Source organism: Mesobacillus harenae, from assembly GCF_013343715.1.
Taxonomy (GTDB): Bacteria; Bacillota; Bacilli; order Bacillales; family Cytobacillaceae; genus Mesobacillus_A; species Mesobacillus_A harenae.
The window spans coordinates 1-220,734 of the sequence record NZ_JABUNR010000007.1 but is presented as its reverse complement, the minus strand read 5'-3'; the positions used below and the strand labels follow the sequence as shown (position 1 = coordinate 220,734).

The following is a 220,734-nucleotide window of genomic DNA, read 5'->3' as shown; positions in this document are numbered from 1 at the left end:
AAGTTCTTTTATCTGAAAATCGGTATATAAATTCTTCCCCATGATACTCCTCCGTCCCCTCAATAATTCTATTGAAACACAAAAAACCCCGTATAAGGGACACTTTTTTATCAGTGTCCGTTATACGGGGTATAGCTCAGGTTTATACCTTTGGGGCACCCTTTTCTAGTTATTTCAAGCTTGCTCACACTTTTAATCAAGACATCTCGCTGATTTTATCAGCGGCTTTTTTTGTTTCGGTTACATAATCTGCTATTCGATGATTATCGTCATTCAGATTTTCGATGGTGGCGTTCATTTCCTCTAATCCAGCCGTTGCTTCTTCGATAATGGCGGCTAGTTCCCTTGTCGAGATCTCAACTTCACCAGACTGAGCTTTGACATCTTCTACGGAGCGTTCGTACTGGCTAAATTGTGAATGGAGCTCCTTAAGAGTGCTGCTTACCTTCGTAAATAAGCCAGAAACCTCATTTACTGCAGACAAACTTTCGGAAAACTTTTCACTGCTTTTGTTCATCTTGTCTAGTGCTGCAGAGTTGGTTTCATTAACAGCGGCAAGATTTTCAGTAATTTGTTTGGCTGTTTCCCGGGTTACTTCTGCAAGCTTACGAATTTCTTCGGCAACAACCGAAAATCCTCTTCCTGCATCTCCTGCACGGGCGGCCTCAATTGATGCATTCAAAGCGAGCAGGTTAGTTTGTTCAGTAATTTTCTGAATGCTGACTGTGAAGCCATTTGTTTCTTCGATCTTCTTAGTCAGCTGAGAGAAGGTTAGTCCAAGCTCGGAAATAGAATTTGACAGTTCCTCCATGTCTTTTTGAAGCTCTTCAATTTTAACGGAACCGTTTTCGGAAGCAGTGGCCGCGATTGAGGTGCTGTTTGATAAGTGAAGAGAGACCTCTGACATTTCATCCATTTTTCGTTTCGTCAGTTCAGCACTTTCGGAAATAATATTAATTTGTTCTGACTGAATCTGACTGCCAGCTGAAATTTCCTGGACTGCTGATTTCATTTCATTTTGGGATGAAAGGTGAGTCTGAATCTGATCGTTAATTTTCGAAAGGCTGCCGGTAATGACGACCAGTTCTCCGTGCAGGCGTTTGCCCTGTTCCTCTTTTCGTTCCTTTTCCTGCACTGAATCCGCTAAAAACGCCTCAAGGGAATTATACTGTTTTTCATTTAGTTTTATTAGCACGTACAACACTGCACCAATTAAAACGTAAAGAAGGACAATCGCCGCAAACTGATCATTTAAATAGTCAGCGTGTTCAACAGCTAGCAGATTATTCATAATAACAGCTGCCAGTCCAAGTGAGTACCCGAGTAAGAAAATTTTCATATTGAAATGGATAGCAGAAAAGACGGCCAAAAACAGCAGTACAAGAAGAAAGGCACCAGTTCCGCCATGACCGCCTATGTAAATAAAGTGATGGATATAGATAGTAATAATAGCTGCGTAAGGAAACACGATTTCTTTCTTCAACCAAGATTGAAATATAAAATAAGACAGCACAAAAAATAACAGCTCGCTTATATAGACGATAAGCTTAAAGGCTGGTTCCTGATTCATGAATGTGTAGCCAATAGTGGCCAGCAGTGAAAAAGAATAGGTGGCCAGCATAAGTATGTTTTTTTTGCGTGTATCCTCCCTGCGGAGTGACTGAATAGCCTCCAATGTAAGATCCCCCTTATGTATTTGATTATTATATCGGCAAAATAAAAGATTTACTTAATGAGTTATCGATGAAAAGAGAAATTTAATTGAGAATTAAAATTCGAACCGATAACTTAAATTTTTTAAAAACATGTCGAAATAAAGAAAGAGTTATATTTTCGACCTAAATATAATCGAATTTAGTATGATAAATGCCGGCTATTCCTTGGAATAGCTGTGAGACAGCTGGATGACAAGGGGAGTCTAACATGGATAAAACATCGTTAATAGGCGTTATTCTGGGGATTATTGCAGTCGGAGTTGGGATGGTTTTAAAAGGGGTAAGTCCTGCCGCCCTCTTAAATCCTGCCGCTATTCTAATTATTATTTTAGGAACAGTCGCAGCTGTTATGATTGCCTTTCCTACAAATGAGCTAAAGAAAGTCCCAAAACTTTTTGGGGTATTATTCAAAGAACAGAAATTGCTTTCTCCTGCAGATTTAATCGGCATGTTTTCAGATTGGGCCCAGCTTGCACGTAAAGAAGGCTTGCTTGCATTGGAAGCAAGAACGGGTGAAATTGAAGATGAATTCCTAAAAAGCGGGCTTTCCTTAGCGGTTGATGGGCAAAGTGCGGATTACATCAGGGATGTGCTGACAGAGGAAATTGAAGCAATGGAAGAGCGGCATCATGCCGGAGCAGCTATTTTCTCCCAGGCTGGAACCTATGCTCCAACTCTAGGGGTATTAGGAGCGGTTGTTGGATTGATAGCGGCGTTAAGCCATATGGACAATACTGACGAACTTGGCCGAGCGATTAGTGCCGCTTTTGTTGCGACGCTGCTTGGAATATTTACAGGTTATGTATTGTGGCATCCCTTTGCAAATAAACTTAAAAGAAAGTCGAAACAAGAAGCTAAGGTTAAATACATGATGGTGGAAGGAATTCTTTCCATCCTTGAAGGAGAAGCCCCGAGAGTGATCGAACAAAAGCTTTCTTCTTATCTGCCAGCTAGCGAGCGGAAGCTGGTGCTGGAAGAAAGCGGAGTGAAGGCGGATGAGTAGGCGGAGAAAGAAAAGGCAGGAGCATGATGAGCATATAGATGAAAGCTGGCTTATTCCGTATGCAGACCTTTTAACTCTTCTGCTGGCCTTGTTCATTGTTCTGTTTGCGATGAGTTCAGTCGATGCGGTAAAATTTCAAAACCTGTCCCGGTCATTTAATGATGTTTTCTCTGGCGGTACAGGTGTACTTGAATTTGAAAGTCCCACTCCGGAAAATCAAAATCAGCCTATTATAGAAAAAGAGGACAAAAAGGAGGAAGAGGAACAAACTGACGAGCTAGAGGAAGACGGGAAGACGGAAGAGGAGCTTGAAAAGGACAGGGCAGAGCTACTGGAGCTGCAGCGTAAAGTGAACTCCTACATTGACAGCAAAGGACTAACTTCGAAGCTGGATACATCTTTAACAGAAGAGGGACTGCTTGTCACAATTAGGGATAATCTTCTATTTGAATCTGGAAGAGCAGATGTTCGTTTGGAGGATCTTCCAACAGCAAGGGAAATCGCCAACCTACTCGTTATGGATCCTCCCCGAAACATTATTATAAGTGGACATACTGATAACGTCCCGATCAGTACTGCCCGATATGAGTCAAATTGGGAGCTTAGTGTCATGAGGGCAGTTGAATTTATGAAGATACTGCTGGAACATGATCAGCTTGATCCAAGCTCATTCAGTGCTAAAGGATTTGGGGAATTCCAGCCTGTAGATACAAATGAGACTGAAGCCGGGAAAGCGAGAAACAGACGTGTTGAAATTTTAATCCTGCCTCGGAACTAGAGCTGAACCTTTAAGTGGGTTCAGCTTTTCTTCATTATATAAAACTAGTCTTAATCTTTTTTGTGCTTTGTATTAACGCCAGCTATTGGTAAAAAAACGTAAGTCAACCAATTAGTTCAGTCAGAGGATTTAGGTGCTTTCCCAGCCCAAATCCGTATTTCCATTCTCATTTATTTTTGGTATTATTTAGAAACCGGAGTGTGAGGAGAAATTGTATGGGAAAACTACATAATTATTATTCTCAGTTTCATCCAGTTGTTTGGGTGCTGCTTGCTGGAACAGTTCTTGCGCGGGGTGCTTCCTATATGACCCTGCCTTTTCTGGCAATCTATTTATCTCGAAGCCTTGAGCTGCATCCAGTGCTGATCGGGATAACCATAGGGATCAGTCCATTAATGGCCACCGTAGGAGGGTTTCTGGGAGGTTATCTCTCCGACCGTTTCGGTCGAAAACCAATCATGATAGGTGCGTTATTTGTATGGGTACTCGTTTTCTTCGGGTTTATGCTGGCCGATTCACCAGGCTGGTTCATCTTGTTAAATGCATTTAACGGCTTATGCGGGTCATTTTTCGAACCAACATCTCAGGCGCTAATAGCTGACCTTACTCCTAAAGAGAAACGAATGAGAGCTTTTTCACTTCGGTACACGGCCATTAATATCGGAGCTTCGGTCGGTCCTCTGCTGGGTGCGTATCTGGCTCTCTCTTCTGCCAAGTCTGCTTTCTTGGTTACAGGTACTGTCTATCTAGTTTATTCTGTTGTCCTGCTTATCGTTTTAAATCGGTTTTCAATTACGAACAATCTGGCTTCAGGGGAACGGGTTACTTTTTCCGCTTCTTTAAAAATAATCGGAAGGGATAAGGCATTAGGCTTTTTAATTCTTGGCAGTATTCTGATCAATGCGGGGTACGCCCAAGTGGAGTCAAATTTGCCTCAGCATTTAACCGCTTCTATTGATAACGCTGTTTTTGTATACTCTGCTTTGCTTTCCTTGAATGCAGTGATCGTGGTTTTGCTGCAGATGCCAATCAGCCACTATGTGGAAAGATTCCCGACTATGCAGGTGATGATGGCGGGAGCGGTATTTTTATCAGCCGGCTTATTGGGGTTCGGGGTGGTAAACGGATGGACGATGGCCATTGTTTCGATGTTTCTATTAACGATTGGTGAGATATTAATATTCCCATCCAGCAGTTACCTTGTTGACCAGCTTGCGGTGGAACACTTGCGGGGAGCATATTTCGGAGCAGCCCAATTTCGTAAATTAGGCCATTTTTCCGGACCGATTATTGGGGGCTTTTTGCTTAGCGAAGCAGGAGGAACCATCATGTTTGGCGTAATGGCTTCCATTGTCCTGGCCAGTATTGTCTTTTTCATGCTTGGCAGCAAGGTGCCTGCCCGGGTGCCTGTTATGGTGAAAAAGTAGATGCATTTAAGAGAGAAGTAGGGTAAGTCAATTAATTTGATACTATTAATATAAACCTGCCTTGTGATTTAGGCAGGTTTATTTATCTACTTTTTGGCTGGGAACGTCAGGCTGGCACATCTTATCAACAAGAAAACCAATGAACAACATCATTGTAATCGGGATGGCAAAATTTATTAAGTGTAACATGAACTCTCCTTGCCCCCTTAAATCCAAATAAAAACACTTTCATAGTATTAATATTATATTGGAGGGGCCGCCAAAAAGACATTTAATTTTCAGATGATTATGAAAACTCATTTGATGTTCTGCTTCGGTTTAGGTTCAAACTGAAGAGGGAAAAAGCAAGTCAGTTAGCTGTGCATATTATTAAAGGAGGACCACATTTGGAAACGATTCTAGCTTATGTAACAACAATTTCGAACTGGCTATGGGGGCCGCCCCTAATTATATTGCTTGTCGGAACAGGCCTCTATCTAACTGTGTTACTTGGATTCTTTCAATTTCGGTATCCGATATATATTTTTAAACAGACATTTGGGAGCATTTTTAAAAAACCTAGAGGAGAGGGTACGGTTACCCCCTTTCAGGCCCTAACCTCGGCATTATCCTCCACAGTAGGTGCTTCTAACATTATTGGTGTACCGGCTGCCATCATGTTTGGCGGACCGGGTGCTATCTTCTGGATGTGGGTCATTGCTATTTTTGGGATGGCTATTAAATTCTCTGAGAGTGTACTCGCTGTACGTTTTCGTGAAAGGAACGAAGCGGGTGAATATGTCGGAGGGCCGATGTATTATATGACGAAAGGCCTGAACATGAAGTGGCTTGGAGTTTGGTTCGCTTTTGCTCTTATGATTGAACTTGTTCCAAGTATTATGGTTCAGGGTAATGCAGTCGCCTCTGCGGTTTCTGAAACCTTCAATATTAACCCTCTCTACACAGGGATCTCCGTCTCACTATTAGTTGGCTTAATTGTTTTCGGAGGTATTAAACGGATCGGGAAAATAACTGAGATTTTTATTCCGTTCATGGCATTATTTTATGTTGGAGCTTCATTTATTATTTTGATTATGAACATAGATAAGCTGCCAGGAGTATTAAGTTTAATATTCACCTATGCCTTTCAGCCAATGGCTCCACTCGGCGGATTTGCTGGTGTTGCCTTGGCGGAAGTTGTTCGGTGGGGATTTGCAAGGGGATTATATTCAAATGAGGCTGGGCTCGGTACGGCGCCAATTGCCCATGCAGCTGCTCAAACAGATCATCCCGTCAGGCAAGGATTCTGGGCGGTCATCGGAGTTTTAGTGGATACCCTAATTATTTGTTCGGCAACCGCCTTTGTTGTGCTTTCCTCAGGGGTATGGACTGAGGAAGGGGCAATGAACGACCCATCGGCTCTCACAACGATTGCATTTTCAAAGTATTTTGGAACAGCAGGAAGCCTTCTTGTAACTATTTGCCTAATCTTCTTTGTCCTTTCCACGATCATTGTTATCATTCACTATGGTGCAAAACAGGCTGAGTTTTTGTTTGGAATAAAAGCAGGGTTTTTGATCAAAATTGTTTACATGGCGGCAATTATTCTTGGGTCAATAGGAGCAGCCCAAACAATCTGGCAGTTCCTGGACCTTGCCTTGGCAGGTATTCTGATACCTAACGTCGTCGCAGTGCTTTTATTGAGTAAAGAGGTCAAAAGATTAACTCATGAATTCTTTACGTCTGATCTATATTACTTAAAGGATGTCAAAAAAAACAAATACCCAAAAGATTAGAATTGGCAAGAACTCGTTAGCATAATGGATTCCTAAATACTTGATGAGCCCTATCCTATAAAAGCAACTGCGTGTCCGAACGATGGGACATGCGGTTGCTTTTTCTTAAAATGCCAAAATAATCTTATACAGCCCAAAGAAAAAGTGTCTGGATTGCAAACTTGATTGGCTCGGAAGGAATTCTGTTCTTAAAGGCGAAAAATATAAATAGTAAAACAGCAAAAGCCAGAACGGGAAGAGGAATGTAAATGGCAAATAATCTAGTGAACTTCAAACAAACTATTACTACGGAGGAAGAGCTTAGAGGCTTGTTAGGCTACCCAGGTGACCTTGCAAGCAAGAAGGTAATTGATAACATTGATGAACATTGTCGCGATTTTATTTCAAAATCACCTTTTTTGGTGCTTTCAACAACTGACAGTTCAGGAAATTGTGATGTTTCCCCGCGAGGAGATGCACCAGGTTTTGTTCATATCTTGGATGAAAAGCATCTGGTTATACCTGAGCGTCCCGGAAATCGCAGGTTAGACTCTTTAAAAAATATATTATCAAATCCGAGAGTTGGATTGCTGTTTCTTATTCCAGGCCTTGGAGAAACGTTAAGAATTAACGGCAAGGCTTGTCTCGTAACTGATAAGGATTTACTTGAAAAATCGGCTGTAAATGGACGTACCCCCCTAATATCAATAGCAGTGGAAGCGGAAGAATGCTTTATCCACTGTGCCAAGGCTTTAAAACGATCAGCACTATGGCAGCAAGACACTTGGGCACCTGCGGAGACACTTCCTTCGGCAGCAAAAATGATGGCTTCACATGCAAAATCAGCGGGACTTTCAGAAGAAGGAATTGCAGATCGTCTCGAAGAAAGTTATACAAAGCGTTTATATTAAAACTAGAGAAAGTTGGAGCAGTACGCTCTTTTTTCCCCTAAGTGTTTTTCAACAACAATATATTAATTAAACAAAATAAGCCAATCGTCCAAGCAATACTCTTTTAAAAGCATAAGATTTAGTACGCCAGATCAAACCGTAACACGCTATCTAACTCCTTTAACCTGCCGATTGTCCGGCAGGTCTTTCTTTTTTTAATAACATAAGGCATTCGTCCATACAAATTAAGGCATATTTCCATAGTATTTAGTAAGGCATTGTGAAGTATGCCCGCTGTAAGAACGTTATGTTAATTTCACACACACCTTACCAGCGGAGGCGCTTCCCACTGCTTTTCTCTCTTTAAAATTGTTAGGGGGTGAAAAATATGGGCTACGGCTACGGTGCAGGATATGGCGGTTATGGCTACGGCGGGGCAGCAGGCTACGGTGCTGGGTACGGCGGAGGCTTCGCGCTGATCGTTGTATTGTTTATTTTATTGATAATCATTGGTGCTTCTTGGGGTTACTAAGAAAACGATACCGCTTGCTCTAAAGGAGCAGGCGGTATTTTTTTATATAAAATTAGTTTAATTAAGGAAGAATGGTACTAGGTAATTGATTACTCTTATTCCAGTTGGACTTGTTATTTTATAAACAAAAGTTTATAATTTAGACAAATGTTTTAAAAGGGGGTGAAGCCTTTGAATGAAAAAGAGTTTTTAATCATTAAGTTAATAAAAGAAGATCCATTTGTTACTCAAATGGAACTTGCAGCAAAAACTGACTTGTCACGTTCAGCTGTTGCTGGATATGTTTCCTCTCTTATTAAACAAGGAAAAATTCTTGGTCGGGCATATATTCTCCCAGCAAGCCGTCAGGTCCTTTGTGTGGGGGGAGCCAATGTTGACCGGAAAATCCAGGTGCATGAAAGGCTATTGCTTGGAACATCAAATCCCGCGGAGACTTCCCAATCATGCGGTGGGGTAGCGAGGAATATTGCTGAAAACCTCGGGCGGCTCGGCTGCAGTGTGGGATTGATGACGGTTGTTGGAGAGGATCATGAAGGGAAATGGCTGCTCGAGAGTACGAAACCTTATGCAGATGTTACTCCATCTAAAGTCATTACAGGTATGAATACAGGAACATATACAGCTGTCTTGAATGAAGAGGGTGAAATGAGTGTTGCTTTAGCTGATATGGGTATATATGATTCGATTGAAAAGGAAACCCTGGAGGAAAAATGGGGTCATGTTGCATCGAGTGAAATTGTTGTCTTAGACACCAATCCATCTGATGAGGTTCTTTCCTATACAATTAGAAGATGCTTTGAAGAGGGCATCCCTCTTTGCATAACGCCTGTATCAGCCCCTAAGGTAAGGAAGCTGCCTCAGGATTTATCAGGCGTTACCTGGCTTATAGCCAATAAGGAGGAAGCAGCAGCCCTTTCAAATATAGACATTAAGGATGAAGGAGACTTTTTCAAAGCTGCTGAGGAGATCATTAAAAAGGGTGCAGATAAGGTAGTGATCACGCGCGGTGATCAGGGCTTAATTTATTTTACTAAACAAGGGCAAGCAGGCGTCCTTCTTGCACCTCGTGTAGAAGTTTTAGACGTGACCGGAGCCGGTGATTCTCTTGTGGCTGGAATTATATTTGCTCACTTAAATGGACTGGGGCCAGAGGATGCTTGCAAAATTGGCATGGCATGTTCCCTGCTCACGCTGCAATCAAAGGAAACTGTTAACCAAACCCTTAATAACACACGGCTTCAAGAAACATTTAAACAATATTTTAAAACTGGAGTGTGACTTATGTACGAGAAATGGCTTGATTATTCAAAGGAAGTTTTAGAGGCAAGACGCACAAATAAACCGGTAGTTGCATTAGAGTCAACGATCATATCGCATGGAATGCCTTATCCGCAAAATGTTAAAACAGCTAAGGAAGTTGAAGAGATTATCCGTGAGAATGGTGCAGTTCCAGCAACCATTGCTATTTTAAATGGAAAGATTAAAATTGGCTTATCTGATGAAGAACTGGAGTTCCTTGGAAAAAGCCCGGACATTGAAAAGGCCAGCAGGCGTGATCTGCCTTACCTTTTAGCTTCAAAAAAGAATGGGGCGACCACTGTTGCAGCTACAATGATTTGCGCTGAGCTTGCAGGTATTAAGGTGTTTGTTACCGGTGGGATTGGCGGCGTACACCGTGAGGCAGAAACGACAATGGATATATCGTCCGACCTTCAGGAGCTAGCTAAAACAAATGTAGCGGTCGTTTGCGCCGGAGCAAAATCGATTCTTGATATAGGCTTAACACTCGAATATCTTGAGACACAAGGAGTTCCGGTTGCTGGTTATGGCACGGACGCCCTGCCAGCTTTCTATACAAGGACAAGCCCATATAAAGTCAATTTCCGTATTGATACTCCTCATGATGCGGCGGAAATGCTCGCTGCTAAATGGAGCCTAGGGCTGCAAGGAGGGGTTGTCATAGCGAATCCTATTCCCGAAGCGGATGCGCTTGAAGAAGGATTCATTACGGCTGTTATCGAAAAGGCACTAGGTGATGCAAAAGAGAATAATATCTCCGGAAAAGAAGTCACTCCGTTTCTTCTTGGGAAGGTAAAGGAATTAACAGAGGGGACGAGCTTAACAGCTAATATTGCACTAGTAAAGAATAACGCGAAGGTTGGCTCACAGATCGCAGTGCAATTAAATAGTTTGGATTAATAGCCTGAATAGTGTTTCCTGTCAATAATTCAAAAAAAACCTGAGCAATTCATAATGCGATTTCAGGCATTAGAGTAAAAAGAAAATTGGTAAGTAAATTAGCAAAGAAAATGCTTGGAGACATATGCTCCAAGCATTTTTTATGCAATCTTATGGAAGGTAAGCATCCAGGCAGTCCATTAGCGATTCCTTATTCTCAAGTATCGCTACTCGTTAGCGTCCTAATTCAGCTATTTTGCAAGATTGGATAATGAAAAACATCATTCCTATAAAACAACTCCTGCACCCATTCTTGACTCTGCAACCTTGTTTGCATAGCGGTGCATCCTCTTCTTCAACCCTAAAAGAGCGGACTCTCACGGACCAGAGGAGGGAATCTCATGGCTGAATAAATAAGCGGAGAAATTCCTCTTATTTAGAAAAAAACATGAGAAATAGCTTAAATAGAGGGAGAGATTCCGCCTATTTGCTCCAAAAATATGAAAATCGGACATTGTGCCTTACTTAACGGGAAAACTTCCGCTTATACCCCCGAACCGAGTTCTATCCTGCAGTATAACGGGAAAATCTCCGCTTATTTTATAGATCACTGATTCCTGAATTAAGGATAAGCATACCAATTAGCATATGAATTCTCATGTTGGAAAAAAATGATGTCATCATGTTACAAGGGGTGCGAAATTACATAAATTTTCACCGGTTCACTTTTTCAAAGGCCCGAACAAAAAAGAAGCAGCCTAATCCAGTTGCGAATAGGACTGCTAATCGGTGTGCTAATTAGTTTTTTTATTCGAAAACCGAACCCGTTAGACCAATTCATGGGGTGTGTTTATTTTTTTTGCTGTGTTAAAGGAAAATGTTTGTTGGGGCGGAAATAACAGGAAAGTTTAATACAGTCCTTAGACATGGTAGTAAGCTTTGGTAATCCCGAGGCCTTCACCAACTGGTACTTGAGTTCTTAACACATTAAAAAAGATATTGCCTCAAAATAAACCTTGTTTTCACTTGTCACTCGATTTCTCCTCTGTTCCTGAACTTTATAAAATCAAGATAGAATGAAAATTGCTCCTTGCTAATGCCATGCTCAATGGCTTCATCAATTAAATGCAGCCATTCTTTATCGACATTCGGATCGAAGTCAGTTTCATTGCCAGTCGTCCCCATGAGATCTTCGACCGATGTATTAAGGGACCGCGCCAATCTTGAAAGAACCTGCAAGGAAGGATTTTCCTGTATACCCCGTTCAATATAACTCAGATATGATTTGGAGATACCTGCTTTATCAGCTAATTCATTGATGGAGTATTTTTTCTGTACCCTAAGCCGCTTGATACGCTCTCCTACCATTAGTGTAATCTCCTTAATAAAGTAGATATATTCATTATAACGAACAAATTACTTATTGGAAAGAACTAAAACTAAGATAATAAGAGTATTTTCATGAAAAAGAACGATTTTAGTTCTTTAAAGAGAATATAAAGCTATTTTTGATAGTTTTCATCTAATTAGCTAATGAATTATACTCAAATTGTAATATATAAAGAACGAAAAATGCTTAAATCTAGTATTCCGAATTAATTCAGTGCAAATCGAAAAAGGGGGATCTTTATGTATAGAAAAAACTGTGACCGTTGTCACCGGCCTTCCTATAGCAGCAGTGAGCATGGAATGTGGAATTGCCCAATTTGCGGTAATGATTTAACCGCTTATCCCTTTTTTAATGCAGTTACCCTTGAGAGGGTGGGAGCAGTTCCAAAGGGAAAGCTGGAGAGTTACCGTTATGTACTGAATAACGGTAACCAATAAAACGGCTTTTTGGGGGTTAAATTAGCAATAAATATCGCCCTATTCTGATTTATTCTGACATTAAAATGGCAATTCGAGAAAAAAAGTCTGAATAGTCTTAACTACCCGTTGTTTTTTTGTAATTTAATGGGATAAAATATCTCAATAGTTTTAACCTTACATGACAAATAATAACAATATAATTAAATAGAACCAGTTACAATCTCTTTATAAATAAGTCTAACGTCACAGAAAAAGGCAAACCAGCTGAAAGGCTGGGACGCAAAGTCACGGGTCTAAGGGATGAGGTTCATGCTATGGCAGCCGGATTACCTGGAATGCGCGAGGTATTTTGGGGGGAACAAAGTGATAAAAGAAAAATCAGTACCGGAAGAACTAGACAGCGAATGGATGCAGCTAATTATGGAAGCATTGGAACTAGGAATAGATAAGGAAGAGATCAGGCAGTTTTTAAATTGCCATAACCAACAGGATTATAGGAAGAATTAAAGCCAGCGAAGTACATATTGTGAAAGAATGGCAATAGTTCTTTAAAGTAAATGAATACTTAATGCCAAATTAAAACCAGATAGGCCTGATCATCGAGATCAACAGGCCTATCTGGTTTATTTTTGGTTAATGCGCCATTTATTAAATTCTAAAAACTCTTTGAACTGATCTTTAGTAATTCCTGAATCCATAGCTTCCTTGACCAATTTCAGCCAATCTGAATCCATCTCTTCCTTATTGGGATGATCATGAATTAAGTGGTCAACCGGAATATTAAGCACCCCTGCAATTTTTTCAAGGAATTGAATAGAAGGGTTGGTTTGCAAGTTTCTTTCGAGCGAGCTCAAATAAGATTTAGCAACACCAGCCTGTTCTGCCAGCTCGGATAAACTCATCTTTTTCTCTTGCCGCAATTTCTTTACTCGTTCACCGATCACCAGACTCACACACCTTATTATATATATATAATCATCATATCAAAAAAACTTTAATAGTTCCATATAAAGAACAATTTTCACGAAAAATATGTAAATAAGCCTATTATTTTATAATACAAAAGCATGCTTGAAGCTTACGTTAACGTTAATGTTATAATTATTTACAGAAAATTATAAATAAATGAGGGGATGCTAATTTACTCTATTTCAGAGCTGGCACGGGAGTTTGCTGTCAGCACACGGACAATTAGGTATTACGAGGAGATGGGGCTCATATGCCCAGAACGGAATCAGAATTCGAGACGAATTTTTACCAAAAAAGATTATGCAAGACTGAAGCTGATAATGAGGGGAAAACGATTTGGCTTTCAGCTTAATGAAATTAAAGAGATGGTTCTTTTGTTCGACCAGGATCCAACTGGCCAAAAGCAGCTGGTACGCACACTAGGATATGGAAAAGAGAAAATATTAGAGATAAATGAACGAATCGAAGAACTTCAAGAGTTAAAAATTGAAATGGAAGAAATGATGAGAAGGCTTGAAGCAGGGATAAGCTTACCAAGACAAAAGGAGGAATTTCAGTGAATTTTTATAGGGAAGATCCCAATCTGTCATTCATTTTAAAACAATATATGGACGATGAGTTTTATGGATGGGCTGAGGGAAAACTGGATAGTTTTGGGGAACTGTGTGGTACGGAAATTGATCAGAGAGCAAGCCATACAGATAGAGAAGGACAGCCTAAGTTGATTAAATATGATCGTTTAGGAAATGATATTTCCGAAGTTTGGCTGAATGAGGGTTATAAGAAGACGGTTGAACAGACTTATAATGAGGGAATTGTCGGGTACGTCCATAAACCGATTCCTGAATTAAATAGAAAGGGAAGTTACCTCTACTCATATGCACAGGGTTACTTACTTTCACAGACAGAACCAGGATTTTATTGCCCGGTGACCTTAACGATGGCTACAGCCTATTTACTGGATGAGTACGGTGATACAGAGTTAAAGAAAAAGTATCTTCCCCATGTGTTATCTACAGGAGAAGTGGAGCTTTATGAAGGCGCAACATTTTTAACTGAACGACAGGGTGGTTCTGATGTGGGCGCGAATGAAGTAAAGGCAGTCCTGGAAGGCGGCCATTACAAGATTCACGGAGAAAAATACTTTGCGTCCAATGCTGGTGCTTGCGGTATAGCAATGGTGCTAGCCAGAAGAGAAGGTGCCAAAAGCGGGTCAAAGGGACTGAGTCTGTTTCTTGTTCCATGGAAAACAGATGATGGAAAGCTAAATAACCTTGAAATCCGGCGCCTTAAAGATAAGCTCGGGGTCCGTGCAGTTCCATCTGCTGAGGTTGTATTTAACGGGGCAGAAGCTTATCTTGTCGGAGATCCCAATAAAGGCATTCATTACATGATGGAGGCATTAAACCTTTCTAGAATTTGTAATGCTGTTGCATCAGTGGGTATTATGCAAAGGGCATTTATTGAAGCAAGAAACTACGCGGCAACAAGACATACTTTTGGCAGCTATCTTACCGATTTCCCCATGGTAAAGGAGACGCTTGTTAAACTGGCGGTCCGCCAAGAAGTTGAGACTGGGGCTGTTTTCTCTCTTGTAAATTTGTTTGACCAAGTATCAAGGAAAGATGAATCAATAACACAAGAGGATTTGGCACTGAACCGCCTGCTTATAGCTGTGTTAAAGGCTGAAACAGCCGAACAGGCAATTCACTTTAGTCATGAGGCAATTGAAATTCATGGAGGAAACGGATATATAGAAGACTTTGTGACCCCAAGGCTCTTAAGAGATGCTCAAGTATTAACTGTTTGGGAAGGAACTGCAAATATATTAGGTTTGGAGGTAATTAGATTAATTGAAAGATTTGATGCTGGTGAACTATTTCTAAAAACAATCACAGCAGACTTAAATAAGCTTCCCGAGCACCTGAAAGTCTATGCAACCCCAGTTTGGAAGGGGATAAAACAGCTTGAAGCAATATTCGCGTTACTTTTAAATGCAGATCGAGATACACAGACTTACCATAGCAAACGAATCGGCAAGCTGATGGCAAAAATTTATGAAAGCCTCATTGCATTGAAGGATGCTGCAATTGGAGGGGAACGAAAAGTAATCATTGCTCGTGTTTTTCTTCAAAATACTTGGGGGATCAATGAGCATTATGATGAGGAAATGCTTTCACTAAGATATTATGACATAATCCTAAACTATGGCTCTGTTAAAGCTTCAATAGGCTAAACTGTCCGTTACATTGGGATACTGGAGAAGGACCGCGCTCGAAGTGATATCACTAGGTTTTTATGGCAGATCATTTAATCAAACGTTTGATTAGCTAGAAAGCCCTTTAGGGTCAATATATCGGGAACTAATTAAACGATTGAATAAAAGCTCTGTGTAAGTTCGGCGATTGTTCTCAAATAGTCTGAAACAAGGTAGAATAAAGGGAACAAAAAACGTAATGGAGTCGAAATATGCAAAAAAAATATTTGATTATCTATGAAGAACTTGCTGAACGGATTCAAAACGGCACGTACCGCCCCAAGACGATTTTGCCCTCTGAAAACGAACTTGCCGAAATTTACAACACCTCAAGAGAGACAATCCGGAAAGCCTTAAATTTGCTTGCCCAGAATGGAATGATTCAGAAAATCAGGGGTAAGGGATCACTAGTGCTCGATTTGAAAAAGCTGCAGTTTCCGATTTCGGGATTAGTAAGCTTTAAAGAACTGGCCGGTAAAATCGGTGGGAATGCAGAAACAATGGTAGCTGAATTCTCCTGTCAGAAGCCTGATGAGGAAATGCTGGGCCACCTAAATGTGAGTGCTAAGGATAGTATTTGGAGGGTGTTCCGGATCAGGAAGATAGATGGAGAAAAAATTATTCTTGATAAAGATTATTTGGCGGCGCACCTTGTTCCTGGTTTAACAAAAGAGATCTGCCAAAACTCTATTTTTGCTTATATTGAACATGAGCTCAATAAAAAAATAAGCTTTGCCAGGAAAGAGTTTACCGTAGAGGAACCAACAGCAGAAGACAGGCGATATCTGGATATGGACGATTTTCAGAGTATTGTCGTAGTGAAAAATTATATTTATTTTGAGGATGCTACCCAGTTTCAATATACCGAATCCAGACACAGGCCAGATAAGTTCCGCTTCGTTGACTTTGCGCGTAGAATGGATAGTTCACCGATGCCTTAATTCATGGAAGTAAGAGATAATCTGCCATTTTCTTGTCAGGCTTTTAGCTTAAATAGTAAAAAAGTCTTCAGCCATGTGCTGAAGACTTTTTGCCGTTAAGAAATTCAAACTTCAAGGGTGACGGTAATCCATTCAGCACGAACGAAGAGCGATTAGTGAACCTTTGCCACTTCACCAAAGACAGATTAACCTCAGTGGCTTTTGGCTGCTAAATCGATGGTGACAACCCGTCTTAATGTTTCGGATATTTTCCGACCAGGTGGATGGAGCTGATAATGCGCTTGTTGATCCATTGTAGGTTACCTGGCGTGTTGAGCTGTTCAAAAACATTTTTCCGGCCAATTTCTGTTGTAACATAGTGACTGGGGAGAGAATTCAGGCTGAGTGCAATAATATCATTCCGGCATTTCTCACAGCTGCAAAATGTTTGATAATCAGGACTATGCATTAGTACAGTAACTAGGGTGACGACTACTTCTTCCATAACATTAACGAATTTTTCTTCCATGATGTTCCCGCTCTCTGTATGTTGATAGCCTCATTATATCTTAAAATATCTTAAAATAAGTTGATAATAGAGAAGAATTTTAGACTGGTAAGCAGATAGTTTGCCAGGGTATTTATGAATAGGGGAATGGGCAAGGCATGTTTTATGAAGACTAGTTCAGGGAATCAAATCCATGTGTGGTCATTAAGAATTTTTAAAAAAGGAGAGTAATGCATTATGAAAAAAATTGCATGTCTCATTACAAATGACTTTGAGGATTCTGAATATCTAGAGCCTGCACGGGCATTTTCTGAAGCAGGCCATCAAGTGATTACGATTGAAAAAGAAAGCGGAAAGACTGTTAAAGGCAAGCAAGGTAAAGCAACTGCAAAAATTGATAAGGGTATCGATGAAGTAAACCCGCAAGACTTTGATGCGCTTTTCCTGCCGGGCGGCTTCTCGCCTGACCAGCTCAGAGCAGATGACCGATTTGTTAAGTTTTCAAAGGCTTTTATGGATGAGAATAAACCGGTTTTAGCCATCTGCCATGGTCCGCAGCTGTTAATTACAGCAAAAACACTGGAAGGCAGAACAGCCACAGGTTTTAAGTCAATTCAGGTAGATTTGGAAAATGCAGGTGTAAACTTTAAAGACGAGCAGGTTGTTGTTTGTGGAAACCAGCTAGTAACCAGCCGGAATCCAAATGACATTCCAGCTTTTAACCGAGAGTCCATAAATCTTCTCAAATAATGGAACCCCCCTTCGTGTGTACATGCGAAGGGGTTTTTACATACATATAAATCAATCAATATTTTTTGAATTTGCAGGCTGAGCAAGTTAATATTAAGCATATGGATTCAACAGCACCATTATGGGAGGCAGGTTATCAGGAATGATTGTGTTAAAATCTCCGCGTGAGATAGAAAAAATGAGGGAGGCAGGGAAGCTTCTCGCATCCTGCCATAAAGAAATAAAAAAACTGATTAACCCGGGAGTAAGTACATGGGAAATCAATGAATTTGTAGACAGCTATTTAAGCAGGCATGGAGCAACAGCTCAGCAAAAAGGGTACAGAGGATATGAATATGCAACTTGTGCCAGTATTAATGATGAAGTCTGCCACGGGTTTCCCCGCAAGGAAGTATTGGGAGAAGGCGACATTGTTACGATTGATATGGTCGTGAATTTAAATGGTGCTCTAGCAGACTCTGCTTGGTCGTACGCAGTTGGGAAAGTAAATAGCGAAACCCAAAGGCTGCTGGATGTTTCAAAGGAATCTCTATATAAGGGAATCGCAGCAGCCGTTCCTGGTAATCGGATTGGAGATATCGGCCATGCTATCCAGTCATATGTTGAAGGAGAGGGATTTTCGGTGGTGCGGGAGTTCATTGGCCATGGCATCGGAGCAACAATCCATGAAAAGCCAGATGTTCCCCACTTTGGTCTGCCTGGAAAAGGGCCGAGGATCAAAGAGGGTATGGTATTTACCATTGAGCCTATGGTGAATGCGGGCCGCTGGGAGACGAAAATGGATCCGAATAAATGGACAGCCAGGACAATCGATGCTCAAAATTCCGCACAGTATGAACATACGATTGCAATTACAAAAGAAGGACCGATTATTTTAACGGAACAGGATGAGTAAAATGAAACAGCCGGATGCGATAAACTGTACCGGCTGTTTTTAATCATCCAGCTCCAGCGCCCAGCGACTCGTGTACTTCGCCCACCTCCCAGCGATAAGTCAACATCGAATCGCTATCGCTCTTCGTGTTTCCTTTATCTCAAATCGGTGTGCTCCAGTCACTCGAGAATCGCTTCTGCGTCACTAGAGGAAACAAGACCCCAGGAAGTCCTGCTCCTACGACTGAGGCCGCGTCGCAAGGCTGCAAAGGAGCGATTTTAGGTAGATGCCTAGCTGGTGATTTGTAGAATGACTTCACCTTCTAGCGGGGCTATTCTTAACGCTTACACTTTGTTCTTATGCTTAACGCGTCAATTCTTCCTTTATTAGCTGAATGTTTCCTTCATGAAATTTATTCATGATACCTGGAAACGGATAACCTGAAATTAAGTTATAGGACTGATCAATCTTATTCTCTTGTACAAGGCCGCGCAATTGCTCGATATAACGCAGGGAAGCGCTTCTCCTAGCTTCAATTTCTAATTTGGAGTCAGCAGCGGGCCCGTGGCCGGGGATCAGCATATGGATTTCGTACGGGTTTAGAAGAGCCTTCTTAAATTTGGATAAAGTTTGTTCATACTGATAACTTGAATGGTATATGTAGGGAAACTCAACTTCCGCAAGGTAATCCCCGGCAATCAAAATACCGCCGGGTTCAACGAGACAAGCAGCACTACATTCAGTATGGCCAGGTGTTAAATAGAAAAAAAGAGAGGTATGGCCTGCAGTCAATGACTGGCCGTCCTCCTTAATAATGATGTCAGGCTCAGGAAAAGAGATTTGATAATCTCTTTCGATATAGTAGGAGTCATCAAACCTCAAGATCTGCTCAATTACTTTTTCCTTGTCTTTTTTTCGGGCGAATGAATCGGACGAAATGATTTTTGCCTCAGGGAAGGCACCATGTCCAATAATATGGTCATAATCAGAATGAGTATAAAAAACATAGAGCGGCCGTCCGTTCCGAATGTCATTGACATATTTCTGGATTTGTTTGATTTCAGCCGGGAGCCAGCCAGGATCGACAACCATGACCAGATCCTCTGTATGAACAACTATTGAATTTGTTTGAAACAGGCTGCTTTGAAATATGGTTATATTTGTATCCTGAAAAAGAATCATTATAAGCCTCCAGGCAGGTTTCGGTTTAAGAAGGTGTATAGAGGTTTCCTATCATTAGTATGAAAAGATTCTCAGCAATTATGATTGCTTGCGGAGATTTCCAAGTTCTTCTGCAATTGCCTGCATTTCATTCGGACTGAAAGAGTTCTTTCTCATTACCATTTCATAAACATCTCTCAGTTCCTCATACATCTCACCGTCAAAGTGTGAAGGCTTTATAGCTCCCATATTCAATACTTTTAGTTTTTCTTTGATTTTTTCAATCATAAATTCTACGTTCTCCGTTGATTTTTGTGATAAGTCCACACCATTTCATCCTCTCAACATTAGTACAATTATCTTTCCATTATCTGAAGGAAAAGTCAAACAAATTCCGGCTGCATAAACACAGCCGGACGGGCTTCAATTATTAATTTTAATTAAAAGATTACGTTTCTATTGATCGTTCTTTTTCTTCTTTTATTGTTTTGATTATTTTTCTTGTCTCCAGGACGACTACACCAGATAGGCCAAGAAGTCCTATTAGATTCGGGAAGGCCATAAGACCGTTCATGATATCAGCTATCCCCCAAACAATATCGAGATGTAAAATAGAGCCTAAAAAGACAGCTAAAACAAACACTATTCGATAATAAATGACGACACTTTTACTAAACAGATAGGAAAAGCATTTTTCTCCGTAATAAGACCAACCAATGATTGTAGATGCGGCAAAGAATAAAAGTCCAATAGCAATAATCATTGAACCGGTTGAGCCAAGGAACTTTTCAAAGGTTAGTGATGTCAACTCAGCACCAGTCGCCTCCCCGTTATAGAGACCTCCCATGACAAGAGTGATCCCTGTGATAGAACAAATAACAAGTGTATCAATGAACACCTGGGTCATGGAAACAAGAGCCTGCCGGCCGGGCAAGTCTGTTTTCGCTGCTGCAGCAGCAATTGGGGCTGAGCCAAGACCGGCCTCGTTTGAGAAAACTCCTCGAGCTACCCCCCAGCGAATCACCGTACCAATAGCACCCCCGGCAACAGCTTCTCCTGTAAATGCATCAGTAAAAATAAGTGCGATAGCTGCAGGTACTAGATCAAAGTTTACAATCATAACGATAATACCAGCAATCAAATAAAAGGCTGCCATGATTGGTACGAAAAATGAAGTCACTTTCCCAATACTCTTTATTCCGCCTAGAATAACAAGAGCCGTAAAGATGGTGAGTAATATGCCTGTAACCCAAACGGGGACAGAAAAGGTCGATTCAACAACATCCGCAACAGTATTAGATTGAACCATATTACCGATCCCAAAAGCAGCAATTGCGCCGAAAAGGGCAAAAAGAATGCCGAGCCATTTTTGACCAAGTCCTCTTTCTAAATAGTACATTGGTCCGCCGGACATTTCACCGTCTGCGTCTTCTACGCGATATTTAACGGCTAACACGGCCTCAGCATACTTTGTGGCCATTCCGACAAGTGCGGTGATCCACATCCAAAATACGGCACCAGGTCCCCCCATAAATACCGCAGTGGCTACCCCAGCTATATTCCCTGTGCCAACCGTTGCGGCGAGGGCAGTCATTAAGGCCTGGAAATGGGAGATATCTCCCTCGGAAGTTTTATCCTGGTTTTTTGTAAACGCAAGCTTTAGAGAATAAGGCAGCAGCCTCATCTGTAAAAATCCAATACGAATAGTTAAATAAAGACCTGTACCGACAAGCAGAATTAAAAGTGGAGGTCCCCATACCCAGCCGCTAATCGTGTTAATCCAATCTTGAAAACTCATGCATTTTCCTCCCTGCTTAAATTTTTTTAAATAATAAATGAAGCCCCTAAGAAGAATATTCTGAAAACACAGCCGGAAAGTCAAGTTAAAGGGTTCAGCAAACTAGATAAGCTAGATAGGTGTCTTCAATCAAATGCTGCTAGAGTAGTTTCAACGAACTAAAAATTATTCGATTAATTTTTCTCGATGTTCGGCCGATGTGTCAAAGGACAACTAAATCATGAAAGAGGTGCCTAACGGCTGCTTTTTAAATTCCAGGGTTGGCTTAGAATTTTACATAAGGGAAATAATGCATACGTCATGCTTGCATGATAATGCGTAAATCGTGGAAAATGTAATAGAGGGGGAATTGGAGTCATGCTTAAGGTGCTTTTTGTTTGTCTGGGGAACATATGCCGGTCGCCAATGGCTGAAGCAAGGTTTCGAGATCTTTTAATTCGGGAAGGTCTAGAGCAGAAAGTTCTGGTTGATTCAGCAGGGACTGGCGATTGGCATGTTGGGAATTCGCCTCACGAGGGTACAAGACAGATATTAGACCAGTATAAAATCGAATATAAAGGTATTAAAGCTAGACAGCTAACTAAGGATGATTTATTAAATTTTGATTATGTGATTGGAATGGACATGGATAATATAAACAATGTTCATTCCCTTGCTGGATCAGAATCAGTAACAATCATTTCCAGACTGCTTGATTATAGTGAGCAGGGTAACAAAGATGTTCCAGATCCTTACTACACAGGAAACTTTGATGAGGTTTATCAGCTAATTGATGCTGGCTGCCAGTCATTGCTGGATCATATAAAAATCAACCATAAAATATAAAATGGAGGGAATGCGAATGGGGAATTCACGAACGTTTTTGATGGGTATGCTATACGGAGCTCTAGCAGGCGGAGGAATCGCTCTTCTTAATAGAGAGACTCGCCGTTCTGTTATGAAAGATGCTCGCAGCGTAGGTGAAAATGCTGCATATATAGCTAAAAATCCAAATCAATTCATGGGTGATCTTAGGCAGACGGTAACGAAAGTCCGGACTGCAGTTCAACAGGTTTCAGATGATGTTTCGTATATCGCAGAGAAGGTGGATGAAATCAGAGAGGTTACTCCACAGGTTGCAGACATCGTGAAAGATACAAAGCAAGCGTTTACCCGTTCTGGAAACGGTGCAAGTGCGCAGCAGCCGATGGGGAACACAGTTTTCACTCCCCCGGCTGTAACAGACACAACGCAAAATGACCAAACTGACTATATGCACTAACAAACAAATGCTAACAACTCGTTGGACCATATGGACTGGGTTGTTAGCCTTGTAAGAACGGCAGAAGAGAAGGAACAGAAAAAGAGGTGTTGTCATGGTTGATTTATCGTTTTTTCGGCACATATGGCAAAGGATTCAAACGGATGACATTCCAGCCTTGGCAGCCCAGCTGGCATACTTCTTTTTGCTTTCCTTGTTTCCTCTTCTGCTATTTTTATTTACACTTGTTGCCTATCTACCTATTTCAGAGGCTGATTTACTTCAAATAATCCGTGACTATGCTCCGGGTGAAACGATGGCGTTTATAGAAAATAGTTTATCCGATATTATGAAAAGTGGCGGGAAGGTGTTGTCATTCGGGTTTGTTGCAACCTTGTGGTCAGCTTCAAATGGAATGAATGCAGTTATAATAGCTTTCAATAAAGCTTATCGAGTTAAAGAGACACGTTCTTTTATTGTGGCACGAGGCATGTCGGTCGTCATGACTGTAGCAATGATCTTTGTGTTTATTATTGCGCTTCTTTTGCCTGTATTCGGCCGGGAGATTGGCTTATTTCTTTTTTCTCATTTTGGATTGTCAGATGAATTTTTAAAAACTTGGAATACATTGCGATGGCTAATTTCTGTCATTATTTTATTTATCGTCTTCACAGGGCTGTACTGGATAACACCGAATAAAAAGCTTACATGTACGAGTGCACTTCCTGGAGCGATTTTTGCAACAATTGGCTGGATCCTATCCTCACTTGCATTTTCTTACTATGTAAGTAATTTTGCTCATTTTACTGATACATACGGAAGCATAGGGGTCATAATTGTTCTTATGCTTTGGCTCTACATATCCGGATTTATTATAATAGTTGGCGGAACCATCAATGCGTATTTCAGTGACAAGAACCGGCGCTGTTAATTTTAACAAACAAAAAGAGCCAACCGGCTCTTTTTGTTTTTGTATAAGCTATTTAACGTAATAACCTTAGACTATTTAAGATAACTAATATGGTGCTTCCTTCATGGCCGATTACCCCAAATGGCAAGTCTAGAATCTGCAAAAAGTTTGTGATAATAAGTAACATGATGACAGAAATTGAAAAAACTACATTTTGTTTTACGATTTGATTCATTCGCTTTGAGAGGCGAATAGCTTCTGCTATTTTAGGCAGCTCATTCTTCATTAATACAACATCGGCTGTTTCTAAAGCAACATCAGTTCCTTCGCCCATTGCAATCCCAACATTTGCAGTAGCCATTGCTGGAGCATCATTAATTCCATCACCGACCATCGCTACTGTTGTATATTTACCTTTTAATTTTTTTAATTCGTCGACCTTTGTTTCCGGCAGGCACTCGGCTATATATGCATCAACACTGCTTTCTGCCGCAATGGCTTTCGCTGTATTTGAACTGTCTCCAGTTAACATTACGGTGTAAATTCCTTGCGATTTAAGCAACTCAATCGCACTCTTGGTTTCCTCACGTACAACATCTTTCAACGCGAAAAGTGCTGCAATTTCATCATTCCGCTTGATAAAAACAACCGTCTTTCCCTGTAGTGCTAGTTTGCCTGCTGATCCAGAGGCAAACGCATCCGCTTTACTTCGTCCAACAAAGTCTGCTTTGCCAATCTTCCAGTCAGCTCCATCCACAAATGCTTTAACACCCCAGCCGGAAACATCCTCGATGCTTTCTGGCTGTAAAAGGGGGGCTGTTAATTCTCCCTTGACGTAATTTACAATTGATTGTGCAAGAGGGTGGGTCGAGTGGCCTTCAATTGAAGCAGCTTTCAAAAGAACGTCCGTTTTTGACATGTTCTCATTAATAATAACGTCAGTAACTACAGGCTTTCCCTTTGTCAGTGTACCAGTTTTATCGAAGGCGATTGCTTTCAAGTTGCTTAAGTTTTCTAAGTGAACTCCGCCTTTAAATAAAATCCCATGCCGTGCCCCGTTAGAAATAGCAGATAGGGTTGCAGGCATAATGGAGGCTACGAGTGCGCAAGGTGAGGCGACAACAAGTAGGATCATTGCCCGATAAAAAGTTTCAGTCCATGACCATCCTAATAGAAAGTGAGGGAGGAACATCATTAGCAAGACAACTGAAAGTACCACCTTTACATAGGTGCCTTCGAATCTTTCAATAAATAGCTGTGAAGGAGATTTCTCACTTTGAGCCGACTGCACAAGAAGAATGATTTTATTGAATAACGTTTCATTGTTTGGCTTTGTAATTTCGACGGTTATTGATCCGGTTAGGTTGACCGTGCCAGCAAATACGTCTTCGCCGGAGGTTTTAGTAACAGGGATAGATTCTCCAGTAATAGCGGCCTCATCAATTGTCGAATTGCCACGGGATATTTTTCCATCTGAAGGAACACGCTCGCCTGGCTTAACTAAGATCATATCACCAACTGTAAGCTTGGAAACGTGAATCACCTGTTCAATTCCGTTACTGACAAGCAAGGCTTCTTCGGGCTGGAGCTCCATTAACGAAGAAATTTCTTTGTGACTTTTGTTCATAGTATAAGTTTCTAGAGCGCCGCTCATAGCAAAGATAAAGATTAAAATTGCCCCTTCTGTCCAATAACCAATAATTGCAGAACCAATGGCTGCCAGGATCATCAGCATTTCAACATTCAATTCTTTATTTTTAATTGTTTCTTCAATGCCTTCCTTCGCCTTTGCATACCCGCCGATCAAATAAGCAAGCAAAAACGCAGCAACTGAGGCACTTCCATTTTCTGCGCTGCCTAGCATCCACCCAATCAAAATCAATACCCCGCTGAGTGATGCAGCTATTAATTCAGAGTGGGGTTTAATTTTATCAAAAAAGCTTTCGTGTCTTGCGGCTTTTTCCTTCATATAGGATAGTTCTGCCACTGTTTGTCGCCTCCGATTTTCTCATTTTTGATTTTCTAATTGAGAATAATACTCAAAATCATTACCCTAAAAAAGACGAAAGCTGCCACCAGAAGGGGTGACAGCGAAAAAACGTATTTATTTATAATGATTCTAATTAAATAATAATATTTATTTATATATTATCATATCCTCAGTTGATTGAATAGTGTTTTAGAAAAAATAAACAGAGGTGAAGTTAAACCCGAACGAATAGGCTAACAAGGCTTGCAAATCGTGTTTTAGCCAACCAGTACACTCATATAGATTTAGTGCAGGTGAACGGTTTCGGGAGAGCCAGATGGCCGGTGAAGAAGAAGGGCAATGAAAATAAGAAATAACATAACGCTGATGACAAAGAAGAAACTAACTTCCTTTAAATATTCAATTGCCAATCCTCCAATAAACGGTCCACTTATACTGCCAAGGCTGAAGAAGATCCCGCACATTAAATTTCCCGCAGGAAGGAGCTGTTTAGGCAATAAGTCAGCCATATAGCTGATTCCAAGTGAAAAAGTCGAGCCTACAAGCATCCCGGCAACAAAAAAACAAATGAGAAGGCCAACGACAAATTCTTGAAGAAAACCTGCTGCTGTAAAGCAGATTACACCTGAAAGCATAACTCCGATTAAAATAGGCTTTCGGCCATAGCGGTCACTCAAGATCCCGAGTGGAAGCTGGAAAACAATACTTCCTGCCGCAAATGCAGGCAAAATTATCGAGACAGCATTAATATCAATCCCTGTTCTAAGTGCATAGACTGGAAAGTTTCCATTTAGAGAAGCCTCTAAAAAGCCGTACCCAAACGGGGGCAAGAAGGCAACCCAAGCATATTTGTATACCTTGCGGAAACGCTGCAGTGTTCCTAGAAATGAGCTTGTTTCCATATCTTTTTCTGGAAACTCATTTCTTAATAACCATACACCCATCCAGGCAACTAAACTGATCGAAGCTGAAATAATAAACGGAAGTGCTTCATTAATCTGGAGAAATCGTGTCATAAGTGGGCCTGCCGCAAATCCGAGCCCAAAGAACAAACCATATAGAGAGATATTCCTGCCGCGGCGATTTGCTGGTGAAAAGGAGGTTATCCAGGTCTGAGTTCCAAAATGGAGCATATGGTCCCCAATTCCGATCAATAACCTTAGGGCAAACCAGAACCAGAAGCTTTTCCAAACTGGGAACAGGCCAAGTGAAATAGCCACTAGGATGCCCCCCACTAAAATGAGCGGTTTATAACCGTATTTTCGAAGGGGTCCTTCCATTAATGGAGATGCCAGCAGGATCCCTATATAAAGACCGGTTGCATGCATGCCATTCATTGAAGAGGAAACACCATCCTGTTCAAAAATAATTGCAATTAAAGGAAGCAGCATTCCCTGGGAGAAGCCAGAGATAGCAACTATGCTTACCAATATCCAAAAACGAAATGTCCAATTTTTTTCCATTAAAATAGTTCTCCTCAAAGTAAAAATTCACTCTTATAGATGGTATCGGGAATATATTTCCTTTGCAAGGTTTTTAAAATTTAATTATAGAGAACAAATAGTGTAATCTTAATAAGGACAGGGGAAACATCTAATAGAATTTAATGAAGGGGTGGGTTTATTGGAATTCCAAATGAAAAAAGAGGTTGGTTTTTATACGGAGCTTCCCTTTGGCAAGCTTGAAGTTGCCGGGCAGGAAGAGTATGGGTTTAGGCCGTATCAGCTTCTGGTCTCATCAGTTGCTGTTTGCAGCGGGGGGGTTCTTCGCCAAATCCTAGAAAAGATGAGGTTAAAGGTAAGTGATATACATATAAACGCTGATTTCGAGAGAAATGAAGCAATTGCGAACCGAATTGAGAAGATTCACATTCACTTTAAAATTACTGGGAAAGACCTGAAAAAGGAAAAACTAGAAAAAGCAATGGTGCTGACAAAAAAGAACTGTTCTATGGTTCAGTCTGTTATAGGCAGCATCGACGTAAAGGAAACATTTGAGATTATTTCAGAGAGTTAATCTTGGGAAGAAAATGTGATTAACCATTGTGGAAACGATTTACTGTAAACGATAATAGGTAAGATTCTGCTGTGCTAGCAGAGTTTTTTTTGAGGAGAGGTGGCATGGCAATTCTTTACCGTATGCTATTTTATATTGCAGGATTAATCTTTATTACGTTTGGTGTTTCTTTAACAATTATTGCAGATCTTGGAACTGGTGCCTGGGATGCCCTAAATGTAGGCCTCTACAATACAATTGGACTGACAGTAGGCAGTTGGGTGTTTATTGTCGGTATTCTTCTGATTTTTGTCAATTCGTTCTTGCTCCGGAGCCGTCCTGATTATTTAGCAATAGTGGCAGTCATGGTTGTTGGGCTCCTAATCGACTTTTGGCTTTTAGTGGCGCTTGAAAACATTATCCTCCAAGATTTACCCACAAGGTTTGGAGTATTGTTAGCCGGGCTGGTATTAATTGGTCTTGGAGCTGCAGTGTACTTGCCTGTTAAGTTTCCCTTGATTCCTATTGATAATTTTATGCTGGCTATTAAGGCAAGGCTGAAAGTTAATCTTGTCACAGCCAAAACCATAGGCGAGGTAATAGCTCTCATGTTCGCATTCCTATTTAATGGTCCAATTGGGCTTGGGACTTTGGTGATAACCTTCGGAATTGGACCATTCATTCAGTTATTTTCTCCATATTTTGAGAAAATGCTCTACAGGCTGACTGCGAAGGATTGATAATTTTTTAAAAGAGCGGATAATCTCAAGAGACTCCGAAAAAACTATAAATACAAGACGATCAGTTTATAGTTGCGAAAGGAGTTAAACATCATGAAAAAATACGTCCCCATATTAGCAGCAGCTATGATTATTTTCCTATCATCCCTTGCCCCTGTTTTTGCTGAAAAAGGCAAGGAAGAACCTGCAAAATCTCAGGAAGCGGAAAAAACAAAGTACAAGGTACCTTCTTCGGTAATGAATATTACTCAGGAAAATACCTACCCAAATCCAGCGGAAGATCTGCCAAAGCTAGAACCGAGTGATATGACTAAGGAGCTTATAAAATCCTCCAAGGTAAAAATCGAGAATCCTGACCTAATCAGGATGCTGAATGAAACATCCATTAATAGCACACCGTTTGCGATCGGCTACAGGGCAATTGTCTATCTTGGGCAGTGGCCGTTAAATTACGAATCGACGGAAACTTCCCCAAACTGGGAGTATCAAAAGATTAACACGAATTACTACGACAACCGTGGAGGCAAGTCACCTTATCAGATACATTATGTGCAAGAGGCTCAGAAGGTTGTACGCGGAGGACTGACGGCAAAGATACCTAACTCTCCGGAAGTTCAAAAAATGATGATTCTAAAATCAATGGAAAAAACAGGTCTTCCGCTCGCCTTTGAAACAATCGTGGGTGCGGGTACGAAAAAGGACCAAATATATAACATTCAGCCAAAACGGCTCGGCTATCTATACGGATTTGCTCCAGCTATCAATGAAAAAGGCAAGGTAACATACGGAGAGGTCTATCTAATGCTAAAAGGGAACAAAAAAATGCTTGTTATTAAAAACGTTACATCACAGGGTATTGGAGCGTGGATACCCGTACAGGATCATGTTTCGTTTACATTTGTATCTAGTGAACAGCCTCGATAACAATCCGCCGGGAACCTTTCCCGGTGTTTTTTATTGGCAGTGTTAAACGGACTTGCTAATTTGGACGACTTATTTAGCCGCAAAGCTTTAAACTAGGCTCATTTACAAGTACCTAAGGTGACTCTGAAGTATGTATGGGATATTTTACCTCTACTTACTAATAGAAATAACTTGTTTACATGTCACAATATCCGGGAAATAGATATATAGCCAAGCTAATAAAAACCTACAATTATAAGGAGGCTATATAGAATGGCAAACAATATTTTACCAGGTACTACTTCAGAAACGGACTATACAACAAGTTCAATGAACAGTTCATTTGATTCTAGAAATTCAAGTGACAGCCAAGACAGCAACAGCAAACTGTTAAAAGGTGTTCTTATCGGCGGTGCAGTCGGAGGGCTGATGACTCTGCTTGATTCGACTACAAGGAACAAAGTGAAGGATTCAGCAATGAATGTGAAAGATTCATCAGTGAACATGTTCCAAGAGGTAAAGGACAACCCGTCAGACGTAAAAAATCAGATGGTGGACCAGTTTAAAAATGCTTCTGATGTTTTAAAAGATGCGATTAGCGACGCTCAGAATTTATATGAAAAGATCAATAATGAAATGTCAGGATCTGTAAGCAATGCAAAAGAAATGAAAGAAAGTGTCATGGGCACCGCTCAAGAGGCGAAGTCCGACATTCAAGAAATTGGTTCCAAGGTTAAGGAGGCTGGAAGTGAGCTTCAAGAGAATCCACTTGTTACCGCTGCAAGCGGCTCAAATGGATCTAATAGCTCCAGCGGCTCAGAAGATTCCTTGAATTCTGGAAGCACAAGCTCTAACAGCATTCAATACGGAAGTAATTCAGCTGCCACAAATTCCTATGCTACCGGTATGGAAAGCACTACATCTGGAAGCCAAGTAGATAATGTGTCTGTTGTTAAGCCTGGTGAACAGAAGAACGATAATAACCGATAAATCACTATAGAAAAACGGGGTCCGTACTGGACTCCGTTTTTTTAAATGGACACGAAAAATAAACCATATGGATTCAAATCTGCCAAATGTTGTAACTAGTTTTAGGAACAAAAAGAAGGGGTACTATTTAGAAATACGTTTTAATCTATTATTGGAGGAAAACCATATGGTTCAAAAACAATATAAGCGCTCAGAAAAGAGTTCATATGATAAACAGACAGCCGTTGGAACAACAGGAATGGTCGTGTCTCCTCATCCGGTTGCGACTGAGATAGGTAAAAAGGTTTTAATAGATGGCGGTAATGCTGTAGATGCTGCAGTCGCTATTCAATTTGCTCTAAATGTCACAGAGCCAATGATGACGGGAGTTGGCGGGAGCGGCTTTATGATGGTTTACAATCGTGACAGCAAAACAACAAAGATTTTTAACGGTCACTCTCGGGCGCCACAAGCAGCTTATCCAGAGATGTTCGTAGATGAACAGGGAGAAATAATCCCGTTTAGAGATCGTTCTACCCGTGGAACAGCTGTTGCTGTTCCTGGTATTCTAAAGGCGATGGACGCTGCCCTGGAAGAGTATGGAAGTAAGACGATGGCTGACTTGATTGATCCTTCTGCCAAGCTAGCTGAAGAAGGCATGTCAGTGAACTGGGTAATGAAAAAAACGCTTGATAATTTTCATTACAGGCTGGGTGATGAAGCTCGTAAGCTTTATATGCCTGGAGGCGAGCCTTTAAGAGAAGGAGATATTGTCAAAAAGGAACATCTTGCAAAAACCTTTAGAATCCTCCAGAAAGAAGGAATCGGGTGTTTTTATGAAGGAGACATAGCCGATGCAATTATCTCTACGGTAAAAGAGCAAGGCGGTTTTATGACTCACTCTGACTTGAAGAGCTATCGAATATCCATTGATGAACCAGCTTGGGGAGATTATAAAGGGCACAAGATTGCTTCCTGTAATGTTCCAAGTGCAGGAGGGACCACATTGCTTAATATTTTGAAGTTACTCGAGACCTTTAATATCGAGCAATACAGCCCTAAGTCTTGGGAAAAATATTACCTGTTTACTGAAGCGATGAGAATCGCCTTCGCGGACAAAGTTTCCTACTTTGGAGACCCTGATTTTGTGGACATGCCCCTTAAGGGTCTTACCTCTGAGGAATATATTGAAGAACGAAGAAAATTATTAAACTTTGAACGCAGAAATGATGCAGTTGATTTTGGGAACCCATGGAAATATGATTCTGTTAAAGAACAGACCGTGGTGCGCCAGCCATTTGAGAAAGAACGTGAAAGGAGCGAGACGACCCATTTTACTGTAACAGATCAATGGGGCAATATTGTATCTTGTACTTCAACCGTCGAGCACCCATTTGGTTCGGGGATCATGGTCAAAGGGTATGGATTTATGCTGAACAATGAGTTAACCGATTTCGATGCGATGCCGGGTGGATTAAACCAGGCAGAGCCAGGGAAAAGGCCTGTGAGCTGCAAGTCCCCAACGATCGTTTTCAAGGATGATGATCCTGTGTTAACACTTGGATCTCCCGGAGGGCCAACAATCATTGGTTCAGTTTTTGAAACAATAGTTAATGTTATTGATTTTAAAATGGAATTAAAGGATGCCATCGAGGAGCCAAGAATCTTCAATGCTAACGGCCCGCTTATTTGGTGGGAAGGCGGTATTGATATGGAAGCGAAAGGAAACCTGGAGGCTATGGGTTATGAGTTCGCCGATGACGCGCTGGTTATAGGAAATGTTCAGGCTATCCAATTTGACAGGGAAAACAATCGGATATACGGTGCTGCCGATTCTAGCCGCGAAGGCGGCGCCATTGGCCTTGAGGGATAATAAATAATAAAAAAGCAGACCTAATTGGTCTGCTTTTTTATTATTCGATAGAGTGCTGGCTGTTATTGTTAACGTTTAGTAATGTGCTCTTTTCACTTTTAGCTGTCGTTTTTAAGATACCGATGCTTCCGTCCGTCTCAAGTACTACGGCTTCAACATTATCCATTGAACCTGCACCGTTAGAGCGGGCCGCCTGAAGAATCTCTGTTTTTAGAATACGTTCTTTTTTCATAACCGACTTAAAATACTGTCCTTTATAATATAAAAGCTCTGGCTCCGATTTAATTAATTTACTAAAGGTTTCCGACCTTACTGACAGCCAAGTCATTATGTATTGTAAACCGATCAGCAGGGCAAACGCCATAATCCCTTCTGCCAGCCGAACATTCCTGTTTAACAGAATCGTAGCGAGTGTTGAACCTAGTGCTACTGTTACGACTAAATCAAAAGCATTTAGCTTAGTAAGTGTTCTCTTGCCCGAAACTCTCAATAGGAGAACCAGTGCAATGTAGGCTAGAAAGCCCACGACAAGAGTTCGCCCTATAGTGTCCCAACTGTCAAAAAACATCAAATCAACTCCTAGTCTATACCACTCTATACACTGCTTTACCTGTTTAGGGCACTAGACAAACCTAAAAAATTGCTTTAGAAAAGAGGAAACGGGAATACTACATACGTGGGAATATGTCTTTAAGTTGCGCTGCAGCCAAATTTTCGCTAGGATAATTACGTAATGAAAGGAGAGAATGATTTGGGCAGTCCTTTACATGATAAGAATGGACAAGTGATCTTTTTAAAACAGCGGTTAAATCTGTTTATGGATTTGCTTGACGCAATCGACCCTGAAGAGGCCGATTTAGAAGATATTGACCGGATGATCGCCATTGTCGATGAAATGGAATCAAAATGCCGCGAGTTTAAAAACCGCGAACTGTAAAAAGGCCTTTAAAAAAGGGCCTTTTTTTTCTTTTTGGCTCTGTTAAAGAACATGGTTGATTTTAAGCAGTGGTGATTGGAGTGAAGGCGATCGACTCCTGCGGGAGCAGCGGTACAGGGGAGACCCAAACAGGTGCTTCAGCGCCGAGGAGGCTTCCCGACCGCCCCGCGGAAAGCGAGCGCCTGGAACGAAAATCAACAGCCAAGTTTAACAGAGCCTTCTTTTTAAATATGTAATAGATCATTGTTGTTCTGAAAACGATTGCAACTTCTCCTTTAAAACATCGTCTTACAGGAGTATAATTAAAAACTGTAAAATAGTTATTAAATATTCACATATATAGATTGACGGCAGGGGGAGAAACGATGATGAATATCGAAAAGTTTGAACAGAGCATGTATCAGTTAATTGTCGAAACATCTACAAAGCTTCCAAAAGATGTACGGCGTGCAATTCGAGCGGCTAAGGCTCGTGAAAGTGCCGGGACGCGTTCAGCAATGAGTCTGGCAACCATCACCAATAACATTAATATGGCAGATGAAAATGTATCTCCAATTTGCCAGGATACAGGACTTCCTACTTTTAAAATTAAGACTCCAGTCGGTGCAAACCAAATTGAAATGAAAAAGGCAATCGAAAAGGCGATGGTTCAGGCGACAAAAGACGGGAAATTGCGGCCAAACTCCGTTGATTCTCTCACTGGCGACAATAGTGGGGACAACCTTGGGGAGGGACTGCCAGTCGTCAAATTTGAGCAATGGGAAAAGGATTACATTGATGCCCGCCTGATTTTAAAAGGTGGAGGCTGTGAGAATAAAAACATTCAATATAGTCTGCCATGCGAACTAGACGGGCTTGGACGGGCAGGGCGTGACCTGGATGGAATCCGAAAGTGCGTTATGCATTCAGTCTACCAGGCGCAAGGCCAAGGCTGCAGCGCAGGATTTATTGGGGTTGGAATTGGCGGCGACCGTTCCTCAGGTTACGACCTTGCTAAAGCACAGTTATTCCGTTCGGTGGATGATGTCAATCCAAATGAAGATTTACGCAAGCTTGAAGAATACGTGCTGGAACATGCTAATGAGTTAGGTATTGGTACAATGGGATTTGGCGGTGAAACAACGCTGTTAGGCTGTAAGGTTGGAGTGATGAATCGGATTCCTGCGAGCTTCTTTGTTTCAGTTGCGTATAATTGCTGGGCATTCCGCCGTCTTGGCGTATCGGTAAATCCTGAAACAGGCGAAATTCAAGACTGGATGTACCAGGAAGGTGAAAATGTTGACTTTGCGAAGGAAACAGCGGCTGAAAGCGAAGTGGCAGCAGCGTCTGAAACAGCTGAGCAGGTTGTAACATTAACAGCTCCAATTTCGGAAGAGCAAATCCGACAGCTTAAAGTGGGTGATGTTGTCAAAATCACTGGCAGAATGTATACAGGCCGTGACGCAATTCATAAGTACCTCTCTGATAATGATTCTCCTGTTGACTTAGATGGACAGGTTATTTATCACTGCGGTCCTGTTATGTTAAAAGATGATGAAGGCAATTGGCATGTAAAAGCTGCCGGGCCAACTACAAGTATTCGCGAAGAACCTTATCAGGGCGATATCATGAAAAGGTTCGGAATACGCGCTGTTATCGGCAAGGGTGGCATGGGCCCTAAAACACTATCTGCCCTAAAAGAGCACGGCGGTGTTTACCTGAATGCGATTGGCGGAGCTGCGCAATATTACGCTGACTGCATAAAAGGCGTTGAAGGTGTTGATTTGATGCAATTTGGTATTCCGGAAGCAATGTGGCATTTACGCGTTGAAGGTTTTACAGCAGTTGTCACTATGGACTCTCATGGCAACAGTCTTCATGCTGATGTCGACAAATCATCTTTGGAAAAGTTAGCCCAATTTAAAGAACCAGTCTTTAAATAAGAACTTCAAGGGAACGGCGGTGAGCCGTTCTTTTTTATTTAAAATGAAGCTGAAAAATTTTCTCCCATGCTTTACCTATTATGAATTTCTTCCTCCAGCAAACACTAAGAAAAAATCTGGAGGAACAACATGAAAAGATTATTAAAAGTAATGATAATGCTTACTGCAATGATAGTCGCTGTTTTAGCGGGCAGTACATATGCTCAGGCTGATGTTTCCAATACTCCGATCCACTGGGGCTTCAAGAAGGGACAGGATGAAAAACAGGCTGATGCTGGCAAAAAGCTTAATAATCTGCTGGAGCAGTACGATGCTGTTTATAAAGGTGATCCAACAAAAAAGAACATCTATCTCACCTTCGATAATGGATACGAAAATGGCTACACGGAGAAAATTCTTGATGTATTAGTAAAGGAAAAAGTCCCCGCAACATTTTTTGTAACCGGTCACTATCTTGAAAGTGCTGAGGACATTGTCTACAGAATGTCCCAGGAAGGCCACACGATTGGAAACCATTCCTGGCATCATCCAGACATGACTAAAATAAGCGATGACAGAATCAAACAAGAATTAGAAAAGGTGCGGGCGGCAACCGAGGAGATTACCGGCAAAAAACAAGCCGGTTATTTACGCCCTCCCCGCGGGATTTTCAGTGAAAGAACGATGGAAGTGGCTAAAGATGCAGGGTATACTCATATCTTTTGGTCACTTGCGTTTGTAGACTGGAATACAGATCAGCAAAAAGGCTGGAAATACTCCTATGATAAAATAATGAACCAAATACATCCTGGTGCAATTCTGCTTTTACACACGGTTTCAAAAGATAATGCAGATGCATTGGAAAAAGTCATCAAAGATCTGAAGAAGCAGGGATACCAATTTAAGACACTGGATGATTTAATGTGGAGCAGAAGAATTAAGGAACCTATGCTATACTGACAAGGAGCAGGTCCGGATCTATGGGTTCGGGCTTGTTTTCTTAGTAGTCTTTAAAATTGATATGGGTCTTTAGGCTGCTCCCTAAGTGCTCGGTCTTTGAATAGATAACTGGAGTGAAGTATAAATGAATAAAGAACAATCTACAAAACAAAGGAAAGCTTTCGAAAATGGACAGAAATCTGGTAAGCGTGATCCTCAGATGGGGGATAAGGTTAAAGCCGGATTTAAAAATCCAGGGAAAACCACTGGAAAAAAGGGATCTGAAGAAAGAGAACCTTATAATAAGGAAAAGTTTGCTAAAAAAGACCAGTCAGCCAAAACTGACCAAAAAGTAAAGATTGATTTGAAGCAAACATTTCCCCTTACAATTAAACGACTTGGCATTAATGGTGAAGGTGTAGGGTATTTTAAACGCCAGGTTGTGTTTGTTCCCGGTGCTCTGCCGGGTGAGGAAGTGGTTGTTGAAGCTACAAAGGTGCACCCAAAGTTTGCTGAAGCGAAAATAAAAAAAATCCGCAAACAATCTGAACATCGAATTAAACCGCTTTGTCCAGTATATGAGGAATGTGGAGGCTGCCAGCTTCAGCATTTACATTATGAGCAGCAGCTGCGAGAAAAACGAGATATTGTGATTCAATCCCTTGAGCGTCATGCTAAAACCGATTTGACTCAGCTGGATATCCGCCCGACCATAGGGATGGAAAACCCATGGGGCTACCGTAATAAAAGCCAGTTTCAGGTTGGTGAACAGGATGGCAAGATCTTGGCGGGTTTATATGGTATGAATTCGCACAAGCTGATTAATATTGAGCAATGTGCCGTTCAGCATCCGGCAACAACTAAGGCGACTGAAACGGTAAAAGCGATTCTTCAGGATCTTAAGATCCCGATTTATAATGAAAAGTCTAGAAAAGGTCTTATTAGAACAATCGTAGCCCGGACTGGCGTCCAGACCGGTGAGCTGCAAATCGTGCTAATTACTACAAAAAAGGAAATCCCTAAAAAGGATTTGTTGATTAAGCAAATGACAAGGCAAATTCCTCAACTGAATTCCATTGTTCAAAACATAAATGGGCAAAAAACCTCGGTTATCTTTGGGGAGGAAACAGAAACGTTAGCGGGGAATGACTTTATTCAGGAAACCTTAGGAGATCTTCAATTCGAGCTTTCTGCTAGGACATTTTTTCAGCTGAATCCCGAGCAGACTGTTAAATTGTATAATGAAGTAAAAGCAGCTGCAGGGTTAACGGGCACAGAAAAAATTGTCGACGCCTATTGTGGTGTCGGAACAATTGGTCTATGGCTTGCAGGCAAAGCTGGTGAAGTCAGAGGGATGGATATTATCCCAGAATCAATTGCTGACGCGAAAAAAAATGCTGAGCGCCATAATGTTAAGCATGCCACCTATGTTGTGGGTAAAGCAGAGGACTGGATGCCGAAATGGGCAAAAGAAGGCTGGAGGCCTGATGTGGTCGTGGTCGACCCGCCACGTACAGGTTGCGATGACGAATTTTTAAAAACCATATTAAAAGTAAAACCAAAGACGTTTGTTTATGTGTCATGTAATCCGTCAACATTGGCAAAGGATATCCAGACCCTGAGTAAGCTATACAAGGTTCAATATATTCAGCCAGTTGATATGTTTCCTCATACTGCGCAGATCGAGTCAGTTGTAAGATTAATTTTGAAATAAATGCCAAGAGGCCTTATTCCAACAGGAAAAGGCCTTTTTTTTATATAACCAAGCGAAATACTAATTGATATTACCACCATACAATTAATGGAAAAAGTTTTTTCTGCTGTAACTGAAAAGGAGATATAAATAGAATGACTGAGAAGTGTGCACTTTATCGGCAGTTTTTCAAAAGAAATTGGAATTGCTTTATTTGAACTAGTGGTATATTATATGGAATGAATGTAACGGTGGTTCAAAATTATGAACTCGATGTATATATATAGGGGGAAGAACAATGGAACAATCTAAACAACAGCCAAATCGTCCACCGTACGGTATTCTTTCCGTCTTGATGATTGGGGCTTTTATTTCATTTTTAAACAATACATTACTAAATATTGCTTTGCCTTCAATCATGATCGATTTAAACATCGAAACATCTACAGTCCAGTGGTTGACGACAGGATTTATGCTGGTGAACGGAATAATGATTCCTACAACAGCATTTTTAATTCAGAAGTATTCTGTTCGCCGTCTATTTTTAACAGCAATGTGTTTGTTTACGATTGGAACACTTATTGCAGGCATTGCACATATATTTCCTATTCTATTAACAGGCAGGATGCTGCAAGCTTCTGGATCAGCGATTATGATGCCGCTTTTAATGAACGTCATGCTGGTTAGCTTTCCTATAGAAAAAAGGGGAACCGCGATGGGGGTTTTTGGCCTAATATTAATGGCGGCGCCTGCAATTGGCCCTACTTTATCGGGCTGGATCGTTGAACATTATGACTGGAGAATGCTTTTCCATTTTGTCACGCCAATCGCGATTACGGTTTTATTGATTGGCTTTTTCTTATTGAAGGATAAAAAGGAGAAAGTAGATTTACGTCTTGATATCAGCTCTTTACTGTTATCAAGTGCCGGGTTCGGCGGTATCCTATATGGATTTAGTTCTGCCGGTACTAAGGGGTGGGATAACCCTCTAGTCTACGGAACGATCATTATCGGGATTGTTTCATTGGTAACATTCATAGTACGGCAATCAAAACTTGATCGGCCGATGCTCAACTTTGCTATCTTTAAGTACCCGATGTTTGCATTGTCATCTTCAATTACCATGGTCCTAAATATGGCGATGTTTTCCGGCATGCTGCTGCTGCCAATTTATGTTCAGACGGTGCGAGGCATTTCTCCGATGGACGCCGGATTAATGATGTTGCCTGGAGCTCTAGTGATGGCGATTATGTCACCAGTTACCGGAAGGCTGTTTGATAAATTTGGCGGCCGTGCCTTAGCTATCATCGGATTTATCATCATAACGATAACGACTTATTACTTCAGCCAACTATCTCTGAACACTAGCTATAACTACCTAATGATCTTACATGCAATCCGTATGTTAGGAATGTCGATGGTCATGATGCCAGTTTCGACAAATGGTCTAAACCAATTGCCAGCACGATTCTATCCACATGGAACGGCTATGAACAATACGTTAAACCAAGTTGCTGGCGCTATAGGGACAGCTCTGCTTGTTACAGTGATGTCCAATCGTACAGACTCGCACGCTACTAAGTTAACAGAGGATGCAGCGAAAACCATATCAGGACAGCCGACAGAAGCTGCTCTGGCTCAAATTCAGCAGCAAATAACTGCAAAAGCAATGCTTGAAGGAATCAACTTTGCTTTCTTAGTTGCTACTTTTATTGTGATGATTGCACTAATACTTTCATTCTTTATAAAGCGGGCAAAACAGGCTGAAGATACAAAAACAGAGGAAGAAAAACCAAACACAGCTAAGGTTGGTAAATTAGTGGGGAACTAATCCAATGCTTATAGGAATATATTAAAATTTTATTTGTAGATACCAATTTTCGCAGCGTATTTACAATACGCAGTAATTTGGCGGTGTATGAAAATAAAGTAGAAAAACAGCTGTTGATTCCAATAGGGAATTAACAGCTGTCTTTTTTTCTTTAATTAGTGTCACAAAACGCTTCTTTGTTGGAGTTTCCAGTTTGCTCGTTTCTGGGAACAAACTGTGTTTGTTCCTAGTCGTCTCCGCTTTTCTGTTTGTCCAGCCCCAGCGCCTAGCTCCTCGAATCGCTTCGGTCCTGCTGCTGAAGTCAAAGAACGACTTCACCTTCAGGTCCTCCAGCGCTAGTCGGAGCTGATCAAGGCGCTTCCGCTTTTCTGTTTGTCCAGCTCCGCCTCCTAGAAACTCGGCAAACTTCAACTCCTCCTGCAGAAGCACAAAACGCTTCTTTGTCGGAGTCTCCAGTTTGCTCGTTTCTGAACAGTCGTCTCCGCTTTTCTGTTTGACAGTGTTTTTTTTTCGTGTTACGTTTACCTTTAATTAGAGATATTTTAATTAAGGGTAATTTTATATGGTAACTAATAAGGGGATTATTTAATATTGTGTGAGCAATAGACGATCACTGTGGTAAAAAAAAGCTTATAGGATCAGAATATATATAAATGAGAGTAACTGGAGGATTTAGATGAATCATTTAAAGGGTATCCATCACGTGACTGCGATTACAAGCAGCGCTGAAAAAAATTATGAATTCTTTACGTATGTTCTAGGAATGCGTCTAGTAAAAAAAACCGTTAACCAGGATGATATTCAAACCTATCATTTATTTTTTGCAGATGATACAGGGAGCCCAGGTACCGATATGACCTTTTTTGACTTCCCAGGCATTCCAAAGGGCGTTCATGGAACGAATGAAATCTCAAAAACATCACTTCGAGTACCAAGTGATGATGCCATCGAATACTGGGTGAAACGCTTTGACCGTCTGGAAGTAAAACATTCTGGTATTAAACAGCAATTTGGCAAGCAGACTCTTTCTTTTGTGGATTTTGATGATCAGCAATATCAGTTAATTTCAGATGAGAACAATGACGGAGTTGCTGCAGGCACGCCATGGCAGGAAGGACCTGTGCCTTTGGAGTATGCCATTACTGGATTAGGGCCGTTATTTGTCCGTATCGATAATTTGGATTATTTCAAAGAAATGATGGAAAAGGTTCTCTTGTTTAAACAAGTTGCTAGTGAAGGGGCGTTTCATTTATTTGAAGTTGGTGAAGGCGGAAATGGTGCTCAGGTAGTTGCTGAATACAATGCGGTTCTTCCTCAGGCAAGACAGGGGTATGGGACTGTGCACCATGCAGCTTTTAGAGTAGAAGACCGCTCTGTTTTAGAGGAATGGGATAGACGTTTGAGAAGCTTTCAATTTCAAACTTCAGGATTCGTTGATCGTTTTTTCTTTGGATCCCTATATGCAAGATTGGCCCCGCAGATCCTATTTGAGTTTGCTACAGATGGCCCAGGATTTATGGGGGATGAACCTTATGAAACACTTGGAGAGAAACTGTCGCTGCCCCCATTTTTAGAGCCGCAGCGTGAACAAATTGAAAAGTTGGTTCGCCCTATTGATACAGTTCGAAGCACTAAGAAATTAAATAGAAATTAAATGGTCCGTTCGCCGCACACATATAATAATTTAAGGTTTCCATGCAGCCTATAGAGGTTAAAGTAATAGATAAGGGTTTTTCACTCTCGACCTTTAAAGGAGGAAATGCAATGAACCCGATTATTTTATTTGACGGAGAATGTAACTTTTGTGATTCGAGCGTTCAGTTTATTATTAAACGTGATAAAAAAGAGGTTTTTCACTTTGCTTCTCTTCAAAGTGAGGCAGGACAGGAACTAATAAAGAAATTTAATGTTCCACCAGATGTCGATAGCATGATTTTGATTGAAGATGATAAAGTATATTATAAATCAGCCGCCGCCTTAAGAATCAGCCGTCATCTTGAAGGGGCTTGGAAGCTGTTGTACGGACTTACGATCACGCCAAGTCCGATTCGAAATGCAGTGTACGATATTGTTGCCAAGAACCGTATGAAGTGGTTTGGTAAAAAAGACAGCTGCATGCTGCCTCCTCCAAATGTCAGAAAGCGATTCTTATAAAATTCACAAAAAAAGCACGGGAAAGCAACAAGCTTTTCCGTGCTTTTTCGTTTTGCTGAAGTGGCCTTATTCCATGGTTGAAAAACGCCATAGCTGATTGGCGGTGGGATGGCCCATCATTTCAAGCCCTTTGTCTTGTGCTTGGTGTATGATCTGCCAAGAGGAAGCTTGAGTACTCTTTAAGTAAACCTCATGATGAGGCGCCTGGTCATGAATTCCGGCTATATCAATTACTCCATCCTTATAGAAGGATGCTTGCAAATCATAGTCGATGGCTGGGGCAACGATTAAAGGGTTACTAACCGAATGGCTTATCTGGAAAACTGTATGGTCTTCTAAATTGAGTACTTTTTCTAATTGAATATTATCATCAGAACCTTGACCCTCTTCTCTGAATTTCCGCCGCCAGTTATAGGCACGAGTCTTGCCTACCTGTTTTGTTAATTTAACAGCGGGCTCATCCTTTGTCATATCGACAGTAATATCAGCCCTTGTCCGAAACTGCTGAGATTCTGCATCAAATCCCCGATTATCACCTCTAAAATAATGGGAATTGGATGTAGGATTTGGATTCTTCAGCCATTTCTTGGTTAAAAAAGTTGTGTAACGAAGCTGCATGGGATTTTTGAATCTTTCCCCGGTTGTGTCTTTAGTTTTTAATAGATGGTCTATCCTTCCAATCCTTTTAGTGATTCTCAGCTCCTCATAGGCTGTTTGTTGCTGTGTTGTATCCTTTTTTAAAAAGCCAAGCAGTTCTGAAAGTAAAAATTTTCCGGTGCTTATATTTTCCTCTGAAGAAATAAGAGGGCGCTTAGCTTTAATTGTATAAATATATTCTTTATTGTTTCTTACCCGTTGGTCTATAAAAAAGTTGCCCTTTACCTTTCCAACGAGCGTACCGTTTCGGAAGATTGTATACTCTGTTATTCCATCAATATGCTCCCAGTATAAACGAATTTTTCCTTTTATAATGACCGTTGTAATAATAAGGTTCTGTAATATATTATCCTCGTTTTTTTCTTTGGGTGCAGTAGCTGTCTGTATTTTCATTATATTAATCTCGTCTTTGGTTTCTTCTTCAATTGTGTACGTATAAATGGTCCCAGGAGTGAGATGGTGGTCTGAGAAGCTTCTTTCTGCACCGGAATATACTAGCTGGTTACCTCTATATACACGATAAAAGCCCCCTTTTCCGTTCCAATGCAAAGTGAGCTTATTTTGCTTATGTTCAATTGAATCTGCCATGAAAGAAGAAGAATGAGAGTCTGCCCGTCGCTCCTGGTTTGCTGAAATTAGGTAGCCGGCCCCTGCAGCCCCTAACGCTAATAGAGTGAAACGTCTATTCATATTGATCCTCCTTTAGTTCGCTTATTTAAATTCTCCATTGTTTCTTTTACCCTAAAAGTGTCTGGGGCACACTATTCTGGGAGGGAGTAAAGATTTATCTTCCAGAGACTTGGTCACAATATTGAAACTTTCTATCTTTCATTTATCTATTAAGATAAAAGAGATTTCTTTTTACAACTTTGTGAGGCAGTAATAGGGAAACAGGCGTTATAAAGGAAAGAAGGGCATAGGAATTGATAATAAATTTCTTAGAAGAACCTTTGGTGTTATTATTTGTTATTTTATTCTTAGGGTCTGTTCTGGGCCGTACGAAGTTAAGGGGACTGAGCTTGGGGTCTTCTGGTATTCTCCTTGTTGCTATGCTATTTGGACACTTGGGGTACAAGGTATCTGCAACGATCCAGAACTTGGGGCTTAGTTTTTTTATCGTTGCAGTTGGTCTACAAGCAGGCCCCCGTTTTTTTCGTATGATGAAGACAAACGGAATAATCTTTGGCATCATCGGGCTGTTTATCGTTTTTAGTGCAGCCTTGACCACTATAGCTGTGTCTCAATTGTTCAGCCTATCCCCAGCTTTAAGCCTTGGTTTGATGACTGGTGCACTAACCAGCACTCCTGGATTAGCCGCTGCATTGCAGGCAACCAATGATCCTTTAGCTTCTGTAGGTTATGGGATAGCGTATCCGTTCGGTGTACTGGCAGTTGTGTTATTCGTACAGCTCTTGCCGAAGCTGCTAAAGATTGATCTGGTACAGGATCTAAAACAATACAATGGACCGGTTCGAAATGATGAATCACCTGAATTGATGACAATTGAGGTTACGAATCCCTCCTTTCATAAGCGAACGATAAAGGAACTTTCATTTCATAAATACAACACAGTGGTTATTAGCAGAGTAATTCGCGCCGATCGAACTATTATTGCTTTAAACGATACGGTAATTTTAAGTGGTGATCGTTTGGTGGCAGTTGGTTTAAGGGCAGATTTGAGAAAGCTGTGCAAGGATATCGGCAGAGAGGCTGCCATAAACCTTGAAAACGCTGATCATATAAAGCTTAGAAAAGTTTTGGTGGATGCCGATGATATCATTGGGAAAACTCTGACGGAATTAGGGCTGCGAGGAACTTATGGAGTTACAGTCACTCGAGTAGAGCGCGGCGGTTTTGAGTTTAATCAGGATCCAAAATGGCGGTTAGAACGAGGGGATACTCTGACAATTGTCAGCAGTGAGGACAGGCTGAATGAAGTAGAAAAGCTTTTTGCCAGAAAGCATTTGGCCGTGACAAATGTTGATATCTTTTCACTTAGCTTGGTTCTGTTAATCGGTGTAGCCGTTGGGATGATACCTTTTCATCTTCCAGGGTTAGGAACTATTAAATTAGGCGTGGCTGGAGGTCCTTTGTTTATCGCATTAGTAATTGGCCACTTCGGTAAAATCGGACCGATTCAGGCGCGTTATTACCAGCCATCAAATCAGGTTATCCGTGATATAGGTCTTGCGCTTTTTCTAGCTGGGGCGGGTACGACAGCTGGGCAAGGAGTCGTCGAGGTTGTAGCGGCAGAAGGATTAAGGCTTATTATTGGCGGCGCGTTAATTACAACAATTCCAATTATCGCAGGATTCCTAGTGGCTAGAAAGCTGTTTAAGTTAAGTGCAGCTCACTCTTTAGGAGCTCTTTGCGGCGGGATGACGAGCACTCCTGGAATAGGAGCAGTTAATCAGTTGATAAACTCAGAGGATCCATCAGTTGCCTATGCAGCTGCTTATCCATTTGCCTTGATTTTAGTGGCAATAGCGGCCCAATTACTATTATTTTTTCTATAGAATTTAGGTCTCTTTACGAGTAGTGTTGTGTAAGCTCGGGCTAATTGGACAATAAAACAAAAGAAACAGGCTAAGCAGGGACCTGTTTCTTTGTGCATAGATAAAAGCATATAAATATAATCATTGACTACGGTCTTGCTCCAGTGCCTAGCCAGTGGTGGTTTTCGGGCAGTTCGAGGAATATATGCTTCACTGAAGCTTCTCTTACTAGTTTCTAGTTGCTTGCCATTTATACCCGATACCCCAAACAGTAGACAAATAATTGTCCGCGGGAAATCCGGCTTTTCGAAGTTTATCCCGCAAATTTCTTATGTGTGAGTCAATTGTACGGTCTTCGGTAAATCCATTTTGTCCCCATATTGATGAGATTAGATGTTCTCTTGAAAAGACCTTATTTTGATTGGTAAGAAACAGAATCATAAGGGAGAATTCCTTAGGAGTCAACAAAATATCGGTTGAATGAAATTTGAGTCCGTAAGAATCTTGGTCAAGCACAAGGCCCTCGAATATCAGTTTCTCTTGGCTCTTATTTCTTCGCAGTACAGCTTCAATCCTTGCAACCAGCTCTTCTTCATCGAAAGGTTTTGAGATATAATCGTCTGCCCCAATTTTTAAACCTTTTACTATATCTGGCTTTTCTGTTCTTGCCGTTAACATAATAATAGAAATATCCCAATAGCGTTTAATTTGCCTGCATGCCTCCCATCCGTCCATCTCGGGCATCATTACATCCAGTAAAACCAAATCCGCAGGCTCTGATTCAAGATAGGATATTGCATCCGCAGCAGATGATTTTTTAATGCATTTATAACCAAGTGGAGAGAGGTAGAGCTGTAATAATTCAAGCATTCTACTTTCATCGTCTACTAAAAGAATCGTTGCCAAAGTTACTCATCGCCCCTAAAAGTTATAGTGAATTTGGTGCCAGCCCCAACTTTGCTTTCAACGGAAATCGAGCCTCCATGAGCAAGTACCAGTTCCTGTACAATGGCCAAGCCGAGCCCAGTACCACCTGAGGCTCTTGTTCTCGATTTGTCCACCCGGTAAAATCGATTAAAAATGAACGGTATATCTTTTTCAGGAATTCCTTTACCATTATCCTCTATGATGATGCTTATAAGCTGTTTCTTTTCGATAACAGTCAGAAGTGTCCTAGTTCCGACAGGCGAGTACTTTATTGAATTATCCAACAGATTAAAAAGAATCTGCTCCAGTCTTAGCGTATCTGCATACAAGTGTATGCCAGGCGGAGAGTTTAGCTGTAACTTCATTTGCTTTTCTCTGAAGGCCGGGGACAATTTTTGCTCAATTCCGTTTAAAAAAGAATGCAAGTCAATAGGCTGTTTGGTAATTTCAAACGAGTTCTTATCAAATTTAGCGAGTTCGAACAAATCTTCGACAAGGTTTGAAAGCCGGTTGGTTTCTTCCTGGATAATACGAAGATACTTCTCCTGATCATCCTTAGGAAGACTGCGCTTCAGCAAAATGTCGGTGTATCCCTTTATATAAGTTAGAGGAGTCCGTAATTCATGGGAAATGCTTGCAAGGAAATCATTGCGCTCCTGTTTTAAATAATTAAGATCATTCGCCAAAATTTGTATGGAACTGGATAAGTCTCCGAGTTCATCATTATTTGTTTTTGGAAGGGAAACAGAGAAATTACCCTGGTTAATTTGTGATGTAGCCTCTTTCATTTTCATGAGAGGTTTAGTAAGGGCATTTGATAAAAATATGATTATGACTACTGTTAAACAAATAGCAATAAGACCAGTTAAGAGAAAATGAGCGTTTAATTGCTCAATCTGGGCTTGGACTGAATGGGTATTTAAGAACATATATACATATCCAATTGTTTGCCCGTTATCTTGAACCGGGCTAACGGCAACCAGAAAGGGCTTATCTTTCCAATTCCCTTCCAAGATCCTGCCATTTCGCGGAATGGAGGGATTTGGGTTAGTTAAATACTTTGTGAAAAAATCACTGTTATTTGAGGAATTAAGAATTTTCCCGCCGCTGTCTGTAATGACTACATCTGTAACAGCTTCTGACTCCATTAAGATAACGTGATGAATTGTGTCTAGCTCAAAATGACGCTCGAGAACATTTCGGTGCGAGTTCCCCCTAGCCTGAAGCGCAGTCAGTTCTTCTTCGATTCTTGAATCTACTAATGAAGTGTGTAAAAAGAAAAACATAAAAGTTTCAAGGGTGAAAATAATGAGAAAAAACAATGAGCCAAGCTTTAAGGAGAGTTTGTTCAATAAAATCACCTGTCCTAGTTTTTAGATAGCTTATTAAGAGTTGATCAATTTTGGACAGCAGCATTGAGACCATTTTTATGGCATTTGGGTTTAATCCTATAACTATAATTATAATGGGTAATTCATGCTGTATTTTCAAGAATTATGATGAATCGGTGAAAGTCGTTTGAACAATTACTTCTCTTTCTGTGATAAATCCAGATAGCTTTAGTATTTTATATTTGTAACATATTAAAGTTCATAAAGTATACAAAGTATCTTTAAGTTTTCACTGCCTTAATTTGTTAGAATAGTAGAGATTTCACACGGTAAGCAGCTATCTTATAGCTCTGTAGTAAGGGTAAGACTTATCCTGTGAAAAAGTAAATTTGTATATTAATATCGTAAAGGGAGATAAATAGAATGACAAATAAGAAAAGTTCACCGTTTAAATTAATTGTCATAGTCACGATACTAGTTTTCGCTTTAATAACCGCTGCTGTACTATTGATGGATTCTAATTCAGAAGACAATGGTAAAGCCGAATTAGGCAAGCAGCCACCGATTGAAGGCCAGCCAACAATCGGGAGTGAGGAAGCACCTGTAAGTGTAGTTGAGTTTGGAGACTATAAATGTCCTGCCTGTAAAGCATGGGGAGAGCAGTTTTCCCCACATTTAGTAGAAGAATACGTGGCCAATGGTGATGTGAAGTTCACCTATATTAATGTATTATTTCACGGGGAGGAGTCTGAGTTAGGGTCGCTTGCAGCTGAAGCGGTTTATAAACAAAATCCAGAAAGCTATTGGGAATTCCATAAAAAACTTTTTGATCAGCAGCCCGACTCTAATGACCATGATTCTGTTTGGCTGACAATGGATACTATTGTGGCCGTGGCAGGTACTATACCTTCAATTGATTTGAATCTATTACAAGAAGATATGCAAAGCCAGTCTATAAAGGAGGAAGTCAGTAAGGATTCCGCTTTAACAGATGAATTTAATGTTGAAAAAACGCCAACTGTCATTGTAAATGGGACAATGCTTGAAAACCCTTTTGATTATGAAAAAATTATATTGCTTATCGAACAAGAATTAGAAGGTAAGGAATAATGAAAAACTATAATAAGAATCAATACTTCTTGTATTTTGCCTGGATAGTTTCGATTGTTGCAACTTTGGGAAGTCTCTATTTTAGTGATATACGTGGCTATATTCCTTGTGAACTTTGCTGGTACCAGCGGATTCTGATGTATCCGCTCGTCTTGCTTCTCGGTATTGCGACCTTTAAAAATGATTCATCTATCAAACAATATGCATTGCCTTTTGCATTGATTGGCTGGCTGATTTCCTTTAATCATTACTTGGTTCAAAAGGTCCCTGGGTTTGCTGAAATTAAGCCTTGTGTAAACGGAGTACCTTGTACAGCCATCTATATCAATTGGCTTGGCTTCATTACTATTCCATTTTTAGCCATGACTGCTTTTACACTAATTATCACAGCGTTGGTAATGGTAAAGCGTGCTAAATAGACGTTAATTAGTGGTTCTGTTAAATTTGGCTGCTTAATTTCGCTCCGGGCGTTCCGCTGGGGCGGCCGGGAAGGATGTCTAGCTTCGTCTTCCGGAAACTGCTTCAGCTACGTCAGCAATGTCAGAGCTTACAGTGATTAAAGGATGGTTAGGCTAGCGTTAATCAGATCTGGGACCTGAGCTTAAAGGTGTTAAACAGATCTTGTTGTACCAAGCTATGTTAAAGATGGCTCTATCAAAGGCTAGATTAGTTATATCAGACTAAGCTGGTCTTAATGTCCTAATCAAAAAAACAGGCGGCTCAATTGAGCAGCCTGTTTTTCTCCTTACAAGGACGCTTTTTGTCTTATTTTTTCACAGCAAATTTGTTCATTTTTGTTTTTGAGAAGACGATTGTAAGCAGGAAAGGGACGATAATTGCTACAATCATCGCAATTGTAAACATTCCCCAGTACTGTGCTTGTATAGATAGAATGCCGGGAAGCCCACCAACCCCAATGGAGTTAGCCATAACATTGCTGCCTACAGAGATGACAGCAGCTGCTAGTGAACCGATCATCGCCGCTAAGAATGGGAAGCCATATTTGAGGTTAATCCCGAACATCGCGGGCTCGGTTACTCCAAGGTAACAAGATACTGCAGCAGGAATTGAAACTTGCTTTTCTTCTTCATTTTTACGGTTGATATATATCATCGCAAGTACAGCAGAACCTTGGGCGATATTTGATAAAGCAATCATTGGCCAGAGGTTTGTTCCTCCAAACTCACTCATTAATTGAAGATCAATGGCGTTAGTCATATGATGCAATCCTGTTATAACAAGCGGTGCATAAGCAAATCCGAATATAGCTGCGAATAACCAGCCGAATGCTGAGGTTAAACCAGAATAGACGACATCAGAGATAAATGAGCCAATTGTCCAGCCGATTGGGCCAAGAACAATGTGAGCGATAAGAACCGTTGGAATCAAAGCAAAGAATGGAACCACGATCATTGAAATAGAATTAGGAACAAAACTGCGCAGCCTGCGTTCTAAAATTGCTAGGACAAAACCAGCAAGAATAGCAGGGATTACTTGAGCCTGATAACCAATCATATCAATCTGTGCAAAGCCAAAGTCCCAAACAGGTATTTCAGCTCCTCCTGCGACTCCATAAGCGTTCAGCAGCTGGGGAGAAACGAGTGTGAGACCAAGGACGATCCCGAGAATTTGTGAAGTACCCATTTTTTTCGTAATCGACCAGGTGATACCGACAGGCAAGAAGTGGAATACCGCTTCACCAATTAACCAAAGGAAGTGGTGAACCCCAGCCCAAAACTGGGAAGATTCAACAAGGGTAATAGTGCCATTCTCGAGCATTTTGATATCCCCAATTACATTTCTAAACCCGAGAATAAGGCCCCCAACGACAAGAGCTGGGATAAGTGGAGTGAAGATATCTGCTAAATGAGCAATCATTCGCTGCAGCCAGCTCATATTCTGTTTAGCAGCCTCTTTTGCATCATCTTTTGAAGCGCTTTCGACATCGGCAACCTTTACAAACTCATTATAAAAATCAGAAACTTCATTTCCTATAATAACTTGAAATTGCCCTGCTTGTGTAAATGTCCCTTTTACAAGTTTAATAGATTCAATTTTTTCAATATCCGCCTTTTGGGGATCTTTTAACACAAAGCGCATTCTAGTAACGCAATGGGTGACTGACGCAATGTTGTCTTTTCCCCCAATATGTTCCAGTAGTTCATTAGCTGGCCCATTATATTTACTCATTTTGTTCCTCCTGAATTGTGGAATGGTGAAAAAAAGGTGCGCCAACCTTATATGCACAGATTGAAGTGCGTCTATATCTTATTTACCTGTATATACAAGTGTTGTTTGCGTTTACATAATAACCTGTATATACATCTTTGTCAATTAAGAAAATAATCCAAGGAGAAAATGGAAATAATAAATATTTAAAAAGAATTGACAAAAGTTCGAGATTCCATTATCGTTATGCTAACAGTTGAATAGTTTCTCCTAAAGGGGAGTAGCTTTTACAGCAAAGTCGTCATTTCGGAGTTTTACCACTCTCGGCTTTGTTGGCAGCGTAACCGTTGTTAGCAAGACCTTTACCTGTTGGTAAAGGTCTTTATTTTTTATGAGACCTTCGCCATGCATTAGCTGGTGAAGGTTTTTTTATTGCCAGCATGGGGGACGGTGTAACTGGAAATCCTATTAGCAAAGGTTTTAGGATAAATTTATTAAGAGTGGAGTGAGAAATATGAAGAAGAAAAAGATGGCATTTTCTGAGTTAATCAAGAAAAATAAACAAGAACTTTTGAATGATAAAACTGAGCTTGAAAAAATAGAAAAACGTCTTGATGAAAAGTACGCTTCACGGAAATAGAACAAAAGAACACTTCATTTTGCTGCAGACAAGGCTTTCAGAGCGCCAACGATTAATTGCGAAAAGGTGATGAAAATTGTTCAAGTATTTTAAAAGGCTGAAGTTTGTTTTGAAGTTTTGGAAGTTTATACCGTTTATAAAGGACTTCTTCTCTTCAAAGGAAGTGGGGCTGCACAAAAAAGTGCTCAGTATTTTGCTTATTGCCACATATGCCTTCTTTCCTTTTGATTTAATACCGGACTACCTGGCTCTAATAGGTATTGTTGATGATGTAGTCATTGCCACGTTCTTCCTTGAAAGAATGGTAAAGATGGCTCCACAGTCGTTAAAAGAAAGACATGGTTTTATAGATAAAGCAGCTTAGCTATTTTAATAAATAGTAGGGGGAACATATAATGGAACTGTCCATTTTTTTAGAATATAGTTGGGTATTAGTCCTGTTAATTGCTATTGAGGGGTTACTGGCTGCTGATAATGCACTTGTTTTAGCGATCATGGTTAAGCATCTCCCGGAGGAAGATAGAAAGAGAGCCCTGTTTTATGGGTTAGCCGGAGCATTCGTATTCCGCTTCCTCTCGCTATTCGCTATTTCATTCCTTGTCGATGTTTGGCAGGTTCAAGCGATAGGAGCACTTTATCTTCTGTTTATTGCCATTAATCACATTGTCCGTAAACTTGTTTTCAGCAAGATGAAGGAAAAACATACTGAGGAAAAAGATAAGAAAAAATCTGGATTCTGGGCAACTGTTATCAAGGTAGAACTGGCTGATATCGCTTTTGCAGTTGACTCCATCCTTGCAGCAGTAGCACTTGCAATGGCTCTACCGAATACTAATTTACCCAATATCGGCGGTTTAGATGGCGGGAAATTCCTTGTTATTTTTACTGGCGGATTAATCGGGTTGGTGATCATGCGTTTTGCTGCGAATCTGTTTGTCAAACTCCTTCATACACGGCCTGGTCTGGAAATTGCAGCCTTCGCAATTGTCGGATGGGTCGGGGTTAAGCTGGCAGTCCTCACGTTAGGACACAAAGATATCGGTATACTGTCATATGATTTTGCCCATTCAACTGAATGGAAGGTATTTTTCTATGCGGTCCTTATTTCGATAGCGGCAGCTGGCTGGTTTTTGTCAAAAGAGAAGATAGACCCAGAAGCGATTCCTAGTACTGAAACTAATGCTTCCTAGGAGAATTGGTAGTAAAACTCTCCAAGAAGAACTTTAAGTATAATTCTTTCGCTAAATACGAACATTAGGTTTAGCGGAGGTGGAAGTCCTGGATAAAAATCAACAAAGTTCAAAGCAAAAGGATATAAAGGCTGATTCATATGAGGCTGAAGTAATATCTGATAAGACAAAGCATTTAAATTATGTTCCAAAGCCACATGGTACAATTGGCCAGCAAATTACCCCCGATACAGAATGAAAAGCTGCCTTTTATGGCGGCTTTTTTTGAGAAAGCCATAAGCCTTTCTTATATAGAAAAATCTGGCTTGTTTTGTAGCCAAACTTAAACTTTCTGTATTTATCTGTTACTGTCTTAAGGACATCTCAGGAAAAAGTCCTTCTTTATAGGATGCTATAATTAGTTTTATATATAAAAAAGAGCCGTTGATTTTATTGAAAAATCACGGCTCTTTTTCTATATCCATTGCATATACTGCGACATAACTGCCGATTTGGGGTTCACTGCGCTTTCCGCGGGCTCAAGCTGAGCTGGTTTCATCATCTACGCTTTCCAACAGGAGCCCTCGTGTATTTCCTCCGCTAGCATTGCATCTATAAATGAATAGGCATCTTGATTGGAGCGAAAGGCAGTAAAACCTTCTAATTTTCGAGTGCTCCTGCAACTGGATAGTTTTCTAAGTTGATTTCCAAGTCTTGCCCTAAAGCTAGTTTTGCAAGCTCTGCTCCGATATAGGGCCCCATCGTCAAACCTGATGCCCCTAAGCCGTTCGCCACGAAAATACCGGTCCATCCAGGCAACGGACCGATCACAGGAAGATATCCTGGAGTGAAGGGGCGGAAACCGCTTCGTGCTTCAACAAACGTACTATCTGCTAAGCCTGGAGCAGTCTCTAATACTTTATTGAATATCTCTTGAAGGCCACCGGCAGTTATACGTGCATCAAACTGATCGGTGTCTTCGTGAGTGGCACCAGCTACCATCCGGCCATTTTCAAAAGCAAGTAAATACTGGCTTCCAGGCGGCATTACAACAGGCCATTTTTCCGTATTGGCATCTGGAATTTTGAGATGGGCAATTTGAGCCTTTTGAAAAGTAACTTTAAAATTCACGCCTAAAGGTTTAAATAATTCAGCAGCCCATGCCCCGGCACAAACAATAACTGAGTCAGCCTTATGAAAGTCGTTCCCCACGTGCACACCCGTTATCGTATTTTCCTCCGAGCTTAGACTGGCGTCACCATTTATTAGGGTAGCCCCATGCTTCTGGGCTGCACTCAGCAGGGAATTCCGAAGTGCTCTTCCATCAACACGCGCACCGCCGCTTACATATACGGAAGAAAACTCATCATCAAGCGGAGGAAAAAGAGAAATCGTTTTCTGCTGATCAAACTCGTGAATCTGACCAACCTCTGGGGCATTTTCTCTTCGTGCGTATCCCCTCTTAGCCATTTTGCCCAGCTTTTCTGGATCTTTTTGCAAGCTGAGCGCACCAACTTTGGCATAGCCAGTTTTTATTTCTCCATCTTTTTCCAGTTCTTCAACTAAACTAGGATAAAAGCGAGCCCCTGCTTTTGCCAGCTCGTACCACGCCATGTTGCGGCGCTGTGATAGCCATGGGCAGATGATCCCGGCTGCAGCATCTGTTGCTTGTCCTTTATCATTGCGATCGACAATAAGGACTTCCGCCCCACTTTTTACAAGCTGGTAGGCTGTAGATGCTCCTAAAATACCTGCTCCAATAACAATGATTTTTTTCATATTTAGCATCCTTTTAAATTTCTTTTGTTAAGTTTTAGCTTCTTCTTTTAAATCATATCATTTTATGACTCAGCTTTTATAGGGCGGTAAGCATAAAGGCAGCAAAAACCGATAATCATCAGTAAACCTTCTTATTGGTGTAAATTTCTATAATTGTCCATTTTTCATGTCTGTCCCTAAAAATAAATAGGACAATCTATCTGTGCCATTCTGCCTTAATCAGAATTTTTTTTTGCGAAATAACTGTATAATTCAGTGGGAATATTCAGAAAAGTAAAACGATAGTGCATATTTGGGAGTATCTAGAAGCATCTGCTAACAATTTTAAGTTATCCTTTCTTCAAAGGCGCTCATACAGTGAGAGACATTATAATCCCTAAATAACCTTAAATATGGCGTTTGTCTGATAATTTAGAATCCCGTAGACTTAATACCTATAGGGGGTTAGAAAATGAAAAAACTATTTACAATACTAAGTGTCAGCCTGTTAGTTATTTTTACAGCAGCATGCTCGACAACTTCTTCAGGTGCAGATGATGATATGTCCACACTTGAAAAAGCAAGAGAAGAAGGAAAGGTTGTAGTAGGGTTTGCAGGTGAAAACCCATATGCTTATGAGGATGAGAATGGTAATTTAACTGGTGAAGCAGTTGAAGTTTCCAGAGAAATTTTTAAGGAGCTTGGCATTGATGAAATGGAAGGGGTCTTAACTAAATTTGGTTCCCTTATCCCAGGTTTGCAAGCCGGAAAATTTGATGTTATAACAGCGGGAATGTACATAACACCAGATCGCTGTAAAGAAGTAGCGTTTGGCGAACCAGAATATAGCATTGGAGAAGCTCTGGCTGTTCAAAAGGGTAATCCACATAATTTACATAGCTATGAAGATATTGCTGCAAATCCAGATGTCAAAATCGCTGTAATGAATGGTGCAATTGAAATCGATTATCTAGAAGCAGCTGGAGTACAAGAAAGCCAGATGGAGATTGTTCAGGATATCCCTTCGAACATCACATCACTTGAGTCTGGCCGCGTTGATGCAATCACGATGACAGGACCAACTCTTGAAGCGGCTCTTGCAACAGCTAATGCTAAGAACATTGATCGTGTTGAAGATTTCACGCAGCCAGTAGTTGACGGAGAAAGTGTCCGTGGATATGGGGCAGCAGCCTTTAATCCGGAGGATGAGGAACTCCTTGCAGCTTATAATGAAGAGCTGGCTAAGTTAAAGGATTCCGGACAGCTTTTGGATATCATCAGTGAGTTTGGTTTTACAGAAGCAGACTTGCCTGGAGATGCGACAGCAGAAGAACTTTGTAAATAATAGTTTATAGTTCAAGTGATTCAGAGGTCAGGCGCTCTTAAAAGGGGGCCTGCTTCTTGGTTTTTAGGACTTAAATGAATTTTAGGATGTGGTGAAAATATATGGAAGCATATATAAATATTTTGCCAAGATTGCTGCCAGGGGCTGTAATAACGGTTCAGGTTTTACTAGCGTCAGCAGCGCTGGCTTTCGTTGTAGCATTTGTTGCCGGACTTGGCCGCGTTTCAAAATATTCTATCGTTAGAAAAATTACGGCTGTTTATGTAGAGCTTTTCAGAGGCACATCTCTGCTTGTCCAGTTATTTTGGATTTACTTTGCACTGCCAGCCTTTGGGATTCAATTTTCCCCGTTTCTTGCTGGGGTTGTAGCACTGGGGCTGAATTATGGAGCATATGCTTCTGAGGTTGTCCGTGGTGCCATTCTAGCCGTTCCAAGTGGCCAAACAGAAGCTTCCATCGCACTAAATATGAGTAACTGGCAGAGAATGCGTTTAATCATTCTGCCGCAGGCATTCCGTATTATGCTACCAGGTTTTGGTAATATTTCAATTGAATTGCTAAAAGGCACATCTTTAGTTTCACTGATTACCCTGACTGATTTAACATATAAAGGACTAATTATCCAAAATACAAATCTCAGCTATACAATGCCCGTATTCGTTATGCTGTTGGTGGTATATTTCATAATTGCTTTGCCGCTCATTATACTTGCGAAAAAACTGGAAAAGAACGCATCGAGAGGAGTGGCTAAAGCATGACATGGAACTGGGAATTCGCCTTTGAAATTTTTCCGGAAATCGCGAGTGCGATATGGCTCGTTATTGGGATTACAATAGGAGCTTACATAGTTTCGTTAGTTCTGGGACTAGTTTTAACGTTTGCAAGACGATCAAGCTTTAAGCCATTAGCTTATCTTACTTATGGTTTCATTGAATTTGTCAGAAGCACCCCACCATTAGTGCAATTGTTTTTTGTTTACTTCGCATTGCCTGCAATTGGTATTTCCCTAAACAAATATGCAGCCGGGATTTTAACATTAGGCATTCATTACAGTACGTACCTTTCGGAAGTGTACCGGTCAGGAATTGATTCAGTACCAAAAGGCCAGTGGGAAGCAGCTAGAGCAATGAACTTCTCGAAAATCCAAACATGGTTCCGAGTGATTCTTCCTCAAGCAATTCCTCCAGTTATCCCGATGATCGGGAACTACTTACTTGTACTATTTAAAGAAACCCCGCTGTTGATGGCAATCGGTGTAGGAGAATTTTTGCAGGAAGCTCAGCTGATCGGCGCCTCCAATTTTCGATACCTTGAACCGATAACAATTGTCGGACTTTTATTCCTGCTGCTAAGCTATCCATCTGCAGTGTTAATAAACAAACTAGAGCAAAGGTCGAAGCTTGGATTTGGCACAAGAAAGAACTGAAAGGGTGATACAGTTTGGGTATGACAGAAAAACAGCTAAAAAGTTCAAATAAGCCGGATAAGGAAATGCCGCTTGTTCAATATGAAAACGTAACGAAAAAATTTGGGGATGTAGAAGTATTAAAAGGTCTGGACTTAGAAATTAAACAGGGTGAAAAAGTTGCCCTAATCGGGCCGAGCGGTTCTGGAAAAACGACAATTATCCGCATGCTGATGACTCTCGAAAAGCCTTCAGGGGGAGTGATTTCGCTAAACGGTGAACCACTTTGGCATAAGAAGATTGGCGACAAGCTAGTTCCTGCCGATGAAAAGCATTTGCGAAAACTGCGCAGCGATATTGGGATGGTTTTTCAGCACTTTAATTTATTTCCTCATATGACGATTTTACGAAATGTTACAGAAGCTCCTATTCATGTACTTGGTCTTTCAAAAGAGGAAGCAAACGAACGGGCAGTCGACATGCTGAATAAGGTTGGATTGGGTGATAAGCTTGATGCTTACCCTGAACAGCTTTCAGGCGGACAAAAGCAGAGGGTTGCAATAGCACGTGCAGTGGTGATGCATCCTAAGGTTATGTTGTTTGATGAAGTCACCTCTGCTCTTGATCCAGAGCTTGTAGGGGAGGTTCTACAGGTTATTAGGGATCTTGCTAAGGAAACTGATATGGCCATGATTCTTGTTACTCATGAAATGGACTTTGCCCGGGATATCGCCGATAGGGTTGTATTTTTGCATAATGGGCAAATAGAGGAAGAAGGTCATCCTGAAGATATCTTTGAGACTCCGGAAAGTGAAAGGCTGCAAGGCTTCTTAAGCCGTTTTTTAAACACATAATAACAACAAAACAAGATTGCCTCTCCGTGGAGGCAGTCTTGTTTTACTATGGAATACTTTTACACCTCAACGGCAATAGATATGTAATATAATAGAAGGTGTATGTCAGGAACGCAGGTGAATTTTATGAATATAAAGCAAAAAGAAATTGTCTCAAAAAGTATTTTAACCCCCGGGAGAGGCCTGCTTGAAGGGTATTCCCATTCACTTAATCCGTATGCTGGCTGTGCGTTTGCCTGCAGCTATTGCTATGTAAGGCAGCTGCCAGTTGGTTTATTTCGCGAAGAAGAGTGGGGATCTTGGATTGATATAAAAACAAATGCAGCAGAGCTATTGAATAAAGAGCTTTTGAAGGCAAGGAAAAAGGGGCCTGTTACGATCTTTATGTCTTCGGCAACTGATCCGTATCAGCCGATCGAGGCGAAAATGAAGCTAACGAGGAGGCTGCTAGAAATAATGCTTGAAAACCAGCCGGATTTTTTGTTTGTTCAAACTCGTTCACCTCTGGTAAAGCGCGACATTGATCTATTTCAGCAGTTTGGCGACAGAGTAAGAGTTTCCATGACAATTGAAACTGACAAGGAAGAAGTTAGAAAAGCGTTTTCACCTTCAGCACCACCTATACAAGCAAGAATGAAAACTTTAAGGGAATTAACTGAGGAAGGGATACAAACTCAGGCTACAATTGCACCATTGCTGCCGTGTTCAAAGGAATTCCCTGTAAAACTGAGGGATATAGCGAGCCGCATAACATTGGATGACTATTGGATGGGAGACGGAAGCGGAGGAAAACGTACTGGTAAATTAGGCATAAAGAAGATTTACGAGGAAATGGGACTTGAAAAATGGTATAACCCAGCTGCCCATAAGGTTGTTTTAAAGATGTTCAAGAAAGAAATGGGTGAAGCGGAGATCCGGATATCCCAAAAAGGATTCGATCCATACTAAAAGGAAGCCTGGAAGCTGACCGGGCTTCTTTAGCTATTTATTTGTTACTTAAAAAGCATAATTTCATTTCGACATTATATAAAAATGTGTAAAAAGAGCAGTCCGAAAAATATGAATGCCATTCTGTAATGAAACCTTCTCCTAGGTCCAGAGGATTTCCATCTCCGCAACAATCCACTGAATAAAAGAACTCCCAACACTCCACTCAAAAATATTCCGCTGCCGGTTTTTGCTTTCAAGAGGCTTCCGTAGTTAGCATAAAGCATAGTAGCCGCATGGATTCCGATTAAGGCAGTCGCCGAAACAGCTATCGCTACATGATATTTCATCATTCTCTTCGATATTTTCGCTAGCCTGACTTTTACTGCCCTTATCTTGCTTTTCCGGATTAATAAAAACACAAAATACATATTAAGGTTAATCAGAAACAAAACGAATCCCACTTGAGCAACTAGTTTTCCAAAAAGAACATAGTTGGACTCGAACCCCTGATAAGCACCCCAGCCAGCGATTAAAAGGACTATTATGAGGTTAACAGTCAGCCATCTCGCAATCATAGAATCTCTCCTCCGATCTTAATCGTAACATGAACGAATAAAGAAGGAGAGAAAAAGAGCCCTTACATACTGATTAGCCCATTTACTGCCATTAAAAGTTTTTCAAAAAATTATTGACCAGTTTGGTCAGTTGGGAATATAATGAAATTGACCGAATTGGTCAATGATAAAAAGGAGGCTGGTTTATTGACTTCTAAATTCTTAACAATTGATCATGAAAAACAGCAGCGAATTTTAAATGCAGCAATAAAGGAATTCGCCCAAAAGGGATATGCGAATGCTTCTACGAACGAAATTGTTAAAGAAGCAGGTATTTCAAAAGGGCTGCTCTTTCATTATTTTAAAAATAAAAAAGAACTTTATTTATATTTGTACAATCATTTCGTTAATGTCCTCAAAAATGAATTCTTCGGTGAAATAAACCTTCAAGATAGGGATATTTTCGTTAGACTTAAAGCTGTTACGATGCTAAAAAGCCAACTAATCAAAAAACATCCTGATGTTTTTAATTTTATGATGTCAGCCTATCAAGAAAGCTCCGTGGAAGTTAAAAGCGAGCTGGACCAACGTCATAGAGAGCTGCTGCAAACTAGCTATGGAACAGTTTTTGACAATATTGATACCGAAAAATTTAAAAAAGATATAGATATTACGCGAGCAATTAATATTATCTCTTGGACTCTTGAGGGCTTTAGTAACCAGGCGATGGAGAGGGAAAGGCTAGCCAAACATAGTCAAGCTGATTTCACATATGATTTTTCCGAAGCGGACGTTTACATTGAACAGCTGAAAGTCCTTTTTTATAAATAACAAATTAAAGACGGGGAGGGTCAATCATGAGTGTTATTGAAATCAGCAATCTGACAAAGCTGTATGGAAACTCCAGGGGGATCTCTGATGTAAGTTTCAACGTGGAGGAAGGGGAGATTTTTGGTTTTATCGGGCCAAATGGAGCAGGGAAATCTACTACCATTCGAACATTGCTGTCACTTATTTATCCAACAAGCGGAAGTGCAAAAATTTTTGGGAAAGATGTAGTTAAATATGCTCCTGAAATCAAACGGGATATTGGGTATTTACCATCTGAGGTATTTTATTACGACAACATGAAGGTTATTGATTTACTGAAGTACTCGGCTAGCTTTTATAAAAAAGATTGTACAAGGCGAATCAAGGAACTTTCCGAGATCTTGGAGCTGGATCTTAATAGGAAAATTGAGGATCTGTCTTTGGGTAACAAAAAGAAGGTAGGGATCGTCCAAGGACTTCTGCATGAACCTAAACTAATCATCCTTGATGAGCCTACCAGCGGATTAGATCCGCTGATGCAGCAAAAGTTCTTTGATCTATTGGAGAAGGAGAACAAAAAAGGGGTAACCATTTTATTCTCATCCCATATTTTAAGCGAAGTACAGCGCTTATGTGACCGGGTCGCAATTATTAAGGAAGGGAAAATTGTACAGGTTGATAGAATTAGTACATTGAAAGAAAACAATTATAAAAAATTTAAAATCGAAACAAAAACAGAAGTTGATTTTCGGGCTTTTGATGTTGCTGGAGTTAATCAGATTGAGATAAAAGCAAACACCATTTCTTTTATCTTTCGGGGGAATATCAATAGTATACTGAAAAAGATTTCTGAGATTGAAATCGCTAATTTGTGGATAGAGGAGCCAACCCTGGAAGAGATTTTTATGCACTTTTATAAAAAGGAGGAGTAGAAGCGATGAACATGTTTCTCCATGAGCTGAAGGCCTATCGGAACTCAACCATTATCTGGAGTCTTGGATTAATCGCAATAGTGGTCCTGTTTTTGTCGCTCTATCCATCCTTTTCTAGAGATGCTGAAGAATTCATGAAGGTGCTTGAAGGCTTCCCAGAGGAACTGAGAAAAGCGATCGGACTTTCGTTTGAAACGCTGGCCACTTTACTCGGTTTCTTTTCCTACTCGTTTCTTTATATCAAGCTTAGTGGTGCTGTTCAGGCAATGAATCTTGGCTTATCCATTATTTCTAAGGAAACACGGGATAAAACAGCCGACTTCTTGCTCACAAAGCCTGTTACCCGTACTCAGGTTATTACATCTAAACTCTTTGCTGCACTAACTTCCTTGGTTTTTACCAATCTTGCATTTTTAGCCTCGGTCATGGTGATGGCATCTTTTGTGAAAACAGAGGATTTTAGTGAGCAGGCATTGTTGATGGTATCCGTCACTCTCCTGTTTATCCAATTAATATTTTTAAGCTTGGGCATAATGATTGCAGTTCTTATTCCAAGAATTAAATCGGTCATATCAATCTCGCTTGGTACGGTGTTCACTTTCTTTATTCTAGGGATGATCAGTTCGAGTACAGCGGATAAGGGACTACGCTATTTGACTCCTTTCAATTACTTTGACAACCAATATATTATTAGAACCTTGGAGTATGAGGGAGAGTTTATTTTTATAGGAATTTCAATCATTTTTACTGCGGTTCTGGCCAGCTATTGGATTTATGGTAAAAAGGATGTTCATTCCGTTTAGATAGGGGGGTAACCTATGAATATTGTGATTCGTGAATTACAAGCAACCCGAAAATCATTAATCATTTGGTGTGTTGGTGTGTTATTCATGGTGTTCGCTGGAATGGGCAAATATGCAGGTATGACAGGAACAGGGCAGACCATAAATGAATTAATGGCAGAAATGCCTGAATCCTTGCAGGCGATTATGGGATCAGGCGGATTTGACTTAACAAAAGCTATTGGTTATTATGGGCTACTCTTTTTATATCTGGCTATGATGGCGACGATTCATGCTGTAATGCTGGGGGCAAATATTGTTTCTAAGGAAGAACGGGATAAAACCGCTGAATTCTTACTCGTAAAGCCAATTTCGCGGGGGAAGGTAATTACATTAAAGTTAACGGCCTCTTTAATTAATTTAGTTACATTTAATCTGGTAACTCTAGTTTCTTCTATAGTAATGGTGCAAAGATACGCGCAAGGTGAAGCGGTATCCGGAGACATCGGGCTTTTAATGATTGGTATGTTCTTTCTCCAGCTGCTCTTTTTAGTTGTTGGCACAGCTATTGCTGCAATAATTAAACGGCCAAAAAGAGCAGCATCCATTTCAACTGGAGTTCTTCTGCTCACCTTTATTCTTTCAATTGCCATCAATTTGAATGACAAGCTCGGAATATTAAAATTCATCACTCCATTTAAATATTATGAGGCAGAGCAAATATTAAATGAAGGATTAGACCCAGCCTACCTCACAATCTCTATCATCTTAATAACGGTTCTAACGGCCATCACTTATCAATCTTACAAGAAAAAAGACTTGAACATTTAGTAAAGGTGACAGGCACCATCCATTTTTTGGATGGTGCCTGTCACCTGTTAATGCTTCGCCCAACTCTTATAATAAGTTACATTCAATCGCTTGGGATCTTCATGTTGGTTTCACCCTACGTCGCTTAACGGGCTTTTTCGCTTTTGTTTTTAAGCAAATAGATGGGTGTTTCCAGTATTATGAAATATAATAGAAGGATTGTGATATTTTTACATGAAAGTGGTGTCTTAAGTGAACAAGTGGTTTTCAACTTTGACTATGTTTTCTTCAATTCAATGGCTCTTTTTTATTTTTGCTAATACAGTAGTTGTTCCAATTTCTATTGGGACAGCTTTTGAAGTGGCGCCTGATATAATGGCGATGATGCTTAGAAGTTCTCTCATTTTAACGGGACTGGCATGCGTCTTTCAGGGAATGATGGGACACCGCCTTCCGTTAATGGAGGGTCATTCCGGATTGCTCTGGGGAGTTATTTTGAACCTTGGCCTGTCTGCTTCTTCGATTGGAATAAGTTTACCAGCAATCGGGGGTGGAATTGCAACAGGAATTTTACTGGCGTGCTTCATCACCATTTTGCTTGCAGCCTTTAATGGGGTTTGGATCCTGCAGAAAATTTTCAGTCCAATGGTTGTGTCTGTCTATCTTTTTCTATTAACCTTTCAGTTAATCTTTATCTTTTTTAAAGGAATGCTTCCTGTAACTTCCGAAGGAACAATTGATATACAGGTCGGTTTGTTATCGATTGGAATTGTGATCTTAGTCAGTGTTCTTAAAATAAAAGGAAATAAGCTGATTAGCAACTTTTCCATTTTGATTGGATTAATGGCCGGATGGCTTTTTTATGTGATTCTATTCCCGCATCTGCAAGCAGCACCCGTCCCTGCAGGCAGTGATATTATGCTTTTTCCGCTAGGGCAGCCAAATCTTGAATATGGGATCATCGTGGTTGCTTTCTTTGCTGTGATGCTAAATCTAAGTAATACGATCGCCTCTATTACAGCAGGTGCTGCGCTGCTTAATGAAAAAACAAATAATAAGCAGTATCGAAATTCAATTCTTATAACAGCCATTTTTTCAGTATTTGCAACCGGCTTTGGACTCGTTCCTTACACACCGTTTACCTCCTCAATAGGATTCTTGCAAAGCACAAGAATTTTTCTTCGCGAACCATTTTTTATTGGAGGTGGTCTGTTGACAGTCATGGGGCTCATTCCAGTTTTAGGCTCATTTCTGGCCACAATGCCAATTTCGATAGGGAATGCTGTTTTGTTTGTAGCCTATTTGCAATTATTTGGAACAGCTTTTAGCAGCCTGAATGGAAGTGAGTTTAATTCCAACACGATTTTTCGATTGGCTGGGCCAGTGTTGATAGGAGTCAGTTTAATGAATATTTCACCTGATTTATTTAATAGTTTACCTGTACTAATCCAGCCTTTTGTGTCAAATGGACTAATCATGGGAGTCTTGATTTCTATTATATTGGAGAGTCTGGTGGACTGGGAAGCTTATGAAATAAAACAGGCACCCTCCAATTAGATGGATGGTGCCTGTCGGCCTTAATGGGCTCGGGACTCGTTATCTGTTGAGGTTCTGCTGTGCCGAGTGTAAAAGATCGTTGTCATAATAATCGATAGGGTTCCAAACAGGACAACCATAAGCTGCAGGCCAATTATGTCCAATAGGAAGCCAGTGATGAGCAGGACAATCTGGAATACCACGCGGTCAAGCATGTTCCTAAACGAAAAAAAACGCCCATGGTATTGTTTTGGAATTCTCGTTTGAAAGATGGTAGCCGCAGTCGGAAAAAAGCAGCCAACTGAAAATCCGAACAATAAGAAGGCGGCAATCGTCAGGAACGGAATATCAGCTAAGTAAAGCATAAGCTGGGAAAGGCCGATCATAAAGGAAGAAGCAAACAGAATGGTGTATGGCGAACTTTTACTGCTTATCTGTTTAATGAAAAAGGCCCCGATCATAAAGGCAGTTCCTTCGGCTGTATAAATCCAGCCTTTAATTGCTGAACTGTCCTGGAGTTCACTAATGTTAATAACCAACAGATTAAATCCGCCAATAAACAGTAAAGGGACAAGTGTCATGATAAGCGTCATGTATACAATCGGTCGGCCTTTAATAATTGGAAAAACATCTTTAAAGCTAGAAGGAGGCAAGATTCCTTGTTTAGATGGTTCATCACCCTTCTGTTCATCGATATTTAAGAATAAGGTTATGACAAACAAGATGATATATGCTCCGAGTGAGATCGTATAAACCATTGATAGAGGCATAATAACTAGGAAGATACCTGCAGCAGCTGTTCCGATAACACGCGACATCGTAGAGACATTCATATGGACTCCATTTAGCTGGAGGAGATCCTTTTCTGCTACTACAAGCGGCAGCGCTGCCTGAAGAGCGGGAAAATAAAAGGCTGCAGATATTTGAATTAAAATGAGAAACATAACCATCCACCAGATAGAGCCGGTTCCAATCGCAATCAGCATGAACACAACACTGAGTGCTCTCACAAATCCCGCGATCAGCATAACGGTTTTCTTACTTGATTGGTCTGTTAGCCTTCCTGCATAAGGCCCAACTGCAATCCCTGCCAGCAGGCCCGATGCGAGCAAGAGCGATTTCATAAAATCGGAAGGTATTTTATCTTGCATGAATTCTAAATTGCCAATAATACCCAACCATAGGCCGAGGCCTGCTATAAATTCTCCTGTCAGCAAAATCCAAACATTTTTGTTTCTTAACATAGTTGTTCCTCACGTTCTATTACTCTTTGTCTCTCTCAACAATACTATATTACTAGAAAAAGTGCCAGATACCTTCCAACTTATTGGAGAGTACCTGGCACTTGTCCAGTTAATTTTATGAATTTTTTTTGGCATTATCATCTTGTAGCATAGTTTCATCAAGTGGGCGACTGCTATCAATATTATTGTCAATTAGGGGGCGGCTGCTGTCGACATCCTCTTCATTATCAGCATTATCTCTAAAGGCTTGGTTCCCTTTATCCATCTCACCAGGACTGAAAGAGTTGATTGGGTACGTTTCTTTATCATCGTTCTTGTTATTGCTATCGGTATTCATCTCGATGTTTGATCCTTGCAAGGTTGTCTTGTCTTTTCCAAACAAGGAATCATCCTCGATTACATTCTTTTGCTCGGCAAGAGAGCTGTCATCCGAACGAGTCGGTTGAGGATCAGCTAAAACCAAGATATTACCGCTCTTAACATCCTCTTCATACTGCTCTGCCTCTTCCTCAGGGATGCCCATACCGACGAGGGCACCCGCTAAACCACCTGCACCGACACCAACTGCTGCTCCTGAAAGTGTTGCTGCAATTGGGCCGGCTGCAATGATGGGGCCAACTCCAGGAATAGCGAGGGCGCCAATTCCTGCAAGTAATCCTGTCAAACCGCCAAGTACACCGCCAGTGGCAGCTCCTGCAGCAAGGCCTTCCTCTGTTTTGGTGCCAGTCTCTTCCTCAACACCTTCGATCTGTTCATGATTCTTGCTAATAACCGATATATCCTCAGCACGATAACCATCCGCCTTCAGCTGCTCAACAGCCGAAATAGCTTCCCGCTCCGTCTCATACGAACCAACAACACGCTTCTTCTCCTTAGCCACAAAAATCATCCTCCTTAAAAAATCCGATTACTAACCCATACCCTTTTTGTGGTGACAGGCACCATCCATTATTTGGATTACAGTCATTAAAACTAGACATAGCAGGCGCCAAAGAAGCTAATTCTATCTTTATTGATGTATATTTGGGATTAAACAGAAGGTGACAGGCACCATCCATTTTTCTGGATGGTGCCTGTCACCTTTTCGAAGACAACTTTTCCTAGTAAAATAGATTAATAACATATTAAAGGGGATTTAAGTGTGAGCAGACGGATTATTTGGGTTACCTCCATAGTAGTGGTGCTTCTGGTGATTTCTCTAATTGGGGCTGGAAATTATTTTTATAGTGTGGCGATTAACCGAAGCTATGAACCGATAGAGTTATATTCAGGAGAAGAGGCTGAACCGGTAAATGCTTTATTAGAAGAGAGAAAACAGGCTAAGCTAGAGGAAGTATTAAAATGGACGGAAAATCAGGCTTTTGATTACCGTGAGATTATCTCAGAGGATGGTCTCAGGCTGAAGGCCCGGTACCTCAAAAATGAGAATTCTGATGGGAAGGCGGTCATTCTCGCACATGGTTATAAAGGAAGCAGTGAGCAAATGGCCGATATCACTAAATTTTACTTTGAACAAGGGTTTGACGTATTAAAACCCGATGCAAGAGGCCATGGAGAAAGTGAAGGAGATTATATCGGATACGGCTGGCATGAACGGAAGGACTACCTAGAATGGATTGACTTTCTAAGAGAAGAGCAGCACGCAAAAAGTGTCTTTTTGCATGGATTTTCAATGGGTGCCGCCACTGTACTAATGACAAGCGGGGAAAGACTACCGGCTGAAGTGAAGGGGATCATCGCTGACAGCGGATACACGACAGTTGCTGAAGAACTGGCCCATCAGTTGAAACACATGTACAAACTCCCCCCAGTCCCGCTTATCCAAGTCACTAGCGCTATTACAAAGATACGGGCCGGCTATACATTTGGTGAGGCGTCAGCCTTGGAAGCAGTGAAAAACAATAAGCTTCCACTGTTAATCATTCATGGAGATAAAGATGAGCTTGTACCAACTGAGATGGGGAATCGTCTTTATGACGCTGCTAAAGGCGATAAAGATATATGGATTGTTCCGGGCGCAGGCCATACCGATGCATATACAGTAGCAGAAGAAGAATATCAACAGCGTTTGCAGGAATTTATGGCTAGTGCGCTGAAGTAGGTCTATAACGCTTTTAACAATAGTTAAAGAATAAGCCAGGAAGGGGGTATAAGAATGGCTTTGCGGTTTCGGAAGAGTTTTAAAATTGTGCCGGGGGTCAAACTGAATCTTGGCAAAAACGGTGTAGGACTGAGCGTTGGCAGAAATGGCCTGCGGCACACCATTCATAGCAGTGGAAGACGAACATCAACAGTTGGTATACCTGGTTCCGGAGTTTCATACGTTAAAACGGCGAGTTCCGGCTCCAGATCATATAAAACGGATGCTTATAAAAAAAGAAATGAATTGGCACGCCGGGAAAAAGAGCAGCAAAATCTGCATGAGAGAGAGTACGCTCAGCTTCAGGTTGAACTCTATGAAAACCGACTCGAACAGTTTCGGTCTATTCATCATGAGAGTGATGTTCCGATTGACTGGGAAGAGGTTTATAACCGGCCTGCTCCGATTAAAAAAGGTCAGCCGGGCCCAAATGAAATAGAAGCTAGGCATCGATTGAACAGTTATCAGCCAAGTTTCTTTGAAAAGGTTTTCAAAAGAAATGCAGCGAGAGTCAAAGTCCTTGAAGAAGATGTTCAGAGGGCTGTAAAAGAAGATAAAGAACTATGGAAGGAATGGAATCACACTCAGCTGATCGCCAAACGAATTTTAGCAAAAGAGATTGAAGCCTATTTTGAAGTAATTCAAGAATTTGGTCCACTGGATGACTTGGTCGAGTTCGGAAGTGGTTTTGAATTCGGAACCGACCACCCTGATTTAATACATGTCTCATTTGACGTGAATACTGGTGCGACGATCCCTGCAAAGGCGCTTTCGCTAACAAAAACAGGAAAGCTTTCTGAAAAGAATCTAACAAAAACGGCCTATTTTGAGCTTTGCCAGGACTATGTTAGCAGCGGTGCTTTAAGAATAGCCCGTGATATGATTGCCTTGGTGCCCGTGTCCCATGTGTTGGTTCATGCATTTGAAGACAGGGTCAACACATCGACAGGACATTCAGAAAAAACAGCGATTCTTTCTGTGAAGTATGATAAACACACCTTATCCCAATTGAATTTCACGGCCCTTGACCCTTCAGATGCACTTAGCAATTTTGAGCATCATATGAAATTTAAGAAAACAAAAGGGTTTGAAGAGATTGAGGTAATCAATTCCTAAAGAGTAGTTTTAATTAAACGATTGATAAAACGGATCCGCAATTGTATCCCAGAGCTTAAACAATTAATCAATCGATTGATTAATATTAAAACATTCGGGCGGGTCACTCTTTTAGCGTTTAATACTCAAATGAACATGGCAGGTTAGGCTCAGTGGTTAAAAGCGTTAATGATAAAGGAGGAGTATCATGAGTTTTTCAAAGTTAGCATTTCCGCCAGTGAGCTATATCGGGTGGGGAGCATTAAAGCAGCTGCTGCCCGAGGTTGAAAAGTATAAACCAGGAAAAGTACTTGTTGTTACCGATCCAATGCTGAAGAACCTAGGGCTTAGTGACCGAGTAACAGGACCTTTGGAGGAACATGGATATTCTGTCACCTTATACACTGATGTGATACCAGAACCACCATTGGAGGTTGGAGAAAAACTGGTCTCTTTTACAAGGGAAGGCGGCTTTGAAATGGTTATCGGCCTTGGGGGAGGAAGCGCTCTTGATTTAGCAAAGCTGGCTGCAGTTTTAGCTGTGCACGATGGAGACGTTGCGTCTTATTTAAACTTAACCGGAACCAAAAAAGTAAAGAAAAAGGGGTTGCCAAACATCCTGATCCCTACAACATCTGGGACTGGTTCAGAAGTGACCAACATATCTGTTCTTTCACTCGACACGAGCAAGGACGTAGTTACACACGATAACTTAATAGCGGATGTAGCCATAGTGGATCCTGAGCTAACCATATCAGTTCCGCCCCGTGTAACAGCTGCGACCGGTGTTGATGCATTAACCCATGCAGTTGAAGCATATGTTTCTGTGAATGCAAGTCCCACAACTGATGGCTTAGCCCTTCAATCGATTCGGTTAATTGCTCGATCATTAAGGAAAGCAGTTGAAAACGGCAATGATAAACAGGCGCGAATTGATATGAGCGAGGGAAGCTATATGGCTGGACTTGCCTTCTTCAATGCAGGAGTTGCTGGAGTTCACGCACTTGCTTACCCGCTAGGAGGGCAGTTTCATTTAGCGCATGGAGAGTCAAATGCCGTCCTGCTTCCCTACGTTATGGGGTATATCCGAAAAAGCTGCCCGAAAAGAATGGCGGATATTCTAAACGCACTTGGTGGTAACGCAACCTATCTTTCTGAAGAAGAGGCTTCCTATAAATGCGTTGAAGAACTCCAGCGGATCGTCAAGGATGTTGGTATCCCGCAAACTTTGGCTGGCTTTAATGTACCAGAATCAGCCTTAGAAAGTTTAACTCAAGATGGAGTTAAACAGAAGCGGCTGCTTGAAAGAAGTCCATTGCCACTTGGGGAAAGTGATATTAGAGAGATTTATAGGGCCGCCTTTCTTGGAAAAGTAGCTGAGCCAAAGAGGTGATTATGAAACCCTAAAGCTGCATTTTGGGGTATAGCCGTAAAAAGAATGAACCAAATGCTATTAACATTACGGTCCATCCTTTTTTATCGCTTATGAAATGAGTAAAGTTCCAAGTTGGGGATAATCTTATTCGTTGTCTTCATCCAGCTCCAGCGCCTACCCCCTCGAGTCGCTTTGGTCCAGCCGATGAAGTCAAAGAACGACTTCAGCTTCCTGGGCATCCAGCGCTTTTCCAATTGCGCCTCCTGACTTCTCGAGTCGCTTCGGTCTTGCTGCTGAAGTCAAAGAACGACTTCATCTTCAAGCCCTCCAGCGCTTGTCGAAGCCAAACAGTCGGCTCACATTAAGGTTTTTCGGGGCTGTTCAAGGCGCTTGCGCTTTTGTTTTTTATCCAGCTCCAGCGCCCAGCGACTAGTGTACTTCGCCCACCTCCCTATGATAAGACAACATCGAATCACTTCCGCTCTTCGTGTTTCCTTTATCTCAGTCGGTGTGCTCCAGTCCAGACGTCGCTAAACGGGCGCTTGCGCTTTGGTTTTTACCATTCTTTTGGTTCATAATTCAATTCACTAAATAACTGTGAACGCTCTTTTTTAGATAAGTCTCGCCATTGCCCAACAGGAAGGTTGCCTAACTGGATATTCATGATCCTTGTCCGCTGCAGCCGGTATACTTGGTACCCAAGTGCTTCACACATACGGCGGATCTGGCGGTTCAAGCCCTGGGTTAAAATGATTTTGAAATCGAATTTTGATAACTGTTCTACCTTTGCTGGAAGCGTTTTGGTATCCAGAATTTTTACTCCCTCCGCCATATGTTTTAAGAATTCAGGAGTAATCGGCTTGTCCACTGAAACAATGTATTCTTTTTCATGCTTATTTTCAGCGCGCAATATTTCGTTTACAATATCCCCATCGTTCGTAAGGAGGATCAATCCCTCGGATTCCTTATCTAGCCTGCCTATATGGCTAATGCGCAAGGGGTGATTCACTAAATCAATGATATTACCTTTAACTTTCTTTTCCGATGTACTAGTAATTCCTATCGGTTTATTTAGGGCGATGTAAACATTGTTTCTAGCCATTCTGATTTCATCTCCGCTTACAAGCACTTTGTCGCCGGGGTTGACTTGGCTGCCTATTTGCGCGAGTTTTCCGTTTATTGTCACTCTGCCATCATTGATTAATTTATCTGCACCTCGTCTTGAAGTTTTGCCAGACTCGCTTATAAACTTATTTATTCGCAGGTTAACCACATCCTTAAGTGGAGAATTATCTCTTAAGAATACTTAAATTCCTGTTCATTTTCAAGGTTCGCCTCCAACTTATAAGCAAATACACATTCATGCTCCACGTAAAAGATCGTTCCACCAGTAAAAGGAACTTTCGTTGTATCAATCTATATTTTTAGAAAGTATTCATTACGGTATTAAACTTGTGCTAATCTTTAATAATAGTATTTACTTGATTATGCACAGGTTAATAAAGCCAAGAAAAGCAAATAATGAGATATACATCTGCCTAGAGATACGAATGTAGCATTATAAAGCAAATATAAAGTAATCAAACAACAAAAAGGAGTCCTTATGCAAACAATCGAAAAAATTAACGACCGCTTTTGGTATCAGACACCGGTTTCAGAAACGGACCGCCCTATTTTAGGGGTTGTAGTCGGAGACGATAAAACTTTGATGATTGACGCTGGAAACTCAGAGGCTCACGCTGAATACTTTCTTAATGAATTAAAAGAGAAAGGTGTTCCTATGCCAGACTTTGTTGTACTCACACACTGGCACTGGGATCATATTTTCGGCTTATCTGCTCTAGATATACCGTCAATTTCTTCTGCTGAAACTAAAATAGAAATGAAAAAGCTCGTCCCATTTTCATGGTCAGATGAGGCATTGGATGAAAGAGTTGAAGCTGGAATTGAAATAGAGTTTTGTGCATCAGCCATCAAAAAAGAATTCGGTGACAGAAGAGATGTCAGGATTACGCTTCCCACTTTGACCTTTGACGATCAAATAGAAATTGACCTGGGCGGAGTAACATGTATTCTGAAAAAAGTTGGTGGTGATCATGCCTCTGACTCAGTTGTTGTGTACGTAAAAGAGGAGAAAATTTTGTTTTTGGCTGACTGTATTTACGTAAATTTATACGCAGAAAAACGCCATTACATTACAGAAGAGATCACTAGGCTCCTTGATGAGCTCGAAAAATTTGATGCTGATTACTATGTGCTATCGCATTGGAAGCCTATTACTAAGAAAGAGTTTGAAGCGGAAGTAAAATTATTGAGAGATACAGCTTCGTTGACAGAAAAATTGCATGGAAACACTGATGCCATAAAAACAGCGTTTGAAAAGAAAGCCGGAAGGCCGCTAAATGAGAACGAACTTGAGACAATCCAATATTTTGTTAATGGATATGAGTTAAAAAACAAATAGGCGGTATATTTGCGAAATTTGGTACAGGGGAAAAAGATTTGATATAATTTGTACACTAAGTTAATAGAAAAAGAGGTACATACTTTGTCGAAGAAAAAATTACAATACTGGTTACTTCAGATTCTGTTGATTGTAACCATTATCTTTGTTGCTACGAAGATTACATTTTTATTTCAACCCATCGGGGTCTTTTTTTCAACGCTCTTTTTTCCTATTTTAATTACGGGTTTCTTATTTTTCTTGCTTAACCCTGTAGTTAACTTTCTTCAGAGTAAAAAAGTACCTAGGTTGGTTGCAATTCTTATTATCTATGTCGTGTTCACGGGGATTTTAGTTTTATCGATTGGAAACTTAATACCTGCTATTACAAAACAAGTGACTGCACTCGCAAATGAGCTTCCGGGCTATGCTGATAAAACATTGGAGTTTTTTGATGATTTTGCTCAGTCTTCTGAATTCAGGTGGATTATGAACGAGCAAAATGATCTTTTGGAAACAGCGGAGGCAAGGCTGATAGAGTTTGCCAATACATTGCCGGACAGGATTACAGGCAGTATCACAAATATATTGGGTTTAATTGCTAACATTGCTGTCATACTAGTTACTGTTCCGTTTTTATTATTTTATATGTTTAAGGATGGCCATAAGTTTCCGAATGCCTTAGCGAAGTTTTTCCCAGCAGCTTATAGAAAACAGGGCCTTATTATTTTAAAGGAAACTGGAGAAACGCTTTCGGCCTATATTCAGGGGCAGATAACCGTAGCATTTGCAGTTGGGACGCTCGCTTTTATCGGTTATCTTATTATTGATTTACCATTTGCTCTCGTTATGGCTCTAATTGTCGCATTTACAAATATTATCCCTTATATCGGGCCAATACTGGGAGGCGCACCTGCTGTTATTGTTGCCTTATTTGATTCCCCGACTAAAGCCTTGCTTGTTGTCATTGTTATCGTTATTGCCCAGCAAGTTGAAGGGAATGTGTTATCTCCGCTTATTCTTGGTAAAAGCTTGGATACCCATCCTGCGACGATCATTATGCTCCTGTTAGCTGCTGGCAATCTTGCTGGCGTACTAGGAATGGTTTTAGCCGTTCCGACATATGCAGTCGTAAAAACTATTGTACTAAACTTAGTTAAATTACTAAAAGCCAGAAATGCAGCCGTGGAGAAAAGGTAAAGGTGACAGGCACCATCCAATTAATTGGATGGTGCCTGTCACCTTTTTTTGTAATTAGCTAATTTGTTACAAATATAAACATAAAAAGACTATTTTGTTTATTCTGACATTTAATAGTGCTATTATATTATTATAAAGAAATTGCCTAATTTTTGTCATTTTTCACCTTGAACAGATAGTGGGATGAGGGGGATAGTCATGAATAATAATAACGGCTTTACAATTATTGAAGTCTTGGCTTCTATTGTCATTCTAGTCATACTCTTAACCATATTTTTTCAGTTCTTCATATTCTCAAAAAGCGCTTCATCGAACAACCAGGAAAAGTTAGTTGCCATTAATATTGCACAAAAGGTGTTAGAGCAAATAAAAGCTGACGCCTATCCTGAAATAACGGAAAATGCCGACCCAGCCATTACATATCCATATACCTATGATAAAGAGTCGAGCTGCGATAGCCTCGAAGCTTCCGAAACTGCAGGTTGCATCAATAGATACGTCACACATATTAACAAAACTAGCTACCTAACAAAAATTATCGTAAATGAAGAAATGGAGATGAGGCTGCACTCTGTCGAAGTTATTATTGAGGATGATAATGGCAAAATTAAGAGTAAGGTGAAGGGATTTGTCGAAATATGAACAGACAGTTACTTGCCTCATCAAAGGGAATGACCCTCGTTGAGCTGCTTGGATCGCTTGCCCTCTTTAGTCTCATTTCAGCAGGTATCATGGGGAATTTAATTGGCGGAATGGATAGTTTCAAAGTTGTTAGCAAAGAGATATCTCTGCATGACGAAGCAAATTATATTATGTCTCAATTTACTGAAAAAGTATTTGTCGCCACCCAAGTAGAAGTGGTGGAGCAGTCGGACTGTGTATCTTTGATAAAGATAAAAGACTTCGAAGGGGCAGAAACCATTTTAGGCTTTAAAAATAATAAAGCAGTGATTAATGATAAAGCTATTCATTCTTCTTTAATCAGTACATCTTGTACAAACGGGGAGCAATCAAAATTAGTGCTGAAAAATGATACCGTTTTCATAAAGATGTTCGTACAAGATAAGAGTACGGAAAGGGATATAGGACTAGAATTAGATAGTGAAGTATCATTTGTAAAAGTAGAGTAGAAGGGGGTGGAGATTTTGAAGCTAAACGAAAAAGGCTCTACACTTATTATTGTTTTGCTGACTATAATTGTTTTTACGGTACTGGGCACGGCGTTAATGGGAAACGTTATCGGTGAAAATAAGCGGGTAAATGCCACGGAGTCAAATGTACAAGCGCGCTATTTAGCGAAGGATGGACTTACTTATTTTGAAAAAGATTTTAAGAGATACATAGATAATACGGATCCAGCCCTGCTTAACTTCACTCAATTTTTTGATCAATATAGAGATTGGGTGGTGATCGGAGATCCGTGGAGTGACAGCAAGCCGGAGGAGGTCAAAATTAAGGCAAGGCTAGCAGATAGCTACATGGTGGAGGTATATAGCCAAGGGAAGGCCGGTTCAAGTGATAAAATGCTCACTGGCCATTATAAACTGTCCCTTGATGTTGATATTGACAAGAGTACCTATGAATTAGCCGATTTTACCAAGGAGGGAACTGCAGCCGTCGACTTTGCAGACTCAGGACTGGTTAATTTGGATCTTGCCATATTAGAGTTAAGTTTGATTAACCTAACTGGCAGCGACAAAAGATTCTACCTTGTACCAGATGATGAAGTGATTGGGGTTAACTTGCTGCCGCATTTGTTAAGCTTTAGTATAGGGAATGGTGACAGGTTTGAAGCGATGGAAAACAACTGGATAATTGCAACGAGACAAGGAGAGTTTTTGGGTGTTGAACTTTTAAAATATGATAAGTATGCGTTGCTATCCGTCAATGTTCTTGAACTTCGAGACAAAGAAGATACTAATGTTATAATCAATGGCAGCTTTCTTAAGTCCGAACTATTGGGTATTCGCTATTATGGTTATGAGGATATTGATTTTGAGAAACTGGCTGTTTTAGGGAATGCAGTGATTCAACAGGACCGAGTTGGAACATATGGCATATCAAGGGATCCTGACCCTTTTAGAAGGTTCTCATTTAAAGAGGGGTTGTACGTTAACAAATCCTTAGTGATTGGCGGAGTTCAAGGAAGTAACGGCCCTGCTTCGAAGTTGGAGGACTACAGCAAACTTATGCTGCGAGGAAATATGGTTACAATGGAAAACTTATTGATTACCGATGTTGATTTAACGGTGGGTGACAGCCTAGAAAATGAGGCAACCTTAAAGCCTGAAGACTATGTGACGAACTTATATGTGCATGGAGATGCCAATATAAAAAATGCATGTGTTAAGCTTAAAAACGAGAAATATGACTTTCGATTATTTGCCAAAGGTAAGGCTGTTATTGAAAACAATACAGTCACTGGAGGCTGTGATACTTTAAAAGGGTTGATTTATGCGGAAAATGGAATTGAAATTAAAACAAATGGACTTCCAATGACCATCATTGGCGGACTAGTCGGTGATGTTAAAGTGGATCATCCCGAGATGCTCACCATTATCACAGACCCAAAATATTTACAAAAAGTAAAACATAGTAACGTTAAATTAGTACGTAAAGGACAAACAATCGAATAGAGTAAAAAAATGGATGGTGCCTGTCACCATCCATTCTTTTGGAGATAACTTAATAAATACGAATACATTTTGGAATATAATCCTGGACTGTGAAATAAATATTGTAGACTATAATGTTGATTATTAAGGACAAAGAGTCGCTATTGCCACCTAAATAGGTGGTTATTTTTTGCAAGGGCTTAAAATATAAGCTTGCATTAGGAACGGAGACGGCGAATATAGGAACAAAACAAGGGAAAACAAACCTATAAAGGTATATTCATTATAAAGTAAGTGCAAAATTATTCAGGGAGTGATGAGATGAGCGAGACAGATCATGACGAGTTACTTATAGAGCAAAAACGAGTTAATGAAATGGTTCGAGAAATTGAAAAAGTAACAGGCCGACTGGAAAATCATGCAGGAAAAGTCAGTGCTGATGTGCTTGGGATCCGGAAAAACTTCTGGGATGATGTGACTGTCAATTTTGATGAACCGGATGATCTAGCCGAAACATACTCCAGTATTAAACAGCAGGCTGCACTTTTATCTGAGCGAGAAAGAAGCCACACTCAGCTTGATAAACAAATGAAAACCCTTTCGAGATTAAAAAACTCGCCGTATTTTGGCAGAATAGATTTTCATGAAGAAGGAGAGCCAGGTGCTGACTCCATTTATGTAGGGGTTGCTTCCTTCATGGACCAGGAAGAAGAAAATTTTCTTATCTATGACTGGAGGGCTCCTATTTCCAGTTTGTACTATGATTATCCTCCGGGGCCAGCACAATATGAAACTCCATCAGAAAACATTTCAGGAGAAATAGTTTTAAAGAGGCAATTTGTTATAAGAAATGCAGAAATTAAAGCGATGTTTGATACTGGAGTTACAATTGGGGATGAAATGCTTCAGGAAGTACTAGGGAATCATTCTGACTCACAAATGAAAAACATCGTCGCAACTATACAAAAAGAACAAAATCAAATCATCCGCAATGTAAGCAGTAAGCTCCTAATCGTTCAGGGAGTCGCCGGCAGCGGAAAAACATCAGCTGCAATGCAGCGGGTTGCTTATTTGCTCTACCGGCATCGCAATATTATTAAGTCAGAAAATATCATGTTATTTTCTCCTAATCCGTTATTTAACAGCTATGTTTCAACTGTTTTGCCGGAACTCGGCGAGGAAAATATGCAGCAGTCTACCTTCCAGGAATACTTAATGCACCGCCTGAGCCGTGAGTTTGAGTTAGAGGATCCATTTGGACAAATGGAATACTTATTAAGCGATACGGAGGATAAGCAATACGAAGTCAGGCTGGGAAGCATCCGTTATAAAGCAAGCCTGGACTTCAAGATGATGATTGATGAGTACGCAGATCATCTTTCAGAGAGAGGCCTCCTTTTCAAAGATATTTTATTCAGGAAAAAATGTATAGTTACGAAGCAGGAAATTCATGATTATTTTTATAGTTTGGATAAGAATTATTCAATTCCTAACCGTGTTCATCTACTTCGGGAGTGGATTTTAAAAGAGCTTAAGCTAGTTGCCAGGAAAGAGAGATCAAAGCAGTGGGTTGAGGATCAAATTCAGTTTCTTGATAAAGAAGACTATATGCAATCCTTTAAACAGCTGCAAAAAAGGCAAAAATATAATGAGGACACATTTGATGACTTTGAAAAAGAACAAAAGTGGCTTGCCATGATGGTTGTTAACGAGAAATTCAAACCATTAATCACTGCAGTAAAAAAGTATAGATTTATTGATATGGCAGGTATTTATGAGCAGTTATTCACATCAAAAACTGAAATGATTAAACGGGAAAACTGGGAAGAGATCAGTAAATTAACTAGCGAAATGCTCACAAACGCTGAAATCGCGTATGAAGATGCGACCCCGTTTGCCTACTTGCAGGACTTGATTGAGGGAAGAAAGTCCAATACAGGCATCAAGCATGTTTTTATTGATGAGGCGCAGGATTACTCCCCGTTTCAATTTGCTTTTATTAAGCAGCTTTTTCCATACAGCAGAATGACCTTATTAGGAGATTTTAATCAGGCAATTTTTTCAGGAGCGACTGGAGCATCATCTATTCTTATTGAAGGACATGATCAGGAGGAATCTGAAAGGATAGTGCTGACTAGGACATATCGGTCTACTAAACCGATTGTTGAATTCACTTCAGAATTGATTGAAGCTGGCAGGCATATCCAGCCATTCAATCGGGATGGCAATAAACCTGAGCTCATAAAAGCAGAAAGTCCAGAGGAATTGATAAACTTGATCGGTAATAAACTTACTTCACTCCTTGCAGACGGATCACAGACAGTAGCCGTTATCTGTAAAACGGCGCAGGAAAGTAAAGAAGTATTTGATAGCATAAAAGATCATTTCCCTGTCTGGCTAATTGAGAAAGGAACAGTTTCTTATGAAAAGGGGGTTCTGGTGATCCCATCCTACCTTGCAAAGGGTATCGAGTTTGATGCAGTCATCGTTCATGACATTTCCCGCTACAGCAGAGAAAGCGAGCGCAAGCTCTTTTATACAGTTTGCACACGTGCCATGCACGAACTTTATCTATTCACAACAAATGGAATCAGTCCCTTAATGAGAAACATACCCCCGGGCAAGTATGAAAAGCGATAAGGTGACAGGCACCATCCAGTTTTCTGGATGGTGCCTGTCACCTATCTTGGTTTTATAGGTTTAATTGAAAGGGCTGCAGATTCTGTGATTATGTGGCAGCCATCAAGATCCTTTTGTGTTATCAGGCCTAGGTTGATAGCTGACTTTATTCGGGAATCATCAGGCTTTCGAATTACCTGGATAAGGTCAGTCATCTTTAATTTTTCCAGTCTTTCGATTGTTAGTTGTTCATCATACTTTTCAGTCCTTCGTATTTGCCGCTGAAGTTTGTAGCCGTTAAGAACAAATTCTCCTTTAGTTAATGGTCCAACCCGGTTGTCAAAGTAATCATGAAACAAATCCTTAAGCAAACTTAATTCAAACTCAATTTCTTTCTTTTGCTTATTTAGTTCATAAAATTTACTTAGTGTTTCATCAGACAAATCAATTTTTGATTTTGAACTCAATTTCAATCCCCTCCATTAGGAACGTATGTTCTAAAGTATGAAGGGGAAAGAACAAATATTCATTGAAGTCGGGAAATCGAAGCGATTGGGATTTAGGATTTGGGCGGAAAACTAGTAGGAAAACAACAAGCACCGGCTCCGGTGCTTTGGTTTGTTCAGTGTTGTTTATTTGGAAGTTTTTCACTGGGGTTATTTTTCCCTTGGCGTTTTTTATTTCGTTCAGCCTTTTCTTGCTTAGTGTGCAGTTTTTCAACATAATCTTGTGTATTATCCATAGAAACCCCTCCATAAAGTTCATATTCTTATTAATAACCTTATTAACTTTTCCAACTTCTATAACAATATGCAAGCTCAGGTGACAGGCACCATCCAGTTTTCTGGATGGTGCCTGTCACCTTTACTTTAAACTAATTTCGGATGATGATATAAATCGTGTATAGAACGTAAGCGGCAACAAGGATGAATCCTTCGATCTTGCCGACTTTGTAACGTGTTCTGGAAAATACGAGTAAAATGATTGTTAAAATGATCATCACTGTGACATCGAGGAATATTTTCGAATCCACTCCAAGAGGGGTAATCGTCGATGCAATCCCTAGAACAAATAGGATGTTAAAGATATTGCTGCCAACAATGTTACCGATCGCTATTTCACCCTGCTTTTTAAGTGCAGCAATTACCGATGTTACTAACTCGGGGAGTGAAGTACCAAGTGCAACAATGGTTAATCCGACGAGGGTTTCGCTCATTCCTAATGAAATCGCAATTGCAGTGCTGTTCCTTACAACTAAATCTCCCCCAAAAATGATAGCTGCCAGTCCTAAAATGGTGAAAAATATCTGTTTAGCCCATAATGGGTTTTCTGTAGAAGTCTTTTCTTCCTTTCTGGCAGTACGGTCTTTTCTGGCAATTTCAAAAATATAGTACATGAAAACAGAAAATATAAGTAATAACATTAACCCTTCACTGCGGGTAATTACATTGGTGGCCGCCTCGGTAATTACAGTATCAGCGATAAAGATAAACAGGGCAAAGCTAGCCAGTAATGTAAATGGAATCTCTTTTCGAATCGTTTCGCTTTCAACTGCCAAAGGACTAATCATAGCTGTGATTCCAACAACGAGAGTAATGTTAAATATATTACTGCCAACAACATTTCCCAGCGCCAAATCGGCAGTCCCATTTAGAGCAGCTAGAATACTGACGGTTGCCTCCGGTGAACCGGTACCAAAAGCCACAATAGTCAGCCCGATTAATAAAGGTGAAATGTTTAAATATCCAGCAATTTTTGAGGACCCTTCAACAAAATAATTTGCCCCGAAAATTAATAGGGCAAATCCGAAAATTAAAAGTAAGTAAGTCATTCTTTATTCAACCCCACAATCTAGTCTCCATACAATACTCTACTTAAAGTACCCAGATATGGTTTTAATTAGGCGCATTAAAAGAGATCTTATTATAGATGCAATCATTTGCCTGCCCATTCTTTTCATACCCATATAGGTGAACTGAAAACCGTATTGTAAGGCTAATATATCTAAAAAGAAAAGGGCCTAAGAAGGAAAAAAGTTTAATTGAAGCAACTTGTCCACAGGATATCCACAATGTTGAAGGTGTTATTCACAGATGTTGTATAAAAGTCCACAAGTAAGTTAAAATTTCTCTAGTCTATCCACATATTATCCACCATTTCAAGTTAGGCCATAGTTGGACGAGCCCATATGATAACTAAAAAGATCCGTCCAAAAGTAGGACGGATCTAATTTTTAGGCTCTGTTATACTTGTGTGTTGATTTCCGTTTCAGACGCTCGCTTTCCGCGGGGCGAGCTCCTCTGCGAAAATGCGCATGGGGTCTCGCCTGCCACGCTGAACCAGCAGGACACTGAAAGACTTCCTCATAAAGGCCGATGCACGAGAAAATGTGTTTTTCATTTTCGAGGAGTCCCGCATCTTCCACTTCTATCAACAAGCTTAAATTCAGCAATGTCTTTTAACAGTGCCGATTCTGATTCTTAAGATCTTTAAATTGGGTTCCATTCCCTATTAGGTCAAACACTCTTAGAATAAATTTAATCTCTTACTCCCAGAGCTATCTTTGCATATCTCGACATGCGGTCTTTTCCCCACGGAGGACTCCAAACAATATTAATACTTATTTCGTTTAATTCCTTAATCTCTGAAGTTAATTTTACTTTTGAATCGGAAATGATTTGCCCAGCCATTGGACAGCCCATCGAAGTCATCGTCATGTTGATATGTGCGTTATTCTCGGTATCCACAGAGACTTCATATATAAGACCAAGGTTCACAATATCAATTCCCAGTTCCGGGTCCATAACATCTTCAAGTACTTCATAAATTTTTGTTTCTAATTCAGTCATTTTTCTCACCTCATAGCTAGGATAAAATTCGTTTTTCACCACTGATTTCTTGAATGGAGCTAATATTTTGTGTGAATTCAAGAGTTCCTACATAAGCATTGTTTACATCCCTCACAGCGAAGTAGCGAATATAAACATATTTGTCTCGGAATTTAATATAAAAGTCCTCGGAATCTTTTAAGCCGGCTTTAAAATCTTTTAAAAGATCCTCAACTACATGAACGCTTTTCGGAGGATGACAGTTTTGGACTGTGCGGCCGATAACTGCTTTTGTCCGGTGGAAAATCCGTTCCTTGCCGTGAGAAAAGTAGCGAACTACATCTTCTTCATCAATGAACGTAATATCGACAGGCAGGTGGTTCAGCATGAGCTCTAGCTGCTTTAGTGATAATAGACCAGTCTCCATGCGAATAAATCCATCAGATATGGTGGCCCCTTTAGCCTCTTCTCTGACAGGCTTCCATACACCTGCAGGGCCTGTAAGACAATAGCCGATATCTTCGCCATCGTGGGCGATTTTGACCCATTCATCCTCAGTCAGCGTCTGTAAAGCCATGGGGAACAAAATATTTTCCTCTTTATAAATCATTTCACTAGCTTCTTTGATAACAAAGTAGACCGCAGCAACGACAGTCTTTTTGTCGCCCTTATAATTGACTAGTTTTTCCTTAGCTCCCTTAATGGCAGCGCGAATTCCATCATCTACTCCCCACATTACCTTGGTAGGACCGAGGATTCCGTATTTTTCTAAAAAAGGAAACAGCAAGTTTTCCTTGCGGCTATAATGCTTGTCAACATCAAGCAATAGATTTAGGTCCTCGAGCAGTTTCATTACGTTGTCCGGATTGTCTTCTTTATCAAAGCGATCCAGGTGGAGCTGCATTTTAAAGTTAACCAGCATATCGATTTCTTTATTTTCAAGTTTGAAGGTGTGAATCGGATGTCCAGGCTCATCTTCTGGCCTGTCAGATCGGTGTATCTCTTCAATTGATCCCTTAAAAATGGCAGTATGGACAGAGCAGAGACGCTGAACTTCCTCTACTGGAATACCTTCCTCTTCCATCAATGCTTGCTCTAGTTCGGAAATCTCGGCAACCGTAATGTTTCCGGCAGCTTGTTCAAATTCTGCTTTTACTTCTCCAACACTTTTGCCGTTATGAAGATCCTTAATGATTTTCTTTAAAATTGATTGCCGTTCTGTTTTATCTAAAATGTGCTGTTCACGGTTATTAATGATTTCGCTCATTGTAATTACTCCTTTAAAAGTGTGTTTAATAACTTGATAACTCTTCTCAATCACAATGTATCACATTCAATTAACCATTAATGTGATGCACATCACGTGCAAAAACATGATTCATACAAAAATTTTGATAATTAAGTAGGTTTCCATCAGGAAAACCTATCTAATGGCTTTGTAAGTGGCATCTACCTTATTTGTGTCTTCTTTGTTAATTAACCTGGGGTTTACCCCAAATTTGACCATGAAGTGATACATTAAAGTGGAGGTTTGCAGTTCTAAAATTGTAGGGAGAGACGCTCACTGTGAAGACGGTTATTATATATGCGACGAAGTATGGAAGTGCAGAAAATGCAGCGGAATTATTGAAAAAGCGGCTGGGAGGGAGGGTAAAACTGATTAATATTGTGAAGGAACTTGTTCCCCCGCTTAATGAGTATGACACGGTTATCCTTGGAGGGTCGATATATGCCGGCAACATTCAAACCAAGCTTGGAGAATTCATGAATTACAATCTTGATATTCTTTTACAAAAGAGAGTCGGATTGTTTCTTTGCGCTGCACACCCAGATCCAGAAGTGAGAGAAAAGGAACTTGCCGCCAGCTTCCCGCCCGAATTGTATAATCATGCTTTGAGAAAAGAAATCTTTGGTTATGAGATTCATTATGAGAAAATGAATCTTTTTGAAAAAATAATCGTTAACACCATGATGAAGATAAAAGTTGATCAATCGGCTTTATCCATTGAACATATTAAGGCGTTTGCCAGGGAGATGAGTAGGGAGGGAAATAGCAACACAATAGGATAGTTTCTTCTCGAATTGTAAAAAGCTAACCCATAAATACTATTGGGCTAGCTTTTATTAATCACGCCTTTTTTTCAAACAGCTGAACGACTTCAATGATCGTTTTTGCTGCTTTTACCATATTATCTGCGGAAATGAATTCAAATCGTCCATGAAAATTTTCGCCGCCTGTAAATATATTTGGCGTTGGAAGTCCCATATAGGAAAGCTGAGAACCATCGGTACCTCCTCTAATTGGTTTCACGATCGGCATAATACCCAGGTTTTCCATTGCCTCATAAGCGATATCAACGATCTCCTTAACAGGTTCGATCTTTTCCTTCATATTATAATATTGATCGTTCATTTCTAAAATAATTCGATCTTTTCCATATTGTTGCTGAAGATCGGCTACAATTCTCTCAAAAAGGGATTTTCTTTTGCCGAAACTTTCACGATCAAAATCCCTGATAATGTAAGAGAGAGTCGTTTCCTCTACATCACCATTAAATGAAATCAGGTGGAAGAAGCCTTCATATCCTTCTGTTGATTCAGGTGCCTCATCGGCAGGCAAGCTTTTGTTGAACTCCATAGCAATTTTTGCGGAATTAATCATTTTGTCTTTTGCAGTTCCCGGGTGTACATTCTTCCCTTTAAAGGTAATTTTGGCTGAAGCAGCATTAAAGCTTTCATATTCAAGCTCACCGAGAGGGCCGCCATCTATTGTATAGGCAAAAGCAGCGTTAAAGGCATTTACGTCAAATTTATGAGGCCCTCTGCCTATTTCCTCATCCGGTGTAAACGCAACTCTGATTTTTCCATGCTTGATTTCAGGATGCAGTATTAAGTAGGCCATCGCAGTCATAATTTCAGCAATTCCCGATTTATTATCTGCCCCGAGTAGGGTTGTTCCGTCCGTAGTGATGAGTGTGTGGCCCTTATAATTAACGAGCTCAGGGAAGTCCTTTGGGGACAGTACAATATGTAAAGCTTTGTTTAAAGTGATTTCTGTTCCATCGTAATTTTCTATGATTTGCGGCTGAACATTTCTTCCGGTAAAGTCAGTTGCTGTATCAAGGTGGGCGAGAAAACCAATTGTCTGTACTTCCTTATCTGTATTTGAAGGAAGTGTGGCCATTACATATCCGTTCTTATCCAGAGTGATTTCTTCCATGCCAATCTGCTTCAGTTCCTTCACCAACATTTGCGCAAGCTCGAGCTGACCCGCAGTTGAAGGAGTCGTATCATTGTTCTCGTTCGACTGTGTGTCGATTTTTACATAGGAAGTAAATCGTTCAATTATCTCTGATTTCAATATCTTTCAGCTCCTAACTAAGGCTATGAAATCATAATACCATATCTATAGAAGGGGCCAAAAGCTAGATGAATATAAGTAATTTTTAATGGAATTACTTGATTACTGTGAAGTAAACCATGCCCTTTATCTTTAAAAAAAGACCTGAGTCGGAGGGACTCAGGTCAGGTTAATACATCTTTAGTTTGTTTACAAGCACTAAGGGAAGTTGACCTTCAAGCCCTCCAGCGCTTGTCGGGGTTGTCAACGCTCGTCTTATGCCTGTCGCCCCTGAACAGTCGGCTCCGCTTTTCTTGTCTAGCTGCGGTGCCTAACCCCTCGAGTCGCTTCGGTCTTGCTGATGAAGTCAAAGAACGACTTCACCTTCAAGCCCTCCAGCGCTTGTCGGGGTTGTTCGAGGCACCTTCGCTTTTCTAGATCACATATAGGTATACGCTGAGGAAGTGGGCTAGGCTGCCGAGCAGGATGAAGATATGGAATATTTCGTGAAAGCCCATATACTTGCTCTGTAGGAATTTAGGCTTTGCACCGTAAATAATGCCGCCAATTGTGTAAAAGATACCGCCAAGAACTAACAGGAAAAATCCTGCAGAACTAATGCTTCCAGATAAGGGGGAGGCTACAAAGATAACCATCCACCCCATAAAAATATATAAGGAGGTCGACAACCATCGAGGTGCATGAAACCAGAACAGTTTAAAAACTACTCCGGCAATTGCTGCCGTACTTATGATTGAAAATAACACCCAGCCGATTACACCATTCAAGCTGATTAGACAAAAAGGGGTGTAGGTTCCGGCAATTAAAATGAAAATCATTGAGTGGTCAATTCGTCTCAGCCAGGCAATGACCTTATCCCTTGCAATGACCATGTGATAGGTTGCAGAAGCGCTGTAAAGAAGGATCATACTGGTACCAAAAATAATAACCGATGTAATAGCGATCGGCGAAGCAGTCGTTATTGATGCCTTTATAACCATTGCGAGCAGCGCGACAAAAGATAGAATAGCTCCAGCTAAATGGGTAAGACCATTTATAGGTTCGCGAATATAAGTGTTCATATTATTACCTCCTGCACCTTTTTATGTAGTTTTAAATACTACTTAATATAATATAACCAATTCATTACATAGTCAACGTTTAATAATTATTGTTTTTGAGTTATAATACAACTATGTTTAAACAAAGTGGTGAGGGAGTATTATGAAAAACTTAGACAATATTCTAGGGGAGCTAGGCATAGAAAAAAACATTACCTTAGACGATATTCCAAACATAGATTTATATATGGATCAGGTGATCCAGTTGTTTGAAGGAAAATTCGACTCTTCCAAAAGAAATGAAGATGAAAAGGTCCTCACGAAAACAATGATTAATAACTATGCAAAAGGAAAGCTTTTTTTCCCAATTAAAAGTAAAAAATACTCGAAGGAACATTTAATTTTATTAGCCTTAATTTATCAATTAAAAGGATCACTTTCAATTGGTGATGTAAAAGCTACGCTAACTATCATAAATGATAAACTGTTAAACAATGAACTCGATTTAGCACAATTTTATAACAGTTATTTGTCATTAAGCAGCAGCAATGCAGAACATTTCACTGAAGAAATCCAGATTCGTGCGAGGGGAGTTAAGGAGCAAGTTGCTAAAATGAGCAGTGATTCTGAAGAACTGGAACAGGTTATGATGATTGCCTCTATGGTCAATCTTAGTAATATGTATAGAAGAGCTGCTGAGAAAATGATTGACCAGCTTCCTCAGAAGGAAAAGGAATCTGACCGACCTAAAGGGAAATGACTAATTAATCTCTGCCAGCGGCTCCGTATATAGCAAACCTTTAAGAAGAACAGCCACTTAATAAAGTGGCTGTTCTGTTAGTTTAACTGCATACCTGTCCTGCGGAATTGTACCTCATAGGATACCGTAATTTCTGCATCTTGGAATGCCTGTTTCCAGTCCATCTTTTGCCACTCTTTATAATGAAAGGCTTTTACCTTGCTGCCAAGTCTAAGGACATCAACCTTCTGTTTAGTTTGTAGCGAGTTAATTAATTGTTCAGCCTCGTGCTCTAGGTGTTTCTCAGCCAGTTTTCTTAACTTGGCAAGTGTCTTTACATTATCCAGGTGTTCAGGCATGTTTTTTTCTAGAATATTTGCTTGCATATAGACATGATAATGAGCCTTTACTTTTCCATCTTTAACCTCAAGCTTGGTCTTAGTTTCAACCTGTGTGGGGCTTACGACGATATTTTCTTTGTTTTCTTCGTTCCCAGTAAAAACCTGAAAGTGTCCGCCTGGCTGTTCATCACGAAGCTGAACTAAAATCCAGCTTTCTTCATCTGTAAGATTTCCTACCATTTTTCCGTGATCAAATAGTGAAAGTCCAGACCAGTATACATCATCTTCATGCAGCTTCATTCTATTGGCCATTGGCTGAAGGGATTTGTTTGAAATGGAAACGAAAAAGTCTCCCAGAGTTACATCTGGAATGGCGCCAGTCCGAGCTCCATTTTGAATTAACGACATGATATAAACGGTGGGGATCTGTTCTATTTTTGGCTTTGAATTCAGGAGATCTTCGGCTTTACCCTCGACAATTAACAACCAAAGAAGTCTGCGTATAGCAGGGTCCCGGCGGAAGCCGTCGACTATGTCGAGCACTCCATCCTCGGCTACCTCTTCACTTATGGCAATAATACGGGTGTGTCCCATAAATAATACTTGGTTCAGCTTCTTTTGAATATCACTAAATGCCTTAGCTACTGTTTCTCCCTGGGCACTTACCACTTTAACGGCATCTCCGCCTCCGCCGCCCCCTCCGCCGCCCCCAGCAATTTGGACAGGAATTGGGATTTGGATCGAGACTTTATATACCTTTTTTCCATTCTCTTTTACAGCATCAATGCCTACAGATATAACTGCAATCCTTTCTTCCAGCTCACGTCTGCTCCAGCAGCCGCTGAGCAAAACGAGTGATAAAAGCTGAACAACAATTAAAAGCTTTTTCCACTTTTTCATCTTCTCACTCCTGTTGAATAGCGGTTGACTTCTCTTTAGCAGATGGGCCTTTTGTAGCGAGAGGACCTGTACTGCTCCCTTTTTTTCGAATGAACGCCATGATTAGGAGGAAAGCGGGAATGAGTGCTCCTAAGGTTAAGCCGGCATACCCTATATATTGCTGAAAATCAAAAAGAGCAATTATATTTTGGGGCTGCAGGGAGAGCCAGAAGATAATAGGAGTGAATCCTAGCCCATACCATATTCTCTTTCCTCTTCCGAAAACTTGCTGCGTTAAAAGGGTGATTGCATAGAAAAAGTTTGCAGTCGTAGTGAAAACCGCGGCCACCCAAACTCCTAAGAATAGGGACTCTAGCCTTTCGAGAATCATACCGGGTACCTCAGTTACCTTAATTATCTCTAACGTAGGCCACATAAGAATGGCTAGCTCTTCGTCTCCAAATACAGAAATGCCAGCAATAACAATTAAGAGGTAAATCACTGAAGGGATAATGATTCCTAAAATATTAAACCAAAGAGATTTTTTAATAATCTGTATTCTGTTTGAAAAAATGAGGATCAACTCATATCCTTGATAAGCAAACATAGTCAATAGGACGCCCTTCAAAAATCCACTTAGACTTAACCCTGGCCATACAGGGAGTATAAATTCCAATTGAAAGCTTTGAAAGGATAAAAGCGCGATTAATAAAATCGGAATTACTATTAAAGGGAGTAATAATTCGTTCAGTCTAGCTAATACATCGATATCAAACTTAACCAGATATAACGAAGTAAGCAGCATGGTCCCGATAATTACTTCAAGAGGCGTCTCTTTCAATACTGCTGTCACAACCACCTCACCGAAAGTTCTTGAGATACTGGCTGCTACCACTAGGTAGTAGGCTATTAGTATAATGATTATAGGGTAGGAAAGTAATTTGCCTAGCTTATTTGATTTACCTTTATCCCGTCCTAAAACGTGAGAGCAGGTTTCAATAAAGTTCAGATGCGGAAACCGTAAACCAAGTTTTGTAACAATAATCATCACGATACTAGTGGCGAAGGCTCCACACAATATAGCGATCCAGCCTGCCTCATGTGCTTCACTAGCTACAACACGGGGTAAAGTTAAAACCCCAACGCCTAAAATGGTACTAGAAACGATTGACATCGCCTGCCTTGAAGAAATAGGTCTTTTATCTGCCAGTTGCTTACCCATAACTTACCTCCTTTCATTAGTTATTGCTCATTCACTACATCCTTGTTTTGTCCTGTGTATGAAACGGGGTTGGCCGTTTTTTCATCCAGGGAATAGGGAGGCGGATTAGCGTATCCTGCATGTCTCTTAACCTAAAAGGAGTAATTGAGGAAAGGTATGGTATACCAAATGGTTTAAGTGAACACAGGTGAATAAAAATAAGGATTAATGCAAGCATGATCCCATACAGTCCAAACAATCCTGCCGCTACCATGATTGGGAACCGCAGCATCCTAAGAGAAATTGCTGAATTATAGCTTGGTGAAGCAAAGGACCCAATGGTTGTCAGGGACACGACAATTACCATGATCGGGCTCACAATGCCAGCTTCGACGGCAGCTTGTCCCACTACAAGTCCGCCAACAATTCCAATGGTAGGGCCTATCGGGCCTGGAAGCCTGACGCTTGCTTCCCTTAATATTTCGATCGTTATTTCCATTAAAAAAGCTTCCACTATGGATGGGAAAGGAACGGTAGAACGCCCCGCCGCCATAGCAATCATAAGTTTTGAAGGAATCATTTCTGGATGAAAGGATGAAAAAGCAATATAGACTGACGGAAGCAAAAGAGCAAAGCTCATGCTTATTATTCTTATAACCCGAATCATACTGCCGATTAGAAAACGCTCATAGTAGTCTTCTGGGCTATGGTAAAACTGGGAAAATATCGCTGGGGCTATTAAGACATAGGGAGTCCCATCGACAATAATAGCAAGTTTCCCTTCCAGCAAGTGGGACGCCACTTTGTCAGGACGCTCCGTGTTCTGGATTTGTGGAAAAGGAGAAAGAGGGTTATCTTCAATGTACTGCTCAATATAACCGCTTTCTAACACTCCATCTATTTCGATAGCCTTAATTCTTCTTACAGCTTCTTTTACTATTTTTTCATCCATAATTCCTTCAATGTACATGATTGCAACATCTGTCTTCGTTCTAGTTCCGGTTTTTAAACTTATAACACGAATATTAGGGTCCTTTAACCTTCTTCTAATCAGAGCTGTATTTGTTCTAAGTGTTTCGACAAACCCATCACGAGGTCCCCGCACAACAGATTCTGTTTTTGGCTCATCTACTGAACGCTTTTCCCAGCCTTTAGCATTTGCCAGCAAAGCTTTATTGCTGCCGTCTAATAATATGGCACAATCTCCTACCAAAATAGCCTCTATAATTTCTTTGAGGCTCTCAGTTGGGGTAACGTCATTAATGATTAAGCCGCTATCTTTTATCCAGTCAATTAGGGGCTCTGGCTTAGTTGTTAAATCAGCAGGAATCTTTCCATTGAGCTGAATCATCAGAGCTCCCATTATATATTGATCAATTGCGACGTTATCGGTTAATCCATCGAGGTAAATTAGAGCCGCTTTTAAGTTTGTGTGTCCGCCGATTATAATGTTTCTTACCACCAAGTCCGAACTATTTCCCATTACGTCTTTAACGTAGCTAATATTTTTATCTAGATTGCTTTCAGGCGGGATATCGACTACCTTCTCCAGAGATTCCTTACTATATTCTTCAAGAAACTTCCGTTTTTTTAACTCTTTAATTGGCTGCGGCTTAATAATCTTGCGTTTCAGTCTAACCATCCCCGTTATTCATCAATTTACGGCAAAAGTAAAGGCTTGCCAATTCTTCCTTTAATTTATCCCAGTCATGGTTTTGTTATGTATTTAATGGAAGTAAATCTCAGAGAAACGAGTCTTGCGCACTCTCGGGGTGTCAGATAAAAGCCCATCCTGCTAATTGGATGGGCTACTTAATGGGGATTTATTTTTTATCAAAACCAGTGGTAAGATTCAACAGTTGTAAAAAATCTAAATGCCAATGGTGGAAACTCATATAATACTACTATATGATTATGATAAATTATAAAAAAGGATGGTCTTTTTGAAAAACGAACATAAAATTGGTTTGCTGGTGGATGTAGAAACGACTGGCTTAGGCCCTGACTCAAATGAAGTAATTGAACTTGCATTAAAGCTTTTTTCTTTTCACGAAAAAACTGGAGAAATTTTAGATATTTTAGATAAAGAGTCAATGTTGAGAGAACCTGTTTCACAAAAGGCGCTGGCTAATTATGATCAGGCTTACAGAATTCATGGCATTCCTTACGACTTAGTAAGAGGGAAAAGCTTTGATGATAAAAGAGTTAGAAGCTTCTTTACAAGCAGTGAGGCAGTTTTTGCTCATAATGCCTCGTTTGATCGCAGTTTTTTATTCCGAATGTATCCTGAAGTAGATCTCGTGGACTGGTATTGTACGATGAGGGGCATCCCATGGAAACGGTATGGTTTTTTGAACGGCAAGCTGCTCACTCTGTTAAAGGATCATGATATTACGAGCTATCAGTCCCATAGAGCGATGGATGATATCACAAATTTAATGGAGCTACTTAAGAAAAAGAGCCCTAATGGAAATTTATATCTTGGTGAGATTATTCAGAAAGCCCCAATGAAAAAATGCCAGCCTGCTGCACCAAAAAAGAAACCAAAATATACATATTTCCCAACAACTGGGTTGGACAGAGGATTTGACTAACAAGTGGAATAGACCTTGAAAAGCAAGGGAACTCGCACTTGAGCTCACTTATCAAAAAAAGGTATGCGGCGAGCTTAGTGCTTGGAAACTGATAGAAGAACTTAAGCTTGGAAATGTTCGGCGGCCTGCTTTTCTAGACGAGCTGAGGAAAATTAAATAGTTAACTAGCGCCATAGAATTAACGGTTCTTTGACGCTTATTTTTTTACTCTTCAAACCTGGCTGTTGACTTTTATTACAGGTATTCGCAATCAGCGAGGGTCAGGAGCATATCTAGGTTCGCCTCCTGGATCTCTGCAAATTTCAGCTCCTTCGACAGAAGCACAGCACGTTTTTTATCACCCTGGAAGTACACTTCCCTGACCCGCTTTTCTAGCTAGAGCCTCGCACCTTACCCTGATATCTTCAAAGGAAAAACAATGTTGGCCTCTAACAGAGCCTATTTACTACTCTACTCTACTGTAATCTGGTCTCGACCTGAAAGTAAAACTGGCACCTTATATCCTCCACTTTTAAGTTTAGATATATTGGGTTGAGAGTTTTCAGCCTTGATTGCATACCTTCCGTTTTGACCAATCGCGGTGATATTTTGGATCACAGCATCTTGGATAGCAGAGCCTATATGGATGGCCTGAGGGGAAGAATTACGTACTGAAACGTTGCTAATTTTAACTTTATCCGCCTTGTTATCTCCGCCAAACACCTTGATATCTGTACCTGCCTTTCGAAAATTGCGAATTGACACCTTGTTTAGTATCACGTTTCGAGCTCGGTATTGGATGGCGATCACTGGGTTACTTTTATAATCATATTCAGGATTCCCGATTGCAGTAAAGTGGTTAATCACGACATTTTTATAAGCTGATACTACCAAACCCCTTGGAGTAGAGTCTCGATACAGGTCCGTGTGCACCGGAGCAATTGCAATAAGGTTCGTCGCTAAGATATTATAGGCTGTCTGTGATTCAGGATCAGTGATCTTATGATGGCCGATATGACGAAAATTATAAGAACGGTTGTCATTAATAGAAAGATGGCCGATTATCTGTACATTGGCGGCAGCGGAGGAGTTATGATGGGCTTTAATTTCAACACCGCCAAAACAGCGAGCGGTTGAATTATTAACAAGCCAAACGTTCCTTGACCCATCATCTATCTCAATACCATTTGAATTGGAAAATCCTTTTTTGTGAGCCAGGCCGCTTGGGTCACACATATGGCAATTCGAAATAAATATATTCTCGCTATGATGGGTGGTAATTCCGTCATCACCAAATCCGTAACCGTTCAGGTTGTCAAGCCATACAAAGCTTGACGGGCCCTTAGCCCAATGGCCATCTCCAGAATAGTTATATAAAGTTGAAGATACATCAAAACAATGAAGACCAGCGTTAATAGCTTTGACACTTTTTACCCAGCCGTATTTTACATTAGCAAAAGTTAAGCAGCTAGAATGATTTCCCCAAGTACTAGTTTTTTCAGTGTTTCCAAGCCGTTCAGCATTCCAGTCTAAGCTCATTCCTTCGACTGAAATATGATGATTGCCTCGCCAGTGGTTTGAATTCGTAATTAACCTTTTCCCTTTACCTGCCTTGTCGTGAAGTTTGATCATTGTTATGTCTTTCCCTTCACCGACAAGTATAGTCCATGAAGGAAGGGTTATGCCTTTTGTAATAAAAGTCCCCTCCGGTATATGAACTCGAACACGGCCTTCACCAATGGCCATTTTAAAAGCCTCTGTACAATCCGTTATCCCGTCTCCAATAGCGCCATAATCTTCTATATTTACATCTCTATCAATCTCGTTTAATAACTGTTCATATTCCGAGTGGAGGTGGTCTAACCAAAATGGGTAAACATTTCCCTGTTCGTCTGCTGAAGTACCTGGTGCTTCGGGCACTTGCGTATCTGTATTTGTTAACAGCTTCCATAATGTATTCGCGGTCTTCCTCTTTATAAATGATGGAATAGAACCAGTCTCTTGAAGAGCCTGTTCTGACTTTTTCAGCTTGGTTCTTTGGAAAAGACGGTCTGTTTCTTTGACCGCATATTTTGTTTCTAGCTTGGAGAGACCATATTGTGATATGAGTGCTTCATTTTGGCTTGGATCATGCATTTTATCTAAATACAGCATAAAAATTACACCTCGGTTCTAAAGCAGCTGGAGCTTTTATATTTACTATATTATTCCCTTCGTAAAAGAATGTAATCTTTTTAAGACCAGGGGCAATCGTAGGTCTTTATATTTGTTTTTTGTAAAAGAAAGCAAGTTAATTGTATTTTCTCCTGAATTAATCTATCTTGAATGCGAGACAAATATATATTTGGTCCGAGTTTGGAAGATAATATACGAGGCCGTTATAAAATGGAGGGGTTTAGGATGATTGTTATTCATGCATTTATCAAAGTTAAGGCTGACGAGCGCAGCCGCTTTTTAAACCTAGCTGACGATGTAATAAAGGGATCGAAGGCCGAGGAAGGAAATATTAGTTATCATCTTTATGAAGACACGAAAGATCCAAACACCTTTGTGATGGTAGAGGAGTGGAGAACAAAAGAGGCTGTGAAACTGCACGGAGAGACAGAGCATTATAAAACTTTTGCAGCACGGTCTCGAGAGGTTTTAGCAGGACCGCCGCGTGTGGAAAAGTATTTAGTATCAGAAAAACTTTAAAGATAATTTCATTATGAAAAAGGAGCTGGGAAAAGTGTCGGAGGATGCAAACAAAAGGCAGGAGATTTTAGAGGCATTCCGGTTTCGGCATGCCACAAAGGAATTTGATGCAAAGAAGAAGATTTCAGAGGAAGATTTTGAGGTTATATTAGAAGCTGGCCGGCTTTCTCCAAGTTCAATTGGGCTGGAACCGTGGAAATTTGTTATTGTTCAAAGTTCTGAGTTTCGTGAAAAGCTGCAAAAATATACTTGGGGGGCTAAGGGGCAACTTCCGACCGCAAGTCATTTTATGTTAATTTTGGCACGCACCATTAAGGACGTAAAATATGATTCTGACTATATGGCCTATCAAATGACCGAGGTAAAAGGGGTTCCGGAAGATTTACTAGAAGGAATGCTCGAACGATATAAAGTCTTTCAGGAATCAGGCCTTAATTTGTTCGAAAGTGAGCGGTCCATTTTTGACTGGTCTGGAAAGCAAACTTATATTGCCCTGGCAAATATGATGACAACTGCGGCCCTATTAGGTATTGATTCATGTCCGATAGAGGGCTTTGACATGGATGCTATAAATGACCTTTTGGCAAAGGAAGGACTGCTAGAGGACGGCCACTTGAAAATTTCAGTAATGGCTGCTTTTGGATACCGGGCCAAGGAACCAAGACCGAAAGCAAGACGGAAAGCCAACCAGGTTATCCAGTGGATTACAGATTAATATTACATCAGGGGTGAACAAAATGAATCAGAAATTCAGTCCATTATTTAAAGAGTTTAAATTTGCAAATGGGGTTAGCCTTAAAAATAGAATCATCATGGCACCAATGACCAATTTTTCTTCCCATGAAGATGGTACAGTATCCGATGCAGAGGTAAAGTATTATGTGCGCCGATCACAGGGAGTCAGCATGGTGATTACTGCCTGTACATATGTAACACCTAATGGTAAAGGGTTTCCCGGTGAATTTGCTGCAGACCGTGATGAAATGATTCCTAGCTTAAATAAACTTGCTATTGCGATAAAAGAGCAGGGAGCGAAGGCAATCTTACAAATTTTTCACGGAGGGCGCGAGTGTCCGCCAGAGTTGGTTCCAAACGGAGATACAGTAAGTGCAAGTGCCGTTGCATCTGAACGGGGCGGCAGTAAAGAGCCACGGGCACTTGGAGAAGAAGAGATCCAGTCTATTATAAAGGACTTCGGGGAAACGACGCGCCGGGCCATAGAAGCAGGCTATGATGGGGTAGAGATTCATGGTGCTAACGGGTATTTACTTCAGCAGTTTTTCTCCCCACATTCTAACCGCAGAAATGACCGCTGGGGAGGAAGTTTGGAAAAGCGGCTTACTTTTCCACTTGCTGTTATAGATGAAGTGAAACGAGTTGTGGAGGAACATGCACAACAACCATTCATAGTTGGTTATCGATTCTCGCCTGAAGAGCCTGAAACACCAGGGATAACTATGGATGATACTCTGCTGCTAGTTGATGCTTTAGCAGGGAAAGACCTTGATTATCTTCACGTGTCAGTCAGTGACTTTTGGACGGCTCCAAAAAGAGGAGTCGAGGATGATCGTTCCCGGATTGAAGTTATTAATGAGCGAGTGGGAGGTAGGGTACCGGTAATTGGAGTAGGTTCCATTTATAGTGCAGAGGATGCTTTAAAAGCATTAGGCACCGGAGTTCCTCTCCTGGCCCTAGGTCGTGAGCTGATTATTGATCCTGATTGGGCTCAGAAGGTGGAAAGCGGAAGAGAAGCTGAAATAGAAACAAAAATTAACAAAGATGCCCAAGATCGGTTAGTGGTTCCTGACCCGCTTTGGAAAGCCATTATTCATTCACCAGGATGGTTTCCGGGAGTCGAATAAGGTCTTAAAGCATTTGTTCAAAAGGGCGGCTCAGCATTTGGCCGTCCTTTTCCTGTTTATCCGAAATTGAGCTGGCAGCTTTAATATTCCTAAAATGAACGGACAAACTCCTCCTATTTATATAATCGTTCGGGTTGGGGAGGAAGATTTTTTTCTAGCATGTCATTTTTTCTGGCATAATAGAAATAAGTAAACCATTGACCGTGAAGAAAGGGACTGAGACGAATGTACTTAACTTTAAAAGAGGCAGCAGAATATTTATCAATAGAAGAACCAGCCATTGAAAGGCTAATTATGCAGCGCAAAATTCGTGCCATCCATGATGGGGATCAATACTTAATATATAAGGAACAATTTAATACTCATCTTAAACAACTAGAAAAATATAAAAATCTTGTTGAAGAAATACTAAGCGAGCCAATCCCTGAAGATGTTGATATAAAAGATGAAGATTAAATAAGGATAACCAAGCCAAAATACATAACCTGAACCATTTTAACAATGATTACTATTTCTTCTAATAATTTTGGATAACGGATTCTGTTTTGAAGTACAAATACGAATTCGTATAGTAATTTTCACACTAGAGTTAAATTCAAAAAAATGCTTGGAGACATTCCCTGTTTGATAGCGGTGCCTCTTCTTCAATATTCTGCATAACACCAACCTTAATAGAGTGGACCAAAGGAGGAATCTGGATGGTTGATAAATAAGCGGAGAAATTCCTCTTATTTAGGAAAACGCATGAAAAATAGCTTAAATAGAGGGAAAGGTTCCGCCTATTTACTCCAGAAGACATGAAATTGACCATTATGCCTTACTTAACGGGAAAACTTCCGCTTATATACCCGACCCGAGCTCTACTCTGCAGTATAACGGGAAAATCTCCGCTTAATTTATAGATCACTGATTACTGAATGAAGGATACCCATAACAAATAGCCGCGCTGACAAACATTCATGTCATCATCTTAAAAGGGGTGCGAATTACAGGGATTATTAAAGACCCATATATATGAACAAGAAAGCAGCACTCCACCTTAATTGGTTTAGTGCTGCTTTTTTTGAGCTTCATTTCATTTATGCGGCTTTTCTTGAAGAAGAAGCTTTACCGGCAGCTTTGTAGTGGTTGTCGAAATAATCATTCGTCTCGTTTACGACCACTTTGCTTAATAATATAAGCGCAACCAGGTTTGGCAGCATCATTAGTGCGTTCGCCATATCAGCAAACGCCCAGACTGTTGTTAAGCTGGTTACCGCACCAATTGCCGTTGCAAAGATATAGACGGCGCGGTATCCGAGAATCCCTTTTGTACCAACCAAGTATTCAAAGCACTTCTCTCCATAAACATACCAGCCAACTATTGTCGAGAAACCGAAAAAGATAACCGAAAAGGCTACAATATATTCACCGACAATTCCAAGTGTGGATGCGAAGGCAGCACTTGTTAATGCTCCGCCGTCAAGGCCAACCGGATGTGCAACTCCCGAAATCTCTCCGCCTGTTGGGTCCCAAAAACCCGAGAATATTAGTACTAGACCTGTCATTGTACATACCACAATCGTTACAATGAACGTACCAGTCATGGCAACTAAAGCTTGTTTTACAGGATGGTCCGTTTTCGCGTTGCCTGCAATGAGAGCTGCGGTTCCTAAGCCGGCTTCATTAGAGAATATCCCCCGTGCGACACCATTTCGAATTGCCTCTGAAACTAGGACGCCGACAAATCCGCCTGTTGCGGCCATAGGATTAAATGCATAGAAAAAGATTAATTTAAACGCAGGAATAATTTGATCAATATGCAAGCCGATAATTACAAGCGACCCGCCAATATAAAGAACAGCCATTATTGGAACAAAAAAACCGGCAACTGCACTGATTCTTTGGATGCCGCCAAATATAATCAGGGATGCCAGCACAGCCAGGATTATTCCCGTTGTAATGTTATTGACACCAAATGTAGTATCCATTACAGCAGCTATTGTATTCGATTGCACACTATTTCCTATTCCTAGTGCAGCAAATGCCCCAAAAAATGCAAATGCTACTGCCAGCCATTTAAACTTTTTGCCGAGGCCGCGCTCTACATAATACATCGGTCCGCTCGAATATTCCCCTTTATCATTTTTAACTCGGTATTTCATTGCTAGTAATGCTTCAGCATATTTTGTAGCCATTCCAAGTAAGCCAACAATCCACATCCAGAAAATGGCTCCGGGTCCTCCTAAGGTGATTGCTGTAGCTACCCCTGCAATATTCCCATTACCGATTGTGGCTGCCAATGCAGTCATTAAGGCTTTAAAGTTACTGACATCCCCTTCGTCCTTAATGTCAGCTTGTCCTTCCTTTGTGAAACCTAATTTAAATGCATAACCAAGCCTCCGAAACTGAAGACCTTTCAGCATAACGGTTAACATCACTCCTGTTCCAAAAAGCAAGAGCAGGCTTGGTGTACCCCAAAGAACCCCATTAATTTTGTCTAAAACTGTAAGTATATTCACCCATTATCCCCCTTTTAAAAAATGACAACGCTTTCAATATCTGAATATATTTTAACACTATTGATAACGTGGTAATTTTGTAAAATTATTAAAATATAATATTAATGCTTTGTGGTTAAGGAACAAATGCCTAAAAGATTATTAATTTTCAGTCAACGATATTTCAAAAAAGCTTAATGAATATAACATTTTATCGATTTTATTGTCAAATAAGTTCACAAGGTGATGGTAGAGTAACCGTCTGATTTTAGTTATAATAAGTAGTGTAAATACTATTAATTTAATAATAAACTGCCTAACATAAATTAAATTTAAAAAAGAGACTGGAGCCGATCTATGAGAGATGCTTATGAAAGGGATCCATTCAAAAGGCCGTTCAGCAGCCTTGAAGATCTCGTTGATAAAATAAAAGACGTTCTAAACTGCCCTGTTACTATCGAGGATTCGAATCACCGTCTTCTAGCTTACAGCTCCCACGATGATGGAACGGATTCTGCAAGGGTTGCAACGATCATAAAACGAAGAGTCCCGGAGAAAGTGATTAACAGACTTTGGAAGGCAGGCATTATCCCTGAGTTAATGCAAAATGAAGGACCCGTGCGCATACATCAAATGGAGGATATTGGACTCCGTGACCGTGTTGCGATTTCTATGCGGAAAAACAATGAAATATTAGGCTACATTTGGGTTGTGGAGGAAGATGCCGCGCTTTCAGAACATGAGTTGATTTTACTAAAGGAAGCAGCTACATCGGCTACAGCTTTAATGCTTAAGCTTCATGCCAAGAAAAAGAAGCAGGGAGAAGACTATCAGGATTTTGTTTGGCAGCTTTTAACCGGACACTTTCAGACCGTCGAAGAGATTAGGAAGAAGTTTTATCAATTGAACCTTTCCATGCCTGCTCAGTTTACTGTACTCGTCTTTCAATTTGACCAGGAAATTACTGCGAAAATTGAAGAAAATATAACGTATTTAATAACAACAAGCCAGAAAATCACCAACCACTTTTTAGTGGTTATGAGGAATGAGTTAATTTTAATTGCATCCCCCCATCCTTCACAGGAAGATGAGAAAGCGTTTAAAGAGTTTATTTCTTTTTTTATTTCAGAAATGGATAACCGCTTCTCCATTACTGGGATTAAAGGGAGTGCGGGATCCATTTATGATAACCTTGAAAATGCAGAAAGGAGCTACCAGGAGGCTTTGAAAGTCCTTCAAATAAAGGAGCAGTTTCCAGAGGAGCTGAAAGGAATATATCAATACCCTCAGCTTGGGCTGTATCGCTACATCGATGCAATAGTTAAGGAAAAGCGAGCTAATCCCAGTGAGCATCCTGCTATTTCCAAGCTTGACAGATATGACAAAATCAATAAAACCTCCTTGCTCGATACACTTGAGGTTTTCATAAGTCAGGACAGCAATATGAACGAAGCGGCCAAAAAACTATTTGTACATGCAAATACCCTGAATTATAGAATGAAGCGAATTGCTGATATTGGTGAAGTTGATTTAAAAAATATAAACGAAAAAATGTCCTTATATTTAGACTTAAAGATCCGGAGAATAGAAAATAATAGCGGTTTGTAAGAAATCACAAATGAAACCGATTTGATTTTTCCTCTTGCACAATGTAAATCCAACTTCCAGGACCTATACTAAGGGCTATAAACAACATTTGGTTCAAAGGGGGAAGGAACATGTTAATAGGAGTTCCCAAGGAAATTAAGAATAATGAAAATCGTGTTGCAATCACGCCTGCGGGTGTAGATGCTTTTATAAAAGCAGGACATAAAGTCATTGTTGAAAATGACGCAGGTGTTGGAAGCGGTTTCACGAATCAGGATTATGTAAATGCAGGCGCTGTCATTGTTAGTACAGCACGTGAAGCTTGGTCAGCAGAAATGGTTATGAAGGTTAAGGAACCCCTTGCTTCTGAATATCCTTATTTCCGCGAAGATTTAATTCTATTTACTTATCTGCACTTAGCTGCCGAACCAGCGTTAGCAAAAGCCTTAACAGAAAAGGGAGTTATGGCTATTGCATATGAAACAGTTGAAGTAAATCGTACTTTACCGCTTCTTACTCCAATGAGTGAAGTTGCTGGAAGAATGGCTGCACAAATTGGTGCACAATTCCTCGAAAAGGTTCATGGAGGCAAAGGCATTCTTCTTTCCGGCGTTCCTGGTGTGAAGCGTGGAAAAGTGACAATCATTGGAGGCGGAGTAGCGGGTACGAATGCCGCTAAAATGGCCATTGGCCTTGGTGCGCAAGTAACAATTGTAGACTTAAGCCCAGACCGTTTACGTCAGCTCGATGATATATTCGGGACAGACGTGACGACACTAATGTCGAATCCATTCAATATTGCGGAAGCGGTTAAAGAGTCCGACCTTGTTATTGGTGCAGTTTTAATTCCGGGGGCAAAAGCTCCTAAACTTGTTAGCGAGGAAATGATTCAATCCATGAATCCTGGATCTGTTGTTGTTGATATTGCAATTGATCAGGGAGGTATCTTTGCTACTACTGACCGTATTACAACACATGACAATCCAACGTACGAAAAGTACGGGGTAGTCCATTATGCTGTAGCGAATATGCCTGGTGCGGTGCCGAGGACCTCTACCATTGCATTGACTAATGTTACAATGACATATGCTTTGCAAATCGCCAATAAAGGTGTTAAAAAAGCTATTGCTGAAAATCCAGCGTTAAAACTTGGCTTAAATACAGCAAACGGAGCTATCACTTATGAAGCAGTTGCAAGGGATCTAGGATATGAGTTCATACCAGTTGACATTGCCTTGGAAAGAATAGCTTCTTTAAATTAATTGAACATCAATCCCCTCATGATTATACTAGTCATGGGGGGTTTTCCTTACCGAGGTTTTAATAGAGGAGGTCAAATGTGAGCATATCGGTGGCAGGCAAAGCGAGCTATAGAGAAACATGGGCCGAAGTTTCACTTGACGCGATTTATCATAATGCATCTATATTTAAAAATAGCATTGCACCCAAATGCAAGTTGATGGCTGTCATTAAAGCGGACGGGTATGGCCATGGTTCAGTCGAAGCAGGTGAAACGGCTCTTGAGGCAGGAGCTGATTATTTAGGAGTTGCATTTCTTGATGAAGCAATCGTCCTGAGAAAAAATGGAATAAGTGCATCGATTCTGGTGCTAGGCTATACTTCACCTGATGCTGTACAAGAAGCGATCCAGCATGATATTACGCTGGCTGTCTATACAGAGGAAGCAATAACAGCCATTCACTCTAGTGCAGCTAAGCTTGATAAAAAGGCAAAAGTCCATTTAAAGGTTGATACGGGGATGGGACGGATCGGGGTAATAACAAAAGAAGATGCCTTAAGCTTGGCACAACAAGCAGACCGTTCTGAACATATCGAGCTAGAAGGGATTTTTACACACTTTTCAAGCGCAGATGAAGAAGAAACTGCCCCAACTATTGAGCAGTTTGAGAAGTTTAAAGCTATTTTTAATTATATTAATCAGCATCAAATCTCCATACCAATTAAGCACTGCTGTAACAGTGCAGGTTCTATGCGTTTTCCCGAAATGCATCTTGATATGGTTAGAGTGGGAATCAGTCTTTATGGATTAAATCCGTCGGAGGTAGTGAGAAGTGAGGCATTCCCTCTGAAGCAGGCTCTCTCTTTTAAGACAAAAGTTACGATGGTTAAAAAAGTGCAGCAGGGAGATACATTAAGCTATGGAAGAACCTTCAAAGCAGACAGAGAAACTTTGATTGCAACCATTCCGGTTGGTTATGCCGATGGGCTGTCCCGCCAATTATCCAATCGCGGCAGCGCGCTGGTCCATAACAGGCGAGTGCAAATCGTTGGCAGGGTATGTATGGATCAAACCATGCTCGATGTATCTAATCTCGAAGGTGTCCAAATTGGAGATGAAGTCGTATTGTTTGGCAGAGCTGAAGATGATGCGTTTATCTCAATTGATGAAGTGGCGGAACTAATGGGGACAATTAACTATGAAGTTGTCTGCTTAGTAATGAAACGAGTTCCGAGAGTGTATGTGCGAAATGAAAAAGCGGTGAATTTCAAAAATATGCTGCTATAATTCGGCCAACCCAGTTAATCTCCAAGTTTGTACAAGCTCTCAGCTAGTAATTAAAAAATTAAGGCGGCTCACCCTTCGAGGTAAGCCGCCTTTTATTCGTTTAAGAATTCCCTCTTTAACAGTGGAGTATAGTGCGTAAAGTTTATGTCAGGACTTGTTGCCCCATTTGACGGAAGCCAAGCTCGCTTAAGGCTTGCTGCATATTTGCCCTAGTTTGAATATCACCAAAATTTAAACCTAAGCTAACAATAGTTTGTGCAATCTCTGGCCTAATTCCGGTTAGTATGGCTTCTATGCCTGTCAGTCTTACAGCTTTCACAATCTGGAAGATCTGGTCTGCAACCATCGTGTCAATCATCGGTACTCCAGATACATCAAAAATCAAATAATTTAAATTCAGCAGGCTGCCCTGCTGCAGTGAAACTTCCATGATTAATTTGGCTCGGTGGGTATCGATCTCACCTACAAGCGGAATGACTGCAAGCCCTTTGGCGATCGGTACAACCGGAACAGATAAATTTTCCAATGCACTGTAGGCAATCGTCATTAGCCGGTTATTGTGTTTCTCGTAAACCTCCCCAAAAGTCCTGTTAACCTTATCAAGAAGGGGGTCTACAATTTTGGAAACGTCAAGCATAGTAATTGCTGCAAATTGGCGCTGGTCCAATTCTTCCTGAAAAACATCCCAAATGACTGTCCGGTAAAAAGAAGTTGCTCTTAAAGAATCACTTAAAGATTGGTTATGTCTGATAGCAAGGTTAGCAGCCTTTTCGCCCCACTCCGTTACCTTCTGGGTGATTAAATCAAGATCTCCGTAAAGAGCCTCACCGAAGTACTGAAAGATTTCAGAGCGATATTCGGTTCGTTTTTCTAGTGTCATTCCAGACTTATTTAGCCGTTCTGTGTAGTTGGAATCAAGTATTTCTTCTAATATGCCTGCTAATTTAGCATGGTTATTAAATATTTTTTCTCCTATGTAGCGCAATTCATCCTTCAATTTAATAACCCCCTTAATAAAACTGTTACCTTAATTATATAGTAGTCCACAATCTTTAAAAACAAAAAAGCTCCTATAAAAGAAGCTTTGTTTCGTAAGATAAGACTAGCCTATCTGGAATGAGAGATTGGCAATTTAATATTAACTGCAGTGCCATGGTTGAGCTCACTTTTGAAAGTGATTTTACCGTTGTGAGCTTGTACGATTTTATAGGAAACGGTCAAGCCTAAGCCGGTTCCTTTTTCCTTAGAAGAATAGAAGGGTTCGCCGATTTTTTCGAGCCGTTCCTTGGAAATTCCGCAGCCATCATCGTTTACGGTAATCCAGACGTTTTCGTCCGTTCCATTTTCTAGGGAGATGGAAACTTTTCCTCCATTAGTGGAAGCTTCAAGCGCATTTTTAATGACATTGACAAATAATTGCTTAAGCTGGTTCGGCTCGCATTCAATCCATAATTCCTCTTCTGTAGAGGAAAAATTCATATCAACATTATACATCGAAGCTTCTGTTTGGAGCAGAGAGACGATGTCTGACAATATCTGCTGAACATTGGCTTTTGTAAAATTAATTCGTTGGGGTTTTGCCAGTAGCAGAAGCTCACCGACTATATGATTGATCCGGTTCAGTTCATCGGTCATAATTTTGTAATAGAGCTGATGCTTCTCATCCTCCATCTGTAAAAGCTGGACAAACCCCTTCAATGACGTCAATGGATTCCTGATTTCATGGGCTACACTGGCTGACAACTCGCCGACTACAGAAAGTTTCTCAGTCCGTCTAAGTCGTTCCTCGGTCATTTTTAATTGGGTTACATCTCGCCCGTAACATATGATGCCACTTATTTCCCCATTTACAATGATCGGGAGAGCTGTACAGTGGAGGGTGATATTGTGTCCAAGCTTATGAACGATTTCAAGCTCGAATAGCTCAGGTTTCTTATCGAAAATCACTTTTTGAATCGTTTCAAGAATGAACTTCTTTAGGTTTGGCAATAACCCTTTTATATTTTTGCCAATAAATTCGCTAGCATCATAGCCGGTGATGATTTTACATTGTGGATTTACGTTTGTAATGTTGCCATTTAAATCTAGCATGGTAACAATATCTGGATTGTATTCAAACAATGACTTATATTGCTGCCGGCTTTCCTGAAGAAGATTTTCCATCTGTTTCCGTTCTGTGATGTCTCGCCCGATAATAACTAGGCCCTTTCGGCTGCCGTCATTGTTAAAGAGTGGCACTTTTATAGTATCAAACGTTTTATTTGTCCCATCTGGCTGAGGGATTATTTCTTCCATGCTAGTTACTTTTCCGTGTTGCCAAGTTTCCTCATCTGAAATTTCACAGTAACGGAGTGCATCTCCGTAAAAGTCGGTGTATTTAGCCAGCTCGGAGTCCTTTTTCCCTCTATAGTCGACATTCTCAAGCTGAAAAAATTTTAAACCAAACTCATTAGCTTCAATCCATCGTCCTTCTCCATCCTTAAAGTTTACAAAATCAACCATTGCGTTAATTAATGTTGAGAGACGTTTCTCATCCTGTTTTGAGGCATTAAGTTCTTCGGCTTTGGAAATATAAAAATAAAAAAACCAGCCGCTTATAGCAACGTAAAATATCTCTTTAAACCGCTCAACCTCATAAACAAAGGGAGCGGGGGCAAAGTCCAGCAGGAAATTTGTCCCGAAAATCCATATCATCCCACCAGCGATATATAAGAATAATAGTTTCTTTTTCTTCATCCTGAGCTCCTATTCTATTTTTAAGAGTATTTCTCATATAAAAGCCCGCTTGGCATTAAATCATCCCTGCGGAAAGTAATTAGCTAAAAAGTCAACAAATTATATTATAAGGGTTTACGTTTATCAATGGGGCAAATTATTTAAAATAGACAGGTATTGTGTCCAGCTTTGATTATCGTAGCACAATTAGCCCCTTTAAAATCGAAGCATAAAATGGAAATGGACTCCTGCAGGGATTACACAGGAATCTAGTATTGAGGGCGCTGGAAAGAGAATAAAGAGGGGAGGAGCCGGAGTATGGGGGATCCACCAGGGGGATTTAGAGTTACAGTTCATTATGGCTTTTCATTTGCAGGACTTTTTCCACTCCAGCAATATTAAACCCTAACTCAAGAAGTTTCCTGATTTCAATACATTGTTTGACATCATTAAGAGAGTAAATGCGCCGGTTAGCACGGCTCCGCATTGGGGTAATAAGTCCTTTTTCTTCATAATAACGAATTTGTCTAGCTGTTAACCCTGTCATTTCCATTACAACCCCAATTGGGAAAAGTGCTTCATTTGGAACATTTTCGTTTTTCACTGGGACTCCTCCATTTACCGAAATTTAGCAAGGTGCTCATACACATCTCTCAAACAATAAAAACCGGCCTTTTTTGCGATTCCGATATAACAGCTCCAAACCTTTGCAGTCATGATGGCATCCCCAAGGGCATGATGGCGGTCTTTAATTTCAATACCGCACTTTAAGCAAATTTCGTCGAGCGCCATAGACTTCATCATAGGATCCGAGACTCGGATTAAAAATGATGTATCGACAATCCGGTGTTGAAACCTAGTCCGCATTACATCCCAAATAATTTTTTTCATAAAAGATTGCTCGTGCTTTGAGTGATGGGCTACAAGTACCCGGCTTCCTATAAACCTTAGGAAATCGACAAGTACCTCATCAGCCGGAGGGGCATCAGCAAGCTGATCATAAGTAATTTTAGTTAGTTCAAACACTTCTTTCGAAAGCGGCACATCAGACTGAATTAAGGAGTAAAATGTTTCTTTTTCAATTATGTTGCTGCCGTGCATTTTAACCGCGCCGATAGATATAATTCTATCGCCCTTTTCCGGAAAAAAACCAGTAGTTTCAAGGTCAAACACAACGGTCTCCAGTGAATCCAGAGGGCTGTCGAGATTGTCTTTTTCCTTGAGTTCCTTTTCAAGCTGCCTCAAGAATGATTGATGCTGCGGACTAGACTGCCCCTGAACACCCGCATAAATACCAGGGCCAATACGTCCAGATAAGTTTTTAATAAATTGGGACATGTTATTTATCTTCATTGGAAGCTTCCTTTTCAACTATCTTTCTGATGCTCTGAAATAGGTGAGCACCATCTTTTATAATTTCCTTGAGTTCTGCTTTTTGATTTTTAGTTAGATGATCGATGGTTACATAGTGGCCTGAATCATAGTTTGAATGATCAGCCAAGGCAAGGCGGAAACTTAAAAGCTTTAAAAATTGCTGTTCATAAAGCCTTTTATCCTGCTCAGAAAGGGTTCGGCCGGACAAGCTGCGCAGCCTGGATAAAGTCGAGGTTTCAGTTAGTTTATCCCTAATTGCCAGCAGTCTGATCCCATTTACATATGGGAATAGAGCTCTCTCTTTTAAGTTTAGAGCGCCTGAATGAGGACCATGGGTTTCAGCTAAAAGCTGCCCTAAAATACCTACCCCTTTTTTAATGTGAAGCGTGTTATTTAATAACCTGGATAACAGCTGGTTTTTGTGGATGCTTTCAATGGCATACAATTTTATCTGCTTCATAAAAACCGCTTCTCCAACTAGAGGGCGTCCATCAATAAAGATTAATAAATACCTGATTGATTCCCATGATGCTTCTTTAATCCATGTATCAATCTGATTTGTCCACTCTTCAATTGGTTTGCACCACAGCGGATTGCTAGCCATCACATCTCCATCACAGTATTGGTAACCGGTTTGGTGAAGGCCATCTGAAATTTCTTTTCCTAGTCTTAGAAAGTAATCTTTAGCTTCATTAGATGTGTTTCCGTATACGATGCCATGGTCCTGGTCGCTCCAGACTCCTTGTTCTGATCGGCCCGCACTTCCCATAACAAAAAAGCAAAAAGGGAATGGGGAGGGGCCATACTCTGTAATCATTCTCTTGATTGAAAGATTCACTGTTTCTCTCATCAACCGTTCGTGTAAATGGTTGAGTTTTTGATGATCTAGTTTAATCAAATTCATTTCGTTTTCTCGAGTATCTCGTATATCCAAATAGGTGCTGAACCCCATGCTGTTGCTCACCCTCTTCTTATGCCTAGAACGTCTTATATAAGTACAGGTGTTAACGTTCTAAGTTAGATTTATTTAGCAAGTATAGATAACTCATTTATCTTTTAGTCTGGTTATTTTTTGCTGCTACCATAGGACATTGAAGCGCTGCCTCAAGTAAACCCGAGCACGAAAGAAATGTGAAGAATTGCGAAAAGTCTCGCACTCTCCGCTCTAATAAACGGTTGTTTCATAGCTCATGCAAAAACACAACAATCTTAGAAAAGAGTCTTTAAAATAAAAGGCGGTCAGTCCCATGAACGGGACTGCCGCATTAGTTATATTTCTTTAACGAGGAGCTGCTTCACTATTGAAGGTACCGTTTAGGTTCGTACCCTTGTGATCAGGCTGGGTAAGCTGCTCCGGATAACCGTAGCTGCCGTGTTCACTCATATCTAAACCGATTAATTCTTCTTCCTCAGTAACACGGAGACCGTTCATTGTCATTTTCATAACCTTTAAGATTGCGATGGAGACGATGAAAGCGAAAGCGCCGCAAGCAATGACCCCCATTGCCTGAACACCTAGCTGGTCAAACCCTCCGCCGTAAAACAATCCAGGCTTTCCAACTGTTGCTAACTCTGGTGTGGCGAAAAATCCTGTTGATAAAGTTCCCCAAATACCAGCAGCACCATGAACGGACAATGCGTAGATTGGATCATCAATTTTCTTGCTTTCAAAAAAGCGAATGCTATAAAATACGAGAATTCCAGCAATAAACCCGATGACTACAGAAGCCCAGGTATCTACGAATGCACAAGATGCAGTGATAGCAACAAGTCCAGCGAGTGCTCCGTTTAACATCATTGGAACATCAGCTTTACCAACAACAATCCAAGAAATTAACATTGCAGCGAGTGTTCCTGCTGCAGCTGCTAGGTTCGTATTAACTGCGACAAATCCGAAGAATGCTCCATCAACTGCAATTGTACTACCTGCATTAAAACCAAACCAGCCTACCCATAGAAACAGCACACTTAATGAGACAAAAACCTGGTTATGACCTTGAAGGTTGTTAGCTGAGCCATCTTTATTGTATTTTCCAATCCGTGGCTTTAGAAGAATAGTTGCAGCAAGGGCTGCCATGGCACCTGTTAAGTGAACTACAGTGGAACCTGCGAAATCCTGCTTGCCGTGGTCAGCTAACCAGCCGCCGCCCCAAATCCAGTGTGCGATTGGTGGATAAACGAGTACCGAGAACAAAACCGCAAAGACCAGATAAGCGGCCAGTTTTGCTCGTTCAGCAAAGCCTCCAAAGGCGATCGTTAAGGAAATTCCTGCAAAAGCAGTTTGGAATAAGAAGAAAACTGCTCCAGAGAGACCTAATCCTTCTACATCGTAGCCAGAATAAAAGAAATCCGATAATCCAATTAGTGCATTTCCCTGACCAAATATTAAACCATAACCTACTGCCCAGAATACAAGTGAACCAATCCCGAAAGTAAGGATCGTCTTGCCTGCGATATGGCCGGCATTTTTCATTCTAGTTGAACCGGTTTCTAATAAGATAAATCCTCCAAGCATCAAAATGACGAGTACAGCAGAAATCATTACCCATAAACTGTTCATTAAAAATAATGTATCCATTTGATAATCTCCCTTCGATTAAGTGTTAAGGCTATTTTCGCATCAACAAAAAAAGGAATCCACAACCATGTTAGGAAACCTCACATGGTTTTTGGTTTTTAAGATATTGCTAAATTAAAAGGGTCTTGGTTTGATTAAACTTCTTAAAATTTCAGATAGGTCGAGCGGGGGATTGAATGTTGTGTGTGTTTTTAGGCAGGATAATTGTAAAAAGTATGTTGTAAGTCTAGCTTAATAAAGAGGAATTTCGGAGCGGCTGTTACTAAAATCAAATAATCACGCATTAATTGAGTCATATGGCAGCTGTTTTGAATGGTGCAAATAAATGTAAAAGACCAAATCATATTCGATTTGGTCTGCTCGTTCATGTGTAATTTGTTATGTTGTGTTTTATAAAAGTTGGAGCAACTAAGCTAGAGTCATATACTCGTCTATCGTTTACGGACTCCGAATTGAGCATTAAGCTGACCTTGGAGCATTCTTTTCTGGATGGCCTTTTCATCCTGCTTTTTTTGTTTTCGTACGATTTCTTGTCTTATTTCAAAAGTTTGGACGCCATCTTCTATTTTATTAGCAATCTCCATTAGTAGCTCAATATCAGAAAATGAGTACTTGCGGCTGCCCCCCAGTGATCTCTCGGGAAAGATAAGTTTCCTTTCTTCATAATAACGGATTTGTCGCTCTGAAAGGCCAGTCAACTCCCTTACAATCCCGATCGTAATTACCTTTTTGTCTTTGTATGAAGCTTCCTTTTCCATAGAATCACCACGCTTAAAGTATTTTATTAAAATAAAGTAGTATTATTCTGAATATACTATAACATTATATGTTATATTACCTCACATTTGAGCTTGCTTCAAATAATATTTGTAAAAAAGTTTTTTGTCGGTAACCAATCGAGAAAATAAAAACATTATTTTCTTTTCTGGTAAAATGGGTAGAAAGCTTTGTAATAAATCAAGCTCTCCTTTTTTGAGAAACTAAGAAGCCAGAGGTACTCTAATGAAAAAAATAAATTTGCAAGGGAAAATCTCCCTGTTTATTTTTAGTCAGGTGTTTATTCTTGCTGTCCTGGTGAGTTTTCTTTTTCATGGGATTCATTCTGATACATTAAGAGAGGAAACTGGAAAACAAGCCCTTTATATTGCGACAACTGTTTCTAAAATTCCAGCTGTTATAGAAGCGTTTGAACTTGAAAATCCAGAGTTGATTATTCAGCCAATAGCCAATGAAATTACTGAAAATACTGGTGCGCAATTTATTGTGGTTGGGAATAAGCAGTCAGTTAGGTACTCCCACCCTGTACCGGATCGAATTGGGAAAAAGATGGTAGGGGGAGATAATGAGAGAGCACTTCTCAAAGGAGAATCTTATGTATCTCATGCTGTTGGGACATTAGGTCCGTCTATTCGCGGGAAAGTGCCTATACGAAATGCTGCCGGAGAAATTATTGGAGTCGTTTCTGTTGGTATCCTTCAGGAGCGGGTTGAGAGTGCCATTGATGGATATGAATTCAAATTATTGTTGATATTATTAGTCGTATTGCTACTAGGATTTGCAGGATCTTATGTTATTGCAACAAATGTAAAACGGTCGATTTATGGATTGGAACCTCATGAGATTGCAAGCCAGTTTGTTGAGAAAAAGACCATTATCGAATCTGTTAGAGACGGGATCATTGCCATTAACAAGCATGGCTTCATTACAGATATTAATAGTAAGGCCTTTGAGGTTCTAGGCTTAAAGAAGGATCTTCCTGTAAAGGGGAAGCCCATAACTGAAGTGATGCCAAACACAAGAATGCTCGAGGTACTTGAGAAAAAGCAGAATCATCTAGATGATGAGATTTTAATTAATGATAAAGAAGTAATCGTAAACCGGCTTCTCCTTTTAAATCAAGGGAAAGTGATTGGAGTTGTTGCAAGCTTCAGACCAAAAGACGAAATTGATGCGTTAACAAGGGAATTAACCCAGATTCATAGTTATGCAGAGGTACTAAGGTCTCAGACTCATGAGTATTCAAATAAATTAAACACTATCTCTGGACTAATCCAATTACAAAATTATCAAGAGGCACTTGATTTCATCCAAACAGAAACCTCGCACTATGGGGAACTAATCCAATTTCTTATGAAAGCAGTACCGGATGCTATGATAGCTGGAATTATTTTAGGTAAATACAATCGGGCCCAAGAATTAAAAGTGGACCTAACAATTAATCCGGAGAGCACTCTTCAAGATGTTCCTGACATTATAAATAGAGAAAAAATTGTAACAATCATCGGGAATCTATTGGACAATGGTTTTGATGCTGTTTTACAAAATCCAGATAATAATAAAAAAGTAGAGTTGTTTATGACAGATTTGGGAAATGATCTAATTTTTGAAATTGAGGATAATGGTCCTGGGATTTTGCATGAAGATGAGGAGAATATATTTAAAAAAGGATTTACTCGAAAAAGAGGAGATGGAAGGGGTTTTGGATTATTTTTGGTAGAGCAAGCGGTTAATCAGCTTAATGGATATGTAAGCGTTGTAAATGGTGAAATGGGAGGGGCGTTATTTACTGTTATCATTCCTAAAAAGCAACGAGAAGGAAACTTATAGATTAAGGAGGGGGAAGTATGGGTGACAGTTCAGTCCTTATCGTGGAGGATGATGTAAAAATAGCTGAGATTAATGCCAAACTGATTGAACGTATTGAGGGGATCTCTGTTAGTGGAATTGCCACAACTATTGGTGAAGCAAAAGAACTTTTACCAATTATTAAGCCTGATTTAGTCCTTTTGGATGTTTATTTTCCGGACGGCAGCGGGATTGACTTGCTTTGGCATATGCGCTCTCATTTTCGGGATACAGATGTCATAATGATAACGGCTGCTAAAGAAGTTCAGAATGTAGGTGATGCGATAAGAGGAGGGGCTTTTGATTTTATTTTAAAGCCAATTGTCTTTAATCGCTTTGAAGAGACCATAAGAAAGTACCTGAATTATAAAACTAAATTAAAAGATGTGAATGCCATGAATCAAGAGGTGGTTGATTCTTTATTTCACACAGTCCGGAAAAGGCACATCTCATCTAATGCTGAAGTAGCAGCTACGCCACCAAAAGGAATTGACCAGCACACGTTATCTCTTATTAAAAATTCATTTTATGAAAGCAAAGAGGGAGGGATGACTGCTGAAGAAATTTCGAAAATAACTGGAGTGAGCCGAACAACATCAAGACGATATCTCGAGTTTCTTGTTTCACTTGGGCAGCTTCGAACCGAACTGGTTTATGGCACTGTTGGCAGGCCCGAGAGAAGGTACTTTGCAAATGAAAATTAATGAAACAGGCTTCTAATCTGCTGTTTCTTAAGGGGAACCGCACTTAAGTGTGGTTCCCTTTTTTTTTATTGGCAGGTCTGTGAATCTTATGAACAAAATAACCGAAATGGTATTTATGCTGAATAAATTGAAAACGGTTACAGAGATTGGTTTAGCAGATATAATCACTTTATTAGATTAATAAGGGGGAAATAAAATGAAGAAAGTTTTTGTAATATTAACAATTTTAACCTTGCTTATCGTTTCAGCATGCTCTAGTAAATCGACTGGAGAGGATGCAGGTGCCGAGGATAAAAAGTGGAGCCCGGAGAAACCGATTGAAGTTGTTGCACCGGCAGGACCCGGCGGTGGCTGGGATACAACAGCTAGAATGGTTACGCAAGTGTTTGAAGAAGAAAATTTGATAGATAAAAGAATGCCAGTCGTAAATAAAGCAGGGGGAGGAGGCGCTGTCGGGTGGGCCTATATAGCTGGCCAAAAGAGCAGTAATCACCACCTGTTCGTTTCATCACCACCTCTAATTCTGGTCCCGTTAAATGGACAGTCGCAATATTCGCATGAGGATTTTACACCAATTGCAAATATGATTGCGGATTATGGAGCATTTGCTGTAAAGGCAGATTCTAAATGGAATACTCTCACAGATCTATTCGAAGATATGAAAACTGATCCTACGAAAATAAGTGTTATAGGAACTTCTTCTCCAGGAAGTATGGATCATATGCAATTTATTAAAATTGCCCAAGCTGCAGGTGTAGATGTGAAGAAAGTTAAGTACCTTTCAGATCCGGATGGAGGGGGGATGACGGCTCTGCTAAACGGAAGTGTTGAAGTATATTCCACAGGAGTGGCTGAAACAGTAGAACAAGTAAGAGCGGGCAAAATAAAGGTGCTTGGGATTACAGCGGAAGAAAGGCTGGAGGGTGAAGTTCTATCTGACTTTCCGACTACTGTTGAGCAGGGGATTGATGAAACGTTTATTAATTGGAGAGGGTTCTTCGGACCAGCTGATATGGACCCGGCGGCTGTAGAGTACTATACAGCAAAATTTCAGGAACTGAATGATTCTGGGGCATGGGATGAAATGAGGAAGAAGTATGGCTGGAACGAAATGTTTATTACTGGTGACGACTATAAAGACTTTCTTAATAAAGAAAGAGAAGAGATGCAAGTTCTATTGGATGAGCTAGGGCTTGCGAAATAGAGTAACAAACTGTAACAACATTATATCTAGAAGCCGATGTTAAATTTTGCATCGGCTTTAATCTAATAGGAGGTGGGGAGTCATGTTAAAGTCCGTTAACAGGAAGGTTGCTCTTTTTCTGGCAGCTGTTGCTATTCTATTTATATTCTTAAGTTTTCAGCTTCCTTCGTATCCATACACTGAAGTAGATGCTGACATTGTTCCTAAAGGTCTGGGCTTTTTGCTTCTAATTTGTTCCATTTTATTGTTTTTTAACAATCAGGAAGAAACGGAGGCAGAGAGAAAAAAAAGAGAGATTCCTCGTGATGAGTTACTGATGCTTCTGGCTGTTTTTGGAATAATTTTAGTTTATATTTTTTTACTAGAATTAATTGGTTTTGTTATTATGACAATTTTGTTTATCTTTTTCACCACATGGTTTCTGGGTTATAAAAAGCTAATTTCAAATTTAGCAGTTTCAGTAACTTTTTCACTAGTGATCTACTTGTTGTTTTCATATCTACTTCAAATTAATTTACCAGCAGGAATATTGCCGATTTAAAGGAGGGTACTGCAATGGAAGCATTTCAAGGTTTAATGTCAGGATTTCAAATAGCCTTCAGTTTATCAGGCATTATCTTCATTTTTATTGGGGTATTTGTGGGAACTTTTATTGGAATGATGCCAGGGCTAGGGCCTATTAGTGCTATTGCTATCATGATTCCAGTAACATATAACATGGACCCTGCACTTGCGTTGGTTATGATGGCAGGAGTGTATTACGGTGCAATTTTTGGAGGGTCGACCTCGTCGATCTTACTCAACGCCCCTGGGGTAGCCGGGACGGTAGCCACCTCATTTGATGGCTACCCAATGGCGCAGCAGGGGAAAGCGGGGAAAGCTTTGGCAATTGCTGCTATCTCTTCCTTTGTTGGAGGGACTATTAGTGTTGTATTATTAATGATGTTTTCTCCATTATTGGCTTCGGTAGCGATCTCTTTTGGTCCGGCTGAGTATTTCGCACTTATGCTGCTAGGTCTAACGGCGATATCTAGCCTATCGGAAGGGTCTACAATAAAAGCATTTATTTCAGCTATTTTAGGTTTTATGGTAGTGACAATTGGTATCGACAGCCAAACAGGAACAGCCCGGTTCACATTTGGGAATGCAAATCTGCTAGAGGGTATAGACTTTTTGGTCATAGCGCTTGGATTATTCGCACTTGCTGAGGTGTGTATGCTGATTTTCAACCGTAAAGATACGTCAGTTTCAGACAATAAAAATCTAGGAAGCATGAAGCTCAGCAAAAACGATATTAAAGAGATGGCTGGACCGATGGGGAGGCAGTCTTTCCTAGGTTTTATTATTGGTGTTTTACCTGGTGCTGGAGCTACTATTGCTTCTTTCATTGCCTATATAACCGAGAAAAAAATCGCCAAAAATCCTGAGGAATTTGGTAAAGGATCAATTAAGGGGGTGGCAGCTCCAGAAACAGCTAATAATGCTGCAACCAGTGGCGCATTTGTCCCGCTGCTAAGCCTCGGTATTCCGGGTTCAGGAACTACAGCTGTCTTGCTTGGGGCTTTTCTCGTATTGGGCATTCAGCCTGGACCACTGTTGGTTCAGGATCACCCAGATATTTTCTGGGGGATTATTGCCAGCATGTATGTCGGAAATTTGTTTCTTTTAATTTTAAATCTGCCTTTAGTTCCTTATATATCTAAAGTATTAAGAATTCCTAGGCCGATGTTAATTTCTTTAGTAATTATCTTCAGTCTGATTGGAGTGTATGCTTTAAGCTTTAACACGTTTGATTTATATTTATTGCTAGCTTTTGGGGTTATTGGTTTCTTAATGCGTATTTTCTCCTTTCCTGCCCCACCATTCATCCTGGCCTTTATTCTTGGTGGGATGATGGAACAGGCTTTAAGGCAGACGATGACGATATCGAACGGGAATTTGTATATCTTCTTTACTAAACCAATTGCTTTATCACTAATTATTTTGAGCCTTTTATCGATCCTTTTTCCTATTATTAAAAATAGGATTAAAAAACCAGTGGGCTGATATAAAAAGGGCAGACAGCACATATGCTGTCTGCCCTTTTTAAGATAAGTATAAATAAATAGACATTGATTAGTATCTAGCTTCTAGAACCTAGCCCGTTGAGATCGCTTCGGTCAAGCTAATGAAGTAAATAACGACCCTCCCCTAAGCTTGTGTGGGCTAATTAAGAGGCTTGCGCGTTGGAATATGGATAGTTAGCTGAATGATTTACTATATAAAGTAAGGGAATCGATCCTAGTCTGATTAGGTTCGTAACCGATTCCAGGCCTGTCGGGAACATATATGTATCCATCCTTCACCTCAACTTCAGGATCAATAATATCTTTGGCCCAATACCGGGATGAGGCTGCAGTATCACCTGGAAGAGTGAAGTTTGGCAGGGTGGTAATAGCAACATTATGGGCCCGCCCTACTCCTGCTTCAAGCATGCCTCCACACCAAACTGGAACCCCTTGGCTCTGGCAATAATCATGTATCTTTTTAGATTCAGTTAAGCCGCCGACCCGCCCGATTTTAATATTAATAATTTTACAGCTTCCAAGTTCGATAGCCTTTCGGGCATCTTCAACAGAGTGAATACTTTCATCGAGACAAATTGGCGTATTTAGCAAAGGCTGCAGTTTTGCATGGTCAATAATATCATCATGGGATAGTGGCTGTTCAATCATTGTTAAGTTAAATTCATCCAAGGCCGCTAAACGGTCTATATCATCCAATGTATAGGCACAGTTTGCGTCTGCCATCATAGGCAGTTTAGGAAATTCATTGCGGATTGCCCTTAAGATGTCGTGGTCCCAGCCGGGCTTAATCTTGACCTTGATCCGCTTATATCCTTGTTTTACATACTCTTCTACCTGCTTTAATAGAGCGTGTTCTGAGTCTGTTATCCCTAAACTTATCCCAACTTCAATTCTGTCTTTAGTACCGCCAAGTGCACGGCCAAGCGACATGTTGTTTTCTTTAGCGTAAAGATCCCACGCAGCACCTTCAAGAGCTGCTTTTGCCATATAATTGCCTCTGACTGGAAGAAAGCGATCTGATAATTCATCAGGATGATGAACTGGGTTCTGAAGTAAAAGAGGAATCAAAAAGTCGTTCATCATATGCCAGTTTGTCTTTACGGTTTCCTCATGATAAAGGGGTGAGAGCGAGGAAACGGATTCAGACCACCCAGATATGCCGCTTTTCGATTTCATTTCTACTAAAATAAAGTCCTTATCATACTCAGTTCCTACACTGGTCGTAAATGGATGTAACAGCTGCATTTTTACGTGTCTCAGCTTAATCTCTTTGATCTCCATAGATACTCCCCTTATTGATTAAATTTTCTTCGTGGACGATAGCGCATAAAAGCATATACTAGGGTCCGATTCATTCCGAATCAGATCTGTAGCTTCCCAGCCATGGTTAAAATAATGAAGAAAAACTTTGCGGGTAGCTGTTCGCCACTTTATTGCAAGCTCGATATTTTTCATCTTAAGTTCTTGGAAAAAAGCTGGAACAGGGACGAATAGCTCGTTTGCTGTTTGGCTAAGATCAACCCTAAGCGGAGAGGGAAGTCCATTTGTTTTTTCTAATTCTATTGCGTGTGGAAGATTCCTTTGAGCTGAAGACCTACCTGTATCTTTCGCTATCTTCCACTCAACCAAGAAGCGATCTGAAGAGATTCCCTTATTCAGCCCATCTTTAAGATCACCGTATGCATTTTCAATATAGCTGGAAGAAACAGCCTGAAGCTTATGTAAATTCAAATAGCCGTTTACCGTTTCCAGAGGGTCATACGTCCATTTAATCACACTGTACCCTTTTTGAAGAGCAGCCTCTTTTTGGTATCGCTTCAGTCGTTCACCTAATCCGAACTTGCGGTAATCAGGATGAATGCCAAGATTATGGGAATGAAGATGAACCTCATTTCCGTTAAAGCCTGCAAAACTGTACTGAAAGCCAATTAAATTTTCATTTGAAAATGCCCCTATTACAAGGCCGCCATTTTTTACAGCGGCCGCCATATGATGTACGGGTACTGGGTCATCATCTTTCCAGATGAGGGCTTCTAGGTTTCTAACTAAGGTTAATTCCTCTGTATTTTCGATTGTTCGAATTTTTATAGATGAGAAAAGTTCTGGTTTCAAGCTAATTCTCCTCGTCGTGCAGGATCAGTCCGATTTGCCGTCAGCATTAAGCAGGAGTTCAGTTAGAATTTGAGTTCCGAAGATTAACGCTTCGTGATTAAAATTCATTTTGGGATGATGAAGGCCAGGGGATAATCCACAGCCTAGGCCAATCATCGTAGCTGTTATATTTGGGTTTTTGAAAGTATAAAAATGAAAGTCCTCTGCACCGGGGGACTTACAGACAGGAATACAGTTTTCCTGGCCCAGGATTTCAGTGATAGCAGTTTCAGCCAAGCTGACAGCTTGTTTGTTAAGAGAAGCAGCTGGAAGGAATTCTTCGACTTTGAAGCTAATCTTGGTGCTGGTCAACTTTGCGGTATGGTTAATAACAGCTTTACTTTGTTCTATCAGTTCTTCCATAGCCAGGTTATGGTCTGCTCTTAAGTCTAAAGTGAAGCGGGCTGTCTCCGGTATTGCATTCGAAGCTTCACCTGCGTGAAGCTTCGTTATTTTAATGGAAAAGGGGGCATCAGTTTTCAGCCGGATAGATTTTAATTCAGTAATTAAAGCAGCTGCTGCTTCAATCGGATTATTCCCATCATGAGGCCGCGCTGCATGTGCTTGCGTTCCTTTTATCGTTCCATTTATCGTTGCGGTTGAGCTATGAATAATGACTGGAGCTGCTTTGCCATACGGCAGCTCCACAGTTGGACGAAGGTGGATTCCAGCAAGAAACTTTACGGAATTTAGAGCGCCGTCCTCCATCATTTGAAGCGCACCGCCCGCCATTTCTTCTGCAGGCTGAAAAATGAACCGAAGTGTACTGTTAAAGAGATAACCTGATTGTGCAAGAGCTAAGGCGGTATACAGCACCATTGTACTATGGGCATCGTGCCCGCAAGAGTGATTAGCCTGTACAACCCCATCTACTTCCTGAACTAATGCATCCATGTCAGCACGCAATGCAATTACATCAGATGACTTTCCCTTCAAATCAGCAATGAGTCCGTAATGACCCTCAAAGGTTTTAACCGTGAAGCCAGCACTTTCTAGCTTTGATTTTATATAAGATGATGTTTTTACCTCTTGCCAGCTAGGTTCTGCAAGCTTGTGCAAAGTTTTGCAGGTATGGACAATTTGGTCCCGTTCCTGATCGATAAAATGGTTAGGCTTTCTCATAAGCTAGGCACCCTCCGTTAAAAAAAGATATGGGCAAGTGCGACGACAATTGGCAGTGTAATGATTGTGCGTAATAAAAAGATAAACACTAAATCAATTATTTTAAGAGGAAGCTTTGAGCCCAGCAGCAGTCCGCCCATTTCAGACATATAAACTAGCTGAGTTACAGAGACAGCACCAATAATAAATCGTGTCATTTCGCTTTCAATTCCGCTGCCGATTACAGCTGGCAAAAACATGTCAGCAAACCCAACGAGCATAGTTTGTGAAGCTGCTGTTGCTTCAGGAACCTGCATTAAGTTAAGGATTGGGATAAAAGGCATACCTAAATATTCGAATAATGGCGTGTTTTCTGCTACCACGAGAGCAACGGTACCGATCGCCATAACAACTGGAATTACCGCGAGCCACATTTCCATGACGTTTTTTAACCCGTCTTTAAAAAATTGAAGAGGATTGTCATTTTGTTCGGCTTTTTGTACGGCATTATTTACTCCCCATTTAAAAGTGGAAGTTCCAGCAGGGATAGCCTCTTCAGGTTTGTGCTCAGTGTTTTCGTAAGCGGAATCCGCCTTTCTGGATAGCGGCGGAATTCGAGGCATAATTAAAGCTGCAGCAAGTCCTGCAACGATAATAGTTAGGTAGAACGGACCGAAAAATTGTTCAAGGTTCAAATAAGTCATGACGACAATTGTAAACGTAATCGAAACGACCGAGAATGTTGTAGCAATAACAGCGGCTTCCCGTTTGGTATAGTAGCCTTCCTCATACTGCTTTGTTGTTAATAGCACACCGATTGTACCATCACCCATCCATGAAGCTAGACAGTCCATCGATGAGCGTCCTGGCAATGTGAAAAGGGGGCGCATAACTTTAGTTAATAATGCTCCAAATAGCTCAAGCAAGCCAAAATTTAAAAGAAACGGAAGAAAGAAACCGGCAAGCAAAAAAGTTGTAAGAAGAATTGGAATTAGATCATAAATCAATAATCCGCCAGTAAACTCTGAAAAGACCATTTCCGGTCCGACTTGATAAAGGGTGATAATAGCAAATAAAGTTCCAAATGCCCTAACGATCAGCCAGCCTGGACTGACATTAAACAGGTTTGACAAAAAGGGGCTTTTCTCGATAAACGCAGGTTTAACGGCTGTAGCTAAAAGAGTTCCAGCCAGCGAAATAACCATTATTGAAACTGCAAGAGCCGGGATAGCTTCGGCAAAAGTTTCATTAAGCAGGCCTGATAAAAAGGCAATTGGGATCGTAATCCCATCTTCGGTTAAGACAGGAACCATAAATAGTAGAATCCCAATTAAAGAAGGAATAATAAATTTTAAGTAAGAGCCCAGGTTTTTAGATTGCATCTCTTCTTTCTGGACGTTCAGATCATTAGACATTCCGTTCAAATGGTATCACCTCGTAAGTTATTTTGTTCATTCTTATTCTAAAAATCTTTTGGTCTCGGTATAAAGACTCTCAAGCGTTTCCTGGCGATTGCAGATTTGCTCGTGATTCTGTTTAGTAATTCCCACAATAATTAGTTCCAATAAACAAATCACCGATGCAATCGAATGATAATCTGAATCAATACTTCCCTCAGTTGTCAAAGTAAGGTCGGCTGATCTGCCAATTGGGGATAAGTGGCGGTTAGTTATGGCGATGAGCTTTACCTCTTGCCGTTTTAACAGCTCAGCGAGTTTAATAGATTCATGAGTATAGCGCGGATAAGAGAAAATCACGGCCACTGAATGATCCGTTAAATCGCAGAGCTCTTCAACTAGAAAACTGGAAGGATGAGCTAAAATGACATTTGCTCTTAGCTGGCTAAGGCTGTAGTAAAGCCAGTGGGCTGCCGCGTATGAAGCTCCAAAACCGGCAATGTAAACCTTGTCGGCTCTCATTAATTGAGAGGCTGCCTTTTCGATTTCCGCAAAATCAAGCTGGTTAAAAAGTTCCTGTAACACAAGCTGTTCTTTCTCAATCACTGTTAAATATGGGTTAGTTTTCTGAGAATATTTTTTATTTGTGTCTGCAGGCTTAGCGTCATAAGTTCCATAAGGCTTATTGTGCTGATGATCAAGCCATTCCTCGCGAACTGCCTCCTGCATTTCAGAAAATCCTTTAAACCCAAGTGCGTATGACAAGCGTATGACTGTAGTTTCACTTACACCAACTCTTTTTCCTAGCTGAAAAGCAGTTTTCAGAGCGGCTTCCTCAGTATGAGTTACGAGAAATTCAGCAATTTTCTTTTGTCCTGGTGATAAGGAAGAGAACTTCTCTTTAATTATCAATCTGATGCTTTCTCTTTCTCTCTTCATAGATTCCTCCACGGGAAGAAGTTGAAACTTCTTTTCTATAATAATAATGCATGAAATCCTTCGGTGCAAGAAAAAGTGAATTATTATGCAAAGCAAACCTAGTTCTGGTTCCAATATACCGGTGTTAAACCATTGTGAGATTGGTAACTTTCCATTTGCAGACTATTTCGCTTTTTATAGGTATGTAATTTTTTGCATGCTGGAATTTTTGGAGATGAAAATTAAAAATTTAAATTTTGTTTTTGTAACGTAAAAAAGACCCGGATTTATACGCTCCGGGCTGTGTAGTCTTTATAGTATTTTTAGTTATTATTAGGCTGGAATCCTATTAACTTCGCTTTTTTATCAATTCCGCCTGTTTCATCATTCGGAAAGGTGATAACGGAACTGATATAATCCCAGCGCAACAGCAAATTGGTTACACAGTTTTCTTCTGTTTGTTTGTCCTCAGGTATTGCTGTTCCATCATCCTCCTGAACCTTTGTTCTTTTGTAACAGGGGTTTTCTACCCAAATTCCCATATTTTCTGTTTTTATTAATTTTACGAGATACCATTGATCTGGTTCGAATATTCCAGTAACGGGTCCCTTTAACGTCTCGGGGAAATTTTTAAGCTTAATCTGGATCTTTTGGTTGATAAAGCGCTCGAGATACATAATTATCCTCCTATAACTAGGCTTGGTCGTAAAAAGAGTTTCCCATATACTGTTCCATCTATGAAAATTTTTAAACATTATAAACAGGAAAAGGTAGTTTATAGTTTAATTGCTACTCAGTGAAACAAAAGAAAATATAAAAAATGATCTTAAAGGTTTAAAAGCTCTTCATAAGGGTAGGTATTTTACATATACCAAAAGTCCTAATTACATAATTCTCTTTATTGATTTAATCATTTTGAGAAAACAACACTATTTCCAGCCAGGACTTTAAATAATGAAAACAGGGGGATTTTATGAAGAAATTTGGTTTGTTTAGCTTATTATTAATTTTTGTATTTGTTCTAGCGGCGTGTGGATCCGAGGAATCAAGCGGCAGTGACAGCGACACTGGCGGTGAAAACGGCAGTGAAGAGACCACAGCTTACAGGGTTGGGATTGACACGACTTATCCGCCGTTTGAATTTGAAGAAAATGGAGAATACACAGGTATAGATATCGATTTAATTAATGCAATTGCAGAAAACCAGGATTTTGAAATTGAATTTAACCCGATGGATTTCGGCGGAATTATTCCAGCTATGCAAGCAGGGCAGCTAGATGTGGCAATTGCTGGTATGAGTATTACAGAAGACAGAAAAAAGGTTGTTGATTTTTCAGATCCTTATTTTGATGCTGGCCTTACGCTAGTTGTTCAGGAAGAGAACGAAGAAATATCTTCTCCTGAGGATTTGGCTGGAAAGACCGTTGCTGTAAAAAAAGGCACAACAGGAGCAACTTGGGCTAATGAGCACAGAGATGAGTATGGAATGGAAGTTGTCCAATTCAACGACTCTCCGGCAATGTTCCAGGAGGTTACCAACGGGAATGCGGATGTGTTGATAGAGGACTATCCTGTTATTGCTTATGCAATCTCACAAAATGATTTAGGTTTGAAAACTGTCGGTGACCGTTTAAATGGTGATCAGTATGGAATCGCTGTATTAAAAGGCGAAAATCAGGATCTTCTCGAAAAAATCAATACCGGCTTACAGGAATTAAGGGATTCTGGTGAGTATGATGAAATCCTTAACAAGTACCTTTCAGAAGAGTAAACAATAAAGAAAGAGCGCTCGCAGGCGCTCCTTCTTTATTGTAAATAACAAGGATTAGTTTCCTTTGCAGCAAAGCTATAACTTATATTGAGCAAAACGTGCCCTGTTAAGAACAGGGCGATTTTGCCTGTGTGAAAGGAGATGGGGAGATTTGGAGACGATCATGAACGCACTTCCATATTTACTGGAAGGATTAAAGACTACGCTTTACATATTTGTAATCGCAATCATAGCAGGATTTATTCTTGGGTTAATTTTAGCTTTGATGAGGCTGTCACCTTTTAAAATTTTAAATTGGATTGCAAAGGCATTTATTGATGCCGTAAGGGGAACTCCTTTTATTGTTCAACTATTCTTTATTTATTTCGGTTTGAATTCTTTAAGCTGGGTATCTTTTGATAATTTTACCGCAGGGATAATCACTGTTGCGATTAATGCAGGAGCTTATTTCGCTGAAATTATCAGGGCAGGTATCGAAAGTATCGACAAAGGGCAGGCAGAGGCGGCCCGCTCATTAGGTCTGTCGAGTAAACAAACGATGAGATACATCGTTTTGCCGCAGGCATTTCGGCGCATGCTTCCTACGATTACAAACCAGTCGATTATAAGCCTTAAAGATACTTCGCTGCTCTCGATTATTGGTATTGCAGATTTGACGCAGCAAGGTGAGATTCAGGCGTCTGCAACCTTTGAAGCTTTTAAAATATGGCTGACTGTCGGTATTATCTATTTCATCATCATTTATTTATTATCTTTACTTGCTAATTTCCTTGAAAGGAGATTTGAACTCCGATGAGTATAATTCAAGTGAAAAATTTAAAAAAGAAGTTTGGAGATTTAGAAGTTTTAAAAGATATCAATGCTGAAGTGCAAGAAAAAGAGGTCGTATGTGTTATTGGCCCATCTGGGTCCGGGAAAAGTACGTTTCTGAGATGCTTGAATCGGCTTGAGGATATCACAGCGGGCCAAGTGGTAATAAATGGCCATAACATCACAGACCGAAAGATTAATATTAATAAAGTTAGAGAAGAGGTTGGCATGGTTTTTCAGCAGTTTAACCTTTTTCCTCATAAGACGGTAATGGAAAACATTACGCTTTCTCCGATTAAGGTACATGGTGAATCCAAGAGCGATGCTGAAAAAAGGGCCAAGGAGCTCCTCGATAAGGTGGGGCTTAGCGATAAAGCACAAGCTTATCCTGGTCAGTTATCAGGGGGCCAAAAACAGCGTGTAGCTATAGCAAGGGCCCTTGCTATGAATCCTAAGATCATGCTTTTTGATGAGCCAACCTCTGCTCTGGATCCAGAAATGGTTGGCGATGTTCTCGAAGTTATGAAGCAGCTTGCTATTGAAGGGATGACAATGGTTGTTGTTACCCATGAAATGGGCTTTGCCCGAGAGATGGGGGACCGGGTTATCTTTATGGATGGTGGATACATTGTTGAAGAGGATAAGCCTAATGAATTATTTGGAAATCCTAAGCATGAACGAACAAAAGCTTTTTTAAGCAAAATCTTATAATGTTTCCGGAAATGCAGTTGATATCAGCGATAAAAGAAGAGGGTGTCCCAAAAGGTATAAACTTTTGGGCACCCTCTTAATCTTTAGGATAGCTTGTAAAAATGGTCCGTTGATTTCCGTTCCAGGCGCTTCGCTTTCCGCGGGGCTGGCGCTGAGCCTCCTCGCCGCCGTTGGCGTCTGCGGGGTCTCACCTGTCCAGCTGATCCCGCAGGGCTTTGATTGGGCATCCTCGAATTTGCCCACGCACGAAGGAAATGCGATAGCATTTTCGAGGAGTCTTCGCGCCTTCGACTCCAATCAACTCAGGTTTCTAAATTTATTTTTTATCGCAAAATAAAAACGGACCTACCGGTGTACTGATTGTATGAACTGCCCGCTCCAAACTACCTGTGCCAAAGACAAAGATACAAAGACTGTATAGGTCTCAGTGAAAAACCAACAACAGCGAAGAAGTTCGTGAACGTATAGTCGAGCCAGTATTGGGCAGTTAAACACAATCGCGCGTTTAAGAGATTTGGGATTAAGGTGCCTCTCCAAAAATACCACGGATTGGGGTCTTATTTGTGCTGTACACAATCTCCTGAAGTGGGCAGCCAATACGGAAAATGAACTGAACAAAAATTAGGGTAATTAGAGGAAGGAATATCCCTCTATCCTTATGAATCCATCAAACCAAACCCAGAAATTGGATAAAACAATAAAAGAGGCGACTCTCAAGTCGAATTTATTCAACCTTTTGAGTCAGCCTCTTCTTTTTTTGTTGTTGTTTAGGAATTACAAAACTTCTAAGTTGTGGATAATGGGACGTATTGTCTGCATCCAGCCCGAGCGCCTAGTGTATTTCACCCGCCTCAACGATAAGTCAACATCGAATCGCTTCCACTCCAAACGTTGCTTAAAAGGCGTTTGCGTTTTTTATTCTTAAAGCTTAAAGCTGCTTTTTAAGGACACACTGCGGTTAAAAACAAGCTTTGATTTGCTTGTATGTTTCTCGTCAACATTGAAGTATCCGTGCCTGAAGAATTGAAACTTGTCCTGAGGCTTAGCATCTTTCATGTTTGGTTCAATAAAGCCTTGTACTATTTCCAAAGAATTTTCATTTACATAATCAAGAAAGGTTTTACCCTCTATCACTTCTTCGTTCTTTTCGTCAGATTCTAGAATAAGCGGCTCATAAAGGCGGAATTCTGCGGGCAGAGCTGACTTAGCATCAACCCAGTGGAGGGTGCCTTTTACCTTGCGTCCGGTAAACCCCGAACCGCTTTTAGTTTCTGGATCGTACGTGCATCGAAGTTCAACTACATTGCCAGCTTCATCCTTAATAAACTCTTCACACTTAATGAAATAAGCGTGCTTTAACCGTACTTCATTACCAGGGAAAAGACGGAAATACTTCTTCGGCGGATCTTCCATAAAGTCTTCCTGTTCAATATAAATTTCACGGGAAAAAGGAATTTGGCGCACACCCATCTCTGGGTTTTCAGGATTGACTTCGGCATCAAGCCATTCAACCTGGTCCTCTGGGTAGTTAGTGATAACGACCTTTAACGGCTTTAGCACACCCATTGTACGTGGTGCTTTTAATTTCAAATCTTCGCGAACAAAATGTTCAAGCATCTGTGCATCAACTGTGCCAGAGCCTTTGGATACACCTGCTGCAATCACAAACTCACGGATAGCTTCAGGAGTATATCCCTTTCTCCTCAGTCCGGATATGGTTGGCAGGCGAGGATCATCCCAGCCGTCAACAAAACCTTCATCAACAAGCTGTTTCAGCTTTCGCTTACTCATGACGGTATTAGAGATGTTCAGACGGCCAAACTCAATCTGCTGAGGTGTACTAGCCATGTCACATTCACGGACGACCCAATCATAAAGAGGGCGCTGGTCCTCAAATTCAGTTGTACATAAAGAATGTGTCACGTCCTCAATGGCATCCTCTAGAGGATGAGCAAAAGCATACATCGGATAAATGCACCATGTATCCCCCGTATTGTGGTGGGTTGCGTGAGATACCCGGTAAATAACGGGATCCCGGAGGTTAATATTAGGTGAACTCATATCAATTTTTGCCCGTAAAACCTTGGCGCCATTTTCAAACTCGCCCTTACGCATTTGCTCAAAAAGATTAAGGTTTTCTTCAATCGAGCGGTTTCTAAAAGGACTTTCTTTTCCAGGTTCAGTTAGAGTTCCACGGTATTCCCTAATTTGTTCCTGTGTTAAATCATCAACATAAGCCTTGCCTTTTTTTATTAGAAGGACAGCACGTTCATACATTTCTTCAAAGTAATTGGATGCATAGAAAAGGTTCTCCCACTCGTAGCCGAGCCATTTAACGTCTTCTTTTATAGAGTCTACGTACTCCTGATCTTCTTTTAATGGATTTGTATCATCAAAACGCAAATTAGTTGTCCCATTAAATTCATCGGCCAGTCCAAAGTTGATAATAATCGACTTTGCGTGTCCAATATGAAGGTAGCCGTTCGGTTCAGGAGGAAACCGGGTGATAACTTTATTGCGCTTTCCAGACTCGAGGTCCTCTTTTATGATCGTTTTTATAAAATTTGAGTTTTCTTCCAAGCTAAATCAGCCTTTCTGATTATATATGTAACGCTATTATATACAAAATGCATTCACTAATAAAGAAAACAAGTAAAGAACAAAGTTATCCTCCGGCACAGTCTAATGGCAGAATTTTCTTTGATTTCTGCAGAGATGTCTATAAAGGCGAAGGTGGGGCGAAGGAATACAGGCTGTCAGGTGCGTGGCATAAGATAAGAAGAAGGAGAGTTACAAAAGACAAACCACTCCGCAGTAAAGTGTTTTGTCAATCAGTTTATCCTTGGCTGCTAGAACCTAGAATCTGTAGCTTTACATTTTTAGAAATTTGTTTCGGGACTCAAGGAACTCTTCAATATTATGTGTAATTAAATCGTTAACTTCCCCTTGTTCATCTTGCCCATTGGAGATGCCTACATCCATAGGAAACGGAGCTGGCTTGATTGACCTTGTTTTGGACTGTGCCGCTGGAATAGGCTTTAAATGACTGGGGGTTCTTCTGAGGGCAGTTTAACATGGGGAGCTTCAAAACTAGGCTGAGCAGTATTGTTTTCAATGTATCTTAAATCGGATACTGATCCTGAGGAGTCCTCTAATTGGTCTTGGCTGGAATTAGTTGAACTGCTATCAGCTTGATTGTGTTCAGTAAGTACCTCTTTTATTGGCACGATCTGATGGGAAGCCGATAGATGGTCTATGGAATCATCAGATGCCCAGACTGTTTCAATTTTCAGAAGGTTATCTAGGTTTTCTACTATCTATCTTCTGTCCAAGATGTTCATAGCGGAGCTGCATAGGCTTTATTTCAGCCAATAATCTTTCTTTTTCTTGAACTAGGCCGTTTAAATATACTCCGTTTAACTTGATGATTTCTTTCGAATTCATTACTTACCTTCATTTTGGAATTAGCTTATAAAATAGTATAAAGGGGTGCTGCGGTGAGTAAATATAGATAGAACTTGACTGATTTCCCACTATTAACCAGGATTTATTCTCAAAATATATGAGTTTCATTTCTTTATTTTTAAAAAGAGAGACCCTCCCTGCAAGAGGGCCTCCCGGTAAATTATTTATTTTCTTCGCTTCCCTAGGCGATCGAGCTCTTGCATTTTTACAACAACTCCAAGGAGGGCTTTTGAAAGAGCTCGCCAGGTTTCGTTGGAGGATAATCAATTTAAGAGGAGTTAACTTTACATTGCCTAGTTTAAAGGAATAAACGGCAACTGCGGTATCAAATAGCAGAAGTAGAAGGAAAACTAATAGAATAATAAAGTTGCTTGACAGTGTTTTAAAAGAGTAACCAGTTCATCTGGTTTTTGTTTAAAAGGGATCCCGTTTCTTTAGGTTACCATTGTACAGTCGCAGAGTAGGAATTATGTCAGCCTGCCCAGACATTAATTCTAAAACTTCCTTAAAAACACAAAATGAAATATTCTCCGCCTTTTGCCTATAAAGTTATTAAATCTAAATATTATAGTATTTCACTTGAGACAGGTTTCAAGGGCTTTTTGGAAAAGCACTTAATCTAATAGGAAAAATAGGTTAAAACATAATACCAAGAGGGATAAACGGCCTATAGCTGCATTTTTTGTCGGACAGAGCCCCATGAAAACACTCGATCCAAATGGACCGAGTGCTTTAGTTTTAAAAGTGGTTACCTTAGAATTTTTTCAACCCCATATGTTCCTGTGTAGTTTTCAAGTGTATTTAAATAGCCAATAACATCGATAGTGTAGACCCCAGGAATAATATCGGGGATGCTCGTTTCTTCGTAAGTGGTAAGAGCACTTCCTGAAGAGCCAACCAGCGTTCCATCTTGATAACGCACCTCTAAATCCAAATCGTGAACAGGCAGGTTCCAGTCAATTCTCACTGTCAGACCAACAGTTTCTTTATCCAGCGTTATTTCCTTATAGTCGTGCGAAGCAGCGCCGATATCAGATACACCTAGGCCTACGGAACCATCCCAGGTGTATTCAGTTGTATAGGTATCATATACCTTGCCTGTCTTTTTATCGCGGTATTTCCCTATGTTTATTTTCGTATTTGCAGCTTTTTCTACTGCGTTATATGCGTTGATATAGCCAGCACCTACTTCATGGAGTTGATATCCTTCCATTTTATCTGCTGTTTGAACGATATAATCTAGCGCCATATCAGGAGTTAAATCGGGCTGGGCTTCCTTCATTAATGCTACCACACCCGAAATTTGCGGAGTCGCCATACTTGTGCCACTCGAAGTTGTGTAGTATGGAAGTTTTGCAGCATCGATATAGTCAACGTCAGATGCAGCACCCAAAGCATTCATCACTAAACCAGTGGAAGAACGAGTTGCCACAATGTCCACTCCAGGTGCAGTAATGTCTGGGTGCACATTTTCATCGCCAGGAATTCCGCGAGATGAGAAGTCCGCAAGCTGTTTATCTTTGGTTCCTGCAGCAACGCTTATGACCCAAGGCGCTGCGGAGTATGGGTTTAATGTATTGTCACTAGGCCCTTCGTTTCCAGCAGCAAATGCGACCGTCATCCCGGCATCATGAGCATTTTTGGAAGCGATATTAATTGGGTGGTTTGGCGTATAATCCCCAGTTGAACCCCAACTGTTTGAGATTACGTCAATATCATACTTTTCCTGGTTTTCAATCGCATAGTTGAAAGCTTCTATTGACCATAGAATATTAATACCTTCCCCTACTCCGAGTCCAACCAGTTTCGCATCAGGAGCAACCCCTGCATAGAGGCCGTCACTAGATGTTCCGTTCCCGGCAATTGTTCCTGCTACATGAGTTCCATGCCCTGATGTTGTATCGGTGTTCGGGACATTCTCAAGATATAGAGGCTCGTTTCCAAACATGTCTCCTGCAATAAACTTCACATTTTGAATTACCTTCTCGCCGAATTGTAAGTCAGGGTGAGTTGCATCAATACCGCTATCAATAACGGCAACAGTGACACCTTTACCTGTGTAACCAAGATCCTTCCATACTCTTTCTGCACCGATCAATTCACGGCTGTCATTCATGAAATACTGAAGATCTTCATTTTTATATATTGATAAAATGTTCGTTGCTGATCCGAGCAAGCTGTTGATTAAGCTGATTTTGCCTTTAATTGCTACCATTGGAAGAGCGCTGAATTGTTTAATTTCAATCCCAAGTGATTTTAAAAGGCTAATATCACCAAGCGAAGGCATCTCCTTATAAGTTACAATCGCTTCTACATCCATGCTGTCGATAGGATTTTCAATAAGTTCTAGGAGCTTTGGGTCGACTTCTACATTAAGTAATGCAGCTTTTGAATTAAAAGGAACTGCTAAGGACGAAAATAAAATACCAAACACTAAAGATAATACAGCTAAAATTTTAATACCCTTCATAATAAACCTCCCTAATATTATAAATATTCTGACCATTAAAATATACCACAAGCCAGCAGGCTATAAACCTAGCAATAAGGACTATCTTTGTAATAGTCCGTTGGCCTTATCAGCTGACATAAAGTAACTGAGGCGAGTGGCCAGGAATTCCCTGTCCTGACCGTTCCCGAAGGAGGTTGCGCCAGTTTCTAAAACGTCCCTGTTTTAAGTAGTGAAGATTAAGGACCTAATTTGGTTGCTTGTAGAGACGGCAATCATTTAAACTGTAAAAATAAGAAAAAAGTCAGCTGGAATGCTTGCCAGGAGAGAATGCGTATGGAAAACAAAGAAGCATATACATACTATGTGATGGATATCTGTCTGCTCGCAGGGCAAATCATGCTGCAAAGCGGGGCGGAAACTTATCGGGTTGAAGACACAATGACGAGGATTGCATCCTCATATGGAATAGAAAAAACGCACAGCTATGTTACGCCAACAGGGATTATTTTTTCAGCAGAGGAATCGGGATCAGCGAAAACAAAGCTTGTCAGGATTTCAGACCGGACTACGGATTTAAAAAAAGTTACGATTGTAAACGATATATCACGGCGAATCAGCAGCGGAACGGTAGGAGTGGAAGAAGCGCTTTTGCTTCTGCGGGATGTTGATAAGTCATCGATTCCTTTCTCGGCAGCATTACAAATAACAGCGGCAGCAATTGCAAGCGGCTGTTTTTTAATCATGTTCGATGGAAATTGGCATGACTTTCTGCCTTCTATGCTAGCGGGCGGGTTTGGGCTGTTTTGTTTGATCTTTTTTCACAAGTTAGTCCCTGTAAAGTTTTTCGCTGAGTTTCTAGCTGCTTTAGCGATTGGCTCGCTGTCTTTCTTCTTTGTACAGACCGGGCTCGGGGAAGAATTGGATAAAATTATTATCGGTTCGGTTATGCCGTTAGTACCGGGTTTACTTATAACGAATGCTGTTAGGGATTTAATGGCAGGGCACTTGGTTTCCGGCCTGTCCAAAGGAGCGGAGGCCTTTTTAACGGCATTTGCAATTGGTTCAGGTATTGCGGTCGTATTAACTCTATTTTAAAGAAACTATCTATGGAGGAACTTGATGAATATACTTGAACAAATCATCACCAGTTTTGTCGCCTCTGCGGGGTTTGGAATAATCTTCAATGCTCCGAAAGAATCCCTTATAAAATGCGGGTTAACAGGAATGTTTGGCTGGATCGTCTATATAACAATGGCAAACAATGAATTTGATACAGTTTTTGCAACCTTGGCTGCATCCTTTGTGGTGGCGGTGACTAGTACAATTTTTTCCCGGATTTATAAAACACCGATGATTATTTTTAGTGTTGCGGGTATTATTCCGCTGGTACCTGGAGGCATGGCCTATGATGCAATGAGGAATTTCGTTGAAAATGACTATAATACAGCAGTTTCACTCGCGGCTAAAGCATTCATGATTTCAGGTGCGATTGCAATTGGACTCGTTTTCTCAGAGGTTATTAACCAGGTAATCCGCCAATCAAAATTAACAGTTAAAAAATAAAAAAGATACATAAGTGTATTCAATATGGTCAAGCAAGTAAAGTTAGCGTGATATAAAAAGTTTTTATTATATCCTAAAAATAGGAAAGCGTTATTCTTCCTATTTATAACTTTCTATGTTACTATTTAGTAACTAAAAAATACTTTGTTACCCGAAATATAATATAGAGAAGCTTGAATTGTTACGGAACTGCCAATAATACATTTTGTACCATATTCTAATTTATGGATCTCATACAGGAGATTCTTTTTTTATAGTTAAGGAAAAGGTCTGAGTTGTGGATAATCGCATTCGCTTTCTGCGGCGGAGACCAGCGCGCAGTGTACTTGTCTAAAGGCAGCTTGCGCTTATTCTTGATTTCTAGAGAATGGTGTTGTCTCGAATGGGCTTTTTGAGGTCTTGATTTGGGTAGCGGGTCACTATGTGTTTTTATAGAAAGAAGGAATTGTTTGTGAATTCTCAAATAAAAGAGCCTTTATGGTCTAAATCTTTTATAATGCTTATGGTTGGAAACTTGTTTACCTTTATGTCGTTCCAAATGCTGATTCCAACCCTGCCGCCGTATATCAAATCAATCGGGGCATCGGGACTGGAAATTGGCCTGGTAACGGCTCTATTTTCAATTGGTGCCGTGCTAAGCCGGCCCTTTATTGGATATATGCTAGAGTATAAAGCCAGAAAGCCGCTTGTTTTAATAGGAGCCGGAATGCTCTTGGCCGTTACCTTCATTTACCCGCTATCGCAAATTGTCATCGTATTCTTGTTGTTCAGGCTTGTGCATGGACTTGCATGGGGTTGGTCAACAACTGTTAATGGGACGGCAGCTGTAGATGTGGTGCCGAATTCACGGCTTGGCGAAGGAATGGGTTATTATGGTCTTTCTATTACGATTGGGATGATTGTCGCACCCAGTCTCGGCATCTTCTTATATCAAGTGACTTCTTTTTCAAACTTAATTTATATCTCTGCTTCTCTAGGTTTCATTGCTATTGTGCTGCTTTCAACTGTTCATTATCAGACACCGGAGGCAGTAAAAGATACAAAAAGGGAAGATTTAAAGTTCTCTTATTTCGGTTCACTGATTGAGAAGTCAAGTTGGTACCCTGCTTTTATTACAATCATAGCGACGTTTGGATATGGCTCGATTGCAACATTTATTGTCATCTTTGGTGAAGAGCGCGGTATTGATCAAATTTTCCTTTTCTATTTGTTTAATGCTATTATGGCTTCCTTATCAAGACCTATAGCTGGGAAGTGGTTTGATACACGGGGACCAAGAGGGATTGTGCTCTTTTGTTTAGCTGTAACCTTTGTGGGAATGTGGGTCTTGTCATTTGCCCATTCCAACCTAATGATTGCTGTAGCGGGTATTCTGTTTGGGATCGGATTTGGATCCTTAATCCCTACCTTGCAATCCTGGACGCTTTCGATGACTGCTGCAAACCGCCGCGGTGTTGCAAATGGGATGTTCTTTTCATCGATTGACCTTGGGATTGGCCTTGGCGGGCTAATTTTTGGTGTTCTGGCTCAATTTATAGAACTTGGCACTCTTTTCCAAATTTCAAGCTCATTTCTTATCATCGCCATTGTAATGACCATTATCGAAAGCAAACGGACTAAAGCTAGCCTGCGCGAACGGGAAGCCTAAGGTGACAGGCACCATCCAGAAAACTGGATGGTGCCTGTCACCTTTATTTGCTTAAGAGAATGTTGTTATTTTCCTTTAAAAAAGTTAAGGTTATTTTATAGTTTTATAGAGAGGGAGGAAGTCTCCTTGTTCGAACAAGCACAACAATATTTACAAAGTTATTTTGGATATAATACATTCCGCAGCGGGCAGGAAACAGCAATCCGGTCGGTTTTAGAAGGTAAAAATACTGCTTGTGTAATGCCAACGGGCGGAGGGAAATCGATTTGTTACCAAATCCCTGCGCTGGTTCTTCCGGGAACGACGATTGTGATATCTCCGCTCATTTCTTTAATGAAGGATCAGGTGGACACACTGATCCAAGTTGGAATACCTGCCGCGTTTATTAATAGCTCGATAAGTGCCAAAGAGGCATATGAGCGGCTCCAGGCAGCAAAGGAAGGAAAGCTCAAACTGCTCTATATAGCACCAGAACGGCTTGATGCTTATGATTTTATGCTTGAGCTGCAGGATATGGAAATCTCGCTGATAGCAGTTGATGAAGCCCACTGTATATCGCAATGGGGCCATGACTTTAGACCAAGCTATCGTAATATACAAAGGATGATCAGCAGTCTTCCTGGACGACCGGTTACGCTGGCCCTCACGGCAACAGCTACACCAAAGGTGCGTGAGGATATTTGCGATAGCTTAGACATCAATGAACAAAACACAGTTATTACAGGTTTCGAACGTGAGAACCTTAGCTTCTCTGTTGTAAAAGGTCAGGATCGGCTTACATTTGTTAAAAATTACATTAAAAAGAACGAAAAAGAAGCGGGTATCATCTATGCGGCAACAAGAAAAACGGTCGATCAGCTATATGAACGGCTGCTTAGAGGCGGGATTAATGCAGCGAGGTATCATGCTGGTATGAATGACAGCGACCGAATGAACGAACAAGAACGCTTTCTCAATGACGAGGCTTCCATTATGGTTGCTACCTCGGCATTCGGAATGGGCATTGATAAATCGAATATTCGCTATGTCCTCCATTTTCAAATGCCGAAAAATATGGAGAGCTACTATCAGGAAGCAGGCCGTGCTGGGCGAGACGGTTTAAATAGTGAATGTGTTCTTCTATATTCAGCTCAGGATGTCCAGATCCAGCGGTTCATCATAGATCAAGCTCCTGATCGAAATCGAATTTCACAAGAACTTGAAAAACTACAGCTTATGGCTGATTACTGTCATACTGAAGGCTGCTTGCAGGCTAATATTTTGCGATACTTTGGCGAAACAGAAACATCTGATTGCGGCCGGTGCGGAAATTGTACGGATGCCCGGTCAAGCATAGATGTGACAAAAGAGGCTCAAATGGTACTTTCATGCATAATCCGGATGGGGCAGCGATTTGGCAAAAACATCACTTCACAGGTACTAACAGGTTCAAAAAATAAAAAAATCAGCGAGCTTGGCTTTAATACGTTGTCCACTTACGGAATAATGAAAGATAAAAGCGCCAGTGAGGCAGGAAGCTTTATTGAATTTTTAATATCAGCAGAGCTTATTGGAGTAGAGCATGGAACCTACCCGACTATTTTTGTGACTCCAAATGGCCGGGAAGTGCTGCTTGGGAACAAACCTGTCAAGAGGAAAGAAGCTGTCCAAATACGGGAAGTGAGCTCAGAAGATCCTTTATTCGAACAGCTAAGAGACTTAAGGAAAAAGCTTGCAGCGTCGGAAAAAGTACCTCCATTTGTTGTTTTCTCCGATACAACCCTTAAAGATATGTGCTTAAAGCTGCCACGTTCAAAAAATGAGTTTCTGGCGGTTAGCGGTGTGGGGGAACATAAGTTTAATAAATACGGAGAGTCGTTTATTAATGAGATTGTGGCATATTGTGAGGCTAATCCTAACCGGACGCCTGATCTTGAAGCCGTCACCGAAGTGAAAAAGCCGGCAAAGAAAACGATTACTGACTCTCACTTGGAAACCTACAAACTTTATCTAGAGAAGCTCTCAATAGATGAGATAGCCGAGCAGAGACAGCTGGCTGCTAGTACTGTTGAAAACCACCTGCTCCAGTGCCGTCAAGATGGGATGGAGGTCGATTTTGCCAGTTTTATTTCACCGGAACATTTGACTTTGTTAGCAGATGCCGTACAGAAGGCTGGCCGGGAACGATTAAAGCCTATTAAAGAATTGCTGCCGACAGAAGTTACCTACTTTATGATAAAGGCTTACCTTTATACGATAAAATAAATTTAACTGAATCTATAGGAGGCTTGTTTCCGACTTCTTGTTAAGCGGTCTGGACAAGCCTCCTTAGTTTGTTTCAAAAAGTTCCGGGGTATCTTAGGGTTAGGCTCTATCTTTAGAAGTCAAAGTTTTGACTAGCCGTTTTGCCAGTCAGCCGAATTCTTATATATATAATGAATTTCTGCGGTCATATAACAATTTTTACAGCCGAATTCTATTCTGTCTTGAAAATTTAAGACAACTGAAACCTAGTGATTAAATAAGTTTGTTACAATAAAGGGATACCGGTTGTTCTGAGCCTAATATGGAATAATCATATCTTTATTACATAATAATAATTGGTTTCAATTTCAAATATGTAACTGAGGAGCAGAGGCCTGTGGAAAATCAACTAATTAGGAAGTCATATTACGAAGCGTATATGGAAGAAAATGAAAAAATTCATCCGGTACGGGTGCTTGGTGCTATTTATATGGCAGAGCAGCAAAAGGAATTGCCGGATCTAAGTTATATACGCTTTGCCCAGGGTGAGGTGTATTTCCACAACAAGGACTATGAAACTGCAATTTTTAAATGGGAGAACATTTCGAATGAACTTGAACCTTGGGCAAAAAAGAATGTTGCTGATGCCTATTTTGAATTAGACTGCTTATCGACTGCAGAAGGCATATATAAATCTGTTAAATCAGACAATGATATCCTTAATACTGAAGTTTCTCTTCGTTTGTTTTGGCTGTATAGCGAGGAAAATAAATATGATGCTGCTGTTAAAATGATCAAAAAAGCTGTATCTCTTAAACCTGACTATTCTAATGTTACAGAGCTTGCACGAGCATTTTTTGAAGATCATCAGGACTGGGGAAATGCTATTGAACTTGCTGTTAATGAAGCTCTTCGAACCGAGTCCCCCCTTTGGTACGATATTCTAAAGGCCTATGCAGAAGAAGGACGAACCAATACGGTCGAACCAGGCTATTTTACACAAGTCTTAACAGAGCTGTACCGGCTGGATCCCACTAGATTTGAACAGCTTGCCGTGTCTCTGTGGATCGGTTACAAGGGTACCGATTTCTATTTTTCATGGTTAAAAGAGATGCATCGAATTCTGGCAGGGACGGAGGCTTCTCGGTCAGGCGACTGGCATGATTTGTCAGCTTTGTTTAAGGATACTTATTTAGAGTTGATTAGCGGTAAAATTAAGCTTAAATCGCTGGAAGGAATTATTCCTCTCCTGTTAACAAGCTGGATTAAAGTTACGGACTCTGCGCAGGAACTGGCAGCAGCAGCTGCTGTTTTATCTTGGAATGAAATGTTTCCATCTAGCCTTAGTGCAATTGCCATGCAGGAAGCAGAGTTCCTTATCGGGCGCGCCCAGAGTTACACACATGCAGATGAAAAAGCCTTGCAGCTATTTGACTCACTAACTGGCTGGGCTAAAGATCACAATCTTCAGGTTGCTAACAGACTGGAGTGGATCATTCGTGAGGTGGCAAACCTAACCACTCATCATTTGCTAATTGCCGGCACCCAAGGCAGCGGTAAATCTTCTTTGATCAATTCAATTCTGGGGAACGGTTTGTCAGAAGAGGCGAGTTCGGCAGTTAGAGTTTTCAAGGATAATCAAGAGGCCTCTGTTATTCAAATTACCGATGTTGAAATTAGAGAAATTACAGAGCCCGCAGAACTTAAAGCGGCAGCTGACCGGAATCCTTCAGGCTCGCTATTTGAGTTTGGGCTCGCTGCGCCATTTTTAAAAGAAAATAAACTCACTGTAATGGACACACCAGAACTGGATGGCACTTATTTTACCAGAAATGAGCTTTTCCGCTATACCGGATTTGCAGACAGCTTATTGTATGTCGTTGATGCAAACAAGCCCATCAATGGGAGAGAGATGGATTTGCTATCGCAGGTTCATAAACAATCCCCTGAATTGAGAATTCACATTCTGCTGACGAATCTTGATTCGATTTCGGGTGAAATAGCAGCTGCTCAGTTAATTGATGATACTTCAGAAAAAGTGAATGAAGTATTCCCAGGGGCAGAGGTATTCGCTTTTTCTGCGAGATACGAAAGCAGCCAGCAGCTGGAAGATTTGTCACAGTTTATATCCCTGTACACTCAAGATCGTGTTATTGAGACTGAGCGCATCCGAAAGCTGCTCTTCTTTATTCGTAAATCTATTCATTATTTGCTTGATAAACGAACTGAGATAGAAAGTGGGCTTACCGAGTCAATCAAATGGGATGAAGATATTACGTCCAAGTTAAACGGAGCTGTCCATCAGCTTGAGGATTTGCAGCATGAAAAAGTCCGTTCAATTAAAAAATCTTACTCGGCAATGAAAGAGATCATAAGGGATGAGCTAAAGAGCCAAATTCCTGAGCTCTTAAAAGGGAGTGCAGAAACCATCTCAGAGGATAGTGATTTCGGCAAAATTGACCAAGAGTTAAATGATGATATGAATACCCGAATCAAGTCTCATATCCAGACTGCGGTACTTCCAAGGGTTTATACAGAAATGAACAACTGGATCGGTTTTTCCAGAGGTGAATTTAATGAAAGCCAAGCCTATTTAGATGAAATGGCTGAAGGCTTTAATACTTTGTTTGAGGAAGAACGGTTAAGGCTTAAGTGTGATTTCAAGGTTCTCGAAGATTGGAGCCGAGATGCTGATCGAATGACAAGCGGGTATCAAATGGAACCTGTTAATATTTTACTCCGATTTAATCCATCGCATTTTTTACTTAAGAGTGCCGGTAAATTGCTGGGTGCAATCCCGCAGAATAAATCCATGTTATATAATCGGTATAAACAGTTTGTTGAAAATGAAGATTTCAATGAAGTAGCTGAGACGATCACTAATAAGTTCATGCAGCAGTTTGAACTTTTCGAGAATTCCTTAGAACGTGACCTGGTTCTGTTCTTTCGCGAGCCTTTTCATAACTTGAATGAAACGATACAAGAGGTGAAGGAGGATATGAAGACCAGCCAAGATTCACTTGCACTGATGAAATCAAATCCAGAGGTTTACCGAGATCCTTTAAAGTTGTTCGAAGTGAGGCTTCGCCAGTATGAGTGGATGTCAGAAGCGGATAAAGCGCCGAGAGTCAAAGCGAATAATCTTTAATTATAAAAAACTGCCTGATTCCTAAATGGAATCAAAGGCAGTTTTTTTGTTAAGGTTCTGACCAGCCTCAGCACTTTTGGAAATTGAGCAGCCGGCTCCGCTCTTATTTATCGAGCTGCGCCTCCTAGAAACTCGGCAAACTTCAGCTCCTCCAGCAGAAGCAAAGAACGCTTCTTTGTCGGAGCCTCCAGTAAGCTCGTTTCTGAGCAGTCGGCTCCGCTTTTATAGTTCCGTGTTGTTTTTTTCTTCTAGGAATGGCTTGTTAACGTAATAGTACATCCAGCCCATTAGTATGGCGCCTCCGATCAAGTTTCCTAACGTGACGGGCACAAGATTGTGAAAGACTCCTTCGAGGGAAATTGTGCCTGGGTGGTTTAGGACAAGGGCAAATTGCGAAGGTACACATATTGGCAATGCTGTGCTCATAGCCGGATATGAAAAAGCAAAAAACAAATAGCATCATCGTGAAAAGCTTTGGTCCATCTCCTTTTAGCGACAATGGGATGAAAAATGCAAGACACACAAGCCAGTTACAAAGGATACCTCGGAAGAAAAGTTCCATAGTAGGGTCATGCATTTTTTTCTCTACGACACTCAGCAAAAAAGCACTGCCTGAGGAACTGTCAAATAAGCCTGTTGTCCAGATGAGAAAGGCAAAAGCTGCTGCTCCAATAATATTGCCGCCATAGCTTACTGTCCACAGTTTTAGTACATCTAGCCAGAGCATCTTTTTGCGCAAAGCTGCATATGTAAAGTAAAAAGTATTACCGGTAAATAGGTCTCCGCCGCCGTAAGCAATCAATATAATTGCTGCACCAAAGGTAATCGCTGCAAAAGGATAAGTAAGCGGTGATTGGTCGGCATAAAAGTAGCCTCCTGTTTTAAAAGCAACAATCACTCCGAATCCAATAAACATGCTCGCAAGCATCGATCTTAACACATACCGGAGAATGCTTTGCCTGTATATTTTCTGCTTCTTTAGAGCTAGCTGCTCGACTACCTGTAAAGGCTTTGATTCCACCAATCTAGCCACCAATCATATATTTTTTATGGTTTAGGAATGGAATAATCAGATGCGAAGTTACATCCAGCTCCAGCGACTAGTGCACCTCCCACGGTCCCCTAAGATAAGTCATACGTTACTTAACGGCCGTTGCGCTTTTGTTCATTATGGTGCCCCTTATTACAATTATTTCCTAGTTCAGCTTTGAAGATTAAACCAAAAAGAAGAACAAGCCTTATGGTCTGTTCTCCTTGAAGTTCACTATCCGACCGCTTTACTGGCTGCTGCTATTTTGTACTTTCCTCAATAGCTCATAAGCTTGGTTTCCTGCTTTTGCTGCATAACTCTCCCATATCTGATCCCTTAACAGGTCGAGTTCCACAATTTTTATTGCCAAGTCAATCGTTTCCTTGTTATCCATAATTGATTCCCGTCCCTTTCCTTTGATTTATAGAAAAGCTGATAAAAATTGGGCCGATAAACCGATCATCAGTCCGGATAAAAGCATGCCGACCATTCCCATCGCTCCAGCCGATTCTCCCCATTTTGAAGCATGAACAGCCCCGATTATTTGGGCGGTGGCCCCCATGGCTAATCCCTTGTCGACGTTATTATTTATACCAGTCCACTTCAAAATTGAAGGGCCTATGAGCATTCCGAAAATGCCAGTAAACACTACGAACATTCCGGTCATTTCAGGAATTCCTCCTAACACTATAGAAGCTTCCAAAGCAATAGGTGCAGTAGCTGACTTAGGTATCATTGACAAAATGATTGAGCTCTCCAAGCCGAGGGAATGTCCGATAAAAGCAGCACTCGCTATTCCGGCGAAGGAGCCAGCGAAAACACTGATCACGATTCTCGAAAGCTGCTTTTTGAGGGTCTTCCAATACTTAAACATCGGGATTGCTAAAGCTACCTGCAGCGGACCCATAAAGTAGCTTAATGGCTTCGTGGAATGTTCGTATATTTGATAATCTGTATGGGTTATAAGCAGAAAGCTAATGATGAGGATTGGGCTTATGATAATCGGATTTAGCCAGAAAGTTTGTTGCCTTTTGAAGAGCAAAATACCTATTCCATACGAGATAATCGTTAAAAAAGAGAAAATCATCATACTATTTAAGTTCACGGACCTTCCCCCTGTTTTGAATGCCTCTCATGATACTGCCGGTTACAAAGAGCGCAAGAATGCTGCTAAAGGCAATTACGGCAATGAACTTAAACCCGAAGTGAAGAATCATGCTCCCGTAATTGATTAGTCCAACTACAATCGGAATTAAAAACAATATGACATGGCGGCTGAAAAAATTGCTCGATTTTTCAAGGAACTCTAGTTTGATCCATCCAACCTGCAGTAAAAGGAATAGAATCCCCATGCCGGCGAATGCAGGCGGCATATTAATCTGAAGGAGATTGGTTATAACCGTTCCAATCTTATAGAGTAAGCAGAGGAAAATAATTTCTGTTAAGAGCCTCATATTCTCCTCCCCTTATAGGTAGTTATTCTTTTCTACTTAAATGCTTTTCGTAAATGCTTAATAAGTCCGTCAATGTAAGGGTTCTTGTGTCAAGTTCTGCCTGTTTAAATATACCAGCCTTAATCAGTTTTTTGATGATAAAGGCTCTCTGTTGTTCAACAGCATCTCGTAAAACTGGCATAGAATCGGGCCTCCTTTTAGTTTCCTACTTCGAGTTTATAGGGAGCTGAAAAGAAGTTCAGCAAACCTGTCAGAAATACTTACGTCATTTCTTTTTTTGTCAGGTTTTCTTACAGGAATGTACGTTAACAGATAGGGCCCTTGTATAATTTGTATAAACGGTTTTTTGAGGGGGAGTAGTGTATGGGTGAAGATCCTTCGTATAAAACCCGAAAAGTTATTACGATTGGTATAGTCAGTGATCTAACTGGTTTAACAGAAAGACAAATTCGTTATTATGAGGAAAGAAAGTTAATTTTTCCGGAAAGGACGGAAAAAGGCAGCCGGAAATACTCGTTTGCTGATGTCGAGCGCTTAATTGAGATTGCTGAGAAGAGAGAGGAAGGAGTTCAGACAAATGAAATCAGAAGAGACCTGGAGAAAGTGAAAAAAGAAGATAACCGGAAAGCCCGTAAGCAAATGCTTAAAGGTCAAATAAATGCACAGTTTGGTTTAAGGAAAGGTTAGAAGTTATCTTAGTAAGGTTTTTGTTATCTTTCCATATCAATTCGCTTTCTTGCCTTTAGCAGCAAAAATGTTCACAATAAAAGTAAAGGCATGAAAGGGGAGGGTTCTGTATGGACTTTCAACAAGCTGGCACTTTAGAAGAACGGCTTAAACTACTTGATAATTTATCTGAGCGGTTTCGCTCCAGAGCGGGAGATATAGATGAAGCTGGCTCCTTTCCGTATGTTAATTTTGCTGAGCTTAAACAATCTGGTTATACTGCGCTAACTGTTCCCCGGAAATTCGGAGGAGAGGAAATCTCTCTTTACGAAATGGTTCGGCTCCAGGAAAAATTAGCCGAGGGAGACGGATCTACGGCCCTGTCGATTGGCTGGCACTTAGGGATTACTAAGAACCTGGCTGAAAAAAACATATGGGAGGAAGATATTTTCCGGTCCGTCTGTGAGGAAATCAAAAAAGGCGCACTCTTAAACGGTGCAGCGACGGAACCCCAGACTGGCAGTCCGACTCGGGGAGGGCGGCCTCAGACATCTGCTGTGCAGGCAGGCGGCCAGTGGATAGTTAATGGGAGAAAGACGTTTACAACCTTATCTCCAATACTTGACTTTTTTATTGTGAGTGCAACCATTGAGGACACGGAAGAGGTAGGTAACTTTCTGATTCCACGGTCTGTAGCAGGAGTCGAGATTGAAGAAACTTGGGACAGCATAGCGATGCGAGGAACAGGGAGCCATGATTTAATTTTAAAGGATGTAAAAGTCCCTAAGAAACACTTCGTAGAAAAATTCAAGCCAGGAAAGAAACAGGCTAGTGGCTGGCTGCTCCATATTCCGGCCTGTTATCTCGGGATAGCTCAGGCAGCAAAATCTTTTGCATTAAATTTCGCAATGGAGTATTCCCCGAATACGATGGAAGGAACGATCATTGATTTTCCATCAGTTCGGCAAAAGGTAGGGGAAATGGAGTATGAACTAATGAAGGCGCGATATTTCCTTTATTCTGTCGCGAGGCAATGGGACGATGGAAGTGATCAAGAACGTCTTCTTATGAATCCGGAACTTGGTGCTGCAAAGATGGCCTGCACAAACGCGGCAATTTCCGTCATTGATTTGGCAATGAGAATTGTAGGGGCTCGCAGCCTATCAGTTAAAAATCCTCTCCAGCGATATTATCGAGACGTTCGTGCAGGACTTCATAATCCACCGATGGACGACATGACTATTGAACTGCTGGCAAAGACATCTGTTTTTAACCAGAGATAACTAAAAACGCTCAGATTCCCCGCGGAGTCTGAGCGTTTACTTTATAATTTCACAACTGTTCTTCCGCGTGATTCTCCTTTTAGAATTGCTGCTAATACAGAGGGCAGCTTTTCCAGAGTTATTTCATTCATAATGTGATTGATCAGGCCCTCTGGCTTTAAATCGGAGCTCATTCTTTCCCACAGTATTTTTCTTGTCTCCATTGGACAATACACTGAGTCGATGCCCAGCACGTTAACACCTCTCAAAATAAATGGAAACACAGTTGCCGGAACATCGGTCCCGCCCGTAAGCCCACTTACTGCGACAGATCCGTTATAATCAAGCTGGCTTAAAATTGTGGCAAGCGTATTTCCGCCGACAGGATCAACTGCCGCGGCCCAAAGTTGTTTATCTAATGCCTTCAGCTTCGCTCCACTTAATTCTTCTCGTGAAATTACTTCGCTAGCCCCAATTTTGTGCAGATATTCATGCTCTTCTGCTTTTCCAGTACTGGCAACTACATGATAGCCCCTCTTTGCCAGCATAGAGACAGCCACACTGCCTACTCCTCCGGTGGCTCCTGTAACGAGTACTTTTCCTTTATCTGGTGTCAAACCGTTTTCCTCTAAGCGATGAATGGAAAGTCCAGCAGTAAATCCTGCTGTACCAAGTACCATTGCTTCTTTTAATGAAAGCCCGTTTGGCAATGGAACAATCCAATCACCCGAAAGCCTTGCCATTTCACTGTAACCACCATAATGAGAGACTCCAATTTCATAGCTCGTTGCAATTATTTTATCGCCTTTTTGAAAACGGGAGTCCTTGGATTCTGCTACTGTCCCGGCCATGTCGATTCCAGGCACAAACGGATAGGAACGAACGATTTTTCCATTTGGAATACTAGCGAGGCCATCCTTGAAGTTTACGCTAGAATAAGCTACATCAATCAATACATCTCCTTCAGGAAGATCCTCCTCATTAAGATGCCTAACTTCAGCTGAAAAATCATCCTCCGTTTTGTTGACAACAAATGCTTTAAAAGATTTTTTCATTTTCCGAGCTCCTTTCAATATGGTACTAAAAAGTGTGGGGCAGGACCTAATACTGAAAATATGTAACTGGCAGAACCCCTGTAGAAATGCTCTTTGAAAAGGTGGCAATGACTCTAGTATACAGGGAAAATATGTTAAAATAAAACAGGGAGCCTTGGAATATAGCCGTTAGCTGAGCTGAGTGGATAATGGCCCATATAAAACTAGTGGATATTTAAAAATAGTCTAGCGTAAAAGACATAAAAATATATAAATCACTGGAATAAGACTAAAAAGCTAAAAGCTATTGGTCTATTATAAATGAAATGTGGAGGGATAATGATGACAAAAACTTACCCAGTTTTAGAAGGTGCAGAGCCGTTTTATTTTGTCGGGAACAAAGTTGGTATTCTTATATCGCATGGTTTTACTGGCAGCACTCAAAGCATGAGGCCGTTGGGTGAGGCGTATGCAAAGGCAGGATATACAGTTTGCGGGCCGCGCTTGAAGGGGCATGGTACACATTATGAGGAAATGGAACAAACGACCTATCATGACTGGGTTGCCTCAATTGAGGAAGGATATATGTGGCTCAAAGAGCGTTGTGATACCATTTTCGTAACAGGTTTGTCGATGGGTGGTACATTGACCTTATATATGGCTGAAACTTACCCGGACATTAAAGCGGTTATTCCGATTAATGCAGCTGTTGAAATTTCTGATATGGCTTCTGTGGCTACGCTTGAAGGTATCCGTTTTCTCGATGCAATAGGCTCTGATATAAAGAGGCCTGAGGTGAAGGAACTGGCCTACGAGAAGACACCTGTTCAGTCTGTTAAGGAGATCCTCACTTTGATGGAAAAGGTAAAAGGTGACCTTCCGAAAATATCATGCCCGGCACTTATTTTTGTTTCGAAAGAGGATCACGTGGTGCCACCTTACAACTCAAAGCTGATAGCGGAACAGATTACCTCCTTCGACAAGCAATTGGTTGAGCTATCTGATAGCTATCACGTTGCTACACTGGACAATGACCAGGCTATCATTATAGAAAAAACGCTGAAATTTATTAAAGAACAGCTTGTCAAGTGATTCTGCAAGGTGCCGCAGTGCTATACTGCGGTATTTTTGTTTTTGGTTATTATAAATATCCCGAGTTTTGGGATATGAGTTATCTGCATCCGGCTCAGCGCCTAGCTGACATCACCCTCCTCCCTGCAACATCGAATCGCTTCCGCTCCATGTCAATTGCAGTCTATTTTTGTTATCATAGAAACCTAACATAAAAGGGGATAAGAGCTCTATTGAAATACTTAAAGAATGAAAGAACAAAAGAATTCTACTATAATAAATTCACTTGTTCTTGTGGGGATATTAGAATAAACAGCTCCTAAATGATATCCTAGCTAATGGAGGGATGAAACGTGAAACAACTGCCTTTTTATCATGTAGATGCATTTACAGATATTCCATTTGGCGGTAATCCTGCTGGGGTTGTTCCTAATGCAGAGGGATTATCAGAAGTTGAAATGCAAAAGATTGCGAATGAACTGAATCTCTCAGAGACAGCCTTTATTTTGCCAAGCCTGGATGAGAATGCTGATCTGAAAATACGCTATTTTACACCGAGCAATGAGATTGATTTCTGCGGTCATGCAACAGTTGCTGCTGCTTGGGTACTTGCTTCTGAATTAAGTTGGGATCAGAAAGCTAACGAAGTAAAATTTGAAACCAATATTGGAGTGGTTCCTGTTCAATGGACCAAAAACAAGGGAAAACTAGATTCCGTATCGATGAAACAAGTGCGTCCTATAGTAAAGGACGTACCAATCATTGCTAGTGAACTTTGCCGGCTTATTGGAATAGATAAAAATGACTTGGACCATAATTATCCTATTAAGCTTGGTTATACTGGGAACTGGCATTTGTTAGTCCCTGTTAAGTCCAAAAAGGCCGTTGATGCAGCGTGTCCGCTTTTCGAGGAGCTTAAACTTATGAACGAAGAACACCAGATCGTTACAACACACTTATTTACGTTCGACAGTGATGGAGAGGGTTGTGATATTTATACTAGAGATTTTGCTCCTGCGGCCGGCATTCTTGAAGATCCAGTTACAGGATCTGCAAATGGCGCTCTAGCCGGGTATCTATTTTTGGAAGGCTTCCTCGAGTCAAATCTAAGTCATTCCTTCACGATTGCCCAGGGACATTCTATCAATAGGCCAGGCTACCTGGAGATTAAGGTTGAATCAGAAAAGGGTCTGCCTGTTATATACGTTGGCGGGAAGGCGGTTCCAATTATCTCAGGCTATTTCCGCCTATAAAACTAATAATTCAAGAGGGGTTTTCAACGTGATTCGTTTTGGTATAATCGGTACAAACTGGATTACAGAGCGTCTGCTGGCAGCTGTAAGTGAACTGCCTGATTTTAAATTAGCAGCGGTCTACTCAAGAACAGAAGAGAAAGCTAAAGATTTCGCCGGTAAATATGGGGTAGGGACTATTTTTACTAATCTTCAAGAAATGGCCAATAGTGATGAAATTGATGCGGTGTATATTGCCAGTCCGAATTCTTTCCATGCTCAACAATCGATTATATTTATGAATCATGGTAAGCATGTGCTATGTGAAAAGCCAATTGCTTCCAATCCGGCTGAGCTCGAACAAATGATTAAAGCAGCTCAGGAGAATCAAGTTCTGTTAATGGAAGCCTTAAAAACAACTCTACTTCCCAATTTTAAAGCGATACAGGAAAACTTACCTAAAATCGGTAAAGTACGTCGCTACTTTGCTAGCTATTGCCAGTATTCTTCCCGATATGATGCTTATAGGGAAGGCCAAGTTCTTAATGCATTTAACCCTAAATTTTCAAACGGTTCCCTGATGGATCTTGGTATTTATTGTATTTACCCGCTGGCCGTTTTATTTGGTGAACCAAGAACAATTAAAGCTGCCGGAGTACTTTTGGAGTCTGGCGTTGACGGAGAGGGAAGCCTCTTACTTCAATACGATGAGATGGATGCAGTCATTATGCATTCGAAGATTTCCAATTCGTATGCTCCTTCGGAAATTCAAGGGGAAGATGGGACCATGATGATTCATCAAATTTCTGAGGCTAGCCGTGTTGAAATCCGGTACAAAAGTGGAGAAACTGAGGTTATCAGCAGGCCTCAAGATCATGCTCCAATGTATTATGAAGTAGAGGAATTTATTAACTTGATTAAAGAAGGAAAACGTGAATCTTCGGTTAATTCTTTTAAGTGTTCAAGAGTAACATCGGAGATTATTAAAGAAGCACGAAAGCAAATAGGATTGATTTACCCGGCTGATCACTAAAAATAAAAACAGAGCTGCCCTGGCAGCTCTGTTTTTATTTAGGAAACTATGAAAGTTCTGTTATGGATAATAGTATGCGTAGGGATTTGCCATCTCCGAGTCCGAATACCATCCTCATTCAGACAGCTCCGCCCGGATTTGGCATCTCCGAGTCCGAATACCATCCTCATTCGGACAGCTCCGTCAGGATGTGGCATCTCCGAGTCCGAATACCATCCTCATTCAGACAGCTCCGCCCGGATTTGGCATCTCCGAGTCCGAATACCATCCTCATTCGGACAGCTCCGTCAGGATGTGGCATCTCCGAGTCCGAATGCCAGCCTCATTCGGACAGCTCCGCCCGGATTTGGCATCTCCGAGTCCGAATACTACTCTCATTCGGACAGCTCCGCCAGAGATTGGCTCCTGCGAGTCCGAATACCAGCCTCATTCGGAGGAGTTCCTTTATCTCAGTCGGTGTCCTCTAGTCTATACCTCGCTTAACGGGGTTAGCAATTTTGTTTTTTTATAAATATCGTAATTAAACAAGGAAAAAGACTCAGTTCTTTTTATATGTCTAATGAACTAGAGAATCCTATTTTGCTGTTGGAAAACTGTTTACCGAATAATTTTAGGGTTGCGAAATATAAAATCAAGGGTGTTTTGATCTGTTTTTAAATATTAAATAGAATGCAGCTTTAAGTTCAAAGATATTTTTTAGGACATTCAGCATCTACTAGTTAAAAAACTATTCTGATAAATTAGAAATACTAATAAATGAGGATGTGATGCAGTTTGTTAAAGGTTTTATCAACATCAGCCCTATCTTTAGCCCTAGCTGGTTCACTTGTATTGCCAGGGATGCAGTCCAGTGAAAGTGTACAGACTGAAAAAAATACATATGATTTGGACCTTGCCCACCATGTTGGAGCAGCCCCTGAACTAGCTGACAAGGCCAAAGAGCTTGGCATCGATCTTTCTAAAGTTGATCCTGCTGAGAAAATTGCAAATCATGAGAATGGAACCAAGTTTGAACAGCCAGGCGATAACCACGTAGCCTATAAAGAAGCAACCGGTGATATACCAGTTCTAGTCCTGCTTGCTAAGTATAAAGATGGTGATGAGCCAATTGGAGACTTAAAGGGACAAGTGCCTGCAAAATACTATGAGGATTTGATTTTTGGGACAGAATACAACCCATATGAATTAGACTATTTTAACGAATACGCTGAGTATAACGGTGTTCAAGCTCCAACCAACAAAACGATGCAAAATGCTTATAAAGAATCCAGTTATGGCAAGGCTAATCTTGTACGTAAGGAAAACACTGAATTTGCGTGGGTAGAGCTTCCCCATGGTGCATCATACTATTTAGATCAGACAGGCGAGCATGCTGAAAATGGTAAGTATGTTCTAGGCAACGAAAATGGCGATGCACATACAGGAGAGTTTATACGTGATCTCTTGAAAGCAGCAGATGATCAGGTTGATTTCTCAAAGTATGCAGAAAATGGTGTAGTTCCAAATATATTTGTTATCCATGAAGGAACAGGAGCGGAGTGGAGCCGTGATCCTGCTCAATTCTGGTCCCATAAATGGAGCCTGTTAAGTGCCCTGTATTATGGGAAATACTATGAAACTGGCAAAACAGCTGCAGAGCATGAAGGTTTGAGTCAGTCCGAATGGATTAATAAAACTTATTCCGAGGACATGACCTATGACGGCGTCCTTGTAAACAACTATAATATCCAACCAGCAATCGGCGGTAATGTAGCTGGATTCAATGCAGAAACAGGAGCCTATGACGAAGCATCTAAAACTGGGCCATTCCCAGCTCAAACTGGTGTTTATGCCCATGAATTTGGCCACGCTTTAGGCCTTCCGGATTTCTATGATACTGTATACTCATCAGAAGGTGTTGGTAACTACTCTATGATGGCTGGCGGATCATGGATGCGGTATCCTGATGCCAATGCATATTCTGGTAACTCACCAACTCATTTTGATCCATTTTCTAAGGTTTTCTTAGGTTGGGCTGATCCAATTGAAGTTAAGCCAGACAGCGGAGTACAGGAAATTACGCTTCCGCCGATTAATGCTGCTGATTCTGATAACGGTATTGTCAAAATGGAAGTGCCAGGCTCAAATGGTACAGAATACTTCTTATTTGAAAACATACAGCAGCAAGGCTTTAACGAAGGTCTAATCCGACAGGGAGCAGACTCCCATGGATTAGTGGCATGGCATGTAGACGAAAATGTCATCAATCTTTATCAGACTGCCGGTTTCCGCCCTAACAATGTGGAAAACTGGATGAACAAGCGTTTTCAATATAATCAGTCTCAAACTGCCTCTAACGGCTCGATTGTTACCCATTACGGTTTGTCTGTCCTACAGAAGGACGGCTTATATGAAATGGAAAAGAACCTAAATAGAGGAGACGCTGGTGACTTCTTTAAGACAGGCGAAAAGCTTACTCCTGTTTCCGGCAATGTTCATACCGGATCATACTACTTCTGGAAGGGTTACAGCAATACCCCTGCGGATTCTGGAATCCACGTTACAAATATTAAAGAAAATGAAGATGGTTCGATTACAGCAAACTTCTACTATAGTTTCAATGAAGCTACGAACAAATAAAACTATGAAAAGCCTGAATTCCTTATGGATCCAGGCTTTTTGTGTTTGAAGCCTTTTAGTTTAAAGGGAGTACCAACTCGTACTCCTTTAGTAGTATATAGCTGTAGTAAGAAATAACGAATTATCTAAATATTCAGCCAACTAATTGTTTTTTACAAAATCATCCTCTATACTACAGTTAAAATTTAGTAATAAAGGATGATACTTGAAATGAGTAAAAAACACACCAGTAGAAAATGGAAAAACCTATTTATTAAGACAACAGCAGGAGTCACAGCAACTTTGTTATTACTGGCGCCTATTTCAGCTTCCGCCCAGACATCGCTAACTTCAAAATTAGAAGGAACCGTGACAAAGGTGGTCAATGACATAACAAGCCAGACAAAAACAACAACAGAGCAGACAAGCACAACAAGCTCCAAGAGTCTAACAGGAACATTAACGAACACTATTGAAGATCCTTCATCACTGACTACCACAGTAACGGAAACTCTAAAGGACCCAGTCACAGTTGTAACAGATACAGTAAAAGATGTAGTGGAAGAAACAACAACTGTAACGGATAAGCTTACTGAATCTCTTAAAGATCCAACAGGTACAATAGATAGGCTGAAACCTGAAGAAACGGATAATACAGGAAAGCTTCCATCTGGGACGGATGGAGTAAAGGATCCAACAGGGGTTACAGACAAAATAACAGATACTTTTAAGGACCCAACAGGGATTACAGACAAAGTAACAGATACATTAAAAAACCCAACCGGAACAATAGGAAAAGTAACCGATCTTTTACAAGACCCGGCAAGCCTTCCTGATAAGGTAACAGATTTGCTTCCAGGGCAAGGTTCATCCGAAGAACCTGCTGAGCAAACTCCGGGCTTGATTGGTGTAGGCCTTCTTGAGGAAGATAGTTTAAGTGCAAAGTTATTAACGGATGAGGATAAATACAAAATCGAATTAGCATATAGCGGAAAGAAGGCTGTAAGCTTAACCCTTCTAGGGAAAACTTATATCCATTTTAATATGCCTCAAGAATTTGCAGAATTGCTGGCTGATCCAGGTTTTAAGGATTCTTTAACTGCCTCTTATTCTGTGCCTATCATTGGACTGCCTGGCTCTCCAGCTTTTAACAATGGATCGTTTGAATCGGCGGATATTCATATCGATACTCAAACAAATAGCGTCTACTTGGCTTATAGCGATATGCTGTCTGTAGCTTTAGCAACACCTTCTACCTTTAAATTAGAAATCAATTTAGATGAACTTCCTGTAGCGGATGACCTTGAATATACTTTTTACTCAATTGCCCATGATAAAAACGCAATTTCAATTGATTTGATAGAATCAGAAGGAGCTTCAGCAACAATTGCCCTTCCTGAAGAAGCAGATCCAGGTTCTGATAATGACGAGCCTGGTGACGGTTCAACACCTGGTGGAGATGATGGAGATGACGGAGATAGTGGAGATGGTAAGGACAACTCTGATGGAACAACTGCTCCCGGATCAAACAATGGATCAAGCCCCGGTTCAGGCGGTGGCGGACTGATCGGTGGATTGCTTCCAAATACCGCTAGCGATATCTGGAATTTTGCCTTTGCAGGTTTGATTATCCTAATGCTAGGAGCGGCTGCAAAGCTTTACGGACGAAAGTTTGCTGGTTAGTTTTATAAGCAAATACCCACGAGACCAAGTGGGTATTTGTTTTTTAGCAGGGGAATAAGATGTTGAAAGAAGGGGATTGAATGGGTAAGTTAGGAAATATTATGCTTTTAGTAGGGGTATTACTCTTATCATTCAGCCTTTACAAGGTTATGCAAGTAAGCTATCTTACGGAAACAGGTCTGGTGCAGGCAAAGGATAATATGAAACGGGAATATTTGCAGAGGAAGGAACAGTTTGCGCCTTTAAAAGATGAGGCTATTGGAATTCTAAAGATTCCAAAGCTTGATTATGAACTGCCTATTTATGAAGGAGCGGACGAGGATTCCCTTGAAAAGGGAGTTGGACACTATCCTGCAACTGCCTTTCCAGGTCAGGGAGAACAAATACTCCTTTCCGGTCACAGGGATACAGTTTTCAGGAAGTTTGGGCAATTAGAAGAAGGGGATATTTTTATTGTCAAAATGCCGTATGGAACCTACGAATACACAATGAAATCTTCTAAAATTGTAGACCAATATGATAGGACCATAATTAAGCCAGCTGGGAAGGAAGAACTTGTTCTATCAACATGTTATCCGTTTAGTTATATTGGCAATGCGCCTGACCGGTATATTATTTATGCCGATCCTATCCAATAACGCCATCAGAGCAAAAGCCCTGCCATATGGCAGGGCTTTTGCTGAAATTATTTGGTGAATATTGCATTCGAAAGAAGTCTGAACAAGTAATCTGTGTGATCTCTGAAACCAGCTTCAAGTCCAATCATCGTTACATCTTTATCTTGTTCCCTTACAATAACGGCTTGGCTGCGGGCTTTTTCCCGATCTGCCCAGTGTCCTGCGATAAAGAAGTCTTCTTCTTTGGAAATTTGAGCAAGAATATCATCATTATCTGTATTTGTGTACCAGGTTGGACGATAAACAAATCCAAAATCATCCTCGCTATAACCTGCGGTAATACCTGTTCCTTCATAATTTACACTTACGATACCGTTGCTGTTGTACCCGCCTGTATTAACAGTTGTGTCTGTCAGGCCAAGTGTTTTAGTAGCGTATGAAGCTCCAGCACCAACGGCAATATATTTTCCGCCATTGTCTAGAAATACCTCTAAATTATTTTTAAATTTTTCAAATTGCCCAGCGTTTTGGAATCCAAATTCTTTATCACCAGCCCTGCGAAGATTCGTTGAGATCAGGCTGTCAGTTCCGCTGTAAACAAACACATCAAACTCAGCAAGCCCTTGTTCTGCAGTTTCAGCTGGCGTTATCTCAGTTACGTTGAAGCCAAGGCGTTTTAGAGCAAGCTTTGTACCAGCATGAGATTGAACTTTTCCCATCCCGCCGTCTTTCAAGATTGCAATTTTCAAATCAGAAATAACTTCGGCATCTGAAGGTACCTTAGCTGTTTCCACCTTCAGGCCTGAATTTTTAACAGCAGCTGATATTTTATTGGCTGCAGATTTTGTGTAAAAGTTCCCTTCACTATCACGTTTAACCGATATGCCTTCCTGCAGCATAGTATTCACGAGCGAGACTGCTTTTACCGAGCTGTTTGGAATGATGAATGGACCTTTTCCGTTTAGGGATCCTTGGCTGCTTACCTGGTTAACTTTAGAAGCTGTCACACCGAATGGACTTGCGACTGCAATGGCTTCAAAGCCCCATAGTTCAGGGAGGCTCCAGGCAGATATATCATACATGGAGGGAGTGTCATTAGTGATATCTTCACCATCCCAAAGCATTGTATTTGCTAAACCGGCCTTTGCCTGGTCCATGTTGACTATATATGTCCCTTTAGGATAAGAGGTTCCTTCAGCTGTAAATGATTTTGCTGCTTGGACGATTTCTATATCATTATTTATTAAATGATTTACTGCTTTTTCAGTCACAGTTGGATCATTTTCATCAACTGGCAAGATATAGGCCTCTGGGAAAAATCCTTCATCATGGAAGGGGTGGTCAAAGTTGATGCCGCGCTTAAACATTTCTATTTGATCTGAAATCATTTCTTGTTTGTTTTCGGTAGCGAATTGCAAGGCGCCCATAATGGAGTCATACATCCAGCGGACACCATCCAAGTCATTTGTTGGTGCCTCAAGGGTATGTCCAAATGCACCGTGATACATCGCATACATTGGGGTGAAAATTGGCGGGTAATCATCCCAGCCTGCAGCATCATCCCGTTGTGGAATATAGGTCCCGCTCATGTTTTTATAGAGGTCTCCACTATATGAATCCTTATGGCTCATAATTTCGGCTTCCATAGCCTCAGCTTGGTCGTAAGCCCATTTGGAATAAAGATCATATTCGTAATTAGGGTTATGAGGTGGAGTACAAGGTTCAATTAAACCCTGCTTGTTTGGAGCAAAATTTTTCACATAACCATGGGTATCAAGAAAGACCATTGGATTCCATTCTTTAATTAACCCAACAGTTTGCTGTGTTTCAGGCTGCGACTGAGTGATAAAGTCTCGGTTTAAGTCAATTCCCTCTCCGTTAAAACGAGTCCCATCAACGCGCCCATCTGGGTTCTGAACCACATTGAAAATAAGGACATTGCTTTCAAGAATGCTTTTTGTGATTTCATCGTCTTGTGTAGCAAACCGTTCAATCAGCTGGATAAGCGCATCGCTGCCAACGAACTCGGTTCCGTGAATACTTCCGTTGATCATAATCGGCACTTTAAAATCCTGGTTGTTTGCGATCCAATCCTGGGCTTTCTCAGGATTTTTGAACATTTGCTTTCGGAGGGCTTGGATTTTCCCGAATTTACCCTGTGTGGATGGATCGGCAATAGTTACTACATAAAGCGGATGTCCGCTAGAAGATTGCCCGGTTACTTCGACTTTTACCCGGTTTGATTGCTGAGCGATCTCTTGAAGCTTTGGGCCTATCTTTGAGAACTTCATAAAATCATAGTTTTCACTGTTAAATAGACTGCCATCACTTTCTTGAGTTGATATGGTATGTTCCCACTTTGCCGGACTTGCAAGGGCAGAAGATACGGGAGCAGATAGCAGCAGGCTAACTGCTAAAATTCCTTTGACTGTTTTTTGCACTTTCATGATGAACCTCCTAATATGTATGTATGTATATTTATTCATTTTATTTTATATTAAATAATTAATATAAATGTTTCAATATGGCTATATAACTAACTTTATAGACGTTGCTTACAGTTTTTTGGGACTAAAGATACAAATTATTATGCAAGCTGTTAAAGATAAATAAAATCACAGCAGAACTTTGGCTACTAATTAAGTTACAGTGATCATATACATTTATTTAGGTAACTTTTTATTACATGTATCGGTAGCTGCGCCAGGAGAAAAGGCGCTGTCGGCCAGCGCAAGTCGGTGCTAACCAGTCGGCTTCGCATTTCATTTGTCTAGCTGCGCCTCCTAGCATCTCGAGTCGCTTCGGTCCTGCTGATGAAGTCAAAGAGCGACTTCCCCATCAGGCCCTCCAGCGCAAGTCGATGCTAACCAGTCGGCTTCGCATTTCATTTACTGAAGGTGAAAAGCGCCTTCATTCAGGCTCTGTCTTATACTTGACGGGGCTGACCTGGCGCTTCAGCATTTCATTGTCTAGCTGTGCCTCCTAGTAACTCGGCAAACTTCAATTCCTCCTACAGAAGCAAAAAGCGCTTCTTTGTTGGAATCTCCAGTTTGCCCGTTTCTGAACAGTCGGCTCCGCATTTCATTTTAAGGAGGAGTTCTATGGATGTGTTTGTCAGGCAGGGTGATTCCTTCTGGTATTACAGCCAATTATTTAATATACCGCTTCAGCTCATAAGCGATTCCAATCGTACGATCCAGCCCAATCAGCTAACGATCGGCCAGCGGGTCCAAATACCCGGTTTCGTTGCTGTCAATCATCAGGTACGGGCGGGTGAAACTTTATGGAGTATAGCCCGCAGCAGGAATATAAGCCTTGATAGCGTATTTTTGGTGAATCGGAATCTAAATCCGGCTGCACTGCGAATTGGCCAGATAGTTAGAGTACCGCTTCGAATTACCTGGAGGCTGGTGCAGGGCCGTCAAGATTATGATTATGAAATGCTGATGAATGATATTAGGCGTCTTCGTAGTGTATATCCTTTTCTGAGAATACCATCAATTGGGAATTCGGTACTCGGCCGCACAATTCCTGAGATTTTAGTGGGAAGTGGATCGAAGCGGGTACACTATAATGGTTCTTTTCATGCTAATGAATGGATCACCACACCGGTTATTATGACGTTCCTGAATGATTACTTGCTTGCTTTGACAAATCAGTCAGGAATTAGAGGTCTGCTAATGAATCCTCTATACCAGCAGACATTCCTATCTGTAGTTCCTATGGTTAATCCGGACGGCGTCAATCTTGTGCTCAATGGTCCGCCAGCTGAAGAACCGTGGAGCAGCCGAGTAATCGAATTAAATAACGGAAGTACTAACTTTTCCGGATGGAAGGCAAATATAAGAGGAGTTGATTTGAATAATCAGTTCCCGGCAAGATGGGAACTTGAGCAGGCTCAGAAACCGAATCAGCCAGGGCCTCGCGATTATCCGGGTGAAAGACCTCTGTCTGAGCCGGAATCAATTGCAATGGCGGATTTGACAAGAAGAAGAGATTTTTCAAGAGTTCTTGCGTTTCATACACAAGGAGAGGTAATCTACTGGGGATTTCAAAATCAGGAGCCACCAGAGGCCGAAACTATTGTTAGTGAATTTGCGAGAGTCAGCGGCTATCGGCCAATCCAAACAGTCGCAAGTTATGCTGGCTATAAGGACTGGTTTATTCAGGAGTGGAGAAGGCCTGGATACACTGTTGAACTTGGCAGGGGAGTTAATCCGCTTCCTATTGCACAGTTTGGTGAAATATATGAAGAAGCCCTTGGGATATTTCTAGCTGGCCTATATATGTAAAAATAAAGACCGCAGGCTAAACTCTGCGGTCTTTCGTTTGGCTTACTCCGATCTTAGTTCCCGTTTCCTTGCTTGAATTTGCATTTGCTTAAATCTCATTCTGTGCTCAAATCGGGCAATCGGCTTAATTTTAACTAGCTTTTTAATTGATTTAGGTGTTTGTTTGGCTGCATCGACTGTTTGCATAACTGCTTCCTTCTTTTCATCGACATCATTCATCAGTTGCTGCTGGTTTTCAGTTAGTTTATTGCTTTCTACCTTTAGTGTGTCAGTTTGTACTTGAACGCGGCTGGCAGTATCAGACAGCTTTTCGATAGCAGGCTTGGCGTCTTTGTAAGTCTTATAAGCTGTAATCCCTAAATAAATGAGTGCTCCGATTATAAGAGCAATACTTAGATAGACAATAATCATCGAATCAAACTCCTTTCATTCCTCTTTACGTTTAATTTACCCAGGATTTCATAGAATTAACGGACAGACTAAAAATGGTAACTTTAATGCTGAAAAATGCGAGGAACGTTGCAGGTCTAATCGAAAAAAACTTCTTGGATATTATCGAAAAAAATACCAGTGGCTCATGATTACTAAGTTAACTTAAGACTGGGAATTAAGGTGTTACAGTAAGTTGAACCAAGATTGCAATTCTTCAAAAAAGCCTTGCTATTCCGTGTTTTAATAAACCCCTTTAAAGTTAAGCATCCTTTCAATATAATTTTAAGAGTCTTTTTTAAATCGTTTTTTGAAAAGTTAAATATTGAAAGGGAGGGTAACTCTTTTGTCAAAACCAAAAACGAACGGAATAATTATACGTTCGCTTAACACAATTGAGCAGGTTGGTAACAAATTACCGCATCCTGTTACATTATTCGCAATCTTTTCATTGCTTGTTATCCTTTTATCTGCCCTGTTTTCAAGCATGGGTGTAAGTGTGGAAGATCCACTTAATCCTGGGGAAATGCTTGAGGTTAATAACCTGTTAAGTTCAGAAGGGATTCTATACTTATTTGAAAGTGCTGTAACAAACTTTACTGGATTCGCTCCATTGGGCACCGTGCTTGTAACAATGCTAGGAATCGGAATTGCGGAGAGGTCTGGACTGATCAGCGCTGCACTTCGAGGCTTAGTAACGTCAGTTCCTAAACAGTTAATTACGGCTGCCTTGGTATTTGGCGGTATCATGTCAAGCATGGCAGCTGATGCTGGATACGTGGTTCTTACTCCACTTGGTGCTGTCTTATTTGCAGGGCTGGGAAGACATCCACTAGCTGGACTTGCTGCAGCCTTCGCTGGTGTTTCTGGGGGCTTTAGTGCAAACCTACTATTAACATCGCTTGACCCATTGCTTGGCGGTATCACCCAAGATGCTGCAGCTATGTTAAATCCTGAGTACGCTGAAGGAATTAACTATGCAATGAACTATTACTTTATGGTTGCTTCAGTCTTTTTGCTGACTATTGTCGGAACTATTGTTACTGACAAGATCGTCGAGCCGCGGCTTGGAACCTATACTGGCAAGGTTGAAGAAGAGGTTAATTACCTTAAGCCTGAGGAGAAAAAGGGTCTTTTCGCTGCTTTGCTCGCTTTTGTGTTAACGATCGCTGCGATTGCAGTTATGGTTATTCCATCTTGGGGGCCATTGCGTGCTGGAGAGGAAAGCATCATTGATTCTCCGTTTTTTCACACACTTGTACCTATAATCTTAATCATGTTCTTTGTACCAGGATTAGTATATGGAAAAATTACAAAGTCTATTAAAGATGATAAAGATGTAGCCAATCAGCTATCTGACACAATGGCGACAATGGGATCTTATATTGTTCTCGCTTTTGTTGCAGCTCAATTCGTGGCGTACTTCAGTGAGTCAAGACTGGGAATTGTTTTGGCTGTTAACGGAGCAGAGTTCCTTGAAGCAACTGGATTTAAGGGGATTCCACTTATATTGACGTTTATCCTAGTTGCTGGAGTTATCAACTTGTTCATTGGCAGTGCTTCGGCCAAATGGGCAATTATGGCCCCAGTATTTGTTCCGATGATGATGAATATCGGTTACACCCCGGAATTCACTCAGCTAATTTATCGAATTGCCGACTCAACAACAAACATTATTTCGCCGTTAATGCCTTACTTCGCAATTGTCATTGCATTTGCTCAGAAGTACGATAAAAAGGTCGGTATTGGAACATTAATCTCGACTATGCTTCCGTACTCGATTGCCTTTACGATCCTATGGGTAATCATGCTGATTATCTGGATGCTAACCGGAATTGATATTGGTCCTGGTACGCAAATTTATTACAACCAATAAGAATATCTCAAAAGAGTGCAGGGGCTGTTCCCTGCACTTTTATTTTTGGCTTTAGAATTTTAACTTAGTGGGGAAAGTGAGAGTTTACATAGATTGTTTAATTTTGTCGAATATTGCAAATATATTTAATTTTCAAATTAATCACTTGCTAATCTTCTATTATACGACTATTATTTTATAGAATAGAAAAAATTAGCAAATAAGGGGGAAAATTGGTAAATATGAAAAATCTAAACTATAGTAAAAAAACAGTCAAAAAATCAAAAGTATTTTTTCGTACATCCTCTTTGGCAGCACTTACAGCTTTAGTCATCCTTCCTATCAGTACATCCGCAGAAACGACAAGTCTAACCACCGAGACTACTTCATCAACGGAAACATCACAGACCCTGGCACTTGCGGGTGTAAGCCTATTTAGCAGTGAGACGATCACAGCAACTCCAGACAAAGTGGAGGCTAGTACCAAAAGCCTTACCCTTAATTATAGTGGGACTGCTCCTGTAAATATTGATTTATTGAATAATGCTTACATAGTTTATAAGCTTCCTGAGGAATTCAAACCCATGCTAGGAGAACCTGATTTTAAAAATAACTTAACAGCTTCCTATGATGTTCCTATCATTGATTTATTAAATTTAGGTGCTCGGGATAAAGGGGATTTTGGGGCCGATGATATACAAATTGATTCTGCTTCCAACAGTGTATATATGAGCTATAACAACCTATTGTCTCTTTCACTCCTATCAGATGGAGCCTATAACTTTTCTTTAACCATCAACTTTGATTCACCACCCGTTTCATATGATGGAGTGTATACATTTCAGGCATTTTCTACAGATGCTGTAGTTAATCAAAATTTAATTCCTGATACAGCTGGAACTGTTGAAGTGACCGTTCCTGCAACAGAAACTGTGCCTGAAACCGATCCGGAAACCGAGCCAGCTCCGGACCCAGAAACGGATCCGGACCCAGAAACGAATCCAGACCCAGAAACGGATCCAGATCCAGATAAAGATCCAGAGACGGATCCAGATAAAGATCCAGAGACAGATCCAGATAAAGATCCAGAGACAGATTCGGGAACAGACCCAGATCCAAATCAGGATTCCGAGGATGATAGTAAAGTTGGCACCGGTACAGATACGGGACCCGGAACAGGCACTGGTAATAACAATACCTCAGGAGAAAGACTTCCAGACACAGCAACTAACACATGGACAATTGGCCTGTTAGGGCTTAGTTCACTACTGCTTGGCTTTGCCGGAAAAATAGTAGGCCGTTTCAGGACTAACGATTAACCGGGGGGATTGCCTTTGAGTAAGTTCAGCAGTTATTTGATGATGGCAGCTGGCTTTCAGCTATTTGCGATAAGTGTGTTCCAAGAATACTTTTATCAGCAAGGCACCGAACTTAATCTCGTAAAAGCGGAACAGCTAGTTATACAGCAGGAAGAAGAGCCGAAGGAACCTAAAAAGGCGGATTTTGCTCCAGAGCCTAATGAAACCATTGGCATTTTAAAAATTCCGAAGCTTGATTATGAACTTCCAATTATAGAGGGAACCGATGAAGAAATGCTGGCAAAAGGAGTTGGGCACTTTAAATCGACAGCCTTTCCAGGTGAAGGTGAGCAAATATTGCTGTCCGGGCACCGGGATACTGTTTTTCGCCGTTTTAACGAACTGAAAAACAATGATATTTTTATCGTAGAGCTTCCCTATGGTACTTTTAAATACAAAATGGCTGATGCAAAAATTGTTGATGCTGACGATCGTACAGTCATTCGGAAAATGGGAGAAGAAGTGCTAGTGCTATCGACTTGTTATCCCTTTACCTTTATTGGTGATGCACCAGATCGTTACGTGATCTATGCCTATCCAATGCCTTAAATACTTACCGCAAGAAAACTGGTATATCCGTGCCAGTTTTTTTTGCTGTTAAAAGGTTATGGGAATCTTACGCAATATCTTAAGCAATTATCAGTTTGAGATATCCGAATCAGCCATTCATTCGGACCCGCCATAGCACTTTTGCCGGGAATGTTCTAGTCGCTTGCACTTTTGTTTTTGTGTGATGGACGAGAAATAAGTGTACATTTTCATTAACGGGCAAGGCTTGTTTCAGGTATTTTATGGTAGCCATCCCCCTGCCTGTAAAGTATAATATAGTAATCTAAATGGACAATATATTAAACTGAAAAGTGGGGCGGGTATGCGAGAGATTTTAATTGGTGTCGTGGCGTCGATGTTTTTTGCTGTTACTTTTATCTTAAATCGGTCGATGGAACTATCAGGAGGAAGCTGGGTCTGGAGTGCTTCATTAAGATTTATATTTATGGTACCCTTCTTACTTTTGATTGTCGTATTCCGGAAAAATTTAAAAGCTTTATTAACAGAGATGAAGAGTCGGCCTTTCAAATGGCTGGGCTGGAGCTTTATGGGCTTTGTTCTGTTTTACGCGCCGATTACCTATGCGGCTTCATATGGACCTGGCTGGCTCGTGGCGGGAAGCTGGCAAATGACTATAGTAGCGGGAACATTATTAGGACCGCTCTTCTATGTGACGATTCAAACCGAGGCTGGCCCAGTTAAAGCAAGGCAAAAAATACCGTTAAGGGCCTTATTATTCTCTACCATTATCTTTATTGGAGTAATTTTAATCCAATGGCAAAAGGCAGCTTCCTTAACGGTGGGCGGAATTGCAGTAGGGGTGCTCCCTGTTGCGATAGCTGCATTTGCCTACCCGCTTGGGAACCGAAAAATGATGGAGGTTTGCGGGGGAAGGCTTGATACTTTTCAAAGAGTGCTGGGAATGACACTGGCCAGTCTTCCCTTTTGGCTTATGCTCAGTTTATATGGCTTTTTTCGTGAAGGGGCTCCAACCTCTAACCAATTGTTCCAGTCCTTTATTGTTGCTATTTCTTCGGGCGTCATTGCAACAACATTATTTTTCATTGCAACCGACCGGGTTAGAAATGATCAAGAGAAATTGGCATCAGTTGAAGCCACTCAATCTACACAGGTTGTTTTTGTTATGATGGGAGAGGTATTCCTGCTTTCAAGTCCCTTGCCAAACGGATTGGCAACAATTGGACTTTCCGTTATCATTCTTGGCATGTTCATGCACAGTTATTATTCAAAAAAACCCCAAGTTGTTAAAATCGTTAAGACAAATGAGTATAGTGTTTAATGTGAAATCTCAAAAAGGCAGCACAAACTAACCACGGTTTGTGCTGCTTTTTTATTGAACAAGCTAATTTTTTACAGAGTAATTCGAGAAAAAAATAACTTAATTTTCAGTAAAATAGGAGGGGAATCAGGGGTATTTCACGAATAGAAAAAAGAGGGGATAGCTGTATTGCTAGTGGCAGCAAGAATACTCATAACAAGCCAGCTTAATCAAAAGCTGAATAAGCGCATTTAAAAGTAAGCGTTTACAAAGGAGAATCTATAATGAGGCACCCATACTTAACAGATGAACATGAAATATTTCGCAAATCAATGAGAAAGTTTCTTGAGAAAGAAGCATATCCATTCTATGACAAGTGGGAAGAAGACCGAATGGTTCCACGAGACTTTTGGATCAAAATGGGCGAACAAGGATATCTTTGTCCTGATATTGATGAAGAATATGGAGGAAGCGGAGTGGATTGGGCCTTTTCGGTTGTTATTAACGAAGAGCTTGAGCGAGTCGGCTCCGGCTTGGTAGGGTTAGGACTTCATAATGATATCGTTGTTCCGTATCTTAACTCGTATGGAACTGAAGAACAAAAAAAGCGCTGGCTGCCTAAGTGTGCCACTGGAGAACTAGTTACAGCAATCGCTATGACAGAGCCGGGAACAGGATCTGATTTAGCGGGTATTCAGACGACTGCTCTTTCTGACGGTGACGATTATATTGTAAATGGGCAGAAAACGTTTATCACAAATGGAATTCAGGCAGATTTAATTTTAGTGGCCTGTAAAACTGACCCAAAAGCGGTCCCAAAACATAAAGGAGTCAGCCTGCTTGTTATTGAACGGGATTCTCCAGGATTTTCGAGAGGCCGAAAGCTTAATAAAGTTGGGTTGCACTGCCAGGATACCGCCGAACTGATTTTTGAAGACTGCCGGGTGCCAAAGGAAAATTTAATCGGATCGGAAGGGAAAGGCTTTCTATATTTAATGGAGAAGCTTCAGCAGGAGAGGCTGCTTGTGGCAATTGCTGCCCAGACTGCCTCCGAAGTGATGCTCGAACTGACGATAGAGTATGTGAAAAGCAGGGAGGCATTCGGACGGCCGGTGAGCCAGTTTCAAAATACACAGTTTAAAATTGCTGAAATGGCCACAGAAGTGGAAATGGGCAGGGCCTTCCTTGACCAGCTGATTGCTGAACATATCGCAGGTATCAATGTTGTCACTAAAGTATCAATGGCCAAGTGGAAGCTTACCGAGATTGCCAAGAAAATTTCGGGAGAATGCATGCAACTTCATGGGGGCTACGGCTATATGGAAGAATACGAGATTGCCAGAAGGTTTCGGGATATCCCTGTTGCAAGCATCTATGCAGGGACAAATGAAATTATGAAAACTATTATTGCAAAAAACTTGGGACTCTAGGATATTTGAAAATATTTACTCGTTCATCTTTGGCGCAGACATACTCTCTAAAAATCTTTGGGAGGAATAGACATGGCAACTACTATTGGAAGAATCTTTGATTTAACGGTAAAGAAATACCCGAACAAGGAAGCCCTCTATGATGTGAGAAAAAATGTCCGCTACACCTACAGTGAATGGAGCAGAGAAGTAGATAGGCTGGCAAATGCACTTTTAAAAGAAGGCGTGAAAAAAGGGGATCTCGTGTCGACATTTCTGTTTAATACGGAAGAACTGGGAACCGCCTATTTTGCTTGTGCAAAGATTGGTGCAGTGTTTAATCCGATTAACTTCAGGCTTATGGGAGAAGAAGTATCCTATATTTTATCTGATGCCAGACCTAAAGTAGTCTTGTTTGAAAAGGCACTCGAGCCAGTCATTTCCTCCATTGAAAAACGGTTCCCGCAAATTGCCTTCTGGTTTATTGATGAGGATGCTCCAGCATATGCAGCGAGCTACCACGATAAATTGGCGGATGCAGATGAGTCTGCGGTTCAATCAGAAGTGAACGAAAATGATTTGTACGCAATTATGTACACGAGCGGGACTACGGGACGGCCTAAAGGGGTCCTTCATACGCACCGTGATATGGCTGAGCAAAGCTTAATTGTTATCAGTTCGACAAGACTGGAAGCAACGGACTGCGGACTAGTTACGGCACCAATGTTCCATTGCGCTGAGCTGCACTGCGCATTTTTGCCCCGTGTCCATGTCGGGGCAAGCAATATAATCCTGCATCATTTCGAGCCTAAAAAAGTGCTTGAGCTAATTGAAAAGGAGAAGGTGACGAAGTTTTTTGCAGCGCCGACGATGTGGAACATGCTGCTGCAGGAGGATTTGGAGCTTCATGATATAAAAACATTAAAACTTGGACTTTATGGTGCTGCACCTATGGCACCAGCGCTTGTTCGGGCTTGCCATGAAAAGCTGGGAATAAAACTTGTGCAAGCATACGGGATGACTGAAATGGGGCCAGCCATTACATTTTTATCAGAGGATGACCAGCTGTCAAAAGCAGGCTCAGCCGGACAGGCCTGTCTGAATCATGAGATCCGCATTGTCAGGCCTAATGAAAACGGTCCTTCTGAACCGGAAGATGTTGTGCCTTCCGGAGAAACAGGTGAAATAATCGTTAAGGGGCCTTGTATGATGAAAGGCTATTATAATCGCGATGAAGCATCAAAGGAAGCCTTGTATAAAGGCTGGTACCATTCGGGGGATATTGGCTACTTGGATGATGAAGGATTTCTCTGGGTAAAAGATCGCGTTGATGACATGATAATTTCGGGTGGTGAGAACATTTATCCACGTGAAGTGGAGGATGTTCTGTATGAGCATAAGGGTGTCCTTGACGTAGCTATTGTAGGCCAGCCTGACGACCGCTGGGGAGAAACAGTTACAGCATTTGTTGTGAAAAAGGATGCAGCGCTTGCGGAATCTGAGCTGGATGAATGGTGCAAAGCCAGTGACAAGCTTGCCAATTACAAGCGGCCAAGGAGATATATTTTCTGTGATGCACTTCCAAGGAATGCTAGCGGAAAGATCCAAAAGTTCATGTTAAGAAAACAGATGGAAGAGCAGGTCTCCCATGGCCCAACATCCTAACAGTAGAGAAGGACTGTTCTAGAAGAAGCTAAATTCGAAAGAAGATTATCAGGACTAAAGCAGATGAATTCTGAAAGGGGAAATCGCTTATGATGAACGTACCTTTAACAGTTGGATCACTTCTAGAGAGAGCAGAAAAGTTTTTTCCGAAAAAACAGGTCATTTCAAGGACATTATCCGGAGTTCAAAGATTCAGCTACAAGGAGATTGGCCAGCGCACCCGCAGGCTCGCCAGTGCTTTAGAAAAACTAGGTATAAACCGTGGTGATAGGGTTGGAACATTTGCCTGGAATCATCACCGCCATCTTGAGATCTATTTTGCAGCACCAGGAATGGGGGCTGTCCTTCATACAATCAATATCAGGCTGGCTTCTGAGCATGTTACTTACATTGTTAATCACGCTGAAGATAAGGTTCTCTTCGTTGATGAAGATCTGCTCCCTCTTTTGGAACGTGTCAAAGACAGCCTTAGCTCGATAAAAGCGTTCATCATTATGACTGACAAAGACGAGCTGCCCGAAACAAGTCTGACTCCAGCCTATTCGTATGAACAGTTGTTGTCTGAGGGGGATCCGGAATTCGAATTTGTTAAAGACATAGATGAGAATGCTCCTGCTGGAATGTGTTATACATCAGCGACAACCGGAAACCCAAAAGGTGTGGTTTATTCACATCGTGGAATCGTTCTTCATAGCTATGCGATGGGCATGGTCGACACAACAGCTCTTTCTGAATCAGACGTCTGCCTTCCTGTTGTACCAATGTTCCATGCGAATGCTTGGGGAATGCCCTTTGCAGCGACATGGTTCGGAACTACCCAGGTACTGCCTGGTCCTCAGTTCACACCAAAGCTGATTGCTGAATTGATTGAACAGGAGAAAGTTACGCTCACAGCCGGGGTACCGACTATCTGGCTGGGCCTTCTCAATGAACTGGAAAATGGCAGCTACGATACGAGCTCTTTACGGGCAATCGTCTGTGGTGGTTCTGCGGCTCCGCGTGGAATGATTAAGGCATTTGAAACGAAGTATAAAATCCCATTCCTTCATGCTTATGGAATGACTGAAACAACGCCGTTAGCAACTGTATCCCGGTTAAAAAGCTACCAAACCTCGCTTAATGAAGAAGATATGCTCGATATTCGCTCTAAGCAAGGCCTTCTTGTTCCAGGTCTCGAAATGAAGGTCGTCTCTGCGGAGGGAGAAATTAAATGGGACGGCAATGAGATGGGAGAGCTGTTATTAAGAGGTCCATGGATTGCTGATGAATATTATAATGACGAGCGCTCAAAAGATGCCTTCCGGGATGGCTGGCTCTATACAGGAGACGTCGCGACCGTTGATGAAGAGGGTGTTATTAAGCTTGTGGACCGGACGAAAGACTTAATTAAAAGCGGTGGAGAATGGATTTCGTCTGTGGACCTTGAGAATGCTTTAATGGCACATGAAGCAGTTTTTGAGGCAAGTGTGGTAGCTGTCCCTCATGCCCAATGGCAGGAACGTCCAATTGCCTGCGTAGTTCTAAAAGCACCTTATAAAGATAAAGTTGATAAACAGGAAATTATGGACTTCATTGCGCCCCAGTTTGCAAAATGGTGGCTGCCGGACGATATTATATTTATGGAAGAAATTCCAAAGACATCTGTCGGTAAATTTTTAAAAAGGGCCCTCCGAGATCAGCTGAAGGATCATTTAGTTCAGAACTAAAACCAAAAAAGGTAAGGTGAATGAATTGATTATTAATAGACTGCAGGCAACTCGCGAGGACTTATATTCAAGTATCGATGGATTATCGAATGAGCAGCTGAACCGAAAGCCAGCCGAGGATCGTTGGAGCATTTCCCAGGTGTTATACCATTTAGCTCAGACTGAACGCTTCTTTGTATCATTGTTAGAAAAAGAAGGCAGCAGTGACGAAGGGCCTGTTAAAGAAAGAAATTTGGAGAAGTATACAGATCGTTCAGTAAAAGTAAAAGCTCCAATAGAGCCGAAATCAGATTACTTTACCTTTGAGGAACTTGCTGCAAGGCTTGATCGGGCAAGAGATAATACAGCAGCTTTTTTAAGCAAATCAGATGATCAAACACTTGCTTCAAAGTCTCTTCAGCATCCGGTGCTCGGTCCTTTAAGCCTAAAGCAGACTGCAGAGTTTATCGGAATCCATGAAAAACGGCATATAGCACAGATCGAAGAAATCAAAGCAGAATTAGCTAGTACAGAGGTTAATTAGAAGTCCTGAAAAAGGGCGGGCCGGGTTGTCGTGCCGCCCTTTTAAATTTTTACTTTGCACAAAGCAATTTGAAGAAAGAAGAAAATGATCGTGAAAAAGGAGATTAATAAAATGAAAGCCTTGTCTGACTGGTTTAGTGAAGGACTATCAAAAGAGGAATACATAAGTGGAATGAAGATCAACCGTGAAAACCTTCTCTTTATCTATAATTCCTTTGAAATGGGAGCAGAGCAGCTCAGTTTCTTGCGCGGTCTCCAGAAACAGGAGCTTAAGGCATTGGTTTTGACAGCGGATTGGTGCGGGGATGCAATGGTGAACCTGCCCATATTTATGAGAGTGGCTAACGAAGCTTTAATTGAAGCAAAGTATTTCATCAGGGATGAAAATCTAGAATTAATGGATCGGTACTTAACGAATGGAAAGTCCCGTTCGATTCCGATAATTGTATTTATGGACAGAGATGGGAATGAAATTGCAAGCTGGGGACCGAGGTCGGCGCTAGCGGAAGAGATTGTAGGGCAGCTGAAAGAAACCTTGCCGTCAAAAGAGGCGCCGGGTTATGAGGCTGCATTTAAAGAAATAATTCCTAAACTCACTGATCAGTTTAAAACAAATCTCAGTTTATGGGAGGATATTTCCTTAAGTATAGAACAAAGACTAAAAAAGCTTATAGAATAAAAAAACAGGAGCTTTAACCAATGGGTTTAGCTCCTGTTTAAATTATTGCACAATTATTTCCTCAACTAAATGGTCATGCAGTTTATCTTTTTTCAGGTGTGTAATTACATGGTAACGTCCAGCGGCTGGGAAAACCTTGGCAGCCTGATATTGGCCAGCCTTTCCGGAAACTTCAGCTGCATCAATATACTCATGCTTTGTTTCCTCATCACCCCATACTTCAAATCGCACACTAGCATCTGAGAGGGGGTTTCCATCCTGGGAGATGCTTACTGTTAATAGTGTTTGTTCACCTGCGTTAATTTCACCAGTGGTTTGAACGATTGATACTCCGGAATGATGATGATGGTCCTCGTTCGTTCCATCATCTGCACTCTTATGGCTGTGCTGCTCTTGAGCTGTATCGGTCTCCTGAGAACCGACGGTAAACTCCAGACTAGGCATATTATGCATGTCTCTTGCAGTTACGTGTGCAATCACTGTGTAGACACCTGTCTGATCAAATCTTTTCTTAACAGAATAAATACCATCACTTTGATGATTTCCCTCAAGCATGATCCCCTCTTCCAGACCTTCTGAGGTGATTTCAAATTTGACACTGTCAGCATCTTCAACAGGCGTCTCACCTTGTGTAACGACTGCATCTATTGTAACCTCTTCTCCAGTATTGATCTGTTCTGGATTTATACGGACTTCCACTTCAAGCATTTCCGGTACTGTTTCGGGCTCTCCAGCCTGATTGGATTCACCGGAGGTTCCGCATCCAGCCGCTATAAACACCAATAAAATATAAGGTAAAATTAATCTGTTCATTTAACATACTCCTTCAAATCATTTTAATTATAGACAACTTAGCTATATAGGAAAGGCTACTTCATTTATTCAGTAAGGGTGCCTTTCAATAGTGACGATTTTATGACTTTTAACCATTTTTTAAACAACAGGTATTATTATACGTTAAATAAACAGGAAAAGTCCCTTGTAAGACTGAAGAACAGGCTTCTCTCTGGAGTATTCTAATTATTTAAAAAGCAACTAGAAAGAGGTATGATAATAGTATTCTAATTCGAGATGCGAAAAATATTATCCACCTACTCGGGAGCCTTTGAAGATAAACGGGTATAAAACCACTGCGGAGGCCTTATGAGATTATGAAAACCATTTTTACCTTCTTAAAACCATACAAGCTGCCAATGGCGGCTGCACTCTCATTGATGCTGATCGAACTTGCAGTTGAACTGGCTCAACCACTATTGATGGCCAAGATTATTGACGATGGGATCATGGAAAGGGATATGCATGTCATCATCATTTGGGGAGCAGTCATGATGGCTGCCTCAATCCTTGCCTTTGCCGCGGGGATTACAAACTCCTTTCTTGCAGCACATTCAAGCCAGAATTTTGGATTTGATATTAGGAAACATTTATTTGAAAAAGTACAATCATTTTCATTCGCCAATTTTAATACATTTTCCAATGCCTCACTCATAACAAGAATGACCAATGATGTGAATCAGCTGCAAAATACCTTATTTATGAGTCTGCGGATCGCAATTCGTGCTCCTTTATTGGTGATTGGCGGTATAGTGATGGCCTTTTTGGTCAATGTCAAACTGGCATTGATTTTTGCCATTATAGTGCCACCTTTAATTATTTTTTTAGTATGGGCAATGAAGAAAGCAGCAGGTCTGTTTGGAAATGTACAGAAACGCTTGGATAAAGTGAACGGAGTTATGCGCGAAAACCTGACTGGAATGAGGCTGATTAAAGCTTTCGCAAGAGGAGAGCATGAGGAAAATAGATTTGAAGAATCTAATCAAAACTTAATGGCTGGCACAGTAAAAGCCCTGCGTTTAACGGAAACCACAATCCCAATCTTGCTGTTTGTCATGAATCTTGGAGTTATTGTAGTCCTTTGGTATGGTGCAGCAGAAATCAATACAGGGGGAATACAGGTAGGAGAATTAGTTGCTATCGTCAATTATGCTGCACGAATTACAACTGCTTTTTCAATGTTTTCTTTTATTATTATGGTGTTTTCTAGGGCAGGGGCTTCAGCCCGCCGGATATCCGAAGTGTTTGAAGAAGATGTTGATTTGAAAGATTCTGGTGACATGATCTCCAATAAAGGAATGAATGGGCAGATTGAATTCCGGTCTGTATCCTTTCATTATCCGGAAAGCACGATACCTGTTTTAAAGGACATAAGCTTCAAGGTAAACTCTGGTCAGACAGTGGCTCTAATGGGAGCAACAGGATCAGGGAAAACCTCCTTGTTTCAGCTGATTCCCAGGTTATACGATGTGACTGCCGGTGAAGTTCTTGTTGATGGACAAGATGTCAGGGATATTCCGCTCGAGACACTGCGCATGCAATTGGGTTATGTTCCGCAGGAAGCCTTGCTTTTTACTGGAAGTGTGAAATCAAATATTGTTTGGGGCAAAGAAAATGCAACGGATGAAGATGTGAAAACAGCAGCTGAAAATGCCCAGATTCATGAGACCATTGAAAAATTACCGGAAAAATATCATACACTTTTAGGCCAAAGGGGAGTAAATCTGTCAGGAGGGCAAAAGCAGAGGCTTTCTATTGCCAGAGCACTGGTCAGGAGGCCGAAAATCTTACTTTTAGATGACAGCACAAGTGCGTTGGATTTAAAAACAGAACGAAAGCTGCTTGCAGCCCTTAAGGGGTATACGTGTACAACCTTTATTATTACGCAAAAAATCAGCACAGCCATGAAAACGGATAAAATTCTGCTTATCGATGATGGCAGCTTGCTGGCGGAGGGCAGCCCTCAGGAGCTAATGAAAAACTCAGATCTTTACAGAGATATTTATCAATCCCAGTTTGGAAAGGAGAGTGCCAATTAAATGAGAAGTAATAGGCACTCTTTCCAGTCTAAATCAGAAAAACCAAAAGGGGAAGTACTCAAGCCTTCTAAACTGGGCGGAACATTAAAGAGAATTTGGGGGTTTTTCTGTCCAAAAGGGCATGCTCTTCTTGGTCCTGTTGATGGTGGCGGCCAGCTCAGCACTCGGACTGCTGGGCCCTTACATGATCGGGATGGCAATAGATGATTATATTGTCGAAGGCAAGTCAAATGGGCTGTTCACTCTTTTGGCTGGCTTAACAGCCGTTTACCTTTTACACTCTCTTGCACTGTGGCTGCAGAACTTCTGGATGATTGGAATTGCTCAGAGTACAATATACCGAATGAGAAGCCTTTTATTTCAGCACTTTCACAGCCTGCCGATCCACTTTTTTGATAAGCGGCAGCATGGAGAGCTAATGAGCCGAGTTACTAATGATATCGAAAACGTTAGTACAACACTAAATAGTTCTATAATACAAATTATTTCCAGTGTTTTGACACTAATCGGAACGATTGCCGTAATGCTATGGCTTAGTCCATTATTAACCCTGGTGACACTTACGATCGTCCCCTTAATGTTCTTTGGGATGAAATGGATTACCGGAAGGACAGGCCGTCTCTATAAAGAACAGCAGCTAAATCTAGGGGAGTTAAATGGTTATATTGAAGAGACCATTTCCGGACAAAGGATAATTAAAACGTTTTCTCAGGAACATCGTGTTGTCGGAGAATTTTTACAGAAGAGTGAACGCTTAAAGCAGGCTGGCTATTGGGCACAAACTTATGCCGGATTTATTCCTAAGCTGATGACCGTGCTAAATAATCTGAGCTTTGCCATTGTAGCGGCGGTTGGGGGGATCCTGGCTTTAAATGGATCCATTTCAATTGGTATAATTGTTGTGTTCACTGAATATTCACGACAGTTTACTAGACCTCTTAATGACTTATCCAACCAGTTTAATACACTTCTGTCAGCCGTAGCTGGAGCCAATCGAGTGTTTGCTATATTAGATGAGGAAGAAGAAAGTTCCGATGAAAAGGGGGCTAAAAGTGTCTCTCTTTTAAAGGGGGAAGTGGAGTTCAAAAAAGTTACCTTTTCATATGGACAAGAAACTGATGTCGTTTCCGGTCTCAACTTTCGCGTTGCCCCGGGCGAAACTGTTGCACTGGTAGGGCCAACGGGCGCCGGCAAGACAACCATCATTAACTTATTGTCCCGGTTTTATGAACCAGATGATGGTACGATCCTGATGGATGGATACGAGCTATCAAGGATTAAGCGAAATAGCCTAAGAAAGCAAATGGCTTTTGTCCTGCAGGACTCGTATTTATTCCAGGGAACAATTAGGGAGAACATCCGCTATGGGCGCCTTGATGCTGATAATGAAGAAGTTGAAGAGGCGGCGAAATTAGCCAATGCGGACTCGTTTATTATGAGGCTTCCTCAAGGATATGATACATTATTAGACCAGGAAGGCAGCGGAATTAGCCAAGGCCAAAGACAGCTTTTATCAATTGCAAGAGCAATTCTTACCGATCCCTCCATTTTAATACTCGATGAAGCCACCAGTAGTATTGATACAATAACAGAATTAAAAATTCAAGAAGCGCTTCAAAGATTGATGAAAGGAAGAACATCCTTCATTATTGCACACCGGCTGAATACAATTCAGCAAGCAGACCAAATCCTAGTAATCGAAGAGGGGAAAATCATTGAAAAAGGTTCACACAAAGAGTTACTAAACCAGAAAGGGTTCTATTCAGAGCTGTTTAACAGTCAGCTAAAAGGCAATGCCAATTCTTTTGTCCCATCCCCAGAAGGCAGCTAAAGGCATATTGATAAAATAATAAATTAATAGTTGACATATGTGTCAAAGTATAATAAAATCAGTCTCAACGAATAATGATTAAAACATTCAGAAAATTATATATAACTCTTATCCAGAGAGGCGGAGGGAATAGGCCCTATGATGCCCGGCAACCTTCAAGGTGATCCTTGAAAAGGTGCTAATTCCTGCAGGCGAAATTCGCCTGAAAGATAAGGGGAGGAATTCAGAGCCCTCTTCTTATCAGGAGGGCTCTTTTTAATGTGTCACAAGCTCCAGGGGAGTTACTCTAGATGTGAAGATCAGTAATTGGATGTGTGGTAAAAATTTCACTTTATGGTTGACTTTACCGTTTAGGTCAACTAAGATTAGTTTTATAGATTAAACAATTAACGCATTAATTGAATAAAGACTCTTATCCAGAGAGGCGGAGGGAATAGGCCCTATGATGCCCGGCAACCTTCAAGGTGATCCTTGAAAAGGTGCTAATTCCTGCAGACGAAATTCGTCTGAAAGATAAGGGGAGGCATAAAGAACCCTCTTCTTATCAAAGAGGGTTCTTTTTTCATTCCAGTTAATTGGAAGGTGACAGGCACCATCCAATTATCTGGAAGGAGATACTGTGTTTGAACTAAACCAAGTAAACAGGTTTATTTAGAAGGAAATAATAACGTTAGATCAGATAACCTATGAGGGGGAAATTTAAAATGACTAAGCAATTTGAAAGCTATGATTTGGAAACTGTTTTACTACACGGCGGGCAATCGCCTGATCCGACAACAGGGTCAAGGGCTGTACCTATATATCAAACTAGCTCTTATGTATTCCACAACACTGATCATGCTCAAGGCCTATTTTCGCTAGATGAGCCAGGAAATATTTATTCTAGAATTGGTAACCCGACAGTGGATGTGCTTGAAAAACGGATTGCCCTTCTGGAAGATGGGGTCGCAGCGGTTGCAACTTCATCAGGAATGGCCGCGATTGCCCTTTCAATTATGAATATTGCGAGTGCAGGAGATGAAATTGTAGCAGCTACTAATTTATACGGTGGTACATATAATCTATTTTCTACTACTCTTCCACGCTATGGAATTAAAGTTCACTTTGTAGACCCGAAGGACCCGGAGAACTTCCGTAAGGCTATTACACCAAAAACAAAAGCACTTTATGGTGAAATTATCGGAAACCCAAGCCTGCAGGTGCTGGATGTAGAAAATGTTGCAAACATTGCTCATGAAGCGGGGATTCCGCTCATTATCGATAACACATTCGCCTCGCCATATGTTTGCAAACCGATCACATGGGGAGCTGATATTGTCATCCATTCGGCTACAAAGTGGATTGGCGGCCATGGGACAACAATCGGCGGCCTGGTAGTCGATGGCGGGCGCTTCAACTGGAATAGTGAAAAGTTCCCAGCATTTACTGAACCTGACAAAAGCTATAACGGCATCCGTTATGCCTTTGACTTCGGAACATTGGCATTCAGCACTAAGCTTCGTGTACAGCTTTTGAGAGACTTTGGTTCATGTTTAAGCCCGTATAATGCATTCAATTTAATACAAGGACTAGAAACTCTTCACTTGAGGGTGGAGAAACACAACCGTAATGCACAAGAGCTAGCTGAGTATTTAAACGGCCACCCAGCTGTTGAGTGGGTTTCCTATCCTGGACTGGAAAATCACCAATCACATGAACTAGCAAAAAAATACCTGCAAAACGGCTTCGGTTCTATCGTGAACTTTGGAATAAAAGGAGGTCGGGATGCTGGTAAAAAGCTGATTGATAATGTTGCCCTTTGGTCTCATGTTGCCAATGTCGGGGATGCAAAGTCATTGATCATCCACCCTGCATCGACCACTCATCAGCAGCTGAGTGCTGAAGAACTTGAGTTAACTGGAGTTACAGAGGAATTAATCAGGCTATCAGTTGGAATTGAATCAATCAGAGATATAGCAAATGATTTGGATAAAGCGATCCACGCAGCGACTGGTCTTTCCTCCAATGGAGAGCAAGCTGAAATCACGGTAAATGATGAAGGTGTGATACGCTGGGCACTTCAATCTCCGTTCGTCAAAGAGGTTGTTGAAGGAAAAGAACAACAGCGGGCAAAAACCCTGGCGATTGTTGGGCTAAGCAGCAATCCATCGCGACCGAGCAACAGGCTGGCTCGTAAAATGCAGCGCCTAGGCTATAAAATTGTTCCAGTAAACCCACGTGAAACAGAGGTTCTTGGGGAGACGGCCTACCCTGATTTAGTTTCAATCCCATTTGCCATTGATGTAGTTCAAGTATTCAGAAGCCCTGAGGCAGCCATCGAGGTTGCTAAGGAAGCTGCAGTCGCGGACGTTAAAGTATTCTGGCTTCAAGAAGGCGTTATTTCTCCAGAAGCAGCAAGAATTGCTGGCGAAGCTGGATTAGATGTTGTTCATAACCGCTGTACCTATAAGGAAGCCCAAAGGCTAAGAGGTTCAATCGTTACTTTTGCTTGTGAGATCTAACTAAAAAATATTATTTCAAGGGAGAAACGATGATGAAAAAGTTAATTTACGTTTTATTGGCAGCAATAGTAACTATTGCAGCAGCAGGCTGTTCAAATAATGCAAGTGGAAAAGATCAGGTTAAACCTGAAAAAATAGTTCTGGATTATGCGTATTATTCTCCAGTGAGCCTTGTTTTGAAGGAAAATGGCTGGGCAGAGGAAGCATTTGAAAAAGAAGGAATAGAAGTTGAATTTGTACTTAGCCAAGGAAGTAATAAGGCCCTTGAGTTTCTTAATAGCAAAAGTGTTGATTTTGGGTCAACGGCAGGAGCGGCTGCTTTAATGGCAAAAGCCAAAGGATCTCCGATCGAAAGTGTATATATCTACTCTAAGCCAGAGTGGACAGCGCTTGTCACTACAGATTCCAACATAAAGTCTGTTAAAGATTTAAAAGGGAAAAAGGTAGCCGCTACATTAGGAACTGATCCGTATATCTTCCTTCTGCGTGCCCTGAATGAAGAAGGCTTAAGTGCTTCGGATGTGGAAATTGTCAACCTTCAGCATGGTGATGGAGCAGCTGCACTTGGAACCGGTCAGGTTGATGCATGGGCAGGTTTGGATCCCCATATGGCAAAAGTTGAATTGGAAACGGGAGCTGAGTTATTTTACCGTAATGCTGATTTTAATACGTATGGAGTTTTAAATGTACGCTCTGAATTTGCCGAAGAATACCCTGAGTATGTTGAGAAAGTTATTGAGCTATACGAAAAGGCCAGAGTGTGGGCGGAAGAAAATCCAGATAAAACAGCAGAAATATTAGCTGAACAAGCCCAGATTAAACCAGATGTTGCAGCGAAGCAGCTGGAGCGGACGGATTTATCAAACCCAATTCCGGGAGATGCTCAAATTCAATCGATTACAGCTGCGGGTGATGTACTGCAGCAGGGTGATGTTATTCAAAAGGATGCAAACGTAGAAGAGATCGTCAACTCGTTAATCAATCCGAAATTCGCTGAAAAGGTAATAAACAAATAATATCTTTCCGGGCGTAAAGCCCGGATATAAAACTAGGAGGTCATGAGATGAGCGGCAAGGAAGAAGTATTGTCAAGGCAAATCAGTGTGAAATCAAAGGTTCGTGTTCAAATGCCAAGAAAGCTTCGCGGTATTTTGCTAGGAAGTGCCATTCCTGCTGTACTTCTCGTGGTCTGGCAATATCTAAGCCACATTGGTGTTTTTGAAAGTCATTTAATGCCGGCTCCGACAGCTGTATTTGATAAGTTGGCTGAAATGGTAAATGACGGTTCATTGTATGGGCATGTAGGAATTACACTATACAGAATCTTTTTTGGGTTCGTAATAGGAGTTTCAGCTGCTGTAGTTCTTGGAGCTTTAGTCGGCTATGCCAAAACAGCTGAGCACCTGCTTGACCCACTTATCCAGGCATTCAGAGCAATTCCTTCATTGGCATGGGTACCGCTCTTTATTCTTTGGATGGGAATTGCTGAGCCATCAAAGATTACACTAATCGCTGTTGGTGTTTTCTTTCCGGTATATTTAAATATCGTCTCAGGTATTCAAGGTGTTGATCGAAAGTTAATTGAAGTCGGTAAAATCTACAACTTTTCCGATTTTGAGTTAATTAAGAGAATTATTTTGCCGGCCTCTCTTCCTTCATTTTTGGTAGGGATCAGAAGCGGGCTTGGGCTTGGCTGGATGTTTGTTGTAGCCGCCGAACTCATGGGAGCAAGTAAGGGAGTTGGCTACTTGCTAGTTGTTGGACAAAATACGTATTCTCCTGACCTAGTGATCGCCAGCATAGTTTTAATTGCGATTTTAGGAAAGACATCTGATTCACTTTTGAAGAAGCTAGAAGACAGAGCGCTTCATTGGCAAGACAGCATTGGCAAGAAAGCCTGAAGGGAAGAATGAAGATGCTAGCACTCGAAAATATATCCAGAACGTTCGCAAACGGAAGTGCTGGATTTAAAAACGTAAGCTTAGAAGCAGAAAAAGGGGAAGTTATTGGTGTTCTCGGAACAAGCGGATGCGGTAAGAGCACCCTGCTCCGCGTACTCTCAGGGCTTGATCAGGAATATACAGGCCATGTGAAGGTCAACGGCAATGCAATCAAGTCGGTTCATAAAGATATCGGGATCATATTTCAAGAGCCCCGGTTAATGCCGTGGCTGACGGCGCTTGAGAATATTGCCTTTGGCCTTAAAGGGGCAGCTAAAAAACAGAAGCAAGCTGAGGAGTTCACAAACCTGGTAGGGCTTGCTGGCTTTGAAGGCCACTATCCAAAAGATTTATCAGGCGGTATGGCTCAGCGTGTTTCCATCGCAAGGTCTTTGATAACAAAACCAGAAATATTGCTTTTAGACGAACCGTTCAGTGCACTGGATGCTTTTACAAAAATGCAGCTTCAGGATCTTTTACTGAGCATATGGAAGCAATATCAAACGACCATGGTTTTGGTAACACATGATATTGATGAGGCTCTCTACCTTTGCGATCGAATTATCATCTTAAGGGGACAGCCGGGAGAGGTATATAAGGAGCTAACAGTTCAGCAGCCAAGACCTCGATCACGCGGGGATGCAGAGCTTGCCAGACAAAAGGAAGAAATTCTGTCCTTTTTAAACTTAAATAAAACAAGCCAGGAGGATCACTATGAAAAATCCAATACTCCTGCCAAATAAAGAGGCAGTAAGGGCAGCTAATCTATCGAATTATGAAGAGCAATCCAAAAGTTTCTCCTGGAAAGAGGCCGAAAGGAATTTTAGCTGGCATACAACAGGGAACGTAAACATGGCATATGAATGTATCGACCGGCATGTAGATGAAGGGCGAGGAGATAGGGTAGCTCTACATTATTTAAATGGTGAAGAAGAATATAAACTTACCTTTTCAGAAGTAAAAGAAAAAACCGACCAGCTCGCAAGGGTACTGAAAAAGCATGGTGTCCAAAGCGGAGATGTGGTGTTTATCTTTCTTCCCAAACACCCAGATTGTTACCTGGCCATGATAGCAGCAGTTAAAGTTGGGGCAATTGCCGGGCCTCTCTTTGAAGCTTTTATGGAAGAAGCAATAAGGGACAGGATTTCAGATTGCGAAGGCCGTTTCTTAATTTCCGATCCTGAACTGGTTAAACGGGTTCCGAAGCAGGATCTCCCATGCCTGGAAAAAGTGTTTATTACAGGCGAGCCGGATGATTGTGATGCAAATGAAATTTCCTTAAACCAAGAACTGGCCGAAACAAACACAACCGGTTCTCCAATTGAGTGGGTTGGTTTAGAGGCCCCTCTGAATATTCACTATACGAGCGGTTCAACCGGAAAGCCTAAGGGTATTATTCACGCGCACAGGGCAATGATACAGCAATATCAGACAGGTAAATGGGTGCTCGATTTAAAGGAGGATGATGTGTACTGGTGTACAGCTCATCCTGGCTGGGTGACGGGCACTGTCTATGGAATATTTGCTCCCTGGCTGAACGGAGCTGCGGTCGTGGTCAATGGAGGACGTTTTAATGCTGATTCATGGTATTCTGTGATCGAGAAAGCGAAGGTCACTGTCTGGTACAGCGCGCCAACGGCTTTTAGAATGCTGAAAGCTGAAGGCAATAAGCTTTTACAACAATATAATCTAAACTCGCTCCGCCATATTCTAAGTGTTGGAGAACCACTAAATCCAGAAGTTATCACGTGGGGTGTCGAGTCTTTAGGAAAAAGAATTCACGATACATGGTGGATGACGGAGACTGGTGCACAGCTTATCGTTAATCTGCCATCCCAAGCTATTAAGCCTGGTTCAATGGGCAGGCCGATTCCAGGAATTAAAGCAGCGGTACTTGATGATAACGGAAATCCGCTTCCCTCTGGTGAAATCGGACATCTAGGGATTAAAGCATCATGGCCATCGATGATGAAAGAGGTCTGGAAAAATCCTGAAAAGTTTTCTACATACTTCCCGTTCAAAGACTGGTATGTTTCGGGGGACCTTGCTTATCAAGACGAAGACGGCTATATTTTTTTCCAAGGCCGGAGTGACGATATGATTAATTCTTCCGGTGAGCGGATTGGACCTTTTGAAGTAGAAAGCAAGCTGATTGAACATGAAGCGGTTGCGGAAGCTGGAGTAATCGGAAAGCCTGATCCAGTTCGGGGGGAAATAGTCAAAGCTTATATTGTTCTTAAAAAGGGGTTTGTAGAGAATGAATTGCTGTTGGCAGACATAACCCGATTTGTTAAACAGAAATTAGCTGCCCATGCAGCACCAAGAGAAATTGAGATTTTGGAGGAATTACCTAAAACCCCAATAAGCGGAAAAATATTAAGAAGAGAGCTGAAGAAACGTGATCTCGAACAAGTCTATCAGCGATCATAGCAGAGTTACAGCAGGACAATATGTATATCAGGAAGGAACTGTCTCGGTTGGTGATTTCCTGTTGGAGAATGGCGAAATAGTTAAAAACTTAGTCTTAGCTTATGAACGAGCAGGTGCTGTTTCAGCACCTGTCGTTCTTGTGTGCCACGCACTTACAGGCTCTCAGTATACAGTGGGCACTGATGGAAGCACAGGCTGGTGGAACGGACTAATCGCCCAAGGTTCGTATGTTGATTTAAATCAGTTTCAAGTTATCACATTTAATGTGCTTGGGGGCTGCTCTGGTTCAACTGGCCCTATGAGTGTCAATCCTGAAACAGGCCAGCGTTACCGTTCTAATTTCCCTGTGTTAACCGTTCGGGATATGGTTAATGCCCAATATGCAGCCCTCCGAACCCTAGGTGTGGGAAGACTAAGGGCGGTTATAGGTGGATCTCTTGGTGGAATGCAAGCTTTTGAATGGGGGATTATCTATCCTGCTTTTATGGATAGTTTGATAATCATAGCCGCTACACCCTACCTTAGCGATTATGCCATTGCGTTTAATACGATCGGGAAACAAGCAATCATTAAAGATCCGGATTGGAATAATGGAGATTATGAGCCCGATACAATTTTAAAAGGACTTGAAATTGCAAGAATGACAGGAATGGTTACTTATCGTTCCGCCAAGCTGTTTAATAAGCGATTTAACAGGCGCCAAGTAAATGAAGTTTACGATATAGAATCTTATCTAACGTATCAGGGAGAAAAGCTTTCAGCCCGATTTGATGCAAATAGTTATCTTACATTGCTTCAAGCGATGAACTTGCATGATATTGGCTTTAACCGCAATGGGTGGCGAGAAGCAGTAAAAAGAGTAAAAGCAAGGGTCACAGCGATAGGTTTTGAGGGGGATTTATTGTATCCTCCCGCCGAAATCGACCAGGTGATACAGGAATTAAAACAACGAAGACATTCAGCGGAGTTCTATAAAATTGAAACGGATTACGGCCATGATGGATTTCTTGCGGAATTTGACAAGTGGGGGCCTATTATAAAAGAAGAACTCAATAGTAACGGCATAAAGGATGTGAAGGCATGTCTACCATTAAAATAGCCTTGTTAGGATTTGGAACGGTTGGCCAAGGAGTTTACCAGACGGTCCATTCCCATCAGGAGGAGCTTAGTGCTGTTCTTGGGAAAAAGGTTGAGATAGCAGCCATTTTGGTAAAGAATCATCAAAAAGATCGGGATATTAACGAGGGAATTCTTGTAACAACTGATTTTAGAGAGATCCTCCAGCTTTCGGAGCTCGACATTGTGATAGAGGCTATTGTCGGGAAGGAACCTGCATTCTCTTATTTAAAGGAAATGATTAAAAGAGGCAGCCACGTAATAACGGCGAATAAAGAGATGTTTGCCCACCATGGCGGGGAGTTGAAAATACTTGCCGAAAAGCATGGTGTATCAATTGGTTTTGAAGCGACCGTGGCTGGTGGAATTCCTGTTATCCAGACAATCACCCAGCTTCTAAATATAAACCGGGTTACAAAACTAGAGGGTATCCTGAATGGAACATCAAATTTCATTTTGACAGAAATGCGGGAGAAGAATGAGACCTTTCAAGCTGCTTTGAAATCAGCCCAGCAAAAGGGGTTTGCAGAGGCTGATCCCACTAATGATATACAAGGATTTGACGCTTTCTATAAACTAATGATCTTAAGTGAATTGACGTTTGGAAGGCAGCCTGATTGGGATTCAGCATGGAGAGAAGGTATTAGCTCGATTACCAGGGAACAGGTTTTAGAAGCAAAAGAACTTGGCCTGCGGTTTAAGCTGATTGCAACAGTTGAAAAGTCTGGAGAATCGATAATTGCATCTGTCCGTCCTGCATTGGTCTCTCCATCCCACCCCTTATATGCGGTTGAAGGAGTAGAAAATGCTGTGAGTATTTATGCAGATATCGTGGGAAAGATCAACCTGCAAGGGCCTGGTGCTGGGATGCTTCCGACTGCAAGTGCAATGATTGAAGATTTAATCCATGCGGTAAAGCCAAGAATTATTGAACGGAGCTTCAGACTGGAAAATGATGTGAAAGAAGTTTTCCAACAGAAAAAGACAAAACAAACATGGCTAATGATACAAAAAGAAGCATTGGAAATCTCTAGGGACAATACAGTATTGGTCTCTAAAATTGATAGCAGTAAAGGGCTTTACATAATCAATGCTGATGAAAGAACAGTGAAAAGCTTCAGCGAGCGTAATGGAAGAGCAAACTTTTTTCAAATATTAGGAGAATATCACCTGAAAGAACAAGAAACTCCATCGCTAGCATTTTTTAATTAGAGTCTGATAAAGAACCTTTGTAGATTGTAGATTAATGGTGAGAGACTCTTGAAAAATTCGTATCTTGGTTACTTCGAGGTTGCCCAATTACATTCCTGCAGGCAAAGTGATTCAAGGGAGATCCCGAAGGAGGGAGACTCCCGAACCGGCTGCAGAGCATGATTACTCTATAGTGAAATAAAAAATCATTTAAAAACCCACTTTTAAAGTGGGTTTTTTTGTCAAAAAAATTTTGTCAGTTTTTAACCTATATTGAACCTAATGATCGAATCTAGCTCTGTTTTTAAAGAATATAGAGAAATAGAAAAATTATGTCGTATCAATAAGATTAAAACAATTTAATTTCTTGTTGACTGGAGAAGATGCAATGCTTGCCGAAAAGCTTCTGTTACACGTGTTAATTATTCTGCTGCCAATTTTCCTTTATAACCTAGTATTTGAAAATAGACAAATACGCAATAAGGGAATATTATTCGGTTTGCTGCAGGGTCTATCGGTATTTCTCTGTTTATTTTTTTCATTCGAGAGCTACGGCTTATACTGGGATTTGCGTTATGTCCCTTTAGTTCTTGCCTTTTTATACGGAGGCCCTTTAGCAGGGGGGATTGTTTTGATAGCCTATATGGCAGCAAGAACTTTCATAGGAGGCGATGCTCTGCTTTTCGGGTATATAAGCGGAGTAATAGCTTCAATTATACCCGCCTTGTTTGTAGATAAATTTTGGACCTACATGCCCTCAAAAAGGATCAAAATAGCCGTTTTAATTGGAATTTGGCCAGCAGTAGGGATGTGCGGTATTTTGCTTGCCTTCATCTTTTTTCAAGGCAGTTCAGGGATCGAAATCGGCACGATCATGACTAACATCTTCTTATTTGGCGTAATCCAAGTGTTGGCGATTGGGTGTGCCGCCTACTTACATGAGTCTGCGATCGAGCGGCAGTTAATGCGCAAGGAAATCCTTCGAGCTGAGAAACTAAATACCCTTGGGGAACTAGCTGCATCAATTGCCCATGAAGTACGTAATCCGCTTACTGTCGTTAAAGGGTTTTTACAGCTCATGCAAAAGCAGGCGTCTGGAACTAATAAATATTACTTTAGCTTGGTCTTAAGTGAGCTAGGCAGAGCGGAATCAATCATTAACGATTATTTGAATTTTGCCAAGCCTCAATTTGAAAAAGTGGAAAAGGTCAATCTTATGGATTTAGTACTGGAAGTATATTTGCTGTTAAAGCCTTTGGGACTAAAGGAAGGGTCTAGAGTGGAGAATCAGCTGGAACATGGTGCATTTGTTGTGACTGATCGGAATCAGCTAAAACAAGCATTTGTTAATATTATAAAAAATGCAATTGAAGCTACAAGCGAGGGTGGAACAGTACAAATCAAGCTTGAGATAAAAGGGAACCAGGCTATCATAATTGTCGCTGATACCGGAAAAGGAATGAATGAGGAGCAGCTAGCTCGAATCGGAACTTTATTTTATACCACTAAAGATAAAGGGACAGGTCTAGGGACTTCTGTTTCGCTAAAAATTATTGAAGCGATAGGCGGAGACATTTCTTATAAAAGTGAACCTGATTTGGGAACCGTAGTTACCGTCACTCTCCCTATTGATAAAGAATAAGGAACGAAAAATGCCATAGAAAAAGGCGAACCAGCCATAGCTTGGTTCGCCTTTTTAGTAACTTGCAACCTCACAAGTAAAATGTAAAATTTATTTATCATAAATTGCCGCGGTCATTATTCCACTTGGTCTAACCTAAACGACATAAGCCCTACCTCTCTTATGTCCTTACGGCTCCGAAGCCGATCCAGTGTGAATAAGTCCTTTTATATATAAAGCAGAACGCCAAATTTATTTTACGAGTATCATCGTCCAAGTTACTGCAACGTGAAATTTAATTATATAACTTTTGGGCGGACGTGTCAAATTTAAAATAATATTTTTTTGTTTAATTGGTTTTCTGCTGTTTGCCATAATAAAAGAAGCCCAAGCTGATCCAGAAAATAAACAGAATCCCTGTAAATATCAAAACAGGAATCGGACCAAATCCTGCAATTAATGTAATAGATGCTGCTGTAAAAAGGCCTCCTCCCAAAATGGGCTCGAAAAACAGCTGAGTATAGCCAAAGCCATCCAAGGCTGGGGATTTTTCATCAGGGTCAGCAATTTTTATAAGAAGGAGCCCTGTTGCAGTCATGCCGATCGCCTGGCCAAAATGCCCAAGCGCCCTTTCAAACCAATAATCGGGCAATATTTTAGGTGCAATAAATAAGAAAGCTAATACATTCCAAATGATCCCGGCAGCTGCAAGGATGAGAAAGGGAATAAGATTATTGCCGATAGCAGTAAGGGAAAGAGACCCAATAGCGCTTATAATTAATAGATCAAGGGCCAGTCCTTGGATTCGATTGATTAACCCGCGGTCAATAACCTTTATGCCATCAATACGGTCAAGGATGAGCTGAATTCCAACACCTCCTAACATAGCTAGCGGAAAGACAGGTACATATTCCATTACATAGGTATCTGTCCAAGCCCCCCATGTTAGAGCTTCGAGACCTATTAACGCTTGCAGCAAACCATATCCGATCAAAATCGCCAGTCCAATTGCCGCTATGTGAAGGGACAAAGCCTCTATTATAGAGGACTTTACCGTCAGTTCTCCTCCTGACTCTCTCTTGTCAGCATTCTTGAATGTTTCAATATCCGGGTTTTCGTTTGTATTCGCCTTCTTAATGATCTGAGTTTTGTTTTTTCTAATGCCGTAGTTTATTAGTACCATTCCAATCGTAGCGCCTGAAAAAACACCGACTGTTGCAAGTCCCAGACCTAATGCCGTTCCTTCTTCGAAATCCAGCTGCGTGAATGTTTCCTGTAAACCAGCAGATGTCCCGTGCCCTCCTTCAAAACCAATCTCTATTAATGCACCAGCCATGTAAGGGAGGCCAAAATAAGGATTTAACACAAACAATGCAAGCAGAATCCCAATTACATATTGTCCCCATGCAATGGTCTGTCCAAAAGTTATTTGCGGGCCGGCCAGCCGCCAAATTTTTTTGAGGTTAGGAATCCTTTTGCCAAGAAAGAGCCCGGCAAAAATAACATTTATTAATAGCGCAGGCAGTGTAGACCAAACCTCCATGAAGCTTGGTGAGATTAGGCCGTTCGCTAGAAAAGAATCTTCTTCAACTACTGTATCGAGCAGCTTCCCAAGCACTTGTGGGCCTATCAGTAAAGCTAAGAACCCGCCAATTATAGAGCTAGGCAGGAACATTTTTTGAAAAGGCGGGGTAATTAACCGAATAACCATCCCAAGAGCCAAAAATAGAGCTAATATAATTAGGCTCATGCCGATTAAATCAGGTGACATAGTTAACCTCCAAAAACAAAGTCTATACTATGCAATACCCAGTCTCTCTTAAGAAAAACGGCCTAATAGTCCATAAACCCGTTGGTAAATTATCCGTTATCTATTTGTGCTGCATATTTTTCTTAGCCATCTGCACCATGTCACGAACCATGCTGCCTCCTAACCTTCCTCCAATTTGTCCAGCTTGTTTAGAGGTAAGCTCTCCATTATAACCTTTTGTTAATGGGACATGGACCTCCTTTGCAGCTTCAAATTTAGCCATATTAGGATCATTAGTTTGAACTGCTTTTGCCTTTAAGTCATCAAGAGCATTACGTGCTTCTGGTATAAGGATCTTGTTTCTTCTAGCCATTCGAATTCCACCTTATTTATAGATTTTTTTATCAACTTATAGGATATTCTATTATCGAAAAAGTCCTCCGGATTTCCTTTATGAGGTATTTAAAAAGGGGGGTAGTTCATGTCAGCCAAGAGGTTGACTGAACACTTTCGGAAGGAGTGGATCTTCTCACCAGGCCTATTCTTAAGATCCCCTATTAAAGGAAATGTGCTCCTGGTATCTTCTTGAAAAGGTAATTTCAAAATTTGAGATTTTGTATAGGTTTGAAAAACGAGTAATAAGGGAATATAGTTTATCCCAAGTTTATTAACAATATAAAATGAGTATTTTAGAGTACTCCACAGGTTTATCCACACTATCCACAAAAATACACAGACTTATCCACAATTATTTGTCCACAGCTATAAAAATAGAGAAAGTAAGGTTTTAACAATAGTTATCAACATTATCAACAGGTATGTGGATAAACTGTACCTTTTTAAGGGGATGTAGAAATCTCTTTTCCTTTTGAAGCTGATAACTCAAAACGACAGCAGGCTATTGGCCCTGCTGTCGTTTTAGCATGAATCTTGTTACGTCAGACTATTTGCTTCCTTTAGCTCTAGCGTAGGCAGCTTTTGAACGGGCGAGTGCCTCCATATCTTCATGGTCAGCCAATTCCCGATTAAACTCAACGTCTAATCCGTCAGACTTCATATTCTTAGGTACCTGTGGCAAGTTGGCTTTGTTTTTATCCCGAGTTTTTTGACTATGTGCTCGACCCATGTATGGAAAACCCCTTTCATACAAAAAAGTACGGGAAATTAAGTTTCCCGTACTTTTAGATTTTACAAAATATCAGGTTGTTATGAATGGTAATTCCTTAATGGGAACGGCCGTTTCGTATAAAGCCCGCAGCCCTGTCAGCCATCTTGAATTCACGTGAATATGTTACCTCTTGTGCACTTGATAAAGTGCTTTTTATTTTGTCTCGTTTTCTTTTATCCATCATTATCATCCTTTCTTAATATCCTATGATACCTAGTATTTCCTTTTCATCCATGATTAATCAGGGCCTAAGAATAAATCTGTTTAAGTGCCGGTTTTAACGTCGGATAGCGAAACTGAAAACCTTGCTCAGTTAATTTAGAAGGAACTGCCTGCTGTCCATAAAGAATCAGGAAGCTCATCTCCCCAAGGATAGCCTTTAAGGCAGTGGTGGGAACAGGGATCCAATGGGGCCTATTCACAACATCAGCAATTGTTTTACCAAACTCGTCCATTCTAACAGGTTCTGGTGCTGTAAAATTTACCGCACCCTTCAGATTCTCATTACCGATCACAAAGTGAATAGCTTTTACAGCATCATCTAGATGAATCCATGATACCCATTGCCGGCCTGAACCAATTCTACCACCCGCAAACAAGCGATACGGCATGACCATTTTTGGCAGAGCCCCTTCTTCTTTATCCAAGATGATTCCAAATCGACAAAGGACAGTCCTAAGGCCCATGTTCTCCGCTCGCAGAGCTTCCTGTTCCCATTTCATTACCGTTTCAGCCAGAAAATCACTTCCGGGTTCTGGCTGTGCTTCTGTGAATAATACTTTTTCTGATACTCCATAAAAACCAACTGCACTCGCGTTGATTAAAAGCTTAGGCCTTTTTGAAAGCAACCCAATAATCCTTAAAACTTCGTTCGTTGCCGTAATGCGGCTGGAAAGGATATCAGATTTTGCTGAGTCAGTCCAGCGTGTATTAATGGTGGTCCCGGCCAGGTTTATAAAAACATCGGTTCCTTCAAGTTCATTCTCGGGAGAAGCATCCTCATGAAGCCATTTTATAAATTTTAATGATTGATGATTCGTTTGTTGGTCATTTCTTGTTAGGATAATGACCTCATTTCCACTCTCAATAAGAGATGAAGCTAAGCTTTTCCCAACTAGGCCAGTGCCGCCTGTAATGGCAATCTTCATGTTATCCCTCCTTAATCAATCTATAATAATTTAATTACGAGTTTTTATTGTCAAAACCCTTTATAAAGTGTGATACATTATTTAAGAGGTGAACAAAAATGTCTGTAATAACTAAAATCACCATTCAAAAGAAAAATAAAGACAGGTACAATATCTTTTTAGATTCAGGCAAAGGAGAAGAATATGCCTTTAGCGTGGATGAAGATGTCTTAATTAAGCATCAGCTTAAAAAGGGTCTTGAAATCGATGATCTTTCAATTACGGAAGTCTTATTTCAGGATGATATAAGAAAGTCATATAATTCTGCTATCCATTATTTATCGCATCGCATGCGTTCCGAGAGGGAAGTTAATCAGTATCTTGCAAAAAAAGAAGTTAGTGAGCAGGTTATTAATGAGGTTATATATAAGTTAAAGAATCATGGCTATTTAAACGATGAAGAATTTGCTAAAGCCTTCGTCCGTACCCAGCAAAATACAACTGACAAAGGGCTTAATGTTATTAAGCAAGAAATGAAGGAGAAAGGGATATCAGAAGCCATATTGACTGATACGCTGAAAGAATACCCCGAAAACCTTCAGTTTGAGAAAGCCCTCAAGCTTTGTGAAAAATATATTGAAAAAAATAAAAAAGAGTCATCAAGAAATCTTAAACAAAAACTCGAGCAAATGCTGTTGAGAAAAGGCTACCCTTTTTCAGTTATAAAACTGGCTCTGGATGAAGCGGAAATAGAAAAATCTGATAATGATGAATTGGAAGCATTAAGAATCCAAGCCGACAAGCTGCATAAAAAATACGCGAAGTTTAGCGGCTATGAATATAAGCAAAAAATGAAGCAAGCACTATTCCGCAAGGGGTTCCCCATTGACCTAATCGATGAATGCCTTCAAGAACGTGAGCTGGAATAAAATTAAGGCCTTTTCGATTCAATTGTTATTGTGTCGTTATCCATATTATCCAAAATAAGTTTTGCTACTTCACGAGGGGAGCGTAACTTCGATGGATTATCGACATGACTGCTGCTGTCCCAAAAGGGGGTATTCATTCCGCCCATATATACTGGAATAAACCTAATGGCGCTCCCCTCATACTCCTTTTGCAGACTTTCCGTAAATCCTCGTACTGCAAATTTACTGGCTGCATAGATCGCTTCATCTTTCTTTCCTCTTAGACCGGCTGTGGAAATAATATTCATAACAAATCCACGGCCAGCTTTCGAGAGGTAGGGGAGAACTGCCTTCGTCATGCTCATGGTGCCAAATACATTTGTATTAAAAACCTCCTCTATCTGACTTTCTGTTCCCTGCTCAAACGGACCAAAATACCCGACGCCAGCATTATTAATCAATCCGAGAAGGTTGTATTGGTTATCTATTTGCAAAAATTTATCTTTAATATCTTCTTTGTTTCTGATATCAAGGACTAGTACATCAGCATGATTTCCTGCATGTTGTATTAATTTCTGAGTAATTTTTAGATTAGCTTCTGTCCGGCCGGTTAGTATTATATGATATCCTTGTCCCGCCAGTAAAACTGCGAGTTCTTTTCCTAAACCTGATCCGGCGCCTGTTACAATTACCGACTCCATTGAGTTACCTCCTCAAAATAGGCTATTCTTTATTTATATCCCAAAATTCTTTATAATTAAACTGATTAGGATCAGGGAGTGAATGAAAATGGAGCGGGAAAAACGATACAGTCAGATGACAGAATACGAATTAAGGCAAGAGATCGCCAGTCTCCATGAGAAGGCTAGAAAAGCCGAACAAATGGGGATGGTCAGTGAATTTTCCGTCCTAGAACGAAAGGCAGTAATGGCAAAGGCCTACTTACTGGACCCAGCGGATTTTAAGGCAGGAGAAATTTACCAGGTAGAAACAGATCCAGGTACTTATTTTAAAATAAATTACATGAATGGTGTCTTTGCTTGGGGGTACCGCTTGAACGGAACAGGAGAAGAAGAGGCATTGCCAATTTCTATGCTTAAAAAGCTAGAGCAAAGTAATGATCACAACTAAATTGACATGTAAATAAAGCAATTAAGTAAAACCAGAGCGAATCTGCTCTGGTTTTAGATTTATAGGTCCCTTTTGCGCTGGTCTAGTACTTTAAGATCCTGATACCGGTTCTCTGAATTGTTCTGGGAACGGGCATTCCTAGGTTTATACCATGGTGCAGTAAATGGGCTAACATATGGGTTGTGATCAAACAAATTCTTGGTTCTACCCAATAATATCCTCCTTTTAGGAATAGCAAATTCTTGTTCATCAAAGGGTTCTTGCTAGAAAGTTGTCTTTTAAGGGTTATTTAACCTATCAAGATTCTCTGTTGGAAGATGCTTTCATTCTCTCCTGTGGATGGGTGTTTATCGTTCCATCGGCTCGTCTTGACGCAAACTTGGCTTTAGCTCGCGGTCCGCCTTCAATCCGTTTGATGTTTGGGAAGTTACTTGCTTTGTTTCGCATATAGCCCTCCTTGGACTGGAAAAAGTTAAGTGGGAGCAAAAAGGCTGCCACGCAGTAATATTATTTGTTTCTTTGTTAGCGTCTATGATAAAGTGAAGGATAAATTAAATGGTAATGAGGTGATGTACATGAATGATTACCATGAAAAATTAGCTAGTCTATTGCTTGAACAAAATGAGCATATTTCTTATAACCAGGCGCGCACATGGGTTGAATTGCTCTGGGAAGATTTCGAATCCACCTATGCAAAAGCGGGCAGAGAATTTAAGGGCAGTGAAATGACGGAAAAGGTCGTCCGACAATGGATTCAGCAATACGGCGGACAACTCCATGAATTTATTGCGAAAAATCCAAAGTACAAGCACTTTTTGGAACAGGATCATAAAAACCGTCTCCATTAAAAAACGATGTCGGAGGACCTTAAAGCCGTTCCGTTTTGGTGCCTTTCTTTGAAATATGTGCGGGAATGGTATTGGATAAAAAAAGTAAAACTCGCCATAGTAATTGGCGAGTTTCTTTATTAGGAATACAAACCTCCTCACTTACTTGTGAGTACGTTTACCGTAATGCGGGGGGCGTCTTGTTATGAGACTGATGGCTTGTCCTTAATTGAGTAACCAGCCAAAGTAAAATAAACGGAAATTTTCCCGTTATATGCAGAATGGAGCTCGTTTCAGGGAAAATAAGGGGAGATTTTCCGGTTATGCAAAGAAAAATCTCCCATTTTCGAATAATTGGGGTCAATAGGCGGAATCTCTCCCTCTATTTAAGCCCTTTTTTAATAAAAATGTTAATTAAGCGGAATTTTTCCGTCTATTTATCAGACCAGGTACTTAACCTGAACCCCAACTGTTAACAAATTTCTGTACAGTCGTCTCCGCTTTTCATTGTCTAGCTGCGCCTCCTAGAAACTCGGCAAACTTCCATTCCTCCTGCAGAAGCAAACATCGCTTCTTTGTCGGAATCTCCAGTTTGCTCGTTTCTCATCAGTAGTCTCCGCTTTTCATTTTCTAGCCAGGGAGGACTTCTAGTTTTTTACGGAGTTTCTCTTCACTGTAAATCCAGCCTGTGTATGAACTTAAAACTTGAAGATCTTGGTCAATTTTTACAACTGCAACAAATGGATAGTGGCCATTGCTGCGGTAGCGTAAATCAATAAATCGAACCTCATAATGATCTTCCAACTCATCCAGTTCCCATCTGTAGACTGGAGAGAAGGAGAGAAACGCTGACAGGTTTTTATCCCTTTTGGCGGCAGCGAGGACAGGTGTCTCTGGCACAGGGACTCTGTTAAATTGATCTAAAATCCGAACGTCATTTTTGTATGCGCGCCCAACGAAAAACTGATGTTTGTTCATAACAGCTATTCGCCAGTGATGGTATTTCATTGTCGGTGCAATTATAATTTCGGTAGAATCAGGTACTAAATGCTGTACTGATTTTAAAACGCTCCGTTTGTAAATAATGCGTTTAATATAATAGACAACAATCACAGCGTAAATGGCCAGGAATGTATAGCCGGGATGTGCGCCAAATGCCCACAAGAACAATCCGACTGAATGAATGCCGAATATGAAGGGATCAAAGGTGTTAATGACTCCTAATGCGAGCCATTTCGACGAAAAAGGCCTTAGCGCCTGAGTGCCATATGCGTTAAAAATGTCGACAAAAACATGCAGGAATACAGCAATAAATGTCCAAATCCATAAGTGGAACAAATCTGCACCAGGGTGAAAAAGAAAAATACCTCCTGAAATAAAAAGGGGCCATAAAAGTACGGCGGGTATCGAATGTGTAATGCCCCGATGATTTCGAATATAAACTGCGTTATTTTTTAATTTTAAAACTGTATCGATGTCCGGAGCCTGGGAACCGATTACAGTGGCAACTAGTATCGCACTTGCGGTTGCAGGGTCTTGGGCAACTACCGGATCAAGAGTGGCCAGTCCGCCAAGCGCTAGTCCCATCACCATGTGGGTACCTGTATCCAAAGGAATGACCTCCTTGACCAGGAAAACAATAATTCCTGGAAGTTTTTCTTGGTGATAAAAGCTTGTGTCAATTGATAGATTGGTTTACGTTAAGGTTGGTCAGTTTATTAATTTTCAAAATATCCAGCAGCCTACTAGCTTTATTTTAGGCGTTGCTATTCCAAAAGGAGCTGACAAAGATGCTGAAAATGGTTATAGAGTATGATGTAAAGCAATGCGAGATTAATCGGTATAAAAACAAGCTTGCTTTAATCATCTCTACTTTAACAAAATATGATGCGGATGAAATCGAGTGTCTTCAGTCTGTTGAAAAGACAAATCGTTTTGTTGAATCATTTAAAATTCCAACTGAAGCTCATTATTTTGCGATAAAAAAGCTTAGGCTTTCAAAAGATCATTCAGTATTTGGCGAACTTGATGCTCTACTAGTCGGCGGCTTAACCGAGCTTCAATTTTTTGCTATAAAACAATGTTAATATTTATATTCCCAAAAAGTTTGATTGTTTAACACCAGGAGGAAAGAAATTGACAATAAATAAATTGGAAAATTTAGAGGATGTGGAAATAAGTGCTTTTCAAGCTGACTTGATTACCTGGTTTATGAAAGAGCAGAGAGAGCTTCCATGGAGGAAGGATCAAGACCCTTATAAAGTATGGGTATCAGAAATCATGTTGCAGCAAACCAGAGTAGATACTGTTATACCTTATTTTAACCGATTTATGCATAAGTTTCCAACAGTAGAAGCTCTGGCTGAAGCGGATCAGGAAGAAGTTCTTAAAGCGTGGGAAGGGCTCGGCTATTATTCACGGGTTAGGAACCTCCAGTCAGCAGTTAAAGAAGTTCATACACAATATGGTGGTCAGGTTCCGAATACACTGGAGGACATTTCATCACTTAAAGGTGTCGGTCCATATACAGCAGGTGCTATTTTGAGCATTGCTTATGGAGTACCGGAGCCGGCAGTAGATGGTAATGTAATGCGCGTCTTGTCACGTATTTTGTTAATAAAGGAGGATATTGCAAAACCGGCGACCAGAAAAGTCTTTGAACAGGCAGTTCGAGTTTTAATATCCAAAGAAAACCCTTCTGCTTTTAATCAAGCTTTAATGGAACTAGGGGCGCTGATTTGCACTCCAACTTCACCATCATGTCTTTTATGCCCGGTAAGAGAACACTGTATAGCCTTCCATCAGGGGGCCCAGCACGAACTGCCTGTAAAGTCCAAAAAGAAAAAACAGCGGTCGGTCAAGCTGGCAGCAGCTATTTTAACCGACATAGATGGGAAAGTTCTCATAAGGAAAAGGCCTGATGACGGTTTGTTAGCCAGCTTGTGGGAATTTCCGAACGTAGAAGTGAATTCGAATTTTAAAAGTGAAAGGTCACAGCTCCAGCAACATTTTAAAGAAAAATACGGAAAAGAAACAAAAATTAACTCAGTATTAGGACAACTTGAGCATGTCTTCTCCCACCTAATTTGGAATATTACTATTTATAAGGGTAAGATGCTCGATCTTCATGATGAAGATCCGGGTTATAAGGCGGTAACCCATGAAGAATTGGAGAATTATGCATTTCCTGTTTCTCACCAAAAAATGTGGCAAAAATATTTGGAAAGCTAAATCACTTTATGTTATTCCCTTCCATTAAAACGCCGTTATAACGGCGTTTTAATGTTAAGGTCAGCTGTAGCTCTAATCATATGTGACTTCGGTTCCATGGGTGTAATCTGCTTCATGGCGTTTCATTCCTCCGCGATTTTCGATTTCTTCGACAATCTCACGGTGAATCGTCTGGCCTTCAGAATTTAAATATGGAACTACCTGCTGCAAGGCGTGGTGTAAATAAGCAAGCTCGCTATCTTTCCATTCTTTTTTTGACATCATAGACAATTCAGTCATATCCCGTCCTACATACATTAAAGATCAGTCCTTTCATGAATACGCATTGATAGTTTGTCTCCAATTCTCCAATTTTATAAAAGGCAATCTTTAGAGGCAACAGGTCAATAAACTTGAACCTTTATTGTCATATATACCTGTAAAAGTTAAAATGAAACAAAAGTTATAATTAGAAGGGAAAATATATATTATGTCTGAAAAGGTGGCACTAATTACTGGCAGCAGCAGAGGGATTGGCAAGGCAGCGGCGTTGAGACTTGCTGAGGATGGATACGATATCGTTATCAACTATGCAAGAAGTAAAAAAGCAGCGTTGGAAACAGCTGAAGAGATTGAATCGCTTGGAAGAAAAGTTCTGGTTATAAAGGCCAATGTTGGTGATGTAAAAAAAATTAAGCAGATGTTTGCCGAAATTGATGAGGTATATGGAAGACTGGATGTATTTGTGAACAATGCTGCATCTGGAGTCCTCAGGCCTGTTATGGAGCTCGAGGAGTCACACTGGGATTGGACAATGAATATCAATAGCAAGGCATTATTGTTCTGTGCTCAGGAAGCTGCTAAATTAATGGATAAAAATGGCGGAGGCAAAATTGTTAGTATTAGTTCCTTGGGCTCAATTCGCTATTTGGAAAATTACACAACTGTAGGTGTATCCAAAGCAGCTCTTGAGGCACTAACCCGTTACCTTGCAGTGGAATTGTCGGCAAAGAACATTGTTGTCAACGCTGTCTCTGGCGGTGCAGTTGATACAGAAGCTTTAAAACATTTCCCTAATCGAGAAGAACTTTTAGCTGAAGCGCGGGCGAAAACACCAGCGGGACGTATGGTTGAAATAGATGATATCGTAAATTCAGTTATGTTCTTGGTCTCGGAAAAAGCGGGTATGATCCGGGGACAAACCCTGATTGTTGATGGTGGAATATCACTGCTTGTGTAGATAAAAATGGATTTTATTGGTAAATTTCTGTTTGGATAGGAAACCTCAATCGTGGATACATTATTATCGTGGAGGTGATAACTATGGCAAACAGCCCGAGAAACGCTCAATCTGGAACTAACGCACAACAAGTAAGACAACAAAACGCTCAATCTGCTCGCGGCGGACAAGCAGGACAAGCTGGCCAATTCGGCACTGAATTTGCTAGTGAAACAAATGCTCAAGAAGTAAGAAGACAAAACCAACAAGCTGAAGCCAGAAAAGGTCAAAACGTTTCTGGTGGTCAATCAGGCCAACAAAGCTAATTATAAACAGCAGGGACACTCTCGAATAGAGAGTGTCCTTTTTTTACTTCTGGCAATTTGGACTCGTTAAACTACAATTCCTTCATAAAGTTCTAAAAACGTTTGGATGGTTGGCTGACCAGTCGGCTCCGCTTTTCTTTCCATTCGACAAAACTTCTGATTTGTCTACAGGACTAGTCAAAGGGTATTTTTAATTTCAAACGAATAAGTAAATAAACTAATAATATATCAGGTGGTGGGATATCATGGCAGGGTTTAATCACTTAGTTTCCACGCAGTTACAGACTATGGAAAAGCTGCTGCATCTTCAGGGTGAACTAGAGCGTTGTCAGAATATTGAACAGGAGCTTATTTTGCTTGGCAAGGAAACAGAGCTTGAAGATATTCATACTGAAATCGAATTAATGAAAAAGGACCTTAGGGAAATCCATGCAATATTTGAAAAACAAACGGAAGAGGTTATTCGTTCCTACCAAGAGGAAAATATTGTTTACCGTTAATGCTTGGGCTCATAGTTAAAACTGCGTTATACTGAATGTAATCTAATAAACTAATATCTCAAAAGCCATTGAATTCATTTTCAACGGCTATTTTGTTTTAAATTTTGTCGTTAACCGTTATAATAATAAAAAATAGGAATCGTTCTTTGTTGCCTTTTGTCGTTTAGCAATTGTTAAATTAAATATTACAAATGGTAGGGTTGCAAAGCTTCCGGGAAGGAAGGTAGGGGAGAGAATAATGGGCGTACCCATCGAAGGTGAACCGGTCCAAATACATAGTTATAAACATAATGGACACATCCATCGAGTCTGGGAAGAAACAACCGTTTTAAAGGGCAGCCAAAATCTTGTTATTGGCGGAAATGACCGAACAATTGTGACTGAATCCGATGGTAGGACCTGGATTACTCGTGAACCGGCTATCTGTTACTTCCATTCCCAGCATTGGTTTAACGTGATTGGAATGATTCGGGAAGACGGTGTGTACTATTACTGCAACATAAGTTCTCCATTTATATTTGACGGAGAAGCATTAAAATATATCGACTATGACCTAGATATTAAAATATTTCCCGATATGACGTTCAATCTTCTTGATGAGGACGAATATGAACGGCATAGAAGAGAAATGAACTATCCTGATGTAATCGACCAGATCTTAAAGTATAATGTTGAAAAGTTGATACATTGGATTAGGCAGAGGAAAGGTCCGTTTGCCCCAGATTTTATCGACATCTGGTATGAACGATATTTAACGTACAGACGCTAAAATATCAAATTCCAAATTATCTGCGGCCTGTTGACTGCGTTCAACAGGTTTTGTTTTGTTTAGGAAACGGTAAAAATTCCAAGTTAGGATAAACGGTCGACTGCCGCCGGCTTCAGCCACTAGTGTACTTCGCCCGCCTCCTATGATAATCAACATCGAATCGCTTCTGCTCTTCGAGTTTCCTTTATCTCAGTCGGTGTCCCCCAGTCCATACGTCGACTTAATGAGCGATTGCTTTAAGGAAATCCATGTTATAGATCAATCGAACATATTTTCTTCATCCAGCTTTCTGCGCCCAGACCTCCTATAGGTTAACGGCGAATGCTTCTTTCTTTCGTGTTGGTTGATTGCATACTTCGATTAACGTTAAGAAGATGCCGATAATTCGCTCTGCGCTGGGTTTATGTTATCACAGTAAAGTTAAACAATAGAAATAGGTAGGAAGGAGGATGAGAATGGGCAGTACCCGCAGATATTTAAAGTTCGTTAAACCATACCGTCTTCAAATCATCGGAACCATTTTGATTGGTATATTAAAATTTGCTATTCCCCTCTTGATTCCTTTGCTCATAAAATATGTAGTTGATGATATTGTTCAAAACGACAGCCTTTCTTCAACAGATAAGACGGACAAGCTTATCATGGTTATGGGTATTATGATAGTTATCTTTGTTATCCTTAGACCTCCGATTGAATATTATCGTCAATATTTTGCTCAGTGGACAGCTAATAAGATCTTGTATGATATCCGTGATAGCTTGTTTACGCACCTCCAAAAACTGAGTTTTAAATATTACGCCAACACAAGAGCTGGAGAAATCATCTCCAGGGTGATTAATGACGTAGAACAAACAAAAACCTTCGTCATTACCGGTCTGATGAATTTGTGGCTCGACGTAGCCACAATAATCATCGCAGCTGCTATTATGTTTTCGATGGATGTCCAATTGACAATTGTATCATTGATCTTATTTCCACTTTATGCTTTCTCTGTCAGGTACTTTTTCGGAAATCTTCGCAGGCTTACACGGGTTCGTTCCCAAGCACTTGCTGAGGTACAAAGTTATTTGCACGAACGTGTGGCCGGTATGTCAGTTGTAAAAAGTTTTGCAATTGAAGATTATGAACAAAAACAGTTTGACAGCCAAAATCGTAACTTTTTAAACAGGGCCCTTGACCATACAAGCTGGAATGCAAAAGCCTTTGCTGTTGTTAATACAATAACAGATATTGCCCCGCTGCTCGTAATTGGCTTTTCAGGATATCAGGTTATTCAAGGTAATTTGTCATTGGGAGAGATGTTTGCATTTATTGCTTATATAGACAGGCTTTATAATCCGCTGCGCCGCCTTGTTAATTCCTCAACAACACTTACCCAGTCAATCGCTTCAATGGATCGTGTATTTGAACTTATTGACGAAAAGTATGATATTGTCGATTCCCCCAATGCAAAGGAATTAACGTCAGTCAGAGGGGATATCTCTTTCCAAAATGTCCACTTTAGTTATGAAGAGGATGAACACACCGTCCTAAACAACATATCATTAGATGTAAAAAAAGGTGAAACAATAGCACTAGTAGGAATGAGTGGAGGAGGGAAATCTTCTTTTGTCAGCCTTATCCCAAGATTTTATGATGTAAACCATGGGAAAATCCTTCTGGATGGTGAAGATATACGCTCTTATAAAATTAAGAGTTTAAGGGATAAAATCGGAATGGTGATGCAGGATAGTATTTTGTTCAGTGATTCTGTTAAAACGAATATATTGCTTGGCAACCCGGAGGCCAGCGATGAAGAAGTGATTGCTGCTGCGAAGGCGGCCAATGCTCATGAATTTATCATGAGTCTTCCTAAAGGTTATGATACAAAAGTAGGAGAGCGTGGGGTTAAGCTTTCTGGGGGCCAAAAGCAGAGGGTCGCAATTGCGAGAGTTTTTTTGAAAAACCCTTCGATTCTAGTCTTAGACGAAGCTACTTCTGCGCTTGATCTTGAAAGCGAGCACCTGATCCAGGAGACACTTGAGAAACTGGCAAAGGAACGTACCACATTTATTGTCGCACACCGATTATCGACAATCACGCATGCTGATCGCATTGTATTAATCGAACATGGCGAAATTGTTGAAACGGGAACACATGAAGAATTAATGATCAAACGGGGAGGATACCAAAAGCTTTTCCAGGTTCAGCAGCTGGAAAGTTAGTAAAGTCGAAGCTAAATGCTTCGGCTTTTTTTTATAGACAGAATAAATTTTACAGTGCCCAGCGACTAGTGCACTGCGTTTAACCTCCCTGCAATGCGAAAACTTCAAATCGGTTCCTTACTAGACGGTTCCTTTTAATCATGTTTTATATATAAAAGATATTTAGGGCAATCAGGCATGTTTTTTAAGTGACTTCATAAAATGTTGAGGTAGATTACGACGATTTTAGTAAGTACTATATATTGGAAATATTAACAAATATTGGTAAGATATTAAAATAGTTCGTTATAAAATTAAAAAAAAGTTAATAAAGAACAACTGGTAATTAACATTACTAGTTAGTCAGAAAGGGGGAATAAATTTGGTACACGCTTCGGCTCCAGTTTTGGATGTAAGACAGCTAAAGACCTCTTTTTTCTCTTCAGGTGGAGAAATACCTGCTGTGGATAAAATCAGCTTTTCAATAAATAAAGGGGAAATTCTTGGGATTGTAGGAGAGTCAGGCTGCGGCAAAAGTGTTACCTCGCTTTCGATCATGAAGCTCATTCCTCAGCCGCCAGGTAAAATTGTAGAGGGAGAGATCCTGTTGAATGGCGAAGATCTAGTTACAGCTTCAGAAAGAAGAATGAGAGAAATTAGAGGCAACGATGTAGCTATGATTTTTCAGGAGCCAATGACCTCTCTCAACCCGCTGTTTACCATTGGAAATCAAATGGTAGAGGCTCTTTCAATACATAAAAAGCTTAAAAAAAGTCAAGCTTCTCAACAGGCCATTGATATGCTTAAAATCGTAGGACTTCCAAGGGCTGAACAAATTATGAAGGAGTATCCTCATCAGCTGTCAGGGGGAATGAGACAGAGAGTCATGATAGGAATGGCGTTATCCTGTCACCCAAAGCTTTTAATTGCTGATGAGCCGACAACAGCTCTTGACGTAACAATTCAAGCTCAAATACTTTCGTTAATGAAAGACTTGAATGAACAGCTGGAGACAGCAATTATTATGATAACCCACGATTTGGGAGTGGTTGCGGAGATATGCCGAAGAGTCTTAGTTATGTATGCAGGTAAAATTGTAGAAGAGGCGCCTGTCAGGACTATTTTTAAAAACCCGAAACACCCTTATACTTTAGGCCTGTTAAAATCTATCCCTGATATAAGGGATAGAACAGAACGTTTATACTCCATTCCTGGAAATGTACCAAAGCCAGGATCTATCAAAACTGGATGCCGGTTTGCAGCACGTTGTGAATTTGCGTATGACCGCTGCCACCATGAAAGTCCCCGCTTATACCAACAAGAGAAAGGTCATCGAGTTCGCTGTTTTTTACATGAAACGGAGGAAATCGCAGATGCCTGAAATCCTGCTAAAAGTAGACAATCTTAAAAAGTATTTCCCCATATCCGGCGGGGTATTCGGGAAAAAGGTAGGAGACGTAAGAGCTGTGGAAGAAGTAAGCTTTTTCGTTAATAAAGGTGAAACCCTTGGACTCGTAGGGGAGTCCGGCTGCGGAAAATCGACTACTGGCAGAATGCTGATGCGGTTAATCGAACCTACAGCTGGAGAAGTTGTATTTGAAGGAAATAGCCTAACGAATTTGAACACTACCGAACTGCGTAAAGTCAGGAAAGATATGCAGATGGTTTTTCAAGACCCGTTCGCATCGTTAAACCCCCGACACACAGTGGAAAAAATTCTGGAAGAACCTTTAATTGTTCATGGAATGGGGAGAAAGAAAGAGAGAAAGCAAAAGGTAAAGGAAATGCTAGAGGTTGTTGGTTTAAGCAGCTATCATGCCAACCGCTACCCTCACCAATTCAGTGGAGGGCAAAGGCAGCGCATTGGCATTGCAAGGGCTTTGATGACACGGCCAAAGTTAATCATAGCTGATGAGCCAGTTTCCGCTCTTGACGTTTCGATACAATCTCAAGTATTAAATTTGCTAAAAGATTTGCAAAAAGATCTTCAATTAACCTATATATTCATCGCCCATGATCTTGGCGTTGTTAAATATATTAGTGACAGAGTAGGAGTTATGTACCTTGGCAGATTGGTAGAAATTACAGATACAGAAAAACTCTATGAGAACCCGCTTCACCCTTATACCAAAGCCTTGCTCTCAGCTGTACCAGTACCAGACCCTGATATTCAAAAAGAAAGGGTCCTTTTGGAGGGCGACATGCCAAGTCCTTCAAATCCGCCTAGAGGCTGCGCTTTTCATACAAGGTGTACGGAATGTATGGATATCTGCAGAACTACACGGCCTCAAATTAGAGAAGTTGAACCAGGTCATTTTGCGGCATGCCATTTATTTCAAGAATCAGAAAAGTAAATGGAGTGCTTGCATGGATGATAAATAGGAACAAGAAGCCAAGGGCTTCGGTACACAAAAAGAGGGGGAAAAATATGAAGAAGCGCAATGGGATTTTGTTTTTTGCTTTTATCCTGATTCTATCACTGGTGTTGGCAGGCTGTAACAAAGAGTCTAGCAGCACAGATAAAGAGCCAGATAAGGGCGGTACCGATTCATCTGAAAACTCAGCAGGAGGTACGATCGTTTTCGGACGAGGCGGTGACTCTGAATCTTTAGATCCAGCTACTACTACAGAAGGTGAATCCTTTAAAGTTACCAAAAATATTTTTGAGACTTTAACTGAATTTGGCGAGCAGGATACTGAAGTGCATCCCGGGCTCGCTGAAAAGTGGGAAAGTACAGATGATGGCTTAAAACATACTCTTTTCTTAAGAAAAGGTGTCAAGTTCCATGACGGAACTGACTTTAATGCCGACGCTGTCGTTTTCAATTTTGAGCGTTGGAAGGGCGGAAATAAAGAAAGTTTCTATTATTATAATTCTCAGTTTGCTGGTGTCCTTGAGGGAGTAAAAGCAATCGACGAGCATACGGTGGAGTTCACGCTGAGCCGCCCTTTAGCACCTTTCTTCAAGAATCTGGCAATGTCTCCATTTGGAATTGCCAGCCCGGCAGCAATCGAAAAGCACGGGGATAAATTTACGGAAAACCCTGTTGGGACAGGTCCGTTTAAATTTCAGGAATGGAAGCGAAATGACCGTATTACGATTGTGAAAAATGAAGAGTACTGGCAGGAAGGGTTACCGAAGCTTGATTCTGTTATTTTCCGGGTGATACCAGAAAACTCTGCCCGTGTTAATTCGTTGACAGCAGGTGAAGTCGATTTAATTGATGGAGTGAACTTTAGTGATGTTCCATCAATTGAAGGCAATGCTGATCTGCAAACATTTTTCCGGCCATCTATGAACGTTGCCTATGTTGGATTAACGAATACACGTGGACCATTGAAAGATAAAAAAGTACGTCAGGCATTAAATCATGCTGTCGATAAGCAGGCTCTTATTGATGCATTTTATGCAGGTGCAGCTGAAGCGGCTAAGAATCCGATGCCGAAAATGATTGCTGGTTACAATGATGATGTTGTTGACTATGAGTATAATCCTGAAAAGGCAAAGGAACTTTTAAAAGAAGCAGGTTTCGAGGATGGCTTTGAGATGGAACTGTGGGCAATGCCGGTTGCACGCCCTTACATGCCGGATGGCAGGAAGGTCGCGGAAGCCCTTCAGGCAAACTTTGAAGCAATTGGTGTTAAATCAAAAATCGTTTCTTATGAGTGGCCGACATACTTAGAAAAAACGAGAAATGGGGAAGCCGATGCATTCATGCTTGGCTGGACAGGGGATAACGGCGATGCTGATAATTTCCTATATGTTCTATTAGACCAAGATAGTATTGGCAGCAACAATTATTCTTATTATAAAAATCAAGAGGTACACGACCTGCTGATAAAGGCTCAGTCAAGCCCTGATCAGGCCGAACGCGAAAAGCTATATGGGGAAGCTCAATTGTTGATTAAGGAAGATGCTCCGTGGATCCCGCTTGTTCACTCTGAGCCAGCTTTAGCCGGTAAAAAGGGAATAACAGGATTTAAGCCTCATCCAACTGGTTCAGATAACCTAGCAACTGTTGAACTTAAATAATTGATGAGAGAAAAGGGAGTTCCATTAATGGCTCCCTTTTCCTTTATGAAGATAAAAAATCTTTATTCTTTCAGCTTCAGTCACGCTGGCCTTTAAAGAGTCTTTAGAAAAAGAGGTGAAATAGTGTGTTTGCATACACAATTAGAAGACTGCTGATGCTTATACCTGTCCTATTTGGACTATCATTGATCGTATTTTTTATGATTCGTGCTATTCCCGGTGACCCAGCCCAAGTCATTCTAGGGCAGCTGGCCACAAAAGAGGCTATCGCTGAATTAACGAAGCAGCTAGGTTTAGATCAGCCATGGTACACTCAGTACGCCAATTACGTTGGAGGGTTATTCTCAGGGGACCTCGGTGAGTCACTCCGGACAAAGTCACCAATAAGTGAAGAAATTTGGCCATACCTTGCAGCGACAATCGAACTGTCCTTTTGTGCAATGGTCATTGCTGTATTCATCGGTGTTAACGCAGGAATAATAAGTGCGTGGTTTCAAAATTCCTGGTTCGATTATGCTGCAATGGTGCTTGCGCTTGTTGGTGTCTCAATGCCGATTTTTTGGCTTGGTCTTATGGAACAATGGGTATTTGCTATCAATCTTGAGTGGCTCCCAACCTCAGGAAGGGAAGAAGTAAGGGATCCAGTTTCAGCTATTACACACATTTATACGCTTGATACGTTACTCCAGGGCAGACTAGATCAATTCTGGGATGTTATCCGCCACCTTGTAATGCCAAGTATTGCACTTGCTACTATTCCAATGGCTATAATCGCTAGGATCACTCGTTCGACCATGCTTGAGGTTATGAAGTCTGATTTTATCCGCACAGCCCGGGCAAAGGGTTTAAGGATGTTCTGGGTTGTTTACAAGCATTCTTTAAAGAATGCCGTCATTCCCATCCTAACGATCATTGGCCTCCAAACAGGGTTGCTGTTAGGAGGAGCGATTCTGACAGAAACGATCTTCAGCTGGCCAGGAATTGGCAGATACATATATGAAGCGATCGGATATAGGGACTATCCAGTGATTCAGTCAGGTATCTTAGTGGTTGCGTTTATTTTTGTCATGATTAACTTAACCGTTGATTTGATGTATGCTGCGGTTGACCCACGCATTAAATATCAATAGGAGAAGGGGAGAGATATGCAGATATCTACGGATAAAAAAACTCAGCCAGCCCTGGCGGCAAATGAAGAAAAAGCAATTTCCCCCAGGCTTGAAGCGTGGAGAAGCTTTAAAAAAAATAAACTAGCTTTAACGGGAGCCACTATTGTTTTATTTTTTATCATCGTTGCTATATGCGCACCCATTATTGCTCCAGAAGGAATTAATGACCAAAAGCTGCCGCAACGGCTTTTAGCCCCTTCTGCTGATCATTGGTTTGGAACAGATGATTTTGGCCGGGATATTTTTTCAAGAGTCGTCTATGGGGCGAGAATATCTTTATGGGTAGGCTTTTTGGCTGTGTTGGGTTCTATAGTTGTTGGCTGCTTATTAGGAATAATAGCAGGTTACTATGGAAAGTGGATCGACGCCTTAATATCTCGAATTTTTGATATTATGCTGGCTTTTCCAAGTATTTTGCTGGCCATTGCTATTGTTGCTGTATTGGGGCCCTCGTTAAAAAATGCTCTTATAGCTATTGCTATTATAAATATACCTAACTTTGGGCGGTTAATTCGATCAAGGGTACTAAGTGTTAAAGAAGAAGAGTATATTATGGCAGCTAAAGCGATTGGAATGAAGGATAGCAGGATTTTATTACAGCATATCTTGCCCAATAGTTTAGCTCCGATAATTGTACAAGGTACACTTGCGATTGCCACAGCTATTATTGAAGCAGCCGCCTTGGGCTTTCTTGGATTGGGTGCTGAAGCGCCCAATCCTGAATGGGGTAAGATGCTCTCAGATGCAAAGAACTTTATGATTCAGGCGCCATGGACAATGTTTTTCCCGGGGTTAGCCATTATGCTGACAGTTCTTGGCTTCAACCTGATGGGAGATGGACTAAGGGATGCACTTGATCCTCGTATGAAAAATTAGATGAATATCAAAAAAAGGGCAGCTAATCCATGATTAGCTGCCTTATTCTTCAGGTGTATCCGCAATTACCACTGCATTTTCTTCTCGATGATACGATTTAAAGCTATTGATCAAGGTATCCAAATGCTCAACTTGCTCGCCATAGGCCATAATGACTGATACAAGCTGCATCATATGGTAAAGCATCGGGGTGTCAGTGTCAGCAAGCTTTTTCTGCTGATCCAAAAATAAATCAAAAAGCTCACGTCTATTCAAACAAATCTCGCCCTCTTGATAGGAGATCTCTGATCTGATTTTCCCAATGAATCTTAATAGCAGCTGTTCATGATGATTGATGAGGCAATCAAGCTGATGCTGTATGGATTCCTGAAATTCAAGTGGCATTTGTGTAAGTTCATTATCATACCGATGAAGACTTTTAAGTGTTTCAAGTCCTGCTTTAGTCGAAGTAATCATCTGACGGTAAATAACAAGCTTTCTTGCTTTAACAATATCATTTCTTTTAAAGTAACTGCGCTCTTCCTTGTACATTAAATAAAGCTGATCGAGCTTGATGATTCTGTCCTTTAATTTCTCAATATCTATCTTCAAAAGCTGATGCTCTGAAGCATGCCGGCTGCTTAAGCGTATCCACCTTAAAATTTCTTCGGTTAAATGAGCATTCTTATTGTAAAGCTTGTTTTCGTACTTTGGGGGAAGAAAGACAAGGTTTACTAAAAAGGCAGATAGAACCCCAAGAATAACGGTTGAGAATCTGATAGCAGCAAACTGGATAAAGTCTTCTCCGGGAGATTCCATAATCGCCAGCAGGGTAACAAGTGATAAAGCAATTGTGTTCTCAAGCTTAAGCTTTATGTTCACCGTAATTACAATAATGGCTGCAAGCCCGACAATAATAAAGTTATTACCAAGGACCAGGACAAATACTACGGCGGTAAGAGCACCGATAATATTACCCTGGATTTGTTCAATGATGGATAAATAGGATCGGTAAATAGTTGGCTGCACGGCAAAAATAGCGGCAATTCCTGCAAAGACAGGGGCTGGAAGATCAAACATCCCAGCGAGAAACAATGCTAGTATGATAGCAATTCCCGTTTTAAAAATTCGGGCACCAAGTTTCATTTGTATGGTCCTTTCTTTGATTAAAATATAACTATGCCAGTCCTTGTATTATAAATACTTTAAACTTAACGTTATTAAACTAAACAATACTGTACTATACCGTGATTAGCCTCTAAGTTCAATAGACAATTATATGTATTCTGTTTAAAAAAGTAAAAAACGTCCGCATTTGATTGCGGACGTTTCCTAACACTGTCTTAATGCTGGCCCTATACCTGTGAAAAACGAACAGTTGTACTTTGTTTACTTATTCCGTAGAGACTGCAGGGTCAGCTTGCTCTTTAACCGGAACTACCTGGAAGAAATGATCCTGTGGCTTTTCGAGCAGCAGAGAAAGCTCATCAGCTTCAGACTTTTGTCCGTTCCTAGTTAGCATGCCAATATAGTTAGTTAACAACTCAACAACGTCTTTTAAACCACTTTCGGTTAAAGTATCAATAGAAACCTTAGCTCCTTTAGCGATTCTGCGTTGAATAGCCTCCCTTGTAAGTCCCATCTCTGGCTGATGACGTAAATACACAACTCCGCCAGTCATACCAGCACAAATCCACGGTCCTGGATCTCCAAGGACAAGTCCTCTGCCATTTGTCATATACTCAAAGGCAAAGCCTTTAATATTAGATTTTGAACCCATATTACCAAATTCCTTTTCAGGAAGAGGTTTTTTCAGAAGTCCTCCAATAATTAGGTCAGCACCAGATAAGCGGATTCCGGCACGAGCATCTGCATTCCCTTGGGCGACTAGCAGTCCTTTTTGTGCCCCGTAACCAAAGCCTTTTCCAACGGACCCGTTATAGAAGCTGCCGTCTTTACCTTTAGATTTAAAGATTAAGATATTGCCCCCAAATGATGTCTTTCCAACACCATCCTGGCCGCCGCCGTCTACTTCAATCGTGATGCCTTCACTATTATAAGCACCAAGCCCGTTGCCGAGGATTGATCCTTTATAGCGAAGTTCTACTGGTGGAAGCTGTTTATATGAGCCATCCAGGCGGCCGCGGACTCTGTGGCAGGATACCCTGCTTGCAAGTACGCGCTGCTCAGAGTTGATGCTTTGGAACTCGCGAGACTGGTGAAGCTCTTCATCCGCAGCATCTAGGTAATACTCTGCTCCAGCAGCTACAAGTAACTTTTGGGCTTCCTTCGTTTCAATCGGCTCAAGCTGAACTAATTGGCCAATCTCCAAAGGCTTCAGGAGGAAAGTTAAATCTAGTAATTCCTTGCCTTTTTCCTGCTCTAGCAAATCAGAGCGGCCGACTGCATCTTGCAGATTTTTTATACCGATAGAAGCTGCAAGTGCTTTTAGCTCGTTACCAAAAGCAGTATACAGATTCGTTAGTCCTTGAACAGCAGTATCAAGCTGTCTTGGAACGAATCGGCGCAGGCCATGCTCTTTTGCTTGCGCCTCGGAATCAATTTGTGTAGCGATACCAACATGGCAAGTATCAAGATGACAGCCGCGGCATGTTGTGCAGCCGATCGCAAGCATGGATAAGGTTCCAAACCCTACACGGTTGGCTCCTAAAAGCATAACTTTTAATACATCTAATGAACTCTTAATACCGCCATCTGCCCAAATTTCAACTGTATCCCTAAGGCCTGCTTCTAGGAGAGCGTTATGAGCAGCTTTAACTCCGATTTCAACAGGCAGTCCTACATGCTGTAGAGCGTGGATCCTAGCGGCACCTGTACCGCCATCAAAACCGCTTAGTGTAATGATGTCTGCACCCGCTTTGGCAATACCAACTGCTATTGTTCCAATGTTTGGTACAACCGGAACTTTTACGGCAACTCTTGCCTGGTCATTGGCTGTTTTTAACTCATGAATCATTTGTGCCAAATCTTCAATAGAATAAATATCATGGTTGTTAGAAGGTGAGATTAGGTCAGACCCAATTGTCGCGTTACGTGCCTCGGCAATTTTGGCAGTAACCTTTGATCCAGGCAAATGTCCACCCTCACCAGGCTTGGCTCCTTGACCAATTTTTATCTCTAAGAGATTAGAAGAATTAAGTAATTCTGCATTAACTCCGAAACGGCCTGAAGCTATCTGTTGGCCTCGAGTTCTTGGGTACTTTCCGAGCATATCCTTTATTTCTCCACCCTCACCGTTCATGCTGATCATGTTTAAACGTTCCGCACCTTCAGCATATGCCCTGAAGGCAACTTCATTTTGTGACCCAAAGGACATTGACGCAATCACGAAAGGAAGGCTATGTTCGCCTACACTCAAGTCGACATCTTCAGCAGATATAGGTGAAGATGAAGCCTTCAAAGCAGCTAAATGACGAATAGTAGTCGGGTTCTTTTCCTCCTGCTCGCTGATTTTTTCGCGATAGGCACTATAATCACCGGTAGATGCTACCTCGCCAATTGCTTTCCAAATCCTTGGGAATAGGTGGAAGGTTTTGCCGATTCTTTCTTTATCATTGTTATAATCAGTGACTCTTGAAGCAGCGTCTTCTTTCATAGCTGCAAAATTATATGCAAGCTCTTTTGAACCGAAGAAGTTAACTACATTCAGGTAGTCTGCAACTTCATCATTTAAACCTATCGAGGAGAACAGACGTCCATATCCTCTCAGCTCATGAATCCCAATAGTGGAAATAACCTTTTCTAAACCTTTTGTTAAGGCATTATACAAGTTAATAACCGGTTTGGTAGTATCGTTCATAACCGTCATGAACATATAGTAAGGACTGATTAAGTCGGCACCTAACCCGAAAGCAACAATGATGTCATGCAGGGATCTGATTGCTCCTGATCTAAGCAAGAGTGAACAATCTCTTCTTAGGTCAGCTTTGACAAGGGCCTGGTCAATAGCTGAAATAACAAGGTGCGGGTCCAGCCAGAGAGAATCCTCTGTGTGTGCTGGCGCATCATCCAGTATTAAAAGAGTTTTCCCGTCAGATACTGCAGCAACAGCTTGTGCAGATAGGCGCTCTAGGGCTGTTTCAATCGTTTCTTGACTATTGAAGACCGTCTCAATATACATTGCTAACTTTTCTTCCTGGTATAGATGAACAACCTGGTCAAAGCTTGGCTGTCCAAGTTCAGCTGAGCACTCAAAACCAGATTTGCCTTCGATTAATAATGGAGCGACTAGCTCAATAACTTTTCCTGCATCTGCTTTTTTGTATAAATTAGGGCGCTTTCCAACCACAGTCCGAACAGAGAAATGTTCTGTTTCTCGGTCACGGTCAATTGCCGGATTCGTTACAACTGCCACGCTTTCTTTAATAAAATCAGCAATATTCTTCCGGTCTGGGTTTAATGCTGCAAGCGGGGCATCATGTCCTAGCGAGCGGATAGGCTCAACACCTTTTTCAGCCATTTGCTCAACTAGCTGAACATGATCGCGTTCCCAGCCAAATGCCTTATACTGGCCATTATGAACTTTATCGGGATACTGCATGGTAATATTTTTTGTTAAGGCAGGAGGGATTAGGCGTTTGCGTGCTCCTTCAAGTGAAACACGTTTTGAAAAGCGCTTATACACTTCAGCTTGAAAGTCGTCCTGCTCAAATACTTCAAGTTTATCCCCATTCCACTTTAATCCTACCTTTTCCCCAGGAGCAAGTGGTTTTGGCTCGTTAACATATTCATGGGAAGGAATGATTCCTGGCTCTGAAGAGAATAGATAAGATGTTTCGGTTTCGATCATCCATACTGGACGCAGTCCTAGAGCATCTACACTAAATACGGCTTCGTCTCCGAAGCGTGAGATGATACCTGCAGGACCTTGGGCAAAGTGACCCCACGCCTCACGCATATACGTATATAAGTCTTGTAAGTGTTCAGGGTAGGACTTAATTTCATTTACGATAGGCGGGAACATTAAATCAAGTGCTTCAAATAAAGAGTAGCCGTCTCTGCAGATAAATGTTTCTATCGTTCGGCTTAAATCTTGAGAATCACTGCCTTCTTTTACGAGTGGGACACCGACCATTCTAGCTTCATCACGCAGCCTTGCAATCGTGTTTATTTCTCCGTTATGCCCTAGAACGCTGAAAGGCTGTACTCGGAAGAAGTTAGAAGCTGTGTTAGTAGAATAACGATTATGTCCAAGAGACATAGTAGATGCGACAATAGGATTCGCTAGGTCATGATAGTACTTAGGGAGAATGTCTCCGGCACCCATTACCTTATAAACTGCATGATACTGGCTTAATGAAGCCACATGAATCAGTTCATTTTCCTCTAATTCTATAATTATATTAAACAATGTATTTGATAACTCACTGCCAGACTGCTGAGCTAGTGCAGCAAACTGAAGGAACACTGGGTTTTCTTGAATAGCAATCGGTCCAAGGGCGCTAGATTCTGTAACAGCGTCTGAGCTGAAGATTACCTCAAGATTGTGCTTTTGCAGCTTTTCAGCAATTTCTGCCTTCGCAGCATCTGCATCTGCTTTTTTGCTAATAAAAACATGTCCGATTACAAAATTATCCTGATCAACAGCCGAGGAGTCTGTCCCAGCTTGTTCTAGTTTTTGCTTCCAGAGCGCTCGGGGAATATCAATGTGTATCCCAACGCCGTCGCCTTCACCATTAATAAAACCTGCACGATGATTCATGGTTACAAGGGCATTTATACAGTTGAAAATATTTTCTCGAGTTGGAATATTGTTTTTCTCCATACATGACACGATACCGCAAGCATCGTGTTCCTGGCGGTTAAATTCCTTAAAAAGAGATGGGCTCCATTTTTGGGTCATAGATTCGGCAATAATAGGGATCATCCCTTATGCCGGTTCACCTCCTAGATTATTTTATTCTGAATGATCTCCGATACTGAGGGGGCTGTAAAAAGCGGAATAAGAAACTGGCTGGCTTTTTGCAGAATTCTAACAAAGGATAATTTTACAGAATAGTATCACCATACTATCATAAGAATTTTCAGAAATCAATTATTTATGCAGAAAAGTGGATGGGAAATAGGACCAGAAACTGTATTTTTAGTGATTAAATCCAGTAATGTAAACGTTTTCAAAAATAATTAAACAAAACCGGAAGAATTTTTGTCTTCCGGCATGTATAGAAAAACGGATATTTATACACTCGCTATAGTGGAAAATGCATTCTCGACTGCATGAATAGTTGCTTCAATATCATCTTCTGTATGGGCAATTGTGACGAACCATGCCTCATATTTAGATGGGGCCAGATTTATCCCTTGTTCTAGCATTAGCTGGAAAAAGCGGGCAAACATTTCTCCATCTGTATTTTCTGCCTGCTCAAAGTTTTCAATTTTTTCTTTTGTAAAATAAATAGTAAGGGCGCCTTTTAAACGGTTAATAGTAATTGGGACGCTGTTGGCATTGGCAGCATTCAGGATGCCTTCTTCAAGCCTGGCGCCCAGTTGGTCAAGGTAATCGTAAACTCCTTTTTGCTTGAGAACCTCTAGACAAGCAATCCCTGACAAGATGGAGGCAGGATTTCCGGCCATTGTGCCTGCCTGGTAGGCAGGTCCAAGCGGTGCAACTTTTTCCATGATCTCAGCACGTCCGCCGTAAGCCCCAATGGGAAGTCCGCCGCCGATAATTTTGCCTAGAGCAGTCAGATCAGGCTTTACTCCTAGTAAATCCTGAGCTCCGCCATACATAAATCTAAAGGCTGTGATAACCTCATCGTAAATCACAAGTGCTCCAGCCTCATGAGTTAACTCATTAACAGCCTCAAGAAAGCCAGGTTTTGGTTCAACGATACCAAAGTTGCCTACAATCGGCTCTACAAGTACCGCTGCAATCTGGTCACCCCATTTTTGAATAGCTTCTTTATAACTTTCGACATCGTTAAACGGGACAGTAATAACTTCTTTGGCAATACTCTTTGGCACACCAGCTGAATCCGGTGTTCCGAGAGTGGAAGGTCCCGATCCAGCAGCAACTAAAACTAAATCAGAATGACCATGGTAACAGCCGGCAAACTTAATGATTTTATCTCGGCCTGTGTAAGCGCGAGCTACCCGGATTGTCGTCATAACTGCCTCGGTACCTGAATTTACAAACCTTACCTTATCCATTGCTGGCATGGCTTCTTTTAGCATTTTGGCAAATTTCACTTCATGGGCTGTTGGGGTTCCGTATAAAACACCTGACTCTGCAGCCTTTTTTATTGCGTTTGTGATATGCGGATGGGCATGTCCTGTGATAATTGGACCGTATGCTGCCAGGTAATCAATGAATTGGTTTCCGTCCACATCCCAGAAGTAAGCCCCGTTGGCCCTTTCCATAACGACAGGTGCCCCACCTCCTACAGCCTTGTAGGAACGAGACGGGCTGTTAACGCCACCGACTATATGCTCAAGCGCTTCCTTATGTAATAAATCAGAATTAGTTCGTTGCAAGATAAAAACCTCCTAAATAAACATCTTTACTAGTTTACCACGAATCTGCAAAAGTTAAGAAAGACTGCTTCCTAAAAGGTGAGGCTGAGTTTATTAATCTAAGCAGAAAAAAGCTGATTTTTTTTTGATTCTGATCACGCGTGCTTTTTCTTTGTACAAATAGGGGGCATTAGCTAAACTGTTTATTTAGGGTAATCGACAGGAGGAAATATTATGGGTGCCATTGAAGTTCGCGATTTGCGAAAAGAGTTTAAAGCTTATTCCAGCCGTTCGGGGCTGAAAGGGGCCTTCCGTGATCTCTTAACAAGAAATTACAAGGTTATCCCAGCCGTTAATGATATCAGCTTTTCTGTGAAACAAGGAGAAATGGTTGGGTATATTGGGGAAAATGGGGCTGGTAAGTCTACAACCATCAAAATGCTGACAGGTATACTGGAACCCACATCAGGATCAGTGACCGTTAATAACATGAACCCGCATAGGGAGAGAGAAAGGTTTGTCCAAACTATTGGAGTTGTGTTTGGACAGCGGTCTCAACTATGGTGGGACATAGCGGTCCAGGAGTCATTTAGGCTGCTGAAAAAGGTATATAAGGTTTCAGATGAGGATTATAACAATCACATGGAACTTGTGATTAAAACTCTCGATATAGGACCTTTACTGGATAAACCGGTTCGAAAGCTCTCACTTGGACAGAGGATGCGCTGTGAACTTGCGGCAGCCTTGATTCATAATCCTCCCTTACTTTTTCTTGATGAGCCGACGATTGGTCTCGATGTACTGGTCAAACTGAAAATAAGAGAGTTTCTAAAAGAAATTAACGAAAAGTATAATACAACCATATTGCTGACAACACATGATCTCACTGATATTGAAGCGCTTTGCGAAAGGGTTATCATGCTTGATGAAGGCCAGATCATTTATGACGGCGCTTTAAAAAGCTTGAAAGAAAAATGGGGGGAAGGAAAAGAGATTCAGTTTCAATTCTTGGAACCAGCAGAACTAAAAACGTTAGAAGAGGCAACGAGCGGCCTTCAGGTTAAATGGGAAGTTGACGAAAAAAAACAAGTGTTTACTGCTTTTACCGAGGATAATGAGGAAACTATATCACAGGTGATCGCTAAAACCGTTATGGCCTTTAGAATCAAAGATGTCAATATTGATGAGACTTCAACGGAAGAGATAATCCGTAACATTTACGAAAAAGGGATGGTCTAAGTAGAGACTTCGGGAGATGAACAGCTAAATGGATAAATATATAGAAATGATCAGGATCCGTTTTTTAATGATGCTTGCTTACCGAACCAATTATTACACAGGTATTCTCATATACAGTATTAATATTGGTGCTTATTACTTCTTGTGGAATGCAATTTATGGAGATAAGCAGGAAATTGAAGGGTTAAGCGTTCTGCAAATGACAACTTATGTCGCGGTGGCTTGGATGGCTAGAGCTTTTTATTTTAATAATATCGACCGAGAGATGGCAGATGAGATTAAAGAAGGGAAAGTTGCTGTTGAGCTAATCCGCCCTTATAGCTATCTAGGGATGAAAACCATGCAGGGCCTTGGAGAGGGACTGTTTCGCCTTTTGTTCTTTTCTGTTCCTGGAATGGTAATAGTTTGGCTCATTTTTCCGATTGCGTTTTCAGCAGAGCCGGCAGTGTGGCTTTTATTTCTGGTTTCAATCACTTTGAGCTTTTTTATTAATACTCAAATCAATTTACTTACAGGAATTACTACATTTTTCTTATTTAATAATACGGGACTGATTCGGGCTAAACGGGTAGTGATTGACTTATTCTCCGGGCTGCTGCTGCCAATAAGTTTCTTCCCTGTATGGGCTCAAAGCATTATGGGGTATTTGCCCTTCCAAGGAATCAGTTATATCCCAAGCATGATTTTCACGAATGGTTTTACTAGAGTCGAGGCTATTGAAGCACTTCTGTTCCAGGCGGTTTGGGTGCTCATATTATTTTTGCCAATTCATCTTTTGTGGACTTTAGCTAAAAAACAGTTAATTATTCAAGGAGGGTGACTGACGGATGTTCTATTTTTCCATGTTCTTTCAATATGTCGCCCAATATATGAAAACTCGGTTGGAATATCGGGCTGATTTGTTGGTGGAAATTTTTTCTGATTTACTGTTTCAGGCAGTCAACCTAATTTTTATAATCGTTGTTTTTGGGCATACACAATTCTTAGGCGGATGGAGCCGAGAGGAAATCATTTTTATTTATGGGTTTTTTCTCGTACCTTATGCTTTGTTTTCAGCATTTTTTAATATATGGGATTTTAATGAACGATATATCGTCAAGGGTGAATTGGACCGTATTTTAACAAGGCCTATTCATAGTTTATTCCAAATCATTTTGGAACGAATGGAACTAGAATCCCTTTTTGGGGTTTTTACAGGAGTGGGCGTTATGTTTTATGCCGGCAGCAAGCTTGGCCTGACGGTTAGCTGGTATGATCCTTTCGTGTTCGTTCTCTTTGTCGTCGGAGGAGTTCTCGTTTACGGCGGAATATTTATTTTGCTTGCCTGTATAAGTTTCTGGGCTGATGCCCGCACATCGATTATGCCGATGATGTATAATATCGGTAATTATGGCAGATACCCTGTTGATATTTATAATCCGGTTATTCGTTTCATCCTGACCTGGATCCTGCCTTTTGCATTCGTAGGTGTTTATCCTTCTGCGTACTTCTTGGGTAGAGAAGAGTGGTACAGCTATGCATTCTTAACACCGTTGATTGGCGTGGTTTTCTTTATTTTATCAATATTCACCTGGAATGAGGGTGTCAAAAAATATAGGGGAGCAGGAAATTAAGCCGGCAGCCAGGCCTTCATTTGTCTGGCTTTTTTATTTGGCTTTTTAGTCAAATACCGCTGTCCCCACTGTTTTGGCTTTTCTCTAATAACACTTTGATGCTTGTCTGCATAATATCCTTTTCCTTTGCGTATAAATCTAGTGATCGCATTAGCGGAAGGTGGAGGGGAATATGCTTTTTTACTTTGTAATGGGGATTATTTTTCTTAGTATAGGCATGAGTATCCGAACCTTATTTATTCCAAATAAAATTAAAGGGAAGCAGTTATCCCTTGAAAACTTTATGGTATTAGCCTCCATTTATGCAACGGTCATGATCGGGTTTGGCCTAATTTATTTTTTATTGGAGATAAAAGGATTTGATGTGCTATTCGGAGGAAGTTTTGAAAGCAACCCCGTCTTATCTCATATGGAAACAAGCATGTACTTTAGTGCAATCACTCTGTTTTCAGTAGGATATGGAGATATTGCGCCTATCGGGATCGGCAGAATTATCGCAGTTTTAGAGGCGTTAATTGGTTATACCATCCCTGCTGCATTCGTCGCCCGGGCTGTATTTGATATGGAAAAGAAGCAGTAAGTTCTAGTATGCTAATTGTCTTTACCTCTAATTTTAGTTAGTCTTAGAGAAACAGCTTAATTGGAGGGATAAAATGGAGTTGAAAACAGGAACGCTGGCGCCAGAATTTTCATTGCCAGCCAGTAACGGACTGACGGTAAGCTTATCGGAGCTTCGCGGGAAAAACATTGTGCTGTATTTTTACCCGAAAGATATGACGCCTGGCTGCACGACACAGGCATGCGACTTTAAAAATTATCATCAAGATTTCTCTAACACTGATACAGTCATTTTAGGAATCAGTCCTGATCCTATTGGCAAGCACGAGAAATTCATTGAAAAATATGGCCTCCCATTTTTGCTCTTGACTGATGAGGATCATCAGGCTGCAGAGGCATATGGTACATGGAAGCTTAAGAAAAACTTTGGGAAAGAATATATGGGCATTGAAAGGTCAACATTTATTATTGATAAAAATGGGTATTTGGCTAAGGAATGGCGCAAAGTTAAAGTTAAAGGACATGTAGAGGAAGCGTTGGCATATATTAAGGAAAATTTGCAATAATAGCCTATTTTCCTCAGTAAAGGCTATTGTCCAATTCATTTATTGTACAAATGAATATGATTTAGTAGGGCATACCTCCTCAGTCAGTTTAGCGGGCCAAACAAAGGCTCGCTTTTTTTTGAATTCTCTGCTGTATATTTGCAGTGAAAAAAAGCATTAGGTAACTGTAACTATTTGTTTAGTTCATTAAACTATTTATAATAGTAATAAATATAAAATCATAAGGAGTGCTTAATATGAAGGCAGTATCCTCCATCTTACCGGATAAACAAATTATTGACGGAGTTAAAAGTGCTTTTCCAGCGATAGAGTTCGAGTTTTTTAAAGGTATAAGTGAAGCAATACCTTCATTAAAGGAGGCTGAAATATTCATCACATTTGGAGAAGACTTGACTGATGAAATTATTTTAGAATGTAAAAAGTTGAGGTGGATTATGGTCATGTCTGCTGGCCTTGAAAGAATGCCGCTCAACCTCTGTGAGGATCGAGGAATTCTAGTAACAAATGCAAGGGGAATACATAAGGTTCCAATGGCTGAATTCACTCTGGGGATTATGCTTCATCATGTAAAACAAATGGGTACTCTTCTAAGCCAGCAACAAGACCAAAATTGGAACAGAAAGATACCGATGGGAGAATTATATGGGAAAACATTGCTCATTCTAGGAGTAGGTGCAATTGGAGGAGAGATCGCCCGGCTCGGAAAAGCACTTCAAATGAAAACAATTGGTGTCAATAGACATGGCGGTAAGGTTGATTCCTCCGATTTAGTGGTTACTTTAGAAGATTTTGAAGAGGCATTGCCCGAGGCGGATTTTATAGTTTCAGTTCTGCCGAGTACTGCTGAAACCCGATATTTGCTAACTGAAGACCATTTTCAACGAATGAAAAAGACGGCTGCTTTTATCAATATTGGGAGAGGGGATGTAGTAGCGGAAGAGGTTTTAATTTCTGCTATGGAAAGGTCGGAGATAGCTCACGCCTATTTAGATGTGTTCATAAATGAACCACTGCCTTCCGATCACAAGTTTTGGACAATGAGCAATATTACTGTCACTCCGCATATATCAAGCATTACGAAGAATTATTTGCCACGTTCATTTGAAATTTTTCATCATAATCTACATACATATATTAATAATCAATCCAACTTTATTAATAAAATTGAGCCTGGAAGGGGGTATTAAAGATGAAAATTTATACAAAGACTGGTGATAAGGGGAGCACGTCACTAATTTACGGAGAAAGAGTTCCTAAAAATGATCTAAGAGTTGATGCATATGGAACATGTGATGAGGCAAATTCTATGATTGGTTTGGCTCTTAGCTATTTAAAAAATGAGTTTTTTTCTGAAAAGGATGAGCTTGAAAGAGTATTCCATAAGATCCAGACCACATTGTTCCATGTCGGTGCAGAACTTGCTACACCTAAAGGGAAGGAAGTTAAATGGACTCTTGAGGAAAATGTAATTGAAGAACTAGAAAGTGTAATAGACCGCTGGGATGCAGAACTTCAGCAGCTTAGTAATTTTATTTTGCCTGGAGGTCACCCATCGGGAGCGGCATTTCATGTCGCCAGGACCGTAACTAGACGTGCAGAACGGCTGGCTGTTTCCTTGGAAGATAATGTGAATCCGCTAGTTCTTTCGTATCTAAATCGACTTTCTGACATTTTATTTGTGGCTGCGCGGTATGTTAATTACCATCTTGGTTCAAACGAACAAACACTTCATGAAAGATTTTGACTTTAACATCTAATTTGTTTTATTGACAAAATTAGTATAAAGTTAGTACACTATTTATAAACATTACAATTTAATAATATTTATGAAAAGAGGTGCATGCCTGTGGAACAAACTCAATTAAAAGAAGCTTTAGAAGCATTGAAGGAAACGGGAGTGCGTATTACCCCGCAGCGTCATGCGATACTTGAATATTTGATAAACTCAATGTCACATCCTACTGCTGATGATATATATAAATCATTAGAAGGGAAGTTTCCTAATATGAGTGTGGCGACAGTTTACAATAATTTACGGGTGTTTCGTGAGGTTGGCCTAGTTAAGGAGCTGACTTACGGTGATTCGTCTAGTCGTTTCGATTTTATTACTACACATCACTACCACGTTATTTGCGATAGCTGTGGGAAGATAGTCGATTTTCATTACCCGGGACTTGATGAAGTAGAACATCTTGCTTCTCATGTTACCGGCTTTAAGGTCGGTAACCACCGTATGGAGATATACGGAACCTGTCCTGATTGTTCGACTAAGGAAACACACTAATATAGATGCCGGCTGATGGTTTGCAGCCGGCATGTTTTTTTGCGGAAAATTATAAAAAATGAACTGAATTATGGATAAAAACGCAGTATCTTAGTGATGAAATAAAAAATAACTCGGTGTTTAGCCGAGTTATTTCGTTTTACGGTTGTATTTTTCATCAAATTCTTTACCTTCTAAATCCATGTCAAGCGTTAATGGCTGATTGCAATACATACACATGTCAACCCGGCCAAGGACTTTAGTGTGCCTCCCACAATTGGGACATGTAACTTGAACCGTTTTTGTTGAAAGCATCCCGATCCAGAAATAAACTACTGTGCTGGCGACGATACAAAGAAGGCCTAGTATCATAAAGATTGTCATTAACAGGGGCTGATTTCTAAAGAAAATCCCTATATACATAACAATAAATCCAATAAAAATTAAGCTTAAGGCAAAGGTACGAATCTTATTTATTTTACTTGAATATTTAGCCAAATTTATTCCCTCCTGATTTTTAAACTATACCATAATATTTGTGGTGAAATAAATAAGAGATCACGGATAAATGTCGAAATTTGCTTCCCTTTAGAAGGAAGTACTATATAGATGTCGAATATATAAATGCTAACTGAAAAATGGAGGAATTATTTATGGAGGATATCCTTCGTCCTATATACCAAGAACGGGCAAGCCATCCTAATACTATTGGTGTATTGATGATTGATAAAAAGCAAAAAGCAATAGAAACAACGGATACATTTGATGTGATCTTATTAATCATTGTTAAAGAATCGGATCAGCCTGTCTTCATTAAACACTATACGTATAACAATAAGAAGGCAGCTATGCACATTGTAAAGGAACAGCAACTGAAAGATTGGCTCCTGCTAGGAAATAACAAAAAAATTCTCAGTTGGCTTTACAATGGGAAGATCATATTTGATCGGAATGATTATATTACGAATCTTAAGCTCGAATTGCGTGAATTTCCGTTCTATGGCCGTAAAATTAAGATGGGTATCGAATTTTCAAGATTAATACGGAGATATTCAGATGGCAAGGCCTTATTTGATAACTTTCATTATCTTGATGCATACAATCATGTTGTACATTCACTTCACCACCTTGCCAGGCTGGCTGTAATCGAAAGCGGGTTTCATCCGGAGGTAACAGTTTGGAATCAGGTCAAACAAATAGAACCGGAAATATATAAGTTATATGAAGAACTAGTAAGCAGTGAAGAAAACCTAAAAAAGAGGCTCGAACTTTTGTTTCTTGCAAGTGAGTTTCTGATCCATTCACGCATTCAGATAGGATCTGCCCATTTTTTAGAAAACCTTCAGACAAAAGAGTTTTGGTCTATTGCCGAAATGCTGGAACACCCTGAGTTAAGTTATTACTCAATAGACCTTGGGATCCTTCTTGAGTATTTGGTCGAAAAGAAAATCATTCATGTAATAACCAAGGAAGCGAAGGGGCAGGGGATTTACCATCGTTATTACGCGGCTGAATAAAATTATCTTAAAAAAGTAAAATAGGTATTGACCTTTTTAAAAATACTTGGTATATTAATATCCGTCGCTGCGGAAGTTAATTAAATTGTTTTTGTAGCGATCGGATATAAGTTAAAAAAAGTGTTGACTTAGAAAACACTGCATGGTATATTAATAAAGTCGCTTCTGAGCGGCACGCTAATTAAATTGCTCTTTGAAAACTAAACAAACAAGCGTCAACAAACAATATTTATAGTGACTTCAATTATGAAGATCACTAGCCAACGTTTTAAATTATGAGCTAAACTCATACTCTTTTTTGGAGAGTTTGATCCTGGCTCAGGACG

201 protein-coding genes, 3 pseudogenes and 3 riboswitches are annotated in these 220,734 nt (G+C 40.8%); of the genes and pseudogenes, 131 read left to right on the top strand and 73 right to left on the bottom strand.

The window, feature by feature from the left end; translation table 11 throughout:
• Positions 1–196 precede the first annotated feature (196 nt).
• Entirely contained in the window at positions 197–1,675 is a 1,479-nt protein-coding gene (locus HRJ06_RS10785) for a methyl-accepting chemotaxis protein (RefSeq protein WP_174732861.1), read from the bottom strand.
• Positions 1,676–1,923: 248 nt separating this feature from the next.
• Between HRJ06_RS10785 and motA the strand changes: the two genes are divergently transcribed.
• The 8 genes and pseudogenes from motA (at position 1,924) to HRJ06_RS10745 (ending at position 10,298) form a co-directional block, all read left to right on the top strand.
• The gene (gene motA / locus HRJ06_RS10780; protein WP_174732859.1) at positions 1,924–2,718 is read left to right on the top strand and encodes a flagellar motor stator protein MotA; all 795 of its coding nucleotides are present in this window, start codon (positions 1,924–1,926) and stop codon (positions 2,716–2,718) included.
• Complete coding sequence (gene motB / locus HRJ06_RS10775; RefSeq protein ID WP_174732857.1) at positions 2,711–3,496, top strand: flagellar motor protein MotB; 786 nt, start codon at positions 2,711–2,713, stop codon at positions 3,494–3,496. The genes motA and motB overlap by 8 nt, the downstream gene beginning before the upstream one ends.
• Positions 3,497–3,711: 215 nt before the next feature.
• The gene (locus tag HRJ06_RS10770) at positions 3,712–4,923 is read left to right on the top strand and encodes an MDR family MFS transporter (protein ID WP_174732855.1); all 1,212 of its coding nucleotides are present in this window, start codon (positions 3,712–3,714) and stop codon (positions 4,921–4,923) included.
• 386 nt (positions 4,924–5,309) lie between these two features.
• Complete coding sequence (locus HRJ06_RS10765) at positions 5,310–6,698, top strand: alanine/glycine:cation symporter family protein (protein ID WP_174732853.1); 1,389 nt, start codon at positions 5,310–5,312, stop codon at positions 6,696–6,698.
• 248 nt (positions 6,699–6,946) lie between these two features.
• A complete protein-coding gene (locus tag HRJ06_RS10760) occupies positions 6,947–7,588 on the top strand; it encodes a pyridoxamine 5'-phosphate oxidase family protein (RefSeq protein WP_174732851.1) in 642 nt (213 codons plus the stop codon).
• 436 nt (positions 7,589–8,024) lie between these two features.
• Positions 8,025–8,099 (top strand): annotated as a pseudogene (locus tag HRJ06_RS23220) (YjcZ family sporulation protein); the annotation flags it as partial.
• A gap of 171 nt (positions 8,100–8,270) precedes the next feature.
• A complete protein-coding gene (locus HRJ06_RS10750) occupies positions 8,271–9,377 on the top strand; it encodes a carbohydrate kinase (RefSeq protein ID WP_174732847.1) in 1,107 nt (368 codons plus the stop codon).
• A 3-nt stretch (positions 9,378–9,380) separates the two neighbouring features.
• Positions 9,381–10,298, top strand: coding sequence for a pseudouridine-5'-phosphate glycosidase (locus HRJ06_RS10745; RefSeq protein ID WP_174732845.1), 918 nt, complete (start codon positions 9,381–9,383; stop codon positions 10,296–10,298).
• 1,008 nt (positions 10,299–11,306) lie between these two features.
• Here HRJ06_RS10745 and HRJ06_RS10740 read toward each other — a convergent pair.
• Positions 11,307–11,645, bottom strand: a complete 339-nt coding sequence (locus HRJ06_RS10740; protein ID WP_174732842.1) for a helix-turn-helix domain-containing protein — start codon at positions 11,643–11,645, stop codon at positions 11,307–11,309.
• A 261-nt stretch (positions 11,646–11,906) separates the two neighbouring features.
• On the opposite strand from HRJ06_RS10740, the gene HRJ06_RS10735 reads away from it, so the two are divergent.
• Together HRJ06_RS10735 and HRJ06_RS23470 are read left to right on the top strand one after the other, a co-directional pair.
• Positions 11,907–12,104 (top strand): hypothetical protein, encoded by a 198-nt coding sequence (locus HRJ06_RS10735; RefSeq protein ID WP_174732840.1) that lies wholly within the window; start codon positions 11,907–11,909, stop codon positions 12,102–12,104.
• Between the two features lie 226 nt (positions 12,105–12,330).
• A riboswitch (cyclic di-GMP riboswitch) is annotated at positions 12,331–12,420 on the top strand.
• A gap of 29 nt (positions 12,421–12,449) precedes the next feature.
• Positions 12,450–12,593 (top strand): anti-repressor SinI family protein, encoded by a 144-nt coding sequence (locus HRJ06_RS23470; protein ID WP_338421080.1) that lies wholly within the window; start codon positions 12,450–12,452, stop codon positions 12,591–12,593.
• Positions 12,594–12,709: 116 nt separating this feature from the next.
• Here HRJ06_RS23470 and HRJ06_RS10725 read toward each other — a convergent pair whose 3' ends face one another.
• Positions 12,710–13,030 carry a helix-turn-helix domain-containing protein gene (locus HRJ06_RS10725; protein ID WP_174732836.1) on the bottom strand — a complete coding sequence of 107 codons (321 nt, stop codon included), beginning with the start codon at positions 13,028–13,030 and terminating at the stop codon, positions 12,710–12,712.
• A 189-nt stretch (positions 13,031–13,219) separates the two neighbouring features.
• Here HRJ06_RS10725 and HRJ06_RS10720 point away from each other — a divergent pair, with 189 nt between their 5' ends.
• The 3 genes from HRJ06_RS10720 (at position 13,220) to treR (ending at position 16,253) form a co-directional block, all read left to right on the top strand.
• The gene (locus HRJ06_RS10720) at positions 13,220–13,615 is read left to right on the top strand and encodes a MerR family transcriptional regulator (protein ID WP_174732834.1); all 396 of its coding nucleotides are present in this window, start codon (positions 13,220–13,222) and stop codon (positions 13,613–13,615) included.
• A 47-nt stretch (positions 13,616–13,662) separates the two neighbouring features.
• Entirely contained in the window at positions 13,663–15,291 is a 1,629-nt protein-coding gene (locus HRJ06_RS10715) for an acyl-CoA dehydrogenase family protein (RefSeq protein WP_242035203.1), read from the top strand.
• A gap of 233 nt (positions 15,292–15,524) precedes the next feature.
• The gene (treR, locus tag HRJ06_RS10710; protein ID WP_174732829.1) at positions 15,525–16,253 is read left to right on the top strand and encodes a trehalose operon repressor; all 729 of its coding nucleotides are present in this window, start codon (positions 15,525–15,527) and stop codon (positions 16,251–16,253) included.
• Between the two features lie 232 nt (positions 16,254–16,485).
• On the opposite strand, the gene HRJ06_RS10705 is transcribed toward treR, so the two are convergent.
• Positions 16,486–16,761, bottom strand: a complete 276-nt coding sequence (locus HRJ06_RS10705; protein WP_242035197.1) for a late competence development ComFB family protein — start codon at positions 16,759–16,761, stop codon at positions 16,486–16,488.
• A 213-nt stretch (positions 16,762–16,974) separates the two neighbouring features.
• Between HRJ06_RS10705 and HRJ06_RS10700 the strand changes: the two genes are divergently transcribed.
• The gene (locus HRJ06_RS10700) at positions 16,975–17,490 is read left to right on the top strand and encodes a DJ-1/PfpI/YhbO family deglycase/protease (RefSeq protein WP_174732886.1); all 516 of its coding nucleotides are present in this window, start codon (positions 16,975–16,977) and stop codon (positions 17,488–17,490) included.
• A gap of 142 nt (positions 17,491–17,632) precedes the next feature.
• Entirely contained in the window at positions 17,633–18,385 is a 753-nt protein-coding gene (gene map / locus HRJ06_RS10695) for a type I methionyl aminopeptidase (RefSeq protein WP_174732827.1), read from the top strand.
• A 342-nt stretch (positions 18,386–18,727) separates the two neighbouring features.
• On the opposite strand, the gene HRJ06_RS10690 is transcribed toward map, so the two are convergent.
• From HRJ06_RS10690 to HRJ06_RS10680, 3 genes are all read right to left on the bottom strand, one after another.
• Positions 18,728–19,546: an MBL fold metallo-hydrolase gene (locus HRJ06_RS10690; protein WP_174732825.1), complete on the bottom strand. Its 819-nt coding sequence runs from the start codon at positions 19,544–19,546 to the stop codon at positions 18,728–18,730.
• 78 nt (positions 19,547–19,624) lie between these two features.
• Positions 19,625–19,852 (bottom strand): DUF1128 family protein, encoded by a 228-nt coding sequence (locus HRJ06_RS10685; RefSeq protein ID WP_174732823.1) that lies wholly within the window; start codon positions 19,850–19,852, stop codon positions 19,625–19,627.
• A gap of 121 nt (positions 19,853–19,973) precedes the next feature.
• A complete protein-coding gene (locus tag HRJ06_RS10680) occupies positions 19,974–21,323 on the bottom strand; it encodes an alanine/glycine:cation symporter family protein (protein WP_174732821.1) in 1,350 nt (449 codons plus the stop codon).
• A 357-nt stretch (positions 21,324–21,680) separates the two neighbouring features.
• On the opposite strand from HRJ06_RS10680, the gene HRJ06_RS10675 reads away from it, so the two are divergent.
• From HRJ06_RS10675 to HRJ06_RS10665, 3 genes are all read left to right on the top strand, one after another.
• Positions 21,681–22,148 (top strand): low molecular weight protein-tyrosine-phosphatase, encoded by a 468-nt coding sequence (locus HRJ06_RS10675; protein ID WP_174732820.1) that lies wholly within the window; start codon positions 21,681–21,683, stop codon positions 22,146–22,148.
• A 16-nt stretch (positions 22,149–22,164) separates the two neighbouring features.
• Positions 22,165–22,584 carry a YtxH domain-containing protein gene (locus HRJ06_RS10670; RefSeq protein WP_174732818.1) on the top strand — a complete coding sequence of 140 codons (420 nt, stop codon included), beginning with the start codon at positions 22,165–22,167 and terminating at the stop codon, positions 22,582–22,584.
• A gap of 94 nt (positions 22,585–22,678) precedes the next feature.
• Positions 22,679–23,494, top strand: a complete 816-nt coding sequence (locus tag HRJ06_RS10665; protein ID WP_174732816.1) for a YihY/virulence factor BrkB family protein — start codon at positions 22,679–22,681, stop codon at positions 23,492–23,494.
• Positions 23,495–23,546: 52 nt separating this feature from the next.
• On the opposite strand, the gene HRJ06_RS10660 is transcribed toward HRJ06_RS10665, so the two are convergent.
• Together HRJ06_RS10660 and HRJ06_RS10655 are read right to left on the bottom strand one after the other, a co-directional pair.
• Positions 23,547–25,442 (bottom strand): heavy metal translocating P-type ATPase, encoded by a 1,896-nt coding sequence (locus HRJ06_RS10660; protein WP_174732884.1) that lies wholly within the window; start codon positions 25,440–25,442, stop codon positions 23,547–23,549.
• A 305-nt stretch (positions 25,443–25,747) separates the two neighbouring features.
• Complete coding sequence (locus tag HRJ06_RS10655) at positions 25,748–26,926, bottom strand: MFS transporter (protein ID WP_174732814.1); 1,179 nt, start codon at positions 26,924–26,926, stop codon at positions 25,748–25,750.
• A 160-nt stretch (positions 26,927–27,086) separates the two neighbouring features.
• On the opposite strand from HRJ06_RS10655, the gene HRJ06_RS10650 reads away from it, so the two are divergent.
• The 5 genes from HRJ06_RS10650 to ggt all read left to right on the top strand — a co-directional run bounded on the left by HRJ06_RS10650 (position 27,087) and on the right by ggt (position 31,943).
• Positions 27,087–27,479: an OsmC family protein gene (locus tag HRJ06_RS10650; protein ID WP_174732812.1), complete on the top strand. Its 393-nt coding sequence runs from the start codon at positions 27,087–27,089 to the stop codon at positions 27,477–27,479.
• Positions 27,480–27,583: 104 nt separating this feature from the next.
• Positions 27,584–28,198, top strand: a complete 615-nt coding sequence (locus HRJ06_RS10645; protein WP_174732810.1) for a YczE/YyaS/YitT family protein — start codon at positions 27,584–27,586, stop codon at positions 28,196–28,198.
• 93 nt (positions 28,199–28,291) lie between these two features.
• On the top strand, positions 28,292–29,122 hold the full coding sequence (locus tag HRJ06_RS10640; protein ID WP_174732808.1) for a YfkD famly protein: 831 nt from the start codon (positions 28,292–28,294) through the stop codon (positions 29,120–29,122).
• Between the two features lie 252 nt (positions 29,123–29,374).
• Complete coding sequence (locus tag HRJ06_RS10635) at positions 29,375–30,091, top strand: YtxH domain-containing protein (RefSeq protein WP_174732806.1); 717 nt, start codon at positions 29,375–29,377, stop codon at positions 30,089–30,091.
• Between the two features lie 166 nt (positions 30,092–30,257).
• On the top strand, positions 30,258–31,943 hold the full coding sequence (gene ggt / locus HRJ06_RS10630; RefSeq protein ID WP_174732804.1) for a gamma-glutamyltransferase: 1,686 nt from the start codon (positions 30,258–30,260) through the stop codon (positions 31,941–31,943).
• Positions 31,944–31,983: 40 nt separating this feature from the next.
• Here the strand turns inward: ggt and HRJ06_RS10625 are convergent, their stop codons facing one another.
• Complete coding sequence (locus HRJ06_RS10625) at positions 31,984–32,511, bottom strand: DUF421 domain-containing protein (protein WP_174732802.1); 528 nt, start codon at positions 32,509–32,511, stop codon at positions 31,984–31,986.
• A 183-nt stretch (positions 32,512–32,694) separates the two neighbouring features.
• Between HRJ06_RS10625 and HRJ06_RS10620 the strand changes: the two genes are divergently transcribed.
• From HRJ06_RS10620 to HRJ06_RS10600, 5 genes are all read left to right on the top strand, one after another.
• Positions 32,695–32,880 carry an SE1561 family protein gene (locus HRJ06_RS10620; RefSeq protein WP_174732883.1) on the top strand — a complete coding sequence of 62 codons (186 nt, stop codon included), beginning with the start codon at positions 32,695–32,697 and terminating at the stop codon, positions 32,878–32,880.
• A gap of 368 nt (positions 32,881–33,248) precedes the next feature.
• A complete protein-coding gene (locus HRJ06_RS10615) occupies positions 33,249–34,802 on the top strand; it encodes a fumarate hydratase (RefSeq protein WP_197969926.1) in 1,554 nt (517 codons plus the stop codon).
• Between the two features lie 129 nt (positions 34,803–34,931).
• Entirely contained in the window at positions 34,932–35,741 is an 810-nt protein-coding gene (gene pdaA, locus HRJ06_RS10610) for a delta-lactam-biosynthetic de-N-acetylase (RefSeq protein ID WP_174732800.1), read from the top strand.
• Positions 35,742–35,865: 124 nt separating this feature from the next.
• Complete coding sequence (gene rlmD, locus HRJ06_RS10605; protein WP_242035196.1) at positions 35,866–37,434, top strand: 23S rRNA (uracil(1939)-C(5))-methyltransferase RlmD; 1,569 nt, start codon at positions 35,866–35,868, stop codon at positions 37,432–37,434.
• A gap of 277 nt (positions 37,435–37,711) precedes the next feature.
• Positions 37,712–39,244: a DHA2 family efflux MFS transporter permease subunit gene (locus HRJ06_RS10600; protein ID WP_174732798.1), complete on the top strand. Its 1,533-nt coding sequence runs from the start codon at positions 37,712–37,714 to the stop codon at positions 39,242–39,244.
• A 60-nt stretch (positions 39,245–39,304) separates the two neighbouring features.
• On the opposite strand, the gene HRJ06_RS10595 is transcribed toward HRJ06_RS10600, so the two are convergent.
• On the bottom strand, positions 39,305–39,655 hold the full coding sequence (locus tag HRJ06_RS10595) for a hypothetical protein (protein WP_174732796.1): 351 nt from the start codon (positions 39,653–39,655) through the stop codon (positions 39,305–39,307).
• 265 nt (positions 39,656–39,920) lie between these two features.
• Here HRJ06_RS10595 and HRJ06_RS10590 point away from each other — a divergent pair, with 265 nt between their 5' ends.
• Both HRJ06_RS10590 and HRJ06_RS10585 read left to right on the top strand, forming a co-directional pair.
• Complete coding sequence (locus tag HRJ06_RS10590) at positions 39,921–40,898, top strand: ring-cleaving dioxygenase (protein WP_174732794.1); 978 nt, start codon at positions 39,921–39,923, stop codon at positions 40,896–40,898.
• A 110-nt stretch (positions 40,899–41,008) separates the two neighbouring features.
• A complete protein-coding gene (locus HRJ06_RS10585; protein WP_174732792.1) occupies positions 41,009–41,398 on the top strand; it encodes a thiol-disulfide oxidoreductase DCC family protein in 390 nt (129 codons plus the stop codon).
• 66 nt (positions 41,399–41,464) lie between these two features.
• Here the strand turns inward: HRJ06_RS10585 and HRJ06_RS10580 are convergent, their stop codons facing one another.
• Positions 41,465–42,745 (bottom strand): DUF3238 domain-containing protein, encoded by a 1,281-nt coding sequence (locus HRJ06_RS10580; RefSeq protein WP_174732790.1) that lies wholly within the window; start codon positions 42,743–42,745, stop codon positions 41,465–41,467.
• A gap of 233 nt (positions 42,746–42,978) precedes the next feature.
• On the opposite strand from HRJ06_RS10580, the gene HRJ06_RS10575 reads away from it, so the two are divergent.
• Entirely contained in the window at positions 42,979–44,571 is a 1,593-nt protein-coding gene (locus HRJ06_RS10575) for an aspartate:alanine exchanger family transporter (RefSeq protein WP_197969915.1), read from the top strand.
• A 207-nt stretch (positions 44,572–44,778) separates the two neighbouring features.
• Here HRJ06_RS10575 and HRJ06_RS10570 read toward each other — a convergent pair whose 3' ends face one another.
• Positions 44,779–45,456 (bottom strand): response regulator transcription factor, encoded by a 678-nt coding sequence (locus HRJ06_RS10570; protein ID WP_174732788.1) that lies wholly within the window; start codon positions 45,454–45,456, stop codon positions 44,779–44,781.
• A gap of 2 nt (positions 45,457–45,458) precedes the next feature.
• Positions 45,459–46,829 carry a sensor histidine kinase gene (locus HRJ06_RS10565; protein ID WP_174732786.1) on the bottom strand — a complete coding sequence of 457 codons (1,371 nt, stop codon included), beginning with the start codon at positions 46,827–46,829 and terminating at the stop codon, positions 45,459–45,461.
• Between the two features lie 402 nt (positions 46,830–47,231).
• On the opposite strand from HRJ06_RS10565, the gene HRJ06_RS10560 reads away from it, so the two are divergent.
• Positions 47,232–47,918, top strand: a complete 687-nt coding sequence (locus HRJ06_RS10560; protein ID WP_174732784.1) for a DsbA family protein — start codon at positions 47,232–47,234, stop codon at positions 47,916–47,918.
• Positions 47,918–48,337, top strand: a complete 420-nt coding sequence (locus HRJ06_RS10555) for a disulfide oxidoreductase (RefSeq protein WP_174732782.1) — start codon at positions 47,918–47,920, stop codon at positions 48,335–48,337. Before HRJ06_RS10560 ends, HRJ06_RS10555 begins: the two co-directional genes overlap by 1 nt.
• 346 nt (positions 48,338–48,683) lie before the next feature.
• On the opposite strand, the gene treP is transcribed toward HRJ06_RS10555, so the two are convergent.
• A complete protein-coding gene (gene treP, locus HRJ06_RS10550; protein WP_174732780.1) occupies positions 48,684–50,108 on the bottom strand; it encodes a PTS system trehalose-specific EIIBC component in 1,425 nt (474 codons plus the stop codon).
• 493 nt (positions 50,109–50,601) lie between these two features.
• Here treP and HRJ06_RS10545 point away from each other — a divergent pair, with 493 nt between their 5' ends.
• The 4 genes from HRJ06_RS10545 (at position 50,602) to HRJ06_RS10530 (ending at position 52,155) form a co-directional block, all read left to right on the top strand.
• Positions 50,602–50,727 (top strand): FbpB family small basic protein, encoded by a 126-nt coding sequence (locus HRJ06_RS10545; protein WP_174732777.1) that lies wholly within the window; start codon positions 50,602–50,604, stop codon positions 50,725–50,727.
• 76 nt (positions 50,728–50,803) lie between these two features.
• Complete coding sequence (locus tag HRJ06_RS10540; RefSeq protein ID WP_174732775.1) at positions 50,804–51,091, top strand: YkvA family protein; 288 nt, start codon at positions 50,804–50,806, stop codon at positions 51,089–51,091.
• A gap of 31 nt (positions 51,092–51,122) precedes the next feature.
• Positions 51,123–51,917 (top strand): TerC family protein, encoded by a 795-nt coding sequence (locus HRJ06_RS10535; protein ID WP_174732773.1) that lies wholly within the window; start codon positions 51,123–51,125, stop codon positions 51,915–51,917.
• Positions 51,918–51,996: 79 nt separating this feature from the next.
• The gene (locus HRJ06_RS10530) at positions 51,997–52,155 is read left to right on the top strand and encodes a hypothetical protein (RefSeq protein ID WP_174732771.1); all 159 of its coding nucleotides are present in this window, start codon (positions 51,997–51,999) and stop codon (positions 52,153–52,155) included.
• Between the two features lie 401 nt (positions 52,156–52,556).
• Here the strand turns inward: HRJ06_RS10530 and HRJ06_RS10525 are convergent, their stop codons facing one another.
• Positions 52,557–53,675 carry an NAD(P)/FAD-dependent oxidoreductase gene (locus HRJ06_RS10525; protein WP_174732769.1) on the bottom strand — a complete coding sequence of 373 codons (1,119 nt, stop codon included), beginning with the start codon at positions 53,673–53,675 and terminating at the stop codon, positions 52,557–52,559.
• Positions 53,676–54,126: 451 nt separating this feature from the next.
• On the opposite strand from HRJ06_RS10525, the gene ehuB reads away from it, so the two are divergent.
• The 5 genes from ehuB (at position 54,127) to HRJ06_RS10500 (ending at position 58,206) form a co-directional block, all read left to right on the top strand.
• Complete coding sequence (ehuB, locus tag HRJ06_RS10520; RefSeq protein WP_174732767.1) at positions 54,127–54,999, top strand: ectoine/hydroxyectoine ABC transporter substrate-binding protein EhuB; 873 nt, start codon at positions 54,127–54,129, stop codon at positions 54,997–54,999.
• Between the two features lie 101 nt (positions 55,000–55,100).
• A complete protein-coding gene (gene ehuC, locus HRJ06_RS10515; protein ID WP_174732765.1) occupies positions 55,101–55,757 on the top strand; it encodes an ectoine/hydroxyectoine ABC transporter permease subunit EhuC in 657 nt (218 codons plus the stop codon).
• Complete coding sequence (gene ehuD / locus HRJ06_RS10510; protein ID WP_174732763.1) at positions 55,754–56,425, top strand: ectoine/hydroxyectoine ABC transporter permease subunit EhuD; 672 nt, start codon at positions 55,754–55,756, stop codon at positions 56,423–56,425. The genes ehuC and ehuD overlap by 4 nt, the downstream gene beginning before the upstream one ends.
• A 20-nt stretch (positions 56,426–56,445) precedes the next feature.
• Positions 56,446–57,258: an ectoine/hydroxyectoine ABC transporter ATP-binding protein EhuA gene (gene ehuA / locus HRJ06_RS10505; protein WP_277874669.1), complete on the top strand. Its 813-nt coding sequence runs from the start codon at positions 56,446–56,448 to the stop codon at positions 57,256–57,258.
• 126 nt (positions 57,259–57,384) lie between these two features.
• A complete protein-coding gene (locus HRJ06_RS10500) occupies positions 57,385–58,206 on the top strand; it encodes an SPL family radical SAM protein (protein ID WP_174732761.1) in 822 nt (273 codons plus the stop codon).
• A 74-nt stretch (positions 58,207–58,280) separates the two neighbouring features.
• On the opposite strand, the gene HRJ06_RS10495 is transcribed toward HRJ06_RS10500, so the two are convergent.
• A complete protein-coding gene (locus HRJ06_RS10495; protein WP_174732759.1) occupies positions 58,281–58,763 on the bottom strand; it encodes a hypothetical protein in 483 nt (160 codons plus the stop codon).
• Positions 58,764–58,949: 186 nt separating this feature from the next.
• Between HRJ06_RS10495 and HRJ06_RS10490 the strand changes: the two genes are divergently transcribed.
• The 5 genes from HRJ06_RS10490 to HRJ06_RS10470 all read left to right on the top strand — a co-directional run bounded on the left by HRJ06_RS10490 (position 58,950) and on the right by HRJ06_RS10470 (position 63,633).
• Positions 58,950–59,573, top strand: a complete 624-nt coding sequence (locus HRJ06_RS10490; RefSeq protein ID WP_174732757.1) for a TetR/AcrR family transcriptional regulator — start codon at positions 58,950–58,952, stop codon at positions 59,571–59,573.
• A gap of 26 nt (positions 59,574–59,599) precedes the next feature.
• Positions 59,600–60,484, top strand: a complete 885-nt coding sequence (locus HRJ06_RS10485; protein ID WP_174732755.1) for an ABC transporter ATP-binding protein — start codon at positions 59,600–59,602, stop codon at positions 60,482–60,484.
• Positions 60,485–60,489: 5 nt separating this feature from the next.
• Positions 60,490–61,287, top strand: coding sequence for an ABC transporter permease subunit (locus HRJ06_RS10480; protein WP_174732754.1), 798 nt, complete (start codon positions 60,490–60,492; stop codon positions 61,285–61,287).
• A 15-nt stretch (positions 61,288–61,302) separates the two neighbouring features.
• Positions 61,303–62,097 (top strand): ABC transporter permease subunit, encoded by a 795-nt coding sequence (locus HRJ06_RS10475; RefSeq protein ID WP_174732752.1) that lies wholly within the window; start codon positions 61,303–61,305, stop codon positions 62,095–62,097.
• Positions 62,098–62,328: 231 nt separating this feature from the next.
• On the top strand, positions 62,329–63,633 hold the full coding sequence (locus HRJ06_RS10470) for a uracil/xanthine transporter (protein ID WP_174732750.1): 1,305 nt from the start codon (positions 62,329–62,331) through the stop codon (positions 63,631–63,633).
• A 20-nt stretch (positions 63,634–63,653) separates the two neighbouring features.
• Here the strand turns inward: HRJ06_RS10470 and HRJ06_RS10465 are convergent, their stop codons facing one another.
• Positions 63,654–64,856 carry an MFS transporter gene (locus tag HRJ06_RS10465; RefSeq protein ID WP_174732748.1) on the bottom strand — a complete coding sequence of 401 codons (1,203 nt, stop codon included), beginning with the start codon at positions 64,854–64,856 and terminating at the stop codon, positions 63,654–63,656.
• Positions 64,857–64,971: 115 nt separating this feature from the next.
• Complete coding sequence (locus tag HRJ06_RS23580; protein ID WP_338421079.1) at positions 64,972–65,736, bottom strand: general stress protein; 765 nt, start codon at positions 65,734–65,736, stop codon at positions 64,972–64,974.
• Between the two features lie 261 nt (positions 65,737–65,997).
• On the opposite strand from HRJ06_RS23580, the gene HRJ06_RS10455 reads away from it, so the two are divergent.
• The 3 genes from HRJ06_RS10455 to HRJ06_RS10445 all read left to right on the top strand — a co-directional run bounded on the left by HRJ06_RS10455 (position 65,998) and on the right by HRJ06_RS10445 (position 69,484).
• Positions 65,998–66,957: an alpha/beta fold hydrolase gene (locus tag HRJ06_RS10455; RefSeq protein ID WP_174732744.1), complete on the top strand. Its 960-nt coding sequence runs from the start codon at positions 65,998–66,000 to the stop codon at positions 66,955–66,957.
• 54 nt (positions 66,958–67,011) lie between these two features.
• On the top strand, positions 67,012–68,112 hold the full coding sequence (locus tag HRJ06_RS10450; RefSeq protein ID WP_174732742.1) for a DUF4236 domain-containing protein: 1,101 nt from the start codon (positions 67,012–67,014) through the stop codon (positions 68,110–68,112).
• 187 nt (positions 68,113–68,299) lie between these two features.
• Positions 68,300–69,484, top strand: coding sequence for an iron-containing alcohol dehydrogenase (locus HRJ06_RS10445; RefSeq protein ID WP_174732741.1), 1,185 nt, complete (start codon positions 68,300–68,302; stop codon positions 69,482–69,484).
• 538 nt (positions 69,485–70,022) lie between these two features.
• Here the strand turns inward: HRJ06_RS10445 and HRJ06_RS10440 are convergent.
• Positions 70,023–70,739 (bottom strand): pseudouridine synthase, encoded by a 717-nt coding sequence (locus HRJ06_RS10440; RefSeq protein ID WP_174732739.1) that lies wholly within the window; start codon positions 70,737–70,739, stop codon positions 70,023–70,025.
• A gap of 330 nt (positions 70,740–71,069) precedes the next feature.
• Here HRJ06_RS10440 and HRJ06_RS10435 point away from each other — a divergent pair, with 330 nt between their 5' ends.
• The 6 genes from HRJ06_RS10435 (at position 71,070) to helD (ending at position 78,364) form a co-directional block, all read left to right on the top strand.
• On the top strand, positions 71,070–71,930 hold the full coding sequence (locus HRJ06_RS10435) for an MBL fold metallo-hydrolase (RefSeq protein ID WP_174732737.1): 861 nt from the start codon (positions 71,070–71,072) through the stop codon (positions 71,928–71,930).
• A gap of 84 nt (positions 71,931–72,014) precedes the next feature.
• Positions 72,015–73,109 (top strand): AI-2E family transporter, encoded by a 1,095-nt coding sequence (locus HRJ06_RS10430; protein ID WP_174732735.1) that lies wholly within the window; start codon positions 72,015–72,017, stop codon positions 73,107–73,109.
• Positions 73,110–73,307: 198 nt separating this feature from the next.
• Positions 73,308–73,751, top strand: a complete 444-nt coding sequence (locus HRJ06_RS10425) for a type IV pilus modification PilV family protein (protein WP_174732733.1) — start codon at positions 73,308–73,310, stop codon at positions 73,749–73,751.
• Positions 73,748–74,239, top strand: a complete 492-nt coding sequence (locus HRJ06_RS10420; RefSeq protein WP_174732731.1) for a PilW family protein — start codon at positions 73,748–73,750, stop codon at positions 74,237–74,239. The genes HRJ06_RS10425 and HRJ06_RS10420 overlap by 4 nt, the downstream gene beginning before the upstream one ends.
• Before the next feature lie 15 nt (positions 74,240–74,254).
• Positions 74,255–75,745, top strand: coding sequence for a hypothetical protein (locus HRJ06_RS10415; protein WP_174732729.1), 1,491 nt, complete (start codon positions 74,255–74,257; stop codon positions 75,743–75,745).
• Positions 75,746–76,045: 300 nt separating this feature from the next.
• A complete protein-coding gene (helD, locus tag HRJ06_RS10410; protein ID WP_174732728.1) occupies positions 76,046–78,364 on the top strand; it encodes an RNA polymerase recycling motor HelD in 2,319 nt (772 codons plus the stop codon).
• Between the two features lie 41 nt (positions 78,365–78,405).
• Here helD and HRJ06_RS10405 read toward each other — a convergent pair whose 3' ends face one another.
• The 5 genes from HRJ06_RS10405 to HRJ06_RS10385 form a co-directional block, all read right to left on the bottom strand.
• On the bottom strand, positions 78,406–78,810 hold the full coding sequence (locus tag HRJ06_RS10405; RefSeq protein WP_242035195.1) for a hypothetical protein: 405 nt from the start codon (positions 78,808–78,810) through the stop codon (positions 78,406–78,408).
• A 155-nt stretch (positions 78,811–78,965) separates the two neighbouring features.
• Positions 78,966–79,085 carry a DUF4023 domain-containing protein gene (locus tag HRJ06_RS10400; RefSeq protein ID WP_174732726.1) on the bottom strand — a complete coding sequence of 40 codons (120 nt, stop codon included), beginning with the start codon at positions 79,083–79,085 and terminating at the stop codon, positions 78,966–78,968.
• Positions 79,086–79,217: 132 nt separating this feature from the next.
• Positions 79,218–80,174 (bottom strand): calcium/sodium antiporter, encoded by a 957-nt coding sequence (locus HRJ06_RS10395; protein ID WP_174732724.1) that lies wholly within the window; start codon positions 80,172–80,174, stop codon positions 79,218–79,220.
• A 706-nt stretch (positions 80,175–80,880) separates the two neighbouring features.
• The gene (locus HRJ06_RS10390) at positions 80,881–81,192 is read right to left on the bottom strand and encodes a metal-sulfur cluster assembly factor (protein WP_174732722.1); all 312 of its coding nucleotides are present in this window, start codon (positions 81,190–81,192) and stop codon (positions 80,881–80,883) included.
• Between the two features lie 16 nt (positions 81,193–81,208).
• Positions 81,209–82,438: a DUF438 domain-containing protein gene (locus tag HRJ06_RS10385; RefSeq protein ID WP_174732720.1), complete on the bottom strand. Its 1,230-nt coding sequence runs from the start codon at positions 82,436–82,438 to the stop codon at positions 81,209–81,211.
• A 299-nt stretch (positions 82,439–82,737) separates the two neighbouring features.
• Here HRJ06_RS10385 and HRJ06_RS10380 point away from each other — a divergent pair, with 299 nt between their 5' ends.
• On the top strand, positions 82,738–83,241 hold the full coding sequence (locus HRJ06_RS10380; RefSeq protein WP_174732718.1) for a flavodoxin domain-containing protein: 504 nt from the start codon (positions 82,738–82,740) through the stop codon (positions 83,239–83,241).
• Positions 83,242–83,299: 58 nt separating this feature from the next.
• Here HRJ06_RS10380 and pepT read toward each other — a convergent pair whose 3' ends face one another.
• Together pepT and trhA are read right to left on the bottom strand one after the other, a co-directional pair.
• Positions 83,300–84,532, bottom strand: a complete 1,233-nt coding sequence (gene pepT / locus HRJ06_RS10375) for a peptidase T (protein WP_174732716.1) — start codon at positions 84,530–84,532, stop codon at positions 83,300–83,302.
• Positions 84,533–84,945: 413 nt separating this feature from the next.
• On the bottom strand, positions 84,946–85,593 hold the full coding sequence (gene trhA / locus HRJ06_RS10370; protein ID WP_174732714.1) for a PAQR family membrane homeostasis protein TrhA: 648 nt from the start codon (positions 85,591–85,593) through the stop codon (positions 84,946–84,948).
• 142 nt (positions 85,594–85,735) lie between these two features.
• On the opposite strand from trhA, the gene HRJ06_RS10365 reads away from it, so the two are divergent.
• Positions 85,736–86,332: a DUF1836 domain-containing protein gene (locus HRJ06_RS10365; RefSeq protein ID WP_174732712.1), complete on the top strand. Its 597-nt coding sequence runs from the start codon at positions 85,736–85,738 to the stop codon at positions 86,330–86,332.
• Between the two features lie 77 nt (positions 86,333–86,409).
• Here the strand turns inward: HRJ06_RS10365 and HRJ06_RS10360 are convergent, their stop codons facing one another.
• From HRJ06_RS10360 to HRJ06_RS10350, 3 genes are read right to left on the bottom strand one after another with little or no spacing between them, the layout of a single operon-like run.
• Complete coding sequence (locus HRJ06_RS10360) at positions 86,410–87,552, bottom strand: Ger(x)C family spore germination protein (protein ID WP_174732710.1); 1,143 nt, start codon at positions 87,550–87,552, stop codon at positions 86,410–86,412.
• A gap of 4 nt (positions 87,553–87,556) precedes the next feature.
• A complete protein-coding gene (locus tag HRJ06_RS10355; RefSeq protein ID WP_174732708.1) occupies positions 87,557–88,753 on the bottom strand; it encodes a GerAB/ArcD/ProY family transporter in 1,197 nt (398 codons plus the stop codon).
• A 34-nt stretch (positions 88,754–88,787) separates the two neighbouring features.
• A complete protein-coding gene (locus HRJ06_RS10350) occupies positions 88,788–90,374 on the bottom strand; it encodes a spore germination protein (protein ID WP_174732706.1) in 1,587 nt (528 codons plus the stop codon).
• Positions 90,375–90,675: 301 nt separating this feature from the next.
• Between HRJ06_RS10350 and HRJ06_RS10345 the strand changes: the two genes are divergently transcribed.
• Positions 90,676–91,326, top strand: a complete 651-nt coding sequence (locus tag HRJ06_RS10345; RefSeq protein ID WP_174732704.1) for an exonuclease domain-containing protein — start codon at positions 90,676–90,678, stop codon at positions 91,324–91,326.
• Between the two features lie 450 nt (positions 91,327–91,776).
• On the opposite strand, the gene HRJ06_RS10340 is transcribed toward HRJ06_RS10345, so the two are convergent.
• Positions 91,777–93,459 (bottom strand): glycosyl hydrolase family 28-related protein, encoded by a 1,683-nt coding sequence (locus HRJ06_RS10340; protein ID WP_174732702.1) that lies wholly within the window; start codon positions 93,457–93,459, stop codon positions 91,777–91,779.
• A 246-nt stretch (positions 93,460–93,705) separates the two neighbouring features.
• Here HRJ06_RS10340 and HRJ06_RS10335 point away from each other — a divergent pair, with 246 nt between their 5' ends.
• From HRJ06_RS10335 to HRJ06_RS10320, 4 genes are all read left to right on the top strand, one after another.
• The gene (locus HRJ06_RS10335; protein WP_174732700.1) at positions 93,706–93,999 is read left to right on the top strand and encodes a putative quinol monooxygenase; all 294 of its coding nucleotides are present in this window, start codon (positions 93,706–93,708) and stop codon (positions 93,997–93,999) included.
• A gap of 13 nt (positions 94,000–94,012) precedes the next feature.
• Complete coding sequence (locus tag HRJ06_RS10330) at positions 94,013–94,714, top strand: NAD(P)H-dependent oxidoreductase (protein WP_174732698.1); 702 nt, start codon at positions 94,013–94,015, stop codon at positions 94,712–94,714.
• 22 nt (positions 94,715–94,736) lie between these two features.
• Positions 94,737–95,861 (top strand): NADH-dependent flavin oxidoreductase, encoded by a 1,125-nt coding sequence (locus HRJ06_RS10325; protein WP_174732696.1) that lies wholly within the window; start codon positions 94,737–94,739, stop codon positions 95,859–95,861.
• 225 nt (positions 95,862–96,086) lie between these two features.
• Positions 96,087–96,317, top strand: a complete 231-nt coding sequence (locus HRJ06_RS10320) for an excisionase family DNA-binding protein (protein ID WP_174732694.1) — start codon at positions 96,087–96,089, stop codon at positions 96,315–96,317.
• Positions 96,318–96,940: 623 nt separating this feature from the next.
• Here the strand turns inward: HRJ06_RS10320 and HRJ06_RS10315 are convergent.
• Positions 96,941–98,362 carry an amino acid carrier protein gene (locus HRJ06_RS10315; protein WP_174732692.1) on the bottom strand — a complete coding sequence of 474 codons (1,422 nt, stop codon included), beginning with the start codon at positions 98,360–98,362 and terminating at the stop codon, positions 96,941–96,943.
• Between the two features lie 336 nt (positions 98,363–98,698).
• Here HRJ06_RS10315 and HRJ06_RS10310 point away from each other — a divergent pair, with 336 nt between their 5' ends.
• The 3 genes from HRJ06_RS10310 (at position 98,699) to alr (ending at position 102,455) form a co-directional block, all read left to right on the top strand.
• Positions 98,699–99,949, top strand: a complete 1,251-nt coding sequence (locus HRJ06_RS10310) for a PucR family transcriptional regulator (RefSeq protein ID WP_174732690.1) — start codon at positions 98,699–98,701, stop codon at positions 99,947–99,949.
• A gap of 110 nt (positions 99,950–100,059) precedes the next feature.
• Positions 100,060–101,190, top strand: coding sequence for an alanine dehydrogenase (gene ald / locus HRJ06_RS10305; RefSeq protein ID WP_174732688.1), 1,131 nt, complete (start codon positions 100,060–100,062; stop codon positions 101,188–101,190).
• A 77-nt stretch (positions 101,191–101,267) separates the two neighbouring features.
• A complete protein-coding gene (alr, locus tag HRJ06_RS10300) occupies positions 101,268–102,455 on the top strand; it encodes an alanine racemase (protein WP_338421078.1) in 1,188 nt (395 codons plus the stop codon).
• Positions 102,456–102,597: 142 nt separating this feature from the next.
• Here the strand turns inward: alr and HRJ06_RS10295 are convergent, their stop codons facing one another.
• The 7 genes from HRJ06_RS10295 to HRJ06_RS10265 form a co-directional block, all read right to left on the bottom strand.
• A complete protein-coding gene (locus HRJ06_RS10295) occupies positions 102,598–103,452 on the bottom strand; it encodes an STAS domain-containing protein (RefSeq protein WP_174732686.1) in 855 nt (284 codons plus the stop codon).
• A 110-nt stretch (positions 103,453–103,562) separates the two neighbouring features.
• The gene (locus HRJ06_RS10290; protein ID WP_174732684.1) at positions 103,563–105,191 is read right to left on the bottom strand and encodes a PAS domain S-box protein; all 1,629 of its coding nucleotides are present in this window, start codon (positions 105,189–105,191) and stop codon (positions 103,563–103,565) included.
• Between the two features lie 325 nt (positions 105,192–105,516).
• Complete coding sequence (locus HRJ06_RS10285; protein WP_338421077.1) at positions 105,517–105,774, bottom strand: MerR family transcriptional regulator; 258 nt, start codon at positions 105,772–105,774, stop codon at positions 105,517–105,519.
• Between the two features lie 14 nt (positions 105,775–105,788).
• Positions 105,789–106,523, bottom strand: coding sequence for an exonuclease domain-containing protein (locus tag HRJ06_RS10280; RefSeq protein ID WP_174732682.1), 735 nt, complete (start codon positions 106,521–106,523; stop codon positions 105,789–105,791).
• Entirely contained in the window at positions 106,510–107,508 is a 999-nt protein-coding gene (locus HRJ06_RS10275) for a DUF294 nucleotidyltransferase-like domain-containing protein (protein ID WP_338421076.1), read from the bottom strand. Before HRJ06_RS10275 ends, HRJ06_RS10280 begins: the two co-directional genes overlap by 14 nt.
• A 315-nt stretch (positions 107,509–107,823) precedes the next feature.
• Positions 107,824–109,122, bottom strand: a complete 1,299-nt coding sequence (locus tag HRJ06_RS10270; RefSeq protein WP_174732680.1) for an ammonium transporter — start codon at positions 109,120–109,122, stop codon at positions 107,824–107,826.
• Positions 109,123–109,553: 431 nt separating this feature from the next.
• Entirely contained in the window at positions 109,554–109,880 is a 327-nt protein-coding gene (locus HRJ06_RS10265; protein ID WP_174732679.1) for a MerR family transcriptional regulator, read from the bottom strand.
• A gap of 244 nt (positions 109,881–110,124) precedes the next feature.
• On the opposite strand from HRJ06_RS10265, the gene HRJ06_RS10260 reads away from it, so the two are divergent.
• The 5 genes from HRJ06_RS10260 to HRJ06_RS10240 all read left to right on the top strand — a co-directional run bounded on the left by HRJ06_RS10260 (position 110,125) and on the right by HRJ06_RS10240 (position 115,701).
• Positions 110,125–111,729 carry an ATP-binding protein gene (locus tag HRJ06_RS10260; protein ID WP_174732678.1) on the top strand — a complete coding sequence of 535 codons (1,605 nt, stop codon included), beginning with the start codon at positions 110,125–110,127 and terminating at the stop codon, positions 111,727–111,729.
• Between the two features lie 17 nt (positions 111,730–111,746).
• Positions 111,747–112,451, top strand: a complete 705-nt coding sequence (locus HRJ06_RS10255) for a response regulator (protein ID WP_174732677.1) — start codon at positions 111,747–111,749, stop codon at positions 112,449–112,451.
• 196 nt (positions 112,452–112,647) lie between these two features.
• On the top strand, positions 112,648–113,655 hold the full coding sequence (locus HRJ06_RS10250; RefSeq protein WP_174732676.1) for a tripartite tricarboxylate transporter substrate binding protein: 1,008 nt from the start codon (positions 112,648–112,650) through the stop codon (positions 113,653–113,655).
• Positions 113,656–113,737: 82 nt separating this feature from the next.
• A complete protein-coding gene (locus HRJ06_RS10245; protein ID WP_174732675.1) occupies positions 113,738–114,196 on the top strand; it encodes a tripartite tricarboxylate transporter TctB family protein in 459 nt (152 codons plus the stop codon).
• Between the two features lie 14 nt (positions 114,197–114,210).
• Complete coding sequence (locus HRJ06_RS10240) at positions 114,211–115,701, top strand: tripartite tricarboxylate transporter permease (RefSeq protein WP_174732674.1); 1,491 nt, start codon at positions 114,211–114,213, stop codon at positions 115,699–115,701.
• A 194-nt stretch (positions 115,702–115,895) separates the two neighbouring features.
• Here the strand turns inward: HRJ06_RS10240 and menC are convergent, their stop codons facing one another.
• From menC to HRJ06_RS10210, 6 genes are all read right to left on the bottom strand, one after another.
• The gene (gene menC, locus HRJ06_RS10235; RefSeq protein WP_174732672.1) at positions 115,896–117,002 is read right to left on the bottom strand and encodes an o-succinylbenzoate synthase; all 1,107 of its coding nucleotides are present in this window, start codon (positions 117,000–117,002) and stop codon (positions 115,896–115,898) included.
• 18 nt (positions 117,003–117,020) lie between these two features.
• Entirely contained in the window at positions 117,021–117,833 is an 813-nt protein-coding gene (locus HRJ06_RS10230; protein WP_174732670.1) for a GNAT family N-acetyltransferase, read from the bottom strand.
• A gap of 24 nt (positions 117,834–117,857) precedes the next feature.
• Positions 117,858–118,994: an amidohydrolase gene (locus HRJ06_RS10225; protein ID WP_174732668.1), complete on the bottom strand. Its 1,137-nt coding sequence runs from the start codon at positions 118,992–118,994 to the stop codon at positions 117,858–117,860.
• A 17-nt stretch (positions 118,995–119,011) separates the two neighbouring features.
• Entirely contained in the window at positions 119,012–120,388 is a 1,377-nt protein-coding gene (locus tag HRJ06_RS10220; RefSeq protein ID WP_174732874.1) for a YjiH family protein, read from the bottom strand.
• A gap of 42 nt (positions 120,389–120,430) precedes the next feature.
• Positions 120,431–121,309, bottom strand: a complete 879-nt coding sequence (locus HRJ06_RS10215; RefSeq protein ID WP_174732666.1) for a MurR/RpiR family transcriptional regulator — start codon at positions 121,307–121,309, stop codon at positions 120,431–120,433.
• Positions 121,310–121,611: 302 nt separating this feature from the next.
• Positions 121,612–121,965 (bottom strand): hypothetical protein, encoded by a 354-nt coding sequence (locus HRJ06_RS10210; RefSeq protein WP_174732664.1) that lies wholly within the window; start codon positions 121,963–121,965, stop codon positions 121,612–121,614.
• Positions 121,966–122,261: 296 nt separating this feature from the next.
• Between HRJ06_RS10210 and HRJ06_RS10205 the strand changes: the two genes are divergently transcribed.
• The 3 genes from HRJ06_RS10205 (at position 122,262) to HRJ06_RS10195 (ending at position 124,580) form a co-directional block, all read left to right on the top strand.
• A complete protein-coding gene (locus HRJ06_RS10205; protein WP_174732662.1) occupies positions 122,262–123,059 on the top strand; it encodes a transporter substrate-binding domain-containing protein in 798 nt (265 codons plus the stop codon).
• Between the two features lie 151 nt (positions 123,060–123,210).
• Positions 123,211–123,855: an amino acid ABC transporter permease gene (locus HRJ06_RS10200; RefSeq protein WP_174732660.1), complete on the top strand. Its 645-nt coding sequence runs from the start codon at positions 123,211–123,213 to the stop codon at positions 123,853–123,855.
• Entirely contained in the window at positions 123,852–124,580 is a 729-nt protein-coding gene (locus HRJ06_RS10195; RefSeq protein WP_197969914.1) for an amino acid ABC transporter ATP-binding protein, read from the top strand. Before HRJ06_RS10200 ends, HRJ06_RS10195 begins: the two co-directional genes overlap by 4 nt.
• 921 nt (positions 124,581–125,501) lie before the next feature.
• Here the strand turns inward: HRJ06_RS10195 and HRJ06_RS10190 are convergent.
• The 3 genes from HRJ06_RS10190 to HRJ06_RS10180 all read right to left on the bottom strand — a co-directional run bounded on the left by HRJ06_RS10190 (position 125,502) and on the right by HRJ06_RS10180 (position 130,515).
• Positions 125,502–127,160 (bottom strand): glutamine--tRNA ligase/YqeY domain fusion protein, encoded by a 1,659-nt coding sequence (locus HRJ06_RS10190; RefSeq protein ID WP_174732658.1) that lies wholly within the window; start codon positions 127,158–127,160, stop codon positions 125,502–125,504.
• 717 nt (positions 127,161–127,877) lie between these two features.
• The gene (locus HRJ06_RS10185; protein ID WP_174732656.1) at positions 127,878–128,024 is read right to left on the bottom strand and encodes a hypothetical protein; all 147 of its coding nucleotides are present in this window, start codon (positions 128,022–128,024) and stop codon (positions 127,878–127,880) included.
• A gap of 769 nt (positions 128,025–128,793) precedes the next feature.
• On the bottom strand, positions 128,794–130,515 hold the full coding sequence (locus HRJ06_RS10180; protein ID WP_174732654.1) for a S8 family peptidase: 1,722 nt from the start codon (positions 130,513–130,515) through the stop codon (positions 128,794–128,796).
• A gap of 315 nt (positions 130,516–130,830) precedes the next feature.
• On the opposite strand from HRJ06_RS10180, the gene HRJ06_RS10175 reads away from it, so the two are divergent.
• The 5 genes from HRJ06_RS10175 (at position 130,831) to HRJ06_RS10155 (ending at position 139,079) form a co-directional block, all read left to right on the top strand.
• Positions 130,831–131,592 carry a threonine/serine exporter family protein gene (locus HRJ06_RS10175; RefSeq protein WP_174732652.1) on the top strand — a complete coding sequence of 254 codons (762 nt, stop codon included), beginning with the start codon at positions 130,831–130,833 and terminating at the stop codon, positions 131,590–131,592.
• A gap of 24 nt (positions 131,593–131,616) precedes the next feature.
• A complete protein-coding gene (locus HRJ06_RS10170; protein ID WP_174732650.1) occupies positions 131,617–132,060 on the top strand; it encodes a threonine/serine exporter family protein in 444 nt (147 codons plus the stop codon).
• A gap of 496 nt (positions 132,061–132,556) precedes the next feature.
• Positions 132,557–133,708, top strand: a complete 1,152-nt coding sequence (locus tag HRJ06_RS10165; protein ID WP_422392728.1) for an MFS transporter — start codon at positions 132,557–132,559, stop codon at positions 133,706–133,708.
• Between the two features lie 126 nt (positions 133,709–133,834).
• Positions 133,835–135,952, top strand: a complete 2,118-nt coding sequence (gene recQ / locus HRJ06_RS10160) for a DNA helicase RecQ (protein WP_174732646.1) — start codon at positions 133,835–133,837, stop codon at positions 135,950–135,952.
• 376 nt (positions 135,953–136,328) lie between these two features.
• Positions 136,329–139,079, top strand: coding sequence for a GTP-binding protein (locus tag HRJ06_RS10155; RefSeq protein ID WP_338421075.1), 2,751 nt, complete (start codon positions 136,329–136,331; stop codon positions 139,077–139,079).
• A gap of 222 nt (positions 139,080–139,301) precedes the next feature.
• Here the strand turns inward: HRJ06_RS10155 and HRJ06_RS10150 are convergent.
• The 5 genes and pseudogenes from HRJ06_RS10150 to fbpA all read right to left on the bottom strand — a co-directional run bounded on the left by HRJ06_RS10150 (position 139,302) and on the right by fbpA (position 141,744).
• Positions 139,302–140,100: pseudogene (locus HRJ06_RS10150) on the bottom strand (formate/nitrite transporter family protein).
• A gap of 256 nt (positions 140,101–140,356) precedes the next feature.
• Positions 140,357–140,503: a hypothetical protein gene (locus tag HRJ06_RS10145; protein ID WP_174732644.1), complete on the bottom strand. Its 147-nt coding sequence runs from the start codon at positions 140,501–140,503 to the stop codon at positions 140,357–140,359.
• Positions 140,504–140,530: 27 nt separating this feature from the next.
• On the bottom strand, positions 140,531–141,214 hold the full coding sequence (locus HRJ06_RS10140; RefSeq protein WP_174732642.1) for an LrgB family protein: 684 nt from the start codon (positions 141,212–141,214) through the stop codon (positions 140,531–140,533).
• Positions 141,201–141,563, bottom strand: coding sequence for a CidA/LrgA family protein (locus HRJ06_RS10135; RefSeq protein WP_174732640.1), 363 nt, complete (start codon positions 141,561–141,563; stop codon positions 141,201–141,203). The genes HRJ06_RS10140 and HRJ06_RS10135 overlap by 14 nt, the downstream gene beginning before the upstream one ends.
• Before the next feature lie 22 nt (positions 141,564–141,585).
• Positions 141,586–141,744 (bottom strand): Fur-regulated basic protein FbpA, encoded by a 159-nt coding sequence (gene fbpA / locus HRJ06_RS10130; protein ID WP_174732638.1) that lies wholly within the window; start codon positions 141,742–141,744, stop codon positions 141,586–141,588.
• Between the two features lie 182 nt (positions 141,745–141,926).
• Between fbpA and HRJ06_RS10125 the strand changes: the two genes are divergently transcribed.
• Both HRJ06_RS10125 and HRJ06_RS10120 read left to right on the top strand, forming a co-directional pair.
• Positions 141,927–142,250, top strand: coding sequence for a MerR family transcriptional regulator (locus tag HRJ06_RS10125; protein WP_174732636.1), 324 nt, complete (start codon positions 141,927–141,929; stop codon positions 142,248–142,250).
• Between the two features lie 110 nt (positions 142,251–142,360).
• Positions 142,361–143,512 carry an acyl-CoA dehydrogenase family protein gene (locus tag HRJ06_RS10120; protein WP_174732634.1) on the top strand — a complete coding sequence of 384 codons (1,152 nt, stop codon included), beginning with the start codon at positions 142,361–142,363 and terminating at the stop codon, positions 143,510–143,512.
• Positions 143,513–143,553: 41 nt separating this feature from the next.
• Here the strand turns inward: HRJ06_RS10120 and HRJ06_RS10115 are convergent, their stop codons facing one another.
• Positions 143,554–144,546 (bottom strand): NADPH:quinone oxidoreductase family protein, encoded by a 993-nt coding sequence (locus HRJ06_RS10115; RefSeq protein ID WP_174732632.1) that lies wholly within the window; start codon positions 144,544–144,546, stop codon positions 143,554–143,556.
• Between the two features lie 321 nt (positions 144,547–144,867).
• Between HRJ06_RS10115 and HRJ06_RS10110 the strand changes: the two genes are divergently transcribed.
• The 6 genes from HRJ06_RS10110 (at position 144,868) to HRJ06_RS10085 (ending at position 152,780) form a co-directional block, all read left to right on the top strand.
• A complete protein-coding gene (locus tag HRJ06_RS10110; protein WP_174732871.1) occupies positions 144,868–145,617 on the top strand; it encodes an alpha/beta hydrolase in 750 nt (249 codons plus the stop codon).
• 332 nt (positions 145,618–145,949) lie between these two features.
• Positions 145,950–146,849, top strand: coding sequence for a PhzF family phenazine biosynthesis isomerase (locus HRJ06_RS10105; RefSeq protein WP_174732630.1), 900 nt, complete (start codon positions 145,950–145,952; stop codon positions 146,847–146,849).
• 28 nt (positions 146,850–146,877) lie between these two features.
• Positions 146,878–147,861, top strand: coding sequence for a Gfo/Idh/MocA family oxidoreductase (locus HRJ06_RS10100; RefSeq protein ID WP_174732628.1), 984 nt, complete (start codon positions 146,878–146,880; stop codon positions 147,859–147,861).
• Between the two features lie 774 nt (positions 147,862–148,635).
• Positions 148,636–150,480: a M6 family metalloprotease domain-containing protein gene (locus HRJ06_RS10095; RefSeq protein WP_174732627.1), complete on the top strand. Its 1,845-nt coding sequence runs from the start codon at positions 148,636–148,638 to the stop codon at positions 150,478–150,480.
• A gap of 210 nt (positions 150,481–150,690) precedes the next feature.
• Positions 150,691–152,142 (top strand): hypothetical protein, encoded by a 1,452-nt coding sequence (locus HRJ06_RS10090; RefSeq protein ID WP_174732625.1) that lies wholly within the window; start codon positions 150,691–150,693, stop codon positions 152,140–152,142.
• An 80-nt stretch (positions 152,143–152,222) separates the two neighbouring features.
• Positions 152,223–152,780, top strand: coding sequence for a class D sortase (locus HRJ06_RS10085; protein WP_174732623.1), 558 nt, complete (start codon positions 152,223–152,225; stop codon positions 152,778–152,780).
• 47 nt (positions 152,781–152,827) lie between these two features.
• Here HRJ06_RS10085 and HRJ06_RS10080 read toward each other — a convergent pair whose 3' ends face one another.
• On the bottom strand, positions 152,828–155,206 hold the full coding sequence (locus tag HRJ06_RS10080) for a M14 family zinc carboxypeptidase (RefSeq protein ID WP_174732621.1): 2,379 nt from the start codon (positions 155,204–155,206) through the stop codon (positions 152,828–152,830).
• Between the two features lie 654 nt (positions 155,207–155,860).
• On the opposite strand from HRJ06_RS10080, the gene HRJ06_RS10075 reads away from it, so the two are divergent.
• Positions 155,861–157,051, top strand: a complete 1,191-nt coding sequence (locus HRJ06_RS10075) for a M14 family metallopeptidase (RefSeq protein WP_174732619.1) — start codon at positions 155,861–155,863, stop codon at positions 157,049–157,051.
• Positions 157,052–157,093: 42 nt separating this feature from the next.
• On the opposite strand, the gene HRJ06_RS10070 is transcribed toward HRJ06_RS10075, so the two are convergent.
• A complete protein-coding gene (locus tag HRJ06_RS10070) occupies positions 157,094–157,462 on the bottom strand; it encodes a DUF948 domain-containing protein (RefSeq protein WP_174732617.1) in 369 nt (122 codons plus the stop codon).
• A 364-nt stretch (positions 157,463–157,826) separates the two neighbouring features.
• Here HRJ06_RS10070 and HRJ06_RS10065 point away from each other — a divergent pair, with 364 nt between their 5' ends.
• The 3 genes from HRJ06_RS10065 to HRJ06_RS10055 all read left to right on the top strand — a co-directional run bounded on the left by HRJ06_RS10065 (position 157,827) and on the right by HRJ06_RS10055 (position 161,242).
• Positions 157,827–159,356, top strand: a complete 1,530-nt coding sequence (locus HRJ06_RS10065; protein ID WP_174732615.1) for an AbgT family transporter — start codon at positions 157,827–157,829, stop codon at positions 159,354–159,356.
• Between the two features lie 221 nt (positions 159,357–159,577).
• On the top strand, positions 159,578–160,654 hold the full coding sequence (locus HRJ06_RS10060) for a hypothetical protein (protein ID WP_174732613.1): 1,077 nt from the start codon (positions 159,578–159,580) through the stop codon (positions 160,652–160,654).
• 15 nt (positions 160,655–160,669) lie between these two features.
• Positions 160,670–161,242, top strand: a complete 573-nt coding sequence (locus HRJ06_RS10055) for a class D sortase (RefSeq protein ID WP_242035194.1) — start codon at positions 160,670–160,672, stop codon at positions 161,240–161,242.
• Between the two features lie 109 nt (positions 161,243–161,351).
• On the opposite strand, the gene HRJ06_RS10050 is transcribed toward HRJ06_RS10055, so the two are convergent.
• Positions 161,352–161,495: a hypothetical protein gene (locus tag HRJ06_RS10050; RefSeq protein WP_174732611.1), complete on the bottom strand. Its 144-nt coding sequence runs from the start codon at positions 161,493–161,495 to the stop codon at positions 161,352–161,354.
• A gap of 69 nt (positions 161,496–161,564) precedes the next feature.
• Between HRJ06_RS10050 and HRJ06_RS10045 the strand changes: the two genes are divergently transcribed.
• The 6 genes from HRJ06_RS10045 to HRJ06_RS10020 all read left to right on the top strand — a co-directional run bounded on the left by HRJ06_RS10045 (position 161,565) and on the right by HRJ06_RS10020 (position 168,502).
• Positions 161,565–162,542: a DMT family transporter gene (locus HRJ06_RS10045; RefSeq protein WP_174732609.1), complete on the top strand. Its 978-nt coding sequence runs from the start codon at positions 161,565–161,567 to the stop codon at positions 162,540–162,542.
• 263 nt (positions 162,543–162,805) lie between these two features.
• The gene (locus HRJ06_RS10040; RefSeq protein ID WP_174732607.1) at positions 162,806–163,951 is read left to right on the top strand and encodes an acyl-CoA dehydrogenase family protein; all 1,146 of its coding nucleotides are present in this window, start codon (positions 162,806–162,808) and stop codon (positions 163,949–163,951) included.
• Between the two features lie 72 nt (positions 163,952–164,023).
• The gene (locus tag HRJ06_RS10035; RefSeq protein WP_174732605.1) at positions 164,024–165,595 is read left to right on the top strand and encodes a fatty acid--CoA ligase; all 1,572 of its coding nucleotides are present in this window, start codon (positions 164,024–164,026) and stop codon (positions 165,593–165,595) included.
• An 89-nt stretch (positions 165,596–165,684) separates the two neighbouring features.
• Positions 165,685–167,301 carry a long-chain fatty acid--CoA ligase gene (locus HRJ06_RS10030; RefSeq protein WP_174732603.1) on the top strand — a complete coding sequence of 539 codons (1,617 nt, stop codon included), beginning with the start codon at positions 165,685–165,687 and terminating at the stop codon, positions 167,299–167,301.
• Between the two features lie 25 nt (positions 167,302–167,326).
• The gene (locus tag HRJ06_RS10025) at positions 167,327–167,824 is read left to right on the top strand and encodes a DinB family protein (protein ID WP_174732601.1); all 498 of its coding nucleotides are present in this window, start codon (positions 167,327–167,329) and stop codon (positions 167,822–167,824) included.
• Between the two features lie 111 nt (positions 167,825–167,935).
• Positions 167,936–168,502, top strand: a complete 567-nt coding sequence (locus HRJ06_RS10020) for a thioredoxin family protein (RefSeq protein ID WP_174732599.1) — start codon at positions 167,936–167,938, stop codon at positions 168,500–168,502.
• Positions 168,503–168,544: 42 nt separating this feature from the next.
• Here HRJ06_RS10020 and HRJ06_RS10015 read toward each other — a convergent pair whose 3' ends face one another.
• A complete protein-coding gene (locus tag HRJ06_RS10015; protein ID WP_174732597.1) occupies positions 168,545–169,315 on the bottom strand; it encodes a FixH family protein in 771 nt (256 codons plus the stop codon).
• A gap of 338 nt (positions 169,316–169,653) precedes the next feature.
• Here HRJ06_RS10015 and HRJ06_RS10010 point away from each other — a divergent pair, with 338 nt between their 5' ends.
• The 10 genes and pseudogenes from HRJ06_RS10010 (at position 169,654) to HRJ06_RS09965 (ending at position 184,025) form a co-directional block, all read left to right on the top strand.
• Positions 169,654–171,375 (top strand): ABC transporter ATP-binding protein, encoded by a 1,722-nt coding sequence (locus tag HRJ06_RS10010; RefSeq protein ID WP_174732595.1) that lies wholly within the window; start codon positions 169,654–169,656, stop codon positions 171,373–171,375.
• A pseudogene (locus HRJ06_RS10005) lies at positions 171,376–173,206 on the top strand (ABC transporter ATP-binding protein).
• Between the two features lie 105 nt (positions 173,207–173,311).
• A riboswitch (SAM riboswitch) is annotated at positions 173,312–173,422 on the top strand.
• A 193-nt stretch (positions 173,423–173,615) separates the two neighbouring features.
• A riboswitch (SAM riboswitch) is annotated at positions 173,616–173,726 on the top strand.
• A 184-nt stretch (positions 173,727–173,910) separates the two neighbouring features.
• On the top strand, positions 173,911–175,707 hold the full coding sequence (locus tag HRJ06_RS10000) for a PLP-dependent aspartate aminotransferase family protein (protein WP_174732591.1): 1,797 nt from the start codon (positions 173,911–173,913) through the stop codon (positions 175,705–175,707).
• A 32-nt stretch (positions 175,708–175,739) separates the two neighbouring features.
• The gene (locus HRJ06_RS09995; protein ID WP_174732589.1) at positions 175,740–176,723 is read left to right on the top strand and encodes an aliphatic sulfonate ABC transporter substrate-binding protein; all 984 of its coding nucleotides are present in this window, start codon (positions 175,740–175,742) and stop codon (positions 176,721–176,723) included.
• Positions 176,724–176,770: 47 nt separating this feature from the next.
• Positions 176,771–177,607: an ABC transporter permease gene (locus tag HRJ06_RS09990; RefSeq protein WP_174732587.1), complete on the top strand. Its 837-nt coding sequence runs from the start codon at positions 176,771–176,773 to the stop codon at positions 177,605–177,607.
• 14 nt (positions 177,608–177,621) lie between these two features.
• A complete protein-coding gene (locus tag HRJ06_RS09985; protein ID WP_174732869.1) occupies positions 177,622–178,389 on the top strand; it encodes an ABC transporter ATP-binding protein in 768 nt (255 codons plus the stop codon).
• Positions 178,361–180,076: an acetate--CoA ligase gene (acsA, locus tag HRJ06_RS09980; protein WP_174732585.1), complete on the top strand. Its 1,716-nt coding sequence runs from the start codon at positions 178,361–178,363 to the stop codon at positions 180,074–180,076. The genes HRJ06_RS09985 and acsA overlap by 29 nt, the downstream gene beginning before the upstream one ends.
• Entirely contained in the window at positions 180,045–181,175 is a 1,131-nt protein-coding gene (gene metX, locus HRJ06_RS09975; RefSeq protein ID WP_338421074.1) for a homoserine O-acetyltransferase MetX, read from the top strand. The genes acsA and metX overlap by 32 nt, the downstream gene beginning before the upstream one ends.
• Positions 181,157–182,404: a homoserine dehydrogenase gene (locus HRJ06_RS09970; protein ID WP_174732583.1), complete on the top strand. Its 1,248-nt coding sequence runs from the start codon at positions 181,157–181,159 to the stop codon at positions 182,402–182,404. Before metX ends, HRJ06_RS09970 begins: the two co-directional genes overlap by 19 nt.
• A 367-nt stretch (positions 182,405–182,771) precedes the next feature.
• Positions 182,772–184,025: an ATP-binding protein gene (locus HRJ06_RS09965; protein WP_174732581.1), complete on the top strand. Its 1,254-nt coding sequence runs from the start codon at positions 182,772–182,774 to the stop codon at positions 184,023–184,025.
• A gap of 328 nt (positions 184,026–184,353) precedes the next feature.
• On the opposite strand, the gene HRJ06_RS09960 is transcribed toward HRJ06_RS09965, so the two are convergent.
• The 5 genes from HRJ06_RS09960 to HRJ06_RS09940 form a co-directional block, all read right to left on the bottom strand.
• A complete protein-coding gene (locus tag HRJ06_RS09960; RefSeq protein ID WP_174732579.1) occupies positions 184,354–185,775 on the bottom strand; it encodes a sodium/glutamate symporter in 1,422 nt (473 codons plus the stop codon).
• A 100-nt stretch (positions 185,776–185,875) separates the two neighbouring features.
• Positions 185,876–186,127 carry an alpha/beta-type small acid-soluble spore protein gene (locus tag HRJ06_RS09955; RefSeq protein ID WP_174732577.1) on the bottom strand — a complete coding sequence of 84 codons (252 nt, stop codon included), beginning with the start codon at positions 186,125–186,127 and terminating at the stop codon, positions 185,876–185,878.
• 570 nt (positions 186,128–186,697) lie between these two features.
• Positions 186,698–186,880 (bottom strand): YfhD family protein, encoded by a 183-nt coding sequence (locus HRJ06_RS09950; protein WP_174732576.1) that lies wholly within the window; start codon positions 186,878–186,880, stop codon positions 186,698–186,700.
• A 97-nt stretch (positions 186,881–186,977) separates the two neighbouring features.
• Entirely contained in the window at positions 186,978–187,103 is a 126-nt protein-coding gene (locus HRJ06_RS09945; protein ID WP_174732867.1) for a YfhE family protein, read from the bottom strand.
• Positions 187,104–187,170: 67 nt separating this feature from the next.
• Positions 187,171–188,070 carry a TIGR01777 family oxidoreductase gene (locus tag HRJ06_RS09940; protein WP_174732575.1) on the bottom strand — a complete coding sequence of 300 codons (900 nt, stop codon included), beginning with the start codon at positions 188,068–188,070 and terminating at the stop codon, positions 187,171–187,173.
• Positions 188,071–188,168: 98 nt separating this feature from the next.
• Between HRJ06_RS09940 and recX the strand changes: the two genes are divergently transcribed.
• Complete coding sequence (recX, locus tag HRJ06_RS09935) at positions 188,169–188,978, top strand: recombination regulator RecX (RefSeq protein WP_174732574.1); 810 nt, start codon at positions 188,169–188,171, stop codon at positions 188,976–188,978.
• 2 nt (positions 188,979–188,980) lie between these two features.
• Here the strand turns inward: recX and HRJ06_RS09930 are convergent, their stop codons facing one another.
• Positions 188,981–189,658, bottom strand: coding sequence for an SDR family NAD(P)-dependent oxidoreductase (locus HRJ06_RS09930; RefSeq protein ID WP_174732573.1), 678 nt, complete (start codon positions 189,656–189,658; stop codon positions 188,981–188,983).
• 88 nt (positions 189,659–189,746) lie between these two features.
• On the opposite strand from HRJ06_RS09930, the gene HRJ06_RS09925 reads away from it, so the two are divergent.
• Positions 189,747–190,088, top strand: a complete 342-nt coding sequence (locus HRJ06_RS09925) for a YfhH family protein (RefSeq protein ID WP_174732572.1) — start codon at positions 189,747–189,749, stop codon at positions 190,086–190,088.
• 59 nt (positions 190,089–190,147) lie between these two features.
• Here the strand turns inward: HRJ06_RS09925 and HRJ06_RS09920 are convergent, their stop codons facing one another.
• Together HRJ06_RS09920 and sspK are read right to left on the bottom strand one after the other, a co-directional pair.
• Entirely contained in the window at positions 190,148–190,300 is a 153-nt protein-coding gene (locus HRJ06_RS09920) for a YpzG family protein (RefSeq protein WP_174732571.1), read from the bottom strand.
• Positions 190,301–190,385: 85 nt separating this feature from the next.
• Positions 190,386–190,535, bottom strand: coding sequence for a small, acid-soluble spore protein K (sspK, locus tag HRJ06_RS09915; protein ID WP_174732569.1), 150 nt, complete (start codon positions 190,533–190,535; stop codon positions 190,386–190,388).
• A 128-nt stretch (positions 190,536–190,663) separates the two neighbouring features.
• Between sspK and HRJ06_RS09910 the strand changes: the two genes are divergently transcribed.
• The gene (locus HRJ06_RS09910) at positions 190,664–190,936 is read left to right on the top strand and encodes a YfhJ family protein (RefSeq protein ID WP_174732865.1); all 273 of its coding nucleotides are present in this window, start codon (positions 190,664–190,666) and stop codon (positions 190,934–190,936) included.
• 609 nt (positions 190,937–191,545) lie between these two features.
• Here HRJ06_RS09910 and HRJ06_RS09905 read toward each other — a convergent pair.
• Positions 191,546–192,526 carry a metal-dependent hydrolase gene (locus HRJ06_RS09905; protein ID WP_174732567.1) on the bottom strand — a complete coding sequence of 327 codons (981 nt, stop codon included), beginning with the start codon at positions 192,524–192,526 and terminating at the stop codon, positions 191,546–191,548.
• A 179-nt stretch (positions 192,527–192,705) separates the two neighbouring features.
• Here HRJ06_RS09905 and HRJ06_RS09900 point away from each other — a divergent pair, with 179 nt between their 5' ends.
• Entirely contained in the window at positions 192,706–193,002 is a 297-nt protein-coding gene (locus tag HRJ06_RS09900; RefSeq protein ID WP_174732566.1) for a hypothetical protein, read from the top strand.
• 49 nt (positions 193,003–193,051) lie between these two features.
• Entirely contained in the window at positions 193,052–194,146 is a 1,095-nt protein-coding gene (gene mutY, locus HRJ06_RS09895; protein ID WP_174732564.1) for an A/G-specific adenine glycosylase, read from the top strand.
• A 72-nt stretch (positions 194,147–194,218) separates the two neighbouring features.
• Here mutY and HRJ06_RS09890 read toward each other — a convergent pair whose 3' ends face one another.
• On the bottom strand, positions 194,219–194,443 hold the full coding sequence (locus HRJ06_RS09890; protein ID WP_174732562.1) for a hypothetical protein: 225 nt from the start codon (positions 194,441–194,443) through the stop codon (positions 194,219–194,221).
• A 172-nt stretch (positions 194,444–194,615) separates the two neighbouring features.
• Between HRJ06_RS09890 and fabL the strand changes: the two genes are divergently transcribed.
• The 4 genes from fabL (at position 194,616) to ntdP (ending at position 196,939) form a co-directional block, all read left to right on the top strand.
• Positions 194,616–195,365 carry an enoyl-[acyl-carrier-protein] reductase FabL gene (gene fabL, locus HRJ06_RS09885; RefSeq protein ID WP_174732560.1) on the top strand — a complete coding sequence of 250 codons (750 nt, stop codon included), beginning with the start codon at positions 194,616–194,618 and terminating at the stop codon, positions 195,363–195,365.
• An 83-nt stretch (positions 195,366–195,448) separates the two neighbouring features.
• Positions 195,449–195,670 (top strand): gamma-type small acid-soluble spore protein, encoded by a 222-nt coding sequence (locus HRJ06_RS09880; protein WP_174732558.1) that lies wholly within the window; start codon positions 195,449–195,451, stop codon positions 195,668–195,670.
• A gap of 245 nt (positions 195,671–195,915) precedes the next feature.
• Positions 195,916–196,170, top strand: a complete 255-nt coding sequence (locus HRJ06_RS09875; protein WP_174732556.1) for a YgaB family protein — start codon at positions 195,916–195,918, stop codon at positions 196,168–196,170.
• Positions 196,171–196,408: 238 nt separating this feature from the next.
• Positions 196,409–196,939 carry a nucleoside tri-diphosphate phosphatase gene (gene ntdP, locus HRJ06_RS09870; RefSeq protein WP_174732554.1) on the top strand — a complete coding sequence of 177 codons (531 nt, stop codon included), beginning with the start codon at positions 196,409–196,411 and terminating at the stop codon, positions 196,937–196,939.
• Here the strand turns inward: ntdP and HRJ06_RS09865 are convergent.
• Positions 196,922–197,095 carry a hypothetical protein gene (locus tag HRJ06_RS09865; protein WP_174732552.1) on the bottom strand — a complete coding sequence of 58 codons (174 nt, stop codon included), beginning with the start codon at positions 197,093–197,095 and terminating at the stop codon, positions 196,922–196,924. The two genes, ntdP and HRJ06_RS09865, sit on opposite strands and share 18 nt — an antisense overlap.
• Positions 197,096–197,394: 299 nt before the next feature.
• On the opposite strand from HRJ06_RS09865, the gene HRJ06_RS09860 reads away from it, so the two are divergent.
• The 6 genes from HRJ06_RS09860 (at position 197,395) to HRJ06_RS09835 (ending at position 205,200) form a co-directional block, all read left to right on the top strand.
• The gene (locus HRJ06_RS09860; RefSeq protein ID WP_174732550.1) at positions 197,395–199,143 is read left to right on the top strand and encodes an ABC transporter ATP-binding protein; all 1,749 of its coding nucleotides are present in this window, start codon (positions 197,395–197,397) and stop codon (positions 199,141–199,143) included.
• Positions 199,144–199,504: 361 nt separating this feature from the next.
• Positions 199,505–200,503, top strand: coding sequence for an ABC transporter ATP-binding protein (locus tag HRJ06_RS09855; protein WP_174732548.1), 999 nt, complete (start codon positions 199,505–199,507; stop codon positions 200,501–200,503).
• Positions 200,496–201,476 carry an ABC transporter ATP-binding protein gene (locus tag HRJ06_RS09850; protein ID WP_174732546.1) on the top strand — a complete coding sequence of 327 codons (981 nt, stop codon included), beginning with the start codon at positions 200,496–200,498 and terminating at the stop codon, positions 201,474–201,476. The genes HRJ06_RS09855 and HRJ06_RS09850 overlap by 8 nt, the downstream gene beginning before the upstream one ends.
• Before the next feature lie 74 nt (positions 201,477–201,550).
• Positions 201,551–203,155 carry an ABC transporter substrate-binding protein gene (locus HRJ06_RS09845; protein WP_174732544.1) on the top strand — a complete coding sequence of 535 codons (1,605 nt, stop codon included), beginning with the start codon at positions 201,551–201,553 and terminating at the stop codon, positions 203,153–203,155.
• Between the two features lie 125 nt (positions 203,156–203,280).
• Positions 203,281–204,285, top strand: a complete 1,005-nt coding sequence (locus tag HRJ06_RS09840) for an ABC transporter permease subunit (RefSeq protein WP_174732542.1) — start codon at positions 203,281–203,283, stop codon at positions 204,283–204,285.
• 15 nt (positions 204,286–204,300) lie between these two features.
• A complete protein-coding gene (locus HRJ06_RS09835; protein ID WP_174732540.1) occupies positions 204,301–205,200 on the top strand; it encodes an ABC transporter permease in 900 nt (299 codons plus the stop codon).
• Positions 205,201–205,242: 42 nt separating this feature from the next.
• Here HRJ06_RS09835 and HRJ06_RS09830 read toward each other — a convergent pair whose 3' ends face one another.
• The 3 genes from HRJ06_RS09830 to HRJ06_RS09820 all read right to left on the bottom strand — a co-directional run bounded on the left by HRJ06_RS09830 (position 205,243) and on the right by HRJ06_RS09820 (position 212,673).
• Positions 205,243–206,325 (bottom strand): FUSC family protein, encoded by a 1,083-nt coding sequence (locus HRJ06_RS09830; RefSeq protein ID WP_174732538.1) that lies wholly within the window; start codon positions 206,323–206,325, stop codon positions 205,243–205,245.
• A 247-nt stretch (positions 206,326–206,572) separates the two neighbouring features.
• Positions 206,573–211,042 carry a glutamate synthase-related protein gene (locus HRJ06_RS09825; protein WP_174732863.1) on the bottom strand — a complete coding sequence of 1,490 codons (4,470 nt, stop codon included), beginning with the start codon at positions 211,040–211,042 and terminating at the stop codon, positions 206,573–206,575.
• A gap of 335 nt (positions 211,043–211,377) precedes the next feature.
• Positions 211,378–212,673: a glutamate-1-semialdehyde 2,1-aminomutase gene (locus HRJ06_RS09820; RefSeq protein ID WP_174732536.1), complete on the bottom strand. Its 1,296-nt coding sequence runs from the start codon at positions 212,671–212,673 to the stop codon at positions 211,378–211,380.
• Positions 212,674–212,886: 213 nt separating this feature from the next.
• On the opposite strand from HRJ06_RS09820, the gene HRJ06_RS09815 reads away from it, so the two are divergent.
• The 8 genes from HRJ06_RS09815 to perR all read left to right on the top strand — a co-directional run bounded on the left by HRJ06_RS09815 (position 212,887) and on the right by perR (position 218,912).
• A complete protein-coding gene (locus tag HRJ06_RS09815) occupies positions 212,887–213,891 on the top strand; it encodes an ABC transporter ATP-binding protein (RefSeq protein WP_174732534.1) in 1,005 nt (334 codons plus the stop codon).
• Positions 213,892–213,919: 28 nt separating this feature from the next.
• Positions 213,920–214,711: an ABC transporter permease gene (locus tag HRJ06_RS09810; RefSeq protein WP_174732532.1), complete on the top strand. Its 792-nt coding sequence runs from the start codon at positions 213,920–213,922 to the stop codon at positions 214,709–214,711.
• A gap of 7 nt (positions 214,712–214,718) precedes the next feature.
• A complete protein-coding gene (locus tag HRJ06_RS09805) occupies positions 214,719–215,504 on the top strand; it encodes an ABC transporter permease (RefSeq protein WP_174732530.1) in 786 nt (261 codons plus the stop codon).
• 172 nt (positions 215,505–215,676) lie between these two features.
• A complete protein-coding gene (locus HRJ06_RS09800) occupies positions 215,677–216,084 on the top strand; it encodes a potassium channel family protein (protein WP_174732528.1) in 408 nt (135 codons plus the stop codon).
• A 73-nt stretch (positions 216,085–216,157) separates the two neighbouring features.
• On the top strand, positions 216,158–216,628 hold the full coding sequence (gene bcp / locus HRJ06_RS09795) for a thioredoxin-dependent thiol peroxidase (RefSeq protein ID WP_174732525.1): 471 nt from the start codon (positions 216,158–216,160) through the stop codon (positions 216,626–216,628).
• 236 nt (positions 216,629–216,864) lie between these two features.
• The gene (locus tag HRJ06_RS09790) at positions 216,865–217,815 is read left to right on the top strand and encodes a D-2-hydroxyacid dehydrogenase (RefSeq protein ID WP_174732523.1); all 951 of its coding nucleotides are present in this window, start codon (positions 216,865–216,867) and stop codon (positions 217,813–217,815) included.
• 2 nt (positions 217,816–217,817) lie between these two features.
• Positions 217,818–218,372, top strand: a complete 555-nt coding sequence (locus tag HRJ06_RS09785) for a cob(I)yrinic acid a,c-diamide adenosyltransferase (protein ID WP_174732521.1) — start codon at positions 217,818–217,820, stop codon at positions 218,370–218,372.
• Positions 218,373–218,468: 96 nt separating this feature from the next.
• Positions 218,469–218,912, top strand: a complete 444-nt coding sequence (gene perR / locus HRJ06_RS09780) for a peroxide-responsive transcriptional repressor PerR (RefSeq protein ID WP_197969913.1) — start codon at positions 218,469–218,471, stop codon at positions 218,910–218,912.
• A 129-nt stretch (positions 218,913–219,041) separates the two neighbouring features.
• Here the strand turns inward: perR and HRJ06_RS09775 are convergent, their stop codons facing one another.
• Positions 219,042–219,389 (bottom strand): YgzB family protein, encoded by a 348-nt coding sequence (locus HRJ06_RS09775; RefSeq protein WP_174732517.1) that lies wholly within the window; start codon positions 219,387–219,389, stop codon positions 219,042–219,044.
• Between the two features lie 155 nt (positions 219,390–219,544).
• Between HRJ06_RS09775 and HRJ06_RS09770 the strand changes: the two genes are divergently transcribed.
• A complete protein-coding gene (locus HRJ06_RS09770; protein WP_174732515.1) occupies positions 219,545–220,408 on the top strand; it encodes a nucleotidyltransferase-like protein in 864 nt (287 codons plus the stop codon).
• The last annotated feature ends 326 nt before the right edge of the window (positions 220,409–220,734 follow it).

Bases quoted from the DNA above. Each gene is read 5' to 3' on its own strand.
- motA (WP_174732859.1), top strand. From the start codon at position 1,924: ATGGATAAAACATCGTTAATAGGCGTTATTCTGGGGATTATTGCAGTC.
- motB (WP_174732857.1), top strand. From the start codon at position 2,711: ATGAGTAGGCGGAGAAAGAAAAGGCAGGAGCATGATGAGCATATAGAT.
- HRJ06_RS10770 (WP_174732855.1), top strand. From the start codon at position 3,712: ATGGGAAAACTACATAATTATTATTCTCAGTTTCATCCAGTTGTTTGG.
- HRJ06_RS10760 (WP_174732851.1), top strand. From the start codon at position 6,947: ATGGCAAATAATCTAGTGAACTTCAAACAAACTATTACTACGGAGGAA.
- HRJ06_RS10745 (WP_174732845.1), top strand. From the start codon at position 9,381: ATGTACGAGAAATGGCTTGATTATTCAAAGGAAGTTTTAGAGGCAAGA.
- HRJ06_RS10740 (WP_174732842.1), bottom strand. From the start codon at position 11,645: ATGGTAGGAGAGCGTATCAAGCGGCTTAGGGTACAGAAAAAATACTCC.
- HRJ06_RS10735 (WP_174732840.1), top strand. From the start codon at position 11,907: ATGTATAGAAAAAACTGTGACCGTTGTCACCGGCCTTCCTATAGCAGC.
- HRJ06_RS10720 (WP_174732834.1), top strand. From the start codon at position 13,220: ATGCTAATTTACTCTATTTCAGAGCTGGCACGGGAGTTTGCTGTCAGC.
- HRJ06_RS10715 (WP_242035203.1), top strand. From the start codon at position 13,663: ATGGACGATGAGTTTTATGGATGGGCTGAGGGAAAACTGGATAGTTTT.
- treR (WP_174732829.1), top strand. From the start codon at position 15,525: ATGCAAAAAAAATATTTGATTATCTATGAAGAACTTGCTGAACGGATT.
- HRJ06_RS10705 (WP_242035197.1), bottom strand. From the start codon at position 16,761: ATGGAAGAAAAATTCGTTAATGTTATGGAAGAAGTAGTCGTCACCCTA.
- map (WP_174732827.1), top strand. From the start codon at position 17,633: ATGATTGTGTTAAAATCTCCGCGTGAGATAGAAAAAATGAGGGAGGCA.
- HRJ06_RS10690 (WP_174732825.1), bottom strand. From the start codon at position 19,546: ATGATTCTTTTTCAGGATACAAATATAACCATATTTCAAAGCAGCCTG.
- HRJ06_RS10680 (WP_174732821.1), bottom strand. From the start codon at position 21,323: ATGAGTTTTCAAGATTGGATTAACACGATTAGCGGCTGGGTATGGGGA.
- HRJ06_RS10675 (WP_174732820.1), top strand. From the start codon at position 21,681: ATGCTTAAGGTGCTTTTTGTTTGTCTGGGGAACATATGCCGGTCGCCA.
- HRJ06_RS10670 (WP_174732818.1), top strand. From the start codon at position 22,165: ATGGGGAATTCACGAACGTTTTTGATGGGTATGCTATACGGAGCTCTA.
- HRJ06_RS10665 (WP_174732816.1), top strand. From the start codon at position 22,679: ATGGTTGATTTATCGTTTTTTCGGCACATATGGCAAAGGATTCAAACG.
- HRJ06_RS10660 (WP_174732884.1), bottom strand. From the start codon at position 25,442: ATGAAGGAAAAAGCCGCAAGACACGAAAGCTTTTTTGATAAAATTAAA.
- HRJ06_RS10655 (WP_174732814.1), bottom strand. From the start codon at position 26,926: ATGGAAAAAAATTGGACATTTCGTTTTTGGATATTGGTAAGCATAGTT.
- HRJ06_RS10645 (WP_174732810.1), top strand. From the start codon at position 27,584: ATGGCAATTCTTTACCGTATGCTATTTTATATTGCAGGATTAATCTTT.
- HRJ06_RS10640 (WP_174732808.1), top strand. From the start codon at position 28,292: ATGAAAAAATACGTCCCCATATTAGCAGCAGCTATGATTATTTTCCTA.
- HRJ06_RS10635 (WP_174732806.1), top strand. From the start codon at position 29,375: ATGGCAAACAATATTTTACCAGGTACTACTTCAGAAACGGACTATACA.
- ggt (WP_174732804.1), top strand. From the start codon at position 30,258: ATGGTTCAAAAACAATATAAGCGCTCAGAAAAGAGTTCATATGATAAA.
- HRJ06_RS10625 (WP_174732802.1), bottom strand. From the start codon at position 32,511: ATGTTTTTTGACAGTTGGGACACTATAGGGCGAACTCTTGTCGTGGGC.
- HRJ06_RS10615 (WP_197969926.1), top strand. From the start codon at position 33,249: ATGAATATCGAAAAGTTTGAACAGAGCATGTATCAGTTAATTGTCGAA.
- pdaA (WP_174732800.1), top strand. From the start codon at position 34,932: ATGAAAAGATTATTAAAAGTAATGATAATGCTTACTGCAATGATAGTC.
- rlmD (WP_242035196.1), top strand. From the start codon at position 35,866: ATGAATAAAGAACAATCTACAAAACAAAGGAAAGCTTTCGAAAATGGA.
- HRJ06_RS10600 (WP_174732798.1), top strand. From the start codon at position 37,712: ATGGAACAATCTAAACAACAGCCAAATCGTCCACCGTACGGTATTCTT.
- HRJ06_RS10590 (WP_174732794.1), top strand. From the start codon at position 39,921: ATGAATCATTTAAAGGGTATCCATCACGTGACTGCGATTACAAGCAGC.
- HRJ06_RS10585 (WP_174732792.1), top strand. From the start codon at position 41,009: ATGAACCCGATTATTTTATTTGACGGAGAATGTAACTTTTGTGATTCG.
- HRJ06_RS10580 (WP_174732790.1), bottom strand. From the start codon at position 42,745: ATGAATAGACGTTTCACTCTATTAGCGTTAGGGGCTGCAGGGGCCGGC.
- HRJ06_RS10560 (WP_174732784.1), top strand. From the start codon at position 47,232: ATGACAAATAAGAAAAGTTCACCGTTTAAATTAATTGTCATAGTCACG.
- HRJ06_RS10555 (WP_174732782.1), top strand. From the start codon at position 47,918: ATGAAAAACTATAATAAGAATCAATACTTCTTGTATTTTGCCTGGATA.
- treP (WP_174732780.1), bottom strand. From the start codon at position 50,108: ATGAGTAAATATAATGGGCCAGCTAATGAACTACTGGAACATATTGGG.
- HRJ06_RS10545 (WP_174732777.1), top strand. From the start codon at position 50,602: ATGAAGAAGAAAAAGATGGCATTTTCTGAGTTAATCAAGAAAAATAAA.
- HRJ06_RS10535 (WP_174732773.1), top strand. From the start codon at position 51,123: ATGGAACTGTCCATTTTTTTAGAATATAGTTGGGTATTAGTCCTGTTA.
- HRJ06_RS10525 (WP_174732769.1), bottom strand. From the start codon at position 53,675: ATGAAAAAAATCATTGTTATTGGAGCAGGTATTTTAGGAGCATCTACA.
- ehuB (WP_174732767.1), top strand. From the start codon at position 54,127: ATGAAAAAACTATTTACAATACTAAGTGTCAGCCTGTTAGTTATTTTT.
- ehuC (WP_174732765.1), top strand. From the start codon at position 55,101: ATGGAAGCATATATAAATATTTTGCCAAGATTGCTGCCAGGGGCTGTA.
- ehuD (WP_174732763.1), top strand. From the start codon at position 55,754: ATGACATGGAACTGGGAATTCGCCTTTGAAATTTTTCCGGAAATCGCG.
- ehuA (WP_277874669.1), top strand. From the start codon at position 56,446: ATGACAGAAAAACAGCTAAAAAGTTCAAATAAGCCGGATAAGGAAATG.
- HRJ06_RS10500 (WP_174732761.1), top strand. From the start codon at position 57,385: ATGAATATAAAGCAAAAAGAAATTGTCTCAAAAAGTATTTTAACCCCC.
- HRJ06_RS10495 (WP_174732759.1), bottom strand. From the start codon at position 58,763: ATGATTGCGAGATGGCTGACTGTTAACCTCATAATAGTCCTTTTAATC.
- HRJ06_RS10485 (WP_174732755.1), top strand. From the start codon at position 59,600: ATGAGTGTTATTGAAATCAGCAATCTGACAAAGCTGTATGGAAACTCC.
- HRJ06_RS10480 (WP_174732754.1), top strand. From the start codon at position 60,490: ATGAACATGTTTCTCCATGAGCTGAAGGCCTATCGGAACTCAACCATT.
- HRJ06_RS10475 (WP_174732752.1), top strand. From the start codon at position 61,303: ATGAATATTGTGATTCGTGAATTACAAGCAACCCGAAAATCATTAATC.
- HRJ06_RS10465 (WP_174732748.1), bottom strand. From the start codon at position 64,856: ATGTTAAGAAACAAAAATGTTTGGATTTTGCTGACAGGAGAATTTATA.
- HRJ06_RS10450 (WP_174732742.1), top strand. From the start codon at position 67,012: ATGGCTTTGCGGTTTCGGAAGAGTTTTAAAATTGTGCCGGGGGTCAAA.
- HRJ06_RS10445 (WP_174732741.1), top strand. From the start codon at position 68,300: ATGAGTTTTTCAAAGTTAGCATTTCCGCCAGTGAGCTATATCGGGTGG.
- HRJ06_RS10435 (WP_174732737.1), top strand. From the start codon at position 71,070: ATGCAAACAATCGAAAAAATTAACGACCGCTTTTGGTATCAGACACCG.
- HRJ06_RS10425 (WP_174732733.1), top strand. From the start codon at position 73,308: ATGAATAATAATAACGGCTTTACAATTATTGAAGTCTTGGCTTCTATT.
- HRJ06_RS10420 (WP_174732731.1), top strand. From the start codon at position 73,748: ATGAACAGACAGTTACTTGCCTCATCAAAGGGAATGACCCTCGTTGAG.
- helD (WP_174732728.1), top strand. From the start codon at position 76,046: ATGAGCGAGACAGATCATGACGAGTTACTTATAGAGCAAAAACGAGTT.
- HRJ06_RS10400 (WP_174732726.1), bottom strand. From the start codon at position 79,085: ATGGATAATACACAAGATTATGTTGAAAAACTGCACACTAAGCAAGAA.
- HRJ06_RS10395 (WP_174732724.1), bottom strand. From the start codon at position 80,174: ATGACTTACTTACTTTTAATTTTCGGATTTGCCCTATTAATTTTCGGG.
- HRJ06_RS10390 (WP_174732722.1), bottom strand. From the start codon at position 81,192: ATGACTGAATTAGAAACAAAAATTTATGAAGTACTTGAAGATGTTATG.
- HRJ06_RS10385 (WP_174732720.1), bottom strand. From the start codon at position 82,438: ATGAGCGAAATCATTAATAACCGTGAACAGCACATTTTAGATAAAACA.
- trhA (WP_174732714.1), bottom strand. From the start codon at position 85,593: ATGAACACTTATATTCGCGAACCTATAAATGGTCTTACCCATTTAGCT.
- HRJ06_RS10365 (WP_174732712.1), top strand. From the start codon at position 85,736: ATGAAAAACTTAGACAATATTCTAGGGGAGCTAGGCATAGAAAAAAAC.
- HRJ06_RS10360 (WP_174732710.1), bottom strand. From the start codon at position 87,552: ATGAAAAAGTGGAAAAAGCTTTTAATTGTTGTTCAGCTTTTATCACTC.
- HRJ06_RS10355 (WP_174732708.1), bottom strand. From the start codon at position 88,753: ATGGGTAAGCAACTGGCAGATAAAAGACCTATTTCTTCAAGGCAGGCG.
- HRJ06_RS10350 (WP_174732706.1), bottom strand. From the start codon at position 90,374: ATGGTTAGACTGAAACGCAAGATTATTAAGCCGCAGCCAATTAAAGAG.
- HRJ06_RS10340 (WP_174732702.1), bottom strand. From the start codon at position 93,459: ATGCTGTATTTAGATAAAATGCATGATCCAAGCCAAAATGAAGCACTC.
- HRJ06_RS10335 (WP_174732700.1), top strand. From the start codon at position 93,706: ATGATTGTTATTCATGCATTTATCAAAGTTAAGGCTGACGAGCGCAGC.
- HRJ06_RS10330 (WP_174732698.1), top strand. From the start codon at position 94,013: ATGAAAAAGGAGCTGGGAAAAGTGTCGGAGGATGCAAACAAAAGGCAG.
- HRJ06_RS10325 (WP_174732696.1), top strand. From the start codon at position 94,737: ATGAATCAGAAATTCAGTCCATTATTTAAAGAGTTTAAATTTGCAAAT.
- HRJ06_RS10320 (WP_174732694.1), top strand. From the start codon at position 96,087: ATGTACTTAACTTTAAAAGAGGCAGCAGAATATTTATCAATAGAAGAA.
- HRJ06_RS10310 (WP_174732690.1), top strand. From the start codon at position 98,699: ATGAGAGATGCTTATGAAAGGGATCCATTCAAAAGGCCGTTCAGCAGC.
- ald (WP_174732688.1), top strand. From the start codon at position 100,060: ATGTTAATAGGAGTTCCCAAGGAAATTAAGAATAATGAAAATCGTGTT.
- HRJ06_RS10290 (WP_174732684.1), bottom strand. From the start codon at position 105,191: ATGAAGAAAAAGAAACTATTATTCTTATATATCGCTGGTGGGATGATA.
- HRJ06_RS10280 (WP_174732682.1), bottom strand. From the start codon at position 106,523: ATGAAGATAAATAACATGTCCCAATTTATTAAAAACTTATCTGGACGT.
- HRJ06_RS10270 (WP_174732680.1), bottom strand. From the start codon at position 109,122: ATGGATACATTATTTTTAATGAACAGTTTATGGGTAATGATTTCTGCT.
- HRJ06_RS10265 (WP_174732679.1), bottom strand. From the start codon at position 109,880: ATGGAAAAGGAAGCTTCATACAAAGACAAAAAGGTAATTACGATCGGG.
- HRJ06_RS10260 (WP_174732678.1), top strand. From the start codon at position 110,125: ATGAAAAAAATAAATTTGCAAGGGAAAATCTCCCTGTTTATTTTTAGT.
- HRJ06_RS10255 (WP_174732677.1), top strand. From the start codon at position 111,747: ATGGGTGACAGTTCAGTCCTTATCGTGGAGGATGATGTAAAAATAGCT.
- HRJ06_RS10250 (WP_174732676.1), top strand. From the start codon at position 112,648: ATGAAGAAAGTTTTTGTAATATTAACAATTTTAACCTTGCTTATCGTT.
- HRJ06_RS10245 (WP_174732675.1), top strand. From the start codon at position 113,738: ATGTTAAAGTCCGTTAACAGGAAGGTTGCTCTTTTTCTGGCAGCTGTT.
- HRJ06_RS10240 (WP_174732674.1), top strand. From the start codon at position 114,211: ATGGAAGCATTTCAAGGTTTAATGTCAGGATTTCAAATAGCCTTCAGT.
- menC (WP_174732672.1), bottom strand. From the start codon at position 117,002: ATGGAGATCAAAGAGATTAAGCTGAGACACGTAAAAATGCAGCTGTTA.
- HRJ06_RS10225 (WP_174732668.1), bottom strand. From the start codon at position 118,994: ATGAGAAAGCCTAACCATTTTATCGATCAGGAACGGGACCAAATTGTC.
- HRJ06_RS10220 (WP_174732874.1), bottom strand. From the start codon at position 120,388: ATGTCTAATGATCTGAACGTCCAGAAAGAAGAGATGCAATCTAAAAAC.
- HRJ06_RS10215 (WP_174732666.1), bottom strand. From the start codon at position 121,309: ATGAAGAGAGAAAGAGAAAGCATCAGATTGATAATTAAAGAGAAGTTC.
- HRJ06_RS10210 (WP_174732664.1), bottom strand. From the start codon at position 121,965: ATGTATCTCGAGCGCTTTATCAACCAAAAGATCCAGATTAAGCTTAAA.
- HRJ06_RS10205 (WP_174732662.1), top strand. From the start codon at position 122,262: ATGAAGAAATTTGGTTTGTTTAGCTTATTATTAATTTTTGTATTTGTT.
- HRJ06_RS10195 (WP_197969914.1), top strand. From the start codon at position 123,852: ATGAGTATAATTCAAGTGAAAAATTTAAAAAAGAAGTTTGGAGATTTA.
- HRJ06_RS10185 (WP_174732656.1), bottom strand. From the start codon at position 128,024: ATGAATTCGAAAGAAATCATCAAGTTAAACGGAGTATATTTAAACGGC.
- HRJ06_RS10180 (WP_174732654.1), bottom strand. From the start codon at position 130,515: ATGAAGGGTATTAAAATTTTAGCTGTATTATCTTTAGTGTTTGGTATT.
- HRJ06_RS10175 (WP_174732652.1), top strand. From the start codon at position 130,831: ATGGAAAACAAAGAAGCATATACATACTATGTGATGGATATCTGTCTG.
- HRJ06_RS10170 (WP_174732650.1), top strand. From the start codon at position 131,617: ATGAATATACTTGAACAAATCATCACCAGTTTTGTCGCCTCTGCGGGG.
- HRJ06_RS10165 (WP_422392728.1), top strand. From the start codon at position 132,557: ATGCTTATGGTTGGAAACTTGTTTACCTTTATGTCGTTCCAAATGCTG.
- HRJ06_RS10145 (WP_174732644.1), bottom strand. From the start codon at position 140,503: ATGGATAACAAGGAAACGATTGACTTGGCAATAAAAATTGTGGAACTC.
- HRJ06_RS10135 (WP_174732640.1), bottom strand. From the start codon at position 141,563: ATGAGGCTCTTAACAGAAATTATTTTCCTCTGCTTACTCTATAAGATT.
- fbpA (WP_174732638.1), bottom strand. From the start codon at position 141,744: ATGCCAGTTTTACGAGATGCTGTTGAACAACAGAGAGCCTTTATCATC.
- HRJ06_RS10125 (WP_174732636.1), top strand. From the start codon at position 141,927: ATGGGTGAAGATCCTTCGTATAAAACCCGAAAAGTTATTACGATTGGT.
- HRJ06_RS10120 (WP_174732634.1), top strand. From the start codon at position 142,361: ATGGACTTTCAACAAGCTGGCACTTTAGAAGAACGGCTTAAACTACTT.
- HRJ06_RS10115 (WP_174732632.1), bottom strand. From the start codon at position 144,546: ATGAAAAAATCTTTTAAAGCATTTGTTGTCAACAAAACGGAGGATGAT.
- HRJ06_RS10110 (WP_174732871.1), top strand. From the start codon at position 144,868: ATGACAAAAACTTACCCAGTTTTAGAAGGTGCAGAGCCGTTTTATTTT.
- HRJ06_RS10090 (WP_174732625.1), top strand. From the start codon at position 150,691: ATGAGTAAAAAACACACCAGTAGAAAATGGAAAAACCTATTTATTAAG.
- HRJ06_RS10085 (WP_174732623.1), top strand. From the start codon at position 152,223: ATGGGTAAGTTAGGAAATATTATGCTTTTAGTAGGGGTATTACTCTTA.
- HRJ06_RS10080 (WP_174732621.1), bottom strand. From the start codon at position 155,206: ATGAAAGTGCAAAAAACAGTCAAAGGAATTTTAGCAGTTAGCCTGCTG.
- HRJ06_RS10075 (WP_174732619.1), top strand. From the start codon at position 155,861: ATGGATGTGTTTGTCAGGCAGGGTGATTCCTTCTGGTATTACAGCCAA.
- HRJ06_RS10070 (WP_174732617.1), bottom strand. From the start codon at position 157,462: ATGATTATTGTCTATCTAAGTATTGCTCTTATAATCGGAGCACTCATT.
- HRJ06_RS10060 (WP_174732613.1), top strand. From the start codon at position 159,578: ATGAAAAATCTAAACTATAGTAAAAAAACAGTCAAAAAATCAAAAGTA.
- HRJ06_RS10050 (WP_174732611.1), bottom strand. From the start codon at position 161,495: ATGGCTACCATAAAATACCTGAAACAAGCCTTGCCCGTTAATGAAAAT.
- HRJ06_RS10045 (WP_174732609.1), top strand. From the start codon at position 161,565: ATGCGAGAGATTTTAATTGGTGTCGTGGCGTCGATGTTTTTTGCTGTT.
- HRJ06_RS10040 (WP_174732607.1), top strand. From the start codon at position 162,806: ATGAGGCACCCATACTTAACAGATGAACATGAAATATTTCGCAAATCA.
- HRJ06_RS10035 (WP_174732605.1), top strand. From the start codon at position 164,024: ATGGCAACTACTATTGGAAGAATCTTTGATTTAACGGTAAAGAAATAC.
- HRJ06_RS10030 (WP_174732603.1), top strand. From the start codon at position 165,685: ATGATGAACGTACCTTTAACAGTTGGATCACTTCTAGAGAGAGCAGAA.
- HRJ06_RS10020 (WP_174732599.1), top strand. From the start codon at position 167,936: ATGAAAGCCTTGTCTGACTGGTTTAGTGAAGGACTATCAAAAGAGGAA.
- HRJ06_RS10015 (WP_174732597.1), bottom strand. From the start codon at position 169,315: ATGAACAGATTAATTTTACCTTATATTTTATTGGTGTTTATAGCGGCT.
- HRJ06_RS10010 (WP_174732595.1), top strand. From the start codon at position 169,654: ATGAAAACCATTTTTACCTTCTTAAAACCATACAAGCTGCCAATGGCG.
- HRJ06_RS10000 (WP_174732591.1), top strand. From the start codon at position 173,911: ATGACTAAGCAATTTGAAAGCTATGATTTGGAAACTGTTTTACTACAC.
- HRJ06_RS09995 (WP_174732589.1), top strand. From the start codon at position 175,740: ATGAAAAAGTTAATTTACGTTTTATTGGCAGCAATAGTAACTATTGCA.
- HRJ06_RS09990 (WP_174732587.1), top strand. From the start codon at position 176,771: ATGAGCGGCAAGGAAGAAGTATTGTCAAGGCAAATCAGTGTGAAATCA.
- HRJ06_RS09985 (WP_174732869.1), top strand. From the start codon at position 177,622: ATGCTAGCACTCGAAAATATATCCAGAACGTTCGCAAACGGAAGTGCT.
- acsA (WP_174732585.1), top strand. From the start codon at position 178,361: ATGAAAAATCCAATACTCCTGCCAAATAAAGAGGCAGTAAGGGCAGCT.
- HRJ06_RS09970 (WP_174732583.1), top strand. From the start codon at position 181,157: ATGTCTACCATTAAAATAGCCTTGTTAGGATTTGGAACGGTTGGCCAA.
- HRJ06_RS09965 (WP_174732581.1), top strand. From the start codon at position 182,772: ATGCTTGCCGAAAAGCTTCTGTTACACGTGTTAATTATTCTGCTGCCA.
- HRJ06_RS09960 (WP_174732579.1), bottom strand. From the start codon at position 185,775: ATGTCACCTGATTTAATCGGCATGAGCCTAATTATATTAGCTCTATTT.
- HRJ06_RS09955 (WP_174732577.1), bottom strand. From the start codon at position 186,127: ATGGCTAGAAGAAACAAGATCCTTATACCAGAAGCACGTAATGCTCTT.
- HRJ06_RS09950 (WP_174732576.1), bottom strand. From the start codon at position 186,880: ATGGGTCGAGCACATAGTCAAAAAACTCGGGATAAAAACAAAGCCAAC.
- HRJ06_RS09945 (WP_174732867.1), bottom strand. From the start codon at position 187,103: ATGGATAAAAGAAAACGAGACAAAATAAAAAGCACTTTATCAAGTGCA.
- HRJ06_RS09940 (WP_174732575.1), bottom strand. From the start codon at position 188,070: ATGAAGATTGCCATTACAGGCGGCACTGGCCTAGTTGGGAAAAGCTTA.
- recX (WP_174732574.1), top strand. From the start codon at position 188,169: ATGTCTGTAATAACTAAAATCACCATTCAAAAGAAAAATAAAGACAGG.
- HRJ06_RS09930 (WP_174732573.1), bottom strand. From the start codon at position 189,658: ATGGAGTCGGTAATTGTAACAGGCGCCGGATCAGGTTTAGGAAAAGAA.
- HRJ06_RS09925 (WP_174732572.1), top strand. From the start codon at position 189,747: ATGGAGCGGGAAAAACGATACAGTCAGATGACAGAATACGAATTAAGG.
- sspK (WP_174732569.1), bottom strand. From the start codon at position 190,535: ATGCGAAACAAAGCAAGTAACTTCCCAAACATCAAACGGATTGAAGGC.
- HRJ06_RS09910 (WP_174732865.1), top strand. From the start codon at position 190,664: ATGAATGATTACCATGAAAAATTAGCTAGTCTATTGCTTGAACAAAAT.
- HRJ06_RS09900 (WP_174732566.1), top strand. From the start codon at position 192,706: ATGCTGAAAATGGTTATAGAGTATGATGTAAAGCAATGCGAGATTAAT.
- HRJ06_RS09890 (WP_174732562.1), bottom strand. From the start codon at position 194,443: ATGTATGTAGGACGGGATATGACTGAATTGTCTATGATGTCAAAAAAA.
- fabL (WP_174732560.1), top strand. From the start codon at position 194,616: ATGTCTGAAAAGGTGGCACTAATTACTGGCAGCAGCAGAGGGATTGGC.
- HRJ06_RS09880 (WP_174732558.1), top strand. From the start codon at position 195,449: ATGGCAAACAGCCCGAGAAACGCTCAATCTGGAACTAACGCACAACAA.
- HRJ06_RS09875 (WP_174732556.1), top strand. From the start codon at position 195,916: ATGGCAGGGTTTAATCACTTAGTTTCCACGCAGTTACAGACTATGGAA.
- ntdP (WP_174732554.1), top strand. From the start codon at position 196,409: ATGGGCGTACCCATCGAAGGTGAACCGGTCCAAATACATAGTTATAAA.
- HRJ06_RS09865 (WP_174732552.1), bottom strand. From the start codon at position 197,095: ATGTTGATTATCATAGGAGGCGGGCGAAGTACACTAGTGGCTGAAGCC.
- HRJ06_RS09860 (WP_174732550.1), top strand. From the start codon at position 197,395: ATGGGCAGTACCCGCAGATATTTAAAGTTCGTTAAACCATACCGTCTT.
- HRJ06_RS09850 (WP_174732546.1), top strand. From the start codon at position 200,496: ATGCCTGAAATCCTGCTAAAAGTAGACAATCTTAAAAAGTATTTCCCC.
- HRJ06_RS09845 (WP_174732544.1), top strand. From the start codon at position 201,551: ATGAAGAAGCGCAATGGGATTTTGTTTTTTGCTTTTATCCTGATTCTA.
- HRJ06_RS09835 (WP_174732540.1), top strand. From the start codon at position 204,301: ATGCAGATATCTACGGATAAAAAAACTCAGCCAGCCCTGGCGGCAAAT.
- HRJ06_RS09830 (WP_174732538.1), bottom strand. From the start codon at position 206,325: ATGAAACTTGGTGCCCGAATTTTTAAAACGGGAATTGCTATCATACTA.
- HRJ06_RS09825 (WP_174732863.1), bottom strand. From the start codon at position 211,042: ATGACCCAAAAATGGAGCCCATCTCTTTTTAAGGAATTTAACCGCCAG.
- HRJ06_RS09815 (WP_174732534.1), top strand. From the start codon at position 212,887: ATGGGTGCCATTGAAGTTCGCGATTTGCGAAAAGAGTTTAAAGCTTAT.
- HRJ06_RS09810 (WP_174732532.1), top strand. From the start codon at position 213,920: ATGGATAAATATATAGAAATGATCAGGATCCGTTTTTTAATGATGCTT.
- HRJ06_RS09805 (WP_174732530.1), top strand. From the start codon at position 214,719: ATGTTCTATTTTTCCATGTTCTTTCAATATGTCGCCCAATATATGAAA.
- HRJ06_RS09800 (WP_174732528.1), top strand. From the start codon at position 215,677: ATGCTTTTTTACTTTGTAATGGGGATTATTTTTCTTAGTATAGGCATG.
- bcp (WP_174732525.1), top strand. From the start codon at position 216,158: ATGGAGTTGAAAACAGGAACGCTGGCGCCAGAATTTTCATTGCCAGCC.
- HRJ06_RS09790 (WP_174732523.1), top strand. From the start codon at position 216,865: ATGAAGGCAGTATCCTCCATCTTACCGGATAAACAAATTATTGACGGA.
- HRJ06_RS09785 (WP_174732521.1), top strand. From the start codon at position 217,818: ATGAAAATTTATACAAAGACTGGTGATAAGGGGAGCACGTCACTAATT.
- perR (WP_197969913.1), top strand. From the start codon at position 218,469: ATGCCTGTGGAACAAACTCAATTAAAAGAAGCTTTAGAAGCATTGAAG.
- HRJ06_RS09770 (WP_174732515.1), top strand. From the start codon at position 219,545: ATGGAGGATATCCTTCGTCCTATATACCAAGAACGGGCAAGCCATCCT.